This is a genomic window from Thiothrix nivea DSM 5205, assembly GCF_000260135.1.
GTDB lineage: Bacteria > Pseudomonadota > Gammaproteobacteria > Thiotrichales > Thiotrichaceae > Thiothrix > Thiothrix nivea.
Map to the genome: position 1 here is coordinate 3976097 of NZ_JH651384.1, position 226924 is coordinate 4203020.

Genomic DNA, 226924 nt, shown 5'->3' on the forward strand with positions numbered 1-226924 from the left:
GCGCTGGATGCAGCGGTGGACGGGCAGGGTGTACTGCTGAGCCTGAAGCCACTGGCGCAGTCAGAAATTGACGCAGGCAGGCTGTGTGTCCCTTTCGATTTGCTGATGCCGCTGGAACATGCTTACTATATTGTCCGCCCGCAAAAAGCCGGGGAGGGCGGCAACCAGCAAGCGTGTGACGCATTTGTGGAATGGCTGCGGGAAGAAGCGCAACTGCAAATCAAGGCATCGGGTAAGGAAAGCTAACCATCAGGTTGAAAAATTGTAGCTTGTCCGCAATGTGTTTCGTTTTTAACATGCACTCATTGCAAAAATAACAGTGGCCTTAATACTCCTCTCTCTCCTCCTCCTAGCGGTAAGGTCACATGCAATGCCCACGGAATATGAACATGGGGAATATCTCCTCCTCCTCTTAAAACCTCATGTTCTTGCCGTGGGCTTTTCTTTTTTTTCCCTTTATTGCAAACATGCCAGTAATGACAGCGTAATCCGCGCCGTCGCTCCCCACAGCACTTCATGATCATATTCCTGAAAATACACCACCGGCACAGGTTCGGTTAAATCCGCCAGTTGTCGGTAACGGATTTCGTGGTGTTGTGGTTGCGCCAGCCAATTCAGCGGGATGGTGAAAATCCGCGCTACTTCCTGAGGGCTGGGAATCAGGTTGTAAGGCCAGGGTACAGCCCCGACGACCGGCGCGATGCGGAAACGGCTGACGCTGTGGTGCGGGGTCAGTTGCCCCAGCACCCGTACATCCTGCGGCTGGATGCCCACTTCCTCGTGCGCCTCGCGCAGGGCGGTGGCGATCAGGTCAATGTCTTCCGGGTCACGCTTGCCGCCAGCAAACGCGACCTGACCGCCATGCCGGTCGGTTGCCGAAGCAGGGCGGCGGATAAACAGCAAGTGCCAACTGTTACCCATCCGCACGAATGGCACTAGTACCCCAGCTTCCCGACAGACGTGACCACCAGCAATCTGCGGCACGTCATGGGTGGGCAGGCTCTGTCGGCGCAGGCGCTGGGCGATGTCGGTTTCGGTCAGTTGATCCAGCTGGTTCACGTCAACCTCCCGTCAGGCGGCGACTGAGTATCCACGCAGCCGGTGGGCAAACTGTTCCAGTGCGGCAACGCCGGTTTTTTCGGCGGCATTGATCCACTCCTGCACGGCTTCCAGCCGCGCTTCCTGACTGGCGGTGGTGCGTTCCCACAGCTGGTGCAGACGCTGCTGGAACTGGTAAACGGTTTGCAGCGCCTGGCTTTCGGCAAGGATGGCCTGATGGCGTAATTCCGCCTTGGTAACGGGTTTGATCACTTGCTGGGCGAAATTGGAGAGCACCTGCAAGCGGTTGCCCAAGACAGCGGTTACGGTGTCGAAATCCACCGTCAGCTTGTTGGGGTTGACGCGCAGGCGTGGGGCAACCTTGCGCACTTTGGCCATGCCCAGCATTTCCAGCAGGCGGATGTAGAACCAGCCAATATCAAATTCATACCAGCGGCTGGAAAGGCGCGCGGAAGAGGCGAACGCATGGTGGTTGTTATGCAGCTCCTCGCCGCCGATCAGGATGCCGATGGGGGAAATGTTGGTGGAAGCGTCGGTGGTCGTCCAGTTGCGGTAGCCCCAGAAATGGCCGATGCCATTGATCACGCCTGCCGCCCAGAACGGAATCCACGCCATTTGCGTCAGCCATACCAGTATGCCAGAAGCTTCAAACAGCACGATGTCGATGATGAACATGCTGGTGACGCCAAGCCAAGGGAAACGCGAGTAAATGTGCTGTTCCAGCCAGTCATCGGGCGTACCCTTGCCGTATTTTTCCAGCGTTTCCTGATTGTGGGATTCCTGCCGGTATAGCCATGCGCCCAGCCACAGCACAGTGTTGAGGCCACGGGTTTGCGGGCTGTGCGGGTCTTCGGTGGTTTCGCATTTGGCGTGGTGTTTGCGGTGGATGGCGACCCATTCGCGCGTGACCATGCCGGTAGTCAGCCATAGCCAGAAACGGAAAAAATGTGATGGCACTGCCCCCAAATCCAGCGCCCGGTGCGCCTGCGCGCGGTGCAGGAAAATGGTGACGGCGGCGATGGTGATGTGGGTAAGCCCCAAGGTAACGAGCAAAATTTCCCACCACTGCCAGTGCGACAATAAACCCATGAATAGACCCTCCTCCTCGGTTGCGACCCTGACACTTTACTACATCCGTCAAGGGTAACGAAAAAAATTTGCATCCGTTGAATCCGCTTTGTTGGCAGCCTGCGTATTAACTGGTGATAGTCCACAAACATCATTTACGCCAGGGGCTGATGGAAACCTTTCCTGTGCGGAAGGTTTCCTCTTTAACAGTTTTCCAGCATGGTTGGTGGTGTAGATCGTGGGTGAAATAACCCTGTGCTAGACTCGTGATAAGGTTACAGTGGAGAAACATAAATGGCGCAGGATCAGGGTGAACTTTATGTCCTGCTGGAAAAAATCCAGCGGGGTGATCAGGCAGCGCTGGGCATATTTTACGACGCGACAGTCAGGCGGGTGTATGCTGTCGCCATCAAGGTAACAGCCAGCCCGGAGCTGGCTGAAGAAATCGTCAGCGATGTGTTCATGCAGGTGTGGCATAACGCATCCAGTTACAGCGCGGAGCGTTCCACGCCTTTGGGTTGGCTGTTGATGATGGCGCATAGCCGTTCGATTGACAGCCTGCGGCGGGAAGGCAGTGCCACCCGTAACCAGATGCCGTTGGAGGAAGCTTACGATGCCCCGGATGAGACGACGCCAGGCCCGCTGGCGGCTACGCTGGGGGTGGAGCAACACCATGAACTGGCTAGCGCCTTGAAGCTACTGGATGGACAACAGCGACAGATGATTACATTAGCTTTCTATCGTGGCCTGAGCCACCAGGAAATTGCCAACTACACCGGTGAGCCGTTGGGGACGGTGAAAACCACCCTGCGGCGCGCGCAAAGCATCCTGCGTGGCGCGCTGACCGCAACCGGGTTTGTGCAAGGGGGTGATTATGCCAAAGCGTGACGACATCAATGCAGCTGCTCCGGTTCTGGACGAAGACATCCTGCAACTGCTGGCAGAGGCACAGGAAGAAGTTGAGCTGCCTGCCGAGCTGGAGGCGCGTATGCGCAACAACCTCCTGACCAAAGTGGCGCAGGAAGAAGCCGGTATGTTGCCGGGTTTCAAGACCATCCGTGCGGCTGAAGGTGAGTGGATTGAAGCTTTACCGGGCGCACGCATCAAAATCCTGCACCAAGAAGGCAATTCTGGTTTGCTCACCTACCTGGCGCGGCTCGACCCCGGTTTTGAAATGCCCGGCCATCCGCACCCGTTCGACGAGGAATGCATCATGCTGGAAGGCGAGTTGTGGTTTGGCGACCTGCATTTGAAAGCGGGCGATTACCACTTTGCCGCCAAAGGTGTTTACCACGGCAAGTTACGCACCGAAACCGGCGCGTTGGCCTTCCTGAAAGGCGCATTGCCAGCGTAGGGAGGACAGCATGAAAACCGCGCTGGTGATTGGCTTGATTTCCATACTGTTGGTCGCAGTCGGGGTAGGGTGCACTAACCTCAAGGCCACCGATGTGCTGAATTTTGTGTTGCCAACTGGCCAGTATGTTTTGAAACATGCCACATACGGCAGTCAGGAATGGCAGGCCATGGATATTTACCTGCCCAAAACCACGACGGATAAACCACCCATCGTCTTTGTCTACGGCGGTGCGTGGAAGGAAGGGGACAAGGCGGATTTCGCCTTTGTTGCCCATGCCCTGACCGGGTTGGGGTATCCGGTGATCATTCCCGATTACCGCCGCTATCCGCAGGTGCGTTTCCCCGCTTTCGTTGACGATGTGGCGGATGCTATCCGCTATGCCGGGCAACATGTCGAGGAATTATTGGGCAAGCCTTTGCAGGGATACATCCTGATGGGGCATTCTGCCGGGGCGCATACCGCTGCGTTGTTGGCTACCGATAGGCATTATCTGCAAGCGCGTGGCGTTACGGCGCGGCTGGTGGCGCTGGTTGCCTTGGCTGGCCCTTATGATTTGACGCTGGATGACCCGGAAGTGATGCCGATTTTCCCCAATGCTGATCCGCAGGCGGCCAAGCCAGTGCGAAATGTTTACCCTGGAATGCCGCCCGTGTTGCTGCTGCATGGTGCTGACGACGAACGGGTGTCACCGAAGCATACCCAGCGGTTTGCGGAAGCCTTAAAACAAGCGGGCGTGCCGGTAGAGGTGCGGCTTTATCCGGGCGTAGATCATGTAGACGTTATTGGCAGTCTGGCTGCTCCCTTGCGGATGCTGGCTCCCAGTTTTGAGGATATTAAAGCGTTTCTGGATAAAAATACAGGCTGAGGATTTTTAAAGAATCCCCGTCAACAGACAGGGATAGAGAGTAGTGAGTATATTGAGTTGAGAAGTTGTTTTTATTAATTGAATGCTGTGTTCGATAAAGAAGTACGTGGCTTGAACATATGGGAAATCTGGTAAGCAGGCGTACTTTTAATGCTCTCGAAATAGGATGGTGGTGAAATAGAATCTTCGATAAAATCACTCAAGTGAATATCTTGCAGGAAATCATGAAGTTTGGAACTGAGTTGTCTCCACATCAGTTCAGCTGGGGTGTTTTTGGCTGATTTTTCAGAATATGCCGGTTCAGCCTCTTCAGGGTCAACAGCGTCAATAATGTCTGTCACGCTAATCAAGTTGGCTGGGCGTGCCAGACAATAACCACCCCCCGGCCCTCGAATGCCCCTGACCAAATCGGACTGTCTTAATTTAGAAAAAATTTGCTCAATGTAGGAGAGTGAAATGTTTTGGTTCAGGGCTATATCCTGTAATGTAAGAGGGTGGGCATTATCATGCTGTGCAATATCCAGCATTGCTGTAACAGCATATCGGCTTTTGGTTGACAGTTTCATGTTCTATTCCCTCTCCTTGTACAAAACATTGTAAAAATGCATCTCGTATAAGTAACTAACCTGAGTTTTGCATAAACCTTATGCCGTGAGCATGACTTCTTCCATTGCCCATTTCAAGGACGGCTTTTTGGGTTGCCACGTATAGGCAATCAGGCCACAAATCAGATTGACCATGAAGTTGGCGATGCTGCGATGCCGGGTATGCTCAATCTGTGAGATATTTTTCAGTTGGTCGTTGACTGTCTCAATCAGCGCCCGCTTACGCAATAGCAGCTTGTCTTCCAGGGGCAGCAGTTGGTTCTTCATGTTTTTGCGTACCCGTGTGATCAGTTGCAAACCTTGTTCCATCAGGGTTTCAAACAACTTTTTGGAAATGTAGCCCTTGTCACCGAACAGTTTGCCCACCAGTCCGCGCGCCAGTTTGGGGACGGGCGCGCGGTCATCGGTATTGGCGGGTGTTATCTGGAAAGCCAACAACTCCCCCCGGTCGTTGATGACCAGATGCAGTTTGAAACCGTAAAACCAGCCCGTTGAGGTTTTGCCGCGTTTCGCCACCTTTTTGAACACTTTGTGGCTGTGGATACGGCGGTTGTGGCATACCGCAATGGAAGTGGCGTCCACAAAACTGATCCCGGTTTGCTCGCCACGCCGCCCCATCAGGTAAACACACAACGGGATCAAGGCGGTCGGTGTCAGGTAAACAAACCGGGAGTAGCTGACCAGTTCCGGGAAGGCCGAATGCAGCTTGTCCCGCTGGTACAGGTAGTAATGCTTGAAACAGCGGTAGCTGGAGCGGTGGAAATACACCAGGATCGTCATGATTTCACTTAGCGCCAGCTGCTGTGTACGCTGGCGCTGGCGTTCACCGCTGGCCAGTTGGCGGCGGTTCCACTCCGGCACGAACTGCTGGCAAAAATCGTCTATGTCGCAGAATAATTCCAGTAAGCTGTCTTCCATGGCTTCCGTTCCTTTGGCTGTTTGGTGGTGTGGTTATCTCAAACATACCATGGGGACGGAAGCCTGCCCCGCTTAAGCAAAACTCAGGTTAACTATAGTCTATGCGCCCATGTTGTACAACTATTTTATAGTTTGTATGTAATAATGCTAACTATTTACTTTTGTTTATGTCTGTTTTGTTAATTGTTAACGGATGCGATGGTGTTTTTATAAAAACCCAGAGGGCTGAACACCCTCTGAGGAAACCTCAAGCCCTTGGTGCGTAATCCATAATTTTTATGATTAATAGAATAACCGGTTTCTGGCATTAAGTAGAAGCGGGCAGATAGGGTGATGCACATATACCGGTTTGTTGCCCCCGCTCGTTATAAAGGTACAAAAGCTGGCCTTTCTGCACATGTACAGCTTCAGGCGTAAAACCTTTCAGGCCATCTTCCTGATAACGCCCAGGGGCTGAGATTGAAGTAATCTGATGGCCGCTCTGATCATAAACGTAGATTAAAGTCCCTTTTTGCAGGGCATGTCCGATTGCCATGGGTAAACCTCCAACAGGCTTGCATACGCATTCAATAATTTTTACTTTACATGTACTTAAGTTTTACAGAGGTTATATGCTCACACCACAAGATGCAAAAGACCTTTGTATCCCTGCTGATAGCTTGTTAACGTTCTTTAAAGAGTTAATGTTTCTTATTTAGGGCAAATTTTTATTATAAAATATTCTTTCCGCTCTTTTTGTCCATTTGCTGTTCAAGCAATTGTTTTTTGCAAGCCAATAACTCGGTTTTCAGTACGACCAGCTCCGTTATGTCTTTCTGGATGCCGATATAATAAGTGACACCCTCCGTTTCATCAAAATAGGGTGTAACCATCAGTTCATTCCAGAACATGGAACCATCTTTGCGGTAATTGCGTAAAACAACCTGAATGGGTTCAGTGTTGAGAATGGCATTGTGGATTTTACTGCGTTCTGGCTGGTCGCGATCATCACCTTGCAGGAAGCGGCAATCTTTGAACAGGCATTCTTCTGCTGAATAACCAGTCATTTTTTCAAAAGCTTCATTAACGTATAACAGGATGGTGTCATCACCTTCCCGTTCAGCAATGCTGATGCCGTGATCGGCGTGGTCAATCAGGGTCTGCAATAAGTCCGGCCTGATTAATGAAGACGGTAACTTCCCATTCATTTCTATTCCCTCTAACGCACTCGCGTAAGCATTATAGGAATAATAGCTAGAATAGTTCAAGAAATATGGATTGTTTTTGTAAAAATGGTCTGTTTTTTTAAAGTATTTTAAGAAAAGCAGTTATTCAAGCGGGTAAAATAACCCGTAGGCCGTCTTTTGCATAACGGTAGCGTAAAGGCGATTGCATCAAGGTTAATTCCCCATCGACCGCAACATGGATATGGCGTTTTTTCCGCCTGTAATACAGTTCCACCGTATCCGTCGTGTAATGTTCAACTTGCCCCTCGCGGCTAAGTGGGTCAATGCCGCGCAGCATGGCGTTGAATGCCAGTTTCAGCGTTTCCCACGGGTTATGGCTGCGGATGGCGATTAGGTGCAGGGCATTCTCGCCATCCGGGCGGTTTTTCCCAAGGGATGGGAAGCCGAGTTCCCGTTCCCCCACGCCAATGAACACCAGTGGTGTGCGTATCAGTTGGTCATCCAGCTGGATGCGGGCGCTGCTCAGGCGCAACAGGCGACGGATGCCCGCCAGCAGGCTGGCCAGGTGATAATTCATGCGTTGTTCCAGATGTTTGCGGGTACGTACAAACTGTACGTATGCACCGACCGAACTGGTATTGATGAACAATCTGTCGTTTACGTAGGCGACATTCACTGCTTGCGGTGCACCGCTTAGGGCCAGTTCAACCGCCTCCTTCGGGTCAACAGGAATGCCCATGCGACCGGCAAAGTGGTTCAGCGTTCCGCCTGGGATAACGCCCAGCGCGGTTGCCGTTCCGGCCAGTACGCCGCCCGCCAGCGCCAGCGTGCCGTCGCCGCCGGAAACCAGGATTCGTTCCTCGCCAGCTTCGACAAACTTGCGGATTTCATCAGCCATTTGCAGCGCGGATGTTGCGTGTATTTCCAGCCGGTCGTCCTGCTTTAGCAGGTTCATGATGTTATCTGCGCTACCGGATTCCGGGTTGATGAAAACCGGTGTTTTTTTACAGTCAGAAATCGACATGGGGTTGCCAGCCTCCCTCGGTGCGCTGGAAAAACTGTTTGGTAATCGGTTCAAAACCTTCGCCGCGCCATTCCATCTGTTCCAGCTCCAGCACTTTGCGGTCGCCGCGGATCACGTTGAAACTGTTCGGCTGCCCCGGAATCAGCCGGTTGGAAATGGTGGTGCCCGCGTGGGATACCAGCATTCCTTCCAGCGGCTGCACGTAGGCAAGATGCACATGCCCGCCCAGAATCAGATCCACACCCGCTGCGCGGAAGCCTTGGAGAGCCTCTTCCCGCCTGCCGATCAGGTGGCGGCTCAGGCTGGAATCCGGCAGCCAGAAAGGGTGGTGCGCCACCGCCAGCCGCAGGCAGTCTTCCGGGGCTTGCTGCAACATGTTCTGCACGTACTGGATTTGCCTGCGGTTGATGCGCCCGCGCGACCAGTCCAGATACCAGCCCATGCGGCGCGCCGTATTGACGCCGACGGCAATGAAGGCATCGGTCTGCATCATTGGCTCCAGATCAGCGGCAACATACTGTTTCCACTTGCGCCAGGGGTAGGCGAAGCGTTCCAGCACGTTCCAGGCAGCAAGATCATGATTACCGGGGATGATAAAGCGAGGCTGCTGCAAGCGCCGCAGGAAATCCTGCCCGGCTTCATACTCGACGGTTTTGGCGCGCTGGGTCAGATCGCCGCTGATGATAATCAGCTCGGGCTGGATGGCGTCAAGGCTGGCAAGCAGCCCCTCGGTGACAGGTTGCAAATCCCGCCCGAAATGCAGATCGGAAATATGGGCTATCGTGGTCATGGTTCCCGCCTTATCAAGCTTCAGGCATGAAGCCTGACATTCAACTCATCAATGACTTCCGCCCAGTTGGAGTCATACATCAAACCCTCACGCAGAAAATTGGCCTGGGCTGGCGTCCAGAATTCCGCCTCGGCCAGCAACACATCCTTGTCCAGTGGATGCTGTTCAATGAAAGCATCAATGGCGTCATCCTCGCCGGACATGCCCAGTTGTTCAAACAGGGTCGACAAGTTGTAAATCTGTTCAGTCATCATGTTGTAATCCTCATGGAAGTGGTTGATGGTTTGTCAGGGTCATGATCACGTCGGAATACCACGCGGTGAACAGGTTCAGGCGCTCGTCTTCCCCTTCTTCCTGATTGACGGAATCCAGCCGCGAGGAATGGATGCCCAGCAACATCCACGGAAAATGGTCGCGCCCCGACACGCGCCGGTTGACCCGCAACACCACTGGCGACCCACTGCTGCCCCGATGTAACAGGGAATCGGTGAGGAAGTACCCATACCCCTGAAAGCGCAGGCTGAATGCCGAGGCAATGATCGCGTGGCGCATGACCGGCAGGTTGTGCAGGCTATCCTGGAAATTGAGCGGAAAACCCACAACCCGGATGGATTCGCCGACCTCAATATTTTCCAGATCGCCCGGCAGGTCAGTCGGCTTGAAAGCGGCAAACATGGCGTCGGCAGGAAACGCACGGCTGTCGATGGGAATTGCCACCACATCAACGGTTCCCGCATTATCCTTGGCCTCACGCCACAGCATCTGCCCCGCGTTGTCATACAGGGGAATGGAATAGGCGCTGGTTTCCGCCACATTGTCGGGATTGGTATGCAGGGTAATTTCCAGCCGGTCCGGCTCATGGCCGCTATCCTCGTCCCGCACCACATGCCGGTTGGTGATCAGGAACAGGTTCTGGTTACGCTGGAAATAAAAGCCTGATGCGCACGTCAACGCTTTGTCCTGCTGCCAGGTGCAAATGTTTGCGACGGTCAAAAGAATCGATTCAACGCTCATAAGGCACCTTTTACTATTAACGGGATAGAATGAGTAACGCATAGGCTGGCAGGTTCACGCTGGCCATGGCGGGCAGGCCATCCATGCCTTGCTCTTCCGCCATCACCTGCGCGATTCCCAGATCGTCGAAATCACCGTCATACAGCTGGCTGTTGCTGTTGAAACGAGTTGTCCATTCCCCGACGACAGGGAAGCCAACGGCATAGCCTTCCAGATTCCGGCTGCCGAAGTTGGCGATCACGACCACGCTGCTGTCGGCCTGACCTTCCTGCCAACGCTGGAAAGCCAGCACCTTGTTTTCATGGTCGACATGGAACACCTGCACATCCTGCCCGCACAGTCCGGCGCTATTGCCGTCGCGGTTCAGGCGCAGCCGGATCAGATCACGGTAAGCCTGCAACACACCGCCGTTGCGCACTTCCTTGTCACGATCCAGTTCGCGCGTGTCTTCGAACCAGCGGTCTTCCAGAAATTCCTGCCCCTGAAAAATCATCGGTATGCCGGGTGAGGTGAAAATGATGCCCGCGCCCAGCAGCGACTTGCGCTTGGCGACCCACGAATCCGCCGCGCCGGGGGAAGCGTCTTCCGGTACCCTCGCCTGCCCGTTGGCGACTTCATCGTGCGACTCGGTGTATAGAACCCGCTGGAAAGCGTCGGTGTTGAAACGCCTGCCGATGGCTTCCGCCAGCCTGCCCATGTCGCGCGCCATGTCATCCGGCTGCAACAGGGCGTCGCGCAGGGTGTGGACGAAAAAGGCGTCCCATTGCGCGTTATAGCCACCGCCGTTGTCGTGGACGGATTTGGTCAGCCACTCGCTGTCCTGCATGTCTTCGGCAATGGTGATGAAACGCGGGTTGAATTCGTGCACGGCGCTGTTGACCGCCTGCATCAGGCTCCAGCCATCGGACAGTTCGTTGCCGGGGTCGCCATCCACGCCGTTGACGGTGCGGATGAACACCGACATGTCAAATCGCAGCCCGTCGACGCGGAAATCGCGCGCCCACATCAGTGCATTGTCGATGATGAACTGGCGCACTTCCGGGCGGCCATAATCCGGTCGGGTATCGCCCCACGGCGTGGTGGAACGCCAGTCGTTGTAGAAATAAATGCCACCCTTGCCGTTTTCCTGCCAGCCGTCGAACTGCCACAGGTCAAGGTCGCTAGGGCCGAAATGGTTGTATACCACGTCGAGGATTACGGCGATGCCACGTTCATGGGCGGCTTCAACGAAATCGTAGAAATCCTGCGCAGTGCCGTAATCGCTTTCCACCGCGAACAGGCAGGCCGGGTTGTAACCCCAGGAAACGCCGCCGGGGAATTCGTGAATAGGCATAACCTCAATCGCATTGATGCCCAGTTCCTTCAGCTCATCCAGATACGGCAAGGTGCTTTTGAAGGTGGCGGGGCCATCACCTTCGGCATGACCACTGCCGAAGGTGCCGATGTGCAGTTCGTAAATCACCAGTTCATTGAGGTTGGGAGCCTGAAACTCACAGTTGCCACCTTCCGGCGCTTGTGGCGGGCGCTCAATGACCGCATTGCCGGAAGAGTGCAGCACTTTGCGGGCGTAAGGGTCTTGCCGTCGCAAATCCTGCCCCTGGTTGAGGATACGGTACTGGTATTCATCGCCCTCCTTGGCCTCAGGAATAACCACTGACCAGCTACCGGCATTATTGCGTTCCAACGGGTGGCTTTCCTCATTCCAGTCGTTGAAATCACCCAGCAAATAAACGGCCTTAGCATTGGGAGCCCACACCGAAAACCGGTAGCCCCCTTCATGATCCAGATCGACACCAAATGCGGTTTGCATGACACATTACTCCTTGTGAGTGCTGGCATTGTGTGGATGCCGTGGGTTAAACAGATTCTTCCATTCCTCTTCATCCAGATTGGATAGTGACCGTTCCGTCAGCAGTTGGGCGGAGCGGCTTAGCAAATTGATGCTTTGCAACAGGTTATAAGCGATTGCACCAAATAGCTTTTGCGTACCGGAATGGTCAATCTGCGCGGCAAAATTGATGGCGGCATCATTGCCAACAACCTGTATACAAGCCATAGCGGCAGACTCCGGTTCTGGCTTTTTGTCCTGTTGCAGTTTTTGTATGCCCTGACAGATGTGTATCAGGCTTAAAGCCAAGATTCTTAGCTGGCCACTGATGACAACAGCTTTATCCTGTAGCGGTATTCCCGCTTGCGGGTGGCTTTGGATGCAGAATTTAAGACTGGTCTGGTTATTGATATAGGCAGGTAGATGCTGTGCAAACTCAGGGTCAGCTTGCGCATAATCTCCCATGGGCAGTTCTGTCAGTGCCTGTGAGACCAAGTGAATTTGTTCGGTAGCCAGCCGTATTTGCGTTGCCCAGTGACTAAATGGGTAGACAGTTGGCATCGAAGTATCTGGTAGCGTGGCAAGGTGGGAAGCATGTTCAGCCAGTATCCCGATGGCTTCCGCCAATGCTTGCAGGGCTGGCAGCAATTGTTCGTGAATATCCAGTAACAAAGCCATTTGCAGGCTGGCAGGGATTAAATTGCCAATATGTTGCCCATGGCTGACATGGAGGTGGGCGTTCACCGGCAGATTGCAATCGGCTTGCGCGTGCTGGGTAATGACATCGCTGACCTTGTTGCCGATAGTTGCCTCGTCCCCCACCTGAAAAATATCCAGCCCGAATTCAGCGTCATGTATTCCCCGCGCTACTTCCAATGCCGCCCGCTGGATAGCTTGGGTACGTTCAGCATCCAGCCTGGCCAAGTTATGGTTGGCTGCGGCGCAGGCGAAGTTCAGCAACCCCAATGCGCGCAGAAAACTGCGAGGTATCTCCAGACCACTCAGCAGGGATGGGTTGGTTGGCATGGCGTAAGCAGCTGCGCCAAACGGATTGGCTTCTGCGGGTGTGCTGCCTTCAAGGTGGGCTGACTTGCTCATTGCTGGTGATTTTCTGTATCAGAGCGGTGAATGGTTGTAATCCCACATGACGGATTCATTGTTCGCAGCGGCGCTTTCGAGCAGCTGGATCAATGGATAGGCGCGGGTAGGCAAGTCCACTGCATCATCCTCTTCACCATTGGAACCGTCCTCGGTAACCGCCGCGCTTTCTGTACCCAGGTGGCTTTGCAGGCTGGTGAGAGCAGAGCCGATGTCTTCTCCGCGAATCGCGCTGGGAATGACACCGCTTTGATCCATCATGCGCAGCATCGCTTCGGCATCCTTTTCAAACATCGTGACAGTGGAGCCTGTCTTGCTTTCAAACCGGATCATCATGATTTTCTCCTTGTCTTTCCGTTAAGTGCTTACCCCTGATCACGGTAGGCACAGCTTCCTTTCAGCCCTTCGGGCACATTGTCAGGGCAACTTCCGCATTGCTCGTTGCCCGGCACGGCAAAATCAATCTTGCGTGGGTAGGGCAGGTCGAGGTTTTCCATGATCGTGACGAATTCCTCCTTGCTTTTGCCGCCGCCCAGACGGGGGTTGCGGGCTTTTTCCTGGGCAACAGTGGTGACAAAACGGGATTCGTAATCGTGTGCCGGGTAAATCAGGGTTTCATCCGGCAGGGAAAAGATTTTGTTGTGGATGCTGTTGTATAGCGTGGCGGCATCACCTGATTGGAAGTCGGTACGCCCGCAGGCTTCGATCAACAAAGCGTCACCGGTAAAAATCATTTTCTGCACCGGCGTGTCGATCAGATAAGAATGGTGATGGTCGGTATGGCCGGGCGTGAACAGCGGATGCAGCTCAATACTGCCGACGCGGAAGGGTTCACCCTCCCTGATGCCAATATCAATGCAGGATGCCTGCACCATGGCGGGGTAGGCAATCTTGCATTGTGTGCGGTTTTGCAATCTGCGCGCGCCAGTCAGGTGGTCGGCATGGACATGCGTTTCCAGGGTGGCGGTCAGGGTCAGCCCCATGTCCCTGAGCACCTGCAAATCGCGCTCCACGGTTTCCATGACCGGATCAAGCAGGATGGCTTCGCCAGTGTTTGGGTCGGCAATCAGGTAGGTGTAGGTAGAGGAATCTGCCTCGAACAATTGCCTGAAAATCATTGACATGGTTTTTCTCCTTTTGCTTCAGCCTGTGCACTGGGCTGCTGATAGGCTTTAAATGACCGTGCCGAAACCGTCGTCCACGTTGTGGGTCAATTCCGGCAAACCGGCCAGTTCATGGATGCGGGTGATTACACCGACTTCGCTGCCGCCCACGCCGACGCTGCTGCCCTGGTCAAACAGTTTGTACAGGTATTTGCTACCGCCCTGTTCTTCGTAGGTTTTGTTCAGGAAGCGCATGTGCGGGGCGGCAGCATGGCAGTCCTTCTGCTGACAGGTTTCCTTGTAATGTTTAACCAAAGTCAGGATCACATCCATGTGTTCAGGCGTAATGTTAAAGCCGGTTTTTTCATAGGGCAATCGCATTAAAAACATCTTGTTTTACAATGGTCTAAATTTTAATCTTGGTAGCCCCCAGTCTGCCGGTGACAATTTTTAGCAGATAATCTTCATCCCACCCGGCATTGAGGCGTTTGTTTTTCACACCGACCTTGATGGTTTTGTCAGTTTTAACCAGATTGAGGGCAATGTGGCGGACGACAGCCATGTTGGCGTCGCTGTTGCCGGAACGCATCCGCTGGTCATCTTCGCGGAAAGCGTAATCCAGCACCCAGTGCAGGTTGTTTTCAATGCCCCAGTGTGCCCGCACGACCTGTCCCAGCCGCTCCGGGTTGGAGGCATCCATGCTGCTGATGAAGTAACGGGTTTCTTCAGTGGTCTTATCCTTGCATTCACGGATGGCAGTGACAGCGATAATGCTGGTCAGTTTTGTCCAATGGGGATGGTCTTTCTTCAACCAGCCAATGTTGGAGGTAGCCCGCACGATGCGGGTTTCAATCCGTCCATGCCCGCCGTCATAACGGGTATGGCCAATGGGTGGGCAGGTGTTGGCCGATTCAAAAAATAGCTTCACGTCCTGATGGAGCGTGCCCTGGTTGCCTTTCAGGCTGAGCAGGTAATCGGCTTGCTGGTCGATGATCTGCCTGGCAATGGCCGTTTGGCAACCCATCGCATCCAACGTCACTACCGCTCCTGTCATGTTCAGTTGCATCAATAGTTTAGGGATGGCAGTGATTTCGTTGGATTTATCATCCACCCGCTGTTGTCCCAGCACCAATTGATTCCGGGTCGCCCAGGCACTGACCATGTAGATGGCCGCTTTGTCCGAAGCACTGTCCAGGCTGCGGCGCAGGCATTTGCCATCAATCGCGATGATTTCGCCATCACTGAGGTCGGACAGGTCAGCCACCCAGCGGCTGAAACATTCACTGAACTGCTGTGTGTCGATCAGGCCAAAAACCCGGCCAAAGGTATCGTGTGACGGGATGCCGTGTTGCAACCCCAACACCTCCGTGAACCATTTTCGTTTGGATTTGCCGAACAGCTCAATGGAAGCCCAGTCATCCGCCCCGCAAATCACTGCGCACAGGGTAATGAAGAAGATGTCACTGAGTTTGTGCCGCTTACGGCGGTTCAGACGTGGGTCAGGGATGGAGGCAAAATGGTCAACAATAGCGGCGGTTGGGTGGAGTTTCATGGGCTACCAAAATACCCGCAGCTAACCCTCGGCACAGCAGTTTGTCAATAGCGTTTTAATGCGATTACCCTGGGTTTTTTCAGCTGTTGCCTTGACGCGGCTTTCAATATCGCTCGGGAGTAAGTCTTTGACGGCATCATAAATTTGTACTTCACCGTCCAGTTCCATGTTGTCCATTTGTCACCTCATTGTGTCTGCGGGTTGAAAATTGGGTTTACCAGTCCTTGTCACGCTGTTCGGTCATGACATCCTCGTAGGCATCCGCCAGCGAGTTTTTTTGGTCATCCGTCAGCACTTTGCCTGCCATCTGGAAGACTTCATGTTCTTCTTCTTTCAGGTGGTGATAGACGCGGTGGTGCAGGTTTTTGGCTTCGGCCAGCCAGCCGGGGGAGCTATATTCAGTGCCTTCCAGCTTTTCGAGCATTTCGTCGATTTCATGATGTTCGGCCACGCTGTGGCGGGATTTTTCCTGCGTAAGATCATCTTTCATCAATGGAATGTAGAAACAGCGCTCTTCCGCTACGGCGTGAGCCTTCAGTTCGGTTTTGAGCATGGCGAATAAACGGTCACGCTCATCAGACTCACCATGGGTTTCAATCAAGGCATCGGCCAATTCGCGTTGAGTGTCGTGGTCTGCGCGTAATGCTTCGAATATGTTCATGTTTAAACTCCTTGTTAATGGCTGATAGCGGCCAACAACGCTGACAGCAGGGCAATAACTGCCCAGACGATAAGCACCAGGGCAGCGATGACCAGGGCAACGACGGCAATCACCGTCACGGCGCTACGCCTTTTGATGGTTTGCGGGTTGTCGAGATAGTTGTGCATCAACTGCACGTTGCGCTGGTTGGCTTTGAAGATGAAATCGAACAGGTCGCCAATGACGGGAATGACGCCCAGCACGCTTTCCAACGCGATATTCAGCACCATGCGGGCAATCACCAGTGGCGGCACACCCATGCGTACCGCCTGTAGCAGGATGTAGCTGGAAAGCGCTCCGGCGGTCAGGTCGCCAATACCCGGAATCAGGCCGATCAGGCCATCCAGACCAATACGCCAGTTGGTTCCGGGTACACAGATGGAGCTGTCCAGCAACCAGGCAAGGTGATCGAGTTTTTTCATGTTGGGCTGTTGCATGTCTTATTCCTTTGGAGCCTGTGGCGTCAGCAGGTTGGTGGAGTCACTTTGGGATTGCTCCTGGCGCACTTTGTCTTCAATGGTATGGTCGGCACTGACATCCTGTACTTCACGGCGATCTTCCGCGGAAGCCACCTGCGGCGTTTCGGTCGGAGCAGTTTCCGTCTGCTGGTTGATGCGCAGGTTGTAAATGGGTTCGGGCATGACGATGCCAGCCCGATCGAACGCCTGCTTGACGCCACGGATGGCTTCGCTACGCACTTTGCCAAAATTGTGCTGGCGCTGGTCAACCCAGCCGAAAATGCGCAGTTGTACGTTGGAATCACCCAATGCCTCAATCAGCACCAGCGGTTTGGGTTCTTCCAGTACGCCGGGCATGGATTGCAGGGTTTCCATCGCCAGTGTTTGCGCCGCCAGCAGGTTTTGCCCGGTATCCACGCCGACATCGAACTGGAAACGCCGCTCCGGGTTGCGGGTGAAATTGGTGATGATGGCCTTGAAAACCGTGGCGTTAGGGATGCGGATATGGTTGCCGTCTGGCGAAATCAGGATGGTGGCGCGTGAATTGAGGCTGGCCACATTACCCTCGAAACTATCAATTTTGACCAGATCGTTGACTTCAAACGGATTGCGTACACTCAGCAAAATGCTGGCAATGTAATTTTCCACCGTATCCCGCACCGCAAAACCGACTGCCAGACCAACAATCCCGGCAGCACCCAGAATCGTGCCCAGCAAAGCAGTGGCGTCCAACAGGTTCAGCGCCAGCACCAAACCCAGCATGATGAACAGCAGATGCGTGATTTGCCCCAGCAGGTTAGCGATGAAATAGTTGGGGCTGATGCGGCGGAACAGGCTTTGCCGACGGGAAATCCAGCCGCCCAGCAGCCAGAACAGCAGGAATACCAGCAACGCCAGTAGCAACAACGGTAGGGCAGCGATCGTCTGTTGCCCCATCACCAGCAGCTTGTTCCCGGTATTTTGCAGGCGTTTGCCAAGGCTGCGGTTGATGCTCAGGTTGTTTTCGACTTCCACCACGCCTTCCACTTGGCGGGCAAACTGCAAGGCTTTGCTTTCGGTCGCGCTGGAATCCACTTCGCCATCCAAAGTGACGACGCCATTATTGACGCTAATGCTGACGGTTTTGAGGGCGTCCAGCTCGCTGAAAATGCTTTGCAGGCGCTGGCGGATTTTCTTGTCACTTTGCGTCGAAGCGCCGGTTGAGATTACTTTGTCAGTGCTGGCGGCGGTGTCTGCCGTCTTGCCTGTCAACAGATTGGTCAATTCATCCGCATGTGCGCTGGTATTCAATACAGGCAGGCACAGTAGGCAGGTGATCAGTAACAAGCGTATGTGTTTCATGCTGCCCCCATACTTTGATCCCACACGATCTTGCCGATCATCAGCAAGGGAACCGCCATGAACACGCCCGCCATGCCCCACAACCAGCCCCAGATCAGCACTGACAGGAATATCAGTATCGGGTTGATGGTAAACATCTTGCCCACGAACAGTGGCTGCACGAACTGGCCTTCGAGCATATTGACACCCATCAGTGCCAGTGGGGGCAGGAAAATCCGCGCGGGTGTATCGAATGTCAGCAATGCCACCAATGCCACAATGCCGAGATTAATGGCGGGGCCAAGGTAGGGAATGAAATTGAGGATCATGGCGGATGCGCCCCAAACCAAGGGATTAGGCATATCTACTGCCCACATGACCAATGCGGTCAAAATACCCAGGCTGAGATTAATGGCGGTCAGTAATAACAGGTAACTGCTGATTTGGGCACGGGCATCACGGGCGATGCCAATGACGGCTGCCCGGTCGCTGCGTTTGTTCCACAGGCTGCTGATGCCGTGCGCCAGCGAGTCACCAAACGCCAGCAGGAAAAACAGCAGTACCGCGAATGACAACACCCCCAGCAAGAACGACTGGGTGCTATCCAGCAGTGAATAGAGCATGTTCGGGCCTTTGATGACCACTTGCGGGGGTTGTTTGTCTGGCGCGGTGATGGCGGCGATTTCTTCAAATTTCTGGGTGGTTTCCTGCACGTTTTCGATCGAATCCTTGAAGAGGGAAACCTTTTTCTCAATCTGGCGGATTTCGGTTGGCAGCCGGTCAAGCCACATACTGGCCGGTTCCGCCAACAAGTTGAAAGCAATGATGATGACAAGGGAAAAGATGCCCAGGATCAGGGCGCTGCCCAAGGTACGCGGAATATGCAATTTTTGCAGCAGGCGCACGGCAGGGGTCAGGATAAAAGACGCCAATACCGCCAGAAACACAGGGACAAAAATGGCTTTGGCGAAATACAGTACCGCCAGCAGACTGATGATGAACAGTCCCCACAAGGGTATGGACAGGTTTTTCAGGCTGCTGGTTTGCATAAAAGTCCTTGTTTAGAGCCTTTTCAAAAGATGTACCGCTAGCGTCAGTAAGCCAGGCGGCAGATGGTTTTCTCCCAGCCGTTTCCACAACAATCCGGCCAGGAATGCCGCGCCCGCAGCCTCCAGCGGATGCCGTTTGACGGGGGCGAGGTAATCAATACGCCCGGAAGCTGCCCGCAGGCGTTGTTTGGCTTCCGCTACGGTTGGCGGCGTGTGTAGAGGGCGATCCATAAAGCAGCTCCTGCCAGTAGCAGGCACGCCACCCCGAGGGCAAACAGGGTTTGGGGCGGCGTCCAGTAAATGATGAGAAACTGGTAAAGCGCCAGCATGAATAGCGCGCTGGCCAGCATCATCAGCCCCGCCGCCATCAGCATCAGCAGGACAACCCCGAAGGTTTGCACCAGCTTTTGCTGTAACAGCCTGCCTTCGGCTTCCGCCAGGTCACACAGGCTAATGACGGTATCGGTCAGCGCTTTCATGGGCTGAGCCTACTTGTCAGCAGGGCCTAGCAACCGGGACAGCAGGTAACCTGCGCCAAACGCCACCAGCAGGCTGGCGACCGGATTGCGGCGGATTTGGTCACCCACTTCGTTCAACCCGGCGTTGCCTACGTCCAGGGCATCCTGAAGTTTTGCGCTGGCCTGTTCCTGGTAGTGGCTGGCTTCGGCTTCCAGTTTGTCGGCCAGCCGTGCGGACGTTGCCTTGCCTTTGCTTTGCAATTCGCCCAGCACTTCACTGACCTGTTTGCGTAGCGCGTCGAATTCGGCGCGCAGATCCAGTTCGGATTCGGTAGTTTTTGCAGTTGCCATAACGGTTCTCCTGTTTATCCGCGTTTCGGCCCCATCAGGAACCAGAGCAGCAGACCCAGTATTGGCAAGACCAGAATCAGCACCACCCACAGGACTTTCGCCCCGGTGCCAGCGCCGCTCTGAATGACTTTGATGATCGCCCACACATCAATGATCAGGACGATAAGGCCAAGCAGGCCACCAACTTCGATACCCATAAGGCTTCCTTTCGGTTATGACCGGTGTATGTAGTTTTCGGTACGTTCTTTCTGATCGCGCTTGATACGTTCAGCCTCATCGGCACTGACTTCGGCGCTTACTTCACCCTCAGCAGTGGCAATGTCATATTGACCCGCATCGGAAAGCGTGGATTTACCGCCATCAACGTTATTGCCAGCATCGGTATTTTCAGCGGCGAACTCGTGCTGCGCGTCCTGGAAACGGCGGGAGGCTTCGTAGTTGCCTTCGCCCTGAAGAGCGGTTTCCAGCTCCATGCCGTCAGCATCCAGATGCAGGCCGGTGACCATTTGTTCAGCTTCTTCCGTGCTGATGTCGTAACGTTCCTGTAACTTGCCGACCAGGGTTTCGATCCTGCCAGCGACTTCCAGCATGTCGTCGTCGGTTAGTTTGCCGAATTTTTCACGTACCTTGCCTTTAACCTGATGCCAGTTGGCTTCGATGTAATTACTCATGTCCATGATGTTTCTCCTTTCTTTTCAGATTACAAATTCATGTCGTCAGCCATTTTTTGGGCTTCTTCGCGGGTGATGCCGTAGCGTTCCTGCAACTTGCCGACCAATACCTCGGCTTTGCCTTCGATTTCGGTCATGTCGTCGTCGGTCAGCTTGCCGAACTGCTCCTTGATCTTGCCTTTGAGCTGAGTCCAGTTACCTGCGATTTGATCCATGTTCATGGTGATACTCCTTGTCTTGCGGTTGGTTGAGGATCGACTGCCCCGAACCCTGCGTAGGCGATGCCAGTCAGCAATGCCATGTCGCGGTTCCAGGTGGTCAAATCCCGTTTGGAAAAATCCTGTAATTGTGTGTGCCCGCAGGCACGCGCCATCACCTGCATCAGGTGGGTGCTGGTGCGGAAAAAGTTGTTCAGTTTCGCGGCACTCTTTTCTACCAGCAGGCGGCGGCGGAAATGGATGTCCTGGGTGGCGATGCCGACCGGGCACTTGTTGGTGTGGCAGGCACGCATCCCTAGGCAACCGATTGCTTGTAAAGCGGCATTACCCAGCGCGATGGCGTCAGCGCCTAGTGCCAGTGCCTTGAGGAAATCGGGCGGCGTGCGCAAACCGCCGGTTACAACCAGGCTGACGGGGCGGTTGGCGTATTCGTCCAGATAACGCCGGGCGCGTGCCAGTGCCGGAATGGTCGGCACGGAAATGTGGTCGCGGAACAGCAGGGCGGATGCACCTGTGCCGCCGCCGCGCCCATCCAGAATGATGTAATCGACGCCGATTTTCAGGGCAGCTTCGATGTCTTCCTCGATATGCTGGGCAGATATTTTGACGCCGATGGGGATGCCGCTGGTGGCTTCACGCACTTCCTCGGCAAAGCGGCGGTAGTCATCCAGCGTTTCCAGATAGGGGATGCGCGCGGGTGAATACACGGCTTCGCCTTCTGCAATGCCACGGATTTCCGCGATCCGTGCAGTGACCTTTGCGCCGGGCAGCAAGCCACCCGTACCGGTTTTGGTTGCCTGCCCCAGCTTGAAATGGAATGCCTGACAGCGTTTCAACTTGTCCATGTTGAAACCGAAGCGGCCAGAAGCGTATTCGTAGAAATAGCGCGAATTGGCTTGCTGCTCTTCCGGCAACATGCCGCCTTCGCCGGAGCAGATACCGGTTCCGGCCATTTCCGCGCCTATCGCCAGCGCCAGTTTGGCTTCCTGGGAAAGCGCGCCGAAACTCATGTCGGTAACAAATAGGGGAATGTCCAGTGCCAACGGTTGTTGCGCCTGCTGGCCGATAACGGTTTGCGTACCAACTTCCGCATCGTCTTCCAGTGGGAACCGGTGCAGTTGGGCAGTCAGGAACTGGATGTCATCCCAGTGTGGCAATTTTTGTACAGGAACGCCCATCGAGGCGACTTCACCGTGATCATGTTTGTCGGGCTTATTCGTTTGTGCAAGCTGCTGAATGGCTTGTACGTGTGTTTCTTCTTCACCACCGTGAAAGTCTTGATATAAACCTTGATAATCGTCTCGCTTATAAGGTTGCGGATTTTGTTTTTCCCATTTGGTAATTTCCCTTTCATCCACCCAAACCTTATTATCTTCAATCCATGACCTAAATTTATGTAAAGACTCTTTGTTATTATATTCGCTGACGCCGCCTTTATAACGATAGTCCCAGCCATGTAAACTGCAAATTAGGTTGTCGCCATCAATATAACCGTCGGCCAATAATGCGCCACGGTGTTGGCAACGGCCATATAAGACAGAAGCTTTTTGTTCATCCGGCCAGCGAATAACCACCAGATCGACATTACCGACCAAAGCATAGGCGGGTTTTCCTGGTTCCAATGTATTCCAGTTGGCGATAGCAATTTCAGACATGGCTGATACCTGTAATAAAAAAGGAGGGTCGCCCGATCTTGATAGCGAGTGTGTCATGGGGCTGGGCGACCCTCAGTAGCTCTAACAGGACTTACTTGTTAAACATTCAGTAGATGTTGGGGAGTCATGGGGTTAGAGAAGAAATCATTGTTTCAATTCCTGCTTGGCTTCCTGCTGCTCCTCACGTGCCTTACCGGCGACGCTTTCTGCTGTGTCGGCGACGGCATCAGCAGTAGCGGCTTTGGCCTTGCTGGCGGAATCAGCCACGGCATCAGCGGCTTGGCCGACTGCCTCCTTGGTTTCCTGGGCGGCGTCCTGTGCCATGGCTTTGGCATCCTGCGCGGCGTCTTTCACATCTTCCTTGATGTTAGCCAGGCCAGCGGCAGCGGAATTGGCAGCGGCTGAAGCAGCATTACCGGCAGCGGCAGCCGTTGAGGAAATGGCTTCGCCTGCTGAATCTACAGCATTACCCGCAGCATCTTTGGCTTGTTCCATTTGTTGGGAAGCTTGGTTGCTTTGTATTTCAGCCGCTCTATCAGCCGAAATTTCAGCTTGCTGGGCGGCGCGATCCGCCTCATTGGTGCTGGCAGAAGGTTTTGGTTCCTGTTTATCACCGCTACAGGCGACTAAAGCTGCGGATGTCAGAAAAACCAGAGTTGCGCTCTTGATATTCATAATCATAATCCTTTTAATTACTATTTTTAATTAAGGTGTCGCTCTTTAAATCAAGGGACGCGGCGTCCGGTAATAAAAAAGATGATGGATAATACCAATCCAACAACAAACAGAATCCAGGCTATATTAACAGCAGTTCCAGCAATGCCGGAAAAACCCAATACCGCAGCAATCAGTGCGATAATTAAAAATGTGACAGACCAGTTAATCATGATATTTTCTCCTTGCAATCAGTTGTTGAATGACACTCTAATCCAACGGATGCATAGAAATCAAATACAGTACAATATATGTATATATATATTTAAAATACTTTAAAAATTCATGTGAAAAGTTGTACATATGGTTACAAATGTATCGTAAGTGCCACACTTCCCGTGAAAATGTGGCAAATTGCGGCAATATTTTGTACTAATTTTTTGGCTATTGGGGGAACCAGGAGGTGTCAATCTCAAAATAACGGTCGCGGAAGCCGATCATTTCCTTGAGCTTGTCAATTTCGTGCAGGATGACTTCCCTATGTTGGCAGGTGCAATAGCCTTCAAACGCCAGTTGGGTCATGGCGTTGCTGACCGAGACATTGGTCAGGCCGATGGCATCGCCAATCACGTCCTGGGTGAGCGGCATTTCAAACCTCCCCAGCACGCCGTCGGGGGAGTGGATACGCAGGCGGGCGTGCATTTCCAGCAGAAAATGGGCGACCTTGTGCGGCGCGGACGACCTGCCCATGATCTTGATGCGGTCATGTAACACCACTTGCTTAAGGACGCCGAGGCTGAACAACAGCGCGGTCAATCGGGGGGAGTTGATGAAAATGTCATCTAGTTTACTTTTGGGGAAAGGGCATAAGACCGTTTTGGTGACGGTCATCATTTCACCATCGGCAGCCTTCATCGCCACATCCGTCAGGCCCACGATGTCGCCTGGGTAATGGATGCGTATAACCCGGCGGCGTTTTTCCTCCAGCTCCTCGAAGCGGTATACCCAGCCGGATTTTACCACAAACAGGTGGGTGGGGTCGTCGCTGAAGCGCAGTCGGGTGCGGGGGCGGTAGGTGACTTCATCCGTTTCCAGTTCGCGCAGCAACTGCTCGTCCTGGGAGGTGAGGGGGATGTAGTGGCGCATCCGCTCGATCAGGCAACTGGTGGGTTGTCTTTCCTGTTGGCTCATACACACTCCTGAAGGTCATTGTTTTGCGGTTATATATAGCGAAATATTTACAGTGATGCCAAAGATTTAAAATTTTTTAAAAACAAGCCACTTAAGGGTAAATTTTGTCCGGGTTATTTGGGGCTATGCGGTATCCAGCCTACACTTGAAAACCAACCCCACAAGCTTGGAGATTTCATTGAAAACCCGCATTTTGCACCTGCTTGAGCTGCTGACTGTCAATTTCTGGATGATTCCGCTGCTGTTTCTGCTGATGGCGGCAGTGCTGGCGTTTGCGAACATCTATCTCGACCGCGCCTTGTTTTCCGGTTGGGGCGCAGCGTTGCCATTCCCGTTCTATTTCAAGGATGCGGATAACTTCCGGTCGCTGCTCAGCCTGACCGCAAGCTCGATGCTGAGCGTGACCGGGGTGGCGTTTTCCATCACCATTGCTTCCCTGACGCTGGCCTCGCAGCAGTTCGGCCCGCGCCTGCTGCGCAATTTCATGAAAACCCAGTTCAACCAGGTGGTGATGGGCTTTTTCATCGGCACTTTCCTGTATTGCGTGTTGCTGCTGCAATTCAGCAGCAGGCTGGAGGAAACCGACCTGACGCCGGTGATTTCGCTGGCCACGCTGTTGGTGCTGATCATTACCGACCTGTTGCTGCTGGTGTTTTTCTTTCATCACACCGCCATGTCGATCCAGGCCAACACCATCATCAGCGAAGTGCACAAAGAGCTGTCGGAACGGCTGGAAACCCTATTTCCGCAACTGGCCGATAACAGCGAAACAATCCCCGCCGCTGCGTTGCAGGCAGAGGATCAGGAACGTTTTGAACGGGAAGGCCATGCCGTGCAGGCGCAGCATTCCGGCTATTTGCAGGCAATTGATGTGACCGGGCTGCAACATTACATCACGGAACATGATATGGCGTTGAAACTGGTGTTTCGTCCCGGTGATTTTCTGATGCAGGGCAGTTGCCTTGGCTGGTGTCTGGGGCAGGGCGCTGAGGATGAAGACGCCCGCTCAACCATCAACCGCTACCTGATTGTCGGCGACACCCGTACCGCCGAGCAGGATGCCGAATTTGCCGTGCGCCAACTGGTGGAAATCGCGGTGCGGGCAATGTCGCCGGGCATCAATGACCCGTTTACCGCCATCACCTGTATCGACCGGTTGGGCAACGCGCTGGCTTTCCTGCTGAACCGGCAGTTTCCGGCAGAACAACATTTCGATGAAAACGCCCGTTTACGCCTGCAACTCAAGCCTTTCACGTTTGCAGGCATTCTGGGGGCGGCCTTCAACCAGATTCGCCAGAACACCGCTTTCCACGTCGCCGTCATCATCAGCCTGCTGGAAACCCTGCAAGGGCTGGCGGCGCAGGCGCGGACGCCGGAGCAGCGGCAAGCCATCCGGGAGCAAGCCGATGCCATCCATGTCGCCTGTCAGGATGAGGTCAAGGCGCACGCGGATCTGGAAGACATCAAGCTGCGTTACCAGGCGGTTTTGCATGTTCTGGAGTAGTTGTCGGGGTTACACCGTAAAAAAGCAGGACTGGCTCCGATTATGGAAACCAGCCCTGCCCCATGCATTTAGGGGTGGATGATGCTTAGTCAGCCGTGCGGCTACGCAGGTATTCGGTTAATGCTTCACGTCCAAGGCTGCCATCACCACCACCGAGGTATGGCCCCAGTTGTGGTTCAGCCATTGCGCTCAGCCCAGGGAAATAGAAGGGGTGTGGGGCGTCAGCGCCACGTGCCGGGTCAAGCAGTTTACCCAGACCTTCCGCTGCATCCTTGCCTGCCACGGAACCGTCGTGCAGGAATTCATCCTTGGCATCCAGCCCCAGTAGCAGGGGTTTTGCATAGCCCGGTTTGTTTCCCGGTGCATCCTTGGGTTCGCCACGGATACTGGCGTCCAGCACCACCACTGACAAATCGTAATCCGTAGCCGGGCCAGCCAGGGTCTTCTGGATGTTGGTGATGCCTTTGTCAGAACGGTCTAGCAGCGTCAACAGGTTGTTGCTGTAGGGCCGGTACAGTTGCTCCATGGGGCGGACGAAGTTTTCCACCGGTTTATCAGGAGCGGTATGGCAAGCGATACAGTTTGCGCCACCGGCAGTACGCGGCAGCATAAAGATTTGTTCGCCCAATGCCACTTTTTCCGGATTAAGGCCGTCAGGCGCAGCCGGTGACTTCAATTGGTCGGTGTAAGCGTGCAATGCCTGCAATTTTGTGTCATCGACGCGCCGACCTACCGGGCCGGTGGGTGAACCGACAGCAATACCGGTCGTGCTGGCCTGCACAAAGGGCGTGATGTTGTCGGAGCTGATGGCATCCGGAATGACATTGGTCGCCCGCAAGACGCTTTCATAACGGTTGGCGATTTCATCCCCCACCGGCCCGGCCAGGAAGTTCAGGAAACCCCGGCCTTCCGTGGTCAGCAGGCTGGTCGGGTCAAGCGCCACGGTATAGACCAGGTTATTGAAATCATCCAGCTTTTCAAACGCGCCGCTGCCGCCCCATGGCGCTGACAGATCGGTGCGGAAGAAGGGTGGGATGTAAGTGGCGTTGCCTATGCCATCCGGGGTGGCGTCAAATGAAGTGACGGGGTAATGGCGCAAGCCGTGCGTATTCGTCCCCGTCAAATAGCGGCGGGCGGCGGCAGTTTGGTCGGCAATGGAATCGGTGCTTTTGATGCCTTCAGTACTATCGTTGCGGCCCAGGGTGGCGTTGCCCAGGGCATCATAAGACAGTTGCAGGAATGGCAGGTAGGCCAGCGGATTGTCAGCAGCGGCGAAGATTGAGCCAATATCAAGGTTCTCGGCGATGACGCCATCCTTTTGTTTACCAACTGAACCCGGCCCGGCAAACCCGGCAGGCACGATGGAATTGTCGGTCGCCGCATGGCACAGGGAACAGGAAACGCCCATGCGGTCGCCCACCAGCGGGTTGAATACGCTATCGGATTTGAAACTGGCGTCACTGCCTAAAGGTTTGCGATTGCCTTCAGCATCAAACGGCACAACCCCGATGACAGCGCCCTCATTGATCAGGGCAAGGGTAACGGCTGGGTTGCCCAATACGGTGTCCTTGGGTGGAGTACCTGCCTTGACCTGCTCAAGGGCGTCCAGTAAAGCCTTGGCGGTTCCGGGTGATAAGGCTTCGACATTGACATTCAGCCCCAGTGACAAGGCATCCAGAGGCGTCACCTGCGCTTGCGCTAACCCCTGGGGTAGACGCATGGCGTCTGTCCAGAAACGTTCGTTGCCAAATGTTTCAAAGCTGAATACGGATTTCCCCAGTTTCAGCGTGTCTTCTGTCGTGGCGGTTGGCGTCGATGTGTCTGTACTGGACGTGGCAGGGCCATCGTTGTCATTGCAACCTGCCAGCGCGGCAGCCAGCAGGATACTGACGCTGCCGATACGGGGGTAACGGGTTTGGGTTGGGCTATTCATGTTTGGCTCTCCAGTTTGTCTTGGCGCATATTGGAGGTAACTGCCTTTTCGTTGCGCAGCACCTTCCCTTTACATACGGGTCGTTACCGATAACTGGATTGCCATCCGCTCAATTTTTTTCAGATTTCACAAGGTTGAGTAACTTACACCCAATGAATAGAGGTCAGTATCTGTCTCATAGGCAGAATCAGAGCCGATATTGAACATGTGTTCCCATTCGCCACGCAGGAACAGGTTACTGTTCAACTGGTATTGCGCCCCACCGCCTAGCAGGGTGCTGGTGCCGCTTTCGGCGGACTGGGTACTGCTGGCTCCAGAAGTCTTGTTGTTTTTCTGATCCCAGGCAATTACGCCAGCCTTGCCGAATGCTTCGATCTGAGAGGTTAGCGGCACATAGCCGACCCCGGCGATGGCGGTGCCGGTGGCGCTGCTGTCCAGTTTGGCGGGGATGCCGCCAGCCGTGCCGTCCATGTTGACGCTGCCCAAGTCGTAATAGCCGAGTTCCGCGCCCAGCATGGGGTTGAAACGGATGCCACCAAACGCTTTCCAGGCCAAATCGCCTTCATCACAACTGCCCTCGAAAAACGGGTCATTGCAACTGTCGGACTGCTGGGAGCCGCCAATACTGGAACCGACATACATTTTGGGGCCGGTGCTGAAGTCGCTGCCCAGCATCATGGATTCCCCCGCCTGCGCCATGCTGGTTAGCCCCAGCAGCAGGCACAGCGCCAGTCTGTTATTCATGCCTGTATCCTGCCCTTAAAATGTGGAGAAAACCGCACCAATACTGTACATGCCTGCATCTGATTCGTAGGATGTGTCTGAAGCCGTACCAAAGACATGCTCGTATTCCCCCCGTACAGAGAGGTTGTCGCTGACTTTGTACTGCGCGCCGCCGCCTAGCAGCAAGCCCACGCCACTATTGGATGTTTCTATATTCAGGTCGGTGTCTTGTAGCACTTCACGTTTGCCGTTCTGTTTCCAGAAAGCCGCACCTGCCTTGCCCAGCAGTTCGGTGCGTGGTGCGACCGGTACGTAACCCACCCCGGCCAGGTAACTGGCGGACAGGTCACTGCTGAAATTGGCGTCAAAAATGTCGGCGCGCCCGGCTTTGCCATCGGCGGTGCTTGCGCCAAAATCAAGGTAACCAGCTTCCACGCCCAATGTAGGCAGGGAGGAAGATGGCATCACTCCGGTAGGTGTGGCCACAAGACCGTTGCCTTGGGGCGTAACCCGCGAACCGACAAATACCTTGTAGCCACCGGCTGAGTCGTCGCAGTTGCTGGAAGCATTGGCGGCGGAACATGCCCCTTCCTGGTTGGCCATGCCAGCACTTGCGCCACCGTAGAGTGAAACGTTGGAAGGAACGCCATAGCCTTCCATCCCGCCTGCATTGGCGACGTTCGCCAATAGCGCCAATCCTGCCAGTGAGCAGGAAATCATGGTTTTCATACAAGCCCCTTTTTGTATGACGCCCCGTCATGCGGAGCGCTGGTTATTTATAATGATGAAAAAGTGAAACCCAGGCTCAGCAGGTCAATGTCGCCCGCCTTGCCGTCTTTGTTGCCCACATCCTTGAAACGCTCCCATTCCGCGCGGATGCCCATGTTGTCGCCCAGATTGTAATTGCCGCCAACCCCGACCAGCACATCGGAGCCGGTTGTTTCAGTTTGGTTGGTGTTGATGGTTTGTTCGACGCTCCAACGCGCCATTCCCGCCTTGCCAAACAGCTCGATCTGCTCACTCAAGGGGATGCCTGCAACACCGGCGACCGTGAAAGCGGTTACCTGCTGGGAGATTTCCCCGCTGGTATCAAGGCCGGTTTGCTTGCCAAAATCAACGTAACCGCTTTCCAGTACAATGTTTTCATTCATGCGCACACCTGCGAAGGCTTTCCAGCTTTTGCCATCATTGCCGCAGTCGGCCAGACCGTCGCAGAATTCATCGGTTGTGGCAGAGCCTAGGCTTGCGCCCAGATAGTTGCGGGGAGGTTCATTTTTGGATGCGCCAATCGGCGACATGGGTCTGAGTTTACTGAAAACGGAGTCAGCGACGGCGGAGCCTGTCAGTATCAGCAACAGGCATCCTCCCAGACAAGCTGTTTTGGATACGGTCATGTTAGCAGCCCCTTTTATTATTCTAATGTTGGCTTGTATGGCCACTGTAAAGGAGGGGAGGGCGTTCTGCCAGTATTAGCCGATAATCGGGATATTGATACCGAAACAGCCCTTCCACCGCATCAGGAAGAAGGGCTGGCTGGATTAGCGCAAGGATGCTTTCAGGGCAGCGGCGCGTTGCGGGAAATTCATTTCCAGCACCCGCAGGTTATCGGCGGCCAGATCGGGCTTGCCAAGGTTGTGGGCTGCCTTGACCTTGATTTCCAGCGCGTCAATGATGGCGGGGGAGCCTTCATAATGTTTGATGGCGTATTCCGCGCGGTTGAAGGCGGCCAGCCACGCCCCGCGCACCATGTAATATTTCGCCACGTTCACTTCCGACTCGGCCAGACTGTTACGCAGGTGCTGGATGCGTTCTCGGGAATCCGCTGCGTATTTGCTGTTGGGGTAACGGGTGATGACGTGGGAGAAATCCTGGAAAGATTCCTTTTTCTTCACGGTATCCAGATCGGCAATGCTGCGTGGGAACAGTTTGTCGACAATGCTGTGGCCACGGTTGAAGTTGACCAAGCCGCGCAGGTAGTACGCATAATCAGCATCTTCGCTGGTTGGGTTCATGCGCAGGAAACGGTCGATAGCGTCCAGCGCGGAATCCGGCTCATCATACTTGTAGTAAGCGTAAGCGGTTTCCAGCTGCGCCTGTTGGGCAAAACGGCCAAGCGGGTAGCGGGCTTCGAGGGATTCGTACAAGCCAATGGCGCGTTCGTAATCACCGGCGCCCATTGCCTCCCGTGCCGTGGTGTAAATCTTGTTGGCTGACCAGCCCTCGGTCATGTCCTTTTCAGTCTGGGAGAAAATGGAACAACCGCTGAAACTGGCGGAAACCGCGATTACACCTGCCAGATACAGGCTGGCGCGGAGTCTTTTTGTATTTATCGGCATTTGCTTAACAACACATGATGATAGAATGAGGTGCAAGTATAGCGTATTCAACCGGATTAAGAATGCCCCCGAACCAACAGATCCTCCACACCGTACCTTTCGACATGGAAGGGCAGCGCCTCGATCAGATTGTCGCCAGTTTGTGCCCCGAGTATTCCCGCAGCCAGATCCAGAAATGGATCAAGGCGGGCAATGTCCGTGTCGATGATAAAATCCTCAAACCCAAGGAGCGCTTAACCGGCGGTGAGCAAATCACGCTGAATGCCGAGCTGGAAGTGCAAACCGAATTCGAGCCGGAAGACATCCCGCTCGGTATTGTGTACGAAGACGACGCCATCATGATCATCAACAAGCCGGTTGGTTTGGTGGTGCATCCGGCAGCAGGCAATTGGTCGGGAACCTTGGTCAACGCTCTGTTGCATCACAGCCCTTCATTGGCAATGTTGCCACGCGCCGGGATAGTGCATCGTCTCGACAAGGACACGTCCGGCCTGATGGTGGTCGCCAAAACCTTGGAAGCCCACACCAAGCTGGTGGAATTGTTACAGGAACGCGATGTCAGCCGCGAATACCTCGCGCTGGTTTTCGGGCAGGTGGTGGCCGGTTCCACTATTGAAGCCAACATTGGTCGCCACCATATCGACCGCAAAAAGCAGGCGGTCACCGACGGTGGCAAGGAAGCGATTACCCATTACCGGGTGGAAGAACGTTTCCCCCATCACACCCTGTTGCGCGTATCGCTGGAAACCGGGCGTACCCACCAGATCCGTGTCCACCTGAGCTGGAAGCATATGCCGATTGTGGGTGACCAGACCTATGGGGGGCGTCCGCGTGTGCCTGCCGGGATCAGCGAGGCATTGCGCACAGCCTTGCAGTCGTTCCCGCGTCAGGCATTGCACGCCACCAAATTGGGTTTGGTGCACCCAGAAACCAGCGAATATAGGGAGTGGGAGACGCCCATTCCGGAGGATATGGCTGGGTTGCTGGCATTATTGCGCGAGGAAATGTAGCTTGGGTTTTCTACTAAGGGTAATGAAATCTCCAAAGTGGTGTGATATAAATCCTCGTCTAGTTTTTCGGTAAAAAGCATTTAAATATTCATCTGTGGTAAAGCCAAAATCGAGTTTTTCACAGTTCCTTAAAAAATATATTTGTTGATGCCTTGCCGCTCTGTACACGACAAAAAATTTTGAACGAACGCAAGTTATTGATTTTTTGTTGGTCACAATTGGTTCTGGAACTACGAATCAATCACTTACAAGGTTCTGAGAAAAATTGTCGTGTACAGAGGCATTGCCGTATGTTTCTTTGGGATGCCCATGTGGCGGGCTACTGTACGGCGCTCACGTCTGAATTAGCAAGCTCACAGGTAGGGGTATTTGTCAATTATCTATATAAGATTTTTTGGTTTTTAGCTAGGCGCTTATTTAGCTTAATTGATTCAGGTATAAATGTTAAAATTTACTTTCTAGCTTTTTGCATTTATAAGTGGATTTTTTTCCATTTTCCTCCTTCAATGTAGCAATGCCTGTTAAACGATTGGCTTCAAAATTCCATTGTTCAGTGTAACCATCACCTGCCCAATTGAATCCACCAGAAAAACCAATCGTATCACCCCTAATATAGTGAAGAGTTACTCCTCCCGAATGATTAGCATAGTCCTGCCAGCGTGGAACAATCTGGATAATTGGAACAGTGCCTGTTGGAGCTGATAATGCATACTCTCCTTTCGGGGCACAAGGAGTTAAGTCCATAATAAAATCGCCACCTGATAAACAATTTAAAATTTTCCCAAATGACTTTCCAGGAGACTCTGTGATTGTAACATCTTCACGCCCTGAATCTGAAATGCATAGTATACTGAATCTTGCTTCATTGATATTATTCTCAAGTTGTTCCTTATCGTATTCGCTAGATTGAAACCCTATATCGCCATCTCTAAATGAATTTATAGATGCATTATTATCAGACGCGCCATTTGTTTTATTATTGTTATTATGACCTAGACTGAAAAATGCGAAAAAAATTAACAAAGTACCTAAAAAGATTTTAGGATTTTCTTTTAAAAAATAGATTAATTCTCTTTTTAGATAAAGTTTTTTGCTATTTTTGGTAGGGTTTGGTGCGACAAGCTTCAAGCTGTCTTTTATAAAGGTTTGATAAGGATGATGTATTCTATTTGCGATTCTCCTGATTTCATTGGTTATATCTTGATACGCCTCTCTTCTGTTTTTATATTTTTTTATTGGCTTTCCGTCGTTTGGTAGGGATTTTAGTTTTTTGAGGTTTGTATGTTTCCAATCACATACGTCAACAATGATTGGAACAACCCTTGCTTCCCTAGCTCTATGTTTTTCTAGGGCGCGCTTCATTTCCACATCTTGACAATAGCTGGAATCAAGAAAATCTGAGCTAACTAAAAGAAGTATTATATCTGAATTTTCAAGCTTCGCCTTTATTTCTAGATCGAATTCATTACCTGCTTCGATCTCTCTGTCATACCAAGTTTGAATTAGTCCACTTCTCTTCATGACGGAAAAATGTCTATCAATCTCATCGCGTATATCTATATCTTTATGTGAATATGAAAAAAATACCTTAGCCATAATAATTCAGTTATAAAGAAATGAAACAATTAAAACTAAACGACCACCCACTAAAGTAGGTGGGTTTGGCGCGGGTCGCAGAGGACTGAAAGTCCACCCGTTTCGCTCCCCGCGCTTAAGAACCGCTTCGACAAAGATTGTGCAAACTTGCAACAGCCTTAAAAAGCGACCTGAACTAAAGCTGACCGGCTAAAGCCGGTGGTTTTAACCTTGTGATGGAAAAATAAAGATCATATCAACAACGTGGTTACTTGTGCATTTAGCTTGGCAACTCTCTAAAATTATACATATGCTTACTTTTTGTGTATAGTATTTCACTACATCATCTGCGCAGTAGTTAAAGTACCACAAACAAATATTTCTGAATTTTATGAGTCTGCCTAAAAGCATCTGGTATTTTTTAGAATGCCGCGAGCTACCCTCCCTTCAACGCTTGCACCAGCACCTCGCGGATATGCGCCTGCTGAGTTTCATCCGTAATCATGCTGCCATCGCGTGCGGTGACGTAAAAAATATCCTGTGCCTGTTCCCCCAGTGTATTGATGCGGGCATTGTGTACGCGGATGCCAAGGCCATCCATCGCTTCCCCCAGCCGTGACAGCAAACCGGGCATGTCACCGGTGTTGATCTCGATCAGGGTCAGGTTTTTGTCCGGCTGCTGGTTAAAGGAAACGCGCGTCGGCACGTCAAAATTGCGCAAGATGCGCGGTTTGCGTAGGGCAGCCTGACGCGATATGTCCCGCTCCAGGTTTGCCTCCAGCGTGTCGATAATGTACTGCCGGTCAGCATCACTGATGATGAGTTGGTTATCCGGCCCCAGGATGTGCAGGGTATACAGGTCGAAACCGTCAGTGGTGGAAACGATGCGTGCCTGTACGACATTGAGGTTGAGCTGTTCCAGCGTGGAAACTACCCGCGAAAACAGGTCGTCCTGATCTTTGCTGTAGACGAACAACACATTGCTGCTGCCCGAAACGGTGCGGCGCAGGTGGATCAGGGTCGGCTTGCGTGGCGTTTCGGCGAGGATATGACGGGTATGCCATTGCACGCTTTCCACCGAATGCTGGAGGTGGTAATCGGTACCAAACTGCTTCCATAGTGTGCGGCATTCCGCTTCGCTGAAACCTTCCTGGGTGAGGTGTTCCAGCGCGGCGCGGCGTTTTTCCTCAATCAGCAGGGATGTTTCCCGCGATTGCAAGGTGCGGTTCTGTAACAGTTTGCGGGTGGAATGGTAAAGCTCGTGCAGCAGCGCCTGTTTCCAGCCATTCCACAATTTTGGGTTGGTGCCACGGATGTCGGCCACAGTCAGCAGGAACAGGCAGTCGAGGCGGCTTTGTGACGCCACATGCCCGGCGAACTCGAACACGACTTCCGGATCGCTGATGTCCTTGCGTTGTGCGGTCATGCTCATCAGTAGGTGATTGCGCACCAGCCAGCTGACCAGCGAAGCGTCATGCAGGTTGAGGCTGTGTTCGCGGCAGAAATGGTAGGCGTCGACTGCACCCAGTTCAGAGTGGTCGCCATTGCGCCCCTTGGCGATGTCGTGGAACAGCCCTGTCAGATACAGCAGTTCCGGGTTGCGCAGGGTCTTGAACACTTCCGCGCACAACGGTAGCTCCTGTACGCCGATGCTGGTGCCGTAACGGCGCAGGTTGCGCACCACGAACAGGGTGTGTTCGTCCACCGTATACATGTGGAACAGGTCATACTGCATTCGCCCGACGATATTGGCGAAAGCGGGGATGTACGACGCCAGAATGCCGTAACGGTTCATCAGCCGCATGACGAAGGTGATGCCCTTGGGCTGACGCAGGATCTGCATGAACAGCTGCCGATGGCGCGCCTGCTGGCGGAAACCAGCGTCGATGCGGTGCAGGTTGTGGCGGATCATGCGGGTAGTCGCGGGCGTCAGGCCGTTAACGCCGGGCGTCATTTGCAATAGCAGGAAAATTTCCAGCAGTGCGGTCGGGTAGAGTACGAACACATCCGGTGAATTCACCGAAATCAGGTTGCCGCGTTTCTGATACCACTCGCCGAGCATTTCCGGCGGTGGCGGGTGCAGGGTGAGGATGCGTTCGCGGAAAATCCCCATCAGCATGTCAGTGAGACGCTCCAGTTCGGTGATGGTGCGGTAGTAGCGCTGCATGAAAGCCTCCACCGCCGCATTGTTGGCATCATTGGTGTAGCCAAAGCTGTGCGCCAGACTGCGCTGGTAGTCGAATAGCAGGCGGTCTTCCTTGCGCCCGGCCAGTTCGTGCAGGGCGAAACGGATGCGCCACAGGAACAAACGGCCTTCACGCAGGGTTTCGTATTCATCGTGTTCCAGCAGTCGGTTTTCATACAGTTCCTGCAAGGAAAAGGTGCCGTACTCACGTTGTGTGACCCAACTGATGGTCTGGATGTCGCGCAAGCCGCCGCGCCCGTCTTTCAGGTTGGGTTCGACCCGGTGCGAGGTGTCGCCGAATTTCTGGTGGCGTTTGTGCACTTCTTCCAGTTTGGCCTGGAAGAAATCGCGGCTGTTCCACATTTTTTCCGGGCTGGTGGCAGCGCGCAGGGCGAAGAACAGACTTTCGCTGCCGCTGAGGAAACGGGCTTCGATCAGGTTGGTGATGATGCTCAGGTCGCTGCGGGCCATTTCCACGCATTCATTCAGGGTGCGGACGCTGTGGCCAACATCCAGCCCGATGTCCCACAGCAGGGTAACGAAGGCGGATAGGCGTTCGCGGCATTCTTCGCCGGGTGGTTCGGTCAGCAGAACCATCAGATCTATGTCGGAAGAAGGGTGAAGTTCCTCCCTGCCATAGCCGCCAACCGCAATCAGGGCAGCCCGCTGTTGCTGTTGGGGAATGCTGTTGCGGTTCCATAAGTGACGCAACAATGCATCAATGAAGTGGGTATGGTGTCGCAGTAAGGTGCGGATATCCTGCCCGGCGTGAAATTCCGCGCCCAGGCGTTTGCGGGCTTCGCGGATGGCTTGTACGTAATCAGCGGTTTGTGGGCTGCCAAGTTCCAGCAGGCTGCTGTAAACATCCAGCAGGGGATTGTTCGGGATCATACGGTGGCGCGCCAGTCTGCTTCTTCTTCACGCAGGGTAAGGATTTCAAAGCCGTCTTCAGTGACCAGGATGGTATGTTCCCACTGGGCAGAGAGCTTGTGATCCTTGGTGACGGCAGTCCACTGGTCGGGGAGGATTTTCAGGTGGCGCTTGCCCTGGTTGATCATGGGTTCGATGGTGAAAATCATGCCCGGCTGGATGATGATCTTGTCGCTGTCCTTGCTGTAGTAGTGCAGGATTTGCGGGGATTCATGGAACTGGTTGCCGATGCCATGCCCGCAAAATTCTTCCACCACGCTGTAGCGGTTGGCGTGGGCGTGTTTCTGGATGGCCTTGCCGATATTGCCGAGCGGCGCGCCGGGGTGGACTTCGAGGATGCCGCGATACAGGCATTGCTGGGTAATCTGGCTGAGACGCTTGCCTGCGATGGAAGGCTCGCCGACGAAGAACATTTTACTGGTGTCGCCGTGGTAGCCGTCCTTAATGACGGTGATGTCGATGTTAAGGGCGTCGCCTTCCTTGAGCTTCTTGTCGCCAGGAATGCCGTGGCAGATGACGTGGTTGACGGAGGTGCAGATGGAGCGGGGGAACGGTGGTTCACCATAGTTTAGCGGGGCAGGGATGGCTTGCTGCACGTTAACAATGTAATTGTGGCAAATCTGATCCAGTTCTCCGGTCGTGACGCCGGGTTTTACATAAGGGCCAATCATCTCCAGCACTTCTGCCGCCAGCTTGCCCGCAACCCGCATTTTGGCGATTTCTTCTGCTGTTTTGATCTTGATAGTCTGGTCTTTTTGTGTCTTCGCCATTATTAGTTCTTCCCGGTAGCACTCAAAAGCGTTTCATGGTATAAAGCGCCCGCGTTTTCCGCAAATAGTTTTACATTTTTTAAATCCACACATACATCGACACGCCGCGCAGGGTGCCTGAACCAAAAAAATCGGGTTGCGCAGGTGGGATGTATGGAGGCATAACCCACACAGGAGCTTATCATGCCTAAAGTTACCATGCGCCAAATGCTTGAAGCTGGCGTTCATTTCGGTCACCAAACCCGTTACTGGAACCCTAAAATGGGTCAGTTCATCTTTGGTGAGCGCAACAAGATTCATATCATTAACCTTGAGCAAACCCTGCCAATGTTCAATGATGCGACCAACTTCATCGGCAAGCTGGCCGCCAAGGGTGGCAAAATCCTGTTCGTCGGTACCAAGCGTTCCGCGCGTGAAGCCGTTCAGGAAGCTGCCATTGCCTGCAAAATGCCTTACGTCAACCACCGTTGGCTGGGCGGGATGCTGACCAATTTCAAGACCGTCAAGCAATCCATCCGCCGCCTGAAAGATCTGGAAAAAATGGCCGAAGACGGTTCTTTCCAGAAACTGGGCAAGAAAGAAGTGCTGATGCTGACCCGCGAATCTGAAAAGCTGGAGCGCAGCCTGGGCGGTATCAAGGATATGCGTGGCCTGCCAGACGCGATTTTCATCATTGACGTAGGTTACGAAAAAATTGCCGTACAGGAAGCCAACAAACTGGGCATTCCGGTTATCGGCGTGGTGGATACCAACAACTCCCTGGCAGGTATTGATTATGTGATTCCTGGCAATGATGACGCGATCCGCGCTATCCAGCTGTACGTTTCAGCCGCTTCTGACGCGGTTAACGAAGGCCATGTAGCGGCTGCGGTTGCGCCTGAAGCTGAAGTTGCGGCAGCCGATGCAGCAGCTGCTGATGAAGCGGAACCAACCACTGATGCGGCGGCAGCTGAATAAGCTGAATAAGTCGCCCAAGTAAAAAGATTCAAGGAGTTATTCTGATGGCAATTACTGCTGGAATGGTAAAAGAGCTGCGCGAGCGTACTGGCGCAGGCATGATGGAATGTAAGAAAGCCCTGACCGACACCAACGGCGACATGGAAGCTGCAATCGACCTGATGCGCAAATCCGGCGCTGCCAAGGCTGACAAGAAAGCTGGCCGCGTGGCTGCTGAAGGCCGCATGGTGATTACGATTGCCGCTGATGGCAAACAAGCTGCCATGGTTGAAGTCAACAGTGAAACCGACTTTGTTGCCAACGACGCCAACTTTGTTGAGTTTGCGGAAGCGGTTGGTGCTGCGGCACTGGCAAACAAGCCTGCTGACGTTGCAGCCCTATCAGCCACTACGCTGGCCAGCGGCCAAACTGTTGAAGAAGCCCGTACCGCGCTGATCGCCAAGATTGGTGAAAACATCCAGGTGCGCCGTCTGCAACTGGTTGATGCTGGCGCAGGCGAGATTGCTTCCTATCAGCATGGTTCCAAGATCGGCGTCGTTGTTTGCCTGGCTGGCGGTGACGCTGAGCTGGGCAAACACGTTGCCATGCACATCGCCGCGACCAGCCCGGTTTGCGTGGATGAAACCGGCGTGCCTGCGGAAGTCGTTGAGCGTGAACGTGAAATCCAGATCGACATCGCCATGCAAAGCGGCAAGCCGCGCGACATCGCGGAAAAGATGGTTGCGGGCCGTATGAAAAAATTTCTCGGTGAAATCACCCTGGTAGGCCAGCCGTTCGTCATGAACCCGGATCAAACGGTCGGCGACCTGCTGCAAGGCAAGGGTGCGGCGGTTTCCCAGTTCGTGCGTTTGGCGGTAGGCGAAGGCATCGAAAAGAAACAGGAAAACTTTGCTGACGAAGTGGCTGCGCAGGCAGCGGCGGCAGGCAAGTAACAAGGTCTTCGGGCTTTGCATGAAAAGAGGGGCACAGGTTGCCCCTTTTTTCTGTCCCCTGTATAAATACACCCATTTTATTCACTGGCAGGCGCACGTATGACATCCACAAGCAATCCCGCAACCCGTTTCCGCCGTATCCTCCTCAAACTCAGTGGCGAAGCGCTGTTGGGCAATCAGGATTCCGGCATCGACCCCGAAATTCTTTACCGTGTCGCGGGTGAAGCGCTGGAAGTGCAGCGTTCCGGCGTGCAGGTTGCTATCGTGATTGGCGGTGGCAATTTGTTCCGTGGCGCAGGTCTGGCGGAAAAGGGCATGGATCGGGTGCGTGGCGACCAGATGGGCATGTTGGCGACCGTGATGAATTCACTGGCGATGCAGGATGCGGTTGAAAAGCTCGGTGGTTCCTGCCGGGTGCTCACTTCCTTGGGGATCGATCAGGTCGGGGAGCGCTATTCCGCCCATCAGGCACGCCGTTACCTGGAAGCGGGCGACATTGTTATTTGCGCGGCAGGCACGGGCAACCCGTTTTTTACTACCGATACTGCCGCCAGTTTGCGCGCGGTGGAATTGCAATGTGATTTATTGCTGAAAGCCACCAAAGTGGACGGTATTTATGATGCTGACCCGAAAAAAAATCCTGCGGCGAAGCGCTTCGATCGGTTATCCTTCGGGACAGCGATCCAGAGCCAGTTGGGTGTGATGGATCTGACGGCCATGGTCATGTGCCGTGATAACAAACTTCCTCTCGGCGTGTTTGACATGTTTGCGCCGGGGGCGCTCGCTGCGATTGTCGCAGGTGAGCCTGTTGGAACTCTGGTTGAGGTTTAGTCAATGATTGAAGACATCAAACAAGATGCAGAACAGCGGATGCAAAAGAGCATCGAAGCCCTGAAACACGATCTGGCAAAAATCCGTACTGGGCGCGCGCACCCCAGCTTGCTGGATCAGGTAACGGTTGATTATTACGGCTCCGAGGTTCCCCTCAGCCAGGTTGCCAATATCGGTACTGAAGATGCCCGTACCCTGAAGGTGACGCCATGGGAAAAACCGATGGCCAGCAAGATCGAAAAGGCTATCCTGACCTCAAATCTTGGCCTGAATCCGGCCAATGACGGCAACGTAATCCGGGTGCCATTGCCTGCACTGACCGAAGAGCGCCGCCGCGATCTGGTCAAGGTAGTCAAATCTGAAGCCGAAGGCGCACGGGTCGCCATCCGTAATATCCGCCGCGACGCCAATTCCGATTTCAAATCGCTGCTGAAGGAAAAGGAAATTTCCGAAGACGAAGAGCGCCGCGCCGCAGACGACATCCAGAAGCTGACTGACCGTTACATCAAGGAAGTGGAAGTGGTGCTGGAAAAGAAAGAAAAGGAACTGATGGAAGTATGATGGCACAGCCGCTGCTGTAGGCGTGACTGTCGTAATAATGGGGCTGGAATGACAAATAAAAAAACAGAAGACGCAGTGCCCCGGCATGTCGCCATCGTCATGGACGGGAACGGACGCTGGGCAAAAGCCCGCTTCCTGCCCCGCCTGATGGGGCATCACCGGGGCGTGGAGTCTGCCCGCAAAGTTATCCGGGCGTGCAGCAACGTCGGGGTGGAGTGCCTGACCCTGTTCGCATTCAGCAGCGAAAACTGGAAGCGTCCGGAGGAAGAGGTCAGCGGCCTGATGTCATTGTTCATGACGGCACTGGAACGCGAGTCCACTGCGCTGTTCCGCCACAATGTCAGGATGCGGTTTATCGGCCATACCAGCGGTTTTTCCGCCAGTTTACAGGAAAAAATCCAGCAGGTGGAAGCGTTGACCGCCAGCTGCACCGGCATGACCCTGCTGATTGCCGCCAATTATGGTGGTCGTTGGGATATTTTGCAGGCAGTCAGCACGGTGGCGCAAAAAATTGCCGATGGTGAGCTGGTTGCTGATAGTTTGGATGAAACGGCTTTCGGGCAATTGTTGGCAACCGCAGGCTTGCCAGACCCTGACCTGTTTATCCGCACGGGGGGGGAAAAGCGCATCAGCAATTTCCTGCTATGGCAGCTGGCGTATGCGGAACTGTATTTCACGGATGTATTATGGCCGGAGTTTGACGAAGACTGCCTGCAAAAGGCATTCAGGGATTTTGCCAACAGACAGCGGCGTTTCGGTATGACCGGTGAGCAAGTATCAGGAGGAAAACATGCTTAAACAACGGATTATTACAGGGCTGGTCTTGATCGTGCTGGTGTTTGCCGGTATCCGTTTCTTGCCGAGCGAGTTGTTTGGGCTGTTTTCACTGGTGTTCGTCGTGGGTCTGGGTGCATGGGAATGGGCTGGGCTGACCGGTTGCTACCTGCCGGAAAAACGCATGATGGGAACCATGATGATCCTGTTAGCTTCGATTCCACTGGTGTTTATCAAGCCGGAGCCGGTGTGGGTGCTGGCTGTCAGTATCCCGGTATGGTTGGCGGCGCTGGTGGCATTGCTGATTTACCCGCATAACGCCGGTTTTTACCGGAAACATGCCTTGGCGATGCGCTTGTCAGGCATCCTGGTGTTGTTGCCAGCCTGGTACGCACTGATGCAATTGCACATGATGCATTATTCCTATGTCATTTATCTGATTACCCTGATTGCCTTGGCGGATACGGCGGCTTATTTCACCGGGCGCAGCTTTGGCAAGCACAAGCTGGCTCCGGATTTGAGTCCTGGCAAGACCCGCGAGGGTTTGTCGGGTGCTGTTGTCGTCACTGCCGTGTGGGCTTCGCTCGGTTCCTTCTGGCTGGATGTGCCAGTCGGCCAGGGTGCCATTTTCATGGTGCTGTCGATGTTCGTGGTGCTGATGTCGGTGGCTGGTGACCTGTTTGAGAGCCTGTTAAAGCGCGAAGCGGGCGTGAAGGATAGCGGGCAGATCCTTCCCGGTCACGGTGGTATCCTCGACCGTATTGACAGTATGCTGGCTGCAGCACCCCTGTTTACGCTCGGGTTGTTGTGGTTATTGAAGGGGCAGGCGGGATGAGTTCCAAAGGTGTTGCCATCCTCGGGTCTAGCGGCAGTATCGGCGTCAGCACCCTGGATGTGCTTGCCCGCCACCCAGAACGTTTTCACGTGACCGCACTAACGGCCAATCATAATGTCGAACGTTTGTATGAGCAGTGTATGCGCTTCCAGCCACGCCAGGCGGTCATGGTGGACGAGGCGGCAGCGGCGTTGCTGGAGCAGCGTTTGCGGGCGGCAGGCAGCGGGGTCAAGGTGCTGGCCGGGGCGGAATCGCTGGAAACGGTTGCCAGCAGCCCGGAAACCGATTACGTGATGGCGGCGATTGTTGGCGCGGCAGGTTTGTTGCCAACATTGGCGGCGGCGCGGGCAGGCAAGCGTGTGATGCTGGCCAACAAGGAAGCCTTGGTCATGTCGGGGCAGCTGTTTATTGATGCTGTTTGCGAGCATGGCGCTGAATTGTTGCCGATTGACAGTGAGCATAATGCTGTTTTCCAGTGCTTGCCTGCTGATGGCCGGGATGGCGTGGAAAAGGTTTTGCTGACGGCCTCGGGTGGGCCTTTCCGTACCTGGCCTGCCAGCGATTTGGCGACAGTGACGCCGGAACAGGCGGTGGCGCACCCGAACTGGTCGATGGGGCAAAAGATTTCGGTCGATTCCGCCACCCTGATGAACAAGGGGCTGGAGGTGATCGAAGCCTGCTGGCTGTTTGGTCTGTCGGCGGAGCGGGTGGAAGTGGTAGTGCACCCGCAAAGCACCATCCATTCGATGGTGTCCTATAATGATGGTTCGGTATTGGCCCAGTTGGGTAACCCGGACATGCGCACCCCGATTGCTTATGCGTTGGGATGGCCCGAACGGCTGGTTTCCGGGGTAGCGCCGCTGGATATGTTTACGACCGCGCGTCTGGATTTTGAACGCCCGGATATGGAACGTTTCCCTTGCCTGCAACTGGCTTATGAGGCGCATGGATGCGGCGGTTACGCCACGATTGCTTTGAATGCAGCCAATGAAGAGGCGGTAAAAGCCTTTTTGGGGCGGGAAATCGGTTTTACCGACATTCCGCTACTGGTCGCTGAGGTGATGCGGCAGGCAGCCACGGGAACGCCGATGAACCTGGAAGACATACTTGTTCAGGATGAGGAAAGCCGTGCGCGTTCACTATCCTGGATAAAAAACAAGAAGATGCACTAAGTCATGAACTTGCTGATAATTATCCCCGCATTTCTGGTGACCATCGGGGTACTGGTGACGGTACACGAATTTGGCCATTTCTGGGTTGCCCGCAAGCTGGGTGTGAAGGTACTGCGTTTTTCCATCGGTTTTGGCAAACCCTTGTGGCAGCGTGTTTCCAATGACGCCGACCGGGTAGAGTATGCCATTGCCGCCTTGCCTTTTGGCGGTTACGTCAAGATGCTGGATGAGCGCGAGTGTGAGGAAGGTTGTGAAATTCCTGCCGAAGACCTCCCGCGTGCTTTCAACCGGCAACCCTTGTGGAAACGTGCTGCTATTGTAGTGGCTGGCCCTGTTGCCAATTTCCTGCTGGCGATTGTCGTTTACATGTTGGTGTTCATGATAGGGCAGGACGCCATGCGGCCTTATGTTGATGTGGCCAGTGAATCCCCTGCCGCGCAAGCCGGTTTTCAGCCCGGCGACAGGGTAATGGCCATCAATGGCGTTGAAACGGCGTCTTGGGACGATATGCGCATGTTGCTGGTGGAAGAATACCTGAAGTCGCCCCAACTGTTGTTCAGCGTCAGCACGCAGGATGGCGCACAAGTGCAGCGCAGCCTGGATTTGCAGGGCGTCCCCATGTTCAAGGACGAAGCGGGTACGTTAGACAAGGTAGGTATTCGCCCTTGGTTGCCTGAATATGATGTGGTTGTACATGACATCATGCAGGACTCGCCCGCCGCACAGGCAGGATTGCAAGCCAAAGACAAAATTCTGGGCATGGATGGGGTAAAGCCCGCAGGTGGGCACGCCTTTATCGAATATATCCGTGCTCATGCTGATCAGCCGATTGCCATGCAAGTGGAGCGGGCTGGTAACCAGCTGGTTCTGAACGTAACACCACGCATTGACCCGAAGACGGGGGCTGGACAGGCCACTATCGGTGCAAAACTGGAAGCCCCACCCCGTTCGGTGTTGGAGACGGCGTATTTTACCGAGTCATTCGGGCCGCTGGAATCCCTGTGGCGGGGCATGGCCAAAACCTGGCAAATGTCGGTGGTGACTTTAAAACTGATGGGGCGTATGCTCACCGGCGAAGTTGACCTGAAAAACATCAGTGGCCCGGTGACGATTGCCCAGTTTGCGGGTTTGTCGGCTTCCATTGGCTTGACCTATTACCTTGGTTTCCTAGCGATTGTGAGTGTTAGCCTTGGGGTGTTGAATTTGCTGCCCATCCCCATGCTGGATGGCGGGCACTTGCTGTATTACCTGATTGAATTGGTGAAAGGCAGCCCGGTTTCGGCAGAAACGGAAGCTGTCGGTTTCCGGGTAGGGATGGCGATCATCGGTGGATTGATGGTGCTTGCCTTGTATAACGATTTCGCACGGTTGTTAAATTAATCATGAAAAAACAAATACTTGAAATTTCTGCTTTGGGCTGCCTGCTGGCTTCCCACGCCGTTTTGGCGGCTGCTTTCGTGGTGCGTGATATTGAAGTCAATGGTCTGGAGCGCGTTGCTGCTGGTACAGTGCTGAACTACCTGCCTGCCCGTGTGGGTGAGCAGTTTGATGACCGCCAGTCGGCTGATGCTATCCGCTCCCTGTTCCAGACTGGCCTGTTTGAAGACGTGCAGCTTGGCCGCCGGGGCGATGTGCTGGTGGTGACGGTGGTGGAACGGCCAGCCATTGGTGAAATCAACGTCAAGGGTAACCACAAGATTCCGACCGACAAGCTGCTGGAAGCCTTGAAACTGCGCAATATCAGCAAGGGCAACACCCTTGACAAGGCAGCTTTGGTCACCATTCAGAAAGAACTGGCGGAACAGTACCAGGCCATGGGTTATTACGCGGCTAACATCAAGACAACCGTCGAAGCGCTGCCACGTAACCGGGTAGCGGTCAACATCAATATCAGCGAAGGCAACGTCGCCCGCATCCAGAAAGTCAAGATTGTCGGCAACAAGGCATTCCCCGAATCCGTCTTGTTGAAGCAACTGGAATCCGGCCCGAGTGGCGCACTCTCGATCCCATTCTTCAGCAGTAGTGACAAGTATTCGCGTGAAAAGCTGATGGGTGACCTTGACTCACTGGCTTCTTTCTACCGCGACCGTGGCTATATCAACTTTGATATTACTTCGGCGGATGTTTCCATGACGCCGGACAAGAAAGACATTTACCTGACCGTCGGCATCCACGAAGGTGAGCAATACCGCTTTGGCGATGTCAACTTTGCGGGCAACCCAGGCTTGTCCCAGCAGCAACTGGCGCAGGCGGTTAAAATCCGCAAGGGCGAGGTATTTTCCCAGAAAGCACTGGAGGAAACCCGCAAGAACCTGGCCAGCAAGCTTGCTTCCCAGGGTTATGCCTTCACCAAGGTCGGGGTTGACCCGGCGGTTGATGAGGCCAGCAAGCGGGTCGGCGTCACCCTGTCGGTTGACCAGGGCAAGCGCACCTATGTACGCCGCATCGACATCCGTGGCAATAACCGCACCAAGGATGAAGTCTACCGGCGCGAGCTGCGCCAGATGGAAAGCTCCTGGTTCTCCAAGGAGCAGGTGGAGCGTTCCAAAACCCGTTTGGAGCGCTTGCCATACGTTGAGGAAGCTACTATCGAAGCCGAACCGGTGGCAGGTACTGCTGACCAGATCGACCTGATCGTCACGGTAAAGGAACGCTCTTCCAACCAGTTCCGGGTTGGCGCGGGTTATTCCCAGTCCCAAGGTGTGCTGTTCAACGTCAACCTGAACCAGGACAACTTCATGGGCACGGGCAAACAGCTTGATGTCAATGTGGACAACAGCAAGGTCAACAAGAACTACAGCATCAGCTACACCAACCCGTATTACACGCCGGATGGCATCAGTCGTGGTTTCAGCACTTACTACAAGAAATACGACGCAACCAAGGAAGACATCGCCAACTACGCCTCCAACCGTTACGGCGGCAGCGTCAACTATACCGTGCCGCTGAGTGAACACGACTCCGTTTACGCCAATGTAGGTGCGGAAAAGCGCGAAGTGGTACTGGGTTCCGACCCTGCACAGCGCATCAAGGATTTCGTGGCGACCAATGGCGACCAGTATACCCAGGTTCCAGTGACGGTCAGTTATGTGCATGACACCCGCAACCGCACCATTTTCCCCACCGAAGGCCAGCGCCACCGTGTTTCCCTGCAAGCCAATGCGCCTGGCAGTGACCTGCAATACCAGAAACTCAGCTATGACGGCGCGGTTTACAAGCCGGTGACGGATAACGTGACCTTCGCGCTTAAAGGCAGGGTAGGGGCTGGTGGCGCTTCCGGTGACCTGGATGAAGTACCTTTCTTTGATAAATACTACGCAGGCGGCATCAATAGCGTGCGTGGTTTTGAACAAAACAGCCTGGGGACGCGCGACGAAAAGGATGACCCGACCGGTGGTGATTTCAGTGTGACGGGTACGGCGGAAGTCCAGTTCCCGGCTCCGTTGATGGAAGACAGTAAAAACCTCAAGATGAGTGCCTTTGTCGATGGTGGCAATGTATTCAAGGATAGCGGCGATTTCAAGTCCGATGAAATTCGCTACTCTGCCGGGGTGGGCGCGGTCTGGCTGTCACCGATCGGGCCGTTTGAAGTCAGCTACGCCAAGCCCCTGAATGCCAAGGATGGGGACAAGGAGCAAAAGGTACAGTTCAGCATTGGCGCATCCTTCTAGGTTTCGCCATGGACAAGCTCGTCAGCATGGCCAGCCGCTTCATTCGATGCTACTCAGCAGGGTTGCTGTTGATGGCCTTGTCGGGGCAGGCCATGGCGGAGGATAGTGGTGTCATTGAGCGGCCTGTACGCATTGCAATCGTCAATGTTGCCACCTTGCTGGCAGAGTCACCCCAGTCCAAGGCGGCCAATGCCAAGCTGAAGGCGGATTATCTGCCACGCGAAGAAAAGCTCGGCATCGAGCAAAAAGCCATCGCGCAGCTGGAGGAAGAGCTGGCAACGCAAATAGAGGTTTTGCCCGAGGAAGAGCGGGTACAGCGTGAGCGCGAACTGCGTGAACACCAACGTAATTATTCACGCGCCATGGAAGATTTCAGGGAAGAGGTGCGCGTTGCCCGTGACCAAGCGATCGACAGCTTGCAAACCGAAATCATCCAGGCGATTGGCGAAGTACGTGAGCGTGATCAGATAGACATCGTACTGCGGGAAAGCAATTACATCGTTGCCAGTGACAGGATCGACATAACCGCCAAGGTGATGCGTTATCTGGAAGCAAAATTCCAGCAAAAGGCTCCAGCTACCACCCGTGTTCCTATGCCAGCCCCGGACGCCGGGAAACAGGAATAATGCATGGATGAAGGTTACACTCTCCAGGAGCTGGCTGAGCATACCGGTTCCAGCCTGCAAGGCAACCCACAACTGCGGTTGCGTGCCGTTGCCCCGGTTGAGCAGGCGCAGGCTGGCGAAATCAGCTATATCCGCAACGCCAAATACAGCCGTTACCTTGAATCCTCTCAGGCCAGTGCCCTGATCCTGCCTCTTGATTTGGCGGAAAATTACCAGGGCAACTGCCTGGTCAGCCAAAACCCTTATCTTGCCTACGCAAAAGCCGTCACCTTGCTGCACGCATCTTCGCTTGCGCCTGCCGGTATCCACCCAACAGCGGTTATCGCTAGTGATGCAGTGGTGGCGGAAACATGCAGCATCGGTTCCCATGCCGTTATCGAAGCAGGCAGCAGCATTGCCAATGGCGTCACCATCGAAGCCGGTTGCGTCATTGGCCACAATTGCCACATCGGGGAAGGCAGTCATCTGTACGCCAATGTCACCTTGTACGAGGGGACGGTCATCGGTAAACGCTGCATTATCCATTCTGGTGCGGTGCTAGGGGCTGATGGTTTCGGCTTCGCCCCGGACGGCAAAACCTGGTTCAAGATTCCCCAGGTTGGGCATGTCGTGTTGGGTGATGATGTAGAAATCGGTGCCAACACTTGCGTTGACCGTGCCGCCATGGGGGTAACCCGCATTGGTGATGGTGTCAAGCTGGATAACCTGATCCAGATTGGCCATAACGTACAGATTGGCGAACACACCGCGATGGCAGCCTGCACTGCGGTAGCGGGCAGTGTACAGATTGGCCGTTACTGCCAGATTGCAGGCATGTCCGCGATTGCCGGGCATTTGAGTATTGCCGATAATGTTGTGGTAACCGGCACCAGCCTGGTTTCGCATTCCATTACCAAACCGGGGGTATATTCTTCCGGCACAACAATAGTGGAAAATACTGTCTGGCGTAAGAACGCCGTGCGTTTTAACCAGTTAGACAAATTAGCGCGCCGCTTGCAGGAATTGGAAAAACAGCTGGCGGCTTTACAAGATAAAGGGAGCAATTGAGCTGCTATGGGTACAATGAACGTTGAACAAATCAGAAATTACCTGCCACACCGTTACCCGTTTCTGTTGGTGGATCGCGTCGTGGAATACGAAGTAGGCAAGTCACTGACCGCCATCAAGAATGTTACGGTCAATGAGCCGTGGGTCAATGGGCACTTCCCGCATCAACCTATCATGCCGGGCGTCCTGATTATCGAAGCATTGGCGCAGGCAACGGGTTTGCTGGGTTTCCGTACCATGGGTGAAGAGCCGCAGACCGATACACTTTACCTGCTGGTGGCGGTTGATAAAGCCCGTTTCAAACAAGCCGTTGTACCCGGTGACCAGTTGGTGATGACAGTGGAACTGGTCAAACGTAAAGGCATCATGTGGGTGTTTTCTGCCGAAGCGCGCGTGGACGGTAAGCTGGCCGTGTCGGCTGAACTCATGTGCGCGGCGAAAAAAGAGGAGGCTGCTTGAGTAACCTGGTTCACCCGACAGCGGTTATCCATCCCTCGGCGCAACTGGCCGGGGATGTCGAGATCGGCGCGTATTCCATCATTGGTGGGGATGTGGTCATCGGCAGGGGTTGCCGCATTGGCCCGCACGTGGTGGTGGATGGCCCGATGCGGATGGGTGAATACAACCAGATTTATCAGTTTGCCTCTGTCGGCGCGGCTCCGCAGGACAAGAAATTCCAGGGTGAGCCGACTGAACTCATCATCGGTGACCGCAATGTGATCCGCGAATGCTGTACCCTCAACCGAGGCACGGCGCAGGACAAGGGCAAAACCGTGATTGGCGATGACAACTGGATCATGGCCTATGTGCATATTGCCCATGACTGTACCGTCGGCAACAACACCATCTTCGCCAACAGCGCCACCCTGGCAGGGCATGTGGAAATCCGCGACTGGGTGATCCTTGGCGGTTTCACCTTGGTGCACCAGTTCTGCGTGATTGGCGAACACGCTTTCACCGGCATGGGTTCCGCCATCGGTAAGGATGTGCCGCCGTATGCGATGGTGACCGGCGCGCCCGCCGAACCACGCAGCATCAACCTGGAAGGGCTGAAACGGCGTGGTTACAACACTGAAGCCATCCACCGCATCAAGGAAGCCCACCGTATCCTCTACCGCCAGGGTTTGTCCACCCAGGAAGCGTTAGCCAAAATTGACAGCGACTACGGCGAACACGCTGATATTCGCCTGTTGCTCGACTTCTGCCACAACAGCCAGCGGGGGTTGATCCGTTAACGCATGAAGCGGATTGCCATCATCGCCGGGGAAGCCTCGGGGGATTTGCTGGCGGCGCGCCTGATCCTGGCATTGCGCGCGCAAGCGCCACATCTCCAGTTTGAAGGTATTGCCGGGCCGGAAATGTTGGCTGCCGGGTGCATTGGCCTGTTTCCACTGGAGAAATTTTCGGTAATGGGGCTGGTGGAAGTCTTGCCCCGCCTGCCGGAGTTGCTTTCCATCCGTAAACGTCTGCTGCAACGTTGGTTGGCTGACCCCCCCGACCTGTTTATCGGCGTGGATGCGCCTGACCTTAACTTGCCGATAGAAAAAAAGTTGCACGCCGCAGGTGTTCCAACCGTTCATTATGTCAGCCCTTCCGTTTGGGCATGGCGGGCGAAGCGTGTGCGCAAGATGCGGGGCAATCTCGACCTGATGTTGGCCTTGTTCCCGTTTGAGGTTGATTTCTATCGGCAACATGGTATCCCCGCCGAATTCGTCGGGCATCCGCTGGCAGACGAGGTGGAATTCGATGCCTGCCGTTCCAGCGCCCGTGAACAGCTTGGTTTGCCACAGGACAGGCGTATCCTCGCCATCCTGCCCGGTAGCCGCCGGGGGGAAGTGCGCCGGATGGCTTTCGATTTCCTGCAAGCCGCTGAACAATTGCGGCAACGGCATCCTGACCTGCTGTTTGCTACGCCCGCCATTAACCGTCCCCTGCGTGATGAACTCGAAACCATCCGCCAGCAGGCCGCGCCGGGCTTGCCGCTTACCGTGCTGGATGGGCAATCACGCACCCTGATGCAGGTGGCAGACTACATCTTGATGGCCTCCGGCACGGCAGTGCTGGAAGGGATGCTGGCCGGAAGGCTGATGGTGGCGGCCTACCGGGTTGCGCCGCTGACGGCCTGGATCATCCGCACCTTCAAGTTGTTGAAAGTCCGTTTCGTCACCTTGCCAAACAATCTGGCGAATGAGGCACTTGTTCCCGAATTCTTACAGGAAGCGATCACGCCAGACAATCTGGCACAGGCATTGGAACAGTTGTTTGCCCTGCCCGATGAACGCCGCGCTTACATCTTGCAACGCTTCCACGAACTGCACGGGCAATTGCGCAAGGATGCGAGTCACTGCGCGGCCAGTGTTATCCTTAGGCATTTCCAGCACAATACACAGGAATAAAAGTATCATGGCCTACCTTACCAAATTCAAGCACACGGGTTCCGTGATCAGCTCCAGCAATCAGTTTGGGGCGAAAATGTTTGCCGTGGCAGCTGGGTTTTTCCAGCAATACGTGCGCGGTGTCTTTGTCGGCACGGGCAGCGGCGTGGTAGCGCAGTATTTCATCCAGGCTAACATCCCGTTTGTGTATGTGGAAAAGCATCCGGCCTTTGTGCGCCAGTTCCATGAGCGTTTTGGGGCGCATACCCCTTTGCTGGCCAAAGACTTTTTCACCCTGCCACTGGATGACAGTAGCGGCGGTCTGGCAAATTGCCTGATTGTGTCCTGTATGCCGGTGACCGGGCCATTTTATTCCGAACGGCTGGTCGAGCAATTCCGCGATGCCCTCAACAGCGGCTCCACCATCGTGCAGATGAGTTATACGCCGTTCGTGCGTCAGGTGCGTTTGTTTGAACGCTTGCAGAAAGAAGGCTTCCTGATTGAGCGGAAGGGTTCCGTATTGATGAATATTCCGCCTGCGTCCGTCTTTGTGTTGAGAAAATCCTGATGTTGGTTGCTGGAGTCGATGAGGTTGGGCGCGGCCCGCTGGCTGGCGCAGTCGTCGCTGCTGCCGTGATCCTTGACCCGCAGCAACCCATCGCTGGCCTCAATGATTCCAAGAAACTCAGCCCCAAACGCCGCGAACAATTGGCAGCAGAGATCCGTACCAAAGCACTGGCCTGGAGCCTGGGGCGGGCGGAGGTGGAAGAAATCGACCGCATCAACATTCTGCAAGCTACTTTCCTCGCCATGCAGCGGGCGCTGGAAGCTTTGGCCATGCAGCCCGATCTGGTAAAAATTGACGGCAACCGCTGCCCGAAACTGCCTTACCGCATGGAAGCCATTATCGGCGGGGACGCAACGGTGGCAGAAATCAGCGCCGCTTCCATCCTGGCGAAAGTGGCGCGCGACGCAGAACTGGTGGCGCTGGATGCGCAATACCCACAATACGGATTTGCCAAACACAAGGGTTACGGCACGGCAGCACATCTGGCGGCGCTGCGTGAACATGGCGCAACCCCCATCCATCGGTGCAGTTTCGCACCCGTCAGGGCAGTTCTGGCACAAAAAGCATAAAACATTCTGCTGAGTTGTAGGATCACAGTTGGGAAAATTATTGACCAAAGATGCATTCACCTTCAACTCTCCGTTGAGAGTAAGGTTGTTACCTGCGTGCTAAGCTTCCTGCATCCAGAACAACAGGAACGAACACATGACTTCATTATTTGACCCCGCCCAGATGGGCGATCTCCAGCTACGTAACCGTATCATCATGGCTCCCCTGACACGTTGCCGCGCCAGTGCCGGGCGTGTGCCGAATGCATTGATGGCCGAGTACTACCGGCAGCGTGCTGGCGCAGGTCTGATCCTGACCGAAGCCACTTCCGTCACACCGATGGGCGTAGGCTACCCCGACACCCCCGGTATCTGGTCAGATGAGCAGGTGGAAGGCTGGAATCTGGTCACGGATGCGGTACATCAAGCGGGCGGGCTGATTTTCCTGCAACTCTGGCATGTGGGGCGTATTTCGGATTCCAGCTATCTGGATGGTGCATTGCCGGTTGCGCCGAGTGCGATTGCTGCCGAAGGGCATGTCAGTCTGGTACGCCCGGAAAAACCTTACGAAGTACCGCGTGCGCTGGCAACGGATGAACTGCCCGGCATCGTCGATGCGTACCGCAAGGGCGCGGAAAATGCCAAACGCGCCGGTTTCGATGGGGTGGAAATCCACGGTGCAAACGGTTATTTGCTCGACCAGTTCCTGCAAGACAGCACCAACCAGCGTACTGATGCTTACGGTGGTTCCATCGAAAACCGTGCTCGCCTGATGCTGGAAGTAACCGATGCTGTCATCGGCGTATGGGGCGCAGGTCGGGTCGGTATGCATCTGGCTCCGCGCGGTGATGCGCATACCATGGGGGATTCTGACCCATTGGCGACTTTCAGCTATGTAGCAAGCGAACTGGGTAAGCGCAAGATTGCCTTCATCTTTGCCCGTGAATCTTTGGGTGAAAACCGGATTGGCCCGCAACTGAAAGCAGCGTTCGGCGGTTTCTACATCGCCAACGAAGGTTTCGATGGCAGCAGCGCTCAGCAGATATTGGATGCAGGCGAAGCAGACGCTGTGTCGTTCGGTAAGCTGATCATTGCCAACCCGGATTTACCACGCCGCTTGCAGGAAAACCTGCCGATGAACCCGCCTGATTTCAATACGTTCTACGGCGTGGGTTTGGCTGATCCGGCGGTAGGGTATACAGATTACCCCTGCGCCGATTGAGAACACTAAGTGTCGCGTTGAAATATCCACGCCAGTGAAGGCGTGGATCAGGTTGGTTTTATCAGGCCAGCGGAGCCACTTCCCGTGAAGTCAGGGTGTAGCTGAAGGTATCCGGCTTGAGGCCATTAAGACGTTCACCATTGGCAGTTTCTGCCTGCGGGTACATCAGGAACGGAACACGTTTGCCGGTGCTGCCGGGTAACGCCAGATCGTGGGCGACATTATAGGCCAGCCAGTTGGTTTCCCAGCCGCCAAACAGGGTCTTGCGTGCTGCCACGACTTTAGGGTCATCCAGACCCAGTTGGTCGGGTTTGTTTTCTTCCAGCATGACTTTGCGCACATCCGCCGGGTCGACTGCTGTCCAGCCAAAGCCACTGAGGAATACTTCTGCCCGGCAATGCTGCCCTTTGCTGACATCGCCACTCTTGCCCAGGCTGTGATAGCCAAAGCGGGAATCGGCTACCCGTAAGCCGTAGACATCGCGGGCAGGCAGGCCAGCAGCACGCGCCAGACCGACATACAGGGCATTAAGGTCGGCACATTTGCCTTTGAGGTTGCCGGTTTCGAGCATCCAGCGAATATCGCCGATACCACAGCCTTCTACCTTGGGGTCGCGCACGGTGTTTTCCACAATCCAGTCGTAAATGGCGCGCGCCCGGTCGAGGTCGTTATCCTTGCCGGTGACAATCTTTTCAGCCGTTTCGCGCACGATGCCATCGGTGGGTAACAGTTCGGTCGGCTCGGTATAAAGGGCGCGTTCTGCTGCACTGAGTTCAGGCACAGTTCCCGGTTTGTCGAAATCCACGGCACGATCACGGGTGGCAAAGCGGCTGGTGACTTCCAGCATGGGGGCTTCAGTCTGTTTCTCATCCCATACCGCGTGCAACATTTGGGTCTGGTATTTGGTATCGGTGTAAACCTGCATCTGGCTGGCGTTGCCCTGCCACAGATTCCCCATCGGGCGCATCCAGTCGTCAGCGTAAACGGATGGCAGTGGTACCCATGCTTGTTTCACGCCTTCAGCGGTGGGCAGGTTTAGCCGGGAAACCAGCTCGAAAACCCGCCATCCGCTGTCCGGTGTCGGGGCAAAAGCTGTTGCAGCAGCGGCTTGAGGGCTGGATTCGGCTGCCCAGATGCGGTTCATTGGCAGGCTTAACGCGAGCAGCGAGGCGGATTTCAGAAAAGTACGACGTTCCAATTGTCATTCTCCTTGGGTCAATAGTTGGCTTTGGCGCCTGATGACAACAGAAATCGGTGCTCAAGCCCGTAAAGAATGCGAGGGTATCGGGATCGTTATACAGTGGCAATACCATAATGCCTTATCTGTAAAGGGTCAGCCATGTCATACCTTTGTCTCGCTTTACTTACTTTGCTGACCATGATCGCCTTTGCGGGTAATTCGGTGCTGTGCCGTATTGCCTTGAAGGAAACGCCGATTGATCCGGCTACGTTCACCAGCATCCGGCTGATTTCCGGTGCTATGGCTTGTGGCAGGGGGAGCGCCAGAACAAACAGCAAACCTTCGGGCTGATACTGGCACTGGCGGGGCTGATCGGGTTGTTGTTGCCGGGGCTGTCTGCGCCGCCATTGACTGGTTCCGTATTAATGATTATTGCTGGGGTAGCGTGGGTGTGTATTCCTTGCGTGGTAAAGGTATTTCGGGTGATCCGACACGGGTGACAACCGGAAATTTCCTGCGGGGGATGGTGTTTGCGGTATTACTGAGTGTGTTGTTCATCAACTCGGCAAATCTGGATGCGGTCGGGGTGGGGTATGCGATTGTCTCCGGTGCAGTGGCTTCCGGTATGGGCTATGCGTTGTGGTATTCGGTGCTGCCAGTTTTGAAGGGAACCACGGCAGCAACCGTACAGCTTAGTGTGCCGGTGATTGCGGCGCTGGGAGGGATTTTGTTTTTGGGTGAAGCACTTACACTACGATTTGTGCTGGCTTCAATGGCGATTCTGGGGGGTATTGCCTTGGTGATCCTGAAGAAAACCTGATATTTATCTTTTTTAGAGATATTTTTATCTAAATATATCGTTTTTTTCGCTTTGAGTTGTCGTTGATACTGCTGTCATTCAATTTCAGGGAGCCGTGCCATGTTATTAAGTCCACAACAATTCCAGCAGGTCAGCGGAGCCGTGCATGGCCTGACACCTGCGCAACTGGCTTGGGTGAGTGGCTATATCTCTGGCCTGAGCTATCAGTATGATGAAACCAGACTGGCTCAAAGCACGTCTGCGGCGTTTCCGGCAGCAGTCAGTCAGGGTATCAAAACCACCATTCTTTACGGTAGTCAGACCGGTAATAGTAAAAAGGTAGCGGAACAGTTGCTGGCTCGCCTGCAAGCTCAAGGTTCCACTGCGGTACTGGTCAACATGAAGGATTACCGTTCGCAGCAGCTGAAAAAGGAACAGCGTATTGTTGCTGTCATCAGCACCCACGGTAATGGTGAACCACCGGATGATGCCCGCGCATTTTTCACTTTCCTGCAAAGCGAACGTGCCCCGCGTCTGGAATCGCTGGAATATGCCGTGTTAGCGCTGGGTGATTCCAGCTATGAAGAATTCTGCCAGACCGGGCAGGTGTTGGATCAGCGTCTGGCCGAACTGGGCGCGAAACGCCTGCTGGAGCGGGTGGATTGCGACGTTGATTTCACCGCTACCGCCCATGACTGGCAGCAGCAGGTTGTCGGGAAAACCCCGTCAGTGCAGGCCGATAACAACATCCATTTCAACCTGAACCCACTGGCGGAACAGGTAACGAAGGTGCTGGAATACTCTGCCGACAATCCGTTTCTTGCTGAGTTGTTGACCAATGCCATTCTGACCGATGATGGCTCGGAAAAGGATGTACTGCATCTGGAGTTTTCACTGGAAGATTCCGGCATTGATTATCAGCCGGGCGATATTCTGGCTGTGGCTTTTGACAACGACCCGCAATTGGTGGATGAAGTTCTCAGTCTGGGCAGCTGGTCAGCAGATGAAAAAGTGCAGCTCAAAGGCGAGGCAATCAGTTTGCATGAGGCCCTGCTCCGCCAGCGTGAATTGCGTAGCGTCACCCGTCGCCAGCTGAAAGCCTACGCTGAAACCATCGGCCACCCGGAATTACAGGTAGCTGCCGAAGATAAAACGGCCTTGCAGGACTGGTTGTATGCCGCTGACTGGGTTGATGTATTGCGGGAATTTGCGGGAACACTTTCTGCCCAGCAACTGGTCGACATCCTGCGCCCCTTGCAGCCGCGTCAGTATTCGATTGCATCCAGCCCGACAGCACACCCCGATGAAGTTCACTTGCTGGTCAAGCGGGTGGAATATGCTTACCAGAAGCGTACTCATCTGGGTGCTGCTTCCAACTGGCTGGCACGTTTGCAGGCAGGGGAAACAGCGGCTGTTCATGTCAAAGCCAACCCCAATTTCAAGCTGCCTTCCGACCCGCAGGCAAAAATCATCATGATTGGTGCTGGCACAGGTGTGGCACCTTTCCGTAGTTTCCTGTTTGAGCGGGAAGCGCAGGATGTGCAGGGTAATAGCTGGCTGTTTTTCGGTGAACAGCACTTCCGCACCGATTTCCTCTATCAGGCCGAATGGCAGCAGCTATTGGCCAATGGGACGCTGGAACGCATGAGTGTGGCGTTTTCCCGCGATCAGGCTGACAAGATTTATGTGCAACACCGTCTGCTGGAAGCGGGGGCGGAAATCTGGCGGTGGCTGGAGCAGGGGGCGTATGTCTACGTGTGTGGCGACATGAACCGCATGGCCAAAGACGTACATCAGGCATTGCAGGCTATTGTGGCGACTCACGGAGGTAAAGACCCGGAAGAAGCCTCAGCATGGTTAGCCAGCCTCATGAGTGAGCGTCGTTACCAGCGCGATATTTACTGATTGTTCCGTGTTTAAAAAGGCAATCCCCCAGTCCGGCATGGAGCAGGGGGATGCTTTTCAGGAGAGTACGTGCACTCATCGTTGTTTAAACGGATTTTCCTGTATCAACCAGATCGCGGTAAGCGTGCCAGCTGGCATGTGCAATCAGTGGGAACAAGACGATCAAGCCCAGATAGAAAGTGGCGATACCAAGCATCATGGTTGCAGTAATGGTCAGCGCCCATGCCAGCATCGGCATCGGGTTTTTCATGACGGCACGCAGACTGGTCGCGCCTGCGGTCACGATGTCTACATCCTTGTGAATCAGTAACTGGGCAGTCACCACGCCAGTGACAAACGCAACTGCCGCAAATAACAAACCTGTCAGGGTAAAGCCCAGCACCATCCAGAAGCCGTTTTCCATTGCCATGATGCTGCCGACCATATCGGCAAAGCCAGCATTGGACACCGTGTCACTGTCGGCATGGAAGAATAGTGCTACAGCCAGTGCGGATGCACGCACCCAGGCAATCATCATGACCCCCAGCGCCATGGCATAAATGCCCAGACTGAACACATTGCGGTTTAATGCCAGCATGGAATGCCGGAGGGTGGGTGGTTCATTATCCTCAATCCGGCGACTCAGGTCATACAGCCCGACGGCCAGAAACGGCCCTACCAGCAGGAAACCGGTCGTACAGGCAGCAATGAACAGCGGGTTGGCATCTGCCACCAGATTCAACATTATGCCAATAATGGCAAATACGGCGCCGTAGGCAAGGCTAGCTGATGGATTGTGTTTGAGGTCATTCCAGCCCGCCATCATCCATTGCTGAATATGCTGGATACCTACTTTGCGCACGGGGTAACTTTGGAACAGTTTGCTTGTATCGGGCGGGGAGCTCAACGGCTCATCGTGTTTACTCACATAAGGTTGCATGGCAGCCTCCTTTGATTCATTCCGTTGTTAATGTCTGCTGAGCATGTCAGCCAGTGAATGAGACGCTGACATGAGAATCAGTATATCCGAGTGATTTACTCGGGCAATTAACCCCGTGGTTGGTGGTTTAAATAATAGTTAGCGATTAAGAAGATATTTATATCTAAATATATCGTTTTTTTCGATTTAATGATTCATGGATACTGCTTCGCATAATCTTTTTACGAGGTAACAAACCATGACTCTGAACACTGCACCGTTGCAAACCCTGAATGCCGAATTTGCTGACCTGATGCTGGATGAAGCCCTGATTGCCCTGCGCCAGCGCTTCGACGGGCGTATCGCCTTTTCCACCAGTCTGGGGCTGGAGGATCAGGTGATCACCGACGCCATCTTCCGCAACGATCTGGATATTGAAGTTTTTACTCTCGATACCGGGCGCAACTTCAGCGAAACCTACGACGTACTGGATGTGACCCGCAAGAAATACGGCCAGCCGATCAGGGCTTACTACCCGCAAACAGAGGCTATCGAGCATTACGTCACTCTCAAGGGCATCAATGCGATTTACGAATCCGTCGGGAACCGCAAGGAATGCTGCTACATCCGCAAGATTGAGCCGCTGAACCGCGCCTTGCAGGGTGTGCAGGTGTGGATTACCGGCTTGCGCGCAGCCCAGTCCGCTTACCGCGCCGACATGAACCTGTTTGAACGGGACGAACAGCGTGATTTGCTGAAATTCAATCCGTTGCTACACGCTGTTACCAACGAGCTGTGGGGCGATGTACGCAAACACGACATTCCTTACAACCAGCTGCATGACCAGTTTTACCCCAGCATCGGCTGCGCGCCCTGCACCCGCGCGGTGGCTGCGGGCGAAGACGAGCGTTCCGGGCGCTGGTGGTGGGAAGCCCACAATCAGGAATGCGGCCTGCACGATGGTACCCGTAAACCACAGGAGCAGGCAGCGGTATGACGGCACGAATTGACCCCAAGCCACTGAACGAGCTGGCGGCCAACGGTTCTGCGGTCGAACACATCAAGGATCGCAGCGACTACCTGCGCGGCAATCTGGCGGATGACTTCCGCAACCCGATTACCGCCGCCATCAGCGAAGACAACGTGCAACTGGTGAAATTCCACGGTTCCTACATGCAGGACGACCGCGATGTACGCCTGCACCGCCAGGAAAAGAAACTGGAACCGGCGTATTCCTTCATGATTCGCCTGCGTGTGCCCGGTGGTGATTTAAGTGCCGCGCAATGGATCAAGCTGGACGACATCAGCAACCAGTACGGCAACGGTACATCGCGGATTACCACCCGCCAGGCATTGCAGTTCCACGGCATCATCAAGTTTGACATGAAAAACACCATCAAGGCGATGGATGCTGCCCTGCTCGACAGCATTGCCGGGTGCGGTGATGTCAACCGCAACGTGATGTGTACGCCTGACCCGGCACTGTCGCGGGTTCATGCCGAGGTATTCCCATGGGCGCAGAAAATCAGTGACCACTTGCTGCCGCAATCGCGTGCCTACCACGAAATCTGGCTGGATGAGGAACAGGGCAAAACCCTGGTTGCCGGTGGCGAAGCCGCAGAAACCGAACCGCTGTACGGCAAGCACTACCTGCCGCGCAAGTTCAAGATTGCGATTGCGATTCCACCCTTCAACGATATGGACGTGTACGCCAATGACATCGGCCTGATTGCGGTGGCAGAAAACGGTCATCTGGCCGGTTTCAATGTCGCGGTTGGCGGCGGGCTGGGCATGACGTTCGGGCGGGATGACACCTACCCACGGTTGGCCTCAGTGATTGGTTTCTGCACGCCGGAACAGGTGCTGGAGGTGTGTTTCCACATCGTCGCCATCCAGCGCGATTACGGCAACCGGCAGGATCGCAAACTGTCGCGCTTCAAATACACCCTTGATCGTTTCGGGCTGGACTGGTTCCAGCAGGAACTGCATGAGCGGCTGGGTTTTGCCCTCAGCAAGGTGCGGGCGTTTGAATTTGCCACCACTGGCGACCGTTTCGGCTGGCGTTCCAGTACCGATGGCTTGTGGCATCTGGGGCTGCGGCTGGAATACGGGCGGGTGCTGGATAACGATACCCACCGTCTGAAATCTGCCTTGCGGGCAATCGCACAGCAAAACCTCAGCGGTTTCCGCATGACCGGCAACCAGAATCTGATCCTGACCGGGGTGCGCGAAGCCGACATTGAGGTGGTGGAAAACATTCTGCATGAGCATGGCTATGCACCGGATGCCAGCCACCTGTCCGGCTTGCGGCGTAATTCCATTGCCTGCGTGGCGCTCAATACCTGCCCACAGGCGATGGCGGAAGCCGAACGCTACCTGCCTGATCTGATCAGCAAGCTGGAAGTGTCGCTGGATAAATACGGCTTGCGCCATGACGACATCAAGATCCGCATGACCGGCTGCCCGAATGGTTGCGGGCGTTCCGTGCTGGGTGAAATCGGCCTGATCGGCAAGTCGCTAGGGCGTTACAACCTGTATCTGGGGGCTAGTTTCAACGGCGACCGCTTGAACCGGCTGTACCGGGAAAATCTGGATGAAGCCGCCATTCTCACCGTGCTGGATGAGCTGTTTACTGCTTATGCAACGCACCGGCGTGAAGCGGAAAGCTTCGGTGATTTCGTCATTCGTGCGGCTTATGTGAATCAGGAATAAAGGACTCAACATGTTTTTCAGTCAACAACAAACTGCCCGTAGCGGTCTTTCCCATCTCGACTGGCTGGAGGCCGAAGCCATCCACATCCTGCGCGAAGTGGCGGGGCAGTGCAGCAACCCGGCGCTGCTGTTTTCCGGTGGCAAGGATTCCATCTGCCTGCTGCGGCTGGCGGAAAAAGCGTTCCGCCCCGGACGTTTCCCGTTTCCGCTGCTGCACATCGACACCGGCCACAATTACCCGGAAGTCATTGCTTTCCGTAACCGCAAGGCCGAAGAACTGGGCGAGCGTCTGATCGTGCGTTCGGTGGAAGATTCCATGCAACGCGGCACGGTGGTACTCAAGCACGCGGATGAATCGCGCAACAAGCACCAGTCCGTCACCCTGCTGGAAGCGACCGAGGAACACGGTTTCGATGCCTGTATCGGTGGCGCGCGCCGCGACGAGGAAAAGGCGCGGGCGAAGGAGCGTATCATGAGTTTCCGCGATGAATTCGGCCAGTGGGATCCGAAAAACCAGCGTCCGGAACTGTGGAACCTGTACAACGCACGCAGCCACAAGGGGGAAAACATTCGTGCTTTCCCGATTTCCAACTGGACCGAACTGGACGTGTGGCAATACATCGAGCGCGAAGGGCTGGAACTGCCGAATATCTACTTTGCCCACCAGCGTCCGGTGGTCAAGCGTAACGGTGCAATTGTGCCCGTGACCGACCTGACCCCGGCCAAAGCGGATGAGGAAATCATCAATCTGCAAGTACGCTTCCGCACTGTTGGCGACATCACCTGTACGGCTCCTGTCGAGTCTGATGCGGATTCGATTGAAAAAATCATTGCCGAAACGGCGACCACCACCATTACCGAGCGCGGCGCAACCCGGCTGGATGACCAGGCCAGCGAAGCCGCCATGGAACAACGCAAGAAAGAGGGCTATTTCTGATGACACAGTTTGTTGAAGACCACGGCCTGTTGCGCCTGCTGACCTGTGGCAGCGTGGATGACGGTAAAAGTACCCTGATCGGGCGGCTGTTGTTCGATTCCAAGGTGATTCTGGCGGATACCTTGCACGCGATTGAAAAAACGTCGCAGAAACGCGGAATGCAGGAGGTTGACCTGTCACTGCTGACCGATGGCTTGCAGGCCGAGCGGGAGCAGGGGATTACCATCGACGTGGCCTACCGCTATTTTTCCACCGGCACGCGCAAGTTTATCATCGCGGATGCGCCGGGGCATGAGCAGTACACTCGCAACATGGTGACGGCGGCTTCCACTGCCAATCTGGCCATCATTCTGGTGGATGCGCGCAGGGGCGTGCTGACCCAGACCCGCCGCCATTCCTGTCTGGCGCATCTGGTCGGGATTCCGCACCTGCTGGTGGCGGTGAACAAGATGGATCTGGTCGATTACAGCGAGGAGCGTTTTGAGGAAATCAGACGCGATTATCTGGACTTCGCTGAGCAACTCGGTATCCATGATGTAGGTTTCCTGCCTTTATCCGCCTTGAAAGGCGACATGGTGGTCGAGCGCGGCGACAGGCTTGACTGGTATCAGGGGCCGACTCTGATGGATGTATTGGAAACCTCCCCCGGCGTGGAGGGCCGCCTGACCCAGCCATTCCGCTTCCCGGTGCAGTATGTATGCCGCCCGCAGGACTCGGCCAACCCGGAATTGCACGATTACCGGGGTTTCATGGGGCGGGTGGAATCCGGCCATATCAGGGTGGGCGATAGCGTTACCGTGCTGCCTTCCGGCCTGACCAGTATCATCAAGGCCATCGAGCTGGGTGGCGAAGGGCTGGGGGAAGCCATTACCGAACAGTCTGTAACCTTGCTGCTGGCGGATGAAATCGATATTTCGCGCGGCGACATGATCGTGAAAAGCGGTGAACTGCCAACCCAGAGCAAGCAACTGGAAGCCACCGTATGCTGGCTGGCGGAAACGCCGCTGGATCGGGCGCGTACTTACCTGATTCGCCATACCACCCGTGACAGCAAGGCGAAACTGGCTGGTATCGAATGGCGGGTGGATGTCAATACGCTGGATAAACAGCCAGTAGAACAACTGGCGATGAATGACATTGCCCGTGTCAGTTTCAAACTGGCGCAGCCTTTATCGGTGGATGCCTATGCTGACAATCGGGCGACCGGTGCTTTCATCGTGATTGATGAAAGCACCAACAATACGGTCGGGGCAGGCATGGTGCTTTAACTTCAGGAAGGTTGTTACAGGAGGGATTGCTGTATGGGTTGGGAAGGGATGCTGTCTACCCTGTTGGTGCTGGGCGTGCTGGGTTTTCTGGCATTTTCCCGTATTGCGCCTGATCTGATCCTGATGGCGGCACTGATCATTCTGCTGGTCAGTGGGGTTGTGCCGCCGGAGGAGGCTTTCGCCGGTTTTGCCAACACCGGCCTGATGACGATTGCCGCGTTATACATTGTCGCAGCGGGCTTGCGTGAAACTGGCGCAATCCAGTGCATTACCCGCCGTTTGCTGGGGCAACCGAAAACGGTGCGTGGTGCACAGTTCCGCATGTTGCTGCCGACTGCGGGATTGAGCGCCTTTCTCAATAATACCACCGTGGTGGCGATGCTGATTCCAGCTGTTCAGGAATGGAGCCAGCGCTTGAAACTGCCACCTTCCAAACTGTTGATGCCGCTGAGTTTTGCCGCCATTCTGGGGGGAACCTGTACGTTGATAGGCACCAGTACCAATCTGGTGGTGAATGGTTTGTTGCAGGAAAAAGGTTATCCAGGGCTTGGGGTATTCGACATTAGTGTCGTGGGGCTGATGTTGTTACTGGTTGCAGGCGCGTTTCTGCTGACCTTTGGCAACTCTATATTGCCCGACCGGGGTGGTGTCGATGAAGGTCTGGAAAGCCTGCGGGAGTACCAAATTGATATGCTGGTAAATGGTTCTACCTTGGTTGGTCAGAGCTTGTCAGAGGCAGGCTTGGTGAATCTGGGCTTCGGCCATCTGGTAGAGCTGACCCGGGGCACAGTCGTGATTCAGGGGCCGTCGCGTGACTTTATTTTGGAGGAAAATGACCGCCTGTCTTTCATCGGCGTACCACGTTGCGCACATGAGCTGCGCAGCATTCAGGGCTTGAAACCGGCAAATGAGGATATTCACCGGCTGGACATTGTGCATTTCCGCCGCCGTCTGGTGGAGGCCGTAATCGGCCCGGATTTTCCTTTTCTAGGCATGACCTTGCAGGAATGTGACTTTCTCGGTTCTTATCAGGCGGTGGTATTGTCGGTGTCACGGGGTAGTACGTCTGCCCTGCCGGATAATGGGCTGGGAGTACATCTGCGGGTTGGTGATACCTTGCTGCTGGAAGTCGGCAAGGAGTTTGCCAAACAGTACCGTTTCCGTAAGGATTTCCTGCTGGTTAGTGCCCTGGAAGACTCCAGCCCGCCCAATTTCCAGAAAGCACAACTGGCGCTGGCCATACTGGCTGTGATGGTGGCTTTAAGTGCATTCGAGATTGTACCGATATTGCAGGCAGCATGGCTGGCTGCCGGTGTCATGTTAATCACCGGTTGTATGAATGCGGGGCTGGCGCGGCGCTCCATCGATTTCTCGGTGCTGACGGTGATTGGTGCTTCGTTTGCCTTGGGGGAGGCAATGAGTTCTACGGGTGCGGCCAAATTTCTGGCGACACAGCTGATGCAAAGCCTGCCATTGACGCCGGTTATGGCGCTGGTGGTGGTTTACGCCATGACCGTCATGTTTACCGAATTCATTACCAACAATGCGGCAGCGGTGCTGATGTTCCCGATTGCAGAGGCGATAGCGGAACAACTGGGTGTCAATCTGACGCCATTTGCCATTGCCATCATGTTTGCCGCTTCCGCCAGTTTTATTACACCGATTGGCTATCAGACCAATTTGATGGTGTATGGGCCGGGTGGCTACCGGTTGACCGATTACATCCGGTTGGGGTTACCCTTAAGCATTTTGGCGGGGTGTGTCACTATCCCCACCATTTTATGGTGCTGGCCTTTGTAAGATGAAACTGTCAGATACGGGTGGGTGAAGATAAAAAAAGCCTGCGTTCATCGAATGATCACAAAATCTCATTGGCAGCCGCCGCCCGATTGATTATGATAAATGCTGCAATGCACAATACCGCAGGGAAGGTTTCACAACATGAATAAACATAACAATCAGTGTGCGTCATTCTGTAACAGGGGATAGACCGTGTTTCACAGTGTTTATATAGCCGGGGCGGAGCCCCGTAGCGGCAAGTCGATCATCGTGCTGGGCATGATGGAAATGCTGCGCGCCATGACGCCTAAAGTGGGTTTCTTCCGCCCGGTGATCCGTGAGAATAACGGGCATGACCCGCTCATCCACCTGATTTCCAAACGTTATGCGCTGGAAGTGGCCGGTAGCGAGCTGTACGGCTGCACCGAAGATGTGGCAAGGCGCATGGTGGCGGAAGGCCGTCATGACGAGTTGCTGAAACTGATCCTGGCCAAATACCGTGCCGTGCAGGAAAAGACTGACATCGTGGTCTGCGCAGGCACTGACTTCGCCGGAGCCAATACCGCGCTGGAGCTGGATTTCAACGCTACCTTGGCCAACCATTTCGGCTGTCTGTTCATGCCGGTGGTGAAAGGTTACGGGCGTACTGCCGGGGAAATCGCCGACGCGGTGCGGATACTGGAAGAACATCTGGCCGCCGGGCAGCATTGCGAGTTACTGGCCGCCTTCGCCAACCGCGTGCCGCCGGAGCAGGTCGACAGCCTCAATGAACTGTTGCAAGGTTCCCGCTTCCCGTTTTTCGTTTTGCCGGAACGTTATTCGCTGGAGCGCCCGACCGTGGGGGAAATCGCCCGCGAACTGCGGCTGGAGTGCCTGTACGGTACGCCGCAGTCGTTCAACCACGAAGTTTCCCGCTACAAGATTGCGGCCATGCAGGTGCAGGATTTCCTGCGCCATCTGGAAAATTGCAGCATGGTGATTACGCCGGGTGACCGTTCCGACATCATTCTGGGTACGCTGGCAGCGGATGTTTCCACCGCTTATCCGATGATTGCGGGCATGATCCTCACTGGCGGGCAACGGCCGCCGCCTGATGTCAGCGCCTTGCTGGAGGGGATGAACCCGTTACGCCTGCCGATCCTGCTATCACCGTGGGATACGTTTGAAACCGCGCTCAAGGTCAACGAAGTCGAGAGCATGATCCTGCCTTCCGACGAGCGCAAGATTGCGGTGGCGCTGGGTTTGGTGGAATCCTGCGTCGACATGCACCAGTTACGCGAGCTGATCATCCAGAATCCGGGCAAGCGTATGACGCCGCTGATGTTCGAGTATGAACTGATCCAGCGAGCCAAGTCACAGCGCAAGCACATCGTGTTGCCGGAAAGTAGTGATGAGCGCGTGTTGCGGGCGGCGGAAATCCTTTCCCTGCGTGATGTGGTGCAGGTCACGTTGCTGGGGGTTGAGGAGGAGGTAAAAGCCAAAGCGGCTCACCTTGGCCTGAAACTGCGTAATATCGCCATCATCAATCCGCGTACTTCGCCCTTGCGGCAGGAATTTGCCGATGCTTATTACGCATTGCGCAAGCACAAGTGTGCTACCCCCGCGCTGGCGTGGGATACGATGGTGGATGTCAGCTATTTCGGCACCATGATGGTTCACCTCGGCTATGCCGACGGGATGGTGTCGGGGGCAGTTAATACCACCCAGCATACCATCCGCCCGGCGTTTGAAGTGATCAAGACCAAACCGGGCTGCGACCTGGTTTCCAGCGTGTTTTTCATGTGTCTGGAAGACCGGGTACTGGTATACGGTGACTGTGCCGTCAATCCGAACCCGGATGCAGCGCAACTGGCCGACATCGCGGTCACGTCTTCCGACACCGCGCGCATGTTCGGTATTGAGCCGCGCACTGCGATGCTGTCGTATTCCACCGGCGAATCCGGCAAGGGGGCGGATGTGGAACGGGTACGTGCTGCCGTGCAGCTTGCCCATGTCCGCAGGCCGGATCTGAAGCTGGATGGTCCCATCCAGTACGACGCGGCAGTCGACGCCAGCGTAGCCAGTTCCAAGATGCCCAACAGCGAAGTGGCAGGCAAAGCGACGGTATTCATCTTCCCCGACCTGAATACCGGCAACAACACCTATAAGGCGGTGCAGCGTTCCGCTAACGCGGTGGCCATCGGCCCGGTGCTGCAAGGCTTGAACAAGCCGGTCAATGACCTTAGCCGTGGCTGTACCGTGACCGACATCGTGAATACCGTGGTGATCACCGCAATACAGGCGCAGCAGGAGGCGGCAGCATGAAAGTTCTGGTGCTGAATGCGGGCAGCTCTTCCATCAAGTACCAGGTGTTCGCGATGGCGGATCAGCAGGTGTTGGTGAAAGGGCTGATCGACCGTATCGGTGAAGCGGGCAGTGAAATCGCTTCGCATCATCAATCGCTGGAGCGGATCATCCAGCATTTGCAGGCGAGTGGCGTCACGGTCGACGCCATCGGCCACCGGGTGGTGCACGGTGGTGAACGCTTCCACCAACCGGCGCAGATCGACGCGGATGTCATTGCCGCCATCCGCGCCATGATTTCGCTGGCTCCGCTGCACAACCCGGCCAATCTGGAAGGTATCGAGGTAGCGCAACGCCTGTTCCCCGACGTGCCGCAGGTGGCGGTGTTCGATACCGCTTTCCACCAGACCATGCCGCCGGTCGCATTCCGTTATGCGCTGCCGGAAAGCCTGTATCGCGAGCACAAGGTGCGCCGCTACGGTTTCCACGGCACTTCACACCGCTATGTGGCACAACAGGCGGCGCTTTATTTACAAACTGGCTTGGCTGACCTCAACCTGATTACCCTGCATCTGGGCAACGGGTGCAGCGCCACCGCGATTGCCGGGGGCAAAAGCGTTGATACCTCGATGGGCATGACCCCGCTGGAAGGGTTGGTGATGGGAACCCGTTGCGGTGATATTGACCCGGCGCTGCATTTCTACCTGCAACGTGAAACTGGCCTCGATAGCGCGGCGCTGGAATCCTTGCTCAACAAGCACAGCGGCCTGAAAGGCGTCTGCGGCGTCAGTGATATGCGCGAAATCCAGCAGCGGGCCGAGAAAGGTGACGAAGCCGCGCAACTGGCCGAGGCCATGTTTGCCTACCGGGTGAAGAAATACATCGGCGCATACTTGGCGGTGCTGGGCAAGGTGGATGCCATCGTGTTTACCGGCGGAATCGGTGAACATTCGGCGCGCATCCGCGAACTGGTGTGCCGTAATCTGGAAGGCTTGGGCGTGGAGCCGGATTGGGTACGCAACTGGCTGCCGACTGACGGGGTTCTGGAATTCCAGCAGCCGGATGCACCGCTCAGGCTGCTGGTGGTTCCAACCAATGAGGAGCTGGAAATTGCACGCAGTACGGCTACTTTAGTACTTGCCCCATCCGCTCCCACTTCACCTCATTCCCCTTGACCGACAGCCACACCTGACGCGCCTTGCCGATGACATCCTGCAAGTGCACCGTGCCGAAAAAGCGGGAGTCGTTGCTGGCGGCGCGGTTGTCACCCAGCACGAAAACTTCCCCAGGCGGAATGATCATCTCCGTCTGCGGCAGCTTCGGGTTGGTGTTTGCCCAATAGACCTGCCATTGTTTTTCACCATCCGTTTCGGTCACGAACAATGCGCCGTTTTTATCGGTTTCTTCGGCAATCGCCGGAACAACCAGAAACGCAAAGCCAAGAAACAGCCAGTTACAGGATTTTTGGTGTTTTGGTCTAACAGGCATGTAGCCGGGGGTTTTCTCCACCCCGGACAATGAAAGATGATAGGGGTAGGAGCCACGGTATGAGGGCGGAAGTTCTACTGGCAAGTCGAGTTTCCGTATCTGTCTAGACCCATGTGATTATAAGCTCTATAAATTTGGTAAACTGCACCGCGCCCGTCAGGTACTGAACAGCCTACAATCAGGAAAAGAGTTGACGCATGAACATCCATAGCCAAGCCCGCACGACCCCAAAGATACGCGAAGAGATTCGGGACAGCAAAGGCAAGATGACGCTCGAAGCAGCCGCCAAGCACTTCAATGTGAGTCGTTCGACCATCCTTAAATGGCGTGGTCGGGAGAGCATGAACGACCGTTCGCATCGTCCCCATCAAGTCCATACGGCTCTGACCCCCATTCAGGAGGAGATTGTCGTCGAATTGCGCCGTACCTTGCTGTTGACCGTGGATGACCTGCTGGTCGTGACCCGTGAATTCATCAAGCAGGACATGGTGCGTTCCCCGCTGATCCGCCTGTTAAAACGGCATCAGGCCAACCGCCTGCAAGACTTATATGCGGCGCAGTCAGGCGAGTCGGAAACCGACAAACCCAAGACCTTCAAGAACTACGGGCCGGGCTATATTCATGTAGATGTCTAGACCCATGTGATTATGATTGGGTACAGTTTACCACCTATTGCAACACTTTCCCCATCCGTTCCCAATGCACGCTGTTGCCGCTGGCAGAGAACCATATCTGACGCGCCTTGCCAACCACATCCTGTAACGGCACTACGCCGAAAAAGCGGGAGTCATTGCTGCCGGTGCGGTTGTCACCCATCACGAAGACATGCCCAGGCGGAACCATCAGTTCGGTTTGTGGCAGTTGCAGTTTGTTTTCGCCCCAGAACACCTGCCAGCTTTTACCCTCGCTGCTTTCTGTCACCAGCAGCCCATTATCCGTATCGCTGACCTCGGTGCGCAACGGTTTGCCGTTGATGAGCACGTCGGCTCCCTTGACCTGGATCTTTTCCCCCGGCAAACCGATGATACGCTTGATGTAATAGGTGGTGCGGTTGTTGGGGTAAACAAAAATGGCAATGTCGCCACGTTGCACCGCCTGTTTGTAACCGGGGCGGTTGTAACGCTTGTCGGCAAACAGGATGTCGCCCTTGAGCACGGTCGGCTGCATACTTTCCGAAGGTACGCGGAACGATTCCACCAGATTCTGCCGCAGGTAATCGGTCAGGAGCGGCAGCGCCAGCACGCTGCAAAGCAGCAGCACCAGTACATAGGTGCCGCTTTTCTGCCAGCCTTGCAGCACATGATCTTGTTTGCGGCGAGCACTGCGGAAGGCATCCACCATTCCGTATAGCCACACCCCCAGCCACGCCAGCACGCTGGCCAGCAGGGCGGGCAACGTCCAGCTGGCGGGCAGGTACAGCGCAATCAGCACGACCGCCGGTACAGCCAGCAACGTAAAGCTGAGAAACAGCCAGATCGCCTTGTTTATTTCGCCATTATAAAGCTGCCCGAAACCGGGCAGGATGAGGGACATCAGCAGTGCAAACAATGGTTTGCGGCGTTTGATGCGGGGTGGGGAATCGGTTTGCATGTTGGTTTGGTTCCTTGTCTTTGTACTTGCCTTGTTATACAGGCGGGTGGGGGAAAGGTTACCGGTTGGGGCCGGTTTGGCAAGATTTTCCGGATAAGGTTTTGGGCGGCTTCCCCGCGCTTTTCTGTGCGAATAAAAAATAAGGATGCTTGAACTTGAACCCACTTTGTTGTAGCGTTCACACCATGAACACCTACCGCAACACATTGCTCCTATCCTTCCTGCGACTGCCCGGCTGGGCGGTATAAATTCTTACGCCCGGCGGGGCTATACGCGCTATCATTACCCCCACTTTCAGATTGATACACGAGTTGCCAAACCTGACAGCGTGCAGCCGTGTTTTGGAGCAAAACCATGTCAAAAGAGCGTTTGATTATTTTTGATACCACCTTGCGCGATGGCGAACAAAGCCCCGGCGCCTCCATGACGCAGGAAGAGAAAATCCGCATTGCGTTGATGCTGGAAAAAATGCGGGTGGACGTCATCGAAGGCGGTTTCCCGATTGCCAGCCCCGGCGATTTCGAGTCTGTGAAAGCCATCGCCAGCATCGTCAAGGACAGCACCATCTGTGGCCTCGCCCGTGCGCTGGAAAAAGACATCGACCGTGCGGCTGAGGCTATCAAACCGGCCAATTCCGGGCGTATCCACACCTTTATTGCCACCTCCCCAATCCACATGCAAAACAAGTTGCGCATGACGCCGGATCAAGTAGTGGAACAGGCCGTATTTGCAGTGAAACGGGCGCGTAACTACACCGACGATGTTGAGTTTTCCTGTGAAGACGCGGGTCGCTCCGAATTCGATTTCCTCTGCCGGGTAATCGAAGCGGCGATTGACGCAGGCGCACGTACCATCAATATCCCGGATACGGTCGGCTATCAGATCCCATCCGTATTTGGCGAAATCGTCGGTCGCTTGATCCAGACCATCCCGAATGCTGACAAGGCCATTTTCTCGGTGCATTGCCATAACGACCTCGGCTTGGCGGTCGGCAATTCCCTGTCTGCCGTCATGAATGGTGCACGCCAGGTCGAATGCACCATCAACGGCTTGGGTGAACGTGCCGGTAACGCTTCCCTGGAAGAAATCGTCATGGCGGTATGCACCCGCGCGGATGTGTTCCCGGTCGAAACCCGCATCGACACCACCCATATCGTGCCGACTTCCCGCCTGGTTTCCAGCGTCACCGGCTTCCCGGTACAGCCCAACAAGGCCATCGTTGGCGCGAACGCCTTTGCCCACGAATCCGGCATCCATCAGGATGGCGTGCTCAAACACCGCGAAACCTACGAAATCATGCGCGCGCAGGACGTGGGCTGGAGCGACAACAAGATCGTGTTGGGCAAACATTCTGGTCGCAACGCCTTCAAAACCCGCTTACAAGAGTTGAACATTGAGCTGAAGTCCGAAGAAGAGCTGAATGCCGCCTTCTCCCGCTTCAAGGATTTGGCAGACCGCAAGCATGACATCTTCGACGAAGACCTGATGGTGTTGATGATGGATGCGCGTGCCGCTGAAGAAAGCGCTGTGTATGAGCTGGTTGCATCCCACGTCTGTTCCGAAACCGGCGAATCGCCTAACGCCCGCGTCACCCTGAAGGTGGAAGGTGTGGAGCACACCGCGACCGCTATGGGTGGTGGCCCGGTAGATGCTGTGTTCAAGGCAATCGAAGCCATTGTCGGCGAAAGCGCGACCCTGGCACTGTATTCCGTCAACAACATCACCAGCGGCACGGATGCGCAGGGCGAAGTGACGGTACGTCTGGAAAAGAGTGGGCGTATCATCCACGGCCACGGTGCTGACACCGACATCGTAATCGCCTCCGCCAAGTCTTACGTGGACGCCTGGAACAAATTGGCCAGCCAGTCACTGCGCGAACACCCGCAGCACCATCAGGGGGTGTAAGCGCCTGTGGATGCGCAACTGCGGAGCCGCTACATGCAGGCAATGGGAATTCCGGTGTGGAGGTTGAAGGATACACCTCCGCCGGTGGTTGTTTCCTCTGTGCCTGCTTCCCTTGAAAGAAACCCCTCCCCAATCCCCCCCTTATCAGGGGAGGGAGGCAGGGATGTAGTGGTTTCTTCCTCCTCCCCTGATAAGGGGAGGGCGGGAAGGGTTTCTTATTCCCACATGGACTGGCAAGAACTCCGTGCCACCGTTCTCGCCTGCACCCGTTGCGACATCAGCAAAACCCGCGCCAATGCCGTTTTCGGTATCGGCAACCAGCAAGCTGACTGGATGGTGATCGGCGAAGCCCCCGGCGCGGAAGAAGACAAGCAGGGCGAGCCATTTGTCGGCAAGGCCGGGCAGTTGCTCAACAACATGCTGCTGGCAATCGGGATGCCGCGCGCAACCGTCTACATCGCCAATATCCTCAAATGCCGCCCGCCCAACAACCGTGACCCAAAACCGGATGAAGCCACCAACTGCCGGGGCTATCTGGAGCGTCAGATCGAGCTGGTCAACCCCGCCCTGATCCTGGTGGTTGGCCGCATTGCCGCCCAGAACCTGCTGCAAACCGATGCGCCACTGGCACGCCTGCGTGGCCGTGAACACCGCGCCCCGCTGACCGGAACACCGGTGATTGTTACCTATCACCCCGCCTACCTGCTGCGCCAACCTGCCGACAAGCGTAAAGCCTGGCAGGATTTGTTGCTTGCCCGTGAAATATCTGCCCGTAGTGCCTGACTATATGCCTAGTATTGAAAACGATTTCCTGCCCCTGCGCCCGATGGTGCCACAGGATGTGGATGCCGTGATGGCAGTGGAGACGTGCGCGTTTCCATATCCGTGGACAGCGGGTATTTTTCACGACTGCCTTAAGCATGGCTATTCCTGCTGGATTTACGAGCAAGAGGAGGAGGTTGCTGGTTACGCGGTAGTGATGTTTGCTGTGGATGAAATGCACCTGCTCAATATCTGCATCCGCCCGCAAGACCACGGCAAGGGTTTGGGCAGCCGCCTGCTGAAAACGCTGGAACGGATTGCGCGTGGCATCAAGGCTGAAACCTGTTTTTTGGAAGTGCGCCAGTCCAATTTTTCTGCCATCCGCCTATACCTGAATGCCGGGTTCAATGAGGTAGGGCTGCGCAAAGCTTACTACCCAGCAGCAATTGGGCGTGAAGATGCCATCGTTATGGCAAAAACTTTGCTCAATGTGTTGTAAAAAAGTTGCAAATAGGGTAGGTATTGGCGTTTTGTAGTAGTATTATTACCACTTTTACTGTGTGAGTTTTGGCCATATTGTGTGTAAAACGGAATTTGCAGATCCAACAAGGTTGATGATTACAGGCGAGGCTGCACATGTGCCTTCCGCCGTGCATCACATTCCTGCCGATAAAGTCTGTGGCCGTGCCAAGGATGTCGTGCGTCGTCTGCAAAAAGCAGGTTACGAAGCCTATCTGGTGGGTGGTTGCGTGCGTGACCTGCTACTGGGGCGTACACCCAAGGATTTCGATATTGCCACCAGCGCACGCCCGGAAGAAATTCGCAAGCTGTTCAATTCCTGTCGCCTGATTGGCCGCCGTTTCCGCCTTGCCCACATTTATTATGGGCGTGACTATCTGGAAGTGGCGACTTTCCGGGCCCCGCATGATGAAGGGGATGATGGCGGCAAAGTAAACGATGAAGGCCGCATCATCCATGATAACGTCTACGGCACGCTGGAAGAGGATGTGTGGCGGCGTGATTTCACCATCAACGCCCTGTTTTACAACCCCAGTAATGGCGAGTTGCTGGATTTTGTTGGCGGGCTGGATGATTTGCACCATCGTAAAATCCGCCTGATTGGCGACCCGGAAAAACGTTTCCGTGAAGACCCGGTGCGTTTGTTGCGCGCTATCCGTTTCGCCGCCAAGCTCGGGTTTGACATCGAAGAGCGCACCCGCACGCCCATTGCTTCCCTGGCCATTTTGCTGGAAGCTGTGTCCTCCGCACGCCTGTTCGACGAAATCATCAAACTGCTGCACAGCGGCGATGGCTTGCCGACTTACCGTCTGTTGCGCGAATACGGGGTGTTGCAACACCTGTTGCCGCTGACGACAGAAAGTATTGAAGAGGACAGCACCGGCAATTTTGCCCGTATGGTGGAGCTGTCACTGGGCAACACCGACCAGCGGATTGCGGAAGGCAAATCGGTGATGCCTGCGTTCCTGTATGCGGTGCTGCTGTGGCACAAGGTGCATCTGGCTGCAGTGTCGCTGCAACTGAAAGGGATGCCGGAAATGCAGGCGCTGCATGTGGCGGCAACGGATGCCTTGCGTGATCAGGTTGATTTCACTGCCGTGCCGCGCCGTTTCAGTAACATCACCCGTGAAATCTGGGCGCTACAATCGCGTTTCCGCCACCGTGACTTGCGTCGCGCTAATCTGTTGTTGGGGAATGCGCGTTTCCGTGCTGCCTATGATTTCCTGTGCTTGCGAGCCGAAGCCGGTGAGCAGGTGAAGGACGACGCTGAATGGTGGACTGCCTTCCAGCACGCAACGCCAGAGGAGCGCCAGGAACTTTCCAATGGCGCACAAGGCAAAAAGGCGGGTCTGCGTCGCCGTAAGAAGCGCAAGAAAAGCAGCAACGCCAAAGCTGCCACGTCTCCACCCGCCAGCGAATGAACCCCGTTACCTGTTACATCGGTTTAGGCAGTAACCTTGGTGACCCGGCTGCCAACCTGCATTCCGCGATTGACCAGATTGCCGCCACTGCGGGAGTTGAGCTGCGCGGCGTTTCCCGTTTCTACGCCAGCAAGCCAATGGGGCCGCAGGATCAGCCGGATTACGTGAATGCAGTGGCTTGCGTAAAAACCATGCTCGGTGCACATGACCTGTTGCAAGCCCTGTTTGTGGTGGAAAGGGCGCATGGCCGGGTGCGGGATGCAGCCTTGCGCTGGGGGCCACGCACCCTGGATCTGGACTTGTTGTTGTACGGGGCCGAAATTGTCGAAACAGCAGACTTGCGCGTGCCGCATCCGGGCATTTGTGAACGTTCGTTTGTGGCGTTGCCGCTGCATGACCTTGCGCCCAGGCTGGTTTTTCCGGATGGACGCCGTTTGCAGGATTGCCTGCAAGCCTTGACGTGCGATGACCTCTATCCGCTGACCTGAAGCGGGTTTTGTGTAAAGGCTTCCCGGCCTTTCGTCAGTTTGAACCATACCGTATACACTGCTGGCAAAAACAGTAGCGTCAGCAGCGTTGCCACCAGTAACCCACCCATGATCGCAATCGCCATCGGCCCGAAGAACACACTTTTCGATAACGGAATCATCGCCAGTATCGCCGCCAGCGCCGTTAGCATGATCGGGCGGAAACGCCGCACCGCAGCTTCAATCACCGCCTCGCGCGGAACCTCGCCAGCGGCAATATTGCGCTCGATCTGATCCACCAGAATCACCGAGTTGCGCATGATCATGCCGGAAAGCGCAATTGTCCCCAGCATCGCCACGAACCCGAACGGCTTGTCGAACAGCAGCAGGAATACAGCCACCCCGATCATGCCGAACGGCGCGGTCAGCACTACCATGATCACCCGTTGGAAACTCTGCAACTGGATCATCAGCAAGGTCAGTACCACCACGATGAACAGCGGGAAACCCGCACCGATGGATTCATTGCCCTTGGCGCTTTCCTCTACTGCGCCACCGGTTTCCAGCCGATACCCAAGCGGCAGATTGGCTTTGATCTCGCCTAATTGGGCTTCCACCTGCGCGGTCACGGTTGGAGCCTGAATCTTGGTATAAATGTCGCCGCGCACGGTGATGGTCGGCGTGCGATTGCGATGCCAGATAATGCCTTCTTCCTGCACGTATTCGATTTTCGCCAGTTGCGATAGCGGCACGGTTGCGCCAGTGGTGGTCGGCACGTTCAGCCCGGCAAGGCGGGAAATCCTGTCGCGCTCATTTTCGCTGCCCCGCAGCAGGATGGGGATGGTTTGATCCTGTTCACGGAATTCACCGATCGTGGTTCCGTTGAGGGAGCTTTGCAGCAGTTGCGACAGCGCGGATTGGGTAACGCCCAGGCTGATGGCTTTGGCTGTATCCAGTTTGAGGCGGATAGCCTTGCTGCGTTCGTTCCAGTCCAGATGCACGTTGACCAGATTAGGGTTGGCACGCATGACGGTCGCCACTTGTTCGGCCAGTTCGCGTAGTTTCCAGAAATCATCGCCGGAAACCCGGAATTGCACCGGGTAGCCCACCGGTGGCCCGTTTTCCAGCCGGATCACGCGCCCGCGCACCAAGCTGAAATCCGGGTTGTTGTCGAGCAGTTCAATCAGTTTGCCGCGCAAGGCTTCCCGGTCGGGAATGCTGTTGGTGGTAATCACGAACTGTGCAAAGCTGGCGGCAGGCAGTTGTTGGTCAAGCGGTAAGTAGAAACGCGGCGAGCCATTGCCGGTATAGGCCACGAAATTGTCGACGTGTTCCTGCTGGGTGTTGAGAAAATTTTCCAGCCGTTGGGTCTCACGTTGGGTCGCTTGCAGGGAAGAGCCTTCCGGCAGTTTCAGGTCGACGATCAGCTCCAGCCGGGTGGCGTCGGGGAAGAACTGTTGCTGCACGAACTGGAACAGGAACAGTGACCCGGCGAAGGTGGCGATAGTCAGTAGGATCACCGTAAGCGGGTATTGGACGCAGGCTTTGATCAGGTGGCGGAACCAGCGGTAGAAGCCCTCGGCGAGATGATGACGGAGTGAAGAAACCCCTCCTAACCTCCCCTTGTCAGGGGAGGAACTGGGCGGTGCTTCGTCTTTGGCTCCCTCCCCTGACAAGGGGAGGGTTGGGGAGGGGTTTCTTTTATACTCCGGCAACAACTTATACCCCAGATACGGAATCACAATCACTGCCGCAAACCACGAAATCACCAGCGCAATCGTCACTACTTCGAAAATCGAGCGCGTATATTCCCCCACCGAAGACTGCGCCGTGGCAATCGGCAGGAACCCGGCAGCCGTCACCAACGTACCTGTCAGCATCGGAAATGCCGTCGTGGTATAGGCGAAACTGGCGGCTTTCACCCGTTCCCAGCCTTCCTCCATTTTCACCACCATCATTTCGATGGCGATGATGGCGTCGTCCACCAACAGCCCCAACGCCAGCACCAGCGACCCCAGCGAAATCTTGTGCAGGCCGATGCCGAACAGGTGCATGGTGAAAAAGGTTGCTGCCAGCACCAGCGGGATCGACAGCGCCACCACCGTTCCGGCGCGTACTCCAAGGCTGAAAAAACTGACCGCCAGTACAATCACCACCGCCTCAAACACCACTTGCAGGAATTCGCCCACTGAGCGTTTGACGGCGGCAGGTTGGTCATTAACGCGGTGCAGTTCCATGCCGACCGGAAGCTGGTTGCCGATCCTCACCAGCGCTGCATCCAGCGCCTTGCCCAGCGCGATGATGTCGCCACCTTTGCGCATGGAAACGCCAATCCCCAGTGCATCCTGTCCCATGTAGCGGAAAGTGGATTGCGCCGGGTCAACGAAGCCACGTTTTACCTCCGCCACTTCGCGCAGGCGGATGGTGCGGTTGCCGATCTTGACCGGCAAGTTGCGGATATCTTCCAGGTTGCTGAAAGTGCCTTCCGGGCGCACGTAAATACGGTCATCCTGCGTATTGTACGCGCCCACGGCGGTGATGGCGTTTTGCGCCTGCAACACATCCACCAGTTGCTGCACGCTGAAGCCGAGATTAGCCAGCTTGCTGTTGGAAAGCTCGATGTAGACACGTTCGTCCTGCTCGCCGATCGGCAGGATTTTCGCCACGTCAGGCACACGCAGCAGTTCCTTGCGGATGTGATCTGCCGCATCCCGCAATTGGGCATAGCTGAAACCGTCGCCAGTAAGAGCGAAGATATTGCCGTAGGTTTCGCCGAATTCATCGTTGTAGAAAGGCCCCACCACGCCTTGAGGCAGGTTACGCTCCATATTCTCGGTACGTTTGCGGATGTCGTAAAACATGTCATCCATGGCGTTGGAGGGGGCGTTGTCCTTGGCTATGACGAAAATATTTGCTTCACCCGGACGGGAGAAACTACGCACAATGTCGACGTAATCGGTTTCGAGCAGGGTTTTCTCGATACGGTCAGTCACCTGTGACTCTATTTCCTGCGCGGTCGCGCCCGGCCAGTAAGCTTGCACCAGCATGACCTTGAAGGTGAATGGCGGGTCTTCCGATTGCCCCAGCTTGTTGTAGCCGAACACCCCCATCGCCAGCGTCAGGATCATCAAGTAGAGGACGAAATTACGGTGCCGCAGCGCCCATTCTGACAGGTTGAAGCTGTTCATGAGCCAGCCTTGCCGTCATATGGAACGGGGTTGATGGTTTGCCCGCTGCTTAGTTTATGGACGCCAGCAGCGATAATCTGCGTACCCACAGGCAAGCTGCTGATGGTGACGCCATCGTCGTGGAAAGCAAGGATACTGACAGGCTGGATACTGACCTGATGATTTTGCCCCAACACCCAGACTGCCGTCTGCTGGCTTTGCTGGAACAGGGCGGAAGCCGGTATCCAGCTTGAATCCTGCACACCCGTGCCGGGCAGGCTGACATCGGCAGTTACCCCTAGCCGCAGGTCGCCCGGGGGATTCAGCAGGCTGATCTTGACCAGGAAGCTGCGGGTGGCGTCAGTGGCAGGGGAAACTTCCCGTACCTTACCCTGAAATTCGCTCTCCGCCTGTGACCATAACCGAATATTGACCACTGTACCGGCGGCAAGCGTGCGGGCGGTATTTTCACCGACGCGGATTTGCACTTCGCGCTCGCTAGCGTAGGCAATGTGTACGACAGGCGTTCCGGCAGCGACGACTTGCCCGGCTTCAGCGTAGACGGCGGTGATGACGCCCGTTTGGTCAGCTTTAAGCTCGGTGTAGGCTGCCTGGTTGCCGCTCAATTTGAGTTGGGCTTTGGCGGACGTGACTCTGGCCTGTGCCGCATCATGCGCGGCCTGCGCTGCATCCAGTGACGCTTGCCCAATGAACTGTTTGCGGCGTAATTCGCTGACCCGCGCCAGTTCGGCTTTGGCATTGACGTAATCGGCTTCAGCGGCGGCCAGTGCGGCCTTGGTGCTGGCAAGATTGAGGTTGAGGTCAGCAGTATCCAGTTCAGCCAGCACCTGGCCCGCTTTGACGGTGTCGCCTGTGTCAACCTGCCGGGTTGTTACTTTGCCACCCACGCGGAATGACAGGTCGGCTTCGTAACGCGCCTTGATTTCGCCGGAGTAGGTTGTTCCATTACCAGACTGGTAGCTGTTGATTGTCCAAACCTGGGCAGGGCGGATGACTTCGGTAGCGGTTTCCGGTTCTTTGCAGCCAGCCAGTGCCAGCAGCAGGGCGAAGGGCAGAAAAGCAATCGGTTTCATGGTGTCTCCGTCGTCATCAATGCGCCGCTCCACAGGGCTTTCAGCGCTGATTCCAGCATCAGCAGGTAATCATCGGTACAGGCGCAGACCAACGAACGTTCTTTCATCAATTCCTTGAGCGGGGAAGGGCGCATCAATTGCCACAGGCCGAGGAACAGGGCGTAGCTTTGCAGCATCAACGCCTGGGTAGATTGCGGGAAATGATGGCGCAGTGCCTGTACCAGTTCCTCCAGTTGCGCGTAGGTGTGTTCCTCGAAGACAAACGCGCTCTCCAGCGGGATTTGCCGTTCCAACAGGCCATGGCACAAGGTCGCCAGTGGCAGGAAGGCGGGGAAATCGAGCAGGAACTGGCGGTTGACGGTAAACAGGTCATCCAGTGTCATCGGCAGCCCAGTCTGGTTGGCACGAGCCTTCATGCGGCTGAAAAAAGTGTTGACGTGGCGCTCGTGGATGGCCAAGAACAGCTCTTCCTTACTGCGGAAGTACAGGTAAACCGTGCCTTTGGCCAGCCCGGCAGCGCTGGCGATTTCAGCAACGTTGGACATGCGGTCGGGTTGCGCGAGCCAGAGTTGCTCGGCGGCGTCAAGGATAGCTTCGCGGCGGAGTTCCTTGTCTTCGGGATTGGTGGCTCTTATTTGCATATAAATGACCACAGGTCAGTTGTTTGGAACGATTCTAAATGACCAGTAGTCAGTTGTCGAGTCGATTTGCGGAAGCCAATGCTGCTAAACTGGCGTTAATGGCAGGGTGCGCCAGCGGGATTGCTTGTTTCAATTTGCAAGCAATGGCCACCAAACACAGGAGTGCGTGATGAAACCCCCGATTGTTTTGTTGTTAAGTTGCTTGCCGTATTTGTCAGCTTGTGGGGAAAACACTGTCCCAGCTCTGCAAGGCTATGTCGAGGGCGAATATGTCCGCCTCGCTGCCCCGTTTGCCGGAACCTTGCAAAACCTCGTTGTGCAACGCGGCGCGCAAGTCAGGCAGGGCGACCCCGTTTTTACCCTCGAACAGCAGAACGAAGCCGCCGCCCGGCAAGGGGCGGAAGACCGCCTGCACGCCTCCGAAGCACAACTGGCCGACCTGAAAACCGGCAAACGCCCGCAGGAACTGCAAGTCATCCGCGCCCAGCTGGCGCAGGCCAAAGCCGCTGCCCAACTCTCCACCACCGAATTGCAGCGCGCCGAAAGGCTGGTCAAAGGCAAGTTTGTTGCCAGCGACCAGCTCGACGCAGCCCGCGCCAATGACAAGCTCAATCAGGCCAAAGTCACCGAGTTGCAGGCGCAATTGCAGGTGGCTGAACTCGCCGCCCGCCCGGATGCGCTGAAAGTGGCCGAGGCCAACGTCGCTGCCGCCCACGCTGCGCTCGATCAGGCCGACTGGCAGCTTTCCCAGAAAAGCGTTGCCGCGACCCGCAACGGGCTGATTAACGATACCTACTATCAGCCGGGCGAATGGATTCCTGCTGGCAGCCCCGTCATCAGTATCCTGCCACCTGAAAACCGCAAGGTGCGTTTTTTCGTCCCCGAACCACAACTCGGCAGCCTGCAAACTGGCCAGACCGTGCAGGTCAGTTGCGATGGCTGCGGCGACGCCATGCTGATGCACATCAGCTACATCTCCCCGCAAGCCGAATACACCCCGCCGGTCATCTACAGCAAGGATTCGCGCGCAAAACTGGTGGTAATGGTGGAGGCGATACCGGGGGTGGCAGATGCGGCGAAGCTGAAGGTGGGGCAACCGGTGGATGTGAAGCTATGACTCTCGCCATCGACGTGCGTGGCCTCAACAAACACTTCGGCGACAAACACGTCGTACAGGATTTGTCGCTGCAAGTCCGCAAAGGCGAAATCTTCGGCTTCCTCGGCCCTAATGGCAGCGGCAAAACCACCTCCATCCGTATGCTCTGCGGCCTGCTCACCCCCGATAGCGGTGCTGGCCAGTGCCTCGGCTACGACGTGATCCGCGAAACCGCTGCCATCAAGCGCCATGTCGGCTACATGACCCAGCGCTTCTCGCTGTGGGAAGACCTCACCATCCGCGAAAACCTCGATTTCATCGCCCGCATGTACGGCATGAAACGCCGCCCGCAAGCCGTCAATGCCGTGCTCGCCAAACTCGGGTTGGAAGAACGCCGCAACCAGCTGGCAGGTGCACTGTCTGGCGGCTGGAAACAACGCCTTGCCCTCGCCGCCTGCATGATGCACGAGCCGCAACTGCTGCTGCTTGACGAACCCACCGCTGGTGTCGACCCACGTGCCCGCCGCGAATTCTGGGATGAAATCCACAAGCTGGCGGCGGAAGGCATCTCGGTGCTGGTTTCCACCCACTACATGGACGAAGCCGAACGTTGCCACAAACTCGCCTACATCGCGCGCGGCAAGCTGCTGGTGACTGGCACAATCAAACAGGTTATCGCTAGCCAGCAACTGGTGGCCTGGGAAGTCAGTGGCGATGGCGGCCTGCCAGCCCTGGCCGAACAGTTACGAAAACTGCCAGCAGTGGAACAGGTTACCGCCTTCGGTAGCCGCCTGCACGTCATCGGTGCGCATGAGGCGGAACTCGACGCCGCTTTGCAGCCTTTCCAGCAACAGAATGGTTTTCAGTGGGAAAAAATTGACGCCGGGCTGGAAGACGTGTTCATCAGTCTGATGGAGCGGCACATCCGCCAGCAGGAGGCCGCATGACGCCGGGAGCCGCTTTCGCCCGCCTGTGGGGTATCGCCCTCAAGGAATTCATCCAGTTGAGCCGCGACCGGCTGACTTTCGGCATGATCGTCGGCATTCCGATCATGCAGTTGCTGCTGTTCGGCTTCGCCATCAACGCCGACCCCAAGCATTTGCCGACTGCCTTGCTGGTGCAGGATCAGAGTGTGTTTAGCCGCACCTTCATCCGCAGTCTGAAGAACACCGACTATTTCCAGTTCGTGCAACAAGTGAACAGTGAAGTGGAAGCTGACCGGCTGCTGGCAGAAGGGGAAGTGCAATTCGTGGTCAACATCCCGCCCGGTTTCTCGCGCCAACTGGTGCGAGGGGAGCGACCGGCGATTCTGCTGGAAGCGGATGCAACCGACCCGGCAGCCACCAGCAACGCGCTGGCGTCCCTGTTGACCGTGGGGCAGTCGGTGCTGAACCGCGACTTGACCGGCCCGTTGGCGAAACTGCGCCCGACCGATGCGCCGTTCGAAGTGCGCATCCATCGCCGTTACAACGCTGAGGGTATTACCCAGTACAACATCGTGCCGGGCTTGATGGGGGTAATCCTGACCATGACCATGGTGCTGATGACCGGGCTTGCCATGACCCGTGAGCGCGAGCGTGGCACTTTCGAGAACCTGCTGGCGACGCCGGCCAGGCCGTTGGAAGTGATGGTAGGCAAGATCGTGCCCTACATCCTGATCGGGCTGATCCAGATGACGTTGATCTTGCTGGCGGCCAAGTTCATTTTCGGCGTGCCGTTCCAGGGTAGTCTGGCGTTGTTGTACGCGGTGTCGCTGCTGTTCATTGCCGCCAACCTGACACTGGGCATGACCTTTTCCACCATTGCCCGCAACCAGTTGCAGGCGATGCAGATGACGTTCTTTTTCTTCCTGCCGTCGATCCTGCTGTCCGGCTTCATGTTCCCATTCCGGGGAATGCCGGAATGGGCGCAAGTGATTGGCAATGCCTTGCCGCTGACGCATTTCCTGCGGCTGGTGCGCGGCATCCTGCTCAAGGGCAACAACTTGCAGGAAATGTGGCCGCATATGTGGCCGATTATGCTGTTCATGCTGGTTATCGTTGTGCTGGGGGCAAAGTTTTACAGGCGGACACTGGATTGATTCTTAAGTCATTGAGAAGCTTAAGATGAAATATCCACCTCATACACCCCACCAATGACCAGAAACTCACCTTCACCCCGCAACAGCTTCGGCAGTAAATCATAATACGCCAGCACCTTCACCACCGGCACCCGCGCCTCGATAATATAATCCCCGAACTCATCCGCCCGCTCGCGGTTGTGGGTGAAGGAACTGACATTGTTCAGCAACACCACCGCCTTTCTCCCCTCGCGCTTGAGAATCCGGTACTCATCCAGTGCATTCACCCCCCGGTACAGGGTCAGATGGCGTTGTAGCGAATGCGACAAACCCAGTTCGTACTGACAATAGGTATAAACAAGGTCGAGCTGGCTTTCCAGCGCATTCGTCCCGTACAAGCCCTTGCAGCGGTCAAACGGGTAGTACCCTTGATGGTATTGCACCGTCAGGCCAAAACGCGATTCCACCCAGCCCTTCAGCACCGCGCCCTCACGCCCGTTGGAATCAAACGCCCAGCCACGCAGCACCCGCAAGTAATTGGCATTGGCGCGTTTATTTCTGCTATCCGGCATCAAACCGGCTTCTTCCAGCGTTTCCAGACAGAAATGCACGCTCATGTAATCCATGAAACGTTGTGCCCGCGCGGTGTGATCCGGCTGGCTTTGTAAATGTTTGAACAGGGAGCGGTGCAGGACTTCCACACCGTCCAGCGCCAAGGCTGCGGGATGAAACTGGAACGGTAGGCTGCCAAGCAGGCTAGCGGGCAAGTTACAACGGTTGAACGGCAGGAATGCACTGTCCCTTTCCAAATTCACTGATCCTGTAATTCCATTTCCATAAGGAAACGGTAATTGAACGTACCCAGCAACTCGCGCTGCTTGTCCATGGATAAACAGGTAAATTTGTTTAGTTCACTTAGCCGTGCCCATGGACGTTCATGCTCATTCAGGCCAAGTAAGCGGATAGTTTCGATGGCTTGTTGTTGCTTTTCCTCATCAGCCAGTGGGTTTGGCTCCAAGTGGCCATTCCGGTAGTTGAACTGAAAATAACTGGAAAAATCAAAATCCAGTAAGTCAGGACGCAATAGATTGTCGGAGTAGCGGTTACTTTTGACTTGCTGGCAACAGTCACAAGCCAGATACAAGTTTTCCCACGTGAAAGCTTCCGTACAATAGGCTTCTTTGGGTTTGAAATGGTCAATCGTATCGCGGCTGGCGCTGCCCAAAGGAAAACCGCCGTCACAATAAGAACAATGGCCGTCGGTCGATTCACCCAGAAGCTGCTGCAAGTTATGGTTGATCTTTCTGCCTTCATGTTGCGGCCAGGCAAAATTCGCAGAAGGGTTTTGTTCACGACGCTGGCAATAGGTTTGCGTCCAGCGTGACTGGTTTTCTGCCAACCAATCAGGACACTCGGGACGTAGCATTTTTCTCATGCAGCAGGTATCCCTTGCTGTTTGCGCAACCGCTCTGCCTGCCGAATTTCACGGCTCACAATATTGCTCACTTCCACACTGCCCTGAGCGATGCTTGCAGCAAATGCCTGTAACGCATCCAGACTCAACTGGCCTTGCAGATAAGCTTTTTTCTTTTCCTCAAATACATCCAACTGGCTCTCGGTGACGTCATCAAATTCCTCATCAATCCCAAATACCTCTTCCACAATAGCAGGATAACTCACTCCTGCCTTGGATTTGATGGGCGTATCCAATACCGCATTGCCCGCATTATCCAGACGCAGAGGGTAAACCCAGGCATCAGATACCGAACCAACTACAAAGGGTGAGTGTGTAGATAAAATGATTTGGGCGTGAGGGAATAGATTTTGCAATACAGGTAGTATCTTGCGTTGCCAAGCAGGATGCAGATGCACTTCGATTTCGTCCAACAACAACAAAAACTGACGCTCAAAAATCGGAAGCTGATTTTCCCATGGAATCAGTTCCATGCGCATCATCAAGTCCGTAATCCAGCCGAGGATTGATTTCAGACCATCAGGTAGTACGTCAAAATCACTTACACGCCCGTCAATACGTAGGTTTACCGCCAATGGTTCATCGGTAATCTCAAATGCTATTGGTTTGTCAATTATTTGTTTAATAAGGTTCTCAATGCGAGTAATGGAACCTTCACGTCTTTTTGCTGCTTCCTGATCATTACGATAAGCGGCAAGTGCCGCTTTTGATTTAGTCAGAGCCAACCATTTAATTAATTTTTCATAATGAGCTTGAGTATTTTTATGGAAACTCAAAGCGTCTTCTAGAGTTTTACCTTGAACCTCCTCAATAGCCTTGAGTTTTGTATAAGCGATGCTTCGATAGCCAGAGTAAGCAAATGCAGCAAAAGTAAAATCTTCGATATTAAGATTATTACTCGCACCTGTTTGCAAATGCTGAACCGCATTCTGATAAGTTTGAAGTGGTGTTTTATAATAAGCAGGGTTGACCCAGGCTGTGGGAGCATTTGAATGTACTGAACCTACATGTTTCAACTTGATTTCAGGGGTAACTCTACTCTGCTCAATATCCTGTCTCTTAGCTTTCCAACCCAATCCAATCTGAACGCCAGAAATTTTACCTTCAACCCAGCTATTAGTCGTTAACAAACGCTTTCCCAAATCCATTTGAGCCTGCCAAGGCTGGAATAAAGCAGCAATAGCAGTAAGGATAGTACTTTTCCCTGTTCCATTTTGCCCGACCAGAATATGCACGTCGGCCTTGTTTTTTGCCAGTTTTGGCTGGAAATCCAGCCGCAACTCGGCAAAAGGGCCTGTTTCCTTCAGATAGATCGTTTCAACGCGCATACAAACTCCATCGGTTGCTCGTATCAGTACAATACTGCCAAGGATAGCGCATCTGCTACAGACCATGCAGCCGTAGGATGCAAGCAACCACCCCCACCTACCAACAAAGTGTCCTTACCCATACAAATTGTATCGGCATTGTCGGGAACACGACCTGTACCAACACTTGCATCTTTCATGGAAGGAAATGTTTTTTGCTTTATAAATAATGGCTTAAAAATAAAATGCCGCCTTGGCACGCAGCTTGCAGAGAAGTCCTCGTCATAAACATTCTGTCCATCAACACTAAGGAGACCAAGATATGGCACTGCGTCAATGTGCAATCTACGGTAAAGGCGGCATCGGCAAGTCTACCACAACCCAGAACCTGGTTGCAGGTCTGGCAGAACTGGGTAAGAAAGTCATGATCGTGGGCTGTGACCCAAAAGCTGACTCCACTCGCCTGATCCTCCACTCCAAGGCACAAAACACCATCATGCACCTGGCTGCTGAAGCCGGTTCTGTTGAAGACCTCGAACTCGAAGACGTACTCAAAGTCGGCTACGGCGACATCAAATGTGTTGAATCCGGTGGTCCAGAACCAGGCGTTGGCTGTGCAGGCCGCGGCGTTATCACCGCCATCAACTTCCTGGAAGAAGAGGGCGCGTATGACGACGAACTCGACTTCGTATTCTACGACGTACTCGGCGACGTGGTATGCGGCGGCTTCGCCATGCCTATCCGCGAAAACAAGGCTCAGGAAATCTACATCGTCTGCTCCGGCGAAATGATGGCCATGTACGCGGCCAACAACATTGCCAAAGGTATCGTGAAATACGCCAACTCCGGTGGCGTGCGTCTGGCTGGCCTGATCTGCAACTCACGTAACACTGACCGTGAAGACGAGCTGATCATGGCGCTGGCTGAAAAAATGGGCACCTTCATGATCCACTTCGTACCGCGTGACAACGTTGTGCAACGCGCGGAAATCCGTCGCATGACGGTTATCGAATACGATCCATCTGCTGGCCAGGCCGACGAATACCGTCAACTGGCGCAGAAGATCATCGACAACAAGCGTCTGGTCATCCCAACCCCCATCACCATGGATGAACTGGAAGACCTGCTGATGGAATTCGGTGTCATGGAAGCCGAAGACGAAACCATCGTCGGCAAAAAAGCCGTTGAAGAAGCCTGATCCAGACCGGGTATGTAGGGTGGGTGGAGCACAAGCGATACCCACCATCTTCCTCCCCCCATTCCGCTCTCACCCGTCCACGGATTAGTGGCGGTGAAACAGGAGACAAGACATGAGCAACCTGACACGCGAAGAAACCGACGCCCTCATTGCCGAGGTGCTGGAAGTTTATCCTGACAAGGCCAAGAAAGACCGCAAGAAGCACTTGGCGACCAACGATCAGAGCATCGAACAGTCCAAGAAGTGCATCACCTCCAACCGCAAGTCCCTGCCCGGCGTCATGACCATCCGTGGTTGTGCGTATGCTGGTTCCAAAGGCGTAGTTTGGGGGCCGATTAAGGACATGATCCACATTTCCCACGGCCCGGTTGGTTGCGGCCAATACTCCCGTGCCGGTCGTCGTAACTACTACGTCGGCACTACCGGCATCAACACCTTCGGTACAATGAACTTCACGTCCGACTTCCAGGAAAAAGACATCGTATTCGGCGGCGACAAGAAGCTGGCCAAGCTGATCAACGAAATCGAAGGTCTGTTCCCGCTGGCCAAAGGCATTTCCGTTCAGTCTGAATGCCCAATCGGTCTGATCGGTGACGACATCGAAGCGGTTTCCAAAAAAGCCTCCAAGGAACTGAACAAGCCAGTCGTACCGGTACGCTGCGAAGGTTTCCGTGGCGTTTCCCAGTCCCTCGGCCACCACATCGCCAACGACGCGATCCGTGACTGGGTGCTGGACAAGCGCGACAACGATCATAGCTTTGAATCCACCCCTTACGACGTTTCCATCATCGGCGACTACAACATCGGCGGTGATGCCTGGTCTTCCCGTACCTTGCTGGAAGAAATGGGTCTGCGCGTCGTTTCCCAATGGTCTGGTGACGGCACCCTGTCTGAAATGGAACTGACCCCGAAAGTGAAGCTGAACCTGCTGCACTGCTACCGCTCCATGAACTACATCTCCCGTCACATGGAAGAGAAGTACGGTATTCCGTGGGTTGAGTACAACTTCTTTGGCCCGACCAAGATCGCCGAATCCCTGCGCAAAATCGCCAGCTACTTCGATGACACCATCAAGGCAGGTGCTGAGCGTGTGATCGAACGTTACCGTGCTGAATACGAAGCGGTTATCGCCAAGTACCGCCCGCGTCTGGAAGGCAAGCGCGTCATGCTGTACGTCGGCGGCCTGCGACCACGTCACGTCATCGGCGCTTACGAAGATCTGGGTATGGAAGTCGTCGGCACCGGTTACGAGTTCGCTCACAACGATGACTACGATCGCACCATCAAGGAAATGGGCAATGCCACCCTGATCTACGACGACGTGACCGGCTACGAATTCGAGGAATTCGTCAAGAAGGTCAAGCCTGACCTGATCGGTTCCGGCATCAAGGAAAAGTACATCTTCCAGAAGATGGGTATTCCTTTCCGCCAGATGCACAGCTGGGACTACTCCGGCCCATACCACGGTTATGACGGCTTCGCCATCTTCGCCCGTGACATGGACATGACGCTGAACAACCCTTGCTGGGGCAAGCTGAAAGCGCCATGGATCAAGGACGAAGCCAGCGACGTGCAAGCGGCTGCCGCGTAAAACCGGGAGAGGGCGTATGCAATACGCCCCTACGGAGAACGCGTCCCATGTAGGGGCGTATTGCATACGCCCATTTGCATACGCCCCGAATCCAGATTTAAACCTGCTACCCGTTGTTCGCAGATTAGCGGCGCGGGAGGAGATACGAAAATGAGCCAAGCTGTTGAAAACATCAAGCCAAGCTACCCTTTGTTCCGTGACGATGACTACAAGGCATCCCTGAAAAACAAACAGGATAACTTTGAAGAGCGTCACTCCCCGGAAAAAATCCAGGAAATCTTCAACTGGACAACCACCGAGGAATACAAGGAACTCAACTTTGCGCGTGAAGCCCTGACCGTCAACCCGGCCAAAGCCTGCCAACCTCTGGGTGCAGTGCTGTGTGCGCTGGGCTTTGAAAAGACCCTGCCTTATGTGCACGGTTCACAAGGTTGCGTGGCGTACTTCCGTACCTATTTCAACCGTCATTTCAAGGAGCCGATTGCCTGCGTATCCGATTCCATGACTGAAGATGCGGCAGTATTCGGTGGCCAGAAGAACATGTTCGATGGCCTGGAAAACGCCAAGGCGATTTACAAGCCGGAAATGATCGCGGTTTCCACTACCTGTATGGCGGAAGTTATCGGTGACGACCTGAACGCCTTCATCGGCAACGCCAAGAAGGAAGGCCACATCGAGCAGGAATTCCCGACCCCGTTCGCGCATACCCCGAGCTTCGTTGGTTCCCACACCACCGGTTGGGACAACATGTTTGAAGGCATCCTGCGTTACTTCACCCTCAACCACATGGAAGGTAAGGAAGTCGGCAGCAACGGCAAGATCAACATCGTGCCAGGCTTTGAAACCTATCTGGGTAACTTCCGCGTCATCAAGCGCATGATGAAGGAAATGGGCGTCGACGCCACCCTGATGTCCGACCCGACTGAAGTGCTGGATACGCCTGCCGACGGCAAATTCCGCATGTACTCCGGCGGCACCAGCCTGGCGGAAGTGAAGGATGCGCCTAACGCTTACGACACGCTGTTCCTGCAAAACTGGCAGTCTGCCAAGAGCGAAAAGTTCGTCAAGAACACCTGGAACCATGCTGCGCCCAAGATCAACATCCCGATGGGGCTGGACTGGACTGACGAGTTCCTGATGAAAGTCTCCGAAATCACTGGTCAGCCGATTCCTGAATCCCTGCTGCTGGAACGTGGCCGTCTGGTCGACATGCTGACCGACTCCCACGCATGGCTGCACGGCAAGAAATTCGGCCTGTACGGCGACGCCGACTTTGTGCTGGGCATGACCAAGTTCCTGCTGGAGGTGGGTGCCGAGCCAACCCATATCCTCTGCAACCACGCCAACAAGCGCTGGAAGAAGGAAGTGGAAAAACTGCTGTCCGAATCCCCTTACGGCCAGAACAGCGAAGTCCATATCGGCAAGGACTTGTGGCACTTCCGCTCACTGATGTTCACCAACAAACCGGACTTCATGATCGGCAACAGCTACGGTAAGTTCATCCAGCGCGACACGCTGCACAAGGGCAAGGAACACGAAGTTCCGCTGATCCGCATCGGCTTCCCGATCTTCGACCGTCATCACATGCACCGTGATACTACCCTGGGTTACGAAGGTGCGATGACCATGTTGCGTACCCTGACCAATGCGGTGCTGGAGCGTCTGGACGAGGAAACTCGCGGCATGGGTACTACCGACTATAACTACGACCTGGTTCGTTAATAGCCTGTCGAAGAAACCCACCCCAAACCCCTCCCTTATCAAGGAGGGGCTTTGAGGAATAGGAGAACCCTTATGCCTAGCGTGATGATCCGCCGCAACGACAGTGGCAGCCTGCTCTTCTACGTTGCCAAGAAAGACATGGAAGAAACCATCGCCGCTGTCGAGAAAGACACTGCCGAAGAATGGGGTGGTGAAGTTGAGTTGACCGACGGTTCACGTTGGTATATCGACCCGATCAGCCCTCCACCTGCATTTCCGACTACCTTGCGCTTCAAGCGCGCTGACTGATTCTGACCTAGCAACATCCTTACAAGGAGATTCGTCATGGCATTGAAAATCAACCGCGACATCTGCACATCCTGTGGTGATTGCGAACCTGTTTGCCCAACCAAATCCATCAAGCCTTTCAAAGGCACGTACAAAATCGAAGCTGACACCTGCACCGAATGCGAAGGCGAGTTCGATGAACCGCAATGCCTGAAAGTGTGCATGGAAGACGATTGCATCGAATACGTTTGATCCTGTAGGGGGCGTGATGCGTCACGCCCATCTCACCTCTACCCAAGGAGCCGATCATGAGCGACATCCCGACTCCCCAAGCCTATACCGACGGCGACATGCCTGATTCCATCCGCGTAGCCTGTGCTTCCAATAACGGCGAATTACTGGATGGTCACTTTGGTTCCTGCGAACGTTTTCTGGTCTATCAGGTGTCGCAAGCCGAATATCGCCTGATTGACGTGCGTGACGTGGGTGACGATGAAGCCGAAGAAGATAAGAATGCCTACCGCGCCAGCCTGATTCTTGACTGTCAGGTGCTGTTCATTGCTTCTGTGGGTGGCCCGGCGGCAGCCAAAATCGTCAAGAAAGGCATCCACCCGATCAAGCAACCGACGGTTGTTCCCACTAGCGAATTGCTGGCAAAACTGCAACCAGCACTGGCCAACCCGCCACCGTGGCTCGGCAAAGTGATGGGCAAGGATGCGGAAGCCCGCACCCGTTTCAGCAGCGGCGATGACGACGACGAGCTTCTGGAGGCGGAAGGATGATGACGCCGGAACAACTCGGCGGCATCGTCGCCTGCGTGGAAAGCAATGGTTTGGCCGACACGCAACTGCCTTACCTGCGCGGTGGTTTCCCCGACCTGCATTTTACCTGGTGTATGGATGATGACGTATGCGGCCCGCAACCCGCTGCGCAAGGCAAAGGTTTCAACGTGTACCTGGTCGACAGCAGCAGCCATTGCTTATGTTTTACCCCCAGTCTGGAAGCCGCCAGTGGCGTGGTTATTGCTGAACTGGGGGAGGACGATGCCTGACATCCTGCCTATGGAACTGAGCACACCGATCGCCGATTGCAGCCACTGCCCACACCGCCTTGACCGGTTGGCGCAGGATCGCTGCCAACCCGGCGACCGTTGCGTGAAAGCCATGAGCGGGCGGCAAATCGACCGATTTTTCCGCGAAAATCCCGACCTTGCAGCGGACTACACCGGCGATGATTTCTGGGAGCGGCGTGCGATTGCGGCGCGCTACGTTTCACAGGAACGCCTGCTGGCTATGGTCGGCGACCCCGATGAGGTAGTACGCAGGGTGCTGGCCTACCGGTTGCCGGTCACAGAACTACACCGCCTGATTGACGACAGCGACCGCGAAGTGCGCATTACCGTTGCTGACCGCTTGTCGCCGGAGCAACTGGAACGGCTGGCCAACGACGGTGACTATCTGGTGCGCAAATACGTGGCGCGGCGGATGCCTGCTGGCCGTCTGTTCCGCATGATCTGCGACGACGACCGCGAGGTGCGCATGACCGTGGCACGGCGTTTGCCCATAGAAAGCCTCGGTTTATTGCTGAACGATCAGGAACCGGAAATCCGTCGCATTGTCGCCGAACGTATCCAGCCGGAGGCTCTCAGTGGTCTGCTCAATGACCCCGATTGGAGTGTGCGTGTCAAGGTCGCCGAACGCGCCACCCAAGGAATGCTGGAAGTACTGGTTTTCGATACTGACCCCGACGTGAAGGAAGTCGCCCGCCAGCGGCTTCGGGAGATGCAAACCCATGAATGACTTTGACTGGCAAGCCAAAAAACTGATGACGCAATGCCCCGAATTGCCGGTCAGCACGGGGCATGACGATTTGCTGAAGACCATCAACGCCCTGTTTGCGCCGCTCAACCTGGAGTTCTCGCTGGTGCTGGAGCGTAGTGGCTGGCATCGCCTTGGCGGCGTGGTCGACATCGACATGCAACCTGTGGCCAGCAACCTTCGCGTTTGGGCAGAGGAGGAATCCGACGGTGACGTGGACACCCTGCTCGACAAATACGCCGGGCAGCCGATGTTCGCCACCCGGCTGGAAGGCCGCACCCTGTATTTCACTGCCCCGACCGGCGACAGGCCGGAGCATTTCCTCCAGCTTGAAATCGAAATCAGTCAGGAAGTGCTTGACCGGCCGTTGTTCGACCCTGAATTCATGCCGGACAATATCGAGGAATTCCTCGACCCAATCGACTTCCCGCGCCTGGAACCGGAAGTCATCGGTCAGCCACGCTACGCGTTCCGTCGCCTGCACAAGATGCTGGATATTTTCCTCGAACAGAACCCACACAGCCGCCATGTACAAAACCTCAACCGCTTCATGCAGGACTGGCATGACAGCAGTGCAGGGCAGAACGAGGATGTGCCCTTTTGTTCCCGCTGGGTAATGGTGTTGCAGGAATACCAGGGCAGTGACAAGGAAAGCCATTTCAACATCAAGCCGGTGCCTACCTTCACCCAGCCGCTGAAAGATTTTGAACCGGAGTTGCATGGCTCCAGGCTGGCGCAAACCATTCACGCCTTTGACCGCTGGGTAGGCTATCCGTTTGCCTGGTTTTTCCTGATGATCAACCGCAAAGGTGTACCGGTCGAGGTGGCCGACGCTGTGTTGCGTGACCAGATGGAAGCCTACGATTACCTGCCCGCGCGTGACCTCAAAATCCTGCGCGAGTGGGAAAAACGGCCTTACAGCGTTTAAATAAGGGGGAACTGACGATGCAGGAACTGGATTTTCACGAAGTTGCCGACGAATTCGTCAATCTGGCGAATGATCTGAGCGACGAATGGGCACCGAATTTTCTCAGCGCGGCAATCCTGTACGCGGCGGCACGCTATAACGCTTTCCATTTCATGGAAACCAATGGTGACCCGGACAAAGAGGTGGCAGCGGTCGAGTATTACACCGAGCAATACCGGCGCATGTTGAAAGAAAACCTGCATGAGCTGAAACACGGTATCGCGCATGAATAAGATCGGCATCTTTTTCGGCACGGATTCGGGCACGACGCGGTTGATGGCGAAGAAAATGGCCAAGCTGCTGGGCGATGCCGCCGCCAAGCCGGTCAACGTCAACCGCAGCACGGCGGAGGATCTGCTGCAATACGACGCGCTGATCCTGGGCACGCCGAGTTACGGCGTCAACCAGTTACCGGGCAAGAGTACCAAGGTTGAAGACGGCTGCTGGGAAGAATTCATGCCACAATTGCAAGGCGCAGATCTTTCCGGCAAGACCATTGCGCTGTATGGCACGGGCGATCAGGAAAAATACCCTGACCGCTTTGCGCATTCGCTGATCCATCTATACGACTGGTGCATGGCAGGCGGTGCGGAAGTAGTCGGGCAGTGGGCTACCGACGGCTACGAATTCGAGCATTCGCCCTCGGTGGTGGACGGAAAATTCGTGGGTCTGGTTCTGGATGAGCGTTCACAAAGCGGCCTAACCGGTGAACGCCTGGCTGCCTGGATCGCCCTTGTAAAACCCGCCCTACAGGCCAAACTGACGGGCTGAGCATGGCTGACATTTACCACGGAGGGCGGCCAACGGTCGCCCTTTTGCATGTTTGTCATTGTAATCTGTCGGTGTCACACATCCCTCATTGTTGTATTCACTACAAAGCAAATAACAGAATAAATTAATATATAACAATGTGTTAAGTAATGGCATACGCTTTGCATTACTCTTCTGAACCGGCGGACTACGCCCACGATGAAGCAAACGACGAGGTAGGCGGCTATGGCCCTGACAAGGCGGCTCATGGTGCTCGGACAAACGACTGAGGATACATTCATGGATACAGCCATCAAGGTGGCCTTCGCATCCACCGACATGAAGCACATCGACCAGCATTTTGGCGCGGCGGAATCATTCGCGATTTATGCCATCAACCCCGACGAAGCGCAACTGGCGGAAGCTACCCAGTTCGGCAAGCTGGCAATGGATGGCAACGAAGACAAGCTCGACGCCAAGATCAAGGCTCTGGATGGCTGCGTGGCGGTGTATTCGCAAGCGGTTGGCGCATCCGCCGTTGCCAAGCTGAAGGCTGCCAACATCCAGCCCATCAAGGTCAGCAATGGCGCGGTCATAGCCGACCTGATTGAAGCCTTGCAGGACGAACTGCGCCAAGGCCCGACCGCGTGGCTGGCGCAAGCCATCAAGCGGATGCAAGGGCCGAATGCCGCCCGCTTCGACGCCATGGAAGCCGATGGGTGGGACGAATGATCGAGGAAACCGCCACCGTGGTTGACGCCACCGACGATTATATCTGGGTGGAAGCCAAAGCCCGCAGCGCTTGTTCCACCTGCGGCTCGCAAAGCGGTTGCAGCACATCCAGCTTGTCGAAACTGTTCGGTGTCCGCCAGCAGCATATCCGTCTGCCCAATACCCTAGGCTCCCATGCTGGCGAACAGGTCGTCATTGGCGTGGAGGATCAGGTGATGGTCACGGCCTCGCTGGCCGCCTACATCCTGCCGGTGGTGTTGATGATAGCCAGCGCCATCGCTGCTGACAGTGCCGGGTTAAGCGACCAGCAGTCTGCCGCTAGCGCACTGGCTGGCCTATTGGCAGGGTTGCTGGGCGCAGGTTTCCTGACCGCCAGCTACCGTATGAAGCGCTACTTCCAGCCGCAACTATTACGCAAGGCGGATGCATTCAGCCTCCGCCCGATCGAATTCCAACCTTTCCAAGGAGACCAACCATGAGCGAAACCAGCACCCTGATTGCTGCTGACGACCCCGTGCTCGGCACCGATTTCGCCACCGAAATGCTGCGCCAGATGCGCGCCATGGACAGCTACGGCACTTACGACACCTACACCCCGGCCAAAATCTTGGAGCCGTTCATCCTGACCAAGGCGATGAAACGCGAAATCCCCATCATCGGTGACCCGGACGAAATCACCATCGCCCGTGTGAAAGCGTTCTACAACGCCATCGCCGCCCTGATCGAAAAGGAATGCAAGCTGATGGCCGTGCCAATGCTCAACCTGACCCACGAAGGCTTTGGCCGCGCCATCATTACTGTCGGTAAGCTGGTAGTGGCTGACCGTACCCTGCGCGACGTACACCGCTTCGGTTTTGAATCCCTCTCCAAAATGAAGGACGAAGCTGACAAGCTGCTGTCCGTTGCCCTCACCCTGATCGGCGAACACGCCGCCGTTGCCGGATTGTAAGGAGGCCGCCATGACCCCGGAAGAACTCAAAGCCCTGCAAAAAGCCGTCAACAAGGCCAAGCGTATTGCCACCGAGCACGCCAGCGAACTGCACGATCTGGTGGAAGACAAGCTGCCCGCCGGTTACGAGGAACTGCCCGCTGTTGCGCAAGCCACCTACGAAGCCTGCGTCGCCTGGGCGGAGGCCACCGCCAAACTGCAAGCCGCCGAAGCGGCAGCCAACTGAGGAGATGCACATGGAACCGATTACTGGCATTACCCGCGGCGGCGTTGCCTGGACACCCGCCTTCATCACCGCCATCAATCAGATCAAATGCATCGGCTGCGGACGCTGCTACAAGGTCTGTCCGCGCGACGTATTTGAACTGGTGGAACGCGACGAACTGGAACTGGAAGACGACGGCGAAGAGCTGGACGACGATTTCGACGATGATGACAACACCATGGTCATGAACCTGAAAGACGCGCTGGACTGCATCGGCTGTCAGGCGTGCGCCAAGGTATGCCCAAAGAAATGCATGAGCCACGCGCCGCAAACACTGGCGGCCTGAGGGAATCCACAAGCATGAGGTAGCGGTATGGAAAACACCTTCATCACCATCAACGACACCACCCTGCGTGATGGCGAACAGTCTGCCGGGGTCGCTTTCTCGCTCAATGAGAAGCTGGCGATTGCCCGTGGGCTGGATGCGCTGGGCGTCCCCGAACTGGAAGTTGGCATCCCCGCGATGGGTGAGGAGGAACGTGAATCCATCCGCGCTGTTGCCAGCCTCGGCCTCAACAGTCGCCTGATGGTGTGGAGCCGGATGCGCCGCGACGACATCCTGCTGTCCCGCGATCTGGGGGTGGACATGATCGACATTTCCATCTCGGTTTCCGACCAGCAGATCACCCACAAGCTCAAGCGTGATCGCGAATGGGTATTACGGCAAATCCGCGAGCATGTACAGATTGCACTTGATCTTGGTCTGGGTGTAGGCGTGGGGGGCGAGGATTCCTCCCGCGCCGACCACGACTTTCTGCTGCAAGTGCTGGAAACTGCTGAAGCCGCTGGCGCACAACGCTTCCGCTTCGCTGACACGGTGGGGATCATGGAGCCGTTTTCCACCCACGAATGGATTTCATCGTTACGCGCTCACACCGGCCTCGAAATCGAAATGCACGCGCATGACGACCTCGGCCTCGCCACCGCCAACACGCTGGCGGCAGCGCGGGCAGGCGCGACCCACGTCAACACCACCGTCCACGGCCTTGGCGAACGCGCTGGCAACGCACCGTTGGAAGAAGTTGCGCTCGGCCTCAACCGCCTCTACAACCTGCATTGCGGCATCAACCTGAAACGCTTCCGCAAGCTTTCCTTGCTGGTGGAAAAGGCATCCGGTCGCCCGGTCGGCTGGCAGAAAAGTTTGGTCGGGGAGGGCGTATTCACCCATGAATCCGGTATCCATGTCGATGGCCTGCTGAAAGATTCGCACAATTACCAGGGTTTCGACCCGGCGGAAGTTGGCCGCTTTCACCAACTGGTGCTGGGCAAGCATTCGGGTACGCACGGCGTGTTGCGGGCTTATGCGGCACTGGGAATGCAGTTGGAGCAGGCACAGGCGGAAGCGATCCTGGCACTGGTACGGCGCTATTCCACCAGCCACAAGCAACCGCCAGGGGTGGATGAGTTGTACGGGTTCCTGCAACAGACGGGGATACAGGGGGCAGACACATGTCACTAGAAATCGCCGCAAGCACCACAGAAACAACAGAATATTTTAAGAATCCATCTTTTTGGCGACTGATCAGCGAAGATATCACCTGCGTCTTCCAGCGCGACCCTGCCGCCCGTTCCCGCTGGGAAGTCGCCACCCTCTACCCCGGCATCCACGCCGTCGCGCTGCAACGCATTGCCCACAGCTTGTGGAAACGCAACTGGCGTTACTTCCCGCGCTTCATTTCCTATACCGCACGCTGGTGGACAAATATCGACATCCATCCGGGGGCGAAAATCGGGCGACGTTTTTTCATCGACCACGGGGCTTGCGTGGTGATAGGCGAAACCGCCGAGATTGGTGACGACGTAACGCTCTACCACGGCGTCACGCTCGGCGGCGTATCCTGGAACAAGGGCAAGCGCCACCCCACCTTGGGCGATCGGGTAGTAGTCGGCGCAGGTGCGAAAATCCTCGGCCCGATCGAGCTGGGCAATGATGTGCGGGTGGGAGCTAACTCCGTCGTAGTACGCAATGTCGCCTCCAGCAAAACCGTGGTCGGCATTCCCGCCAAGGTTGTGCAGCGCAACACCGCCCGCAACGACAACCCGGAAGGCATCGACCTCAACCACCACCTGATTCCAGACCCGGTAGCGGGCGCAATCCAGTGCCTGCTCGACCGCATCCGTCTGCTGGAAGAAAACGCCGGCAAACGTGGCTGCCTGCATGTCGCCGAGGATGATGACGGCGAAGAATGCCACCACTGCGATGCCCGCGACCTGTGCGACGACGATTTGACCTCCCCGACTGAAACCACCATCCACTTCAAGAACAGGAAACAATAACAATGGATTTACAGGATTTTGAGGCCGAAGACCTCTACTTCAACGCCGAAATTAACCCCGAGGTAGCGGAGTTGCTGGATGAAGCCGCCAACCTCTACCCGGAACCCGAGGCCGAAACCCTGTTGTTACGCGCCTATTTCCTTGCCCCCGAAGACCTGAACGTGCTGGTCGCGCTCTACCGCTATTTTTATTACCAGCACCGCCTGTCCGACGCACTGATTGTGGCGCATAAAGCCATCACCGTCAGCGGCAGGCGTCTGAGCCTGCCGGAAGACTGGCGGAGTCTGACCCAGTTGCATCTGGGGCAGGGCGTACTGGTGTCGATGACCCTGACCCGTTTCTACCTGATGGCGCACAAGGGCGCGGGCTACCTGGAAATGCGCCTGGGCGAGCTGGCAGATGCAGTAGGCCGCTTACAGACGCTGGTCGACATCGACAGCAATGACCGGCTGGGCGTGAAAGCCCTGCTGGATCTGGCGCAGGAACGTTTGCAGGAACAGCGCTATGCCGAAATGGGAAATGTGATTTCCATGCGGTCTGTTCGCGCCTGATGCTTAAACCCAGTGCATGTCCCAACGGATTTATGCCAAATCATGAGGAATTACCATGTCGGATATGACACTCAAATCCCTGCTTGTCGGCGTCGAAAGCGGCAAGATCGTCCCTTACCTTGGCGCAGGCGCGTTGCAGGGTTCCGTCGACAAGGCGAACGGGCAAGCCATCCCCGCTGACAGCGATAGCCTGATTCTGGCCATGAATGGCGGCAAGCCAATGTCGCAACGCCTGATGTGGGAATTCGCCCGCGCCGCGATGGATGTGGAGCTAAAAAAGGGTCGCAAAGCTGTGCACCGCTTTCTGGAAGAAACCTACGGCCAACGTGCATGGACTCGTGCCCCCATCCACGATTGGTTGGCCAGCATCGAGCCACAGTATGTCATCGACATCAACCGCGATACCCAGTTGCAGGATACCTACGCCGACCAGCCGCATACACTGGTGCGCGGCACGGCACGGATTGCCGGAACCAACTACCGTTTCACCCTGAACGAATACATGGGCAGTGGCGGTTATAAGGAAGTGACCCAGGAAGAGGTCAATCCTGATCTCCCGATCCTGTTCAAACCGATGGGTAGCCCGCGTCCGGATTCGGTTTACATTGCCTCCGACGCGGATTATGTCGATTACATCACCGAGTTGATGGGCGGGTTTGCGATTCCGTCCTTCCTCAAGGAATACCGCAAGGGTAAGCAGTATCTGTTCATCGGGATGCGTTTCCAGCGTGACACCGAGCGCATGGTGATGTCCGACATTACCTACGCCGCCGCCGAACCGAAAGGTTGGGCACTGATTCCGCAACCGACCGACAAGGAAAAGCGTTACTGCGCACGGCAGGGCATCGAAATTATCGAAGCCGATGTCAGTGACCTGTTGGCGGCGGCTGGTTTTGCGCCTGCCGAGGCGGCCTGATCATGCGTGAATTTGTTCCCTGCAAGGGCAAGGATGCTTGTCGGGAGGACGGTGAGACTTGCCTGACCTGTGGGCGCAAGCTTACCGAAGTGGCGCGGGCGGTGTTCCTGATGAACGAACTCAGTGATTTCGTGATCGAGCAGGAGTATGCAAATGTGGACGAGTTTGCAAGCTACATCGCCCGTAAACTGGTGAAGAAGGTTAAACACCGCCGTGAAACTGCGGACAAACTGATCTGATATTCTTTGCCCGGTTACTCATTGCTGGGTTCCAGTGTCAGGCTGTGCTGGATATTCAGTGCTTTGCTGAAAGCCGCATCGTGTGACACTACCAGTAGCGTGCCAGGGTAAGTGGCCAGTGTTTGTTCCAGCAATAAGCGTGAATCCAGATCCAGGTGGTTGTCAGGCTCATCCAGCAGTAACAAATCCGGGGCTTTTTCACCGATCATGACAGCCAGCAGCGCCACTTTCAGGCGTTCGCCACCGCTGAGTTCCCTGACTGGCTGCAAGGCTTTGTTGCCACGCAGACGGACTCCGGCCAGTTCGGTGCGTAGCAGGGTTTCAGGGGAAACAGGGTGCAGGCGTTGCAGGTTGGCAAGGGCGGAGGTGTTTGCATCCAGCAGGCTGAAATGCTGATCCAGATAAAGGCAATTCCCATGGTGCTTACAGACACCCGCAACAGCCTGTTCCAGCCCGGCAATCACGCGCAGCAGGGTGGATTTGCCACTGCCGTTTTTACCCCGGATATGCCAACGTTCCCCCTGATGCAGGGTGAAAGACAAGGGTTTATGCCTGACGTAGGGTAAAACCAGCCCGGCCACATGCAGGCACAGCTTGTTGAAGTTCGTTGCGGGGGCAAAGCGCAGGGTCTGCGGTTTGATGGTGTCCATTTGTACTTGGGTGGCATTCAGTTCGGCCAGCAGTTGTGCGTTGCGTTGCTGGTGTTGTTGCCTGAGGGTGGCAAGATTGTTTTCGGCACGTTCCTGTTGGGCGTCCAATAGCAGTTTGCTTTGTGAGCGGGCATAACGTTGCCGTTCACCCTGTTTACGGCGTTGGGCGGCTTTTTCCAGCGTAGTCTGTTGGGCCAGTTTTTGTTGTTGGTGGGTTTTCCTGAGTGAGGTTAGCCGTTGTTCCGTGGCGGCAATTCTGGCCGTGCTGATGTTCTGGTAGAGCGTGTAGTTGCCACCGTATTCATGCAGACCCTGCTGATCCAGCTCCAGAATTCGGTCGACCTGTTGCAGTAATTCGCGGTCATGGGAGGCAATCAGTGCACCTGCCGGGTGGTGGACGAGTTTTTGCCGTAGCCAGTCATGCCCTTCCGCATCCAGATGATTACCGGGTTCGTCCAGTAACAGATAGTGGTTGGGCAGCAGGAATGCCCGGCACAGTGCCAGCCGGGTTTGTTCGCCACCGCTGAGACAATCTGCCGGTGCTGACAGGGGCCGGTGCAGCCCCGCGTCGTGCAATGCCTGATCCCATTGGGCAGGCAGATGCCAGCGATTTTCCACCCGTACAAAATCCTGCTCGCGGCTTTCACCCCGCTGGATGCGCTGGAAACAGTCATGTAAATCACCGACACCCAGGGCATCCGCCAGTCGCAAACCTTGCGGTCGCTCCAGTTGCTGCACCCAATGAAAAGGTACAAACCAGCGGATGCTGCCGTTGTTGGGTGGAAGAGCCTGTGCCAGCAATGCCAGCAACACAGACTTGCCTTGCCCGTTACGTCCGGTCAGCCCGGTCAGGCTAGCGGTTAGCGTGGTGGAAAGCCCGGAAAATACCGGTCTGGCATCAAACTGCCGGGTCAATTGGGAAAACTGGCAAACAACGCGCGTCATAGGGAACTCCTGACATATGCGACAGGCTACGACTGCGGGTAAGAAAAGTGTGGATGCAACGCTTGCCTGTACGACCAAACCGCCAGCATGGAAGCTGGATGAACGTGGTGATGACAGGACTTAGTTCATGGCGTCGAAAACTCCGGAGTGTGGGATTGCTATACTGGGGAAAAGCCTACAACAAGTAGGCCGGTATGGCAATTTATTACGCTTCATACCCCAATACTGGAGCCAGCCACCGTTCCATCTCCTCTATGCTCATCCCCTTACGCTTGGCGTAATCCTCCACCTGATCGCGCGCAATCCGCCCGATGCCGAAGTAGCGCGAATCCGGGTGGCTAAAATACCAGCCGGAGACAGACGAAGCCGGGTACATCGCAAACGAGCTGGTCAGTTCCATACCGGTATTTGCCTGCACATCCAGCAGTTCCCACAACGTGGCTTTTTCGGTGTGATCCGGGCAGGCCGGGTAGCCGGGGGCAGGGCGGATACCCTGGTATTTCTCGGCAATCAGCGCGTCGTTATCCAGCGTTTCGTTGGTGGCATACGCCCAGAATTCCTTGCGCACACGCTCGTGAATATGTTCCGCCAGCGCTTCGGCCAGCCGGTCGCACAAGGCTTCCAGCATGATGGCGCTGAAATCGTCGTGCTTGGCGCGGAAAGCTTCCAGATGTGGCTCAATGCCAAACCCGGCGCTGACCGCAAACACGCCCATCCAGTCTGCCTTGCCGGAATCCTTCGGTGCTACGAAATCGCCCAGCGAGTAATTCGGCTGCTGCCCGTTCCGATCCATCTGCATCCGCAGGTTGTGCAGGGTGGCGCGCGGCTGGGTACGGGCTTCGTCGGCATACACCACGATGTCGTCACCTTTGGCATTGGCCGGGAAGAAACCGACCAGCGCTTTCGCCTGTACCCACTTTTCCGCCACCAGTTTTTCCAGCATGGCTTTGGCGTCGGTCAACAGCTTGCTGGCTTCTTCGCCGACTACTTCGTCGGTCAGAATCGCCGGGAACTTGCCCGCCAGTTCCCAGCTACGGAAGAATGGCGTCCAGTCGATACGTTCCACCAGTTCCGCCAGCGGATAATCATCGAATTTGAGGATGCAGCCATCACCGGAATGCAGCAGTTCTGCATTGGCAGGAATAGCACTTTGCGCAATCTGCTGTTGTTTCGCTGCTTTTTGTTCGGCAATCTTCGCTTGCAACTCATGCGCAATACAGCAGTAAGTCTTCTTGTTCCCCTCCCCCCCTGCGGGGGAGGGGCTAGGGGTGGGGGGGAATGTGGCGGAGCACGCCATCTCCAAAATCTTCGGCTTAACCGGCGAATACTCACTCCAATCCGCCTTAAACCCATTAGCCCGTGCATCCGCCAGACTCACCAGCTTTCTTTCCGTCTGATTGGCCGCACGCTTCACCCGCACCTGCTCATATTCCGCCCGAATGCTGGCGACATACCCTGCCTTCTGTTCCTTCGACAGCAGTGCACTTGCCACGCCCACGGCGCGGGACGCATCCTGCACATACACCACGATGTCATTCTTGTACTGCGGCTCAATCTTGACTGCCGTATGAATCTTGGAAGTGGTCGCGCCACCAATCAGCAACGGAACGTGGAAATCCTGCCGTTGCATTTCCTTCGCTACATGCACCATTTCATCCAGCGACGGCGTGATCAGGCCGGAAAGGCCGATAATGTCCACTTTCTCATCACGCGCCACCTGCAAAATCTTTTCCGCCGAAACCATCACGCCGAGGTCGATGACTTCGTAGCTGTTACATTGCAGCACCACGCCAACAATGTTCTTGCCGATGTCATGCACGTCGCCCTTGACCGTCGCCATCAGGATTTTGCCGTTGGCCTGTACGTCGCAGCCTTCCTTCTCGGCGGCCATGAACGGGTCGAGATAAGCCACCGCCTTCTTCATCACCCGTGCGGATTTGACCACCTGTGGCAGGAACATCTTGCCTGCGCCGAACAGGTCGCCGACCACGTTCATGCCATCCATCAGCGGGCCTTCGATGACCAGCAGCGGGCGCCCCAGTTTCACGCGGGCTTCTTCGGTGTCTTCGTCAACGTAGGCGTCGATACCCTTGACCAGCGCATGTTCGAGGCGCTTTTCGACCGGCCAGCTACGCCATTCCAGATCTTCCTTCTTGGTTTCAACATTGCCGTCGCCCTTGTAGTTGGGGGCAATGTCGAGCAGGCGTTCGGTCGCGCCCGCATCCTTGTTCTGGATCACATCTTCAACCGCATCGCGCAACTCGGCTGGAATATCGTCGTAGACCGCCATTTGCGCAGCATTGACGATACCCATGTTCATCCCGGCCTTGATGGCGTGGTAGAGGAACACGCTGTGGATGGCTTCGCGCACCGGGTTGTTGCCCCGGAACGAGAACGACACGTTGGAAACGCCGCCGGAAATGCTCGTGTATGGCAGGTTCTGCTTGATCCAGCGGGTGGCCTCGATGAAATCGACCGCGTAGTTGTTGTGTTCGTCGATGCCGGTGGCGACCGCGAAAATGTTGGGGTCGAAAATGATGTCTTCCGGCGGGAAGCCAACCTGTTCGGTCAGAATCTTGTAAGCACGGGCGCAAATCTCGATCTTGCGCGCTTCCGTATCTGCCTGACCTTTTTCGTCAAAGGCCATCACGATCACCGCAGCACCGTAACGGCGCACCAGCCGGGCTTGCTGGATAAATTTTTCCTCGCCTTCCTTCATCGAAATCGAATTGACGATGCCCTTGCCCTGGATGCATTTCAGGCCAGCCTCGATGACTTCCCACTTGGAGGAGTCGACCATCACCGGCACCCGCGCGATGTCGGGTTCGGAGGCAACCAGATTGAGGAAGCGGTGCATTTCCTTTTCCGCATCCAACAAGCCTTCGTCCATGTTCACGTCGATGACCTGTGCGCCGTTTTCGACCTGATCCAGCGCGACTTGCAGGGCTTCGGTGTACTGGCCATCCTTGATCAGGCGTTTGAATTTGGCGGAACCGGTGACATTGGTGCGTTCGCCGACGTTGACGAACAGGCTATCCTTGCCGATGTTGAACGGCTCCAACCCTGACAGGCGCATTTCGCGCGGCAGGTCGGGAATCTGGCGCGGGGCAATGCCATCGACCGCTTTGGCAATGGCTGCGATATGTGGCGGGGTAGTGCCACAGCAGCCGCCAACGATATTCAGGAAACCGCTTTGCGCCCATTCCTTGATGTGCCCGGCCACTTCGTCCGGCCCCATGTCATATTCGCCCATTTCGTTCGGCAAACCGGCGTTGGGGTGCGCGGAGACGAAAGTGGCGCTGACGCGCGACATTTCTTCGACATACTGGCGCAGCAGGTCAGGCCCGAGCGCACAGTTAAGGCCGAAGGACAGCGCATCGGCGTGTGACAGCGAGTTGTAGAATGCTTCGGTGGTCTGGCCGGACAGGGTACGCCCGGACTGGTCGGTAATGGTGCCGGAAATCATGATCGGCAGCTCCACCCCGTCTTCGTCGAACACCTGCTTGACCGCAAACACGGCGGCCTTGGCATTGAGCGTGTCGAAAATGGTTTCGATCAGGATGATGTCCGCGCCGCCTTCGATCAGGCCACGGGTGGATTCCATGTAATTCATCACCAGTTCGTCGAAGGTGACGTTGCGGAAACCGGGGTCGTTCACATCCGGGGAAATGGAACAGGTGCGGCTGGTGGGGCCGAGTACGCCTGCGACGAAGCGCGGTTTGTCCGGCGTGCTGTATTCGTCGGCCACGGAACGCGCCAGTTTTGCTGCCGCTACGTTGATTTCATACGCCAGCTCTTCCATGTCGTAGTCGTGCATGGAAATGCGCGTGGCATTGAAGGTATTGGTTTCGAGAATGTCCGCACCCGCTGCCAGATACTGGCCGTGGATTTCGCGGATGATTTGCGGTTGGGTCAGCACCAGCAGGTCGTTGTTGCCCTTCACATCCGAATGCCAGTCGTGGAAGCGTTCGCCACGATAGTCGGCTTCCTGCAATTTGTAGCGCTGGATCATGGTGCCCATTGCGCCGTCGAGGATCAGGATGCGTTGGGAAATGGCCTGTTGGAGTTGTGCTGTGCGGGTCATGGTCGAAACCGGGTCTTATCAAAAAAGGGGTCATCGTAACATATAAGAAAAGTTTGCCTAACTGCTATCGTTTTCCAGTTTTGGAAATTTTGGGCTAAGATTTGGTCTGTTTTAATCATTAAGCGGATTATGCCGTGATTTATCGAAAGGAAATTGACGGGTTGCGTGCCGTCGCCGTTCTTCCTGTCATCTTCTACCATGCCGGTTTTGCTTGGTTTCCCGGTGGCTATGTGGGTGTGGATGTGTTTTTCGTCATCAGCGGTTACCTGATCACCTCCATTATTCTGGGTGAGCTGGAAGCAGGACGTTTTACCCTGGCCGGATTCTACGAACGTCGCGCCCGCCGCATCCTGCCCGCGCTGTTTTTTGTGTTGCTGGCCTGCCTGCCATTTGCCTGGTTGTGGTTACTGCCGGACGAGCTGACAGCTTTTGGTCAAAGTGTTATGGCGGTGGTGGGGTTTGTCTCCAACATCCTGTTCTGGTTGCAAACCGACTATTTTGGCCCGACGGCGGAGCAGATTCCACTGCTGCATACCTGGAGCCTGGCGGTGGAGGAGCAGTATTACTTGTTGTTCCCGCTATTCATGTTGCTGGCATGGAAACTGGGCAAGCGCTGGTTGGTGGGCGTGATTGCAGCTGTTGCGCTACTCAGCCTGGGTTGGTCGGAATGGTTGTGGCGGCAGTCGGTGGAAGCCAATTTCTACCTGATTCCCAGCCGTGCGTGGGAATTGATGGTGGGGGCACTGACGGCGTTTTACCTTCATAAAAATACGGCTGCGCAGGGAAGGGCGGCACAGTTCGCCAGCCTGTTGGGGTTGGGGTTGCTGGCTTGCGCTGTGCTGCTGTTTGATAACGGTATCCCGTTCCCCAGCCTGTATGCGCTCGTCCCGGTGGTGGGGGCTGCGTTGCTGATCCTGTTTGCCCGTCCAGCAACCTGGGTTGGGCGCTTGCTGGCTTGCCGGGTGTTGGTGGGTATCGGGTTGGTTTCCTACAGCGCCTATCTATGGCATCAGCCAGTGTTTGTGTTCGCGCGGATGCAAAGTATGGAAGAGCCAGGTATGGAACTAATGGCGGCCTTGAGCTTGCTGTCGTTGCTATTGGCGTGGTTTAGCTGGCGCTGGGTAGAAAAACCGTTCCGCGACCGCCGCCATTTTACCCGCAAGCAAATCTTTACCAGCGCAGCCATCGGCAGTTTGATATTGCTGGCGATTGGCGGCTGGTTGGTGTGGGCGCAAGGCGTCCCCAGCCGCTTTACAGGACTTTGATCGCATAAGGACTAACGGATGCAGACTGGCGAAAAACTACTTTTGAGCATCATCGAGCTGGGTGGCTACCCGGATTTTACCCCTTTGTACCAGCGGCTGGGTTACACCGTTGAGCGCCAGACCAGTATGCGCAAGGTGCTACAATTCCTGAAGAAAAACACCCCGGCGGTGATCGTGGCGGAATTCAATTATCAGTCGGATTTCCGTGACCGCACCAGCAGCCTGGAATCCATGATGGCGGTGGTGCAGCGCTTGCCAGATGTGCGTGTGATCGTGTTTTACGATAAAGAACAGGCGCATCAGTTGGCGCGGCTGGAGGCACGTTTTCTGTTGGCGGCCAAGTTGGCGTTTCCGGTGACGGAGGCGATGGTGGAAGAGACGCTGGTGAAACTTCGTTGATCAAAAAATCCGCAAAACAAAAAGCCACCCATCAAAGGCGGCTTTTTGCTGCGTTTGTCAGTCAGGCTGATTAACGGCCAAACAGCTTGCTTGCCAGACCTATTGCGCCTTGTACGCCGCCAACGGCGTCCAGCAGGCTGCCCATATCCAGTGAGCCATTGGGTGACGCTTTGTCGACCACTTCCGGTACGGAGGCTTGCAGGCCACTGACGGCCTGATCGCGGCTGATACCCAGTTGTTGGGCGAACGCGGCGATTTTGTCCTGCCCGAACATCTGGTTTAACTGGCTGCCACTGGGTTGCTGGTTGGCTCCATTGCCAAGCCATGAGGACGCCAGTGACGCAAGGCCGGAGTCGCCACCACCCTGCATACCGGAGATCATGGAAGCCAAACCGGCCAAACCACCGGCCTGTGCCTGGTTTTGGCCGCCACCCATCAGACCCATCATGGCTGAGGCGATTTCGGTCATTTCCAGCTGGCCATCATGGTCTTTATCCAGCTGGTTTTTGAAAAGCTGTACAGCAAGTTGCATCATATCCATGTGTGCTGATATCTCCGGTTAGATGTTTTTAGGAATGCGGATTTTTTGACCAGGAAAGATCTTGTTGGCATCCTTGATGACTTCACGGTTGACTTCCACGATTTTGGCGTATTTTGCACCGTTACCGTAAGCATGTTCCGCGATTCCCCACAGGGTGTCGCCTTTCTTGATGGTATAGAATTCATCGTCACCACCAACTTGGGAACCATCGGAAACTGATATGCCGTCGGCCTTGACTTCCTGGATACCCAGTGCGTTGCCTGCCATCAGGACAGCTTTTTCCAAAGCTTCGGCGGATTTTGCTTCCCCACTCAATGTGGCGACGCCATCCTTGACCTCGACTTTCAGGCCACTGACGCCGGGGTTATCTTCTTCGATGTGCTGCTGGAGTGCTGCGGGTGCTTCTTCCTCCTTGCCGAAAATTTTCTTGCCGATGTCGCGGGCAAAATCAAACAGTCCCATCTTATTTTCTCCTATGAATTACGAGTGGATTGATCTCCACGCATAGTATAGACGGTTTATGCGAAATAACCATTTGAACCGACTATCAGTCGGCCTGATTGGCCAGAAGGTTCAATAGGGCTGCCTATATTTTTTAGGCAAGGAATGTGCCGAATTTGACCAAACGCTGTTGCCAATAGGTCTTGCTGAGGTTATCCACGGAAACTTTACCCCCACCTGAAGCGGCGTGAATAAATTCCCCCCGCCCGATATAAATGCCGACATGGTTGACTGCGCTGCCACTGGTGCGGAAGAAAATCAGGTCGCCGGGGCGCATTTGTTCAAAGCTGATGGTACGGCTGGCGCTGCTTTGCTGCGCGGCAGTACGGGGCAGGGTGATACCGTGTGCATTTTTGTAGACGTATTGGGTCAGGCCACTGCAATCAAAGCCTTCACGTGGGGTTTCACCGCCAAACTTGTAGGGGATGCCAAGTGCCTGATGAGCCTGCGCTAATAGTGCCCGCCGCGCTGGGGCATCAGCAGGCTCATATTGTTGCGAGAACGGCTGATACTGCTGGGAAAAAACCGGTTGGGATGCATAAGGCTGGTTATAACTGGTGAAATAGGGTTTCGCCCCGCCCTGATAAACACCTGGAACAGTGTGGTTCCAGTAAGGATATTGCGCACTTTGTGAGTATGACCCCATTGGCGCACAGCCCCCAAAAAGTACTGCTGTAGCCCCCAGCAGCAGGGCTAGTGTAATTTTGCCCATAATATTCTTGTACCCTGTTTTTTGTTATGCATTTAGAACCAGGGTTGATTCTATAAGTTCAAAACTGAACACAAACAAAAAAACCCGGCTCAACAATGACAGTTGGTCGGGTTTTGCGGGGAAATTAAGGGGTATTACCAGTTGGTGCCGAAACTTCTGTCGCTTTCATTGCTCAGTTTGGGAAGGTCGGCCAAATCGTGAATGGTGCTTAGCGGGCCGTCCGGGAACAGTTGGTAGAGGTATTTGCGCCCACCTTGGGGAGTGAATTCTTCCTGCAACATGTCGGCAAGTTGCCGGGCGTTCTGGCAGTCATCGCAGTGCTCGTAAAAATCTAGCACGAAATCAATGGCAGCCATGTGTTCGGCAGTCAGTTGCATACCCCGCTCCCTGGCGTGCCGCTCGATCAGGCTGTAGACGCTTTCCGTTTTAAGGGTGGGTAGTGGCGCGCGCATGACAGGCTCTGCGCGTGGGAACATTTCATCCAGAGAAACATCGCTAAACATCATGATTATAACCCTCCTGATTGTGTCTTTTGTGGCGATTTAGGACTCTTGCTATCTCTAGTGGTATAGGATTCTTTAGCTGTATATTACCAAAGTAGTATTCTTGAGTGTATAAGTCAAGTAATGGGGCGTTTTTCATTTGGCGTCAGCGGAAATCGAAAGGGTGATGCGTTATGCTTTTCCCGCAAAGCAATACGGAGCAAGCATACCGATGGACAATACCCCGCCACGTTTCCGCAGTCTGAGCCTGGCAGGCTATGGGTGGATGCCTGCCGACTGGCCGATGGTGTTTTATCCCGACGATTTGCCGGAAAGTTGGTGTGTTTCGTATTACGCCAACGAATTCAATAGCATCTTGCTGCCAGCCGAAGGTTGGCGGAAGCCATTGTTGGAGGCTGCATTCTGGCAGTCGGAAGTGACGCCCGATTTTAGGTTCTATCTGGAGATTACCCAGCAGCTGCTGCAAGGTGATGGTTGGGTCGAGGTGCAGGCAGCGGTTGAACGCTATCTGGCCGGGCAGGTAACGGGTTTGCTGGTTGAGGCTGACGTGGCTGATATGCTGCCCGCAGACTGGCAGAAACAGTTCCCCATCCATCTGTTGAAACCCGCCACCGTATTGGCAGAAATGCCTGTGGGTGCGGATGCTCAAACCGGCGTGCTGCGAACCCCTCAGGCGCTCACACCATTGGCGCTACGTGGTGTGTTTGAGGAGCTGCAACAGTCCGCTGTTCACCGTGACATTGTGCTGTTTCTGGATGTCTCCTGGAATACGCTGGAGCAAATCCGTTTGATGCAGCAGATTTACGGCATTTGGGCGAGCGCCTAACGGTAGAAATAGCCGCCAGGATTATAGCGGTAAGGGTCATGCTGGTAGGGTGAGGGGAATTGCTGGCGCGGCTGGTATTGGTAATACTCCACGCCCTGTTCTATCATTTGCTCAAACACCCCGGCCTTTTCCATATAGTAAACCAGTCCGCCTGCCAGGATCAGGCCAAGCAAGACAGCAAAGACGATCTTGATGACGCTGTAAGGGCGTTCACCCTGGGTTTTGCCGTTGCGCCCATTGATGACAAAGCGGTAGGTTTTGCTGTTGTAGCGGAAAGCGGCAGACCATACCGGCAGCAGCAGGTGCTTGAAGGTGCGGGCAGAATGCTGGGTTTGCAAGCTGTTGACCCGTTGCTGGTCACCGCCGATATCACTGATGACGGCATTGTAGATGCGGTTATCCATGATGCTGCGTGCCTGCTCAAAACCTTCATCCAGGTCGATTTGGTAGATTTCGCTCTGAAAGCCGCTCAGATAGCTTTCGTTATAGGGTACCAGGTTGGGCAAATCCCACGGCTCCAGACGGTCAAGGATGGTACGGGGCAGGGTGCGGGTTGCACCCACCAACACGTCATCGAAAAACAGCCGTACCCGCCCGCTGACCGGCGTCCAGCGGATGCGTGGCACGCTTTGCACCTGCTGCTGCGGCCTGCCGTTGACCATCACGGTGACCAGTTGGCGCTCGTAGTAAATGATGCCGCGTTCACCCCGATAATAGGTGTCGGTATGGCTGTCATAAGTCCAGTAGGGGACGTAGATGCCCAGCAGTTTTTCATCCCGCTTGGCCTTGTTTTTCAGGGCGGAAGGCGCGAACCAGAGGTTCCCGATCCAGCGGTCGAACGCGGCGCGTGCATCCTTTTCGGTGACCAGGAACGGCAACAGGGATTTGGGCTGGAATAGGCGTGCCTGCTCTGTGCCGGTGACGACTGGTGTGCCGCAGAAGGGGCAATCACCCGCATGGCGGTTTTGCTTCAGTTCAAACGTGGCGGCGCAATTCGGGCATTTGATGACTTGGGTATTGTCCAGCGGGCGTATTTTGGCCTGCTGGATAGCGCGCAACGCCTGCTCGAAATTGTATTCGCGGATTTGCTCCTGACTGGGGCGAATGAAATTCTGGTGGCCACAATAGCTGCAAACCAACGAGTCGCTGCCCGGTTGGTAAAGCAGGTCAGCGCCACACTCTTCGCAGGGAAAGTGTTGCTGTCGGATATTGTTGTCGTTGTCGTCTGCCATACGTCTGGGTATGCCCTTTGAGGTGCTTGCTGTAGAAAATCAAGTTGTTCCGCCGAACAGACAAAAACGGCTTACCTGTAGCAAGCCGGATTCTGGAGCGGCAGCCGTATTTATTCGGTGCTTTGTGGCGGTGCTGATGGCGGTATGGGGGGAGGCGTCTGTGCTGTAAACAGGTTAATGAGCGGGGTGGTTTCCCCGGCAGCCTGCCAGTTTGCCATGCCTGCCTGCCAGACCAGGGTGGTGGCGTTGATTTGCCCGGCTTGCGCCATCTGCTGCAACTGTTGCAGTGTATAAGGGCCTTTGGCGTCTTGCCCGACCGCGACATGCCAGTTGGTATCAGGAATGGGGGGAGGCGTTGCGGTTGACGGTTTGTTGAGCACTTCCGCCATTTTGTTGGCAACCGCAAAGCCCATGCCCATATCCAGCGCGCTGTTGGAGTTGCCGCTGCCAACGCCTTGCGCAGTCTGATATTGCAGGTATTTGTCGAGGTTGCCAATCATGCCCATGCTGGTACGCTTGTCGAGGGCGTCTTCCACTTCGGTGGGCAGGGAAATGTTTTCCACCAGAATCGAAGTCAGCTTGAGGCCATAGGCAGCATATTCAGGCGAAATTTTCTGGGTAACGAACTGGCCAAGCTGGTCGTAGTTGGCGGCCATGTCCAGTACAGGGATGCCTGCGCTGGCGATCACGCTGCTGAAGCGGGTGACAATCAGGTTGCGCAACTGGTCGCTGATTTCATCCACAGTGAAATGGCCGTCAGTACCCATGATTTCCTGCATGAACTTGCGGGCATCCTCAATGCGGATGGCGTAAGTGCCGAAAGCACGCAAACGTACCCCGCCAAACTCGCTGTCGCGGATCATCACCGGATTGCGGGTTCCCCATTTCAGGTTAGTGAACTGTTTGGTGTTGAAGAAGTAAACTTCTGCCTTGAACGGGCTTTGGAAGCCGTGATCCCAGTTTTGCAGGGTGGAAAGCACCGGCAGGTTTTTGGTTTCCAGCACGTACAAGCCAGGGCCAAGCACGTCGGCGACTTCGCCTTCGTTGATGAAAATCGCTACCTGGGTTTCACGCACGGTGAGTTTTGCGCCGTACTTGATTTCGTTGCCGTGCCGCTCGAAGCGGTAGACCATGGTGTCGTTGCTGTCGTCTGTCCATTCGATGACATCGACGAATTCACCCATCAGTTTGTCCCATAATCCCATGGCTTACGCTCCTTGACGTGGGCTGCCAGCTTTGGCTTTGGCGGCAACCAGTGCCTGGCGCAGTTCACCTTCCATCACCTTGAGTTCTTCTTCGGCCTTGGCGCGCATGGCTTTGCCTTCGTCGGCAATACGCAGCGAGTCGTTGATGGTGGCAATCAGGGTCTGGTTGGCTTTCTTGACGGATTCGATGTCGAATACGCCGCGTTCCATCTGCTTGCGGGTTTCTTCGTTGCCCATGCGTAGGGTTTCGGCATTCTTTTCCAACAGGTCATTGGTCAGGTCGTTGGCTTCCTTGACCACCTTGGCGGCGTCGCTCATGCGGAAAATGGTGACGGCCTGCGCCAACTGGTTTTTCCACAACGGGACGGTGTTGATCAGGGTGGAATTGATCTTGTTGATCAGGGTCTTGTCGTTTTCCTGCACCAGCCGGATGCTGGGGAGGCTTTGCATCGCTACCTGGCGGGTCAGGCGCAGGTCGTGCACGCGGCGTTCCAGATCGTCACGGGCGCTGCGCAGGTCACGCAGGCTTTGTGCTTTCACCATATCTTCGGCATTGGCCTCGGCTTCCGCAATCAGGGCGGGGATGTCATTGTTGTCCAGACGGTGCAGCTTTTCCTCACCTGCCGCGATGTAGGCTTCCAGCTTGTGGAAGAAATCGAGGTTGGCTTCATACAGTTTGTCGAGGGTTACCACGTCGGTCAGCAACTGGGTTTTGTGGCCTTCCATCTCGTCGGTGATCTTGTCGATCTGTTTGCGCACATCTTCGTATTTGCTAAGGAATTCCACCACGGGCTTGGCTTTGCCAATCAATTTTTCCCACCAGCTTTGCTCGTCATTCGGGTTAAGTTCGTCAATGTCGAAACCCTTGATGGCGGTGATCATATTGGTCAGGGAGGAACCAGCCGCGCCGATGTCCTTGTTTTTGACGCCAGTGAGCATTTTTTCGGAGATAGTGGTCATCTGCTCCTGGGTTTTGGTGCCGAAGAACATGATGCTGCTGCGGTCAGCCATGTCGATTTCAGCGATAATGTTTTCCATTTCCTGCTGGAACGGCTTCTCAGCCTGTTCGTAAGTGACCAGTTCGGTGGTCACTTCCGGCAGGGGAGCCAGTTCGGTTCCCGGTACAACTGCGGGGACAGTCTGGGTCACTGTGACCGTTTGGGTTTCATTCATGGTGGTATTCTCCTTGGGGTATTGGTTGGTCAGAGGACGCCTTCGCGTTTAAGCTGGGTTTCCAGCACTTCTATTTGTACGTCCAGATCGAAATGGTTGTCTTCCAGCAGTTTGGCCTGTTGCTCGGTAAAGGTTTGTTCTAGCGAATCCAGCACGCGGCTGAAATTGGTTTCCAGAGCAACTGGCGTTTCCCCCTGATGAGTGCGGGCGTAGCCTTCGGTCACGCGCTGGGTACCATCCAGATAAACTTTGAGGAACTTGCGGGCGCGTGACAGCCGGGCGGGGTCGTCTTCAATGCTGTCGAGGACTTCGCGAGCCTTGTTGGTGATGCGTTGCAAACGGGCGTTGAATTCGGGGTTGCCGATTTTGCGGCGAGCCTGATCGATGGCGTCAATCTTGATGTTGGCAGTGTCGAGTGCCTCCAGCACTTCATCAAGGGTGACACCGATAGAAAGCCCGGTGGCTTTGTCCTTGCGCGGGTCAAGACCGTAATACAGGGCGAAGCCAAGGAAAGCGACAGCCCCCACCAGCAGGGAGGATAACAGGGCGCTAATGGCGAAACTGGATGTCCACCAGTCAAGCGCGGCAGTAGCTAGGCTGATAATGATGGCGGCCACGGTCTTGAAGGGGGTGGATGGCGCACGCGCGATCTTACGTCGCTCGTATTCCCCTTGCAGACGGAAACCGTGCCGGGCGATGGTCGCGCCCAACATGTAGGCAGCAAATATGCCGCCTGTTATCAGGGTATCCATGACCGCGCCACGCATCAGTGACCCAATGGCGGTAATCAACGCAGGCAATGGCAGCAAGTAAAGCAGGATGCCTTTCAAACCATAGCGGACGCTATGCAAGGCGGGTTCATAACGTTTGGCGGCAGTCATTACGCCTCCCTTAGCCGAACAGGGGTGGGAACAAATGGAAAATGGACACGGTACTGACACCGCCGATGGTGACCAGCAAAAGGATGAAGCCAACTGTTTTTCTTAATGCATAGGCCATGTGCTTGTCCTCTTTTTTATAACCCGTTGTTAGTGTAGCCTGTATATGAGGTGATGGCCTATTCTATTCAAGCATTTGGCTTAGAAAAAGATTTTATTTATGAACGGAGGCTGTATATAATGGGCGGTAAGCGAAAAAAAGCGGGCCATGAGAGACCCGCGTTTTGTGAAGGTGATTCAAGAACGCCGAAGTTATGAACTTCGGTAGGGATGAAGAAGGCAAACCCCCTGTTTGCAGCCTTCAGTCCGGTTCCCAATCCTCACCTCCCAACCAGCTCCCCAATGAATGGCCGGTTGGCGGGGTAGTTTTGAGAAATCACTTCAGCGTGCCGTCATTCCGAATCTCTTATGCCATTGAGTGTCAGAACGGCGGAACAGCTTATTTTTGTATTTCAGATACTTCTGACGACGGAATCGTTACCACAAACCCCAAGTTCGCGATTCCTTGCTGAAGTTGTGACTATGGTAAGCCAGCATCACTGAATCAAACCTTAACTCACGGCTTATTTTTTGTTCGGCAAAAACAGGGCAGGGTCGACTGCCTCACCGTTCAGATAAACAGACCAGTGTAGGTGGGGGCCGGTAGCCCTGCCTGTGCTGCCTACTTTGCCGATAACTTCCCCTTGTTGCACGGCATCACCTACCGCTACGTCGATGGCGCTTAAGTGTGCATACATGCTGATGACGCCTGCACCGTGGTCAACGTATACCGCATTGCCACTGAAGAAAAAGTCACCCGTGTACAATACACGCCCGGCAGCGGCCACCTTGACCGGTGTGCCTTTGGCAGCGGCGATGTCCATGCCGCTATGTGGGTTGCGTGGTTGGTCATTGATGACACGGCGTAGGCCAAAACGCCCGGTGTCGCGCCCGGGTGCTGGTTTGATGAAATCCAGCGTGGCTGCCCCTTCCGTGAAGTGGGCTTTGATCTGCTTCTGGATCGCCAGTTCGCGCACAATCCGTTGGGAAGATTCATCGTCCGGGTTTACCTTGTTCTTGTCCTTGATGTTGATGCGCTGGGTTTTGTATTGCTTGGCCTTGACCTGAAAGTTGACGGTTGCGCCGTTTTGCAGCCGCAGGCTCTGGGTTCCGGCTTCCGCATCCAGGGGGATGCCTACCAAAGCCATCCATTGGTTATCAATAGGCATAACCGTTACCCGTGAGCCTGCGTACTGTACAATGGGCGGCTGGCCTGAAGCGGGAGCCAGTGGAACCAGGGCAATACCACCCGGAACCGGGTTGGCGCGTGGAAAAGCCGCCAGATTGGCAGAGTACAATGCGATGCCGAGCAGTAGCCATTTTTTCATTTTTATTGACCTTGACAAGTTGTTATCAGAATAAAGCATGAAGCATAACATAGCTGCCGAACGGATGCGGGACATACAGCCCTTCCATGTCATGGCGCTGCTGGCGGAAGCGCGCCAACGGGAAGCGGCAGGACAGGATATTATCCATCTGGAAGTGGGTGAGCCGGATTTCCCGACGCCCTCGCCCATCGTGGAGGCTGGCATCCGCGCCTTGCAGGCAGGGCAGACCAAATACACCGCTGCACGTGGTTTGCCGCAGTTGCGTGAGGCGATTGCGGGTTATTACGCTAGCCGCTTTGGGGTAAAGGTTTCAGCGGAACGGATTTTGGTTACGCCGGGGGCGTCGGGGGCTTTGCAATTGGTATTGGGAAGCCTGCTTAACCCGGGGGATGAAGTGCTGATGACCGACCCTGGATACCCTTGCAACCGCCATTTTGTACGTATGTTTGAAGGCAAGGCTGTCACCATCCCGGTTGGCGCTGATACCAACTACCAACTGACGCCGGAACATGTCAGGCAGTACTGGAATGACGCGACCAAGGCCGTGCTATTGGCTAGCCCCGCCAACCCAACCGGAACATTGCTGAGTGTGGATGCGTTGAAAGCTATCCACGCAACGGTAAAGCAGTTAGGCGGTATCTTGCTGGTTGATGAAATCTATCAGGGGCTTGTCTATGGGCAGGCTAGCGAAACCGCCTTATCGGTAGGCTCGGAAGACATTTGGGTAATCAACAGCTTTTCCAAATATTTTGGCATGACTGGCTGGCGTCTGGGCTGGGTAGTTGTGCCTGAGCAGATGGTGGGTACGCTCGACCGTCTGGCGCAAAACATCTTCCTGGCAGCCCCCACGCCAGCGCAGTACGCAGCGCTGGCTGCGTTCACCCCAGAGGCACTGGACATCATGGAAAGGCAGCGGCAGGAATTGCAATGCCGCCGTGATTTCCTGCTGCCAGCCTTAAGCGGGTTGGGTTTCACTGTTCGCACCCAGCCGCGAGGGGCGTTTTACATCTATGCTGGGTCAGGACGGTTTGGAAATGATGCCCAACGTTTGTGCCAGGATATGCTGGATAAAACCGGCGTGGTATTTACGCCAGGGCTGGATTTCGGCAGCCATCGGGCGGAAACACATGTGCGTTTCGCCTACACTACCAACGTTGGTAGGCTGGAGCAGGCTGTGGAACGGCTTGCCCGCAACCTGCTGCACTAATTAGCCACTAAAGGTATCGCAATCCCTCAGGTTGCCTGATTGTAGGCCGCGATTGAACCATTCTGCCCGTTGTTTTGAGGAACCGTGGGTGAATGAGTCCGGATTGATGCGTCGCCCTGACATACGTTGCAGGCGGTCGTCGCCAATGGATGCCGCTGCGGTGATCGCTTCTTCAATGTCGCCACTTTCCAGCATGTTCAATTGCGTTTGCGCATGGTTTGCCCATACACCGGCATAGCAGTCTGCTTGCAACTCAAGCGCAACCGAAAGCGCATTGCTGTCGCGCTCGCTTGAGCGCGCCTGCAAACGGCTAACCTGATCAGTAATGCCTAGCAGATTTTGTACATGATGGCCGACTTCATGCCCCAGTACATAAGCCTGGGCGAAATCCCCGTTTGCACCCAGGCCGCTCAGTTCACGGAAAAAACCGGTGTCAAGATAAACCTTCTGGTCGCCAGGGCAGTAGAAGGGGCCGGTGGCCGCACTGGAGTAGCCGCAAGCCGATTCGGTGCTATCCCTGAACAGTACTAATTTGGGTTCCGTGTAGCGTTTGCCCATTTGCTGGAATGTCGGGTTCCATACATCTTCTGTGGTTCCCAGAACCACAGATACAAACTTCCCGGCATCGTCATTGGGTGTGCTGGATACCGTCGTTGGCTGGCTGGAGCCACCCAGGCTGCCGAGGATAGTGTTTGCACCGCCAACCATGCCCAGCAGTTGCAGCGGGTTCGCGCCCATGTACCAGCCAATCAGCACAATGGCGGCAGTGCCGAGCAAGCCAATGCGGAACCCGCCCCGGCGACCCCCGCCACTACCCCGCCGGTCTTCCACATTGCTGCTCTGCCTTCCTGTTCTCCAGCGCATAATTTTTCTCCAATAAAAACTTTCAGGGCAATATTTTCACGTTTTCCGTGAACTAAAGCCAAATACACGGTCTCTGTCAACTTATAAATGGCTATAACGTTAAGGGAACAGAGTCCCCGGTATTATGCGGGGGAAAGGGGCACTCAAAGGAACATGATGATAACTGCGGCGCTGATAACTGGCCATGAAAACCGGTTGGAAAGGGATTCGCACAAGGAAAATGGTTCGGATACAACCGCGCGGTTAAGCAACTTCCTCCGGGAGGTTGAGCGGCGGGCGTTCGTGACCGCGCGTCTGGCGACTCACGATGAAGATGAGGCAATGGATATTGTGCAGGATGCGATGCTTAAATTGGTGCAAAAATACTCAGGCCACCCCAGCGGCGAATGGGGGGCCCTGTTTCACACCATTTTGCATAGCCGCATCAATGACTGGCATCGCCGCCAGAAAGTGCGTAACCGCTGGCGGGTGTTTTTCTTTGCCGATGACAATGATGATGAGTTCCAGCCTGAAGAACAGGTTGCCCAAACCCAGTTTCTGGAGCCGGAGCCTCAATTGATGCAGGAAGAAATGAGCACGATCATACAAGTAGCGATAGGGCAGTTACCGTTGCGCCAGCAGCAGGCGCTATTGCTGCGTGCGTGGGAAGGTTATGACATCGCAGAAACTGCCGCGATCATGAAGTGCTCAGAAGGCAGTGTGAAAACACATTATTCAAGGGCTATCCACAGTTTGCGGGAAAAACTGGGAGATCAAAAATGACAGGTATGAATAAAGAATTTACGGAGCGTTTACTGGCTGAATCCGTCAGGCAGGGAATGGATCAGTCAGTCAGGGGGTTAGACTGGCAGACACAGGCAAAACTGACCTATCTGCGTTTACAGGCACTGGAACAGTCTGGTCGGTCATCAGGTAGCTTTGGCTTTTCGTCGTTTTCACGGGGCTTTGCAGTGGCATCAGCTGTCACATTGGCAGTCGCACTTTGGGTGCTTCCCAATGTCAGGAATACATTGCCGGGTTCCATGCTAACAGCGGGTGAAGACGCGACAGAAACGGTTGATGCAGAGCTGGATATTAGTACCATGGAGGTACTGATGTCCGGTGAAGATATGGATTTTCTGGAAAATCTGGAAATGTACGAATGGCTGGAGGCTGAATACGGCTAGCCAAATGATTCAAGGAGATGGTCATGAAGAGGAATGGAATCCTGGCAGGTTATTGTGCACTGTTGCTTGCATGGATCTGGATAATGCCGGTAGCGGCTGCTGAAGACTCAGACGATATTACGGCGATGCTCACATGGTGGGATGAATTCGGCAGCGACTGGGAAGATGCCAAAGAATTGATCGAATTTGCCGCAATGGATATGCCGTTGCATGTGCTGGCAGAAAACACTATGGAGATGCAGCATGGAACGCAACAGCAATAATGTCCGGTCTGGATTGAAAGCAGCCCTGTTCATGATGGCGATGCTGTTTACAGGTGGGAGTGCAATGGCAGGCTCAGTCAAGTGGGAAGACCTCAACGGTAACGAGCGATCGGTATTGAAAGCGTTCCAGAAGGAGTGGGAATCTTTCCCGGATAAAAAGCAGAAGGCATTGCGCCGTTGGGCAAGCATACCCGCAACGGAAAGGGCACGGATCAGGGAGCGGTTTGGCGAGTGGAAACAGCTTTCCCCGCCGCAGCAGAAAAAAGTGGCCCGTCAGTTGGCACGTTTCAAGGCAATGCCTCCCGCACAAAAGGCACGCATCAAATCCTGGCATGAATGGGTGAAAAAGTTGCCTGAAGACGAACGCAAAAAGCTCAAGCAGAAATGGCCGGGCATGACAGAAGCAGAGCGCAAAGCCTACATGCGGGATTTACAGAAGAAATACGGACGGAGTTAATGTTCTGTTTGGTGGTTTGAAATTTCTTTTTTGATCTAAATTAACGTTAATTTGTTCAGGTTGGATTCAGATTAAGTTTTAATCACTATATTTTATTTATATATAAGTAACTTAAAAAACAATAACTTAAGTATTCCGTTAAGTTTGCGTTAAGGTCTTCTCGTTGTTGTAGATTTATGCTAATGTGTCCCCAGAAACATTTCTTAGAGTGTCAACATAGATTGGGGTGAGAAGAAATTATCCTGACCATGGTGAAGGTGGTGTGTGGGTAGGTTTTCTTGCTCGTTGCTGAAAAACAGTCAAAGGCTTGCACCTTTGTAAAAAAGGAGTTCCAGGAATGCATAAACCACAACCCTGCGCAGATGAAAAAAAGGGTGTCGCTTTTATTCCCCCGGATGCAGATGGATTGGAAGACGAACTTGAAGACATGGATGAAAACGATGATCCAGAGACTGAAACGTTAAGTTTTTCAGAAATCGCCCCGTCATTGTCGGCAGGTGAGGTCGATGCAACGCAAATGTACCTGCGGGAAATTGAGTTTTCCCCTTTGCTGACTCCTGAAGAAGAAATCCGTTATGGCCGTCTTGCCCGTCAGGGCGATGAGTTTGGCCGCAAGAAAATGATTACCTGCAATTTGCGTCTGGTCGTAAAAATTGCCCGCCGTTATATGGGGCGTGGCTTGCCGCTGCCAGATCTGATTGAGGAGGGCAATCTCGGCTTGATCCACGCGGTTGAAAAATTTGACCCGGAACGCGGTTTCCGTTTCTCCACCTATGCCACTTGGTGGATTCGCCAGAATATCGAACGGGCGCTGATGAACCAGACCCGTACTATCCGCCTACCCATCCATGTCAATAAGGAATTGAACGCCTACATGCGCAAGGTGCGTGAAATGACCCAAAAGCTGGGTTATGAGCCATCCCTGCCGGAAGTGGCGGAGGCCATGGATAAACCCATTGAAGTGTTGCGCAAGCTGTTGGACTTCAACGAGCGTATTACCTCTCTAGATGTGACTGTGGGCAAGGATGGTGACAGCCCGCTGGTAGATTTTGTCAGCACGGAAACCAGCGACGAGCCTGACAGCAAGCTGGAAGATGAAGATATTACCCAGTCCGTCGATAACTGGCTGGGGCAGCTTGAGTTCAAACAGCGCGAGGTCATCATGCGCCGCTTCGGCCTGCATGGCCATGAGCGTGCCACTTTGGAACAGGTCGGTGAAGCCTTGGGGTTGACCCGTGAGCGGGTACGTCAAATCCAGATGGATGCTCTCAAACGCCTGCGCCGTATCCTGGAGAACAAGGGTTTGTCAGGTGAAAGCCTGCTGGGTATTTCCTGAATACATTGATTTCCGGTTTGCCATGTTCAACGAAGCAGAAACGCCGCGGCAACGCGGCGTGCTTCACCGAGCAATACATTGTAGGTACGGCAAGCGGCGTCGTTACCCATAACCTCAAAGCCAACGCTGTTCTGCACTAAAGCCTTCCAGGTACTGGCCTGTGGTAAGTCCTGTTGGATGCCAGTGCCAATAATGATAACTTCTGCACCAATATCAAATAGAGGCTCCAGATGGTGGGCCTCCAGTTCCTGCATGTGGCGTGGCTGCCAGTTCCTGATCAAGGTTTGCGGGCCAAGCAGAAAGCTGTGTTGCAGCGTTTCCTGATTGACTGCAATCCATCCATCCCCATAACCGGTAATACGGTAACGGGCGTCGCCCATGTCTTCACTGAATTTCATTTCCTTTTCCTTGCCGTTTCTGCAATTGACAGCCTGCATGGTGAATTGTAATGTGGCTGGCTTACAAATGGCCCCAGTCAATGGGTAGTATTCTTCGATGGATGCAGAATAGTGCAGGACAATTTTCAACGGATAAACCGGCTCCCGACCTATGTTTTCAAAATCACTGACGCGCTCAAGAAAGAGGCGCGTGCCAAGGGCGAAGACATCATTGACTTCGGGATGGGCAACCCCGACCAGCCTACGCCGAAGCATATCGTAGACAAGTTGGTGGAAACTGCCCAGCGCAACGATACCCATCGCTATTCCATGTCGCGCGGTATCCCCCGTTTGCGCAAGGCAATCAGCAACTGGTACAAGCGCAAGTTCGACGTGGATATTGACCCGGAAACCGAAGCCATCGCCACCATCGGCTCCAAAGAAGGTCTGGCGCATCTGGCACTGGCGACCATGAGCCGGGGTGATACCGTGCTGGTTCCCAATCCTGCTTACCCAATCCACCCGTATGGCAGCATTATTGCCGATGCGGATATCCGTCATGTACCCATGGTGCCCGGCAAGGACTTCTTTGTGGAGCTGGAAGCGGCTATCAAGAATTCCTGGCCAGTGCCGAAGATGCTGATCCTCAACTTCCCCGGCAACCCGACGGGTCAGGTGGTGGATCTGGAATTCTTCGAACGCGTCATCCAGATTGCCAAGGAGCATCAAATCTGGGTGATCCACGACATTGCCTACGGTGAAATCTGCTTTGATGGTTATAAAGCGCCGTCCATCCTGCAAGTGCCGGGGGCAAAAGATATTGCCGTGGAATTCTATTCCCTGTCCAAAACCTACAACATGCCGGGTTGGCGGGTAGGCTTCATGTGCGGCAACACCACACTGGTCAAGGCGCTGGAGCGGATCAAGTCTTATTTGGATTATGGCACGTTCACCCCCATCCAGGTGGCTGCAATCCAGGCGCTGGATGGCCCGCAGGACTGTGTAGAAGAAATCCGTTGCATGTATGAAAGCCGCCGTAACGTCCTGTGTGATGGCCTCAATGCCGCTGGTTGGGTGGTGGAACGCCCGAAAGCCAGTATGTTCGTGTGGGCAAAAATTCCTGCACAATACGCTGCGCTGGGGTCGCTGGAGTTTGCCAAAAAGCTGCTGAAAGATGCGCAGGTTGCCGTATCACCGGGGATCGGTTTCGGCGAATACGGCGATGACCATGTGCGTTTCAGCCTGATTGAGAATGAACATCGCACCCGTCAGGCAATCCGCAATATCAAACAAATGTTCCGTAAAGATCAAGGCGCTGCGTAAGCGTCTTGCCAATTCAATTGAAGGAGTAAGCATGGAACCTGTCAAGGTTGGCCTGCTGGGGCTGGGAACCGTCGGTGGCGGTACTGCAACTGTTTTGAAACGCAATGCGGAAGAGATCGCCCGCCGCGCTGGCCGTGGCATCGTGATCGATTACGCCGCTAATCTGGATCTTAGCCGCGCCGAAGAACTGGGGTTAGGTCATGCACGTCTGACAGAGGATGCCTTCGATGTCGTCAACGACCCCTCCATCCAGATAGTGGTTGAACTGATCGGTGGGTATACCGTTGCGCGCGATCTGGTGTTACAGGCTATCCGTAATGGCAAGCATGTCGTCACGGCCAACAAGGCGCTGATTGCCCTGCATGGCAATGAGATTTTTGCCGCAGCCCATGAGCAGGGTGTGATGGTGGCATTTGAAGCGGCTGTTGCTGGCGGTATTCCGGTTATTAAGGCAGTGCGCGAAGGTCTGGCAGCCAACCGCATCGAATGGCTGGCGGGCATCATCAACGGCACTGGCAATTTCATCCTCACCGAAATGCGTGACAAGGGTCGTGCCTTCAGCGACGTGCTGGCCGAAGCGCAACAACTGGGCTATGCCGAAGCTGACCCGACTTTTGACGTGGAAGGGATTGACGCGGCCCACAAGCTGACCATCCTGTCGTCGATCGCGTTTGGCATCCCGCTGCAATTCAAGCAGACTTACACCGAAGGCATTACCAAAATCACTGCCGAAGATGTCACCTACGCCACCGAGCTTGGTTATCGCATCAAACATTTGGGGGTTGCCTGTCGCACAGAAAAGGGTATTGAGCAGCGTGTGCACCCGACCCTGATACCCGAACGTCGCCTGATTGCAAATGTGGATGGCGTTATGAATGCGGTACTGGTAAAAGGCGATGCGGTTGGCCCGACGCTTTACTACGGCGCAGGCGCGGGCGCAGAACCTACTGCCTCTGCGGTGGTGGCGGATCTGGTGGACATTACCCGTGCACTGACTTCCGACCCAGAAAACCGCGTTCCGCATCTGGCCTTTCAGCCTTCGCAACTTGCGGACACCGCTATCCTACCGATTGGGGAAGTGGAAACCGCATTCTACCTGCGCATGTGTGCGCTCGACCGCCCCGGCGTGCTGGCGGATGTGACCCGTATCCTCGGCGACCGCCAAATCAGCATCGAAGCCTTCATCCAGAAAGAGCCACAGGGTGGTGAAAACAAGGTGGACATCATCATGCTGACCCAGCGGGTGCGCGAAGGCAACATGAACGAAGCGATTGCCGCCATCGAAGCACTGGATAGCATTTGCAGCAGCGTTACCCGCATCCGTGTAGAAAGTTTGGGCTAAAATAATGAAATATATTTCGACCCGTGGGCAATCGCCCGCGCAATCCTTCACTGAAATCCTGCTGGGTGGCCTTGCGCCGGATGGTGGTTTGTACCTGCCGGAAACTTACCCGCATTTCAGTGCTGATGACCTAGGCCAGATGCGCGGCATGAATTACCGCGAACTGGCATTTGCGGTGCTGTCGCGTTTCATTACTGATATTCCGGCGAATGATCTGGAAACCATCATCAACAAGACCTACACGGCGGAAGTCTACTGCAACGTGCGCCCCGGTGAGGATGCCGAAGACATTACCCCGCTGCATACGCTGGAGCCGGGTTTTCACCTGCTGTGCCTGTCCAATGGCCCGACCATTGCTTTCAAGGACATGGCGATGCAACTGCTGGGCAACCTGTTTGAATATGTGCTGGCCAAAGCGGGGCAGGGTATCAATATTCTCGGCGCAACCTCCGGTGATACCGGCTCTTCCGCCGAATACGCCATGCGAGGTAAGCAGGGGGTGAATGTGTTCATGCTGTCGCCCTATGGCAAGATGAGCCGTTTCCAGACTGCGCAGATGTTCAGCCTGCAAGACTCGAACATTTTCAATATTGCGGTCAATGGCGTGTTTGATGACTGTCAGGATATTGTGAAAGCAGTTTCCAACGACCATGCTTATAAAAAGGCCAATCACATCGGTGCGGTCAACTCGATCAACTGGGCGCGGGTGGCGGCACAGATTGTCTATTACTTCAAAGGCTATTTTGCGGCGACTAGCGATAACAGCCAGCAGGTCAGTTTCTCGGTGCCTTCCGGCAATTTCGGCAATGTTTGCGCCGGGCATATTGCACGCATGATGGGTTTGCCGATCAAACATCTGGTGGTGGCGACCAACGAAAACGATGTGCTGGATGAGTTTTTCCGTACTGGGGTTTACCGTCCACGTGGTTCGGCCAATACTTACCACACCAGCAGCCCGTCGATGGATATTTCCAAAGCGTCCAACTTCGAGCGTTTTGTGTTCGATCTGGTGGGGCGTGATGGCGGTAAGGTACGTGAATTGTGGGGCGAGGTGGACAAGGGCGGCGCGTTCGATTTGAATGACGGTGGCCTATTTGCCAAAGTACCGGAATTTGGTTTCCAGTCGGGCGCAAGCTCGCACGCCAATCGGATGCAGGCCATCCGCAGTACTTGGGAAACCTATGGCGTGATGATTGATACCCATACTGCCGATGGGCTGAAGGTGGCGTTGGAACACCGTGAAGCCGATGTGCCAATGCTGGTACTGGAAACCGCTTTGCCTGCCAAGTTCGAGGATTCCATCCGCGAAGCACTGGGGCGTGACCCGGTAAGGCCTGAGGGCATGGAGGATATGGAGAGCCTGCCGCAGCGCTTCCAGGTGATGGAGGCCGACGCCGAAGCGGTCAAACAGTTCATCGTGGACAAGACCGCCTAACCCGACGTAGGGGTGTATTGCATACGCCCTGATGGTGATAACAACAATGGCTAATTTCAGTACCCATATTACCGTGGCAGCGGCAGGGGCGGGTTTGCTTTCCGTCCTCTGCCTGCAAGTCGGGCTGGCCGGGTCTCGTGAGGCGCTATTGCTGGCGTTGTTGGGCACGATTGGCGGCATTCTGCCGGATATTGATCTGCAACACGCTTACCCCAGCCGCATCATGTTTTCCCTGTTCGGGATATTGGCGGCCTTTCTGCTTGTGTTCGCCAAAAAAAGCGAATTGTCGATCGTTGAATTGTGGGGTATTGGCTTGACGGTGTTTGCGGTTATCCGCTTTCCAGTGTGGATGGTGTTTCACCAATACACGACCCATCGTGGCTCCATCCATTCGCTGGTGGCGGCTCTGCTGTTTATGTTCTTGACCACCGCGTTTGCCTACCATGTGATGGGGGAACACCCGTTCATGTCCTGGTTGTTTGGGCTATTTGTGTTTCTGGGGTTTGTGCTGCATCTGCTGTTGGATGAGCTTTACAGCGTGGATTTCATGAATACCCGGATCAAGAAGTCATTCGGCACGGCTCTGAAAATTCTGGACTGGAAAAATCGTGGGAAGTCTACTGTGCTAGTGGTGGCAACCATTCTTGCCTGGGCGGTCGTGCCGGATTCACGCTCGTTCTGGGATACGCTGTTGAGTGCGGAAACTTACCACATTATTGGGTCGCGGTTTTTGCCTTGAGTGCGAAGTTCTCCACCTCTTCATATTTTGGATAAGATGTTCTGGAGTGAAATAAAGAAGAGAATCACAACATCCGCCGGAGAAACTCCCCGGTAAACGACCCTTCCGCTTGCGCCACCACTTCCGGCGTCCCCACCGCAATAATATTCCCCCCGCGACTACCTCCCTCCGGCCCCAAATCCACCACCCAGTCCGCCGTCTTGATCACGTCGAGGTTGTGCTCGATCACCACCACAGTATTGCCACCATCCCGCAGTCGGTGCAGCACTTGCAGCAACTGGTCAACGTCGTGGAAATGCAGCCCGGTGGTCGGCTCGTCGAGGATGTAGAGGGTCTTATCAGGGTTTGCAGCTTGTGGTGGATGGCGGGCACGGCGGCGAAGAACTCGGTGGCGTCTTCCACCGTCATGTCCAGCACTTCGCTGATGTTTTTGCCCTTGTAGCGGATGTCGAGGGTTTCGCGGTTGTAGCGCTTGCCTTCGCACACTTCGCAGGTGACGTACACGTCGGGCAGGAAGTGCATCTCGACCTTGATCACGCCGTCGCCGGAACAGGCTTCGCAGCGCCCGCCCTTGACGTTGAAGGAGAATCTTCCGGGCAGGTAGCCGCGTGAACGTGCTTCCTGCGTGGCGGCGAACATATCGCGGATCGGGGTGAACACGCCGGTGTAGGTGGCGGGGTTGGAACGCGGGGTACGCCCGATCGGGCTTTGGTCGATGTCGATGATCTTGTCGATCTGTTCCAGCCCTTCGATGCCGCGCACCGGGGCGGCTTCCACGTTGCTGTCGTGCAGGTGGCGGGCGAGGTAGGGGTACAGGGTGCGGTTGATCAGGGTGGATTTGCCGGAGCCCGATAAACCCGTGATCACGATCAGCTTGTCGCGCGGCAGGTCAACGCAATGCGCTGATTTCTGCGACTGTCAATCCAGTTTTCTGGGCGATGGTTGCATCATCCAGAACATCCAGCAAGCTGCGGGCAAAATCTGTTTTGCTTTCTAGCAAGGCTTTTTCAGCCTTGGCGGCACGTTTTTCTGCTTCCCGTTGTTTTTCCTGCATTTGTCGGTATTCCAGTTCCTTTTCGAGCAACTTTTCTTCCGTAAGCTGGCGCTGCTCCACTGCGTCTTTCAACTGGTCATGAAATGCCCGTTGCACCCGCAGGAAGTCAAAACGTCGCTCCTGCGCTTCCAGTTCTTCTTCGGTCAGTCCTGCTTGGTTGGCAATGTCAAAAGCATCGACAATACAAGGGTCGGCCTGAAGCGTCTCCGGTACATAATCCAGGCTACCTGCGTTTTTGACGAAATACACCCACTTGTCGCTGATGTTGGAAAGCTCCGGCAGCTCTTTGGTGAACTTGGGCAGTTCGATGAATACCAGTTCCAGATCGCCGCTGTATTGCGCCAGCGTCTGCTTTTCCAGCAGGCGGTAATGGCTGAACACCTCCGGCTGGTCGGGGAACATCACGAAGTCGGTCAGGGTCATGGCGATGACCGGGTTGAGCAGGTGGTACTTTTCACCCTTGCCGAGTTGGGCGGAATAGGCTTTGGCGGCGTTGTAGAGGATACGTTTTTCAAAGCCTTCCACGTTCAGCACCTGCATCTCGATGATGACCGTGCTGCTGTTGGCGCACACTGCTTTGACATCCACGTAAGTGTCTTTCATGCCGAGGATTTTCGGTGCCTGATACGGGTCGATAATGGTCAGGTCGGTGATCGTGTCGCCGCCCTGGTAGTCCAGCAAGGCGTTGAGGAAGCTGATCAGGATGTGCTTGCTCTGTTCGCTGCCGAACACTTTTTTGAAGGCGAAATCGGTTTTTACATCGAGGAAGCGCATGGTTGCCATTGTCCGTTTGGAAGATGGCCTGATTATAGCAGGACGGAACAACCTGAAATATTCTGCGTGGAATCAGAAACTAAATTTCACATCCACCGAATACATACCCCAAATCAATCCCCTGTTCCTGAAACGGGGGAATGAATACGCGCTGGCAACCTTCGCCCTCCGCACATTCCCTGGAGAAAGCGACGCGGTAATGCTCACCCACCAGTTCGTAGGCAATCAGGGTCTTGTTTTCGGGTGAAATGATCCAGTAATAAGGCACTTGATAGGTTTGCAAGCGCATCAAATGTATGACCAAATCCTTGCTTTCATGCCCCGGAGAAGTAATTTCACATACCCAGTCCGGCAAAACATCCACCACACCTTCCGGCGGATTCGGGACACGCTCTTTACGCCAGCCCGCCAAATCATGTGTAGGGCAATGATGCTGATTATAACGCACGCTAATTTCCGTCACGATCCACCAACCGCCACTGCCCTTGCGCCGCTTGAAAGGGGCAATTTCATCCGACAATCCTGATTGGGCTAACGCATGGTTAAACCGCGCCATCGGGCGCTTGACGATTTCCCCGTTGATTAACTCAATACGTTCATCCGCCGACGCAGCCAGCAGGAAATCATCCACGGTTGCCAGTTTGCGTGCTTCCATATTGCCACCCCGTGCAGCCAGTTGAATCACAATAGTTTCCGCTACTCTATCATAACATCCGCCGGAGAAACTCCCCGGTAAACGACCCTTCCGCCCCTGCCACCTCTTCCGGCGTCCCCACCGCAATAATATTCCCCCCACGGCTTCCCCCCTCCGGCCCCAGATCTACCACCCAGTCCGCGGTCTTGATCACATCGAGGTTGTGCTCAATCACCACCACGGTGTTGCCGTCGTCGCGCAGGCGGTGCAGTACTTGCAGCAACTGGTCAACGTCGTGGAAATGCAGCCCGGTAGTCGGTTCGTCGAGGATGTAGAGGGTCTTGCCGGTGCCGCGCTTGGAGAGTTCCTTCGCCAGCTTGACGCGCTGCGCTTCGCCGCCGGACAGGGTGGTGGCGTTCTGCCCCAGGGTGATGTACGACAGCCCCACGTCCATCAGGGTTTGCAGCTTGTGGTGGATGGCGGGCACGGCGGCGAAGAACCCGGTGGCGTCTTCCACCGTCATGTCCAGCACTTCGCTGATGTTTTTGCCCTTGTAGCGGATGTCGAGGGTTTCGCGGTTGTAGCGCTTGCCTTCGCACACTTCGCAGGTGACGTACACGTCGGGCAGGAAGTGCATCTCGACCTTGATCACGCCGTCGCCGGAGCAGGCTTCGCAGCGCCCGCCCTTGACGTTGAAGGAGAACCGCCCCGGCAGGTAGCCGCGTGAACGTGCCTCTTGCGTGGCGGCGAACATGTCGCCTTGCCGGAGTCCGATAAACCCGCGATCACGATCAGTTGGTCGCGCGGCAGGTCAACGCAACGCGCTGACTTCCTCGACTGTCAATCCGGTTTTCTGGGCAATCGTTGCATCATCCAGAATGTCCAACAGGTTACGGGCAATGTTTACGGCTTTAATATGTTCAGCTTCGGCGGCACGCGCTTCTGCTGCTTCCTGCTTTTTTTCCGCTTCCCGTTGTTTTTCCAGTATTTGTCGGTATTCCAATTCCTTTTTCAGCAACTTTTCTTCCGTAAGCAGACGTTGTTCCACTGCGTCTTTCAACTGATCCTGAAATGCCCGTTGCACCCGCAGGAAATCGAAACGCCGTTCCTGTGCTTCCAGTTCTTCCTCAGTCAGTCCCGCCTGGTTGGCGATACCGAAGGCGTCGACAATACAAGGGTCGGCTTGAAGTGTGTCCGGCACATAATCCAGGCTGCCCGCGTTCTTGACGAAATACACCCACTTGTCACTAATCGTGGCAAGCTCCGGCAGTTCCTTGGTGAACTTGGGCAGTTCGATAAACACCAGTTCCAGATCACCACTGTATTGCGCCAGCGTCTGCTTTTCCAATAAACGGTAGTGGCTGAACACCTCCGGCTGGTCGGGGAACATCACGAAGTCGGTCAGGGTCAGGGCGATGACCGGGTTGAGCAGGTGGTACTTTTCACCCTTGCCGAGTTGGGCGGAATAGGCTTTGGCGGCGTTGTAGAGGACTCGCTTTTCAAAACCTTCCACGTTCAGCACCTGCATCTCGATAATGACGGTGTTACCGTTGGCACACACTGCCTTGACATCCACATAAGTGTCTTTCATACCAAGGATTTTAGGCGCTTGGTACGGATCAATGATAGTCAGGTCAGTGATGGTGTCCCCGCCCTGATAATCCAGCAAAGCGTTGAGGAAGCTGATCAGGATATGCTTGCTCTGCTCACTGCCGAATACTTTTTTGAAGGCGAAATCGGTTTTTACGTCGAGAAAGCGCATGGCGTCTTGTCCGTTACCAAAAGAATGGAAACATTATAGCAGTCCGCGTGGCGGACAATGTACGGGAACAAAGCGCGGTTGCTTAGCGGCCTGTTGCTTGATCAGGCCGCGTGGTAGCTTGCTTCTATTTTGGTAACGTCCCGTGCAGAATAAAGTTAGCGGCGAAGCTGGTATTAGCTGGATGGAGCAGCACATTGCCCAGCAGCAGATTGACATCGTTGCCCGGCCCGGCATACAGGGTAATGCCATCCATGTTGATGTCGGTGGCCTCATAGCCTCTCAGGCGGTAGTTGGAGCTGGCATCAAGGTTCTTGCCATCCTTGATCAACACATTGCCGAGGATCAGGCTAATGTCGTTAAACTGGCCTTGGGCAATGATCTGCTGAGTCTGGTTTGCATCACCAGCCCACAGCAAGGCTGTGCCGCCCGCCTCGAAGCGTGCATGACTACCGTAAGTCGGGGTAGCCGTTTGGGTAAAATCCACCATGGAAGCTAGGCCACCCAGCGGTAGTGCCGTCGCGGTCATTACGCCCAAATGGTTGCGATGACGTACACTAACGTAGTAATTGCCCGCCACGGTGTCGGCAAATGTCAGGTCAGTGCTGCCGGTCTGGGCATCCACCAAATCACCGTCACGCTGCACCATGACCGCCTTTGTCTTAAGGGTGGTTTTTGGGTTAGTCGCATCGCGCAAATCCACCAGCATCCAGTCGACGATGGCATTGTCACCTTCCACCAGCGCCAGATCCAGGTTGAGGGTTTCCGTACCCGCGTAACTGGTCGGCACCGGCGCATACGGTTGGTTAACCGGCAGGATGCCCAGACTGCGCAGTTTATCCGCCATCAGGCCAGTACCGCTGTTGTAAGCCCCTTGCAGGAAAGCGCGTACATTCAGCACTACTTTGTGTCCACCGGTAATGGTAATGCTCAGCGTCTGGGTATCCTGCTGGCCGCTGCCATCAGTGACTGCGACTTCCACTTCATAAACGTTATCCTTGTTGCTGTCGGTCGGCTTCCCGAAGTCCGGCGCGGTGGTAAAGCTCAGTACACCGGTAGCCGGGCCGATGCTGAACAGGCCGCTGTCAGCACCGCCGCTGATGCTATAAGTCAGGGTATCGTTATCCGGGTCAGTGCCAGTTACTGTGGTGACTGGCAGGATGCCCTCCTCCATGCTCAGTTCGGCAGTTGCATCCGCACCGTTGGAGGTAATCTCCGGTGCTTCATTGGCATTACTGACCTCGATCTCCAGCATCTGGGTATCGCTGCCGCCGTTACCATCTTTCACCATCACGGTGAGCAGATAGGTGTTGTCGCCATTGGCGTCGGTCGGGTTCTCCCTATCCGGTGCGGTAATGAAACTCAAATCACCGGAGACCGGGTCGATGGTGAACCGGTGGGCATCTTCCCCACCCGCAATACTGAATGTCAGGGCATCCGCATCCTCATCGGCTGCTGCTACTGTGGTTACCGCCGTGCGGTTCTCGGGAAGGCTCAGGTGCACGCTATTGCCGCCGCCATTGGAGGTGATCACCGGTGCGTCGTTGGTGTTATCCACGATCACCGTCAGGGTCTGCACGTCGTAACCACCTTTGCCATCATCTACTGTCACTTCCACAACATACTGGTTGTTGTGATCGGTATCCGCCGGGTTCTCGTAATCCGGCACGGCGATGAAACCCAGTACGCCGGTAAGCTGATCGATTTTGAACAACTGGCCATCCGTACCGCCGGTAATGGTGTAGTGCTGGGTATCGGCACTATCCTCATCGGTTGCTGTTACCGTAGCCACCGCAGTCTGTTCCTCAGCCACATGTACGGTCGTGGTTGTACCGCCGCCATTGGAGGTGATCACCGGCGCATCGTTGCTATTGGCTACCGTGATGGCCAGCATCTGGGTGTCCACGCCCCCCTTGCCGTCAGCCACCGTGACATCCACCTCATAGATGTTGTCGCCGTCAGCAGATGTACCGCCTGCGGCATCCAGCGGATGCTCGAAGTTCGGTTTATCGACGAACACCAGTTCGCCGGTCTCGTTGTTGATGGTAAACAGGGCAGCATCCACCCCGCCACTGATGGAATAGCTCAGCATGTCGCCATCAGCATCGCTGGCGATCACGGTAGTAGTCACCACCTGGTTCTCGTTAGCCGTCAGAGCCGCAGTATCACCACCACCATTGGATGTAATAACAGGCACACCATTATCAACGATATAGGTCACTGCTTTTTGGATTCGATTGCCAGATGCATCGTAGGCATATTCAATGGTTGCATAACCTTCATAAATTATCTTACTCAAACGCTCAAGGCTATCATATTGATAATTAATGCTTTGAGAAAATACAGATGATGACAAGAAAATATAAATACAAATAATTTTAAATATAAAATTACTTTGCAAGAAGTATTCGTATAAATATTTCACAACCAAAGGCAGTCTATTCATTTGTATTCTTTTTTATAACCTAAGTTACTCACTGGTTGAGTAACCTCTTCTATTTCTAGAATTGAAGGATGATTGGCATTATTATTAGGCGAGAATTCAATTTGTTCGGAAAAGTGTTTGTACTCATCAGCTAATGGGCAGTCTTTATAGTAAACACACTCTGAAATATCCAGGCCTTTTTCGATAACATTCATGCGCGACATCATGAATTCAAATTTTTGCCATTCCGGGAGGAATTTGTAAGCCCCCAAATTAACATTCACAAAAGCATTTGATGCAATATCTTTCACATCCATGACATAATTAACAGCTACAGCAGTCTTAATTATGTTTTCTGTAACTGGATATTTCTTATACATTGGATCAATTATCCCTTTCCCTTCAAAGTCATCAGCAAAACTCACATCTGAAGCATAGGAAGCATTATTGCCAAACATAGCTGTTCCTAAATTACTAAGAGATGCCAAGGTTTGTTTTGATGCACTATTAACCCCTTCATAACCTGCCATAAATGCAACAGAAGCTCCTGCTAGATTAGTAGGTGTGGGCGTTCTCAGTGCAGCAACGCCCGAAGCGCCTACAGATAAGAGAGTTCCGACAATCTCACCAACAGAAGCTGTCATTTGTAAAGTACTTACACCTATTAATTTTGATCTTTCTATTAATGATTCTCCAAATACATTCCACGCAAAATGACCGGTTGGATCAATATAAATAACAGAATTATTCAAAGCATAAACATAACGATTCAAAGTCTGGGTATTACCATCCTCACCAAGATATGTATCCTTGCTGATGAATCTCTGCAATCCACTATCATAGTAACGAGCTCGAATGTAGTTCAGGCCATCGCCTTCATACTGCACGCCATATTTACCAAGATAGCGGAATCCGTTAGCTGCATCGCCTGATGAATTGACAACAAGGCCAAATGGATCGTAGGCATAGCTACTGGTGACAGACTCAGTGGAATTGGTCATGGCAATGGTGCTGCCGCGCGAATCATAGTGGAAGGTGGACATGGAATTATCTGGCTTGATCTGGCCAATCAATCCGTGCCCGTAGATGTTGTAAACGAGTACATCACCTGCCTGATTCATCTCAGCCAGGACATTGGTCAATTGTGTATTGGTATCAAGCAAATATCTTGTTGTGGAACCTTGCGTCCGGCTATACCTGTTACCAAACCCATCATATTGATAAGCAGTCACGACGCCATCAATATTGCTTTGAACCAGCCTGTTTTCCACATCATAGCGGTAGGTGTCATTCCCTTTGCCTGTCATGTTGCCATTGGCGTCAAAGCTGTTAGCAACCGCGTTACTCTTGGTCAGGCGGTTTTCTTCATCAACAGTGTCTTTAACGGTTTCGGGTGTAAATTCAGGCGGCAGCGGTTCATTCCTGTCTTCTTGGGTGTGATTCCCCACTTCATCCAATGTGTAGGAATAACCATTGATAACAGTTCCATCCGCTTTCTTGTTGGCAAGCCCAGTCAAGCGGTTAGCATTATCGTAGTTGTAAGAAGTTGTCGTACCGTTAGCGTTATTTATACCCGTTAACCTTCCTGTAACATCGTAGGAATATTGCGTTTTATGGTTTAACCAGTCCGTAACTGCGGCTAACTGATTCAGCTTGTCATACCCGTAGCTAACAACTTTGCCCCCCGGATAGCCCAAAGTAATGCGGTTACCGTTGCCATCATAGCCATAGCTGACCTCGTTTCCGAATGGGTCATGGGTTGAAGTCCGGCGGTTATTCGCATCGTAGGCATGGGTCGTTGTACCCAGGCTATCAACCATCTGGGTCAGGTTGCCCACATCATCATAGCCAAAGCTTACCGTCTTGGAACCTGGATAGGTTTTTGTAATGAGCCGATCGGTATCATCGTAACCGTACTGGATCACCTGACCTTTGGCGTCGGTTTTCTGCGTGATATTACCCACGGCATCATAGGCCAGCGAAGTTACATGCCCCAGATGTTCGGTAGTTTTGGTTTTTCGGTTCAGTGCGTCATATTCATAGTTGGTTGTATGGCTATTGGGGTCAACCATCGCGGTACGATTACCGTTCGCATCATAGCTATAAGTGACAATACCGCCAGCAGCATCAGTGACTTTGAGCAAACGATTTAAGGCATCGTATTCAAAACTGGTTACCCGCCCCTTGGCATCCGTGGTCGAGTTGACCCTACCCACTGCATCGTAGCTTGTCGTTGAAGTATTTCCCAATGGGTCGGTCGTGCTGATTTTTTGGTTATTGGCGTCGTAGCTTGCCGTAGCGGTTAAATTGAGCGGATCAGTTACGGAGATCTGGTTGCCATTCTCATCATAGGCATAGCGAACCATTCCCCCTGCTGCATCAGTGGTCTGGATCAGCCGATTGTTCGCGTCATAAACAAAAGCAGTCGTATGGTTGTTTCTGTCAGTCTGACTGACTTTATTACCGACAGCATCGTACTCCGTCGAGGTTGTATAACCTAGCGCATCAGTCGTGCCTACGACACGGTTCAAGGCATCGTAGCGGATTTGTTGCTGATGGCCGTTGGCATCGGTGCTGGTCAGGCGGTTACCATTCAGGTCGTAGGTATAGGCTGTTTTGTGCCCCAGTGCATCGCTTGTCTCAAGCAGGTTGCCTGCGCCGTCATAAGCGAATTGCGTCACATGCCCTTTAGCGTCCGTAACCGAGACACGTCGCCCCAAAGCGTCATAGGTGTAGCTGGTAATCTGCCCCAGTGCATTGGCTGTACTGGTTTTCAGGTCTTTTTCATCATAGGCAAACAGGGTTAAATGACCCGAGGGGTCTTCCGTACTGATGCGGTTGTTGTTCCCGTCATAGGCATGTCTGGTGATGCCCTCCAGGGCATTGGTGCTTTTTACCAGATTGTTATTGGCGTCGTATTCATACGCCGTGATGTGATCCAGTGCATCTTGCTGGGTCAACCTGCGACCCACGCCATCGTAGGTGTAGGTGGTTTTATTGTTGAGGGCATCCGTAACCTGTTGAAGATTGCCTTCAGGATCATAGATATTGGTTGTGGTATTGCCTCGCGGATCTGTGGTAGTGAGAGGCAGGCCGCTGGCGGTATAGGTAATGCTTGTCTCATTTCCGAGTGGGTCAATCTGCCGCAACAGGTTTCCCTTTTCATCATCAATACCTTCGCCACTAAGCCGCCATTTTACGTTCATGAACCCGCCCCAGGATGGGAACCTTCCTGATCCAGTCCTCAAAATTAATCACTTTGGCGGTTTCAGGAAGTATTTTAAATGCCTCGCGGGCGTAGCAGATGCCGTGGTAGCGTGCCTTCAGGTCAAGGATGCCCGCCTCATCCGAGACTGCCAATAATGTCTGGGAGACATTGACCATGAACAGGGACAAATTGGCGGAATTGAAGACCGCCTGTTGGCGTGTCACCATGAAATCTTCCAGCCCCCAGTGTTGTTTGGCGTCGCGGAAGTTGAACTCGATCTGGAATCTCAGGCGGTAGTAATCCACCAGGTCATCTGCTTCCAGTTCCAGATCAGTGCTGAACAAGATGACCTTGGCCGTTTTGCCGGTTTTGAGGTTTTCCTTGTGGATGATGGCCACATTCAAAGGGTCGGCAAATTTCTTGTGGATGGCCTTGAACGGGTAGGTACGGGTGCGGATGTCGTGATGGGTTTGTTCAGACTTCAGGTGGGAGGGGGGCAGGTTGTCATAATCCACCCGCTCCCCATAGGTGCGCCGCCGCCCCTTGCCGGAATAAGCGCCTTCCCATTGGAAGTGCAGCGCAGCGTTGCTGCGCAGCTTGGAAATAAGGTGCAAGCCGGTTTGCCTCGTCATCTGTACGGCGGCATGGTTGCCAAACGCGCCATCGTAGACGAAGTAAGCCGGTTGCACGGTATCCCCGACCAGCCCAAGCAGTGTTTTCAGCATCGTCTGCACCTGGAGCATTTCTGCATTGGGCTGGACATCACGGCTGTTACGGTTTTTCGAGCCTTTGGGCCGTCCCCTGCGCCGGTGGGTTTTGGCTGCCTTGGGTTGGGCTGGTGTTTCCGGTTTGGGAGGGGGCTGGATTTGCTCCATCAGGATGGGCCAGGACTTCCGCGTTGCGGTATCCACCAACGATAGTGTCTGGAACGCAATGCCGGGAACCGCGCGGGAGTAAATGGAAGAGAAAAAGCGCCCCAGGCCAAAGGTCTCCTTCCCGGATTTGGTGACGGTGGTAGCATCACCTGCTATCAGGATGGCTCCGGTTGATGCTTTCACCGATGTCTTGGCCAACGTCCAGTTCAGCTTGCCCCACGGCAGGGGCTTCACGAAAAAGCGCTGGATAGTCCGGTAGCTGCCACCTTTGCCTGTCCAGCGGCTGATCCCCAACAAGGTGACACGCCCTGTCATCGTGAGCAATGCCTCACTGATGGCAGTCAGTTGGCGCAGGGTGCTGCTATCCAGTAGGCAAGACAGGCAGCCAAGAAGCATGGTAAGTTCGTTCATGAGCAGTTGTTGTTATTCTTTGGACTTTGTTGTGATTGCCCATGGTAACAATGACTGCTCTCTTTTTAACCTATGAACTTACCACCGGTTTGGCGAAGGTATTGATCATAGGAAAACGTTGTCGTATTTTCCAAGGCATCGGTTCTCGATAATGGATTGTCCTGACCGTCATAGGTAATGATCGTCACATTCCCCAATGCATCAATCTTTTTGGTGACATTACCCCGAATATCGTAATCGTATTGTGTGACATTGCCGTTTTTATCGGTCACCCTGATGCGATTTCCGAGGGCGTCATATTCATACAATGAAACTCCCCCATTAGGATCAACCTCTTTGATTAACCGCAGCAAGTCATCATGCTGGTGTAGGGTGATATTTCCCAAGGCATCGGTTATCGTGGTGATCCTATCAAGCTCCTGATAATCATAGGTGGTAGCGCCGCCTTTGGCGTCGGTCTGGTAAGTGACGACACGTTTGTCGGCGTCATAGGTATTGTTAACAACAGTATTTCCCCTGGGGCCAACAATCGTCAGCATTTGATGGTTGGCATCGTAGGTATAGTGCGTCTGGTTTTTGTTCGGATCAGTAACGGTCACCAAATCGCCATTGGCATCGTAGGTATAGCCCACTGTTCGGTCAATAGGATCAGTAATTTGTACGAGTCGGTTTGACAGGTCGTAAGCCAGGGTAAAGCTACGTCCGGCTGTATCAGTAATTTGCGTCAGCTTGCCGCTGGTATAGGTCAGCGTTTGTGAATTGCCGTTTTTATCGGTAATTGAAACCAGGTTGCCCGTTACGTCAAACTGGTAGGCCATGCGGTTTTTCTTGCGCAGGGTATAGACGCCGCCATCCCCAATCAATGTATCAAATACGCCATACTGGTTACTAAACCCACCCTGCCCATCACTGACCCAGGTTTCGGTATGGCCATCTCCCCAGGTGATGGTCACATTGCCATTCTCAGCTCTCAAGTGGGTATTGAAATTATGTGACCAGCCATATCCCAGCGGCCCGTTACCAGCATCCCGCGAATTGTAGGTGCGGTCAAACTGAAAAGATAAACCAATACCGGGTATATCCAGATCCCTATGCTGGTAAACATAGTTACCGGTTGCCGTGTTGACCGGATCACCGTATATGGCTGATTCTGAAACAAGGCCGTTGGTTGTTTTTTCATTCGTCAGGCGAATGTCCAACCAGCCGCCGGAGCTAATGTCTACACTGCGTTTGTAAGTATCAAAACCATTGACGCTGACATAAACTTCATGCACTCCACAGGCGAGATCGCCAAGCACATAGCGCCCTTGCGCATCAGTTTGCACTGACTTTCCATCAATCTGGATAGTGACCCCGGACAAGACGGTTCCTGTGACCATATCAATAAGACGCCCCGACAGCATATTGCCATGGGCACAGGCTGATGGATTATAGTCTTTTCATTTTAGTCGGCTACACTTTGTCTGTTGAATGCGTAATCAATCGCGTCGTCCAGGGTGCTACCTTTTCCCATGGCCAGACGCGCATAATGTTTCAAGGTTGCCCAGCATTGCTCGATGGGGTTGAGATCAGGCGAATAAGCGGGTAACTGAATGATACGAATCTGGTATTTCATGGCAATCGCCTCCAGGTCACCGCCTAAATGGAAGCTCGCATTGTCCCAGACAAGCACATAAGGTTTGGGCTTTTCCTGACCTTGCTGCAACGATTTTCCCAAGGCTTCCAACCATTGTTCAACAATCATCCGGTTAATGTTGCCGGTCACTACCCACGGCATTTGCCAGCTTTGATCAGAGGCGCGGATAGCGCTGATCCAGTTGCGTTTATGTCCCCGGCCTCCAGGGCGGGGGATGTCACAAGGCTCCCCTTTTTTTGCCCAGCCCCACTCATAGCGTTCGGTGCTGTAGAATCCTGCCTCGTCCGCAAACAGGATATGATCCTGACCGTATTTTTTCTCCAGATGCCCAAGTAGCCACAGGAAAACCCAGCGGTCTAGCGGTTTGGCTTGCTGGTAGAAAGAACGTTTTTTTTATGGCTCCAACCGATCCGTTGCAGCCATTTATGCAGGCCACGATAAGAAATGGCCTTGCCATAATGCGCTTCAAAGCGTGGCAGCAAATCCTCGATGCGTTCAAACGGGGTTTCGCTCTCCACCCATTGCCGAAAAGCTTCAACGTCTTTCACCTTATGGCTGTGCCCAGGGCGGGGATGTGTCCGGGGTTGGAGGCTGCCGGTTTCTTCCCTCAGGGCCAACCATTTGTCCAGGGTGCTGCGGGCTATGGAAAACGTCCCACAAACGTGGGATTTATGTTTGCTCTTGTCATAGGCAGCAACAACACGTTCACGGAGATCCTTAGAGTAGTAAGTCGGCATGATGAAGGATGGGGAAGTTGATCATCCGTCCTATTGTAGCTGACTAAAATGAAAAGACTATATCCCCACTCCCACTCCAAAGGCCGTACTGATCCTTGAATCGTATGGTAGCCGAGTGGTAACCATTGGTTACGGATGCTATCCATGATGTAGTTTCAACCCCATTATCAAATGCGCCATCAGTAGCAGAAAGATAGACGGTAGTGCTTGAATCCAGGATACCTTCAGCAGCAGCCAGCGTAACCGGATTACCCGAGCCGCCATTCTGCAAAACAGGGACAAAAAAGGGTTGTCTGAACGTTTGCGACCAGACCCCGGTGGCATCCAGTGTCCTCGTATGCAGTACATGCACCCCAACATCAAGACCCGTCAGTGGTATGGCTCCACCCAAAATCTCGGATGAACCATCAATGGTTCCGTCTTTAGCGGTTGCAACCGGTGTTGCCTTACCTTTTCCAGGATCGGTATCAATAAAAGCTTCCGCCGAGACAATCCTGTTGTTGCCGCTGGGCAGGGTTCCACCGACAGAACCTTCCGCAATGAAAAAACCCACTGCTAATGGCGTTGACCAGTCATTTTTATCATCCTTGAACCGGACATACAAAGTGTGGGGGCCTTCCGCCAATGCTGAGATGTCAACAACGCCTTTGGCTGTGCGCAGCGGATCGGACAGCGCTTCATCTAGGGGAAGGGAGGTTCCCGTACCGGCGGTTTTTGAGGGATTGTCAATGAATGCTTCAGCTGCGACCAATGTTGCCGCCAATGCAGAAGATTGCCATACGCCGGTAAGGCACGACAGGATCACAAAGAGAATATTGAGTAATAACCGCATGTGCTGACGCTTCTTTTTGTTATTATGCAGTTAGCGTAGTTTGGCCACGCCTATCGCTTGAACCTCCAAATCCCCATCACTGTATGCCGAACCTCCCTTGAATAATGGATAGACGTAAGGTTTCAAATTATTAGGATCTCGTTGAATATCATACTGCTCAATACTCCATGGGCCGCCATAAGCGCCAATATCATTACGGGACCGGTCAAGATCAGCATATTGGTAATCTGATGGCCCAGCGTTGATAGCCGGAGAATTAGCAGCCAATTTAAAATCTATTGTATCCACATATTTTGGATCTGCATTAAGGTTTCCATCGCCTGATGGACATGGATCCGTTATTTCAAAACAAATATTATTGGCTATTTTTATTGAAGAGGAAATTGCAATTGGTCGATTTATGCCGCGAATAATATTTCCAGATATATTACCCCTGATAGTATTACTATAGCTACCTATAAAACCATACCAATCACTAGTCGTACTTGAATCTGCATGAATAATATTATTGGTAAAATTGAAGCTAATTACATCCGTAATGTTAGTATTTATATAAATCACTGCATCATGTTCACGTGGTGCAGACATTTTATCTAGTATAATATTATTACTAATCAAATTATCCAGCGAGCTTATAAATAAACAATATTTTGAATCAATAATTTTGCAGTCTATTCTATTTCCTAAAATACGCACTATAGAATTCCCTGAGCCACTTATTCCTCCATCAATATTATTACCAATTACCCATATAGAATTGAATGAAAAAATCCCACCTTTTAAAAAGGTATTTCCTGCTATATAAGCATTATCAATGTAGCTTGTGATATTGCCATTATTAAGTGTATTGCCAATGATTATAAGGCTGCCATCACCTTCACTTGTCTTGTAGTTACTACCATCAGGAATCCCGCTTAACCAATGATTCTGTAATAAACGTATATCAGCAGCCTGAACAAGATTCAGTGATTGGGAAAACTTGATGCCTTGTATAGTGACTTTTATTCCTTCCCCTTGGATTGCGCCAATTCCAGCAATGAGTGCATCGGTAGAACGGTTACTGGCTCTTAGGGTTAATGACTTGTCAATCGTGAAATCACCATAGTAACTACCCCCTTGCAAAACCAGGGTATCACCGTTGGAAGCATTGGCAATGGCGGCAGACAGCGTGCCAGTGCCGGGAGCAACAACTTTCTCGGTAGCCCATGCCACAGAAAAATACCCAGAAAGAAGAAATAGCAGAACTCCCATTATTGTTTTCATGTTGCCTACCAGATACAAATATTCTTATGGGAATAGTAAAATATATTTTATGAACGAGAGCTTTACACTGGGCAGGGTGCTGCCCCTATTTCTTTCAGGCACATCACAACATCCGCCGGAGAAACTCCCCGGTAAACGACCCCTCCGCTTCCGCCACCTCTTCCGGCGTCCCCACCGCAATAATCCGCCCACCCCGGCTGCCCCCCTCCGGCCCCAGATCCACCACCCAGTCCGCCGTTTTGATCACGTCGAGGTTATGCTCGATCACCACCACGGTGTTGCCGCCGTCGCGCAGGCGGTGCAGCACTTGCAGCAACTCGTCGACATCGTGGAAATGCAGCCCGGTGGTCGGCTCGTCGAGGATGTAGAGGGTCTTGCCGGTGCCGCGTTTGGACAGTTCCTTGGCCAGCTTGACGCGCTGCGCTTCGCCGCCGGACAGGGTGGTGGCGTTCTGCCCCAGGGTGATGTACGACAGCCCCACGTCCATCAGGGTTTGCAGCTTGTGGTGGATGGCGGGCACAGCGGCGAAGAACCCGGTGGCGTCTTCCACCGTCATGTCCAGCACTTCGCTGATGTTCCTGCCCTTGTAGCGGATGTCAAGGGTTTCGCGGTTGTAACGTTTGCCTTCACACACTTCGCAGGTGACGTACACGTCGGGCAGGAAGTGCATTTCGACCTTGATCACGCCGTCGCCGGAACAGGCTTCGCAGCGCCCGCCTTATGGTGGATAAGGCAACAACTGTAACTCTTGGATAAACCGATAATCTTTCTGATTCTTGCTGATCAATGGAATACCTGCCTCTATCGCAGTAGCTGCTATCAGTCCATCAGGAATCAACAATCCGTGGCTCAATCGGTATTGCTGTAGCAGTTCCACCCCTCGCTGTGAAATATTTTTTGAGGCTCAATATGCGTTTCAGGGTCTTGTTTTCCCCGGCATTGCAAACGTGATGGATAGCGGTAAAGTTAGTCATTTCCGATAGCCAAGGAGAGGCTTTATGACCTCGCTCATCAGTATTTCCAGCCTGACCAGTGATGCCGCCTGTTTCGAGCAAGTCCGTTCCGTGCGTTGGCCTAATGGGGTGATTTGTCCGCACTGCGGTTCACAGGACACTATCCGTCGAGGCAAGGATGACACCCAGCAGGAACGCCAGCGTTACCAGTGTAAGGATTGCCAAAAGCGTTTTGATGACCTGACGGGAACGGTGTTTGAAGGCCACCACCAGCCGCTGAAGGTGTGGGTGTTGTGCCTGTACCTGATGTCGTTGAACCTGTCCAACCAACAAATCGCCCGCGAATTGGGGTTGAACAAGGATGATGTTCAGGCGATGACGGAACAGTTACGGCGTGGTGTCGAGAAAAAAAACGCCAGTAAACCTGTTTGGGAATGTTGAATTTGATGAGGTTTATGTCAAGGCTGGACACAAGGGAAACCCCGAAGCCGTCGCGGATGCTGGGCGTGAAGGTCGCCGCCGCGCCCTGAAAGGTGCGCCGGGGCGTGGGACACTGGAAAAGGACAAACCACCCATTTTCGGCATGATCCAGCGTTCCGGGGAGGTCGTGATCCGTATGCTGGCGAATGTGAAACAGACGACGATCAAGCCGTTGATTGTGGAAACGGTGGCAGCAGGCACGCTGGTCTACACCGATGAGTACAACATTTACAGCCGATTGGAAGAATGGGGCTATGCCCACAAAACCGTCAACCATGGCGCAGGCGAATATGCCCGTGACGAAGATGGTGACGGTTTCCATGAAGTCCACGTCAATACGATGGAAGGTTTTTGGTCACTGTTACGCTCATGGTTACGACCTCATCGGGGGATCTCACAAGAAAAGCTACCGTGTTACCTTGCATTCTTCGAGTCTCTTCACAACATCAGGAAACGGGGGCAAGCTGCCTTACAGTCCTTGCTTTCGCTGCTGTTGGGATAAGACCCTGAAACGCATATTGAGCCTTTTTTGATAAATGAATGACCTGAAATCGCCGTAGAAATTTGGCAAGTTCACGCAGTTCAGTCTTGTTCCGGCAACCAACCACTAATTCCATCTGGGTCACACTGCTGATAGCTAAGCCCGAAGTTGCTTCGATATTTTGCAGCACCTCAACGGCCAACTCGTCCTGATGACCAGCATCAATCAGGATGTCAGTGTCAACCAGCGTAAAGTCTGACATCCTCAGCCCCATTCCTTGCGACGCAATTCCCTCACCCACTGGCTGCTATCCTGCATATCCTGACGTTCACGCCACATACCAATGAATGCCTCTTGCGACAAAGGGGTACGCGCTACTTTCTTCTTTTCAGGTTTGTTTTTTTGGTAACGGGTTTTCAGAAACTCAATAAAATCGGCAACTTGCTGTTGCGCATCAGGAGGAAGGGATGAAAGCCCTTCCATCATCGCCTGGGTATTCATAATCCACCTCATTCCGGCAGTAATTTTTTACATGATTGCTACTCTATCACAACATCCGCCTGAGGAACTTCCCGGTAAACGACCCTTCCATTTTGGCGACATCTTCCGGCGTCCCCACCGCAATAATCTGCCCACCCCGGCTGCCCCCCTCCGGCCCCAGATCCACCACCCAGTCCGCCGTCTTGATCACGTCGAGGTTGTGCTCGATCACCACCACGGTGTTGCCGCCGTCGCGCAGGCGGTGCAGCACTTGCAGCAACTGGTCTACGTCGTGGAAATGCAGCCCGGTAGTCGGCTCGTCGAGGATGTAGAGGGTCTTGCCGGTGCCGCGCTTGGAGAGTTCCTTGGCCAGCTTGACGCGCTGCGCTTCGCCGCCGGACAACGTGGTGGCATTCTGCCCCAGGGTGATGTACGACAGCCCCACGTCCATCAGGGTTTGCAGCTTGTGGTGGATGGCGGGCACGGCGGCGAAGAACTCGGTGGCGTCTTCCACCGTCATGTCCAGCACTTCGCTGATGTTTTTGCCCTTGTAGCGGATGTCGAGGGTTTCGCGGTTGTAACGCTTGCCTTCGCACACTTCGCAGGTGACGTACACGTCGGGCAGGAAGTGCATCTCGACCTTGATCACGCCGTCGCCGGAACAGGCTTCGCAGCGCCCGCCCTTGACGTTGAAGGAGAATCTTCCGGGCAGGTAGCCGCGTGAACGTGCTTCCTGCGTGGCGGCGAACATATCGCGGATCGGGGTGAACACGCCGGTGTAGGTGGCGGGGTTGGAACGCGGGGTACGCCCGATCGGGCTTTGGTCGATGTCGATGATCTTGTCGATCTGTTCCAGCCCTTCGATGCCGCGCACCGGGGCGGCTTTCACGTTGCTGTCGTGCAGGTGGCGGGCGAGGTAGGGGTACAGGGTGCGGTTGATCAGGGTGGATTTGCCGGAGCCGGAGACGCCGGTGACGCAGGTGAGCAGGCCGAGCGGGATTTCCAGCGTCACATCGTTGAGGTTGTTGCCGGTTGCGCCGATCAGTTTGAGGGTGCGTTGCGGGTTGAACGGGGTGCGCTCGGCGGGGATGTCGATCTTGCGCCGCCCGGAAAGGAATTCGCCGGTGGTGGAGCCTGCTGCCGAGGCGACCTGTTCCGGTGTGCCTTGCGCGACGATCTGGCCGCCGTGCACGCCCGCGCCGGGGCCGATGTCGAGCACGTAGTCGGCGAAACGGATCGCGTCTTCATCGTGTTCCACCACGATCACGGTGTTGCCGAGGTCGCGCAGGCGGAACAGGGTTTTCAGCAGGCGCTCGTTGTCGCGCTGGTGCAGGCCGATGGAGGGTTCGTCGAGCACGTACATGACCCCGACCAGCCCCGCGCCGATCTGCGAGGCGAGGCGGATGCGCTGCGCTTCGCCGCCGGACAGGGTTTCGGCGCTGCGGCTGAGGGTCAGGTAGTCCAGCCCGACGTTGACCAGGAATTCGAGACGCAGGGTGATTTCGCGCACGATCTTTTCCGCGATCTTGCCCTGCGTGCCGGGCAGTTGCAGGGCGTGGAAAAAGGCGTGGCTGTCACCGATGGCGATGCCGGTGAGGGACGGCAGATTGCGCCCGGCGATGAACACATTGCGCGCCTGTTCGTTGAGGCGGGTGCCGCCGCAGTCCGGGCACGGGCGGGTGGCGAGGTATTTGCTCAGTTCGTCGCGCACCGCGCCGGAATCGGTTTCGCGGTAACGGCGCTTGAGGTTGTTGAGCACGCCTTCGAACGGGTGCTTGCGCTGGTAGACCTGCCCTTTCTGGCCGTGGTAGGTGAATTCGATTTCCTTCAGGCCGCTGCCGTGGAGGATCAGCTTTTGCACCGCGTCGGGCAGCTCTTCCCACGGTTGTTCCACGTCGAAACCGTAATAGTCGGACAGCGAGGTCATCATCTGGAAGTAGTAAGCGTTACGCCGGTCCCAGCCGCGCACCGCGCCGCCCGCGAGGCTCAGTTCCGGGTTGGAAATGATCCGCTGCGGGTCGAAAAACTGCTCCACGCCCAGCCCGTCGCAGGTCTGGCAGGCCCCGGCGGGCGCGTTGAAGGAGAACAGGCGCGGCTCCAGTTCCGGCAGCGACCAGCCGCAGTGCGGGCAGGCGTAGTTGGCGGAAAACATCGTGTCTTCGCCGTCGCCGTCCATCCACGCTATCGTGGCGAGGCCGCTGGCGAGTTTGAGCGCGGTTTCAAACGATTCCGCGAGGCGCAACTGCATGTCGTCGCGCACCTTGAAACGGTCGATGACGACTTCGATGGTGTGTTTCTTGCGCAATTCCAGCGTGGGCGGCACGTCAAGGTCGTAGACCACGCCATTCACCCGCGCCCGCAGGTAGCCTTGCGCCTTGAGCGAGTCGAACAGTTGCACATGTTCGCCCTTGCGTTCGCGCACTACCGGGGCAAGCAGCATCAGCTTGCTGCCTTCCGGCAGGGCCAGCACCTGGTCGACCATCTGGCTGACGGTCTGCACCTGCAAGTCGACGTGGTGGGTCGGGCAGCGCGGCACACCGGCGCGGGCGAACAGCAGTCGCAGGTAATCGTAAATCTCGGTGATGGTGCCGACGGTGGAGCGCGGGTTGTGCGAGGTGGTTTTCTGCTCGATGGAAATCGCCGGGGACAGCCCCTCGATGTGGTCGATGTCCGGCTTGTCCATCATCGACAGGAACTGGCGGGCGTAGGCGGAAAGCGACTCCACGTAGCGCCGCTGCCCTTCCGCGAAGATTGTGTCGAACGCCAGCGAGGACTTGCCTGAACCCGATAAGCCCGTGATCACGATCAGTTTGTCGCGCGGCAGGTCGACGTCGATGTTTTTCAGGTTGTGGGTGCGTGCGCCGCGAACGCGGATGAATTTGTCCATGGGGGTAGTCGGGCTTGTGTTGGCAAAGTGCGGATTCTAGCAGGTTTTATCCTTCCCTGATGCAGGTCTGGCTTTTGGTTTTTAATGCACTGCAAAACCGGTATGGGAGCGCACGGATTCCGGCAAGAATCCCAACACAATACGCTCACGGGGAATACCACGTTCCACCAGTTCATCGGCGATGCCTGCATCGGTGCTGTCATGCTGCAACCAGACTTTATCGCCTTTCACATCAATATGAACCAGACAGCCATGAGTGCGTCTTTTATCTTGCCAACCCTGGGCGATCACCTGATAACGCGCCTGAGGGTCGTCAAAAATGGTTTCCAGTTCCACCTCTCCGGTTGCCGATGGAATGCTGGCAAAATGCTCCAACAGGTGTTTGATAATGGTTTTATCATCGTTTAGTTCAGCCGTTGGGTAACTACCTCGCGGGCTTGTGTTGGCAAAGTGCGGATTCTAGCAGGTTTACCCCGGACATGAGCCATTCCCCCCAGCGGCAAAATAGTTGTGCTTGCTTACCATGACCAGTCAAGTGACCATTAAAATTATCAAATACACCCAACAGAAAAATAAATATTAAATTCAGTAAAAATTATAAAAAAACTAAACAAATTTACTTACAATCATGTGAGTTATGTGTCCCCGACCATTAGGCCAACTTATAGGAAGGATGTGCTGGAATGGAAATGCTGGAAAGAGTGTTAATCAAATTTCTTGAATCAGTTAAGGAGTACTCTTTTCCTGTTCTAATGGCAGTAATTTTCCTGTTAATAATAATTATTGTTGGAAATAATAAGTCAAATTTATTAATAACGTTAGTAGGCATTGCGTTCCTTGCTTCTGGCCTGTTCGCACCTATGATTAGTGAAAAAATTGATAATATTGGTCGTTTTTTCGCTATATTTGTCGGATGTGTATTGATTGGCATTGCATTGTTTGGAAGTCGTATTCCATCACAACCCCCTAACACTCCATCACAACCCCCTAACACTCCATCACAACCCCCTAACACTCCATCACAACCCCCTAACACTCCATCACAACCCCCTAACACTCCATCACAACCCCCTAACACTCCATCACAACCCCCTAACACTCCATCACAACCCCCTAACACTCCATCACAACCCCCTAACACTCCATCACAACCCCCTAACACTCCATCACAACCCCCTAACACTCCATCACAACCATTTTCAGGGCAAAGCATTCCTAGCTTAGCTGAATGCGTAGATATCATTAATAGAGGGATGAATGAACCCTCAAAACCTTTCGGCCCTTTAGAGCATGACAACTGCTCAGATAGATCACCCTCATCAGTATTTTCTGGTTGGGAAGATAATATAGGTCTTGCAGCAGCTTACCAAGGCACTACATATTATGATATTGGATGTGACATTAAAAAAATAATGAGACCATATGGAATCAACATTATAGTTCAAGAAACTGAAGGTTCTGAAGACAATATTCGGAAGGTAAGAAGTCCAGATAAAGCATATTCATTTGGTCTAATTCAAGGTGATTTTATTCAATGGGCAAGAGTCAATCCCGAATTTAAAAATATTGTCGATAAGATAAAGCCACTTGCATCACTTTACGATCAAGAAATACACTTGTTCGCAAAAAAATCTATAAACAATATAGATGAACTTAAGGATAAGAGGATATCTTATGGAAAAATGAAATTTGGCGGACATTACTCCGCCGTCAATATACTAAATAATATTACTGGAATCGTAAAAAATTATCCGAACAACAATTTAATTTCCGAAAATGAGACACCAGCCGAAGGCATTTGTAAAGTATTATTAGATGAAGTTGATGCCATGTTTTATACAGGAGGTGCTCCTGTGCTATCTTTCAAAAAATTAGAGGATCTTTTTGGAAAATATCCATCTCTCAAGGATAAGGCACACTTAGTTAGCTTAACGCCTAATGATGTTTCAAACTCACCAGAATATAGTCCAGCAAAAATATCGAAGTCTCAATACTCTTGGCTTGATAAGGAGCAAATTAGTACTTTATCTACCAAAGCTATTTTATTTACTTACGATTTCAGATCTGAAGGAGATCAATACCACAAATATCGTTGCGACCAACTGAATGACATTACAAATGGCATACAAAATTGGTTGAATAATAACAATTACCTCGGCGAAGGATTTCACAGTAAGTGGTCAGAAGTAAAGGATGGGGGGTTGTGGAAGAAGCCATGTCGCTGAACTAAGTACTTAGGCATAAGTTTCCCGGAACTTTTAAATCATAACTAATTGATTTTATAGAAACCATTCTTCCGAAAAACTTTTGCCGGAGTACTTATAGTTAACGCGCCGCCGAGCGTGCTTGTTCGCTGCCGTTCACCCACGAACCGCCGCGCAACCCCTGTACCGCCAAACGCAAACGCTGTCGTCGTCCCCGCCCGGCAGGCGTATTCCCACTCCGCCTCCGTCGGCAGCCGCGCATTCAAACCGGTAACCATCCCGCTCAGCTTGTGCAAAAACTTCTGCGCCTTGTACCAGTCCACCGACTCGACCGGATGCTCCGCCCCTTTGAAGTGGGACGGATTGCCGCCCATCACCGCCTGCCACAACGCCTGCGTGCAGGCCGTATAGTCTTTTCATTTTAGTCGGCTACACTTTGTCTGTTGAATGCGTAATCAATCGCGTCGTCCAGGGTGCTACCTTTTCCCATGGCCAGACGCGCATAATGTTTCAAGGTTGCCCAGCATTGCCCGATGGGGTTGAGATCAGGCGAATAAGCGGGTAACTGAATGATACGAATCTGGTATTTCATGGCAATCGCCTCCAGGTCACCGCCTAAATGGAAGCTCGCGTTGTCCCAGACAAGCACATAAGGTTTGGGCTTTTCCTGACCTTGCTGCAACGATTTTCCCAAGGCTTCCAACCATTGTTCAACAATCATCCGGTTAATGTTGCCGGTCACTACCCACGGCATTTGCCAGCTTTGATCAGAGGCGCGGATAGCGCTGATCCAGTTGCGTTTATGTCCCCGGCCTCCAGGGCGGGGGATGTCACAAGGCTCCCCTTTTTTTGCCCAGCCCCACTCATAGCGTTCGGTACTGTAGAATCCTGCCTCGTCCGCAAACAGGATATGATCCTGACCGTATTTTTTCTCCAGATGCCCAAGTAGCCACAGGAAAACCCAGCGGTCTAGCGGTTTGGCTTGCTGGTAGAAAGAACGTTTTTTTTATGGCTCCAACCGATCCGTTGCAGCCATTTATGCAGGCCACGATAAGAAATGGCCTTGCCATAATGCGCTTCAAAGCGTGGCAGCAAATCCTCGATGCGTTCAAACGGGGTTTCGCTCTCCACCCATTGGCGAAAAGCTTCAACGTCTTTCACCTTATGGCTGTGCCCAGGGCGGGGATGCGTCCGGGGTTGGAGGCTGCCGGTTTCCTCCCTCAGGGCCAACCATTTGTCCAGGGTGCTGCGGGCTATGGAAAACGTCCCACAAACGTGGGATTTATGTTTGCTCTTGTCATAGGCAGCAACAACACGTTCACGGAGATCCTTAGAGTAGTAAGTCGGCATGATGAAGGATGGGGAAGTTGATCATCCGTCCTATTGTAGCTGACTAAAATGAAAAGACTATATCCGCCAGCCAGAACCCGCGTGTCAGCGTCACTTCATGCTGAAGCTCGTTCGCGCCGCGCCCCGCCTCATCCGGCGGCGAACCCATCAGGAAGGTTCCCGGTTCGATCCAGCGCATCCGCTGGGTAACGCCAGCCACCGCCAAATCCACATAGCGCCCAAACGCATCCGTCCCCTCGCTGGACGCCCAGACAGGTTTGGTTTCTCCTTTTGTCAAAGGGGCGACAGGGGGGATTTTCTTCCGCACCGCCGCCAGCAACACCGCCCAATCCACCCGCGTGCTGAAATCCAGCGCCTGCCAATGCCGCATCCACAAGGGCAATGAGATTGGCTCCGCCAGCACCGGAATGACCGGGATGTTCTTTTCCTCCGCCAGACTGATTTCGTTGTGCACCCAGCGGGAAGTCCACACCTTGGCGGACGCCACCAGCACCACCATCCGGCTGCTTACCAATGCCTCTTCCAGCGCCACTACCCACGGGTCGCCAGCCTCAATGCCATGCACATCGCGAAATACCGTGAATCCGGCATCGCGCAGTTGTCCGTGGAGGCGTTCGGCCAAGTGCTGGCCGTGGCTGTGGTCGCGGGCGTAGCTGATGAAGATGTCGGGCATTCACTCAAACCAGTTTTCAATCTGCAAACCGGAGAAACCCGTAAAATCATCGACATTCCGGGTGACTAAAACCAACTCATGCTGAAAGGCAGTCGCTGCAATCATGCCATCCGCAAAAGCAGGCGTTTGCCCCATGGCTGTCAAGCGAACCCGTTCCGTAGCGTGCCATTCTGCTGCTGGCTGCGTGTAGGGAAGCACCAACAAACCTGACTGCAACAAATTCTGAAAATAGGCTTCAATCTGGCTGCGTCTGCGGGACAGGGGCAAGCGTTGGCAACCAAACAACAACTCATGCCAGACAACACTGGCTGTGGCAATTTGGTGACGTTCATGCTTCAAGCGCTGCATCACCTTTGGGTCAGGCTCTGGCCTTGTCGGTTCAGACAAAATATTCGTATCAACCAAATAGCGGATGCTCACAGCACCACCTCGCGCCCTGCCGAACGATCGCGGACATCGGCGAAAATATCCTCATTATCCGGGTAGTCGGCGGGATTCATCTGCTGGCGGAAGCGTTCGATAGCCTGCCATATATCGTGGGTTTCATTGGCTGCTTCCACTTCACGCACGGCAATTTCAATGGTCTTGCCGCTGAACAACAATTTCAGGGCTTGCAGGAAATTTTCGTTCAAGTCAGCCGGGTCGAGTTTGTATACAGTGTACATGGTTATTGCTCCTGTGACGTGATGCCATGGTGAATAGTATGTCACCCGCGCTTTTTCTCAGCGGTGATCATTTCCTCATACAACCTGACAATTTCAAACTGCATACTGGGAATATAACATTGCTAAAACGGTCATGTGCATGGCTTTTGCATTAGTGCTGGCCATGGCTGTTGTCGCGGGCGTAGCTGATGAAGATGTCGGGCATGGTTGTACCGGTTTTATCCTGTATTTGTTACCATCGCCGTGATAGTTCAGCAATACCTAAAATACACATGAAAGCCGTTGTTTACATTGCATCAGAGGTTAAGCCATGATGGACGATCCAATCGTTGAAGAAGTACGCAAGCATCGGCAAGCTCATGCGGCCAAGTACAACAATGACCTGAAAGCCATTTGTGAAGCGTTGAAAATGCGTGAGCAGCAATCCAGCCGCAAGGTTGTTAACCGTGCTCCCCGCCTGCTACTGAAAAAAGCCAGCTAAGGAACATGCACGAAATATCTTCCGTAGGGGAAGGCCTTCGTGATTGGGAGGTTGTGTCGTGTATGTTCCTAAGGCCACTACGATCTGGATGGGTGTTCCACTTGTACGAGTGACTCCATGTAGCCCGCTTCCCTTCCGCTTCTCAAGGGAGTTGTGATTATAGCTTGGTGAAATTGGGTGCTTTAGCAGCTTTTTTGCCAAAGGTCAGCGTAGTGTCACAACCTTTACCTCTAGCAACCTGAGAAATCAACAGGTCTGCCAGATCATAAGTATTGTTTTGGGCGATGCTGACAAAATCACGGATACTCAGGGAATCCTGAAACTCCAGCGCGACCATGGAAAGTAATTCGCTCAGGGAATCCAGTATGGCATCACGGGGCACTTCATAAACACTTCGCAACACCCACATCAACTCCAGCACGACCACATTACTGACAAATAATGGTTGTTTCCGAGCTTCTGCGTCGATCAGCAACTGGGTAGATATGTGTGCCTGCTTTTCATCATCCTGCACTAGAAAACGCACCAACACATTGTCAGAGGTAAGGTGTGTGTAAGCCATGAAGTTCTCCCGTCAGTGGTTTTTCGGGATGCTTTTTACCACATCTTGCTTCTGTCCTATGGAGAAAAGCCGCATCCCGCCTTGCTTAACGGGTTATGCACTTATGATACGAATCCACCATACTTTTTGTAAAGCCTGATCCCCCCAAGGGTAAATTTCGCAGCTGTTGCAAAACTGATTAATGGTAAACTCCTGCTTTTGCCCGACCTCCGACTACCATGCCATCAGACACTGCCCAACCACTGCAATGGTTTTTCGCCTGCCCCCAATTCATTGAGCCACTGCTGGCGGATGAGCTAACCGCCCTCGGCGCTGAACAGGTCAAAATTGGCCACGCCGGTGTGCAGGCAAGCGGCGATTTGCGTTTCGGTTACACCACCATGCTGTGGAGCCGCCTCGCCTCGCGCGCCACCCTGCAACTGGCGCAAGGCTACGGCAAGGATCAGGCCGAGCTGCAAACCCTGATCCATTCCATCCCCTGGGATCAGCATGTGCACCCGGATGGAACCCTGAAAGTGCGCTTTTTCGGGCGTAATGACGATATCCGCAACACCCAGTTCGGCGCGCAATGGGTGAAAGACCAGATTGGCGACCAGTTCCGGAGCAGCCACGGCGAACGCCCCAGCGTCAGCGATAACCCCGATATCGTGGTCGCGGTCAACTTGCACAAGGGCAACGCCAGCATTGGTATCGAACTCAACCAGCAAAGCCTGCACCAGCGCGGCTACCATGATCCGGATGCGCATTACCCCCTGCGCGAAAACCTTGCCACCGCTGCCTTGATCCGCGCCGGGTGGCCTGTGCTGCTTGCCAGCGATGCCGCTCACCTCACCCTGTTTGACCCGCTGGGTGCACCCAGCACTTTCCTGATCGAAGGCGCGCTCATGGCGCTCGACATTGCCCCCGGCCTGTTACGCGGCAGAACCGTCACCAGCCGCTGGCTCGGCCACGATGCAACCCTGTGGGAAACCCTGCGCGATGCCGCCCGCCAACGTCAAGCAGCAGGTCTGGAACGTGCCAGCCGCTACACTTTCAGCGCCGCTGGCAACCCCGCAGCCCTCCTCAACCTCCGCACCGACTGGCAAGCTGCCGGGTTGCTTCCATCCCTCTTGCTCCCTGCCCCCCTTGGGAGGGAAGGGTTGGGGAAGGAGGAGGAGAACGGAGCCACCGGCCTGGCCATCACCCACCTTCCCTACGACGAAACCACCACCAACGTCGCCCTGCAACCCATCTACACCGCGTTAGGTGAACAACTTGCCAGCCTCCCGCCAGGCTTCCACGCAGCCATCTTCACCGATGCCAAAGCCCCCATTGCCCTCACTAACCTGTTTTACAGCAAGGAATACCGCCTGCTCAACGGCGAAACCGAATGCAAGCTCTACACTTTCGATAAGCTGGAGCAGAAAGAACGTGCGGCCAACCTGTTTGCCGAAGACCTCGCCAACCGCATCAAGAAAAACCTGCGCAAGCTGAAACCTTTCATCAAGCGCGGTGACAGCAATGCCTACCGAGTCTACGACGCCGATATCCCCGAATACGCTATCGCCGTCGACCGTTACGCTGACTGGCTGCACGTACAGGAATATGCCCCACCCAAAACCATCGACGAAAAAGTGGCGCAGCAACGGCTGGAACAGGCGCTGATGACCTTGCCCGAAGTGCTGGAAGTACGCCCCGACCACATCGTCCTCAAACAGCGCAAGCAACAAAAAGGCCGCAACCAGTATGAAAAGCAGGGCAGGGCGGAACAATCCCTGACCGTTACCGAACATGGCGTTAAGCTCAAGGTCAACCTGATTGATTACCTGGATACCGGGCTGTTTCTCGACCACCGCCCGATGCGCCGCTGGATGCAGCAACATGCCGCCGGTAAAAGCGTGTTGAACTTATTCTGTTATACCGGCGCGGTTAGCATCCATGCTGCGGTAGGCGGGGCAAAACGGGTGGATAGCGTGGACATGTCAGCCACCTACCTGGATTGGGCGGAAGACAATTTCCACCTGAATGGTTTGGCGCTGGAGCCTTACAAATACCGTTTCATCCAGGCCAATGCGGTGGAATGGTTGGAACGCTGCCGGAGCCGTTATGACCTGATTTTTCTCGACCCGCCGACTTTCAGCAATTCCAAGCGGATGGAGGATGTGTTTGACGTGCAGCGTGACCATGTGGAATTGATCCGCAACTGTATGCGCATACTGGAACAGGATGGGGTGCTGGTGTTTTCCAATAACTTCCGCAGGTTCAAACTCGACCTGATGATTGAAGCGGATTACCAGGTGCAGGACTACCGGATACAGTCACTGCCGGAGGATTTTCAGCGTGACCCGAAAATCCACGGCTGTTGGCTGATCAGGCACAGATAAGGCGGAAAAGGGCGTATGCAATACGCCCCGACAGATGTTCCGGGGAAAATGCTGTCCTACGCTTGACGGTGATATTGCCGCCCTAGCTCATGCACTGCGTCTACCAGCACGCCCACGTTTTCCGGGTCAATATGCTGATGGATGCCATGCCCCAGATTGAAGACATGCCCGGAACCTTGCCCGAAGCTAGCCAAAATGTCGGCCACCTGCTGGCGGATCACTTCAGGTGATGCATACAGCACGCACGGATCCATATTGCCTTGCAGGGCTACTTTGTCGCCTACGCGGCTGCGGGCTTCGCCGATGTCGATAGTCCAGTCCAGCCCCAGCGCGTCGCAGCCGGTGTCCGCCATCGGCTCCAGCCATTGCGCACCACCCTTGGTGAACAGGATGACCGGCACGCGGCGGCCTTCACGTTCACGTTGCACGCCGTCGACGATTTTCTGCATGTAACGCAGGGAAAACTCGCGGTAAGTGGAAGGGGTCAGTGTGCCGCCCCAGGTGTCGAAGATCATGGCCGCTTGCGCGCCTGCTGCGATTTGCGCATTCAGGTACAGGATGATGCTGTCGGCCAGTTTGTCCAGCAACAGGTGCAGGGCGGCAGGGTTGCCGTAGAGCATTCCTTTGACCTTGGCGAATTCCTTGCTGGAGCTGCCTTCCACCATGTAAGTGGCCAGTGTCCAGGGGCTGCCGGTGAAGCCGATCAGGGGAACGCGCCCGTCCAGTTCACGGCGAATGGTGCGCACTGCATCCATCACGTAACGCAACTCGCCTTCCGGGTCGGGGATGCCGATCTTTTCAATATCTGCCAGTGTGCGCACCGGTTGGGTGAAGCGTGGGCCTTCGCCTTCTGCAAAATACAGCCCCAGCCCCATCGCATCGGGAACAGTGAGGATGTCGGAAAACAGGATGGCGGCATCCAGCGCGTAACGTTCCAGCGGTTGCAGGGTGACTTCGCAGGCGAGTTCCGGATTTTTGCACAAGTCCATGAAGCTGCCCGCTTGCTGGCGGGTGGCGCGGTACTCGGGCAGGTAACGGCCTGCCTGACGCATGATCCAGATAGGGGTGGTGTCTACCGGTTGTTTCAGGAGGGCGCGTAGAAAACGGTCGTTTTTGAGTTTGGTCATGTCGACGCCCTTGAAAGCGTGTGATTGGTTGGCTGCTTAGCCGTTGAGGCGGTTTTTGATTTGCCCGCTCAGTTGGCCCATGTCGGTGCGGCCCTGTACTTTGGGTTTGAGCCAGTTCATGACTTTGCCCATGTCGCGCATGGAGGACGCGCCGGTTTCAGCGATAGCCTGCCCGATCAGGTCGGCAAGCTCGTTGTCGCTTAGCGGCTGGGGCAGGTAAGTCTGGATAATGCCCAGTTCAAATTCTTCCTGCCCGGCAAGGTCGTCACGGCCTGCATCGGTATACTGGCGGATGGATTCGCGGCGCTGCTTGGTCATTTTGTCCAGCACCACCAGAATGGCGCTGTCATCCAGCTCGACGCGCGTGTCCACTTCCTGTTGCTTGACCGCCGCCAGGATCAGACGGATAACCCCCAACCGCGCCTTGTCCTGTGCGCGCATGGCGGCTTTCATGTCTTCGGTGATTTGCGCCTTGAGGCTCATGGCTAACCCAGGGTGTTTGCCAAGCAATCAGTACAGACGGACGCGGCGGTTCAGGTCGCGGGAGATGCGCTTGAGGTTGCGCTTGACGGCAGCAGCACGCATACGCTTGCGCACGGAAGTGGGCTTTTCGTAAAACTCACGGCCACGGACTTCGGCAACTACGCCTGCTTTTTCACAGGTGCGCTTGAATCGGCGCAGGGCAACTTCAAAAGGCTCGGTATCACGTACTTTTACACTTGGCATAAAAATCCTGTCTCAAATCCACTGTGAGTAAAACGCGGGATTATACCTGCCTGTCAGCCAAATGCAAAAAAATTCACGCGATTTCGTCATTTTCCCCGATGAATTCCCCATACAGGATCAGGGAATGGTCTTTGATGCGGAAATTATGCTTGCGGGCAAGTTCGCGCTGGCGTTGTTCGATGACTTCATCGTAGAACTCGACGACTTTGCCGGTTTTCATGCACACCATGTGGTCGTGGTGTTCGTCGGTGGCGAGTTCAAATACAGCTTGCCCGCCCTCGAAATGGTGGCGGTTGACTAGCCCGGCGGCTTCAAACTGGGTTAAGACGCGGTAAACAGTGGCAAGGCCGATTTCTTCCCCGTTGGCCAACAGTGACTTGTAGATGTCTTCCGCGCTCAGGTGATGTTCGGGGGAATTGCCCAGCAGGTCGAGGATCTTGACCCGTGGTTGTGTAATCTTTAATCCGGCACGTTTAATATCCTGCTCTTCCACCCTGCACTCTCCATCCTGAATAGTCTATTATGTCGCCCATGTTTACTTTGGACGAATCAAGATTAACATGATAAAGCCTATCATTTCACTTTCCCTCAGCGCCATCCTGCTGGCAGGTTGCAATACCTATAAAATGGAAATCCAGCAGGGCAATTACATCAGCCGTGAAGCGTTGGCCACGGTGCGGCCAGGCATGAGTGAGGCGCAGGTGAGGGAAGTGCTCGGTACGCCTTTGTTGGTGGATGATTTCCATAAAAGCCGTTGGGATTATGTGTTTTACCTGCATTCGCCGGGTCAGCCGCCGCAACGCAGCAGCGCGACCGTGTTTTTCCAGAACGGCGTAGTGCGTGACATCCGCGTGGATGCTGCACCCGCCGCCAAGGGTTAATGGCTCACAGCCATTTCAGCAGATAAAAGATGTATTGCCCTTCCGACGATTTGGAGGGGCCATGCACAAGGGCGGGGAAACGCTTGTCGTCAGCCTGGGCGGCGTCGGCAGCTTCCGTTTCCGTGGAGTAGGGCGTGACGCAACTGGCGGGAAAGCGGTTGCGGCTGGCCTTGAACTTGGGCATGTAAACGGTGGCGTAAACCGGCTGGGAAACGCCTTCACCGGAAGGGTCGGGGGGAACCATGCCGTGCATCAGGCAGCCTCGCCGTTGTCTGTATCCCCGCCACCTTTTTTCATGACCTTGCCTTCAGCAGCGCGTTGTTTGCGCACGGCTTTGGGGTCGGCAATCAGCGGGCGGTAAATTTCAATGCGGTCACGTTCACGCAACGGGACGTCGAGCTTGGCCATCTTGCCAAAAATACCGGCTTCCAGCGTGCCAATGTCCAGTTCCGGGTAACGTTCCAGAATACCGGAGGCGAGGATACCGTCGCGGATATTACTCCCCGCCGGAACCTGGGTTTCCAGCAGCAACTGTTCGTGCGGTAAGGGGTAAATGACTTCGATGCGGATGGTTTCAGGGTTTGCCATAGACTTTTCTCGCCCTTTCAACAAAAGAATCCACCAGCGTGTTGGCGACCTGGTTGAAAACCGGCCCGACCACCATGCTGAGCAGCTTGTTGGAAAACTCGAAGTTGAGATCCAGCGATACCTTACAGGCATCCGCCTTCAATTCATCAAAACGCCAGAAGCCATGTAAGTGTTTAAATGGCCCGTCAACCAGGCGCATTTCAATGGTTTTGTTCTTTTGCAGGCGGTTGAGGGTGGTGAATTGCTTGTTCACCGCCCCCTTGGCGATTTCAATGCTGGCTTTGACCTGATCGGCGTCGCGTTCGTGCTCTGCCGCATTCCTGCACCAAGGCAGAAATTGCGGGTAGAGCTTGATGTCGTCGACCAGTCGGTACATCTGTTCCGAACTGTAGGGAACCAGTGCGCTGCGGCTGATATGCGCCATGGGTCTTCAGTTCGCGGGAGCCGCCGGGGTTGCTGGCACAGCAGGAGCCGCTGGTACGCTGCTGGCAGGAGCTGGGGCTGGCGGGGTGGTGCTCCCAGTGGCTGGCGGTTCAGATTGGCCTGCCGGGGCAGGCGGGGCTGCTGGCGGCGCATCGGCAGCGGGTTCAAAGATGGTGAAACCTTCCGGTACCATGAAATCAGCATCATTCAGGGCATCTTTCGACAAGCTGCTCAGTTCGCTGCGCGGGCCTTCCGGCAGTGCCTGGATACGCAGGGCGAGGCCATCCTTGTGCAGGCTGGCGGAACCTTCCGCTGGCGGGGTTACGCCTTGTGCCTTGGCGGATTCGGCGGCGACGCCATCCATAAATTCAAACATACTGACCAGCATGGCGTGGTCGGCGGCGTCCATGGAATCGCTGCCGGAAATACAGACATCACGTACTGGTTGGTCATTGGCCTTGATGGTGGACAGGGTGCATTCCATGCCCTGGATGGTTTCCTTGCGGTCGGTTTTGTCCATCTTGATGGCAGGTGGCGGGGCTTTCATCATTTCTTCCGTCTGCTTCATGCGTTCCTCGACCATCTTGCGCTGGTCTTCCGGCATGGCAGCCATCTGCTTTTTCATGTCTTCCTTGAACTGGTTTTGCATTTCCACCACCTTGGCCATGCGCTCACGCACCTTGTCAGGGGTGGTTTCAATGTACTGCTTGGTCTTGGTGTTGATGGTGTAGAGGGTTTTGCTGGTGTTATCGTACAGGGAGTAAATGTCGCTGCCAACTTCACCCATGCGCACTTTGTCGCCATGAATCTGGATGACAGTCTGGCGATCCTGCGGGGCGAATCCGGTATCGGTGTAGGTTAGCTTGGTATCGGCATGGCTGCTGGCCGCAAGAGTCATGGCCAAAGCTGTCATCAGGCTACTGGAAAGGTGCTTCATGTTCATTGTTGGACTCCATTGTGTCTCTAGGTGCGACCAAGCAGGGCTTGTATCCTCGCTAACGGTAAACTTTCGTTGCTGTGAACTGTTACACAAGGTTCGTCTGCCTGCAATGGTTTGTAATGGCTTAATTGTTTGTGCAACACAGCAATATCGGCATCTGAGGCATCGTTGCCCTGTTGCTGACGTTGCTTGATGTTGGCTTCCAGTTGCGCGGGTGTGGCCTCGAAATGCAAGGTCAGGAATGTAGCCTGCTGTTCCTGCGCCAGCTGCCGGAAACGCTGGCGTTGCTCCATTCGCAGGAAGGTTGCGTCTACCACCACGTTGTATCCGCTTTGTAGCGCCAACACGGCCAGGGTGGCCAGCCGATCATGGGTTAGCCTGTTCATGTCCGGGCTGTAGATGCCTTGATCCAGTGCCTCTTGCTGCCGTTCGGTGGGCTGTATTCCCGCCAGCCGTTTGCGTTCCACATCCGAACGTAACTGGATGAAGCCCAGTTCCTCAACCAGTGCATGGCAACCCCAGGATTTGCCGGAACCGCTCAACCCATGCGTAATCAGCAGGGCAGGGCGGGCGGGCTGGGTGTAGGTTTCCGCCAGTTGCAAGTAGTTGATGCAGTGTGACTGGATGTCGGCACGTTCATCCGTATCCTGAAGCTGGCTGAGCCTTAATGCCTGCACCTTGGCGCGTACCAGTGCCCGGTAAACCTTGTACAGATTGAGGATGGGCAGCGCTTCGTAGTCGCCTGTTGCCGCCAGCCACTGGTTCAGTAGCCGGTGTGCCCAGGCAGGTTTCCCCTGGTCTTCCAGATCCATCAGCAGGAAAGCGCAGTCGCTGGCGGTATCAATCCAGCGTAGTTCAGCGTTGAACTCGATGCCGTCGAACAGGGTGATTTTACCGTCAATCAGGGCCATGTTCCCCAGATGCATGTCGCCGTGGCAGGCGCGGATATGACCCCGCTGTTTGCGTTGCAGGAGGTTTGTACGCAGTCTGGCATATTCCTGCTGCGTCCAGTGTTCCAGTGCATTCAGGTGTTTCTGCAAGGCCGGGTCAGGCAGGTTTTGCCGCAGGAGGACAAAATTTTGCAGCATGGGTGCAAGCACGCTGTCTGGCTTGCCGTAAGGGCTGTCAGCGGGAGCCTGTTCGGCCTGCCGGTGAAAGCGGGCGAGAATGTCTGCCAGGGTATCCATTGCCTCCAGCGGTAGCCGGTTTGCCGCCAGCAGCCTATCCAGTTGCTGCGCAGGGTCAAACTGACGCATTTTGACGGCGTATTCGACCACAGTGGCGGAATCCATGTCTGCCGTGGAGCCAAGGCGGTAATTGCCCTCTACAAGCAGTACCGGCACGACGCCAAGATAGAGCCTGGGGGCAAGGCGGCTGTTGAGGCGCACTTCTTCCGCGCAGAAATAATACCGCTTACTCAACTGGGTAAAATCCAGAAAACCGAAATTAACTGGCTTTTTTATCTTGTAAGCGAACTCGCCAGTCAGGAAAATGGTCGATATATGCGTGTGAATTACTTGTATATTGTGTGTCGTATGTGGGTAGAATGCAGGTTTTTGCATTGCCTCCCACAGGGTGTCAGGTGTATGTAAGGACATGCCAGTTGCTAGAATATGACCCGAAAATATAAGCATAGCAGGAAAATATCTTGAATCAGGAAGTAAAACAGGAATCGTCTGTGCGGCGTTTCTTCAAGGGGTTATGGTTTACGCTCGCGCTGTTTGGGCGGGTGTTCCGTATCCTGCTGCTGGTGGTGCTGGTGCTGGGTTTGCTGGCGGGTATCGCCTACACCATGCAACTGGACGAAAAAGTGCGTGAGCAGTTTGAAGGCCGCCGCTGGGAATTGCCGGCGCGTGTGTTTGCCCGCCCGCTGGACATGTACGAAGGCCAGCAACTGTTTGCTGACCATTTGGAGCAGGAACTGAAACTGCTAAGCTACCGCCAGGTGGATGAGCCGGTTGAAACCGGGCAGTATTTCCGCAAAGGCGACAAGTTCGTCATCAATACGCGCGGCTTCCAGTTTGCGGACGACAAGGAACCGGCACGCAGCATCAAGGTATCCGTTGCCAATGGTAAAATTGCCTCGCTGGCCTATGCCGATGGTAAAAACCCACTCGACCTGATGCGGTTGGAACCGGTGCTCATCGGCAATTTCTACCCGCGCCACAATGAAGACCGTGTGCTGATAAGGCAAAAAGATGTGCCTGAAATTCTGCTCAAAGGCTTGATTGCCGTTGAGGATAAAAAGTTTTACGAACACCAGGGGGTCAACCCGATGGCGATTGGCCGTGCGATGGTGGCTAACCTGAAAGCAGGCCACACCGTGCAGGGCGGCAGTACCTTGACCCAGCAGCTGGTGAAAAACTTTTACCTGACCAATGAACGTAGTTGGCACCGCAAGATCAAGGAGGCCATCATGGCTTTCCTGCTGGAAATGCGCTACGAGAAGAAGGACATCCTGGAAGCCTACCTAAACGAAATCCACCTTGGGCAGGATGGTGACCGTGCCATTCATGGCTTTGGGCTGGCCGCCCAGTTTTATTTCAACCGCCCGATATGGGAATTGAAGGCTGACCAGGTTGCCTTGCTGATCGGTTTGGCGAAAGGTGCGGGTTATTATGACCCGCGTTTGCACCCTGACAGGGCGCTGGAACGGCGTAACTTGGTGCTACAGGTCATGCGGACGAGTGGTGTCCTCACCGAAGGGCCTTATCAGGAAGCCCTGGCTCAGCCGCTAGGCGTGGTTGAGAAAAAACCTTCCGGCAACAGCCCGTTTCCCGCTTATCTGGATCTGGTGCGCCAGCAGTTGCAGCGTGATTACAAAGAAGACGACCTGCGCACCCAGGGTTTGATGATCTTCACTGCCATGGATCCGATTGTCCAGTTGACGGCGGAAACTATCCTGCAAAATCGGGTTGCCCGCCTCGAAAAAGCCAACCGTATCAGCAAGGGCAAACTCAACGGCGCGATGATCATCAGCAGTGTGCAAGGGGGGGAAGTGATGGCGCTGGTCGGCAGCCGGGATGTCCGCTATGCGGGTTACAACCGGGCGCTGACATCGTTGCGGCAAATTGGCTCGCTGGTCAAACCGGCCATCTATCTGCGGGCGCTGGAAAACTCCCGCAAATATACTCTGGCGACCCGCATCAATGATGGCCCGGTCACGGTGAAACTGGCTTCCCGCAAATACTGGCAGCCACGCAATTATGATCACCGCAGTATGGGTGCTGTTACGGTGCTGAAAGCTCTGACCTTATCACGCAATACCCCAGCGGTACGGATTGGGGTTGATCTGGGTGTCGACAAGGTTGTGCAGACTCTGCACGAATTGGGCATAAATTCGGCAATCCCCGCATACCCTTCCATCTTGCTGGGGGCGCTGGAATTGCCGCTGATTGACGTGCAACAGATGTACCAGACACTGGCGGCTGGTGGCTCTTATTCCCCACTGAAAGCAATCCGTAGCGTCATGAACCTGCATGGCCAGTTGCTGACCCGTTACCCGTTGACGGTCAAGCAAGTGGCAAGCCCGGAAGCTGCCGACCTGCTGGCATATGCCTTGCACCGTAATACCATCGAAGGCACTGCCAAGGAACTCGCTTCAACCTTGCCGGGCTGGAAAAAGGTGGCGGGCAAGACGGGTACCACCAATGACAAGAAAGATAGCTGGTTCGCCGGTTTTTCCGGTCAGCATGTGGTGACCGTGTGGGTAGGCCGTGACGACAACAAACCGACCAACCTGACAGGTGGTACCGGCGCATTGAAAGTTTGGTCAGACCTGTTCCGGGTATTGCCAACCAAGCCGCTCCAGACGGCCAATTCTTCGCGTTTGGTATGGGTTGATGTTGATCAGTCTTCGGGCTTGCGGTTTAATCCTGACTGCGGCAAAGCGGTGCGGACACCTTTCATCAAGGGTAGCCAGCCACAGAAAACCAGTTATTGCGCGCCACTGGAACCGGTCGCGCCAAAACCAGAGCCAGTTGCAGCCCCGGCAACGACAGCCCCCGCTCCAGCGCCTGCGGCAAAGAAACAAGACCCGTCCAACTGGATTGATAATCTGATGCAATGAGATCAATAATGACGCCAATATTTTGCAGAAACCTTGCAGTCGGTTTGTTGATGGCGGGTGTTTTATCCGCCTGCTCACCCAGCCCGTATGTGTTGCAGGATCGGGTATACGGCAACGGCAGGCCACCTGTCGTCGCCACGCCACCGCCACCTGCCCGTCCTCCGGCCAAGCCTACGCGGGAAACGCCACCTGCCACGGCAAGCACCAAAGTTGTAACCCAGGACAAACGGCCAACGGTTACGACTCCGCCGCCCACACGGGAAACGCCAGACATCATCGACGCGCCTGGCGTGGAAACAGAAGCGCTGGATGTTTCCCCCACCAAAACCTACAAATCTTCCCCGGCGGTGCAGGCACTGGTCAGGCAGGCTGATGCGGCGATGGCAAAAAACGATTTTGACATGGCCGCATCGACCATTGAACGCGCCCTGCGGATTGAATCCGATAACCCGGAGTTGTGGCTGAAACTCGGTACCATCAATGCACGTCAGGGCAAGCACGAGCAGGCAGCCAGCATGGCCAGCAAGGCAAAGTTCTACCAGGAGCAGCTCAATTAGCCGATCCAGCGACATTGAGCTTGAACTCGAGATGCTTGACCTACTGGGTGAGGCAGGCCCGTTTGCCCAACTGATTGAAGGTTTTCAGGCGCGCCCCCAGCAACAAGCCATGCTGAAAGCCGTGCAGGCCACCATGCAAGGGCAGGGCGCTGCGGTCATCGAGGCTGGCACGGGTGTTGGCAAGACATTCGCCTACCTCGCGCCCGCCTTGCTGTGCGATGAGCGTGTGATCATTTCCACCGGCAGCAAAACCTTGCAAGACCAGCTTTACCACAAGGATTTGCCACTGGTGCGCAAGGCGTTGAAAAGCGCGGTCAAAACGGCCTTGCTGAAAGGCCGCGCCAATTACCTGTGCATCCACCGTCTCAATACGACGCTGGCGGAAGGCCGCCTGCCTGACCGCAAAAGTGTCACCTGGCTGCGCCGCATCCGCGACTGGTCGGAATTGACTAGCAAGGGTGACATTGCCGAGCTGTCTGCCGTACCCCACGATGCTGACATCTGGGCGCGGGTGACTTCCACCACCGAAAACTGTCTGGGCGCGGAGTGTGGGGATTATCAGGATTGCCATGTCGTCAAGGCGCGGCGTGCAGCGCAGGAGGCTGATTTGGTGGTGGTCAACCACCACCTGTTTTTCGCCGACATGGCGCTCAAGGAAGAAGGCTTTGGCGAATTGCTGCCGCTGGCGAATGTGGTGGTGCTGGACGAAGCCCATCAGTTGCCGGAAATCGCCTCCACCTTTTTCAGCGACACCCTCAGTAGCCGTCAGCTGCTCGACTGGAAACGCGACACCCTGATGGAAACGCTGGAAAGCGCTTCCGACATGCCTCAGATCCGTGAGTTGCTGGATCGTCTGGAAAAAGCGGTGCTGGATCTGCGCCTGGCGATGGATACGCCGGGGCAGCGCGCGCCGTGGACACGTATCCGCAACAAACCTGCCATCATCAACCATTTGCAGGAACTTCAGGAGAGTATGAGCCAGTTGGCTGCCTTGCTGGAAAATGCCGCCGAACGCAGCAAGGGGCTGGAATCCTGCTACGCCCGTCTGTTGGAGCAACGCGCCCGGCTGGAGCGCCTGCACAACCCCGCGCCGGATAGCGTGCAATGGTTTGAAACCTTCACCCGTGGTTTCGCCATCACTACCACGCCGCTGGATGTGGCCGTGCCATTCAAGAAGTGCATGGAGGAATTGCCCTGTAGCTGGGTGATGACTTCCGCCACGCTGGCCGTTGGGCAGTCGTTTGAGCATTTCAACCAGCGCATGGGGCTGACGGAGGCGGCGACCTTGCAACTCGACAGCCCGTTCGATTACTGGCATAACTCGTTGCTGTATCTGCCCGCCAACCTGCCGGAGCCGCAGGATCGGGATTTTGTTTCAGCGTTGGTGGAGGCGGCCATTCCGGTGATCAAAGCCTGTGGCGGGCGTACCTTCATGCTGTTCACCAGTTACCGCGCCCTGAATGAGGCGGCGGAGCTGCTGCGCGACCAGATTGAATTTCCGTTGCTGATCCAGGGCGAATCGCCACAGCGCGACATGATCGACAAGTTTCGCGAACTGGGCAATGCAGTGCTGTTGGGGACTTCCAGTTTCTGGGAAGGGGTGGACGTGCGCGGCGAAGCCCTGAGCTGTGTTATCATCGACAAGCTACCGTTCGCCGCACCCAACGACCCGGTGCTGGAGGCGCGGCTGGAAAGTATCCGCCAACGGGGCGGCAACCCGTTCGGCGAATACCAGATTCCACAGGCGGTGATTGCGTTGAAGCAGGGCGTGGGGCGTTTGATCCGTGACCAGCATGATCGGGGAGTGCTGATGATTTGCGATATTCGCTTGCGCACCCGCAGTTATGGCAAGATTTTCCTCGATAGCCTGCCGCGTATGCCCCGCACCCAGAAGCTGGAAATTGTGGAGCGGTTTTTTGCCAATAGTATACCTCCCATTCCCAGCCCCAGAGATACGGATGAAACTGTTAGCCCTTGATACCTCAACCGAAGCCTGTTCCGCCGCCGTCTATGCCGATGGTGCGGTATTCAGCGAATTTGCGCTGACGCCTCGGGCGCATACCCAGTTGATCCTGCCGATGGTGGATAAGGTGTTGTCTGCGGCTGACTTACGTTTGCAGGCTGTGGATGCCCTTGTGGTTGGGCGGGGGCCGGGCGCATTTACTGGCATCCGCATCGGCGTAGGTGTGGCGCAAGGGCTGGCGATGGCTGTTGGCAAGCCGGTGATACCTGTTTCCACGCTGGCGGCACTGGCGCAGCAAGCATACGCGCAACAGGGGGCGGCTCAGGTGCTGGCGGCGCTGGATGCACGCATGACCGAAGTTTACTGGGGGCAATATGCCTTGCAGGATGGCCTGATGCAGCTGCAAGGGGAGGAGCTTGTGTGTGCGGCGGCGGATACGCCTGTACCCGAAACTGAAGGCTGGTTTGCCGTCGGACATGGCTGGTCAGCCTATGTCGAAGTTTTGCAGGCACGTTTTGCAGGCAAACTCAGTAGTACGGATACGGAATCATTACCTGCCGCCGAATTCATGCTGCCACTGGCGGTTGCCGAATGGCAAGCGGGTAGGGCAGTAGCGCCCGAAGATGCCCAGCCGATCTACCTGCGCAACAAGATTGCCCTGACTACCGCAGAGCGCATGGCCACGAAAACTTAAGCATTTTTTGAGAGCTTGTTTACCCACAAGGCCGTACCGCCCGCTACCCCCACCGGCATGGCCAGGAAATTCAGTATCGGTACGACGGTCAGCAATGACAGCAACCAGCCAAATCCCAAAGCTTCCGGACGGTTCTTTTTCAACGCCGCGAGTTCCTCCTTGAAAAACAGTTCATGGTTGCCCATTGGGTAATCGGCGTATTCAATCGCCAGCATCCATGCGCCGAACAGCGTCCAGGCCACGGGTGAAATGACGTTCACGCCCGGAATCACGGTCAGGATCAGCAGCAGGATGAACCACTTGCCCATGTACCACAACTTGCTGGCTTCGCTCTTGAAGGTGCGGGCAATCAGGCCGGACAGGCTCTTGTAACCGGCGAATTCCGGCACCGGCAGGCCGTTGAGGCGCGCTTCCACCCGTTCCGCCAGCACCGAGTTGAACGGCGCGGCAATCAGGTTGGCCACGATCGAAAATACGTAGAAGATGACGAAGAAAATCAGCACGGCGAAGACCGGCCACAGCAACCATTCCAGCCAGCTCAGCCAACTGGGCAGCAAACGGTTCATCCAGTATTCGAGCTGTGAAGACGCCAGCCAGATGCCGCCGGAAAACAGCACGATGTTGATCAGCAGCGGAACCAGCACAAACGGGCGGATGCCTTTCTGGGTGATGAGCGACAGGCCGGTAAACACGTAGCCGAAACCTTTGAACAGTCCTGTTATCATGATTTCCTGTGTCCTTGTATAACGGTGTGGCTATACTGTAACGCATTTACCAAGCGGTTTTAAGTTAAGGAGTTTTCACCATGCAGCCATTCATGCAAGCGATGAATTTCCGCCATGCCTGCAAGAAGTTTGACCCCGAGCGCAAGATTCCCGACGCGGATTTCCAGCAAATCCTGGAATTTGGGCGTTTGTCGCCGTCTTCTTTCGGCATGGAGCACTGGCGTTTCGTGGTGGTGCAAACCCCTGGGTTGCGCGCAAGGCTGCGTGAAGTTTGCTGGAATCAGCCGCAGATCACTGATAGCAGCCATGTGGTGGTGATCCTGGCAAAACATGCTGCGGTGGAACCCGGCAGCAACTATGTGAAAACACTGTTTGCCCGCCGCAACCTGCCACAGGATGCGATGGATGCTTATCTCGACCGTTACGCTGCCCACAACGAAACCGAAATTGCGCCGTACATGAACACGTTTGCTTGGGCTTCCAAGCAGTGTTATCTCGCGCTTGCCAACATGATGACGGGGGCGGCCAGCATGGGGATTGACTCCTGCCCGATCGAAGGTTTTTCCAAGCCGGGCGTTGAAGACGTGCTAGGTGTCGATGCCTCCCAATACGGCGTGGCGGTGGTTGTGGCATTTGGCTACCGTGCTGGTGAGCAAACCCCGCGCCTGCGCCAGCCACTGGAAGATTTGGTGGAATACCGATGAGAAACTTGCTTTTCCAGCAGACCAGCCCCGCCCACGTCAGGGTCAGCTACCAGATTCAGGCTGATCCGCAGACGCCGTTCAATGGCCCCAGCAATGACCATCTGGCCGAATCGGTTTTCAATACGCTGAAAAACCTGCGCGGGTTGGTGAAGGAACCCAAATACCGCGACGCCAGGTTCAGCGAGGCGGAAATCCGGCAGATTGAGGTGAAATAGGTTTGGGACAGGCCCTGTAGCCGTGGCTCATGCCTGTTCCACATCAAACCCGACGATATTGCGTGACGTCTTGCTGAATTCCACGCCGAGCAAATGGATCGGTTGCCGTAAGCCACGGTATTTGTCCGCGTAAGCCTTGTCCCTAATCTGTTGCAGCGCCTTGCCTTCCGGCGCCATTTCCACCACTTTGAATTCAAAGATGTAGATTTGCGCGTTGAACTTCAGGGTCATGTCGATCCGCCCCAGGTTGGTGATGTCTTCCAGCGTCACCTTCAGGCCCAGTGAGGCGAAGTAGGAATAAAACACCGAGGCGTAATAGCCTTCGTAACTCTGGATGTCGTTATTGGTATACCAGTGATGGGGAATGCTGGCGAAAAAGGCATGGAAAAGCTGTTTCAGCCCGGCAAAATCATTGTTTTCCAGCAGGCGGTATAATTGCAGGCTTTGCACGGCTTGCTTGGATTTGTCTTTCACCAGCACCGACAGCAGCGATTCGTTCAGGCTTTGGTAGACCTCGCGGTTGGGGTAGCCCAGCGTGTAAAAATACTGCCCGCCGAGGTTTTCCTCCTTGAGGATGGTCAGGTAGCCGGTCTGGAACAGCAGCGCCTCGGTGGTGATGTCGTCCACGTCAAAACTCGATAACATGCTGCTACTGCTGATCATTTCCCCCAGTTGCAGGCTGGGAACCTGCCGCTGGAACAGCAAGTCCAGCAAAAAGGTGGGCGTGCCGGTTTCAAACCAGTAGCTTTTGAAGGTGCGGTTTTTAAACAGGTGCAGAATATCAAACGGGTTGTAGACGCCTTCGCCCTGCCAGTGATAGCCGTTATACCATTCGCGGATGACGTCGCGCTCCAGCCCCGGCAATTCGGGGGCAAACACGCTGTCAATATCATGGTCGGTATAACCGCAAATGGTGGCGTAATCCGGGGTCAGGGTCAGGTCATACAGATTGTTGAGGCCGGAAAACAGGCTGACCTTGGAAAACTTGCTGACCCCTGTCAGGAAGCTGAACTTGATGTGCGCGTCGTAATCCTTGATGTTGCCGTAAAACCCACGCAGGAAGTCACGGTTGGCGCGGGCAACCTCCGGGTAGAGCAGGGCGTCCAGGATCGGCTTGTCGTATTCGTCGATCAGGATTACCACAGGTTGCCCCGCCTGCTGGTGCAGCTTCACGATCAGGTGGGCGAAACGTCCGCTGATGCTGTCCACTTGCGGGGGCAGTTGGTATTGCCCTTCAAGCAGTTTCAGTTGTGCATCCAGCGTGTTGGCGAGATTTTGGGTTTCCCTGTAGTTTTCGCCGCCGAAACTGAAACGCAAGACCGGGTATTTCACTGACCAGTCCCATTGCTGGTGAGCGGACAGCCCCACAAACAGCGGTTCATTGCCTTCAAACAGCTCTTTCAGGGTGTCGAGGAACAGGCTTTTGCCGAAGCGGCGCGGGCGGGAGAGAAAGTAATGCTTGCCTTCTTTCGCCAGCTTCACCGCCAGATAGGTTTTGTCCACGTAATAGTGGTTATTGCGGCGGATTTCGCCGAAGGTCTGGATGCCGATGGGTAAGAGTTTACGCTGCATCATGCTGGCCTGTTTGCTGGTCATGCCGTGAGTTTAGCATGGTTGGCTGCCCTGTAACGCGCTGCCGAAATACTGAAATGTGCATCCCGGCGAGAGCTGTGGGTATGACGCTTTCTTTCCCGACAAACGGTATTTATGTCTATAATGCAGGCATCTTGTTAAAGATAAGTGTCGCTTGCAGGGGACTCCGTTTTGTCTGATATTTTTGTAAGTTATGCGCGCATCAACGATCAGCCGTTCAGTGGGCAGAAACAGGGCTGGGTATCGCATTTCATCAATAATCTGCGTAATGAAACCAGTCAGCGGATTGGCCGCGCCGAAAACTATTCGCTGTGGATGGATTTTAAACTCAGCGCCAATGATGCAGTGACGCCGGAAATCGAAAAGCAGTTACGCGACGCCCATATCCTGATCGTGATGATGTCCAGAGGCTGGCTGGAATCAGAATGGTGCGTCAGGGAGCTGGAATATTTCTGCGCAACACATGACGACCTCGCAGGGCGCATTTTTATTATCAATCAGGATGGTTTGCCGCGTGAAGAACAGCCGGAAATCCTGCATGATTTGGTGAGTTGCCCGCTCTACGAAAAAACACCGCATGATCAAATCCAGCGATTGGGGTATCCGGTGCCGGATGTTGCTGACAGGGAATATTTTGGCCGTATCGTTGAGCTGTCTTTTCAACTGGAAAAATCCTTGCGCCGTTTTGCTCAAGCACTGGTTCTCAAGTCTGCCGAACCGCGTTCTGTTGAGACAAAAGCTACTGCCTATGTTGCGCCGGTGCACGATTCCCTGTTTGACCAACGCAGCCAACTGGTCAGTGAACTGGCGCAATTCGGTATTCAGGCGTTACCGGCGGCCAACCGTTTTGACCGGGAGTTCGAAAGCAACCTGCAACGCTGTTCGCACTTTGTGCAGTTGCTGGACACTGACTTCGTGCAAGGTTTGTCATGTGACCAGTACCTGATTGCCCAGACAATGGAAAAGCCTGTGTTGCAATGGCGTGATCCTATGCTGGATTGCAGCAAGGCTAATCATGAACAAAAGGCTCTGCTGGAAGGGAAAACCGTTATCGCCTGCGAGTTGCCGGATTTTATTCGTCAGGTGCGGGAAGAGGTGTTGCCAAAACCGCCTCCACCACCTCCCCCCGTAAATGGCAACAAAATGGTGTTCGTTCACGCCAGCCCAGAGGACTTTCCCAAAGCCGAACAGGTTGCCGCTACCCTGCAAGAGCGTGGATTTGGTATTGTCCTGCCGCGCTATGAGGGCGATGCGCAGCGGATACGAAAAAGCATTGAACGTGGCTACCAGTACTGTGACGTTCTGCTGATGCTGCAACAGCGTGCTTCCGCTGATCTGGTGGAAGACTATCTGGCAGAGTTGGAGGTGTATGCAAAAAAATCTCCGACAGTCTTGCTGTGCCAGTGTCAGAGAGCGGAAAAACTGCATTTTATTCCTCCCCTGATGAAAATCCTGCACTGCAATGACCGCTTTGAAGCAGATTGTCTGGAACAGTTTCTGGCGACGGAGGTCAGCGCATGAACCGCCGCCAACTCCAGCCATACCCCGGCCTGCGCCCCTTCGAGCGGCGCGAATCCCGCATTTTCTTCGGTCGCCAGACGCAGGTTGACGAGCTGCTGCAACGCCTGAAAGACCGGCATTTCCTCGCCGTGCTGGGCGCATCCGGCTCCGGCAAGTCTTCGCTGGTCAAGGCCGGGCTACTGGCGGGGCTGGAAAAAGGCTACATGGGCGAAGTCGGCGCAAGCTGGCGAATTGCCGAATTGAGGCCGGGGGATCAGCCGTTCGAGCGGCTGGCGGAGGGGTTGGTGGGGAAAATCCCCCTCAATCCCCCTTTTGCAAAGGGGGAAGCTGGATCGAACTCCGCACAATCAGGCGAGGATGGAATCTTGCTCCCCTCCTTTGCAAAAGGAGGGGCTGGGGGAGGATTTTCTTCCGGGTTCCTAGCCGCCCAACTCCGCCGTGGCTCCCGCAGCCTGCACGACTACCTGAGCCAATCCCCGCTGGAAGATGGCCAGAAACTGCTGATCCTGGCTGACCAGTTCGAGGAGATTTTCCGCTACCGCCAGCAGAGCGGCAATCAGGCGGCGGCCTTCGTCGCGCTGTTGCTGGAAGCCTGCCGCCACCCCGACATCTACGTGGTGATCACCATGCGCTCGGATTTTCTGGGCGAGGCGGCGGCGTTTCATGGCCTGCCGGAGGCGATCAACGACGGGCTGTACCTCACCCCGCGTCTGACCCGCGAGCAGTTGCGCGAGGCGATTGCGCTGCCTGCCAAACTGTTTGGCGGCGCGGTGGATGAGGCGCTGATCAACCAGTTGCTCAACGAGGCGGGCAACAACCCGGATCAGTTGCCGCTGTTGCAGCACGCGCTGCTGCGCCTGTGGGTGAATGACGCCGACAAGCGCCTGACCCTGGCGGAATACCAGCAACTGGATGGCCTGCGCGGGGCGCTGGATGGGCATCTGGAGCAGGTGTACGGCGACCTCGACCCGCGCCAGCAGGCGATGGCCGAAACCCTGTTCCGCGCCCTGACCCAGCGCGAAGCCGACGGGCAGGATGTGCGCCGCCCGGTGCGCGTGGCCGATGTGCTGGCGCTGGCGGGCTGCTCGCTGGCCGAACTGGCGGCAGTGGTCGATGCCTTCCGGGGCGAAGGGCGGCATTTCCTGGTCGCGTCCACGCCGCAACTGGCAGTCGACAGCGTGCTGGACATCAGCCACGAAAGCCTGATCCGCCAGTGGCGGCGGCTGCAAGGCTGGCTGGCGGAGGAAGTCGCCAAAGTCGAGATGTACCAGCGCCTGCGCGATGCGGCACAGCGCCGCGCCAGTGACGCGGGCGGCGAGTTGTGGCGCGGCACCGATCTGGCGCTGGCGCGGGACTGGAAGCAAAAACACCAGCCGGATGCGGTCTGGGCGCTGCGCTACGACGCCAGCGACGCGGCGTTTGCGCAGGCGATGGCCTTCCTGGAAGAGAGCGCGGCGGCTGAAGAGGCGCAGTTGCAGGCGGAAAAACACCGGCAACAGGCTGAAATTCGTCGTTCGCGGCGTCTGTTGGTGTATGCACTGATCGGGTTGGTGATTGCGGTGGGGCTGGCGTTGTGGGCAATGGGGGAACGTGAACAACGTACTGTACAACTATTTGATTCTGATACGACTCATGCTGCGTTGATGGCAAAAATGGAGGATTACGCTGCCGCCCGCGAAAAATTAAAGCATACGCAAGACCTGAATGGGGAAGTTGAGCCGGAACGCACCCATGCCCGCGACCTGCTGGCGGGCTATGTGGACATCATGGGCGGCAGCGCCGAACGCACATTCACCGATGCCGATGACAAGCCCTTGCCGCAATTAACCGGCAATGTCGCCATCAGCCCGGACGGGAAGTGGCTCGCCGCCAGCGGGGAGCGTGGCACGATTGCGCTGTTTGAGCGGGCGAGCGGGAAGCTGGTGCAGAAGCTGGAGGGGCATGATCCGAAGGCAGGCAGCAATAGACAAGGAACTGTCTGGGATATTGTCTTTCACCCCAAGCAACCCTGGCTGTTTTCGGCGGGGGATGACGGGCAGATCATCCAGTGGCAGTTGCCGCAGGCGGGTGCGGAGGCTCGGGTGCTGGATCAGTGGAAGGTGGATGCGGGTGCACCAGTATGGGCGCTGGCTTTATCACCAGATGGTCGGGTGCTAGCTAGCGGGTACACAGATGGCAAAATTCGGCTTTGGGACGTTAAAGAAACCCCTCCCAACCTCCCCTTGTCAGGGGAGGAGAAAGAGCGGAAGCCTTTGCGTATGTTGGAAGGACATGAGGGGCCGATTCCACAAATAGGGCTGACTTTTGATCCGCAGGGGCGCTGGCTGGCGAGTGCGTCTTATGACAATACTGCCCGAATCTGGGATTGGAAAACTGGCAAAGAAATTCACCGTTTACAAGGGCGTAGGGGTGTTGCTTTCAACAGTGATGGAAGTTTGTTGGCTGCTTCAAATTACGATAACAGCATCTTGTTGTGGAATAGTGAAACAGGTGAACAAATTGGCAAACCGCTCAAAGGCCACCAGAACATGGTCTTCGGCCTGCAATTCATCAACGACCAGCGACTCACCTCCGCCAGCAGCGACAACACCGTGCGGCTGTGGGATGTGGCGACGGGGGTGACACGGCGGGTATTGCAGGGGCATACGGCTGCGGTGGCTGGTCTGGCGCTTTATGCGGACAAGGGGCAGCGCTGGCTGTATAGCAACAGCAATGACGGCACGGTGAAGCAGTGGGAGGCGGATTTGCCGGGGCAGTGGCTGGTGGATTTGCCGGGTGCTGCGACCGCTTCGGCTATATCTCCCGATGGAAAGCATCTTGTTGTTGGATTACAAGATGGTGGTATGCAAGTTTATGCATTGCCTGATGTCGGGCTGAAGCCCGACCTACAGCAAGAAATTAAAGACGCACATGGCACTTTTGTGTTGCGGTTTGCATTCAATAAGGATGGTTCATTATTGGCATCCAGTAGCCATGATGAAACAGCCAAAATATGGAAGGTTGGTGCTGATGGCAAACTGGTGCTGGAACACACGATCGAAGACCACACGAATTCTGTCTATGCGGTTGCCTTCTCTCTCGACAATACCCGCCTCGCCACCGCCAGCTATGACGGGCGGATTGGGCTGTTTGATCTGGAAAGTGGCAAGGGAAAGTTGTTTGAGGCGCATGACGGCAACGTTGCTTCTGTAAATTTCGACCAATCAGGGAAATATTTGGCAAGTGCAGGCATACAGGATTTTACACTCAAACTCTGGGATATAAGTGGCGACAAACCCCAACTGCTTAAAAGTGAGGTTGCAAACGATAAGTTGCTCTGGGCAAGCCTCAGCCCGGATGGCAAACAACTCGCCAGCGTCGGACGCGAAGCAACCGTCACCGTCTACCCCACCCACGGCGGGCAGGAACCCCTGCGCCTGAACGGGCATGAACAAGCCGTCTACAAAGCCATTTTCAGCCCGGACAGTCGGCAGTTGGCAACCGTGAGCTGGGATATGACTGTGCGGCTCTGGGATCTGGATACCCGAAGCGAATTGTTCAGTCTGCGCTTGCCAACAACTTTTGACCCAAATCATGGCCCACTTTGGGACTTCGACTTCCGCTGCACGCCCACCGGCTGCTGGATCGCCGTGCCGCTGACCTCCGGCAAGCTGGCCTTGTATAAGCTGGGGGAGGTGGATTATGGGGAGTAAGATTACCCCCCATCCCCGACCCTTCCCCCGCAAGGGGGGCAGGGAGTAAGAAGGTCGTACCTCTTGTCCCCTCCACCCCTTGCGGGGGGAGGGTTAGGGAGGGGGGAATCACCGGGCTATCAACCCCCGCGTCATATGCAACCGTACCCCCGCATCCTCCGTCAGCATATGAAACAAATGATGCGGCCCGGTCGCCTTGTCGATCAGCGCCTGCAAATCCGGTTTCACCTCCGCGTAAAGCGTCAGCAGCCGCCGGTCAAACCGGTGCAGCGCATGGGTCAGCGGGTCTTTGCGCTGGCGGGCGCGGATCACCCCGATGCCATCCTGATACACATCGCCGAGGCACATATGCACCGCATTGAACAGCGTCGCCCAGCCGTTGAACCACAACATCAGGTCAATATCAAAGCGTTCGCCGGGCGGCGGCCCCTGGGTCAGCACCTGTTACAGCAGCTCACGTTCCTTGACGGTTTCGCCTGCCTCCATCAGCTCGGCGCGGCCATAACCGTCGATGGTGGAGCTGGTCAGCAAAATCGGCGTCTTCGGGTAACGGGTGAGGACGAAACTGGCGTCATTGGCAATCTTGGAGACCGGGATGCGTTCTTGCGCTCGAACAGGTGGAGGGATTGCCATACGCCGCTGAGCTGCACCACCAGCGCCTCTGCATCGCCGCCTTGTTGTTCCAGCAGACGTTGCAACTGTTCGCGTTGCTCAGCCCGATGGGGTTGGCAAGCATGGGCAAATACTGGGTGCGAAAAGGGGCAGTATAACGTAGTGGGGTGGTGCCCGCGTATCACCACAGGCGCGATATGGAGGCAAGTGGGCACTACTGGCAACTACGCTGCAATGAACCTACAATCAACCCATGAACCAAACCGGGAGGGCTGACAGATGGGAGCCGCAACCAAATACGACACGGATTTTTATGGCTGGACTCAAGAGCAGGCCGAATTATTGCGGGCGCGGCGTCTGGATGAAATCGACTTGGAACACTTGATAGAGGAAGTGGAAAGCATGGGCAAGAGTGAAGAAAGCGACCTTGAAAGCCGTCTGGAAATCTTGTTTATGCACCTGCTGAAATGGGTATATGAACCAGAATTACGCGGTAAAAGCTGGGTAAACACCATCAAGGAACAACGGCGCAAGATACCGCGCCGCTTGAAGAAAAACCCCGGCCTGAAAAGCAAGCTGGAAGAAATCCTTCAGGAAGCTTATCAGGATGCCAGGGAATCGGCAGCAGATGAAACAGGGTTGCCTGCACAGACCTTTCCGAAGGAATGCCCATGGGCGCTGGAAGCAGCGCTAAACCCCGAATTCTGGCCTGAATAGCCAAGGTGATGGGAAGAGGGCGGGCAATAAAAAAGGCTTAACTCACTAAGAATTAAGCCTTTTCAGGTCAATCCAGACTAGGCTGGATTTATTGTCTGGTGCCTAGAGAGAGACTCGAACTCTCACGGTGTCACCACCGGCGGATTTTGAATCCGCTGCGTCTACCAATTCCGCCATCCAGGCAGGATGTGAAGGGATGAGATTCTACCTGATTTTTTGCATTTGTCGAAAGAAATTTTACAAGCTGATATTATCCGCGCCCATGATGCAACTGAGTGACTTCCATTACGAGCTTCCCCCCGAACTGATTGCTTCCGAACCCCTGGCGGAGCGGACAGCCAGCCGCTTGCTGGTGCTCGACCGGGCAAGCGGCGAATGCCACGACGGCCAGTTTGCCGATATATTAGCCCTGCTGGAACCCGGCGACCTGTTGGTGTTCAATGATACCCGCGTGATTCCGGCGCGTTTGCTTGGGCAAAAGGCCAGCGGCGGCAAGGTGGAAGTGCTGGTGGAACGCATTACCGGTGAGCATTCGGTGCTTGCCCATATCCGTGCCAGCAAGGCTCCCAAAGCCGGTACGCGCCTGCGGCTGGAAAATGCGCTGGAGGCGGAAGTCAGCGGGCGGCAGGGCGACCTGTTCGAGGTGCGTTTCCTCTCGCCCGATCCTGTGCTGGCCTTGCTGGAACGTTATGGGCATATCCCGCTGCCGCCCTATATCGAGCGTGCGGATACCCCGGCAGACCGTGAGCGCTACCAGACGGTGTATGCACAAAAGCCAGGCGCAGTGGCTGCGCCAACTGCCGGTTTGCATTTTGACAGTGCCCTGCTGGCCGCACTGGAGGCGAAGGGGGTGCAGACTGCTGCCGTTACTTTGCATGTCGGCGCGGGCACTTTTCAGCCTGTGCGGGTGCAAGATTTGTCGCAACATGTGATGCACGCCGAATATGTGGAAGTTTCCCCGCAGGTCTGCGCTGCGGTGGCGGCCTGCAAGGCGCGTGGCGGCAGGGTGGTGGCAGTGGGCACAACTTCCGTGCGCAGCCTCGAAAGCGCGGCGCAAACAGGCGTCTTGCAACCCTTTCAGGGTGATACCCGCTTGTTCATTACACCCGGTTATACCTTCAAGGTCGTGGACGCCATGATCACCAATTTCCACCTGCCTGAGTCCACCCTGTTGATGCTGGTGTCGGCCTTCGCTGGCTATAAAAATATCATGGAAGCTTATCAACATGCCGTTCGTCGGAAATATCGCTTCTTTAGTTACGGCGATGCCATGTTCATGGCCTATAAGCAGAATAAATCGTGATTTCGTCCGTCAAGGTTGTGACTTTTTTGTATCTGTAAGATCATAATCACGTAACGTAAATGTTTGCTTATTGCTTGATTAATCAAGATTATTTTTGGTTGATAATGCGTCAGACAGGTGGGAACCCCCCATTTTCCGCCTGCTTGTTAACTTGTGTGAAGGGTGCTCCCGCGTTTTGGCGGGAATGCGCCGGAGGTCGATCATGAAGAAGGGTGTCCTAAATAAAACTGCTTTACCGTTGCTGACTGGATTCATGCTGCTGCTTGTACCTTTGCTGGGCATGACAGCTTTGTCCATGCCGGCTGATACTTCGCTGGTTTACCGCGTTAAAGGGATGGATGCAGGTAATGTCTTGAAAATGTACAAGGAACCGGGCAGGGATGTGGTTGTGAACATTCCGCACAATGCCACCTGGATTTCCCGCCGCAATGCACAGATGAAAATGGGTGACAAGGTATGGGAAAAAGTCAGTTGGGATGACCAGACCGGTTGGGTTCTGTCAGACTCCCTGGAGGAAGACAAGGATGCCACCGAAGTGGCCAATGCCCGCCGCCAGTGTCTGGCTGACCCGGCAGTAACGGAAAAAGAGTGCTGTGGATACCCTGAAGCTGCCAAGGGCGGGGTATTCAAGTCCATCCCGGTGTATGCCGTGAAAGGCTTCTCGGCGGGTGAAAGCCTGATGATGTATGTGGATCATGGTGATGACGCCATTGCAGTCGAAATTCCACACAATGGCACCAATATCGTCAAATTGGGGCAACGTGCTGAAGCAGGCAAGTTCGCCATGGAACGGGTGCGCTGGGCAGGCCAGAACGGCTGGCTGGATGACAGCAAACTGGTCTATGACGAAGAAAAAACCAAGTACGGCGATGCCAAGCGCCAGAAATGCGGCGGCGTATCGGGTGGGGTTGATTTCCGCGCGTCAGAGGTGGTTTGTTTGCCTGCGCCGGTGATCCGCCGTTTGCAGGAATCCGGCGCGCTGGACGCCGAGACCGTCAAACAGTTGCAAGGGCAGCAAAAGGATAAATAAAAACCGTAGGGGCAGGCTCCCGTGCCTGCCCTAGCCCATAAGACTGGGCAGGCACGGGGTCTGCCCCTACGTCAGAATGAATGTTTCTCGCACGCTTCCAGCGTATTTTTCATCAGCATCGCTACTGTCATCGGGCCAACACCTCCTGGAACCGGCGTGATCCACGCTGCTTTTTCTACAGCCGCCGCAAATTCCACATCGCCAGTCAGTTTGCCGCTTTCCAGGCGGTTGATGCCTACGTCGATGACCGTTGCTCCCGGTTTGATCCAGTCTCCCTTGACCAACCCCGGTTTGCCCGCAGCAGCCACCACGATGTCAGCTTGCCGTACCAGGTCAGGGGTAGCGTTGCCGCTGAAACGGTGGGTGACGCTAACGGTTGCACCTGCCAGCAACAATTCCAGCGCCATCGGGCGACCGACGATATTGGATGCGCCCACAATCATGGCATGACGGCCTTTGAAAACTTCACCCGTACTTTCCAGCAAACGCATCACGCCATACGGTGTACAGGGACGCAGGCCGGGAATACGTAATGCCAGTTTGCCGATGTTGGTGGGGTGAAATCCATCCACGTCCTTGCGTGGGTCGATATGTTCGATGATCAGGGAGGCTTCAATGTGGTCGGGCAAGGGCAATTGTACCAAGATGCCGTCAATCTGTGGGTCACGGTTGAGTTCGTCGATCAACTGCACCAGTTCATGCTGGGTGGTTTCCGCAGGCAGGTCGTAAGAGCGTGACATGATGCCTACTTCGTCGCAGGCTTTGCGCTTGTGGCTGACATACACCTGTGATGCTGGGTCGGAACCGATCAGGATAACGGCGAGGCCGGGGCAACGTTTGCCTTGTGCCAAACGTTCGTCAATACGCTGTTTGACCTCAGTGCGGACTTCGGCGGAGACTTTCTTTCCATCAATGATCTGGGCTGTCATGGCATTTCCTGAGGGGGCAAGGAAAAGCGCGTATTGTCGCACTTCCCTGTACCGGTGTCAGCCTCACTCGCCGTACAACTGCCGTTTCAGACCGCTGCGGTTGAGGATGGTGGTGGCGATTTCCTCGATAGAAATGGCGGTGGTGTTGATGTAGGGGATGTTTTCGCGCCGATACAGGTTTTGTTGCCATTCCAGCTCCTGTTCGCACTGGCTGAGCGAGGCATAGCGGCTGTTGGGCTTGCGCTCCTGACGGATGCGCTGCAATTGTTCGGCGGTGATGGTGAGGCCGAACAGTTTACTGCGGAAGGGGTGCAGGATGCGCGGCAAACCGTTGCTGCCCATATCCTCTTCGGTCAGCGGATAGTTGGCGGCGTAGATGCCATATTGCATGGCCAGATACAGGCAGGTTGGCGTCTTGCCGGAGCGTGATACGCCAATCAGGATGATATTGGCTTCGGCGAAGTTCTTGGCGCTGATGCCATCATCATTAGCCTGGGCGAAATTGATGGCGGAAATGCGCTTGGAATAGGAGGCGTCGTTGTGCAACCCGTGCGAACGCCCGATAGCGTGGGAGGAGGGTTGCCCCAGCTCCTTTTCCATTGAGTCGATGAAACTGTCGAAAAAGTCGTAAATGGCGCAATCGGCGCGTTCGATATGCTGGCGCACTTCCGGGTTGATGAGGGTGCTGAACACCAGCGGGCGGCAGCCGTCCAGTTGCGCCATCAGGTTGATCTGTTCGGCGGTTTCCTTGGCCTTGTCCTCGGAGTCCAGGAAGGGGATGCTGACCTTGCGCCACTGGATGCCATCAAACTGGGTCAGCAAGCTGTGACCCAGTGTTTCGACGGTGATGCCGGTACGGTCGGACAGGTAAAACACCGTCCGCCGTTTGTTGCAGTTTTTGTTCATGCTTTGGATGCGTCGAGACTGGCCAGATGCAGCCAGGTATCCACGACAGTATCCGGGTTCAGCGAGATGCTGCTGATGCCCTGTTCATGCAGCCAGACGGCGAAGTCAGGGTAGTCGGATGGGCCTTGCCCGCAGATGCCGACGTATTTGCCTTGTTTCTTGCACGCTTCGATCGCCATTTTCAGCAGCTTTTTCACTGCCGGGTTACGTTCGTCGAACAGGTGGGCAATCAGGCCGGAGTCACGGTCGAGGCCGAGCGACAACTGCGTCATGTCGTTGGAGCCGATGGAGAAGCCGTCAAAGTATTCGAGGAATTCTTCCGCCAGTACTGCGTTGGACGGGATTTCGCACATCATGATCAGACGCAGGCCGTTTTCACCACGTTTCAAGCCTTGGGTCGCCAGCAGTTCGGTTACTTGTTGGGCTTCTTCCAGCGTGCGGCAGAACGGGATCATGACTTCGACGTTGGTCAGGCCCATTTCGTTACGGACTTTTTTCAGGGCGCGGCATTCCAGCTCGAAACATTCGCGGAACGATTCGGACAGGTAGCGGGAAACGCCCCGGTAGCCGATCATCGGGTTTTCTTCGTGCGGTTCGTAACGGTCGCCTGCGGTCAGGTTGGCGTATTCGTTCGACTTGAAGTCGGACATGCGCACGATGACCTTGTGCGGGTGGTAAGCAGCGGCCAGCGTGGCGATGCCTTCCACCAGTTTTTCCACGTAGAAATCGACCGGGCTGGTGTAACCGGCAATCTTTTTGCCGATTTTGGTCATCAGTTCAACCGGGAGGTTATCGTATTCCAGCAGGGCTTTGGGGTGGATGCCGATGGTGTTATTGATGATAAATTCCAGACGCGCGAGGCCAATGCCTGCATTCGGCAGGCGCGAGAAGGCGAAGGCGCGGGAAGGGTTGCCTACGTTCATCATGATCTTGACGGAAAGGTCAGGTAGGTTGCCGGTGTCGGCAGTGCGCACTTCAAACGGGACCAGGCCGTTGTAGATGAAGCCGGTGTCGCCTTCCGCGCAGGATACGGTGACTTCCGCGCCATTTTCGATGCGGTCGGTGGCGTCGCCGCAGCCAACCACTGCCGGGATGCCCATTTCACGCGCGATGATGGCGGCGTGGCAAGTGCGCCCGCCCCGGTTGGTGACGATGGCGGAGGCGCGTTTCATGATCGGCTCCCAATCAGGGTCGGTCATGTCGGTGACGAGTACGTCGCCTTCCTTGACTTCGTGCATCTGCGCGATGCTGCTGATGATGCGGGCAGGGCCTTGGCCGATTTTCTGGCCGATAGCGCGGCCTTCGGCGATCATGCTGCCTTTTTCCTTGAGCTGGTAACGCTCAATGATGGTGGCGGAGGCGCGGCTTTCGACGGTTTCAGGGCGTGCCTGCACGATGTAGAGCTTGCCGTCGCCGCCATCTTGCGCCCATTCGATGTCCATCGGGCGCTGGTAGTGCTTTTCGATGATCAGGGCTTGGCGGGCGAGGGATTCGACCTGTTCGTCAGTGAGGCAGAAACGCATACTGCGGGCTGGCTCGACATCGCGGATTAGGGTGGCCTTGTTGTGCGCTTCGCCAGCGGTTTCGGCGTAAACCATTTCGATGGCTTTTGCGCCCAGGCGGCGGGAGAGGATGGCAGGGCGGCCAGCTTCGATATTCGGCTTGTAGACGTAGAATTCGTCCGGGTTGACCGCGCCTTGCACCACGGTTTCACCCAGGCCGTATGCGCCAGTAATGAATACCGCGTCGCGGAAGCCGGATTCGGTATCGAGGGTGAACATGACACCACTGGCACCGATGTCGCTACGTACCATTTTCTGGATGCCGGCGGACAGGAATACCTTGTCGTGCTCGAAGTTTTGGTGGACACGGTAGGCAATGGCGCGGTCGTTATACAGGGATGCAAATACTTCCTTGATGGCATCAATGACATTATCGAGGCCGCGTACATTCAGGAAGGTTTCCTGCTGGCCAGCAAAGGATGCATCCGGTAGGTCTTCCGCAGTTGCCGAAGAACGCACGGCAAAGGAAGCTGTTTCGCCGGAGTCACCCACCAGTTGCTGGTAGGCGCTGGTAACATCTTCCAGCAAGCGTGGTGGCAACGGTGTATCCATAACCCAGCTGCGGATGGTTTTGCCCGCATTGGTTAATGCGTGGATATCGTCAATATCCAGTGAATCCAGTAGCGCGTTGATGCGGTCAGCCAGGCCGTCAGCGCGGATAAAATCCTGGTAAGCGTGCGTGGTGGTGGCAAACCCATTCGGGACGGTAACGCCAACATTGGCGAGGTTGCTGATCATTTCCCCTAGGGAGGCGTTTTTACCGCCGACGATACCAACATCGTGCATTCCCAATTGATCAAACCAAAGAATGTAATCTGCCATCGTGAACTACTCCTGAGTCGAGATTTGGAAGTTATTCGATCTTTATACCCTTGGGCTTATATATGATTGTTTCACAGGGGGAGGGAGGAAAAAAGAGCGGCGTCCATAGGCGACGCCGCAAGCACCACAGTTAGCATGAGATAAACATTCGGTGTGAATGTTTAACTGGCGCACACGATACCGAAAATCCGGATCAGTAAAAAATCAATTGTTTCAATTATTACTATTGTATTGCACAATAATGAAATAATCAGGAGGATAAACCCACAGTGGCAATGCATTACTACAAGCAGACACGTTACAAGCTGTTGCGGACTTTTTGCGTGGTGGCGCAAAAGGAAAACATTACCCATGCGGCGGAACAGCTGCATATTAGCCAGCCTACTGTTTCCTTACAGATTCAGGCGCTTGAGCGCGAAATGGGGGAAAAGCTGCTGGAGCGGCGCGGGCCTAGCGTGCGCCTGACGCCCGAAGGGAAAGTCCTGTATCAGCTGGTACAACCGATTACAGCGGGGATCGACTCACTAAAAGACACGTTCGCAGCGAGCCTGGGCAAGATGGAAAAGGGGGAGCTGAATATCGCGGCAGGGCAATCGACTGCCTTGTATGTGCTGCCTGACTATCTCAGGCGTTTTAATGAAGCTTATCCCGGTATCCGTATCAACCTGCATAATGTGGCCGGGCAGAGCGGGATGAAAATGTTGCTGGATGATCAGGTGGATCTGGCTGTAGGCCCGCTGTTACAGATTCCCGACAGCATCATTTACAAACCGTTTGTCTCGTTTGGGTCGATCCTGATCACAGCGGAAAACCATCCATTGGCCAACCTGAAGCAGAAAGTAACGTTGGAAGACATTAGCCCCTATGGCCTCATCCTGCCGCCGCGCAACATGAGTACCTGGCGGATGGTGGATACGGTGTTCCGCCAGCACGAATTGCAATACTCAGTAGCGATGGAAGCCGGGGGCTGGGAAATCGTGAAGCGTTATGTGGAACAGGGGTTGGGCGTATCCATTGTTACCGAGGTGTGCCTGACCGGGCATGAGAGAATTAGTGCCATTCCCCTCAATGACTATTTTCCATCACGTAGTTACGGGTTGATTGTGCGGCGGGGCAAATTCTTCACCCCGCAAGCCAAACGTTTCATCGAAATGTTTGACGAACACTTTTTTGCTGAAGATGCCTGATCAGGCCTCGCTGGCAATTGGCACTAACTGGTGGGAGCGTTGCTGGTAGTAACGGTCATAATAGTGCTGGCCAACTGTATGGCTGCGCTTCACCTTCATGCGCAGGAAGCCTGTCAGGTTACCGCCTGCGCGTTTCAGCTGCTTGATGGCGGCGTTGATCATCCGCTGGTTACTGTTGTTTGGGCCTACCAATAGCACGGTGGCGGAACTCATGGCGGACAAGACCAGTGGGTCGGCAAACCCTTTCAGTGGTGGTGCGTCGATGATGATGTAGTTGTAACGGCGGGCAGCAATACCCATCAATGCCAGCATGTGGTTGGAGGATAGCAGCCCCACCGGATCGTAGGTTTCGGAACCGGCGGTCAGGATATGCAGGTTGGCATCCGCGTCGATGGAGTGGATATTGGGCAGGTCAATGGAATTGTCCAGGTAATCGCCTAACCCGACATTGTTGTCGATACCCAGTTTGTGGTGCAGGGTTGGGCAGCGCATGTCGGCATCGACCAACAGTACTTTATAGCGCATCCGTGCATAAGCGTAGGCAACGTTGATGGCTGTGGTGCTCTTGCCTTCACCGGGTTCGATGCTGGTGAACAGGATGGAGTTGCCTTTTTCCTTCTTCAACGCGGTTCCCAGGTTAGCGACCAGGATACGGTAGGCTTCCGCCAGTTCCGAACGTGGTTCCTTCAGGGTTTTGAGGGCGAGGGTGGTTTCCGGTAGCTTGGAGAGTTCGGGAATACTGCCTAGGACAGGTAGCCCGGTGAATTTTTCCATGTCTTCATCCGTATGCACGCTATCGTCCATGCCCTCGCGCAGGAATGCCAAGGCGATACCGCCCAGCAGGCCACCGAGCAAACCGATCAGCAGGTTGAGTGGCATATTAGGCCGGTAGCGTTGCAGCGGCGTCTGGGCTTCGTCAATGATCCGGACAATACTGGGGTTCACGCCTGAGGCGACATTGACTTCGCGCATCCGCTGCAACAGTTCATCGTAAAGCTGGCGGTTGGTTTCGACTTCGCGCTTGAGGGCGTTGTATTCGATACTCTTGTCCTGAATCTGCATCAGCTCATTATTCAATTTGCTGAGCCGGTCGTGCAGTTTGTTTTCTTCTTCTTTTGCGGCCAGGTATTCAGCTTTGATCGCATTGGTGACGCTGGCGGTTTCCTTGCCGATGGTGCGGCGCATATCAGCAATCTGGCTGCTGAGGCGCTGCATGTCGGGGTAGCCGGGTTTGAACAGGCGGGATTTTTCCTGATATTCGGCTTCCAGAGTGGCCAGGGTGTTTTTCATGTTCTGGATCGCCAGATTATCCAGCGCGTCACGGTTGCCCCCGGTTGCCTGCAACTGCTTGTATTTGCTTTCTGTCTGGATGCGCCGCCGTTCCGCATCGGCTAGTGCTTGGTTCATGTCCGTGAGTTTCTGGACGTTGACCGTTTGACTGTCATCAATATTGAGGATGTTTTTCTTTTTGGCGTAATCAATCAGGCGTTGTTCGGACTGGGTAAGGTCGCGGCGGGCAGTGTCGATCTGTTGCTCCAGATAGCCCTTGGCGTAGTCGCCGGTTTCAGTATGGGCTTCATTGCGCATTTTGATGTAAGTACTGATCAGGGTGTTGGTGATGTCAGCAGCCTGGGTTGCTTGCGGTGCTTCAAAATAAATCTTGACCAGACGGGATTGTTCGAGTGGCTGGATAAACAGTTTTTTGGAAAATGTTTCGGCGGCTTTATGTAGCTTGCTGCTTGTATCCACAACAGGGGCATCCCCATTGCCAAACAGCTTTGAGAACCAGGGCTGGTTGGCGTTCAGCAGTGTTTCTGTCAGCCCCATTTCCTTGACCACCCGCTCAGCGAGTGCACGACTTTTAAGCAGTTCATACTCAGTTTGCAGCACATCAACGCTGTCTTTTTGCTCTGTATCGAAAATTTGCCCAAATTCGACAATACGGGTTGGCTCCTTTTCAATCCGGATGGTGGCATTAGCCTGATAGCTGGGGGGCGTCAGTTTGGTGAGCAGGAAGGTGGCCAGCAAGCCGCAGCATAATGTGCTAAGGATAAGCCACTTGCGCTTTTTTATGATTTCCCATATGTGGGACAGGGTCAGGTCACGCTCGCTGGCTCTGGAAGTGATTGATTCCGCGTTCAGGATGATCGGAACCTCGTTTCCCTGCCTGAATGGGTAAGGGGATTCCGTGACAGGAATCAGGATTTCACCACCTTGTTTCATATGCTGCTGATCCATTCAGTCTTGCAAACGTGCTGGTTATTTTGCTTTGATAGGGCAACCCCATGACCCTCTTCTCCTGTACCCACCGCTAATGGGTAGGCGGTGGCAGCTTCCTGTATGTTCATGCTTTGCATCCCGTAGCGTGCTTGCAGGTTGTGGTAGTGCTCAATGACCTGTTGCAGACGTTGCATGTTTTCAGGAATATGCGCGCCAAAGTTGTGGGGATGCCACCACAGGTGGAAAATCTCATTCCTTTGTGCCGCATAAGTCATACCCTGCATGATACGTTCGAGGCGTAGACGGTTGATGGTGGGGTTAGGACAGTATGGATAGAAAAACCGACTGGCGGGAACATTAACGAGGGTGTGCTGGGGGGGCGTCGGGTATGTCTGTGGTAGGGTTGTTTGTTGTCCGCTAAGGTTGAATAGTGAGTCCAGCCCGCGCAACCCACGTTTGGCGGCATAAAAAATGTCATGCTTTTCGGGGCAATGGTAAATGCCGGAACGTGCATCGCCCCGGAAGTACCGTATGCCTTGCATGGCCAGTTCGGCAGCATAACAAGGCGAGTATTGCTGGCGGGGGAAAATATAAGTTGTCAAATCAATGCCAAAATGTTTGGCGGTTTGCCGGGCGGCAGCCAGATCAGCGCGGAAGCTGTCTGGGCAGGTGCCGGCTTCAGCGGAGTAATAGTGAGAAAATGAGTGCGAGGCAATTTCCTGGCCTCTATAGCTTTTTATCAATCTGACCAGTTCAGGTGCGTAATAGTAAGGTTTCAGCTCAGGATGCCGGTCTGTGTCCGGTAGGTGCAGATAGGGGTTCATCTGTGGGTTCAAGTAGGCTGGCTTGATTTCAGGGGCATATTGCAACAATTCGGCACTGTCCTGAAAAAAGATAAACCCCACGATGGCCCAGGTAGCACGGATGCCATGCTGGTTGAACGTTTCCAGCATCAAGGGGATAGCCTGGTGCACGCCTGCGAGATTGGCTTTGTAGGCATCCAGCCGGGTTTCATCACGCATCCCCCAGTAAAGCTCAAAATCGAGCGAAATGACAAAAGTTCCGTGGTCTGATGGCATGGCTGGCTATCTCTGAAAGCGGTGTATCAATGTCTGTTTTATCCAGGCTACTGTTTTATCGCATTGTGATGATGGTGAAAGGGGGTTACGGCTTTAGCTGCTGTGATCTCTGGATGAATGGAAAATACCGTTGCAGATGCGCACGTATGCTACCGGTATCCAGCATAAGCAGTAGGGCAGCGTAAGCGAGGCAACCCGTCGACAATTGCAGCACCAGCCAGCCCAGGCCGGTTTTACCGTGGAGCGGATACAAGGCCAGCGACATACCGAGGGTAGCCAGAACAATGCCAGCAAGTGCTTTGCCGGGTAACGGTAAGGGAAACCAGTGCCTTCCCTGCCAAGCACTCAGCAACAGGCCAGCTGCATAAGCCGCAAAGGTGGCCCAGGCCGCGCCAAACATGCCATGGTGCGGGATCAGCAACAGGTTCAGAAGCAGGTTAGACCCTGCTGCGACCAGCAATATCCATACCTGGCTCTGGGTGTGTTTTCCCAGTTGGAATGCCAGGTCAAAGAAATAGGATTTGAAACCGGCTAACAGGATGGCTGCGGCAATCAGCGGTGTCAGTGCCAGCACGGTTGCCCGGAATTCTGCCCCTATCAGCAGCGCGGCAAGGTTGGGGGTAATCATCACCAGCCCGGCGGCTGCTGGCAGCGCAATGCCCGACAGGAGCAGGGCATGTTGGCGGCTGTGCTCGCGGGCGGCGGCCATGCCATGTTTTTCCAGCGCATTGACCAACATGGGGTAAATGGCGAGGTTGATGCTCATCATCAGCATGACCAGGGTAAAGCGCGGCAGGTCATAGGCAACCGCGTATTGCCCTGCGCTGTCCACGCCATCCAGCCATGCCAGCAACAGGCGGTCGGAACTGTTGATGACTTCGTTCAGCAGGGCGGAAGCTGTCAGCGGCCGCCCATAGGCCAGCATTTGCCGCAGGATACTTTTGTCCACCCAGCGCCAGTGGAAGTGCTGCCATTCCCGGCGGCACAAGACCAACAAGGGCAGCAGGTTGCCGAGGAACAGCCCCCACAAAATGCCTGCGGCACTGTGGGTTGCCCATGCCAGCGAGCCGCCAATACCCAGTGCTAGCAGGGTTTTACCGAGCATCATGCCGCCGTAGCGGTAAGGGTTCAGTTGCGAGTTTTGCAGTTGCAGGTTTAGCTCAAAAAATGCCCATGCTGCCAATAGCAATCCGCTGGCCAACACCAGTTGTGCCACCACCGGACTGGGGATGAACAGCCAGCCTAGCAGACAGGCTCCAAGCCCAAACAGGGCAATAATGCCGTATGCAGCCAGGATGGTGGAGAAAAACACAGCCTGCCGGTTGGCGAAGCGTGGCAGAAAGCGCAGTACCCCAAGATTTAGCCAGCCAAACAACAGCATTTGCAGGAAGCTGACCAAGGCCAGCACCAAAGAGTACTGGCCATATTCCTGGGGACTTAGCAGGCGGGTATAAAGCGCCAGGGCAACAAAATTGATCAGCCCGGGCAGGCCGCGTGCCAACAGGTACAGAAGGCTGTGACGGATGATCATGTGAACAGCTTCTGGTAAACCTGCAAGGTCTGGTGGACAACTCGCTCAACGCTGAACTCCTGTTCCACCAGTTGGCGTCCAGCGTGCCCCAGTCGTCTGCGTTTATGCGGGTTGCGCAACAGGATTTCAATGCCTGCTGCCAGCGCATCGCTGCTGCGGGGTTCCACCAGCAGGCCGTTTTGCTGGTGCAGGGTGATTTCACGGCAACCCGGTACGTCGCTGGCAACAATAGCACGCCCGCAAGCAGCGGCTTCCAACAGGACTTTCGGCACGCCTTCGCGGTAGGAGGGCAGGCAGATGATGTGTGCCTGGGGCAGGATGTCAGCCATGTCGCTACGGTATCCCCACCATTCGAGGAAGCCTTCCTGTTGCCACTGTTGCAGCACTCCCACGGGAACGGCGTCACGGTTGTAGGGAGCTTCGCCCACTAGCACAAAGCGTGCCTCCAGACCTTTGGCGTGGATTTTGCGGGCAGCAGCAGCGAATTCATGCACCCCTTTGCTTTTGAGCATACGTGCGGCGAGGATGATGACTGGCGTCCCCTCGGGTTCGGGGCGGTAGCTGAATTCACGCAGGTTGACGCCGGAACTGCGGATCAATACCGAGCGTTGTTCGCGGGTGATGCCTGCCTCGGTGAACAGGCCAAGGTCATCCGGATTCTGGAAAATGGCCCAGGCGCGTGACGGGAGAAAGATGATTTTGTAAACCGGCGTGATGGCCGTCCTCAATACCCGGGTGGCGATATCCTGATGGGTAAACAGGGTACCAATGCCGGTAAAAGCGTAGATGGAACGGGTATGCCCCGAGAGTAGCGCGGCGATACCACCATAAAGGATGGCCTTGACCGCAATATGGTGGATCAGGTCGGGTTGTACCCACTGATACAGACGGAACAGGCTCCAGACAGTGTTGAGTTCGCGCAAGGGGTTACGGCTCATCCGATCCATCGAAAACTGGTGGTAGTTCATGCCATGGCTCTGGATACTCATGGCCGAAGGGTTGCTTTCCGGCTCCGGCATGGCAACATGCACATCGTACCCCTGGTTACCGAGCTGTCTTGCCAAGGGCAGGCGATGCGACAGAAAAAAAGCGGCGTCATTGCCGACGAACAGGATTTTTTTCATTGGCTCCCCCTTTACGCCGCCATTGCCCGGATGACTGGGCTTTGCTGTTCATGCCATGCCTGGAACATCAATACGTCCCACAGGAGGTACTGCCAGTTATGGGTTCCGGCTAGGTGTTGACGCCATTTTTCTTCGATGGGGGCAGGGTCGAAAAAGCCTTCCTGTCGTAACCGCGCAGGTGCCAGCAGGCTTTCTGCCCAGTCACGCAGGCTGGTGCGCAGCCAGTTGTCAAGCGGGACGCCGAAGCCCTTTTTCGGGCGTTCAATCAGGTTGCGTGGAACGTAGTGGTCCAGAATCTGGCGCAGGATCCATTTGCCCTGGCCATTGTGGATTTTCAGCGGCAAGGGCAATTGCCAGGCAAACTCCACCACCCGGTGATCCAGGAACGGCGCGCGGGTTTCCAGGCTGACCCCCATGGCAGTGCGGTCAACCTTGACCAGGATGTCGCCGGGCAGGTAGCCGGTTGCATCCATGTACATCATCCGTTCCGGAAATGTCAGCCCTGCCGGGATGTTGGTAGGGATCGGGTCGGGGCTGTGCTGGAGGCCAAGCACGACTTCTTCCGGCTGCTTCCAGTGGGAAATGAGGCGGCGGTAAATGTCTTCGGGTGAACGGGCATTTAATGTTTCACTTGCTTTGCGTAGCTTTTCGCCTGGTTCGTTAAAACGTAGCTGCTCCGGCAAGGCGGAAGATAGTGGATTGAGCAGCCTGTCCCACTGGCGTGCGTCCAGTCTCCCCAGGGTTCCGGCAAGCCCGCTGCGCAGAAAGCCGGGCAGGTGTTGTAAACGCCGCCAGATTTGCTGGGCGTAGAAATAGCGGTTGTAGCCGCCGAACAATTCATCCGCCCCGTCACCGGACAGGCTGACCGTTACCCGGGTTTTGGCCAATTGCGCTACCAGTAGGGTGGGGATCTGCGACATGTCTGAAAATGGCTCGTCAAACAGGGTTGGCAGGCGGGGAATGATATCCATCGCATCCACGGGGCTGGCGATGAATTCGGTATGCTCCGTGCCCAGGTGGCGGGCGACTTCGCGGGCGTAGCCAGCTTCATTGAAGCTTTCTTCCTCATAGCCGATGGTGAAGGTTTTGACGGGGCGGTTTGATTGTTCCTGCATCAGGGCGACCACCAGCGAGGAGTCGATACCTCCAGACAAGAATGCCCCTAGTGGCACGTCGGATAGCATCTGTTGACGTACTGCGCGGCTTAGCAGTGTTTCCAGGGCTGCCGTTTGTTCGGGCAGGTTTTTGAAGGTGATACTGTCGTGGGTGTTGCCGATATACGCCGGTAATGACCAATAGCTTTCCGTTTGAAAGGTGCAGCCCGGCGTTGCCTGGGGGGTGACATGCAGCAGATGCCCAGGTTCCAGCTTGAAAATACCCTGGTAAATGGTATGCGGCGCGGGTATGTAGCTCAGGCGTAACTGGCTGGCGATGGCGTCGCGGTTGATACCGGCATTCCATTCGTGATGGGCGCGCAGGGCTTTTAGTTCGGAACCGAACAGGAAATGCCGCCCGACCCAGCCGTAATAGAGTGGCTTTTCCCCCATACGGTCGCGGGCTAGCGTCAGGCGGCGGGTGTGCCCATCCCATACAGCCATGGCGAACATGCCAATACAGGCTTGTAGGGTGCGGCGGATTCCCCAGCAGGAAAAAGCTGCCAGCAAGGTTTCAGTATCCGATGTGCCGCGCCAGTGGGTGTAGCCCTCCCTGGCGAGACGCTTGCGCAATTCCTGATGATTGTATATCTCGCCATTGAAAATCAGGGTATAACGGCCAGAAGCCGAGGCCATGGGTTGATGGCCTTCGGGAGACAGGTCGAGGATGGCAAGCCGCCGATGCCCCAACGCGATACCAGCTTCCCGGTCTATCCACAAGCCACTATCATCAGGCCCCCTGTGCGCGAGGGTGGATGTCATCCGGTGCAGATTGCTGTGCATGTCTGCTGAATTCCGTTTGTTCGAGAGGGAGTAGAAGCCCGTCAGTCCGCACATGATTTACTAACTCCTTGTATATGTTCTGGTATTGGGTGGTGATGGCGTGGATGTTGTAATGCTTGCGGATGCGTTGCATGGCGCGTAACCCCAATTCCTTGCGCCATACCTCGCCAGCATTGATCCACTCCAACCAGGCGAATGCCAAGGCGGAAGGTGTGGCCTCCGGCACTTGCAGCACCCGACCGGTTTTGCCAATGATAAGGGGGACATCGCCCACATCCGTGGCGATGCAGGGGATACCGCAAGCCATGGCCTCACCAATGGCGTTGGGGAAGCCCTCGCCACGGGATGAGGTCAGCGAGAAAATATCCATGGCGTTCAGCAGGCAGTAGATGTCCTTGCGTTCGCCCAGCAAGTGCAGTTGGTTTTTGCCAGGGAAGCGTTGCAGCAAGGGGTGCAGGGCAGGGTTGTCTGCGGTGACATCACGCCCCGTGAGAATGAAATGGACATTTTTCTGGTGCTGCATCAACAGGCTGGCAGCTTCCAGAAACAGCGCGTGATTTTTCATTGGGTGGTAGCGCGCGGTCATACCAATCACCAGTGCATCAGACGGGATGCCGAGGCTTTCCCGGATGCTTTCCCGGTAGTAGCTGTTGGGCGCGAACCGCTGGATGTCAAAACCGTTTGGCACGACCCGGGTTTTCAAGGGGGAATAGCCAAAGGCGGCATGCTGGTCTGCACTGAGGTATGAGTTGTACAGGATGTGTTCCGGGCGATGGCTGAGTTTCGCTGCTGCCTGGATAACCCAGCGGGTGGTCATGGGTTCATGGCGGATGTCATACAGGGTCTGGCGGATATTCCACAGTAACGGGAAGCGGCCACCCAGCGCCATGTTGGCCAAGGAGGCAGCCAGATTGCCGTGATACATCCAGCCTTGCACGATATCGGGTTGTAATTTGCGCAATAACCGCGCCAGTCTGAGGATGTGCCAGCCAGAGCTGAAATCACGGCGCATGTTGAGCGAATGGACATTAATGCCATGCGCCCGGATGCGTTTGCCCAGGTCGGCTTCGTCATCCAGCGAGATGACAATCGGGTCAAACTGGGTGAGGTCGGTATGCGCCAACAGTTTGTACAGCATCATTTCCGCCCCCCCCGTTGACAGGCAGGTAATGACGTGTACCACCCGGATTTTGTTGATTTCGTTATCCATCAGAAAGACCCCATGCGATTTAAAGTTCAAGCCAGCGCTGAGCAATGACACCTAATTCAAGATGCGTGACCGCATTGACTCCCTGTTGGCGAAATGCTGCGCAAAGTTCTGGATTTTCCATTAAGTAATCAATGGATTTTGTGAGTTCATCAGTATTTTCATTATTTATGAGGATACCATTCACGCCGTGTGTGAGAATTTCGTTTGGGCCAGTCGGGCAGTTTGTGGCGATAACCGGGCAGCGGCAGGCCAGCGCTTCTAACAGGACATTGGGGTAACCTTCATAACGGCTTGAAAGAATGAATATTTGTGCATTCGCCAAGTAACGGTAAGGGTTGTTGGCCATACCGGGCAGATGGATTTTTCCAGTTAGCCCGAGGTGCCTAATCTGCTGTTGCAGGTTGGCCCGTTGCCCGCCTTCACCCAGGATCAGCAGGTCGGTTGTCTGCGATGCCTTACTGTTGGCGAAAGCATTTATCAGCAAATCAAAACCTTTCTGTGGATGCAGGCGGCCAATTGCCAGCAAATAGGGGCGGGGGTGTTCAATGGGTTGTTTCTTTAATAGGTCAATGGTGTGGAAATCCAGTGGGTTGGGGATACTGGTGACGTTTTTTAAACCCAGATTTTGCTCAAGCATGTCCGCAATGGCGGTAGAAACGGCGATAACCTTGTGTGCCCGTGGGTAGAGCAAGCGCATCATCCAGCGGGTAACGGGGGAAAATTTACGTGGGTTGTTACGCACGGATACAACCGCCCGCCTGCTGGCAAGCAGGGTTGGGAAATTGGCGCTTTCCATGAAGGAAAAAATGTGGGTGTAGTGGTGTTGCTGAAACCGGCAGCGTAATTTATAAAAGCGGCGGAACAGGTTCAGGGTTTTCTTCCAGGGATTGCTGCTGGCGGGGCAGTCCAGGTCAACCAGGGTTCCACCATGAGGGTAGGCTGTCAGCCTGCCGTCGAATACGATCAGGTCAACAGCATGTGTGTGTGCGAACTGTTCGGACAACAAGGATGCCACCCGTTCCGCCCCCCCTTTGGTAAGGCTGTAGATGACAACGGCAATACGCTCTGGCTTGGTCAGGTATGCTTCAGACATGGGCAGTTTTGGGAATGACCGATAATGGCGAGGGCGTCAGCCGCCAGCGGAGGATGATTTGTTGATTGTCTAACCATGCATGACTGATCAGCAGGCTATACAGTACCCAGGCAATTTTTTCCATGCTCCATTCGGTCGACATTTGGGTGAGCAACAGACAGCCCATCAGGATGATCTGGAATCGCCTGTCCTGGTGGGGAACTTGCGGCAACAGCCGCAGCAGCGCCAGCAAAAAAGCGGAAAAAATCAGTATTCCAATCAGGCCGGTTTCCACCAGCAGGGAAATAAATGTGTTGTGCGCGCTTTCCGAAATGGAAAAGGGGTTGACGGCTTTGCGGAACGCACCTAGCCCGTGACCAACAATGGGGTGCTCCTGCCAAGCCAGCAGGCCATACTTCCAGATGGTCGTGCGCCCTGTCAGGGTGCCTGAGGAGGCTTCGTGGCCGATGGTAGCCAGGCGGTCGAGCGAGGTCTGGGGGATCATTGGCAGCAAGGCGACGATCAGGCCGATCACACTGACAGCGGTAATGACGCGCCATGCCAGTCTACTGCGCTGGAATATGACCAGGGCGTAAAGTGAGCCAACTGAGGCAATGACAAAGCCAGTGCGCGACGCACTGAGAACGATGGCTGACAGTGCAGCCGGAATATAAAGGAGGTTGATTAGCTTCCAGCCAATATTGCGGTCTTCCATCAACAGGTGCAGCGCGACCGGAATACCTAAAGCCAGCATGGCGGCCAGCTCGTTTTCATTGACCCCTTCTGCTGCGTAACGGTTGAAACTGGCCTGATGGCCGGAAAACCATGACTGCAAGGTAAAGAAAATCAGCACATAACCGCCCAGTACCAAGGCTTGCCAGGCTTCCCGCAAATCTTCGCGGGTGCGGATGAATTGCCACATGAGTATGCTGAACAGGAACAGCTGCACCATGCTGAAGGCGTATTCCTGGGTTTTTTCTGGCCAGACAGACCAGAACAGGGTTAGCCAGACCCACAGGGTAAACAGCCCGATCCACAAGTGTACGCCTTGCAAAGGGCGGATGCGGTTGTTCATCAGGATGGTACCCATCCCCACCACGAAGGCGGCGGCACCCAACATGCGCGCCAGAGTGCCAACCCCTGGAAATTCCACCATGTCGTGCCAGGGTACGGAAAAGATGAAAACCACGATCAGGACGTTGACCACGCGGCACATGCAAGCCATTCCTCCAGTTGATTGTTAACCATCCTCTTACAACGAAAGGGGGTGATAAAGGCGAGGCAGGACGGGGGCGGCTATTTACCGGATGAATGCAGGTGGGGCACGTTAATCGGTTGCTTGTGCCCGCCTGCGCAGGTTGTGGGGGCGTCTGCTGCTGACTGGGGTTAAGTTGCTGGAAACCTGAATTTTCATGCTAAGGATAGGCAATGAAACTATACAAGCTGGAAGCAGTCCGTGGCGCTGCCGCTTTTTATCTGGTGTTGCACCATACCTTGCCGCATGAAATCTGGCTGTGGGGTGTCAATGTCGGGAATTTGCTGCGCTTTGGGCAGGAATCGGTGATTACTTTTTTTTTGCTGTCCGGTTTTGTCATCCATTATTCATGGAGCCTGTCCAGTGACCGGCGTTTCCGTGCTTATTTCCTCAAGCGGTTTACCCGCCTGTATGTGCCTTTGCTGGTGGTTTTGCCGCTCACTTGGCTAATTAGTTCGTGGTTGCAGGGTAAATGGCTTTTGCCGGATTTCCCCAACTTGGCGGGCAACTTGCTGATGTTGCAGGACCTGAAGGATGAAACCCGGCCTGGCGCGTTGGTCGGGCCGTATATGGGCAATTCGCCGTTGTGGTCATTGTCATATGAGTGGTGGTTTTACATGCTGTATTTCCCGTTGATGACCTGGGTTAAAGATGCCAGCTGGCGGACGATGCTGGTTTTTGGCATCTCTATTGCCGCTGCCATCGCCTATACGCTGGAACCCCTTTATGTATTGCGGGTGCTGATGTATTTTTCTATCTGGTGGGCCGGCGTCTGGTTGGCTGAAATTTGGCTGGGGAAACAGCGGGTCGGCTTCAGGGATGCGCTGCCTGCCATTATCGGTTTGGGCGGGGTGTCCCTGATCCTGCTGATTAACCTGTTCAACTGGATGCAGCAGGGGAATAATCCGGCAATTGGCTTCCACCCATTTCTGGAACTGCGCCACGAGGGGTTTGCGCTGGCGCTGATCTTGGCGGCAATTGCCTGGAGCAAGTTTTACTGGATTGGGTTTGATTGGCTGGTATGGCCATTCATGATTTTCGCGCCCATTTCCTATGCCCTGTATATCAGTCATGTGCATTTGATGCAGAAAGCGACCTGGTTTTCTTTTCTGGGTAACTCTTATATGGAGTGGTTCGCGTATCTGGCTGTTTTGCTGGCATTCAGTTGGTGGTTGGAGCGCAAGTTTTACCCAGCGGTACGCCGGAAAATCCTGCGTTGGGGCTTGCCGCCACGCGCCGCGCAGGTGTTTGCCGCAGGGGGGCGGACATGACTGCACTTTATGCCTACATCCAGTCGGACTTCAATTCGCCCGAGCAGATTGTGCTGCCGGGGCAACCACATCCGCCCGGGTTATTGTGTACGGACATTCCTTTCATGCCCGCACCATATCTGGATTTACCAAGTGGCGTGACGGAATTCGAGGCTATGTTTTCCAGCCGTTTCTGGAAGGAAATCCGCCGCCGTTACCGGATGTTGGAGCGGCATGAATGCAGGCTGGAGTTTATGGTTGTCAGTGATGCAGCGGGGATGCAGGTCTGGTTGCCACGGGTACGGCAAGTGTTCCTGAAACGTTGGGAAAAACACTATACCTCGTGCCTGTGGACGGATGATGATGGGTTTGCGCTGCATTTGCGTAGCGCTGCCAGGTTGGCGGATAGTGGGCAGGCGCAATTGGTGTTGCTGCTGATGGATGGGGTGGTGGTTACGTATGCGCTGACATTATTGGATGATAGCTGTTGTTACATTTTTCATCATTCAGCTTTGATGGATGAGAAATACAAACCCTATGCGCCAGGCCGTTTACTGTTTGATTTCATTATCCGCCAGGCCATTAACCAGCGGTTGCGGCGGGTTGATTTCATGCAGGGGGAGGGGGCGCATAAAGCCCTATGGACTTCCAGCCAGCGTATGGTGCGCTGGCGTGTTACGTCGCCGCAAACGATACTGGGGTATTTGTTGCACGGGCCACGAGTGGCTTATTACTGGTTGCGGGTACGTCTGCAAAACCAACTGGAACTGAAGTTGAAAGTCCAGTACTCCATCGTCTGGCTGCGGGATTTCATGGCTCAGCCGAGGGCGTCAGGCTGAAGACCCATTCCTCGATATTGCTGTAGCCGTTGACATTCCTGTCATCGGTGGCATCCGCTTGTTCGGGGTTTAGATTGTTTGCGGTTTCCCATGCGTCAGGAATGCCGTCACCGTCTTGATCAGGGTAGGGTTTACCTTCGGTGTATGGTGGCCACCCACCGGCATTGCGTTTGCAGCCGTGTGTCCAGCCTTGATCGGTTGAGCTAACGCATTGGGGGATTTCGCCTTGGCTTGTTTTGGTGTCATGAATGGCTTGGGTGTCGACTGGATCCCGTTTGGGCAGGGTAGCACCCACTATGGGCAACAGCTTTTCCAGCAATGTTTGTGCCTTGAATGTGGTGATGGGCGGGGCGGGAAAGCGGATGCTGGATTCCCAGTCCGTAGTTGGCCAGCCCTTGAGGCCAAAATCGACGGGCAATGGTTCGGGCTGGTCGTGTTCGCGGATGCTGAGATTTTCTTCCAGAAACAGTTGGTAGCCTTCACCTGAGTTGCGGGCGACGATTTCCGGCATTTCACGGTTGGAGTCCGGCCCCATGACATACAGGTTGTGGACGAGGTTGGCCTGGATATTGCCCAGTTCCCCCATGATTTCAGCGCCGTTGTGCCCCCAGTTGTACACGAGGTTGTTGACAACATCCACCACACCCGTGCCGGTCTTGATGCCGGGGTTACGTTCCTGGCTGTGTACGATCAGGTTGTGGTGCAGGCTGATGGAATGCGAACCTTCCGACCCCAGCAATACACCCCGGCTGCCCGGGCCTTCGTCATTGGAGCCGTTGTACAGGCTCGGGCCGATGATGCTGTTGCTGATGGTGAGATCGTGTGCGTCGTACCAAGTGGAAATGATTTCGTCAGTTCCCCAAGAAAATGAACAATGATCCAGCACGACATTATAGGTCTGCCTGCCATCGGTTTTGCCTTCCGCGCCCAGAATCGACAGGGCATCACGGCAACAGTTGGCTTCATCCGCTGCACCGGCACGGAAGCGCACATGCTGGATCAGGACATCGTGGGTGGCAATGGTGAAGGGTTCCCGCCTGATGGTAGGTGCGCCGGTAATCATGATGCCGTCACCGGGTGCAGTCTGGCCGAAAATGGAGATATAGGGGTTACTGATGGTGAGGTTGCTTTCCAGGTGGATGGTGCCGCCAGTGGTGAACACGACAATCCGGGGTTGTGTTTTTTCGACGCAATCGCGCAAACTGCCTGACCCGTCATCATCCAGATTGGTTACCTTGCAAACGATGCCACCACGGCCACCCGATGTGCGGGTTCCGAAGCCTTCCGCGCCAGGAAACACCGGTAATGCCTGGGCGCAGGAGGTGCAAACGAAATACAGCAACAAGATGCGGAGCATTGCTTTGCCTAATGAATGGGTGTGGGTCAAGACTAGTGAAAAAATTGCCTTATGTCCATCCGGATTGTTGTTTATTTGCTACGCGCAACCCAACCTCGGACTTTTATGCTCTCCGCTGAGGTGAAATTTTTGCGCTTGGTTCCGTTAACTTACTTGATATAAATCAATAAATTTAGAGTTCTTTGATTTGTCTCCAATCCGCCACAGTTGATGTTGATTTTAGTCAAGCATTGGCTGCCCTCCCTGATAGATGCTCTAGAAGCCGGATTATCTGTTTCCACGACGGATAGTTTCGCGCCTTCCCATGCGGAATGTTCCAGAGTGGTGATGTTTAACTTAATGTTCGGAGGGACTTATGCAAAACCAGCAGACCTACAATTACAAGGTCGTGCGGCAGTTTGCCATTATGACGGTGGTCTGGGGGATCGTCGGCATGTTGGTAGGCGTGATCATTGCCGCGCAGTTACGTTGGCCGGAGTTGAATTTTGATACGCCGTGGTTGACGTTTAGCCGTTTACGCCCGCTGCATACCAATGCGGTTATCTTTGCCTTCGGGGGTTCCGCCCTGTTTGCGACTTCGCTGTATGTAGTACAGCGTACCTGCCATGTGCGACTGATTTCTGACAAGCTGGCTGCCTTCGTGTTCTGGGGCTGGCAATTCATCATTGTGCTGGCGGCGATTACGTTCCCGTTGGGGATTACATCCTCCAGGGAATATGCAGAACTGGAATGGCCGATTGACCTGCTGGTGACCGTGGTGTGGGTGGCTTACGCGATCCTGTTCTTCGGCACTATCATGAAGCGCAAGACTTCGCATATCTATGTGGCGTTGTGGTTCTTTGGTGCGTATATCCTGACCATTGCCTTGCTGCATCTGGTGAATAATGCCGAGTTGCCGATTGTTCTGTTTGGTGGCAGTGACTGGTTCAAGTCCTACTCTGTTTACCCTGGCGCGATTGATGCGATGGTACAATGGTGGTACGGGCATAATGCAGTAGGTTTCTTCCTGACTGCGGCATTCCTGGGGATGATGTATTACTTCGTGCCCATGCAGGCTGGCCGTCCTATTTATTCCTATCGCTTGTCTGTTGTGCATTTCTGGGCGCTGATCTCCACTTATATGTGGGCCGGCCCTCACCATCTGCACTACACTGCGCTGCCTGACTGGACCCAATCCTTGGGTATGATCTTCTCCCTGATCCTGCTGGCTCCTTCTTGGGGCGGTATGATCAACGGCATCATGACGCTTTCCGGCGCATGGCACAAATTGCGTACTGACCCTATCCTGCGCTTCCTGATTGTTTCCTTGTCCTTCTATGGCATGTCCACGTTTGAAGGCCCAATGATGGCGATCAAAACCGTGAACGAGCTTTCCCACTACACTGACTGGACGGTTGGTCACGTTCACTCCGGTGCATTGGGCTGGGTGGCAATGGTGTCCATCGGTTCCCTGTATGCGCTGATTCCGAAGCTGTTCGGCCGTGATGGCATGTACAGTTCCAAGCTGATTGAAGTGCATTTCTGGGTTATGACCGTGGGCGTGGTGCTTTACATCGCTGCCATGTGGATTTCCGGTGTGCTGCAAGGCTTGATGTGGCGTGCAGTCAATGCGGACGGTACGCTGACTTACAGCTTCATCGAATCCGTTGAAGCCATGTATCCGTTCTACTTCGTGCGTTTCCTCGGTGGTGTCCTGGTGCTTGCTGGCATGTTTATCATGGCCTACAACGTCTGGAAAACCGTCGCTGATGCGAAGCCTGCCAATGATGCCATTCCGGCAGTCGCCCACTAAGGAGGATGAATCATGAGTAGCGGACATGACATTGTTGAAAAAAATACGGGCTTGATGGCTCTGTTGATTGTACTCGTGGTGAGTATGGGGGGCTTGGCTGAGATTGTGCCATTGTTCTTCATGAAAGATACCACCGAGCCTGTCGACGGCTTGAAGCCTTATACCGCCCTGCAACTGGAAGGGCGTGATGTTTACATCAAGAACGGTTGTTACCTGTGCCATTCGCAAATGATCCGCCCGTTCCGTGCGGAAACCGAGCGTTATGGGCACTATTCCGTTGCCGGGGAGTTTGTCTACGACCATCCGTTCCAATGGGGTTCCAAGCGTACTGGGCCTGATCTGGCGCGGGTTGGCGGGCGTTACAGTGATGACTGGCATCGTGTCCACCTGAACAACCCGCGTGACGTGGTGCCTGAGTCCAACATGCCGGGGTTCCCTTGGTTGTCCACCACCGTGCTGGATGGCGCGGATACGGCGGCCAAGATGAAAACCATGCAGGCGCTGGGCGTTCCTTACACAGATGAAGAAATCGCCAAAGGTCCAGATGAGGTGAAAGGCAAAACTGAACAGGATGCCTTGATTGCTTATCTGCAAAACCTGGGGACGGTCGTCAAGACCAAAAGGTGATCATGATGGATTACAACGATTTCCGTGGCATAACGACGCTGATGGTGATGATCGCCTTTCTGGGGGTCGTATGGTGGGCTTACAGCAGCAGACGCAAACAGCGCTTTGATAATGCTGCCAATTCCATCTTCGAGGACGAGGAAAAGCAGTTGCACGATGCGTCAGTTAAGGAGGTAGACAAATGAGTAGTTTTTGGAGTGGTTGGATTATCCTGATCACACTGGGCAATATTTTTGCCTGTTACTGGCTGGTTCGCTGGACAACCAAAAAGCGTTCAGGTGAAGCAGCAATGGGTGAGGTTACAGGGCATCAATGGGATGGCCTGCAAGAGTATAACAATCCGCTGCCGCGCTGGTGGTTGTGGTTGTTCTACGGCACCCTGGTCTTCTCACTGGGTTATCTGGTGCTGTTCCCCGGTTTGGGTACTTTCAAAGGTGTGTTGAACTGGAGTTCCCAGGGAAGCCAGTACGGCGATGAGATGGAACAGGCCGCCCAAACCTATGATCCGGTTTTCAAAAAGTATGCCGCCATGCCGATTGCCCAGGTAGCTGCGGATGAGGAAGCCAAAGGCATGGGTCGTCGTATGTTCCTGAGCTACTGCTCACAGTGCCATGGCTCTGACGCTGGCGGTGCGAAAGGTTTCCCCAACTTGGCCGACAATGACTGGTTGTATGGTGGCGCGCCTGAGCAGATCGAACAGACCATCCTGAATGGCCGTCAAGGCGTGATGCCTCCACACAAGGATCGCGTGGATGAAGCTGGCATTGATGCGCTGGCGAATTACGTCATGAGCCTGAGTGGTCGCGAAGCCGATGCAGCCAAGGTGGCGCAAGGCCAGCAACTGTTCACAGCAAATGGTTGTATTGCTTGCCATGGCGTGGACGGTAAAGGTAATCAGGCGCTGGGCGCTCCTAATCTGACGGACAATACCTGGTTGTATGGTTCTTCCGCAGAAACCATCAAGGAAACCATTGCCAATGGCCGTAACGGCCAGATGCCTGCCCATGCCGACTTCCTCGGTACGGACAAGGTGCATTTGTTGGCAGCTTATGTCTACGGGTTATCCAATCCAGCGGGTAAGTAAAACCCACAATAACGGGCCGTCGCAAGACGGCCTGTTTCTTGATAAAAGTCGTAAAAGTGTTTTGTAAAGCAACAAACTGTTTTTCAAACCGCTTTTTATCAAAGGAATCCGAAGTATAGCGTGTTAGCTTACGAGCCTTGATTAGCCAGGCTGAAGGGTATTGAAATGTCTGAAAATCCTGCCAAAACTGATGCCGGAAGCGGCAATGACTCTGGTTTCTACCAGAAGCACAAGAAGATCTATCCACGCAAAACCAAAGGTTTGTTTACCAACCTGCGCAAGTTCTCCGTATGGGGTTTGTTGGGGCTTTACTATATTCTGCCGTGGCTCAAGTGGAACGACCAGCAATTGGTATTGTTTGACCTGCCAGCGCGTAAGTTTTACATATTCGGTATGGTTTTCTGGCCACAGGACGTTTTTTACCTAGCGGTATTGTTGATCCTCGCAGCTTTGCTGCTGTTTTTCGTGACGGCGCTGGCAGGGCGCGTATGGTGTGGCTACGCCTGCCCGCAAACGGTCTGGAGTGAGGTTTATATCTGGATCGAGCAGTGGGTGGAAGGCGACCGCCCGCAACAAATCAAGCTGGACAATGCACCGTGGGATCGGGTCAAGATCGGCAAGAAAGTGCTCAAGCAAGTGCTATGGATTTTCTTCTCGTTGTGGACGGGCTTTACTTTTGTGGGTTTCTTCGTGCCGGTGGAAGATTTGTGGTTTGAGCTTGCCAGCGGGACTATCGCGGGCTGGTCGCTGTTCTGGATCCTGTTCTACGCCTTCGCCACTTATGGCAACGCCGGTTTCCTGCGTGAACAGGTCTGTCTCTACATGTGCCCCTATGCACGTTTCCAGAGCGCCATGTTCGACAAGGACACCATGATCATTTCCTATGACGAGGCGCGTGGCGAACCACGTGGCGCACGCAAGCGCGGGGCGGACAAGCCTGCCGACAAGGGTGATTGCGTCGACTGTACTCTGTGCGTACAGGTATGCCCGACCGGTATCGACATCCGGGATGGCCTGCAATACCAGTGCATCAGTTGCGCCGCCTGCATCGACGCTTGCGATAGCATTATGGATAAAATGGGTTACCCGCGTGGTCTGGTGCGTTACACGACCGAACATGCCCTGAAGGGTGGGACGACACACGTCTTCCGCGTCCGCACCTTCATTTATGCCGGTTTGCTGTCGTTGATCGCGTTAGCGCTGATGTATTCCATCTTCAACCGGATACCGCTGGAGATGGATATTATCCGCGACCGCAATTCCCTGTACCGCGATACCGGTGATGGTAACATTGAAAATGTTTACACCCTGAAAGTCATCAATATGGATGAAAAGGAACACAGCTATACAATCAGTGTTTCCGGTATTGATGGCATGAAGCTGGTAGGTGCGGAAAATGTGCACGTACCATCCGGTAAGGTAACGGAAGTGCCGGTTAAAGTGGTTGCCAACCCTGACAAAATGGAATCCCGTAGTCAGGAAGTCATGTTCCATATTGAAGCTACCGATACCCCGGCGCTGGCGCAAACCCAGAAGGCTCGGTTCCTCGGCCCTAATTAATCAAGGAGCAGTTACAGAATGCACGTTCAAGTTGAAGATACCAGCCCTTGGTATAAACAGTTCTGGCCCTGGGCGTTAATGGTGATGCCCGCAACGGCGGTGGTGGCTGGCCTCTACACCTATTCGCTGGCCGCATCCGGTTCCAGTGGCTTAGTGGTGGATGACTATTACAATGCAGGCAAAGCCATCAACCGTTCATTGGCGAAAGGCCAAAAAGCAGCGGCCATGGGCTTGCAGGGAAAACTGACGCTGGATGGGCAATCGGTACAACTGGCGCTGGATAATGCTGACATCCAAGCTCAGCAGCAACTGGTGCTGAAACTGTACCATGCCACTTTCCCAGGCCGTGACCAGTCGGTGCTATTGAGCAAAGCCGGTTCCGGCCAGTGGAGCGGGCGTATCCATGACTTGTCAGCAGGCAAATGGTATATCCATCTGATGCCGATGGATGAAAGCTGGCGTTTGCAAGGTACTTTGCCTAAGGTAGAAAGTGCCACTCTGGATTTGCAACCGGATTTGTAAACCCCCAGCCGGTTGATGGATATAAAAAAGAAGGCCCTCGAAAGGAGGGCCTAAGTGCTTTAGGGTATGTAGAGCGTTGTGAAGACTGCCGATTCAGAGGAGGTAACGAACATCGACACCAGCAATCTCCACGACTCATTAAACCCATTTTGTGTGTGGTTTACAATCTGCCGGATTCCAGTTTCTTGATACATATCAACTATGTTTGAGGTTTTGATTTGGGATCTTGCAATTGTTGTGTGGATGCAGCATTTATATAGGCTGCCAGGGTTATGGCATTAAATGAGGTTATTATGAACATAGTCCAATTCGATGCAAATTTGATACGCCGGTATGACACGGCGGGGCCGCGTTATACATCTTATCCGACGGCGGTTGCATTTGGACCTTTTACCGAAGATGAATACAAGGCGCACGCCTACATGAGCAATGAGGATCCTATTCCTCTGCCGTTGTCGCTGTATTTTCATATCCCGTTTTGCGACACGGTTTGCTTTTACTGTGGTTGTAACAAGATTGTCACCAAGGATCATTCCAAAGCGACTACTTACCTGGAATACCTGTTCCGTGAAATTGAAATGCAGGCCAAGCTGTATGACCGCGACCGCACGGTGGAGCAATTGCATTGGGGTGGTGGTACGCCCACTTTCCTGAATCACGATGAAATGCGCGCGCTGATGGAAAAAACCCGTCAGCATTTCAGCCTGCATATTACGGATGAAGGCGATTATTCCATCGAGATTGACCCGCGCTCCGTGACGGCAGAAACGATTGGCGTTTTGCGTGAAATCGGCTTTAACCGTTTCAGCCTAGGTGTACAGGATGTGGATGCCAAGGTGCAAGCCGCCGTTAACCGCATCCAGCCGATTGAACAGACCACTGCCATTATTGATGCCTGCCGTGCACAAGGCGCTAAGTCGATCAGCGTGGATCTGATTTACGGGTTGCCGTTCCAGACGGTTGATAGCTTCCGCCAGACGCTGAATACTATCATTGACATGTCACCTGACCGCCTTTCTGTATTCAATTATGCGCACATGCCCAACCTGTTCAAGCCGCAGCGCCGCATCAACGAAGAAGACTTGCCAACGCCGGAAACCAAGCTGCAAATCATGCAGTTGGCGGTTGAACACCTGACTGCTGCGGGCTACGAATACATCGGCATGGATCATTTCGCCAAGCCGGATGATGAGTTGGCGCTCGCCCAGCGGCAGGGAACTTTGCACCGCAATTTCCAAGGCTATACCACCCATGCGGATTGTGACCTGATTGGCATGGGCGTCAGTTCCATCAGTAGCGTGGCAGAGTGCTATAGCCAGAATGCCAAGAGCATGGAAGAGTACTGCGCGGCCATAGATGCAGGGTATCTGCCAGTTATCAAGGGGCTGACCCTGGATGAAGATGATGTGTTGCGCCGTTACATCATCCAGCAATTGGCTTGTCAGTTTGCGCTGGATTTTTCCCAGGTTGGGCGTCTGTTTAGTCTGGAGTTCGCTGATTATTTTCAGCGCGAACTGGAAATGCTCCAGCCCATGGCTGCGGATGAATTGCTGCGTTTCACCAACAAGGGTGTAGAAGTCACGCCACGTGGGCGTTTCCTGATCCGTAACATTTGCATGGTGTTTGATGTCAGCCTGCGCAAGCAGAGTGTCCAGCAGCGTTTTTCGCGGGTTATCTGAAATTAAAGTACATCACTGGCAGGGCGGCAGGTGTGATGCGCCAGCTGCTTGAGGCGGCTCATATCATCAATTTTTACCAGCCGATGCTGGACGGAAATGATGCTTTCCTCCTGTAGGCGTGAAAACATGCGGCTGAGCGTTTCGACTGCCATACCTAAGTAGTTGGCTAGGTCGTGGCGTGCCATTGGCAGGTTGAATTCATTGGCGGAAAACCCGCGCTCCCGGTTGCGCTCTGACAGGCTGGACAGGAATGTGGCGAGGCGTTCTTCGGTGCGCATTTGCCCAAGGGTCAGAAGCAGCATCTGTTCACGTTCCAGCTCAGTGCCGATCTGGCGCATCATTTGCCCGCGCATGACCGGAAGCTTGCCGCACAAGTCCTGGAAATTATCCATGCTTAGTTCACATACCAAGGTATCGTCAAGCGCCTGTGCGTCACAGGTATGGCGGTCACGGGCGAAGGCATCAAAGCCCAGCAGGTCGCCAGGAAGGTAAAAACCGAGTATTTGTTCTTCGCCATCCGGGGTTGAGAGTGAGGTCTTTACCGCGCCTGCCTTGACTGCGTAAATGGCATGTTGGCTGTCGTCACGGTGGAACAGGTAGTCTTTCTTTTTGATTTTAACCGTTTTGTTGATGGAATTTTCCAACAGATCCAGTTCTTCCCGCGTCAGGCCGCGTGGCAGGCACAGCTCGCTCAGGCTGCAATTGTGGCAGGCGACGGCGGCTTTCTTGGCGCTGTGTAAAGGGACTGTTTTCATGCCTTATTCCAAACTGTGTGGATTATCAATCGGTTCCGACCCAACTACTTCAGGGTTTGCACAAATCCCTGGTAGTCATCGTTTTTCTTGATGTGAATCAAAGCACTGTGCGTGACTTCACTTACACTTTGATTGTACACATTTATTGTCATTAGTATAAGGAGCATAGGCTATCATGGCGGAACTACTCTTTGGAAGCTGGATGGGCATATTAACCATCATCGTCATTCTATTTATGTTGGTAATGATGGCTTATCTGGGTTGGGTATTTGTAAAAAAATCAGGCGAATAGTCTGGGGCGGCAGAAATACATTCCACTTTGTCACGAGGGTGGCTAATATGCAGTTACTTGCGTAGACAGGAAAGAGCAGAAAGTGGAAGACCAACAATCAGAAAACCAGGCCCTTGCACGTAAGGGTATTTATCTGTTGCCCAATTTATTGACCACTGGAGCCATGTTTGGCGGTTTCTATGCCGTGGTGGCAGCCATGCAGGGCAAGTTTGAAGCTGCTGCAATTGCAGTGTTTGTCGCCATGATTCTGGATGGGCTGGACGGGCGGGTTGCGCGCATGACCAATACGCAGTCTGAGTTTGGCGCGCAATACGACAGCATGGCTGACCTGATTTCGTTTGGTGTGGCTCCGGGTTTGGTGATGTACCAATGGGCATTGGTGCATTTGCAGTCTTTCGGGGCGTCGTGGGGTAAGGCAGGCTGGCTGGCTGCATTTGTTTATGTGGCATGTGCTGCGTTGCGGCTGGCGCGTTTCAACACCCAGATCGGCAAAGTGGACAAACGCTTTTTTGTCGGCCTGCCCAGCCCTGCGGCTGCGGCTGTCATGGTGGGGATGGTGTGGGTGTTCCACGACCTGGAAATCACCGGGCGGAATGTGCAACTGCCTGCCTTACTCCTGACCCTTTCCGTTGGGTTGTTGATGGTCAGCAATATCAGTTTCTACAGTTTCAAGGACTTTGACCTGCGCAACCGGGTACCGTTTGTTGCGGTGTTGATTGTGCTGCTGGTGTTTGCGTTGACCACGATTGACCCACCTAAGGTACTGTTTGGGGTTTTCCTGGTGTATGCGCTGTCGGGGCCAGTCATGTGGGCGTGGCGGCGTTACCGGCGTTATCAGCGCCGCAGGAAGGGGGCTGATGACTGAAACGCGCTTAACGGGTCAGCCCGCCCGCGCCGAAGCGTTCAATATCCGGATTCTCCCGGAAGAAATCGACTTTCAGCCCATCCGCGCGCAAGGCTCGGGCGGGCAGAACGTCAACAAGGTGTCGACCGCTATCCACCTGCGTTTCGACATCCGCGCTTCCTCGTTGCCGGAGATCTGGAAGGAAAAACTGCTGGCTTACCCCGACCAACGCATTTCCAGCGATGGTGTAATCATCATCAAGGCGCAAACCCACAATAGCCAGGAAAAAAACCGTGCGGATGCGCTGGAGCGTCTGCGCCAGCTTATCGTCGATGCCACCAAAGTGCAGAAAAAACGCAAAGCCACCCGTCCGACCCGCAGTTCCCAGATCAAGCGGGTGGATAGCAAGAAAAAGCGCGGCACGGTCAAGGCAGGGCGCGGCAAGGTGGATTATTGATTTACCGCCCGTTCCCCGGTTTGCAACCGCCACAAGGCCGCATAAATCCCGTTATCCCGCACCAGTTCCTCATGCGTACCCGATTCCACAATTCGCCCATGATCCAGTACATGGATGCAATGCGCATGACGCACGGTCGATAGCCGGTGGGCAATGATCAGGCTGGTGCGCCCGACTACCAAGCGGTCGAGGGAGCGCTGGATGGCCGCTTCGGTTTCGTTGTCCACCGCTGAGGTGGCTTCATCCAGAATCAGGATTGGTGGATTTTTCAGGATTGCTCGCGCCAAAGCCAGCCGCTGACGTTGCCCGCCGGACAGCTTCATGCCACGTTCGCCCACCTGTGTGTCGTAACCCTGCGGCAACTGGCTGATGAACTCGTGCGCTTCCGCTGCTTTGGCTGCGGCAATCACAGCATCACGCGGGGTATTGTGGCTGCCGTAGGCAATGTTTTCCGCCACACTCGCGTCGGCCAAGAACGTATCCTGAGCGACATAACCGATAGTGCGACGTAAATCCTGCAACTGCAAACCGGTAATGGCTTGCCCGTCCAGCCGGATGCTGCCTTGTTGCGGATCGTGAAAGCGTAACAATAGCTTGATCAGGGTACTCTTGCCGCCACCGGTGCTGCCGACAAAGGCCACGGTTTCGCCAGCGGCGACTGTCAGATTCAGAGCCTCAATAGCAGGCTGGCTCTGGCCGGGATAGGTGAAATTGACGCCAGCAAAGGTCAGCTCACCTTTGACAGTGGAAGCATCCAGCGCCTGCCCGTCGTAGCTGATTTCCACTGGCGTATGCAGCAGATCCAGCACCCGGTCGATGGAAGCCATCGAACGCTGGTACAGATCGGTCATGTCGGCCAGCCGTGTCATCGGCCACAGCAGACGCTGGGTCAGGTAAACCAGCACCGAATAACTGCCCACGCCGATTTCACCATTCAAGGCCATGAAACCGCCGTACAACAGGGTGACGGTGAATCCGGCCAGAATCGCCATGCGGATAACGGGCGTAATCGCCGCCGACCAGCGGATTGCTTCCGCATTGCGGGCGCGGTACAGGTCGGAACCCTGACGGATGTGTTCGGCCTCGAAATCCTCCGCCGTATACGCCTTGACGGTGGCAATGCCGCTCAGGTTATTGTTGAGCCGTGCCGCCAGCGCTCCGGCGGCTTCGCGCATCGCCGCATAACGCGGTGCTAGCCGGTTCTGGAACCAGAACGCCCCAAACAGGATGAACGGAATCGGCAGCAGGGCGAGGAAGGCGAGGCTGCTGGTGAGGGCAAAGAATACCCCACTGACCATCAGCGTGCCCACGAACACCTGGATCAGGTCATTCGCACCGCCGTTGAGGAAGCGTTCCATCTGGTTGATGTCTTCGTTCAGCACCGACAGCAGGTTGCCGCTGCGGTTGCGCTCAAACCACGCCATGTCCAGTTGCTGCACATGGCGGTAGGCATCCATGCGCAAATCGTGTTGCAGGTTCTGCGCCAGATTGCGCCACTTGAGGTTGTACAGATACTCGAACAATGACTCGGCTGCCCAGATAATGGCGGTGAGGATTGCCAGCGCCACGATCTGGTCTTTCGGATCGGCAATGCCGACCTTGGCCAGAAACGAATCCTGTTTGTTGACCACCACATCGACCGCTACCCCGATTAACACCTCCGGCAGAATGTCGAAAAATTTGTTGAGCACGGAATAAACCGTTGCCTTGACCACATCAGGCCGGTACTGGCGGGCGTAGTTGAACAGGCGCTGTAAAGGGTGCCGTGTATGTGTTTCCATGCGGGTTTTATTCTCCATAGCCGCCACCTCCCGGTGTTGCAATTGTCAGTATATCGCCGGTTGCCACTTCTACCTGTGCGATGCCTTCCAGCGTTTCCAGATAGCCATCCTTGTGCAACACGCGATTGACGCCGCATTGCCCATTCCTGCCGCCCGCCATGCCATACGGTGCGACTTTGCGATGCCCTGAGACGATACTGACGGTCATGGGTTCGAGGAAGCGGGTTTTGCGCACCACGCCATCGCCGCCGCGTTGCTTACCTCTGCCGCCGGAGTGGGGGCGGATGTGGAAGGCTTCCAGCCGTACCGGAAAGCGCGTTTCCAGAATTTCCGGGTCGGTCAGGCGTGAGTTGGTCATGTGGGTATGCACCGCGCTGGCTCCGTCGGCATTGGCAGTTGCGCCTGCGCCGCCGCACAGGGTTTCGTAATATTGATGATGCTCGTTGCCCCAGGTGAGGTTGTTCATGGTGCCTTGCGCCGCGCCCATGATGCCGAGTGCGCCGAACAGCGCATCCACCACGTATTGCGAAGTTTCCACATTGCCTGCCACCACTGCCGCCGGGTATTGCGGGTTGAGCATCGAGCCTTCAGGAATGATGATGTTGAGCGGCTTGAGGCAACCTTCGTTGAGCGGGATGTTGTCGGCTACCAAGCAGCGGAACACGTACAGCACGGCGGCGCGGGTAATTGCGGTTGGCGCGTTCAGGTTGCCGGGGTGCTGCGGGCTAGTGCCGGTGAAATCGAGCGTAGCGGAACGGTTTTCCGCATTCACCGTGATCTGCACGCACACAAGGCTGCCGTCGTCCATCTCGTACTGGAAACTGCCGTCGTGCAGTTTGCTGATCACGCGCCGCACCGATTCTTCCGCATTGTCTTGCACATGGCGCATGTACGCCCGCACCGTCACCAGCCCCATCTGCCCGATCATGCGTTTGAGTTCGGCTTCGCCGCGCGCGCAGGCCGCCAGTTGCGCCTTCAGGTCGGCGATGTTGTAGTCGATATTACGGGCGGGGAAGGTGCCGGAAGCGAGCAGGGCGCGGATTTCTGCCTCGCGGAAACGCCCGCCCTCCACCAGTTTGACGTTGGTCAGCAGGATACCTTCTTCATCAATCGTGCGGCTTTGCGGCGGAATCGAACCGGGGGTGATACCGCCTACGTCCGCATGATGCCCACGGGTGGCGACGTAGAAAATGATTTCGCGCCTGTTTTCCGCAAACACCGGTTTGACTACTGTAATGTCGGGCAAATGTGTGCCGCCGTGGTAGGGGTCGTTGAGCATATAGACATCGCCCGGTTGCATGTTTTCTGCATTCGAGCTGATCACCGCCTTGATGCTCTCGCTCATGCTGCCCAAATGCACCGGCATGTGCGGTGCGTTCGCCACCAAATTACCGTCGGGGTCGAAGATGGCGCAGGAAAAGTCCAGCCGTTCCTTGATGTTGACCGATACGGCGGTCTGTTCCAGCACGAAGCCCATCTGTTCGGCGATGGACATGAACAGGTTGTTGAAGATTTCGAGGCGGATGGGGTCGGGGGCAGTGGTTTCCCCCGCAAGGGGGGCCGGGAGCGAAGAGGAAGAGGGGAATTGTTCCATTACCAGATTGCCCTGATCGGTCAATTGGACTTGCCAATTCGGTTCAATGATCACCGTTCCGGTACTTTCCAAAATGACGGCGGGGCCGGTAATGCTTTGTCCAATTTGCAACGCATCCCGCTGGTAAAACGGGGTCTCCCGCCATTCCCCCCGCATAAACACCAAATGCGAAGCGACGCACTCTTCGCTCCCTGCCCCCCTTGCGGGGGAAGGGTTGGGGATGGGGGGGAGTCGGGCTTCAGCCCGACCTACGGCGCTATCCGCATTCCCCGCAATCCCTTCAACCTCAATACTGGCAATCACCACTGCCTTCTCAGGCGTAACAAACCCAAACCGCTGCCGATGCGCCTCCTCAAACGCCGCCCGTATCGCGCCTGCATCGTCACCCTCCCAGCCAATCAGCAAACTCGAATCCGACCCCGCATACCGGCAATACAAGCGCGTTTCATGCCTCAAATGTCCGGTGTCCACGCCTTGCGCGCGGATATGCGCCATCGTTTCAGCTGCCAGTTCTTCCTGCAAGGTTTTCAGCCCAGCCAGTAAGCCGCTTGCCAGCTCCGCCTCCACGCTAAGGGTGAGGATATGCCGCACATCCGCCAGCCCCATCCCATACGCTGACAACACGCCCGCGAATGGGTGCAGGAAAATCTTGCGCATTCCCAATGCTTCCGCCACCAGACAGGCGTGTTGCCCACTCGCGCCGCCGAAGCAGCACAGGGCGTATTCACTCACGTCATAACCGCGCTGGACAGAGATTTTCTTGATGGCGTTCGCCATGTTTTCGACAGCGATGGCAAGAAAGCCTTCAGCCACTTTCTCCGGCGACCACTCTCCTGCTTCCCCCTTTGCAAAAGGGGGATTGAGGGGGATTTTCTTCGCCAATTTCGCAAAGTTCTCCTTCACTACTTCCACGTCCAGCGGCTCGTCGCCCTCCGTCCCGAAAATCTGCGGGAAATAGTCCGCTTGCAACTTGCCCAGCATCACATTGCAATCGGTAATGGTCAGTGGCCCGCCGCGCCGGTAGGCAGCAGGCCCCGGATTCGCCCCCGCAGAGTCCGGCCCCACCCGAAAGCGTTGCCCGTCGAAATGCAGGATCGAACCGCCACCCGCCGCCACGGTATGGATCTGCATCATCGGCGCACGGATACGTGCCCCGGCAATATGGCTTTCCAGCGTGCGTTCGTATTCGCCAGCGAAGTGGCACACGTCGGTGGAAGTACCGCCCATGTCAAACCCGATCAGCTTGTCGAAACCAGCAGCCTGTGCGGTTTGCGCCATCCCCACCACGCCACCGGCAGGGCCGGAGAGGATCGCATCCTTGCCCTGGAAATGATCCGCGTGCGTCAGCCCGCCGTTGGATTGCATGAAAAACAGTTTGGTGTCTGGCAGTTCCCGTGCCACCTGTTCCACATAGCGGCGCAGTACGGGGGACAGGTAGGCGTCCACCACCGTCGTATCACCACGCCCGACAAACTTGATCAACGGGCTGACCGCATGGCTGACGGAAATCTGGGTGAAACCGATCGCGCGGGCAATCTCCGCCACCAGCGTTTCATGCTGTGGGTAGCGCCAGGCGTGCATGAACAGGATGGCGACCGAACGCAAACCCTTGTCGTAAGCGGCTTGCAGGTCGGCGCGGATTTGCACGGCATCCGGTACTTGCAGGGTTTCCCCATCGGCGGCAATGCGTTCCTCCACCTCCAGCACCTCGGTGTAGAGCATCTGCGGCAGTTCAATGTCGAGCGCGAACAGGTTAGGGCGTTGCTGGTAGCCGATACGCAAGGCGTCGCCGAAACCGCGCGTTGTGACCAGCAGCACGGCTTCGCCCTTGTGCTCCAGCAAGGCGTTGGTAGCAACGGTCGTGCCCATGCGCACGGTATCAATCCGTTCTACCGGAATGGCTTGCCCGCTTGCTACCCCCAGTAACTCGCGGATGCCCTGAATCGCGGCGTCGGCATAGCGTTCCGGATTTTCCGATAGCAACTTGTGGGTGCGCAAGCCGCCATCCGGCGTCTTCGCCACGATGTCGGTGAAGGTGCCGCCACGGTCGACCCAGAATTGCCAATGTCCGTTACTCATACTGTCTGCTGCTCCAATGCGATAAACTACCCATCTTTGCATAGCACAAAACAAGGACGCAAACATGCCCGGACTGCCCACCCTTGCACCCTTCAGCATCGCCCGCCTGCCGCGTATCGAGTTTGGTGCAGGCTCCATCCGCAAGCTGCCCGCCATCGCCGCCCAGTACGGCAAACGCCTGCTGATCGTTACCGGGGCAGGCTCCTTCACGAATTCCACAGCGGGGGAAACCCTGTTCCGGGAACTGCAAGCCGCCGGTTTCAGTTGGGAAATCCGCCGCGTGAGCGAAGAGCCGTCCCCGCAATGGGTGGATGCCACCGTGGCGGAACGGCAAGGCGACAGCTTCGACGCCGTGGTCGGCATCGGCGGCGGCAGCCCGCTGGACGCGGCCAAGGCGGTGGCGGGGCTGCTCAAACCCGGCAATTCGGTGATGGATCATCTGGAAGGCGTCGGCCCCGAATTGCCGTACCGGGGGCCATCCACCCCCTTCATCGCCGTGCCGACCACCGCCGGAACCGGCTCCGAAGCCACCAAGAACGCGGTGCTGTCGGTCAGCGGGCAGTTCAAGAAATCCTTCCGCGACGACCAGCTGGTGGCCGAATACGCCATTGTTGATCCGGACTTGCTGGCCACTTGCCCGCCCGCGCAAATCGCCGCCAACGGCATGGACGCTTTCACCCAGTTGATGGAATCGTATGTCTCCACCCGCGCCAACCCGCTCACCGATGCGCTAGCACTGTCAGGGATGGAGGCCGCGCGCGACAGCTTGCTGGCTTTCCACGCCGACCCAACCGATAGCGATGCCCGTAGTAAGATGGCCTACGCCTCGCTGCTGTCCGGCATTTGTCTGGCGCAAACCGGCCTCGGCTCGGTGCACGGCATCGTCGCCCCGCTGGGCGCGTTCCACCCCATAGGCCACGGCGTCGGCTGCGGGATGCTGGTGACGGAAGCTACCCGCTTGAACATTGACCTGATGGAGGCGCGCGCACCGGACAACCCGGCATTGGAAAAATACGCCCGCATCGGCAAGCTATTCCGTGGCCGCAGCCATGTCGACGCCGTGGGTGCGCGGGTATTTGTCGTGCATACCCTGGAAAGCTGGAGCCGCAAACTGAACCTGCCGCGCCTGCTGGATTTTGGCGTGGCCGAAGCCGATATTCCCCAACTGGTCGCCAACTCGCGCGGCTCCAGCATGAAGACCAACCCGATCGTGCTGACGGATGAAGAAATCGCCCAAGTGATCAGGGCTTGCCTGTGAAGCGGGACAGTTCCGCCAGAATTGCATGGGATGTGGCAACATTCCTAAAAATCGCTACTATAGGCGGCTTCTCCGTTTGTAGAGCTTTAACGATATTATGAATAGCCTGGAATGGCGCGTTACCGCCTCACTTGCTGCCATTTACGCCGTGCGGATGCTTGGCCTGTTCATGATCCTGCCTGTTTTCGCCTTGTATGCGGAAACCTTGCCGGATTCCACCCCTTTCCTCGCCGGGTTGGCTATTGGCATTTACGGCCTGTCGCAGGCTATTTTCCAGATTCCACTGGGCATTTTTTCCGACAGGGTAGGGCGCAAGCCGGTAATCATCGGTGGGTTGCTGGTGTTCGCGGCGGGTAGCGTGATTGCGGCGCTGGCGCATTCCATGTGGTTGATCATTATCGGGCGTGCTATCCAGGGCATGGGTGCGGTTGCGGGGCCAACCATGGCGCTGGCGGCGGATTTGACCCGCGAGGAAAACCGTACCCGCATCATGGCCGTGATCGGCATGGTCATTGGCCTGTCGTTCATGGGCGGGATGATCCTGGGGCCAATTATCAGTCAGTTTGCTGGCGTGGCGGGTATTTTCTGGCTGACCATGCTGCTGGCGCTGGCAGGCATCGCGCTGGTAGTCTTGGCTGTGCCTACGCCCGTCCATAGTACCCAGCACCGTGATGCCGGGATTATCAGGGGCTATCTGGGAAAAGCGTTGGGAAATGCCTCGTTGTTGCGCATGAATGCGGGTGTATTCATCATTCATTTGGTGATGACAGCCAACTTCCTGGTGTTGCCCGGTATCTTTGAACATGGCCTCAGCCTGCCGCGCGCTGAGCACTGGAAGGTCTATTTGCCGGTGTTTGCCGGTTCCTTCCTGCTGGCTATTCCACTGATCATCATTGCCGAAAAGAAGCACAAAATCCGCATCCTGCTGCTGGGCAGCACCGTCGTGTTGCTGTTGGCGGAAGCTGGCATGGCCTTGGGTCATACCCAAATTGCCTGGCTGCTGGCGGCGTTTTTCCTGTTCTTTGTTGGCTTTAACTTTCTGGAAGCCGTGCAGCCGTCGCTGGTTGCCAAATACTCCGATGTGAACACCAAGGGCACGGCGATGGGCATTTTCAGCAGCTCGCAATTCCTGGGTATTTTTGCTGGTGGCTCTTTGGGTGGCATGGTCAACAATGCCTGGGGGGCAACCGGGGTGTTTGTGTTCAGCGCCCTGGTGGTGGGGGTGTGGTGGCTGCTGGCGCTGCAACTGCCGCAACCCAAATTCTACGCCAGTCAGGTGCTGAAACTTGACCCGCTGTTGTTTGCCGACAAGGCGCGTCTGCATCAGGATTTATTGGCCATACCGGGCGTCAAGGAGGTCGCGGTCGTTGCCGAGGAGTGTGTCGCTTATCTGAAAGTTGACAAGGAAAATCTGGATCAGGAAGCGCTCCGTGCATTTTCGGGCGTCGCAGCGTAAAATCGTCGGGAAATAGGAAAAGGAAGGATAGAACATGGCACGAGGTATCAACAAAGTCATTCTGGTCGGCACATTGGGCAAAGACCCGGAAGTGAAATACATGCCCAGTGGTGGTGCAATCACCAATGTGACCGTTGCCACCAACGACTCATATAAAGATAAAAATACCGGTGAGAAGAAAGAAACCACCGAATGGCATCGGATTGTATTTTTCAACCGTTTGGCAGAAATCGCTGGGGAGTACCTGCGTAAGGGTCAACAGGTTTACATAGAAGGGCGGTTGCAAACCCGCAAATGGCAAGGGCAGGACGGTCAGGATCGTTATACAACCGAAATCGTCGCCAGTGACATGCAGATGCTGGGTGGCCGCCCCGGCGGTGGCATGGGCGCAGGCAGCTATGAAGACAACGCCCCGGCGTCACGTGGCAGCAGTTCAGGCAGTAAGAACGCTGGTGGTGGCTCAGATCGGGGCTTTGAGGATTTCGACGACGACATCCCGTTCTGATAGTGAAAAAGTGGCTCAATATGCGTTTCAGGGTCTTGTTTTCCCCGGCATTGCAAACGTGATGGATAGCGGTAAAGTTAGTCATTTCCGATAGCCAAGGAGAGGCTTTATGACCTCGCTCATCAGTATTTCCAGCCTGACCAGTGATGCCGCCTGTTTCGAGCAAGTCCGTTCCGTGCGTTGGCCTAATGGGGTGATTTGTCCGCACTGCGGTTCACAGGACACTATCCGTCGAGGCAAGGATGACACCCAGCAGGAACGCCAGCGTTACCAGTGTAAGGATTGCCAAAAGCGTTTTGATGACCTGACGGGAACGGTGTTTGAAGGCCACCACCAGCCGCTGAAGGTGTGGGTGTTGTGCCTGTACCTGATGTCGTTGAACCTGTCCAACCAACAAATCGCCCGCGAATTGGGGTTGAACAAGGATGATGTTCAGGCGATGACGGAACAGTTACGGCGTGGTGTCGAGAAAAAAACGCCAGTAAACCTGTTTGGGAATGTTGAATTTGATGAGGTTTATGTCAAGGCTGGACACAAGGGAAACCCCGAAGCCGTCGCGGATGCTGGGCGTGAAGGTCGCCGCCGCGCCCTGAAAGGTGCGCCGGGGCGTGGGACACTGGAAAAGGACAAACCACCCATTTTCGGCATGATCCAGCGTTCCGGGGAGGTCGTGATCCGTATGCTGGCGAATGTGAAACAGACGACGATCAAGCCGTTGATTGTGGAAACGGTGGCAGCAGGCACGCTGGTCTACACCGATGAGTACAACATTTACAGCCGATTGGAAGAATGGGGCTATGCCCACAAAACCGTCAACCATGGCGCAGGCGAATATGCCCGTGACGAAGATGGTGACGGTTTCCATGAAGTCCACGTCAATACGATGGAAGGTTTTTGGTCACTGTTACGCTCATGGTTACGACCTCATCGGGGGATCTCACAAGAAAAGCTACCGTGTTACCTTGCATTCTTCGAGTCTCTTCACAACATCAGGAAACGGGGGCAAGCTGCCTTACAGTCCTTGCTTTCGCTGCTGTTGGGATAAGACCCTGAAACGCATATTGAGCCGAAAAAGTTTACTGCCTGTGTTCCTTGAAGCGGAACACAGGCAGATTAATATCAAAGCGAAGGGCGAGTAGCCGTGCCACGAAAATGGCTAGCCCTGCAATGGTTGCGGCCAAGGTAACATCCAATTGCAGGTAGAGCATCCCGATAAACAGCAGGGAACCTGCCCACGACACGGTTGCATACAACGGGCTTTGGAACACGACAGGCGGAGTGTTACACAATACGTCGCGGAAAATGCCACCCATAGTGCCGGTCATGACCCCCATGAAACTGGCGATGAGCCACGGCGCGTCAAACATCAGTGAGACCAGTGTGCCGGCCACGCCAAAAGTAGCCAGCCCCGCCGCATCCGGAATCAGGAAGAATTTCGGTGGAATAACCACCAAGCGTGCCAACAGAAAGATGGCGACGGCGCTGCCCAGCGAAGCAATGAAAAACATCTGGTCACGAATCCAGAACACTTCCCGATCCAGCAGCATGTCGCGCAGTGAGCCGCCGCCCAGCCCGGTGGCAATGGCGATGATGATTACGCCAAACAGGTCAAACTGCTTGAAACCGGCTTTCAGCACGGCGGAGGCGGAGGAGACGATCACGGCGACCAGCGTGATCCAGTAAAGGCTGTCCAGCAGGGCAGGGGTCGGGTGCAGTGTCATGGTCTAGTGCAGTATTGGTTATTCGGGGCACAACAATAAGGTTTGGTCGCCACCAGCGCAAGCGGATGTCAGCAAGGTGTGAATCCGAACTGGATTCTGCCCTTGATTTCACATACGATTGTGCGCCACAACAATAACATACTCCGCACGCAGTCCATTACCACCAAGGGAGTAGATCCATGACCGTCATCAAGCAGGAAGACCTGATCACCAGCGTGGCCGACGCGCTGCAATTCATTTCCTATTACCATCCGGTTGACTTCATCGAAGCCATGCACAAGGCATGGCAGCGTGAAGAATCCCCGGCAGCAAAAGATTCCATCGCGCAGATTCTGGTGAACTCGCGCATGTGCGCCGAAGGCCACCGCCCGATCTGTCAGGATACCGGCATCGTCACCGTGTTCGTCAAGGTCGGCATGAATGTGCAGTGGGAAGGCGACATGAGCCTTTCCGACATGATCAACGAAGGCGTGCGCCGTGCCTACCTGCAACCGGATAACGTGTTGCGTGCTTCCATCCTCGCCGACCCGGCGGGCAAGCGTACCAATACCCGTGATAACACCCCGGCGGTGATCCATTACGAAATCGTCCCCGGCGACAAAGTGTCGTTCGACGTGGCGGCCAAGGGTGGCGGTTCCGAAAACAAGTCCAAGATGGTCATGCTCAACCCTTCCGACAGCATTGTCGACTGGGTGCTGAAGACTGTGCCAACTATGGGCGCTGGTTGGTGTCCGCCGGGGATGCTCGGCATTGGTATCGGTGGCACGGCGGAAAAAGCTGCTGTGTTGGCCAAGGAAGTGTTGATGGAGCCAATCGACATCCAGGAACTGATAGCCCGTGGCCCGCAAAACCGCGTCGAAGAATTGCGTATCGAGCTGTACGAAAAGGTCAACCAACTCGGTATCGGTGCGCAAGGTCTGGGCGGTCTCACCACCGTGCTGGATGTGAAAATCAAGGATTACCCTACCCACGCTGCTTCGCTGCCGGTGTGCATGATCCCCAACTGCGCTGCGACCCGCCACACCCATTTCGTGCTGGATGGTTCCGGCCCTGCGCTGCAAACCCAACCAGACCTTGCTAACTGGCCGGAAATATCGCTGGCGGGTGGTGCGCAAGCCACCCGTCTCAACCTCGATACCATTACACCAGAACAGCTACGCAACCTGAAGCCGGGTGAAACCGTGCTGCTTTCCGGCAAAATGCTGACCGGGCGCGACGCAGCCCACAAGCGCATGATCGACATGCTCAACAAGGGCGAAAAGCTGCCGGTCGACCTCAAAGGCCGTTTCATCTACTACGTCGGCCCGGTTGACCCGGTGCGCGATGAAGTCGTTGGCCCGGCTGGCCCGACCACTTCCACCCGTATGGACAAATTCACCCGTCAGATTCTGGCCGAAACCGGCTTGCTGGGCATGATCGGCAAATCCGAGCGTGGCCCGGTGGCGATTGACGCGATCAAGGAATTTGGCGCGGTTTACCTGATGGCGGTCGGCGGCGCGGCCTATCTGGTTTCCAAAGCGATTACCGGCGCAAAAGTGCTGGCTTTCCCGGAACTGGGCATGGAGGCGATTTACGAATTTGAGGTCAAGGACATGCCGGTAACAGTTGCAGTCGACAGCAACGGCGAATCGGTGCATACCACCGGCCCGGCGCAGTGGAAAACGGTCATCGATGCGCGAATTGTGGCAGGGAAGTGACTTCACCAGCGTTTTCTGCTACAACTAGCCAATTTTTCTGAGGCCAGAACCTTTGAGCAGTGAGCGCATTTACCGCATTTCCTTCATTAATCAGGATAAGATCTACGAAATCTTTGCCAAACAGGTCTATGAGTCAGACCTGTATGGCTTCGTGGTGGTGGAGGAATTGGTTTTCGGTACCCAGAGCGAACTGGTGATTGACCCTGGTGAAGAGCGCCTTAAGAACGAGTTTGATGCGGTCAAACGCAGCTTCATCCCTATTCATGCCGTGATCCGCATTGACGAAGTGGAACGCCCCGGTATCAGCAAAATCCATTCCCTGGAAACCGGTGGCACGCCCGGCAATGTCAGCCCATTTGCGCGCCCCGCCAAGAAAAAAGACTAAACCACCCGGTTCATTAATCCCCCTTGTTGCCAACTGATGATTATATCGGCCAGCTGGTCAATCAGCGTTTGCCGTGCTTTGCGGCTGGCCCAGGCGACATGCGGGGTTACGATCAGGTTGGGCAGGGAAATCCGCAGCAACGGCGAGTCCGCGCCCGGTGGTTCTTCCGCCAGCACGTCGATGCCAGCTCCCCCCAGCCTGCCTGTTTGTAGGGCTTGTAGTAGGGCTTTTTCATCCACAATGCCGCCGCGCGCAGTATTGATCAGAATACAATCCGGTTTCAGCAGTTGCAGACGTTCGGTATTGATCAGGCTGCGGGTTTCCGGTGTCAGCGGGCAGTGCAGGCTGAGGATGTCGGCTTGTGCCAATGCCTCCTCGAATGGAAGGCGGCCTTCCCGAGCTGGTTGGTTGGGATGTTCGGCCACGATGACGTTCATGCCAACCGCTTGTGCGAGTTGCGCGACGGCTTTGCCTAACACTCCGTAGCCAAAGATGGCCAGGGTGCTACCGGCGATTTCTCCCATCGGATAATCCAGTAGGCAGAAATGCTGGCTGCGTTGCCAGTCACCACGTTGCAAGGCAGATTGCCAGGCAGGCAATTGTCGGCGTAGGGCAAATATCAGCGCCATGACGTGTTCCGCTACCGAACGGGTGGCGTAGTCACGGATATTAGTGACGGGAATGCCGAGTTCTTGTGCGGTTTTCAGATCGACGTTGTTGGTTCCGGTCGCGGCTACGCACACCAGTTTGGCTTGCCCAGCGAGGGCGCGCAGCAGGGGCGCATCCAATACTACCTTGTTGCTGATCACGATGTCGGCGTCACCGATATTGTGCAGGCGTTCACCAGGGTGGGTCTGGGGGCAAGTACGCAATGCCCCGCAGGCGGTTTGCAGGCGGCGGAGGTCGAGGTCATCCCGGCTGGTGCTGCCGATGTCGAGGAATACAGCTTTGTGCATGATTATCCCTTTGAATAATGGCTGCCAAGAGGCTTGTAATGAGGTGCTTTTTGATAACTCTGCTATTATACCCCGATGAATTGTAGTGTGTGGAACGGCGAATGAACCGCAACTGGTTGCATTGGCTTCTGATCATCTTCCTGATGGCAGTGGCGCTGTTTGGTTTTTATGCGCTAAAGCCTGACCGTGAGTTTGAAGCGTGGAAGTCACGCTTCAGCCAGCTGGCGGCAACACAGGGCATCAGCGCGGAAACTGCCGCGAGGGCTTTGGGCGGCCTGGCGCCGGACAAAAAAGTGCTGCGTCTGGAAGCCCATCAACCCGAATTCACCAAGCCGGTGTGGGAGTACCTGGAATCAGCCGTGTCGGATGAGCGCATTGCTGCTGGGCAAAAGTTGCTGCGCGAACAGGCTCCCTTGCTGCAACGCATTTACCAGCAATTTGGCGTGCAACCCGAATACGTGCTGGCGGTTTGGGGTGTGGAAAGCAATTACGGTAGAAATACTGGCGGTTACAATATTTTTCGCTCACTGGCTACCCTGGCGTATGCGGGTATCGAAGACCGACGCAGTTTCTGGCAGGCGCAATTGTTGGCGGCGCTGCGGATTCTGGACGAGGGTGATATGCCGCTGGCGTCGATGCAGGGTTCATGGGCGGGTGCTATCGGCCATACCCAGTTTATTCCCACTACGTTTGAGGAATATGCAGTCGATTTTGATGGTGACGGTAAGCGCGACCTGTTGGGCAGCATTCCTGATGCGCTGGCTTCTACTGCCAATTACCTGGCGCAATCCGGCTGGGAACGTGGCAGACCTTGGGGGCAGGAAGTGCGTTTGCCTGCGGAGTTCGACTGGTCGCGTGCTGACCCTGAGTTCTGGTTGCCTGCCAACGTATGGTCACTGGATGGTGGTCTGGTAGCGGCGGCGGATGGTGCGCACCTGATGGATTCTGACCCGGCGTTTGTGTTTCTGCCTGCTGGGTATCGTGGGCCCGCGTTTTTGGCGTACCCTAATTTCAGCGTGATCTTGAAATACAACAACGCTAACAATTATGCGCTGGCGGTGGGCTATCTGGGTGACCGCATCCGGGGCGCGGGGCCATTGGTGGCGGCCTGGCCTGAAGATGAGGAGCCTTTGAGCCTTGCGCAGAAATCGGAGCTGCAGGAGTTGCTGACGGTCGAGGGTTACAGTACCGACGGCGTGGATGGCAAGATTGGCCCCAATACACGCTCAGCCTTGCGCCGCTGGCAGGTGGACGCGGGTTTTCCGGCGGATGGTTACGCCACTTTGGAGCATCTGCAATATTTACAGCAGCGGGTGAAAAAACCTGAAGTAAAGTAAAGGCGCGTATTGATAGGCGGCTTTCAATTGCGCATTTTGAAAATAATTTCATCACAGTTGGTCAGCAAGCCATGCCGGGTCAGCCATGCCCGCGCGTCTTCCGCGTCTTCTGCAAACCAGCGCTTGGCGGAGCCAAGCCGAAAGGTGTAGCCCCAGGCATCCATGTCTTCCCAGATGCGTTCGCGCCCGAAACCGGGTATCCAGTTGGCGAGCAGGATTTGCAGGTAACAGACGGCATCTTCCTCGGCGTACTCACCGCCCGCATCGGTGTGCAGGACGGCGCGGCGCTCTTGATCCATGCAAATGACATGGCAGCTTTCGTGCAGGATGGAATGCAGCGGGGTATCCTGCCGTGCGAAGACCTCCAGGCCGATGATGCCGGCTTCGTCTTCATGCCAGTAGCTGCCGGGAATGGGCGTGCCGTCGGGCACTGTTTGCAGGCGCAGGCCATAACGCGACAACAGCTCAGCCACGCTTTCGCCTGCAACATCCCGCAAGCGCAGTACCTCGGCTATCACAGGAAATATTTGCCGCCAGCCGCAATCACAATGGTTAGTGCGCCAATGCTCATGTTGATGCCAACCAACTGGCGGATTTGTGCCAGCGCTTGCGCGCCATCCGGCCAGCGTTGCTCTGCTACTGCCTTGCGCAGCCGTTGGTAAGGCGCGAAATAAACGTGTATGAAGATCAGTATCATGATGATACCGAGGCCGTTCATGATGTGGATGAATACCGGTGCATTACCAAAACCGCCAAACGGCCCCAGCAACATCCAGTAGCCAGAGGCCAGGATAGCAAGGATGGAACCCCAAACCATGGGGAAAAAACGCCCGAAGACACCGGCCCACAGGGTCAGGCGTTGGGGTGGCTCCAGTACAGAAGCCGCGACGGGGCGCAGTGACATGTGGGCAAAGAACATACCGCCGACCCAGATGACAACGGCAAGGACGTGCAAGGCAAGTGCAACTGACAAGGTGTTTCTCCTGGAAGTTTCAGACCGCGCCATTTTACCTGCGGCGACGCTGAATTACAGTTTTTTCAGGGTAGCCATCCACTTGTCAATTAGCCCACCTTTACCGGTTTCGGCTTCGGCCTGATAGACATAACTGCCATAACCATGCCCGTAGCCGCTGTTGAAATCAACCCGGTTCAACAGCACGCCAGCCAAGGGAGCCTGGGCGCGGCGCAAGCGGGTAATGGCATTTTCCACCATGCCCAGACGGGTATGTTCCGCGCGCACGGTCAGCAGGGTGAGGCTGGAAAGGGAGGCCAGCACCAGGGTGTCAGCCAACCCCAGGACGGGCGGGCCATCGAGGATAATCTGGTCGAATTCCTTGCGGGCTGAAGCCAGCAGGGTTTGCATGTGCGGTGAGGCCAGCAGTTCGGCAGGGTCGTCCGGCGGGTTGCCGGCAGGGATCAGGTACAGGTTGCTGATGTCGGTTTCCCGAACCAGTGCACGGTTGTCAGTAACACCGGAGAGGTAATTGGCCAGCCCCATGTTGGCGTTGACGCCCAGTGCTTTGTGCAGGGAGGGATTGCGCAGATCCGCGTCAATCAGCAGCACCTTGTTGCCTGCGCTGGCATAGGAGCCAGCGAGGTTGGCGGCTGTGGTGCTTTTGCCTTCGCCCGCGCTGGCGCTGGTGATGAAAATGACCGGGCGCTCTTCCGGGTGCTGGAAGCGCAGCGATGTGCGCAGGGAACGGAAGGCTTCTGCGGTGGCCGAACGGGGCTTGCTGACGCTCATGCGCGCCATTTGCCCGCTGCTGGCATCCGGCAGATCGGCCATGATGCCCAAGACCGGTAACTGGGTAGTGCGTTCCAGCTCATTGACATCCTTGACGGTATCGTCGAGGAACTCACGCATGAATGCTGCCGCCATGCCTAGGAAGATACCCAA

Annotated in this window: 229 protein-coding genes, 1 tRNA gene and 5 pseudogenes (2 of these 235 cut by a window edge); 113 read left to right on the forward strand and 122 right to left on the reverse strand. The window is 54.9% G+C overall.

The genetic code is table 11. The annotated features are described in order from the left end of the window. A protein-coding gene (gene gcvA, locus THINI_RS19770) for a transcriptional regulator GcvA (RefSeq protein WP_002710292.1) crosses the window boundary here: on the forward strand, positions 1-246 show its 3' portion. It extends 732 nt beyond the left edge of the window; only the last 246 of its 978 coding nucleotides appear in the window; the start codon falls outside the window, past its left edge; its stop codon occupies positions 244-246. Positions 247-456: 210 nt separating this feature from the next. On the opposite strand, the gene THINI_RS19775 is transcribed toward gcvA, so the two are convergent. Then, on the reverse strand, positions 457-1059 hold the full coding sequence (locus THINI_RS19775; protein WP_002710293.1) for an NUDIX hydrolase: 603 nt from the start codon (positions 1057-1059) through the stop codon (positions 457-459). Between the two features lie 12 nt (positions 1060-1071). Next, on the reverse strand, positions 1072-2148 hold the full coding sequence (locus THINI_RS19780) for a DesA family fatty acid desaturase (RefSeq protein WP_002710294.1): 1077 nt from the start codon (positions 2146-2148) through the stop codon (positions 1072-1074). 273 nt (positions 2149-2421) lie between these two features. Here THINI_RS19780 and THINI_RS19785 point away from each other — a divergent pair, with 273 nt between their 5' ends. Genes THINI_RS19785 through THINI_RS19795 form a run of 3 tightly spaced genes read left to right on the forward strand, consistent with a single transcriptional unit; the run spans position 2422 to position 4349 of the window. Then, positions 2422-3015 carry an RNA polymerase sigma factor gene (locus tag THINI_RS19785; protein WP_002710295.1) on the forward strand — a complete coding sequence of 198 codons (594 nt, stop codon included), beginning with the start codon at positions 2422-2424 and terminating at the stop codon, positions 3013-3015. Continuing rightward, entirely contained in the window at positions 3002-3481 is a 480-nt protein-coding gene (locus THINI_RS23810) for a cupin domain-containing protein (RefSeq protein WP_002710296.1), read from the forward strand. The genes THINI_RS19785 and THINI_RS23810 overlap by 14 nt, the downstream gene beginning before the upstream one ends. A gap of 10 nt (positions 3482-3491) precedes the next feature. Next, entirely contained in the window at positions 3492-4349 is an 858-nt protein-coding gene (locus tag THINI_RS19795; RefSeq protein ID WP_002710297.1) for an alpha/beta hydrolase, read from the forward strand. A gap of 74 nt (positions 4350-4423) precedes the next feature. Here the strand turns inward: THINI_RS19795 and THINI_RS19800 are convergent, their stop codons facing one another. From THINI_RS19800 to THINI_RS19940, 29 genes are all read right to left on the reverse strand, one after another. Beyond that, on the reverse strand, positions 4424-4915 hold the full coding sequence (locus tag THINI_RS19800) for an Rrf2 family transcriptional regulator (protein WP_002710298.1): 492 nt from the start codon (positions 4913-4915) through the stop codon (positions 4424-4426). Positions 4916-4993: 78 nt separating this feature from the next. Then, entirely contained in the window at positions 4994-5872 is an 879-nt protein-coding gene (locus THINI_RS19805; RefSeq protein ID WP_002708892.1) for an IS982 family transposase, read from the reverse strand. 307 nt (positions 5873-6179) lie between these two features. Then, positions 6180-6407, reverse strand: coding sequence for a hypothetical protein (locus THINI_RS19810; protein WP_002710299.1), 228 nt, complete (start codon positions 6405-6407; stop codon positions 6180-6182). 175 nt (positions 6408-6582) lie between these two features. Next, positions 6583-7119 (reverse strand): PAS domain-containing protein, encoded by a 537-nt coding sequence (locus THINI_RS19815; RefSeq protein WP_245536654.1) that lies wholly within the window; start codon positions 7117-7119, stop codon positions 6583-6585. A gap of 64 nt (positions 7120-7183) precedes the next feature. Continuing rightward, on the reverse strand, positions 7184-8062 hold the full coding sequence (locus THINI_RS19820) for a diacylglycerol/lipid kinase family protein (protein WP_002710301.1): 879 nt from the start codon (positions 8060-8062) through the stop codon (positions 7184-7186). Further along, positions 8049-8852: a metallophosphoesterase family protein gene (locus THINI_RS19825; protein ID WP_002710302.1), complete on the reverse strand. Its 804-nt coding sequence runs from the start codon at positions 8850-8852 to the stop codon at positions 8049-8051. The genes THINI_RS19820 and THINI_RS19825 overlap by 14 nt, the downstream gene beginning before the upstream one ends. Positions 8853-8872: 20 nt before the next feature. Beyond that, entirely contained in the window at positions 8873-9106 is a 234-nt protein-coding gene (locus THINI_RS19830) for a DUF2789 domain-containing protein (RefSeq protein WP_002710303.1), read from the reverse strand. A gap of 10 nt (positions 9107-9116) precedes the next feature. Then, complete coding sequence (locus THINI_RS19835) at positions 9117-9803, reverse strand: S1 family peptidase (RefSeq protein ID WP_211206999.1); 687 nt, start codon at positions 9801-9803, stop codon at positions 9117-9119. Positions 9804-9882: 79 nt separating this feature from the next. After that, positions 9883-11676, reverse strand: a complete 1794-nt coding sequence (locus tag THINI_RS19840) for an alpha-amylase family glycosyl hydrolase (RefSeq protein WP_002710305.1) — start codon at positions 11674-11676, stop codon at positions 9883-9885. A 6-nt stretch (positions 11677-11682) separates the two neighbouring features. Beyond that, positions 11683-12792: a lyase family protein gene (locus THINI_RS19845; protein WP_002710306.1), complete on the reverse strand. Its 1110-nt coding sequence runs from the start codon at positions 12790-12792 to the stop codon at positions 11683-11685. Positions 12793-12810: 18 nt separating this feature from the next. Then, positions 12811-13128: a DUF1840 domain-containing protein gene (locus THINI_RS19850; protein ID WP_002710307.1), complete on the reverse strand. Its 318-nt coding sequence runs from the start codon at positions 13126-13128 to the stop codon at positions 12811-12813. 29 nt (positions 13129-13157) lie between these two features. Next, positions 13158-13916 (reverse strand): MBL fold metallo-hydrolase, encoded by a 759-nt coding sequence (locus THINI_RS19855; RefSeq protein WP_002710308.1) that lies wholly within the window; start codon positions 13914-13916, stop codon positions 13158-13160. Positions 13917-13964: 48 nt separating this feature from the next. Next, on the reverse strand, positions 13965-14276 hold the full coding sequence (locus tag THINI_RS19860; RefSeq protein WP_002710309.1) for a hypothetical protein: 312 nt from the start codon (positions 14274-14276) through the stop codon (positions 13965-13967). 25 nt (positions 14277-14301) lie between these two features. Further along, positions 14302-15447, reverse strand: coding sequence for an ISAs1 family transposase (locus THINI_RS19865; protein ID WP_002708100.1), 1146 nt, complete (start codon positions 15445-15447; stop codon positions 14302-14304). Between the two features lie 21 nt (positions 15448-15468). After that, positions 15469-15624: a hypothetical protein gene (locus THINI_RS25400; RefSeq protein ID WP_002710310.1), complete on the reverse strand. Its 156-nt coding sequence runs from the start codon at positions 15622-15624 to the stop codon at positions 15469-15471. Positions 15625-15661: 37 nt separating this feature from the next. After that, on the reverse strand, positions 15662-16108 hold the full coding sequence (locus THINI_RS19870) for a hemerythrin domain-containing protein (RefSeq protein ID WP_002710311.1): 447 nt from the start codon (positions 16106-16108) through the stop codon (positions 15662-15664). A gap of 14 nt (positions 16109-16122) precedes the next feature. Next, positions 16123-16584 (reverse strand): DUF4112 domain-containing protein, encoded by a 462-nt coding sequence (locus THINI_RS19875; protein ID WP_002710312.1) that lies wholly within the window; start codon positions 16582-16584, stop codon positions 16123-16125. A gap of 3 nt (positions 16585-16587) precedes the next feature. After that, entirely contained in the window at positions 16588-17946 is a 1359-nt protein-coding gene (locus THINI_RS19880; RefSeq protein WP_002710313.1) for a mechanosensitive ion channel family protein, read from the reverse strand. Next, positions 17943-18974, reverse strand: a complete 1032-nt coding sequence (locus THINI_RS19885) for an AI-2E family transporter (RefSeq protein WP_002710314.1) — start codon at positions 18972-18974, stop codon at positions 17943-17945. The genes THINI_RS19880 and THINI_RS19885 overlap by 4 nt, the downstream gene beginning before the upstream one ends. A gap of 12 nt (positions 18975-18986) precedes the next feature. After that, positions 18987-19205 (reverse strand): hypothetical protein, encoded by a 219-nt coding sequence (locus THINI_RS19890; RefSeq protein ID WP_002710315.1) that lies wholly within the window; start codon positions 19203-19205, stop codon positions 18987-18989. After that, complete coding sequence (locus THINI_RS19895; protein ID WP_002710316.1) at positions 19172-19453, reverse strand: hypothetical protein; 282 nt, start codon at positions 19451-19453, stop codon at positions 19172-19174. The genes THINI_RS19890 and THINI_RS19895 overlap by 34 nt, the downstream gene beginning before the upstream one ends. A 9-nt stretch (positions 19454-19462) precedes the next feature. Beyond that, entirely contained in the window at positions 19463-19783 is a 321-nt protein-coding gene (locus tag THINI_RS19900; RefSeq protein ID WP_002710317.1) for an ElaB/YgaM/YqjD family protein, read from the reverse strand. Positions 19784-19797: 14 nt separating this feature from the next. Further along, entirely contained in the window at positions 19798-19980 is a 183-nt protein-coding gene (locus tag THINI_RS19905; RefSeq protein ID WP_002710318.1) for a PLDc N-terminal domain-containing protein, read from the reverse strand. Positions 19981-19995: 15 nt separating this feature from the next. Continuing rightward, positions 19996-20460 (reverse strand): CsbD family protein, encoded by a 465-nt coding sequence (locus THINI_RS27405; protein ID WP_002710319.1) that lies wholly within the window; start codon positions 20458-20460, stop codon positions 19996-19998. 23 nt (positions 20461-20483) lie between these two features. Then, entirely contained in the window at positions 20484-20675 is a 192-nt protein-coding gene (locus THINI_RS19915) for a CsbD family protein (RefSeq protein ID WP_002710320.1), read from the reverse strand. Then, the gene (locus THINI_RS19920) at positions 20672-22327 is read right to left on the reverse strand and encodes a glutamate synthase-related protein (RefSeq protein ID WP_002710321.1); all 1656 of its coding nucleotides are present in this window, start codon (positions 22325-22327) and stop codon (positions 20672-20674) included. The genes THINI_RS19915 and THINI_RS19920 overlap by 4 nt, the downstream gene beginning before the upstream one ends. Before the next feature lie 144 nt (positions 22328-22471). Further along, positions 22472-23002, reverse strand: a complete 531-nt coding sequence (locus THINI_RS23815; RefSeq protein WP_002710322.1) for a hypothetical protein — start codon at positions 23000-23002, stop codon at positions 22472-22474. Between the two features lie 50 nt (positions 23003-23052). Then, positions 23053-23214 carry a DUF1328 domain-containing protein gene (locus THINI_RS24570; RefSeq protein WP_002710323.1) on the reverse strand — a complete coding sequence of 54 codons (162 nt, stop codon included), beginning with the start codon at positions 23212-23214 and terminating at the stop codon, positions 23053-23055. 211 nt (positions 23215-23425) lie between these two features. Next, the gene (locus tag THINI_RS19940) at positions 23426-24172 is read right to left on the reverse strand and encodes a Crp/Fnr family transcriptional regulator (RefSeq protein ID WP_002710324.1); all 747 of its coding nucleotides are present in this window, start codon (positions 24170-24172) and stop codon (positions 23426-23428) included. A gap of 178 nt (positions 24173-24350) precedes the next feature. Between THINI_RS19940 and THINI_RS19945 the strand changes: the two genes are divergently transcribed. After that, positions 24351-25676 (forward strand): DUF2254 domain-containing protein, encoded by a 1326-nt coding sequence (locus THINI_RS19945; protein ID WP_002710325.1) that lies wholly within the window; start codon positions 24351-24353, stop codon positions 25674-25676. Between the two features lie 85 nt (positions 25677-25761). Here the strand turns inward: THINI_RS19945 and THINI_RS19950 are convergent, their stop codons facing one another. The 5 genes from THINI_RS19950 to THINI_RS19970 form a co-directional block, all read right to left on the reverse strand. Beyond that, on the reverse strand, positions 25762-27609 hold the full coding sequence (locus THINI_RS19950) for a hypothetical protein (RefSeq protein WP_002710326.1): 1848 nt from the start codon (positions 27607-27609) through the stop codon (positions 25762-25764). A gap of 126 nt (positions 27610-27735) precedes the next feature. Then, complete coding sequence (locus THINI_RS19955) at positions 27736-28353, reverse strand: outer membrane beta-barrel protein (protein ID WP_002710327.1); 618 nt, start codon at positions 28351-28353, stop codon at positions 27736-27738. Positions 28354-28368: 15 nt separating this feature from the next. Then, a complete protein-coding gene (locus THINI_RS23820) occupies positions 28369-29061 on the reverse strand; it encodes an outer membrane beta-barrel protein (protein WP_002710328.1) in 693 nt (230 codons plus the stop codon). Between the two features lie 47 nt (positions 29062-29108). Beyond that, the gene (locus THINI_RS19965; RefSeq protein ID WP_002710329.1) at positions 29109-29726 is read right to left on the reverse strand and encodes an outer membrane beta-barrel protein; all 618 of its coding nucleotides are present in this window, start codon (positions 29724-29726) and stop codon (positions 29109-29111) included. Between the two features lie 144 nt (positions 29727-29870). After that, a complete protein-coding gene (locus tag THINI_RS19970; protein WP_002710330.1) occupies positions 29871-30668 on the reverse strand; it encodes an outer membrane protein assembly factor BamD in 798 nt (265 codons plus the stop codon). A 62-nt stretch (positions 30669-30730) separates the two neighbouring features. Between THINI_RS19970 and rluD the strand changes: the two genes are divergently transcribed. Then, entirely contained in the window at positions 30731-31678 is a 948-nt protein-coding gene (rluD, locus tag THINI_RS19975) for a 23S rRNA pseudouridine(1911/1915/1917) synthase RluD (RefSeq protein WP_002710331.1), read from the forward strand. A 444-nt stretch (positions 31679-32122) separates the two neighbouring features. Here the strand turns inward: rluD and THINI_RS23825 are convergent, their stop codons facing one another. From THINI_RS23825 to map, 3 genes are all read right to left on the reverse strand, one after another. Next, positions 32123-33274 carry a toll/interleukin-1 receptor domain-containing protein gene (locus THINI_RS23825; RefSeq protein WP_002710332.1) on the reverse strand — a complete coding sequence of 384 codons (1152 nt, stop codon included), beginning with the start codon at positions 33272-33274 and terminating at the stop codon, positions 32123-32125. A gap of 415 nt (positions 33275-33689) precedes the next feature. After that, entirely contained in the window at positions 33690-36329 is a 2640-nt protein-coding gene (gene glnD, locus THINI_RS19985) for a [protein-PII] uridylyltransferase (RefSeq protein ID WP_002710333.1), read from the reverse strand. Continuing rightward, positions 36326-37138, reverse strand: a complete 813-nt coding sequence (gene map / locus THINI_RS19990; RefSeq protein ID WP_002710334.1) for a type I methionyl aminopeptidase — start codon at positions 37136-37138, stop codon at positions 36326-36328. The genes glnD and map overlap by 4 nt, the downstream gene beginning before the upstream one ends. A gap of 183 nt (positions 37139-37321) precedes the next feature. Here map and rpsB point away from each other — a divergent pair, with 183 nt between their 5' ends. The 17 genes from rpsB (at position 37322) to THINI_RS20075 (ending at position 53257) form a co-directional block, all read left to right on the forward strand. Next, entirely contained in the window at positions 37322-38095 is a 774-nt protein-coding gene (rpsB, locus tag THINI_RS19995) for a 30S ribosomal protein S2 (RefSeq protein ID WP_002710335.1), read from the forward strand. A 44-nt stretch (positions 38096-38139) separates the two neighbouring features. Further along, positions 38140-39027: a translation elongation factor Ts gene (gene tsf, locus THINI_RS20000; RefSeq protein WP_002710336.1), complete on the forward strand. Its 888-nt coding sequence runs from the start codon at positions 38140-38142 to the stop codon at positions 39025-39027. A 99-nt stretch (positions 39028-39126) separates the two neighbouring features. Beyond that, positions 39127-39858 (forward strand): UMP kinase, encoded by a 732-nt coding sequence (gene pyrH / locus THINI_RS20005; RefSeq protein WP_002710337.1) that lies wholly within the window; start codon positions 39127-39129, stop codon positions 39856-39858. A gap of 3 nt (positions 39859-39861) precedes the next feature. Beyond that, complete coding sequence (gene frr / locus THINI_RS20010; protein ID WP_002710338.1) at positions 39862-40419, forward strand: ribosome recycling factor; 558 nt, start codon at positions 39862-39864, stop codon at positions 40417-40419. A 48-nt stretch (positions 40420-40467) separates the two neighbouring features. Then, complete coding sequence (locus THINI_RS20015; RefSeq protein WP_002710339.1) at positions 40468-41217, forward strand: undecaprenyl pyrophosphate synthase; 750 nt, start codon at positions 40468-40470, stop codon at positions 41215-41217. Next, positions 41210-42028, forward strand: coding sequence for a phosphatidate cytidylyltransferase (locus tag THINI_RS20020; RefSeq protein ID WP_002710340.1), 819 nt, complete (start codon positions 41210-41212; stop codon positions 42026-42028). Before THINI_RS20015 ends, THINI_RS20020 begins: the two co-directional genes overlap by 8 nt. Then, positions 42025-43200, forward strand: a complete 1176-nt coding sequence (gene ispC, locus THINI_RS20025; protein ID WP_002710341.1) for a 1-deoxy-D-xylulose-5-phosphate reductoisomerase — start codon at positions 42025-42027, stop codon at positions 43198-43200. The genes THINI_RS20020 and ispC overlap by 4 nt, the downstream gene beginning before the upstream one ends. 3 nt (positions 43201-43203) lie before the next feature. Continuing rightward, positions 43204-44580, forward strand: a complete 1377-nt coding sequence (rseP, locus tag THINI_RS20030) for an RIP metalloprotease RseP (RefSeq protein WP_002710342.1) — start codon at positions 43204-43206, stop codon at positions 44578-44580. A 2-nt stretch (positions 44581-44582) separates the two neighbouring features. Next, positions 44583-46871 (forward strand): outer membrane protein assembly factor BamA, encoded by a 2289-nt coding sequence (bamA, locus tag THINI_RS20035; protein WP_002710343.1) that lies wholly within the window; start codon positions 44583-44585, stop codon positions 46869-46871. Positions 46872-46879: 8 nt separating this feature from the next. After that, entirely contained in the window at positions 46880-47497 is a 618-nt protein-coding gene (locus THINI_RS20040; protein ID WP_002710344.1) for an OmpH/Skp family outer membrane protein, read from the forward strand. 3 nt (positions 47498-47500) lie between these two features. Next, positions 47501-48544 carry a UDP-3-O-(3-hydroxymyristoyl)glucosamine N-acyltransferase gene (lpxD, locus tag THINI_RS20045; RefSeq protein WP_002710345.1) on the forward strand — a complete coding sequence of 348 codons (1044 nt, stop codon included), beginning with the start codon at positions 47501-47503 and terminating at the stop codon, positions 48542-48544. A 6-nt stretch (positions 48545-48550) separates the two neighbouring features. Further along, complete coding sequence (gene fabZ / locus THINI_RS20050) at positions 48551-49003, forward strand: 3-hydroxyacyl-ACP dehydratase FabZ (RefSeq protein WP_002710346.1); 453 nt, start codon at positions 48551-48553, stop codon at positions 49001-49003. Next, the gene (gene lpxA / locus THINI_RS20055) at positions 49000-49779 is read left to right on the forward strand and encodes an acyl-ACP--UDP-N-acetylglucosamine O-acyltransferase (RefSeq protein ID WP_002710347.1); all 780 of its coding nucleotides are present in this window, start codon (positions 49000-49002) and stop codon (positions 49777-49779) included. The genes fabZ and lpxA overlap by 4 nt, the downstream gene beginning before the upstream one ends. Positions 49780-49782: 3 nt before the next feature. Further along, positions 49783-50940, forward strand: coding sequence for a lipid-A-disaccharide synthase (lpxB, locus tag THINI_RS20060; protein ID WP_002710348.1), 1158 nt, complete (start codon positions 49783-49785; stop codon positions 50938-50940). A 7-nt stretch (positions 50941-50947) separates the two neighbouring features. Continuing rightward, positions 50948-51487: a hypothetical protein gene (locus THINI_RS20065; protein WP_050988096.1), complete on the forward strand. Its 540-nt coding sequence runs from the start codon at positions 50948-50950 to the stop codon at positions 51485-51487. Further along, entirely contained in the window at positions 51487-52056 is a 570-nt protein-coding gene (gene rnhB / locus THINI_RS20070; protein ID WP_002710350.1) for a ribonuclease HII, read from the forward strand. The genes THINI_RS20065 and rnhB overlap by 1 nt, the downstream gene beginning before the upstream one ends. 136 nt (positions 52057-52192) lie before the next feature. After that, positions 52193-53257 carry an alkene reductase gene (locus THINI_RS20075; RefSeq protein WP_002710351.1) on the forward strand — a complete coding sequence of 355 codons (1065 nt, stop codon included), beginning with the start codon at positions 52193-52195 and terminating at the stop codon, positions 53255-53257. A 61-nt stretch (positions 53258-53318) separates the two neighbouring features. Here THINI_RS20075 and THINI_RS20080 read toward each other — a convergent pair whose 3' ends face one another. Then, the gene (locus tag THINI_RS20080; protein ID WP_002710352.1) at positions 53319-54455 is read right to left on the reverse strand and encodes a transglutaminase-like domain-containing protein; all 1137 of its coding nucleotides are present in this window, start codon (positions 54453-54455) and stop codon (positions 53319-53321) included. A gap of 141 nt (positions 54456-54596) precedes the next feature. Between THINI_RS20080 and THINI_RS26775 the strand changes: the two genes are divergently transcribed. From THINI_RS26775 to THINI_RS20090, 3 genes are all read left to right on the forward strand, one after another. Further along, a complete protein-coding gene (locus THINI_RS26775; protein WP_245536655.1) occupies positions 54597-54788 on the forward strand; it encodes a hypothetical protein in 192 nt (63 codons plus the stop codon). Next, positions 54745-55257, forward strand: a complete 513-nt coding sequence (locus tag THINI_RS20085; protein ID WP_245536656.1) for a DMT family transporter — start codon at positions 54745-54747, stop codon at positions 55255-55257. The genes THINI_RS26775 and THINI_RS20085 overlap by 44 nt, the downstream gene beginning before the upstream one ends. A gap of 99 nt (positions 55258-55356) precedes the next feature. After that, positions 55357-57141, forward strand: coding sequence for an assimilatory sulfite reductase (NADPH) flavoprotein subunit (locus tag THINI_RS20090; protein WP_002710353.1), 1785 nt, complete (start codon positions 55357-55359; stop codon positions 57139-57141). An 85-nt stretch (positions 57142-57226) separates the two neighbouring features. Here THINI_RS20090 and THINI_RS20095 read toward each other — a convergent pair whose 3' ends face one another. Then, positions 57227-58060, reverse strand: a complete 834-nt coding sequence (locus THINI_RS20095) for a DUF2189 domain-containing protein (protein ID WP_002710354.1) — start codon at positions 58058-58060, stop codon at positions 57227-57229. Positions 58061-58298: 238 nt separating this feature from the next. On the opposite strand from THINI_RS20095, the gene THINI_RS20100 reads away from it, so the two are divergent. The 7 genes from THINI_RS20100 to THINI_RS20130 all read left to right on the forward strand — a co-directional run bounded on the left by THINI_RS20100 (position 58299) and on the right by THINI_RS20130 (position 68193). Further along, the gene (locus THINI_RS20100; RefSeq protein WP_002710355.1) at positions 58299-59036 is read left to right on the forward strand and encodes a phosphoadenylyl-sulfate reductase; all 738 of its coding nucleotides are present in this window, start codon (positions 58299-58301) and stop codon (positions 59034-59036) included. Then, positions 59033-60751, forward strand: a complete 1719-nt coding sequence (locus tag THINI_RS20105) for an NADPH-dependent assimilatory sulfite reductase hemoprotein subunit (protein WP_002710356.1) — start codon at positions 59033-59035, stop codon at positions 60749-60751. The genes THINI_RS20100 and THINI_RS20105 overlap by 4 nt, the downstream gene beginning before the upstream one ends. Before the next feature lie 10 nt (positions 60752-60761). Then, positions 60762-61688, forward strand: coding sequence for a sulfate adenylyltransferase subunit CysD (cysD, locus tag THINI_RS20110; protein ID WP_002710357.1), 927 nt, complete (start codon positions 60762-60764; stop codon positions 61686-61688). After that, positions 61688-62956: a sulfate adenylyltransferase subunit 1 gene (locus THINI_RS20115; protein WP_002710358.1), complete on the forward strand. Its 1269-nt coding sequence runs from the start codon at positions 61688-61690 to the stop codon at positions 62954-62956. The genes cysD and THINI_RS20115 overlap by 1 nt, the downstream gene beginning before the upstream one ends. Positions 62957-62989: 33 nt before the next feature. After that, positions 62990-64756, forward strand: coding sequence for an SLC13 family permease (locus THINI_RS20120; protein ID WP_002710359.1), 1767 nt, complete (start codon positions 62990-62992; stop codon positions 64754-64756). Positions 64757-64948: 192 nt separating this feature from the next. After that, a complete protein-coding gene (pta, locus tag THINI_RS20125; protein WP_002710360.1) occupies positions 64949-67039 on the forward strand; it encodes a phosphate acetyltransferase in 2091 nt (696 codons plus the stop codon). Continuing rightward, on the forward strand, positions 67036-68193 hold the full coding sequence (locus THINI_RS20130; RefSeq protein ID WP_002710361.1) for an acetate/propionate family kinase: 1158 nt from the start codon (positions 67036-67038) through the stop codon (positions 68191-68193). The genes pta and THINI_RS20130 overlap by 4 nt, the downstream gene beginning before the upstream one ends. On the opposite strand, the gene lepB (THINI_RS20135) is transcribed toward THINI_RS20130, so the two are convergent. Further along, positions 68144-68506 carry a signal peptidase I gene (gene lepB / locus THINI_RS20135; protein WP_040839631.1) on the reverse strand — a complete coding sequence of 121 codons (363 nt, stop codon included), beginning with the start codon at positions 68504-68506 and terminating at the stop codon, positions 68144-68146. The two genes, THINI_RS20130 and lepB (THINI_RS20135), sit on opposite strands and share 50 nt — an antisense overlap. A 197-nt stretch (positions 68507-68703) precedes the next feature. Between lepB (THINI_RS20135) and THINI_RS20140 the strand changes: the two genes are divergently transcribed. Continuing rightward, positions 68704-69141, forward strand: coding sequence for an IS481 family transposase (locus THINI_RS20140; protein WP_002710363.1), 438 nt, complete (start codon positions 68704-68706; stop codon positions 69139-69141). 34 nt (positions 69142-69175) lie between these two features. Here the strand turns inward: THINI_RS20140 and lepB (THINI_RS20145) are convergent, their stop codons facing one another. Then, positions 69176-70096 (reverse strand): signal peptidase I, encoded by a 921-nt coding sequence (gene lepB, locus THINI_RS20145; protein ID WP_002710364.1) that lies wholly within the window; start codon positions 70094-70096, stop codon positions 69176-69178. Positions 70097-70450: 354 nt separating this feature from the next. Between lepB (THINI_RS20145) and THINI_RS20150 the strand changes: the two genes are divergently transcribed. The 5 genes from THINI_RS20150 (at position 70451) to folK (ending at position 75191) form a co-directional block, all read left to right on the forward strand. Then, positions 70451-72001: a 2-isopropylmalate synthase gene (locus THINI_RS20150; RefSeq protein ID WP_002710365.1), complete on the forward strand. Its 1551-nt coding sequence runs from the start codon at positions 70451-70453 to the stop codon at positions 71999-72001. A 225-nt stretch (positions 72002-72226) separates the two neighbouring features. Beyond that, positions 72227-72784: a uracil-DNA glycosylase gene (locus THINI_RS20155; RefSeq protein ID WP_245536657.1), complete on the forward strand. Its 558-nt coding sequence runs from the start codon at positions 72227-72229 to the stop codon at positions 72782-72784. Positions 72785-72788: 4 nt separating this feature from the next. Next, positions 72789-73262, forward strand: a complete 474-nt coding sequence (gene rimI, locus THINI_RS20160) for a ribosomal protein S18-alanine N-acetyltransferase (RefSeq protein WP_040841191.1) — start codon at positions 72789-72791, stop codon at positions 73260-73262. Positions 73263-73377: 115 nt separating this feature from the next. After that, positions 73378-74703: a polynucleotide adenylyltransferase PcnB gene (gene pcnB / locus THINI_RS20165; RefSeq protein WP_154724465.1), complete on the forward strand. Its 1326-nt coding sequence runs from the start codon at positions 73378-73380 to the stop codon at positions 74701-74703. Next, positions 74700-75191, forward strand: a complete 492-nt coding sequence (gene folK, locus THINI_RS20170; protein ID WP_002710369.1) for a 2-amino-4-hydroxy-6-hydroxymethyldihydropteridine diphosphokinase — start codon at positions 74700-74702, stop codon at positions 75189-75191. Before pcnB ends, folK begins: the two co-directional genes overlap by 4 nt. Here folK and THINI_RS20175 read toward each other — a convergent pair. From THINI_RS20175 to THINI_RS23830, 3 genes are read right to left on the reverse strand one after another with little or no spacing between them, the layout of a single operon-like run. Beyond that, the gene (locus THINI_RS20175) at positions 75176-78358 is read right to left on the reverse strand and encodes an efflux RND transporter permease subunit (protein WP_002710370.1); all 3183 of its coding nucleotides are present in this window, start codon (positions 78356-78358) and stop codon (positions 75176-75178) included. The genes folK and THINI_RS20175 overlap by 16 nt on opposite strands. After that, positions 78355-79431: an efflux RND transporter periplasmic adaptor subunit gene (locus tag THINI_RS20180; protein WP_002710371.1), complete on the reverse strand. Its 1077-nt coding sequence runs from the start codon at positions 79429-79431 to the stop codon at positions 78355-78357. Before THINI_RS20180 ends, THINI_RS20175 begins: the two co-directional genes overlap by 4 nt. Next, positions 79428-80072, reverse strand: coding sequence for a TetR/AcrR family transcriptional regulator (locus tag THINI_RS23830; protein ID WP_002710372.1), 645 nt, complete (start codon positions 80070-80072; stop codon positions 79428-79430). Before THINI_RS23830 ends, THINI_RS20180 begins: the two co-directional genes overlap by 4 nt. Before the next feature lie 169 nt (positions 80073-80241). Here THINI_RS23830 and THINI_RS20190 point away from each other — a divergent pair, with 169 nt between their 5' ends. Genes THINI_RS20190 through THINI_RS20200 form a run of 3 tightly spaced genes read left to right on the forward strand, consistent with a single transcriptional unit; the run spans position 80242 to position 83248 of the window. Next, a complete protein-coding gene (locus tag THINI_RS20190; RefSeq protein ID WP_002710373.1) occupies positions 80242-81189 on the forward strand; it encodes an HlyD family secretion protein in 948 nt (315 codons plus the stop codon). Then, entirely contained in the window at positions 81186-82115 is a 930-nt protein-coding gene (locus tag THINI_RS20195; protein WP_002710374.1) for an ABC transporter ATP-binding protein, read from the forward strand. The genes THINI_RS20190 and THINI_RS20195 overlap by 4 nt, the downstream gene beginning before the upstream one ends. After that, positions 82112-83248: an ABC transporter permease gene (locus tag THINI_RS20200; RefSeq protein ID WP_002710375.1), complete on the forward strand. Its 1137-nt coding sequence runs from the start codon at positions 82112-82114 to the stop codon at positions 83246-83248. The genes THINI_RS20195 and THINI_RS20200 overlap by 4 nt, the downstream gene beginning before the upstream one ends. A gap of 20 nt (positions 83249-83268) precedes the next feature. Here the strand turns inward: THINI_RS20200 and THINI_RS20205 are convergent, their stop codons facing one another. The 3 genes from THINI_RS20205 to THINI_RS20215 are packed head-to-tail and all read right to left on the reverse strand — an operon-like array spanning position 83269 to position 86029. Next, complete coding sequence (locus THINI_RS20205) at positions 83269-84042, reverse strand: NAD(+)--dinitrogen-reductase ADP-D-ribosyltransferase (RefSeq protein WP_211207000.1); 774 nt, start codon at positions 84040-84042, stop codon at positions 83269-83271. Next, positions 84039-84662 carry a retron system putative HNH endonuclease gene (locus THINI_RS20210; RefSeq protein WP_002710377.1) on the reverse strand — a complete coding sequence of 208 codons (624 nt, stop codon included), beginning with the start codon at positions 84660-84662 and terminating at the stop codon, positions 84039-84041. The genes THINI_RS20205 and THINI_RS20210 overlap by 4 nt, the downstream gene beginning before the upstream one ends. Further along, complete coding sequence (locus THINI_RS20215) at positions 84659-86029, reverse strand: AAA family ATPase (protein ID WP_002710378.1); 1371 nt, start codon at positions 86027-86029, stop codon at positions 84659-84661. The genes THINI_RS20210 and THINI_RS20215 overlap by 4 nt, the downstream gene beginning before the upstream one ends. 301 nt (positions 86030-86330) lie before the next feature. Here THINI_RS20215 and nifH point away from each other — a divergent pair, with 301 nt between their 5' ends. The 21 genes from nifH (at position 86331) to THINI_RS20320 (ending at position 100249) form a co-directional block, all read left to right on the forward strand. Further along, positions 86331-87206, forward strand: coding sequence for a nitrogenase iron protein (gene nifH, locus THINI_RS20220; protein WP_002710379.1), 876 nt, complete (start codon positions 86331-86333; stop codon positions 87204-87206). Positions 87207-87318: 112 nt separating this feature from the next. Then, positions 87319-88797, forward strand: coding sequence for a nitrogenase molybdenum-iron protein alpha chain (gene nifD, locus THINI_RS20225; RefSeq protein ID WP_002710380.1), 1479 nt, complete (start codon positions 87319-87321; stop codon positions 88795-88797). 150 nt (positions 88798-88947) lie between these two features. After that, entirely contained in the window at positions 88948-90519 is a 1572-nt protein-coding gene (gene nifK / locus THINI_RS20230) for a nitrogenase molybdenum-iron protein subunit beta (protein ID WP_002710381.1), read from the forward strand. A 72-nt stretch (positions 90520-90591) separates the two neighbouring features. Continuing rightward, positions 90592-90807 carry a putative nitrogen fixation protein NifT gene (nifT, locus tag THINI_RS20235; protein WP_002710382.1) on the forward strand — a complete coding sequence of 72 codons (216 nt, stop codon included), beginning with the start codon at positions 90592-90594 and terminating at the stop codon, positions 90805-90807. A 36-nt stretch (positions 90808-90843) separates the two neighbouring features. After that, entirely contained in the window at positions 90844-91038 is a 195-nt protein-coding gene (locus THINI_RS20240; RefSeq protein WP_002710383.1) for a 4Fe-4S binding protein, read from the forward strand. Positions 91039-91094: 56 nt separating this feature from the next. Further along, positions 91095-91568: a NifB/NifX family molybdenum-iron cluster-binding protein gene (locus THINI_RS20245; protein WP_002710384.1), complete on the forward strand. Its 474-nt coding sequence runs from the start codon at positions 91095-91097 to the stop codon at positions 91566-91568. Next, positions 91565-91837, forward strand: a complete 273-nt coding sequence (locus THINI_RS20250; protein ID WP_002710385.1) for a DUF6129 family protein — start codon at positions 91565-91567, stop codon at positions 91835-91837. Before THINI_RS20245 ends, THINI_RS20250 begins: the two co-directional genes overlap by 4 nt. Beyond that, complete coding sequence (locus THINI_RS20255) at positions 91830-92585, forward strand: 4Fe4S-binding leucine-rich repeat protein (RefSeq protein ID WP_002710386.1); 756 nt, start codon at positions 91830-91832, stop codon at positions 92583-92585. Before THINI_RS20250 ends, THINI_RS20255 begins: the two co-directional genes overlap by 8 nt. Continuing rightward, complete coding sequence (locus THINI_RS20260; protein WP_002710387.1) at positions 92578-93531, forward strand: hypothetical protein; 954 nt, start codon at positions 92578-92580, stop codon at positions 93529-93531. Before THINI_RS20255 ends, THINI_RS20260 begins: the two co-directional genes overlap by 8 nt. 17 nt (positions 93532-93548) lie before the next feature. Beyond that, positions 93549-93803: a DUF3144 domain-containing protein gene (locus THINI_RS20265; protein WP_002710388.1), complete on the forward strand. Its 255-nt coding sequence runs from the start codon at positions 93549-93551 to the stop codon at positions 93801-93803. Next, on the forward strand, positions 93796-94341 hold the full coding sequence (locus THINI_RS20270) for a flavodoxin (protein ID WP_002710389.1): 546 nt from the start codon (positions 93796-93798) through the stop codon (positions 94339-94341). The genes THINI_RS20265 and THINI_RS20270 overlap by 8 nt, the downstream gene beginning before the upstream one ends. A 279-nt stretch (positions 94342-94620) precedes the next feature. Further along, a complete protein-coding gene (gene nifX, locus THINI_RS20275) occupies positions 94621-95052 on the forward strand; it encodes a nitrogen fixation protein NifX (RefSeq protein WP_245536658.1) in 432 nt (143 codons plus the stop codon). Then, entirely contained in the window at positions 95049-95531 is a 483-nt protein-coding gene (locus THINI_RS20280; protein ID WP_002710391.1) for a SoxR reducing system RseC family protein, read from the forward strand. The genes nifX and THINI_RS20280 overlap by 4 nt, the downstream gene beginning before the upstream one ends. Next, complete coding sequence (locus THINI_RS20285) at positions 95528-96001, forward strand: NifX-associated nitrogen fixation protein (RefSeq protein ID WP_002710392.1); 474 nt, start codon at positions 95528-95530, stop codon at positions 95999-96001. The genes THINI_RS20280 and THINI_RS20285 overlap by 4 nt, the downstream gene beginning before the upstream one ends. 10 nt (positions 96002-96011) lie before the next feature. After that, entirely contained in the window at positions 96012-96227 is a 216-nt protein-coding gene (locus THINI_RS20290) for a CCE_0567 family metalloprotein (protein WP_002710393.1), read from the forward strand. 10 nt (positions 96228-96237) lie between these two features. Then, the gene (gene fdxB, locus THINI_RS20295) at positions 96238-96552 is read left to right on the forward strand and encodes a ferredoxin III, nif-specific (RefSeq protein WP_002710394.1); all 315 of its coding nucleotides are present in this window, start codon (positions 96238-96240) and stop codon (positions 96550-96552) included. A 27-nt stretch (positions 96553-96579) separates the two neighbouring features. Continuing rightward, the gene (gene nifV, locus THINI_RS20300; RefSeq protein ID WP_002710395.1) at positions 96580-97725 is read left to right on the forward strand and encodes a homocitrate synthase; all 1146 of its coding nucleotides are present in this window, start codon (positions 96580-96582) and stop codon (positions 97723-97725) included. Then, a complete protein-coding gene (gene cysE, locus THINI_RS20305; protein ID WP_002710396.1) occupies positions 97716-98543 on the forward strand; it encodes a serine O-acetyltransferase in 828 nt (275 codons plus the stop codon). Before nifV ends, cysE begins: the two co-directional genes overlap by 10 nt. A gap of 2 nt (positions 98544-98545) precedes the next feature. Continuing rightward, the gene (locus tag THINI_RS20310; RefSeq protein ID WP_002710397.1) at positions 98546-99094 is read left to right on the forward strand and encodes a hypothetical protein; all 549 of its coding nucleotides are present in this window, start codon (positions 98546-98548) and stop codon (positions 99092-99094) included. Positions 99095-99149: 55 nt separating this feature from the next. Then, entirely contained in the window at positions 99150-100010 is an 861-nt protein-coding gene (locus THINI_RS20315; RefSeq protein WP_002710398.1) for an SIR2 family protein, read from the forward strand. 2 nt (positions 100011-100012) lie between these two features. Further along, on the forward strand, positions 100013-100249 hold the full coding sequence (locus tag THINI_RS20320; protein WP_002710399.1) for a hypothetical protein: 237 nt from the start codon (positions 100013-100015) through the stop codon (positions 100247-100249). 14 nt (positions 100250-100263) lie between these two features. Here THINI_RS20320 and THINI_RS20325 read toward each other — a convergent pair whose 3' ends face one another. Continuing rightward, positions 100264-101844 carry an ATP-binding cassette domain-containing protein gene (locus THINI_RS20325; RefSeq protein WP_002710400.1) on the reverse strand — a complete coding sequence of 527 codons (1581 nt, stop codon included), beginning with the start codon at positions 101842-101844 and terminating at the stop codon, positions 100264-100266. 205 nt (positions 101845-102049) lie between these two features. Continuing rightward, the gene (metH, locus tag THINI_RS20330; RefSeq protein ID WP_002710401.1) at positions 102050-105928 is read right to left on the reverse strand and encodes a methionine synthase; all 3879 of its coding nucleotides are present in this window, start codon (positions 105926-105928) and stop codon (positions 102050-102052) included. A gap of 134 nt (positions 105929-106062) precedes the next feature. Between metH and THINI_RS20335 the strand changes: the two genes are divergently transcribed. Further along, positions 106063-107193 (forward strand): acyltransferase family protein, encoded by a 1131-nt coding sequence (locus THINI_RS20335; protein WP_002710402.1) that lies wholly within the window; start codon positions 106063-106065, stop codon positions 107191-107193. A gap of 18 nt (positions 107194-107211) precedes the next feature. Next, positions 107212-107592 (forward strand): hypothetical protein, encoded by a 381-nt coding sequence (locus tag THINI_RS20340; protein ID WP_002710403.1) that lies wholly within the window; start codon positions 107212-107214, stop codon positions 107590-107592. Positions 107593-107662: 70 nt separating this feature from the next. Here the strand turns inward: THINI_RS20340 and THINI_RS20345 are convergent, their stop codons facing one another. From THINI_RS20345 to THINI_RS20360, 4 genes are all read right to left on the reverse strand, one after another. After that, positions 107663-108133 carry a YidB family protein gene (locus tag THINI_RS20345; RefSeq protein ID WP_002710404.1) on the reverse strand — a complete coding sequence of 157 codons (471 nt, stop codon included), beginning with the start codon at positions 108131-108133 and terminating at the stop codon, positions 107663-107665. Between the two features lie 18 nt (positions 108134-108151). Then, the gene (gene lysM / locus THINI_RS20350) at positions 108152-108595 is read right to left on the reverse strand and encodes a peptidoglycan-binding protein LysM (RefSeq protein WP_002710405.1); all 444 of its coding nucleotides are present in this window, start codon (positions 108593-108595) and stop codon (positions 108152-108154) included. Positions 108596-108728: 133 nt separating this feature from the next. After that, positions 108729-109346, reverse strand: a complete 618-nt coding sequence (locus THINI_RS20355) for a C40 family peptidase (protein ID WP_002710406.1) — start codon at positions 109344-109346, stop codon at positions 108729-108731. Positions 109347-109480: 134 nt separating this feature from the next. Continuing rightward, entirely contained in the window at positions 109481-109852 is a 372-nt protein-coding gene (locus THINI_RS20360) for a TusE/DsrC/DsvC family sulfur relay protein (RefSeq protein WP_002710407.1), read from the reverse strand. 208 nt (positions 109853-110060) lie between these two features. On the opposite strand from THINI_RS20360, the gene THINI_RS20365 reads away from it, so the two are divergent. Then, positions 110061-110675 (forward strand): DUF72 domain-containing protein, encoded by a 615-nt coding sequence (locus tag THINI_RS20365; protein WP_002710408.1) that lies wholly within the window; start codon positions 110061-110063, stop codon positions 110673-110675. Here THINI_RS20365 and THINI_RS20370 read toward each other — a convergent pair. From THINI_RS20370 to THINI_RS20390, 5 genes are all read right to left on the reverse strand, one after another. Next, entirely contained in the window at positions 110672-111907 is a 1236-nt protein-coding gene (locus THINI_RS20370; protein WP_002710409.1) for a TFIIB-type zinc ribbon-containing protein, read from the reverse strand. The two genes, THINI_RS20365 and THINI_RS20370, sit on opposite strands and share 4 nt — an antisense overlap. Positions 111908-112017: 110 nt before the next feature. Next, a complete protein-coding gene (locus THINI_RS20375) occupies positions 112018-113112 on the reverse strand; it encodes an SPFH domain-containing protein (RefSeq protein ID WP_002710410.1) in 1095 nt (364 codons plus the stop codon). Positions 113113-113115: 3 nt separating this feature from the next. Continuing rightward, complete coding sequence (locus tag THINI_RS20380) at positions 113116-114285, reverse strand: toxic anion resistance protein (protein WP_002710411.1); 1170 nt, start codon at positions 114283-114285, stop codon at positions 113116-113118. 29 nt (positions 114286-114314) lie between these two features. Beyond that, on the reverse strand, positions 114315-115166 hold the full coding sequence (locus THINI_RS20385; protein WP_002710412.1) for a 5-bromo-4-chloroindolyl phosphate hydrolysis family protein: 852 nt from the start codon (positions 115164-115166) through the stop codon (positions 114315-114317). Positions 115167-115786: 620 nt separating this feature from the next. Next, the gene (locus THINI_RS20390; protein WP_002710414.1) at positions 115787-116590 is read right to left on the reverse strand and encodes a peptidoglycan DD-metalloendopeptidase family protein; all 804 of its coding nucleotides are present in this window, start codon (positions 116588-116590) and stop codon (positions 115787-115789) included. Positions 116591-116627: 37 nt separating this feature from the next. Here THINI_RS20390 and THINI_RS20395 point away from each other — a divergent pair, with 37 nt between their 5' ends. Continuing rightward, positions 116628-117797 carry a pyridoxal phosphate-dependent aminotransferase gene (locus tag THINI_RS20395; protein WP_002710415.1) on the forward strand — a complete coding sequence of 390 codons (1170 nt, stop codon included), beginning with the start codon at positions 116628-116630 and terminating at the stop codon, positions 117795-117797. On the opposite strand, the gene ypfJ is transcribed toward THINI_RS20395, so the two are convergent. Next, on the reverse strand, positions 117798-118661 hold the full coding sequence (gene ypfJ / locus THINI_RS20400; protein ID WP_002710416.1) for a KPN_02809 family neutral zinc metallopeptidase: 864 nt from the start codon (positions 118659-118661) through the stop codon (positions 117798-117800). Between the two features lie 153 nt (positions 118662-118814). Here ypfJ and THINI_RS20405 point away from each other — a divergent pair, with 153 nt between their 5' ends. The 5 genes from THINI_RS20405 (at position 118815) to rpoS (ending at position 121883) form a co-directional block, all read left to right on the forward strand. Then, a complete protein-coding gene (locus tag THINI_RS20405) occupies positions 118815-119423 on the forward strand; it encodes an RNA polymerase sigma factor (protein WP_245536659.1) in 609 nt (202 codons plus the stop codon). After that, positions 119420-119827, forward strand: coding sequence for a hypothetical protein (locus THINI_RS20410; RefSeq protein ID WP_002710418.1), 408 nt, complete (start codon positions 119420-119422; stop codon positions 119825-119827). The genes THINI_RS20405 and THINI_RS20410 overlap by 4 nt, the downstream gene beginning before the upstream one ends. Positions 119828-119850: 23 nt before the next feature. After that, positions 119851-120090: a hypothetical protein gene (locus THINI_RS20415; protein ID WP_002710419.1), complete on the forward strand. Its 240-nt coding sequence runs from the start codon at positions 119851-119853 to the stop codon at positions 120088-120090. Then, on the forward strand, positions 120071-120547 hold the full coding sequence (locus THINI_RS20420) for a DUF3106 domain-containing protein (protein WP_002710420.1): 477 nt from the start codon (positions 120071-120073) through the stop codon (positions 120545-120547). Before THINI_RS20415 ends, THINI_RS20420 begins: the two co-directional genes overlap by 20 nt. Positions 120548-120884: 337 nt before the next feature. Further along, positions 120885-121883 (forward strand): RNA polymerase sigma factor RpoS, encoded by a 999-nt coding sequence (gene rpoS / locus THINI_RS20425; protein WP_002710421.1) that lies wholly within the window; start codon positions 120885-120887, stop codon positions 121881-121883. Positions 121884-121909: 26 nt separating this feature from the next. On the opposite strand, the gene THINI_RS20430 is transcribed toward rpoS, so the two are convergent. Beyond that, positions 121910-122281, reverse strand: coding sequence for an Mth938-like domain-containing protein (locus THINI_RS20430; protein ID WP_040839640.1), 372 nt, complete (start codon positions 122279-122281; stop codon positions 121910-121912). Positions 122282-122392: 111 nt separating this feature from the next. On the opposite strand from THINI_RS20430, the gene alaC reads away from it, so the two are divergent. From alaC to THINI_RS20450, 4 genes are read left to right on the forward strand one after another with little or no spacing between them, the layout of a single operon-like run. After that, a complete protein-coding gene (alaC, locus tag THINI_RS20435) occupies positions 122393-123583 on the forward strand; it encodes an alanine transaminase (RefSeq protein ID WP_002710422.1) in 1191 nt (396 codons plus the stop codon). Between the two features lie 31 nt (positions 123584-123614). Beyond that, positions 123615-124925: a homoserine dehydrogenase gene (locus tag THINI_RS20440; protein WP_002710423.1), complete on the forward strand. Its 1311-nt coding sequence runs from the start codon at positions 123615-123617 to the stop codon at positions 124923-124925. 4 nt (positions 124926-124929) lie between these two features. Further along, the gene (gene thrC, locus THINI_RS20445) at positions 124930-126360 is read left to right on the forward strand and encodes a threonine synthase (RefSeq protein WP_002710424.1); all 1431 of its coding nucleotides are present in this window, start codon (positions 124930-124932) and stop codon (positions 126358-126360) included. A 46-nt stretch (positions 126361-126406) separates the two neighbouring features. Next, positions 126407-127099, forward strand: coding sequence for a metal-dependent hydrolase (locus tag THINI_RS20450; RefSeq protein WP_002710425.1), 693 nt, complete (start codon positions 126407-126409; stop codon positions 127097-127099). Between the two features lie 64 nt (positions 127100-127163). On the opposite strand, the pseudogene THINI_RS26100 reads toward THINI_RS20450, so the two are convergent. The 15 genes and pseudogenes from THINI_RS26100 to THINI_RS24585 form a co-directional block, all read right to left on the reverse strand. Further along, a pseudogene (locus tag THINI_RS26100) lies at positions 127164-127993 on the reverse strand (excinuclease ABC subunit UvrA); the annotation flags it as partial. Next, positions 127989-128936, reverse strand: a complete 948-nt coding sequence (locus THINI_RS24775) for an Rpn family recombination-promoting nuclease/putative transposase (protein WP_245536660.1) — start codon at positions 128934-128936, stop codon at positions 127989-127991. The pseudogene THINI_RS26100 and the gene THINI_RS24775, both read right to left, overlap by 5 nt. 70 nt (positions 128937-129006) lie before the next feature. After that, positions 129007-129612, reverse strand: coding sequence for a Uma2 family endonuclease (locus tag THINI_RS20465; RefSeq protein WP_245536661.1), 606 nt, complete (start codon positions 129610-129612; stop codon positions 129007-129009). A 19-nt stretch (positions 129613-129631) separates the two neighbouring features. Continuing rightward, positions 129632-130312 (reverse strand): annotated as a pseudogene (locus THINI_RS20470) (ATP-binding cassette domain-containing protein); the annotation flags it as partial. Between the two features lie 60 nt (positions 130313-130372). After that, a complete protein-coding gene (locus tag THINI_RS20475) occupies positions 130373-131323 on the reverse strand; it encodes an Rpn family recombination-promoting nuclease/putative transposase (RefSeq protein ID WP_002710428.1) in 951 nt (316 codons plus the stop codon). A gap of 124 nt (positions 131324-131447) precedes the next feature. Further along, entirely contained in the window at positions 131448-133517 is a 2070-nt protein-coding gene (locus THINI_RS23835) for a cadherin domain-containing protein (RefSeq protein WP_169314649.1), read from the reverse strand. A 245-nt stretch (positions 133518-133762) separates the two neighbouring features. After that, a complete protein-coding gene (locus THINI_RS20485) occupies positions 133763-136951 on the reverse strand; it encodes an RHS repeat-associated core domain-containing protein (RefSeq protein ID WP_002710430.1) in 3189 nt (1062 codons plus the stop codon). After that, a complete protein-coding gene (locus tag THINI_RS20490; RefSeq protein ID WP_002710431.1) occupies positions 136929-138239 on the reverse strand; it encodes a transposase in 1311 nt (436 codons plus the stop codon). The genes THINI_RS20485 and THINI_RS20490 overlap by 23 nt, the downstream gene beginning before the upstream one ends. Before the next feature lie 65 nt (positions 138240-138304). Then, complete coding sequence (locus THINI_RS20495; protein ID WP_002710432.1) at positions 138305-139642, reverse strand: DUF6531 domain-containing protein; 1338 nt, start codon at positions 139640-139642, stop codon at positions 138305-138307. Positions 139643-139683: 41 nt separating this feature from the next. Then, a complete protein-coding gene (locus THINI_RS26780; protein WP_081485729.1) occupies positions 139684-140217 on the reverse strand; it encodes an IS630 family transposase in 534 nt (177 codons plus the stop codon). Positions 140218-140231: 14 nt separating this feature from the next. Then, complete coding sequence (locus THINI_RS26785; protein ID WP_040838909.1) at positions 140232-140612, reverse strand: helix-turn-helix domain-containing protein; 381 nt, start codon at positions 140610-140612, stop codon at positions 140232-140234. Between the two features lie 43 nt (positions 140613-140655). Next, positions 140656-141444, reverse strand: a complete 789-nt coding sequence (locus tag THINI_RS20510; RefSeq protein WP_040839647.1) for a hypothetical protein — start codon at positions 141442-141444, stop codon at positions 140656-140658. Positions 141445-141474: 30 nt separating this feature from the next. After that, the gene (locus tag THINI_RS20515; protein WP_002710433.1) at positions 141475-142707 is read right to left on the reverse strand and encodes a right-handed parallel beta-helix repeat-containing protein; all 1233 of its coding nucleotides are present in this window, start codon (positions 142705-142707) and stop codon (positions 141475-141477) included. A gap of 103 nt (positions 142708-142810) precedes the next feature. After that, positions 142811-143425 (reverse strand): annotated as a pseudogene (locus THINI_RS20520) (ATP-binding cassette domain-containing protein); the annotation flags it as partial. Next, the gene (locus THINI_RS24585) at positions 143426-143584 is read right to left on the reverse strand and encodes a PIN domain-containing protein (RefSeq protein WP_245536663.1); all 159 of its coding nucleotides are present in this window, start codon (positions 143582-143584) and stop codon (positions 143426-143428) included. A gap of 121 nt (positions 143585-143705) precedes the next feature. Here THINI_RS24585 and THINI_RS27410 point away from each other — a divergent pair. Then, positions 143706-144642, forward strand: a pseudogene (locus THINI_RS27410) (IS1595 family transposase). On the opposite strand, the gene THINI_RS25405 reads toward THINI_RS27410, so the two are convergent. From THINI_RS25405 to THINI_RS20545, 4 genes and pseudogenes are all read right to left on the reverse strand, one after another. Then, positions 144587-144883, reverse strand: coding sequence for a PIN domain-containing protein (locus THINI_RS25405; protein WP_154724468.1), 297 nt, complete (start codon positions 144881-144883; stop codon positions 144587-144589). The pseudogene THINI_RS27410 and the gene THINI_RS25405 overlap by 56 nt on opposite strands. A gap of 2 nt (positions 144884-144885) precedes the next feature. Next, positions 144886-145122 (reverse strand): DUF2281 domain-containing protein, encoded by a 237-nt coding sequence (locus THINI_RS20535; RefSeq protein WP_002710434.1) that lies wholly within the window; start codon positions 145120-145122, stop codon positions 144886-144888. 46 nt (positions 145123-145168) lie between these two features. After that, positions 145169-147988, reverse strand: coding sequence for an excinuclease ABC subunit UvrA (gene uvrA, locus THINI_RS20540; protein WP_002710435.1), 2820 nt, complete (start codon positions 147986-147988; stop codon positions 145169-145171). Between the two features lie 81 nt (positions 147989-148069). Continuing rightward, a pseudogene (locus tag THINI_RS20545) lies at positions 148070-148384 on the reverse strand (element excision factor XisI family protein); the annotation flags it as partial. Positions 148385-148671: 287 nt separating this feature from the next. Here THINI_RS20545 and THINI_RS25410 point away from each other — a divergent pair. Then, positions 148672-150213, forward strand: coding sequence for a TAXI family TRAP transporter solute-binding subunit (locus tag THINI_RS25410; RefSeq protein WP_002710437.1), 1542 nt, complete (start codon positions 148672-148674; stop codon positions 150211-150213). A gap of 44 nt (positions 150214-150257) precedes the next feature. On the opposite strand, the gene THINI_RS20555 is transcribed toward THINI_RS25410, so the two are convergent. Genes THINI_RS20555 through THINI_RS20580 form a run of 6 tightly spaced genes read right to left on the reverse strand, consistent with a single transcriptional unit; the run spans position 150258 to position 152880 of the window. After that, complete coding sequence (locus THINI_RS20555) at positions 150258-150581, reverse strand: formylglycine-generating enzyme family protein (RefSeq protein ID WP_281054682.1); 324 nt, start codon at positions 150579-150581, stop codon at positions 150258-150260. A gap of 32 nt (positions 150582-150613) precedes the next feature. Next, positions 150614-151147 (reverse strand): transposase, encoded by a 534-nt coding sequence (locus THINI_RS26800; RefSeq protein ID WP_081485833.1) that lies wholly within the window; start codon positions 151145-151147, stop codon positions 150614-150616. A 14-nt stretch (positions 151148-151161) separates the two neighbouring features. After that, on the reverse strand, positions 151162-151542 hold the full coding sequence (locus tag THINI_RS26805; protein ID WP_040838909.1) for a helix-turn-helix domain-containing protein: 381 nt from the start codon (positions 151540-151542) through the stop codon (positions 151162-151164). A gap of 43 nt (positions 151543-151585) precedes the next feature. Further along, positions 151586-152215, reverse strand: coding sequence for a toll/interleukin-1 receptor domain-containing protein (locus THINI_RS20570; protein ID WP_040839657.1), 630 nt, complete (start codon positions 152213-152215; stop codon positions 151586-151588). Continuing rightward, a complete protein-coding gene (locus THINI_RS20575; protein WP_002710438.1) occupies positions 152216-152635 on the reverse strand; it encodes a type II toxin-antitoxin system VapC family toxin in 420 nt (139 codons plus the stop codon). Then, complete coding sequence (locus THINI_RS20580) at positions 152632-152880, reverse strand: hypothetical protein (protein WP_002710439.1); 249 nt, start codon at positions 152878-152880, stop codon at positions 152632-152634. Before THINI_RS20580 ends, THINI_RS20575 begins: the two co-directional genes overlap by 4 nt. Positions 152881-153190: 310 nt before the next feature. On the opposite strand from THINI_RS20580, the gene THINI_RS25835 reads away from it, so the two are divergent. Then, entirely contained in the window at positions 153191-153361 is a 171-nt protein-coding gene (locus THINI_RS25835; RefSeq protein ID WP_002710440.1) for a hypothetical protein, read from the forward strand. 157 nt (positions 153362-153518) lie between these two features. On the opposite strand, the gene THINI_RS20585 is transcribed toward THINI_RS25835, so the two are convergent. Beyond that, complete coding sequence (locus THINI_RS20585; protein WP_002710441.1) at positions 153519-153923, reverse strand: type II toxin-antitoxin system VapC family toxin; 405 nt, start codon at positions 153921-153923, stop codon at positions 153519-153521. 218 nt (positions 153924-154141) lie between these two features. Between THINI_RS20585 and rlmKL the strand changes: the two genes are divergently transcribed. Continuing rightward, positions 154142-156286, forward strand: a complete 2145-nt coding sequence (gene rlmKL / locus THINI_RS20590) for a bifunctional 23S rRNA (guanine(2069)-N(7))-methyltransferase RlmK/23S rRNA (guanine(2445)-N(2))-methyltransferase RlmL (protein ID WP_002710442.1) — start codon at positions 154142-154144, stop codon at positions 156284-156286. Positions 156287-156342: 56 nt separating this feature from the next. Here the strand turns inward: rlmKL and hemE are convergent, their stop codons facing one another. The 4 genes from hemE to fur all read right to left on the reverse strand — a co-directional run bounded on the left by hemE (position 156343) and on the right by fur (position 158632). Further along, positions 156343-157413: a uroporphyrinogen decarboxylase gene (gene hemE, locus THINI_RS20595; protein ID WP_002710443.1), complete on the reverse strand. Its 1071-nt coding sequence runs from the start codon at positions 157411-157413 to the stop codon at positions 156343-156345. A 36-nt stretch (positions 157414-157449) separates the two neighbouring features. Further along, positions 157450-157896, reverse strand: a complete 447-nt coding sequence (locus tag THINI_RS20600; protein ID WP_002710444.1) for a GatB/YqeY domain-containing protein — start codon at positions 157894-157896, stop codon at positions 157450-157452. 27 nt (positions 157897-157923) lie between these two features. Then, the gene (gene rpsU / locus THINI_RS20605) at positions 157924-158139 is read right to left on the reverse strand and encodes a 30S ribosomal protein S21 (protein WP_002710445.1); all 216 of its coding nucleotides are present in this window, start codon (positions 158137-158139) and stop codon (positions 157924-157926) included. Between the two features lie 73 nt (positions 158140-158212). After that, positions 158213-158632, reverse strand: coding sequence for a ferric iron uptake transcriptional regulator (gene fur / locus THINI_RS20610; RefSeq protein ID WP_002710446.1), 420 nt, complete (start codon positions 158630-158632; stop codon positions 158213-158215). A gap of 67 nt (positions 158633-158699) precedes the next feature. On the opposite strand from fur, the gene THINI_RS20615 reads away from it, so the two are divergent. Beyond that, entirely contained in the window at positions 158700-159020 is a 321-nt protein-coding gene (locus tag THINI_RS20615) for an outer membrane protein assembly factor BamE (protein ID WP_002710447.1), read from the forward strand. Between the two features lie 4 nt (positions 159021-159024). On the opposite strand, the gene THINI_RS20620 is transcribed toward THINI_RS20615, so the two are convergent. From THINI_RS20620 to THINI_RS20640, 5 genes are read right to left on the reverse strand one after another with little or no spacing between them, the layout of a single operon-like run. After that, the gene (locus THINI_RS20620; RefSeq protein WP_002710448.1) at positions 159025-159273 is read right to left on the reverse strand and encodes a hypothetical protein; all 249 of its coding nucleotides are present in this window, start codon (positions 159271-159273) and stop codon (positions 159025-159027) included. Continuing rightward, positions 159273-159608, reverse strand: a complete 336-nt coding sequence (locus tag THINI_RS20625; RefSeq protein WP_002710449.1) for an RnfH family protein — start codon at positions 159606-159608, stop codon at positions 159273-159275. Before THINI_RS20625 ends, THINI_RS20620 begins: the two co-directional genes overlap by 1 nt. Further along, positions 159595-160032: a type II toxin-antitoxin system RatA family toxin gene (locus THINI_RS20630; protein WP_002710450.1), complete on the reverse strand. Its 438-nt coding sequence runs from the start codon at positions 160030-160032 to the stop codon at positions 159595-159597. The genes THINI_RS20625 and THINI_RS20630 overlap by 14 nt, the downstream gene beginning before the upstream one ends. 6 nt (positions 160033-160038) lie before the next feature. Continuing rightward, complete coding sequence (locus tag THINI_RS25415) at positions 160039-160974, reverse strand: hypothetical protein (RefSeq protein ID WP_002710451.1); 936 nt, start codon at positions 160972-160974, stop codon at positions 160039-160041. Between the two features lie 20 nt (positions 160975-160994). Continuing rightward, complete coding sequence (locus tag THINI_RS20640; RefSeq protein ID WP_211207002.1) at positions 160995-162392, reverse strand: bifunctional aminoglycoside phosphotransferase/ATP-binding protein; 1398 nt, start codon at positions 162390-162392, stop codon at positions 160995-160997. Positions 162393-162619: 227 nt separating this feature from the next. Between THINI_RS20640 and mrcB the strand changes: the two genes are divergently transcribed. The 4 genes from mrcB to tsaB are packed head-to-tail and all read left to right on the forward strand — an operon-like array spanning position 162620 to position 168254. Then, the gene (mrcB, locus tag THINI_RS20645; RefSeq protein WP_002710453.1) at positions 162620-165040 is read left to right on the forward strand and encodes a penicillin-binding protein 1B; all 2421 of its coding nucleotides are present in this window, start codon (positions 162620-162622) and stop codon (positions 165038-165040) included. Positions 165041-165048: 8 nt separating this feature from the next. Further along, positions 165049-165597 (forward strand): tetratricopeptide repeat protein, encoded by a 549-nt coding sequence (locus THINI_RS23845; RefSeq protein ID WP_002710454.1) that lies wholly within the window; start codon positions 165049-165051, stop codon positions 165595-165597. A gap of 31 nt (positions 165598-165628) precedes the next feature. After that, positions 165629-167575, forward strand: a complete 1947-nt coding sequence (gene yoaA / locus THINI_RS20655) for a DNA repair helicase YoaA (RefSeq protein WP_002710455.1) — start codon at positions 165629-165631, stop codon at positions 167573-167575. Next, positions 167556-168254, forward strand: coding sequence for a tRNA (adenosine(37)-N6)-threonylcarbamoyltransferase complex dimerization subunit type 1 TsaB (gene tsaB / locus THINI_RS20660; RefSeq protein ID WP_002710456.1), 699 nt, complete (start codon positions 167556-167558; stop codon positions 168252-168254). Before yoaA ends, tsaB begins: the two co-directional genes overlap by 20 nt. Here tsaB and cysZ read toward each other — a convergent pair. Further along, positions 168251-168979: a sulfate transporter CysZ gene (gene cysZ / locus THINI_RS20665; protein ID WP_002710457.1), complete on the reverse strand. Its 729-nt coding sequence runs from the start codon at positions 168977-168979 to the stop codon at positions 168251-168253. The genes tsaB and cysZ overlap by 4 nt on opposite strands. 80 nt (positions 168980-169059) lie before the next feature. Between cysZ and THINI_RS20670 the strand changes: the two genes are divergently transcribed. Both THINI_RS20670 and THINI_RS20675 read left to right on the forward strand, forming a co-directional pair. Beyond that, positions 169060-169683, forward strand: a complete 624-nt coding sequence (locus THINI_RS20670) for an NAD(P)H-dependent oxidoreductase (RefSeq protein ID WP_002710458.1) — start codon at positions 169060-169062, stop codon at positions 169681-169683. After that, the gene (locus THINI_RS20675; RefSeq protein ID WP_002710459.1) at positions 169680-169898 is read left to right on the forward strand and encodes a hypothetical protein; all 219 of its coding nucleotides are present in this window, start codon (positions 169680-169682) and stop codon (positions 169896-169898) included. The genes THINI_RS20670 and THINI_RS20675 overlap by 4 nt, the downstream gene beginning before the upstream one ends. A 27-nt stretch (positions 169899-169925) precedes the next feature. Here THINI_RS20675 and THINI_RS20680 read toward each other — a convergent pair whose 3' ends face one another. Then, a complete protein-coding gene (locus tag THINI_RS20680; protein ID WP_154724469.1) occupies positions 169926-171494 on the reverse strand; it encodes an ATP-binding protein in 1569 nt (522 codons plus the stop codon). Positions 171495-171662: 168 nt separating this feature from the next. Here THINI_RS20680 and THINI_RS20685 point away from each other — a divergent pair, with 168 nt between their 5' ends. Together THINI_RS20685 and THINI_RS20690 are read left to right on the forward strand one after the other, a co-directional pair. Then, entirely contained in the window at positions 171663-173012 is a 1350-nt protein-coding gene (locus THINI_RS20685) for a toll/interleukin-1 receptor domain-containing protein (protein ID WP_002710461.1), read from the forward strand. Continuing rightward, positions 173009-176704, forward strand: a complete 3696-nt coding sequence (locus tag THINI_RS20690; RefSeq protein ID WP_002710462.1) for an nSTAND1 domain-containing NTPase — start codon at positions 173009-173011, stop codon at positions 176702-176704. Before THINI_RS20685 ends, THINI_RS20690 begins: the two co-directional genes overlap by 4 nt. Positions 176705-176812: 108 nt before the next feature. Here the strand turns inward: THINI_RS20690 and THINI_RS20695 are convergent, their stop codons facing one another. Continuing rightward, the gene (locus THINI_RS20695) at positions 176813-177145 is read right to left on the reverse strand and encodes a hypothetical protein (protein ID WP_002710463.1); all 333 of its coding nucleotides are present in this window, start codon (positions 177143-177145) and stop codon (positions 176813-176815) included. Between the two features lie 3 nt (positions 177146-177148). Further along, complete coding sequence (locus THINI_RS26105) at positions 177149-177337, reverse strand: hypothetical protein (protein WP_002710464.1); 189 nt, start codon at positions 177335-177337, stop codon at positions 177149-177151. Between THINI_RS26105 and THINI_RS25420 the strand changes: the two genes are divergently transcribed. Together THINI_RS25420 and THINI_RS20705 are read left to right on the forward strand one after the other, a co-directional pair. Continuing rightward, complete coding sequence (locus THINI_RS25420; RefSeq protein WP_154724471.1) at positions 177331-177474, forward strand: hypothetical protein; 144 nt, start codon at positions 177331-177333, stop codon at positions 177472-177474. The two genes, THINI_RS26105 and THINI_RS25420, sit on opposite strands and share 7 nt — an antisense overlap. Positions 177475-177595: 121 nt before the next feature. Continuing rightward, entirely contained in the window at positions 177596-178033 is a 438-nt protein-coding gene (locus tag THINI_RS20705) for a DUF29 domain-containing protein (RefSeq protein WP_002710465.1), read from the forward strand. A gap of 96 nt (positions 178034-178129) precedes the next feature. On the opposite strand, the gene THINI_RS20710 is transcribed toward THINI_RS20705, so the two are convergent. Then, positions 178130-178216, reverse strand: a tRNA-Leu gene (locus tag THINI_RS20710). Positions 178217-178298: 82 nt separating this feature from the next. On the opposite strand from THINI_RS20710, the gene queA reads away from it, so the two are divergent. Together queA and THINI_RS20720 are read left to right on the forward strand one after the other, a co-directional pair. Beyond that, a complete protein-coding gene (gene queA / locus THINI_RS20715; RefSeq protein ID WP_040841212.1) occupies positions 178299-179336 on the forward strand; it encodes a tRNA preQ1(34) S-adenosylmethionine ribosyltransferase-isomerase QueA in 1038 nt (345 codons plus the stop codon). Positions 179337-179538: 202 nt separating this feature from the next. Continuing rightward, complete coding sequence (locus THINI_RS20720) at positions 179539-180366, forward strand: SH3 domain-containing protein (RefSeq protein WP_002710467.1); 828 nt, start codon at positions 179539-179541, stop codon at positions 180364-180366. Positions 180367-180437: 71 nt separating this feature from the next. Here the strand turns inward: THINI_RS20720 and folD are convergent, their stop codons facing one another. The 3 genes from folD to ppsA all read right to left on the reverse strand — a co-directional run bounded on the left by folD (position 180438) and on the right by ppsA (position 184585). Further along, a complete protein-coding gene (gene folD / locus THINI_RS20725; RefSeq protein ID WP_002710468.1) occupies positions 180438-181295 on the reverse strand; it encodes a bifunctional methylenetetrahydrofolate dehydrogenase/methenyltetrahydrofolate cyclohydrolase FolD in 858 nt (285 codons plus the stop codon). 63 nt (positions 181296-181358) lie between these two features. After that, entirely contained in the window at positions 181359-182201 is an 843-nt protein-coding gene (gene ppsR, locus THINI_RS20730) for a posphoenolpyruvate synthetase regulatory kinase/phosphorylase PpsR (protein ID WP_002710469.1), read from the reverse strand. Then, entirely contained in the window at positions 182198-184585 is a 2388-nt protein-coding gene (gene ppsA, locus THINI_RS20735; RefSeq protein WP_002710470.1) for a phosphoenolpyruvate synthase, read from the reverse strand. Before ppsA ends, ppsR begins: the two co-directional genes overlap by 4 nt. Before the next feature lie 275 nt (positions 184586-184860). Between ppsA and THINI_RS20740 the strand changes: the two genes are divergently transcribed. Continuing rightward, entirely contained in the window at positions 184861-185772 is a 912-nt protein-coding gene (locus THINI_RS20740) for a LysR family transcriptional regulator (RefSeq protein ID WP_040839659.1), read from the forward strand. On the opposite strand, the gene THINI_RS20745 is transcribed toward THINI_RS20740, so the two are convergent. From THINI_RS20745 to THINI_RS20780, 8 genes are all read right to left on the reverse strand, one after another. Further along, complete coding sequence (locus THINI_RS20745) at positions 185773-188010, reverse strand: GumC family protein (protein ID WP_040839662.1); 2238 nt, start codon at positions 188008-188010, stop codon at positions 185773-185775. Next, entirely contained in the window at positions 187992-189071 is a 1080-nt protein-coding gene (locus tag THINI_RS20750) for a polysaccharide deacetylase family protein (protein ID WP_002710473.1), read from the reverse strand. The genes THINI_RS20745 and THINI_RS20750 overlap by 19 nt, the downstream gene beginning before the upstream one ends. Positions 189072-189156: 85 nt before the next feature. Then, entirely contained in the window at positions 189157-190602 is a 1446-nt protein-coding gene (locus tag THINI_RS20755) for a lipopolysaccharide biosynthesis protein (protein WP_002710474.1), read from the reverse strand. Next, a complete protein-coding gene (locus THINI_RS20760; protein ID WP_002710475.1) occupies positions 190599-191726 on the reverse strand; it encodes a glycosyltransferase family 4 protein in 1128 nt (375 codons plus the stop codon). The genes THINI_RS20755 and THINI_RS20760 overlap by 4 nt, the downstream gene beginning before the upstream one ends. 11 nt (positions 191727-191737) lie before the next feature. Continuing rightward, positions 191738-193663, reverse strand: coding sequence for an asparagine synthase (glutamine-hydrolyzing) (gene asnB / locus THINI_RS20765; protein ID WP_002710476.1), 1926 nt, complete (start codon positions 193661-193663; stop codon positions 191738-191740). Next, on the reverse strand, positions 193611-194873 hold the full coding sequence (locus THINI_RS20770) for a glycosyltransferase (RefSeq protein ID WP_002710477.1): 1263 nt from the start codon (positions 194871-194873) through the stop codon (positions 193611-193613). Before THINI_RS20770 ends, asnB begins: the two co-directional genes overlap by 53 nt. 19 nt (positions 194874-194892) lie before the next feature. After that, positions 194893-195966 (reverse strand): glycosyltransferase, encoded by a 1074-nt coding sequence (locus tag THINI_RS20775; protein WP_002710478.1) that lies wholly within the window; start codon positions 195964-195966, stop codon positions 194893-194895. Beyond that, positions 195959-197161 (reverse strand): O-antigen ligase family protein, encoded by a 1203-nt coding sequence (locus THINI_RS20780; RefSeq protein ID WP_002710479.1) that lies wholly within the window; start codon positions 197159-197161, stop codon positions 195959-195961. Before THINI_RS20780 ends, THINI_RS20775 begins: the two co-directional genes overlap by 8 nt. Before the next feature lie 212 nt (positions 197162-197373). Here THINI_RS20780 and THINI_RS20785 point away from each other — a divergent pair, with 212 nt between their 5' ends. Both THINI_RS20785 and THINI_RS20790 read left to right on the forward strand, forming a co-directional pair. Further along, on the forward strand, positions 197374-198471 hold the full coding sequence (locus THINI_RS20785; RefSeq protein WP_002710480.1) for an acyltransferase family protein: 1098 nt from the start codon (positions 197374-197376) through the stop codon (positions 198469-198471). After that, positions 198468-199289, forward strand: a complete 822-nt coding sequence (locus THINI_RS20790) for a GNAT family N-acetyltransferase (RefSeq protein WP_002710481.1) — start codon at positions 198468-198470, stop codon at positions 199287-199289. The genes THINI_RS20785 and THINI_RS20790 overlap by 4 nt, the downstream gene beginning before the upstream one ends. On the opposite strand, the gene THINI_RS20795 is transcribed toward THINI_RS20790, so the two are convergent. Then, a complete protein-coding gene (locus THINI_RS20795) occupies positions 199261-200646 on the reverse strand; it encodes a hypothetical protein (RefSeq protein ID WP_002710482.1) in 1386 nt (461 codons plus the stop codon). The genes THINI_RS20790 and THINI_RS20795 overlap by 29 nt on opposite strands. A 355-nt stretch (positions 200647-201001) precedes the next feature. On the opposite strand from THINI_RS20795, the gene ccoN reads away from it, so the two are divergent. From ccoN to hemN, 7 genes are all read left to right on the forward strand, one after another. Then, entirely contained in the window at positions 201002-202438 is a 1437-nt protein-coding gene (ccoN, locus tag THINI_RS20800) for a cytochrome-c oxidase, cbb3-type subunit I (protein WP_002710483.1), read from the forward strand. Between the two features lie 12 nt (positions 202439-202450). Next, on the forward strand, positions 202451-203065 hold the full coding sequence (ccoO, locus tag THINI_RS20805; protein ID WP_002710484.1) for a cytochrome-c oxidase, cbb3-type subunit II: 615 nt from the start codon (positions 202451-202453) through the stop codon (positions 203063-203065). Between the two features lie 2 nt (positions 203066-203067). Next, complete coding sequence (locus THINI_RS20810) at positions 203068-203250, forward strand: CcoQ/FixQ family Cbb3-type cytochrome c oxidase assembly chaperone (RefSeq protein ID WP_002710485.1); 183 nt, start codon at positions 203068-203070, stop codon at positions 203248-203250. After that, positions 203247-204149, forward strand: a complete 903-nt coding sequence (gene ccoP / locus THINI_RS20815; protein ID WP_002710486.1) for a cytochrome-c oxidase, cbb3-type subunit III — start codon at positions 203247-203249, stop codon at positions 204147-204149. The genes THINI_RS20810 and ccoP overlap by 4 nt, the downstream gene beginning before the upstream one ends. A 165-nt stretch (positions 204150-204314) precedes the next feature. After that, positions 204315-205709, forward strand: a complete 1395-nt coding sequence (gene ccoG, locus THINI_RS20820; RefSeq protein WP_002710487.1) for a cytochrome c oxidase accessory protein CcoG — start codon at positions 204315-204317, stop codon at positions 205707-205709. Between the two features lie 18 nt (positions 205710-205727). Next, the gene (locus THINI_RS20825; protein ID WP_002710488.1) at positions 205728-206231 is read left to right on the forward strand and encodes a FixH family protein; all 504 of its coding nucleotides are present in this window, start codon (positions 205728-205730) and stop codon (positions 206229-206231) included. Positions 206232-206524: 293 nt separating this feature from the next. Beyond that, positions 206525-207910: an oxygen-independent coproporphyrinogen III oxidase gene (hemN, locus tag THINI_RS20830; protein ID WP_002710489.1), complete on the forward strand. Its 1386-nt coding sequence runs from the start codon at positions 206525-206527 to the stop codon at positions 207908-207910. Between the two features lie 2 nt (positions 207911-207912). Here the strand turns inward: hemN and fnr are convergent, their stop codons facing one another. Next, the gene (fnr, locus tag THINI_RS20835; RefSeq protein WP_002710490.1) at positions 207913-208665 is read right to left on the reverse strand and encodes a fumarate/nitrate reduction transcriptional regulator Fnr; all 753 of its coding nucleotides are present in this window, start codon (positions 208663-208665) and stop codon (positions 207913-207915) included. Between the two features lie 175 nt (positions 208666-208840). On the opposite strand from fnr, the gene THINI_RS24605 reads away from it, so the two are divergent. The 3 genes from THINI_RS24605 to arfB all read left to right on the forward strand — a co-directional run bounded on the left by THINI_RS24605 (position 208841) and on the right by arfB (position 210258). After that, positions 208841-208957, forward strand: coding sequence for a DUF3149 domain-containing protein (locus THINI_RS24605; protein WP_002710491.1), 117 nt, complete (start codon positions 208841-208843; stop codon positions 208955-208957). A 136-nt stretch (positions 208958-209093) separates the two neighbouring features. After that, positions 209094-209822 (forward strand): CDP-diacylglycerol--serine O-phosphatidyltransferase, encoded by a 729-nt coding sequence (gene pssA, locus THINI_RS20840; RefSeq protein ID WP_245536664.1) that lies wholly within the window; start codon positions 209094-209096, stop codon positions 209820-209822. Further along, positions 209815-210258 carry an alternative ribosome rescue aminoacyl-tRNA hydrolase ArfB gene (gene arfB, locus THINI_RS20845; RefSeq protein ID WP_002710493.1) on the forward strand — a complete coding sequence of 148 codons (444 nt, stop codon included), beginning with the start codon at positions 209815-209817 and terminating at the stop codon, positions 210256-210258. Before pssA ends, arfB begins: the two co-directional genes overlap by 8 nt. Here arfB and THINI_RS20850 read toward each other — a convergent pair. Both THINI_RS20850 and THINI_RS20855 read right to left on the reverse strand, forming a co-directional pair. Continuing rightward, entirely contained in the window at positions 210252-212039 is a 1788-nt protein-coding gene (locus THINI_RS20850; protein WP_040841221.1) for an ABC transporter ATP-binding protein, read from the reverse strand. The two genes, arfB and THINI_RS20850, sit on opposite strands and share 7 nt — an antisense overlap. Before the next feature lie 7 nt (positions 212040-212046). Further along, positions 212047-215712: a hydantoinase B/oxoprolinase family protein gene (locus THINI_RS20855; protein WP_002710495.1), complete on the reverse strand. Its 3666-nt coding sequence runs from the start codon at positions 215710-215712 to the stop codon at positions 212047-212049. A 64-nt stretch (positions 215713-215776) separates the two neighbouring features. On the opposite strand from THINI_RS20855, the gene THINI_RS20860 reads away from it, so the two are divergent. From THINI_RS20860 to THINI_RS20875, 4 genes are all read left to right on the forward strand, one after another. After that, positions 215777-216970 (forward strand): iron-containing alcohol dehydrogenase, encoded by a 1194-nt coding sequence (locus THINI_RS20860; protein ID WP_002710496.1) that lies wholly within the window; start codon positions 215777-215779, stop codon positions 216968-216970. Between the two features lie 97 nt (positions 216971-217067). Continuing rightward, on the forward strand, positions 217068-218426 hold the full coding sequence (locus THINI_RS20865; RefSeq protein ID WP_002710497.1) for an MFS transporter: 1359 nt from the start codon (positions 217068-217070) through the stop codon (positions 218424-218426). Between the two features lie 34 nt (positions 218427-218460). Next, a complete protein-coding gene (gene ssb, locus THINI_RS20870; protein WP_002710498.1) occupies positions 218461-218931 on the forward strand; it encodes a single-stranded DNA-binding protein in 471 nt (156 codons plus the stop codon). Positions 218932-219040: 109 nt separating this feature from the next. Next, a complete protein-coding gene (locus tag THINI_RS20875; RefSeq protein WP_002707056.1) occupies positions 219041-219976 on the forward strand; it encodes an IS1595 family transposase in 936 nt (311 codons plus the stop codon). A 31-nt stretch (positions 219977-220007) separates the two neighbouring features. Here the strand turns inward: THINI_RS20875 and THINI_RS20880 are convergent, their stop codons facing one another. Further along, positions 220008-220652 (reverse strand): trimeric intracellular cation channel family protein, encoded by a 645-nt coding sequence (locus tag THINI_RS20880; RefSeq protein ID WP_002710499.1) that lies wholly within the window; start codon positions 220650-220652, stop codon positions 220008-220010. A 179-nt stretch (positions 220653-220831) separates the two neighbouring features. On the opposite strand from THINI_RS20880, the gene THINI_RS20885 reads away from it, so the two are divergent. Continuing rightward, a complete protein-coding gene (locus tag THINI_RS20885) occupies positions 220832-222349 on the forward strand; it encodes a fumarate hydratase (protein ID WP_002710500.1) in 1518 nt (505 codons plus the stop codon). Positions 222350-222401: 52 nt separating this feature from the next. After that, positions 222402-222734 (forward strand): DUF1820 family protein, encoded by a 333-nt coding sequence (locus THINI_RS20890; RefSeq protein WP_002710501.1) that lies wholly within the window; start codon positions 222402-222404, stop codon positions 222732-222734. Here THINI_RS20890 and THINI_RS20895 read toward each other — a convergent pair. Continuing rightward, positions 222731-223690 carry a D-2-hydroxyacid dehydrogenase gene (locus THINI_RS20895; protein ID WP_002710502.1) on the reverse strand — a complete coding sequence of 320 codons (960 nt, stop codon included), beginning with the start codon at positions 223688-223690 and terminating at the stop codon, positions 222731-222733. The genes THINI_RS20890 and THINI_RS20895 overlap by 4 nt on opposite strands. Before the next feature lie 101 nt (positions 223691-223791). Between THINI_RS20895 and THINI_RS20900 the strand changes: the two genes are divergently transcribed. Continuing rightward, positions 223792-225027 carry a lytic murein transglycosylase gene (locus THINI_RS20900; protein WP_002710503.1) on the forward strand — a complete coding sequence of 412 codons (1236 nt, stop codon included), beginning with the start codon at positions 223792-223794 and terminating at the stop codon, positions 225025-225027. Between the two features lie 23 nt (positions 225028-225050). Here THINI_RS20900 and THINI_RS20905 read toward each other — a convergent pair whose 3' ends face one another. The 3 genes in view from THINI_RS20905 to THINI_RS20915 are tightly spaced (at most 54 nt apart) and all read right to left on the reverse strand, a layout consistent with a single transcriptional unit that may run on beyond the window. Continuing rightward, on the reverse strand, positions 225051-225545 hold the full coding sequence (locus THINI_RS20905; protein ID WP_050988100.1) for a hypothetical protein: 495 nt from the start codon (positions 225543-225545) through the stop codon (positions 225051-225053). Beyond that, positions 225542-226000 (reverse strand): CopD family protein, encoded by a 459-nt coding sequence (locus THINI_RS20910; RefSeq protein WP_002710505.1) that lies wholly within the window; start codon positions 225998-226000, stop codon positions 225542-225544. Before THINI_RS20910 ends, THINI_RS20905 begins: the two co-directional genes overlap by 4 nt. A gap of 54 nt (positions 226001-226054) precedes the next feature. Next, positions 226055-226924, reverse strand: partial view of a GumC family protein gene (locus THINI_RS20915; protein WP_154724472.1) — the final stretch only. Its footprint extends 1317 nt past the window's final position; only the last 870 of its 2187 coding nucleotides appear in the window; its start codon lies beyond the right edge, outside the window; it ends in the stop codon at positions 226055-226057.

What these genes read in the sequence shown, in the direction of transcription:
- THINI_RS19780 (WP_002710294.1), bottom strand. Translation starts at nt 2,148, where the DNA reads ATGGGTTTATTGTCGCACTGGCAGTGGTGGGAAATTTTGCTCGTTACC.
- THINI_RS19785 (WP_002710295.1), top strand. Translation starts at nt 2,422, where the DNA reads ATGGCGCAGGATCAGGGTGAACTTTATGTCCTGCTGGAAAAAATCCAG.
- THINI_RS23810 (WP_002710296.1), top strand. Translation starts at nt 3,002, where the DNA reads ATGCCAAAGCGTGACGACATCAATGCAGCTGCTCCGGTTCTGGACGAA.
- THINI_RS19795 (WP_002710297.1), top strand. Translation starts at nt 3,492, where the DNA reads ATGAAAACCGCGCTGGTGATTGGCTTGATTTCCATACTGTTGGTCGCA.
- THINI_RS19800 (WP_002710298.1), bottom strand. Translation starts at nt 4,915, where the DNA reads ATGAAACTGTCAACCAAAAGCCGATATGCTGTTACAGCAATGCTGGAT.
- THINI_RS19805 (WP_002708892.1), bottom strand. Translation starts at nt 5,872, where the DNA reads ATGGAAGACAGCTTACTGGAATTATTCTGCGACATAGACGATTTTTGC.
- THINI_RS19810 (WP_002710299.1), bottom strand. Translation starts at nt 6,407, where the DNA reads ATGGCAATCGGACATGCCCTGCAAAAAGGGACTTTAATCTACGTTTAT.
- THINI_RS19820 (WP_002710301.1), bottom strand. Translation starts at nt 8,062, where the DNA reads ATGTCGATTTCTGACTGTAAAAAAACACCGGTTTTCATCAACCCGGAA.
- THINI_RS19825 (WP_002710302.1), bottom strand. Translation starts at nt 8,852, where the DNA reads ATGACCACGATAGCCCATATTTCCGATCTGCATTTCGGGCGGGATTTG.
- THINI_RS19830 (WP_002710303.1), bottom strand. Translation starts at nt 9,106, where the DNA reads ATGATGACTGAACAGATTTACAACTTGTCGACCCTGTTTGAACAACTG.
- THINI_RS19840 (WP_002710305.1), bottom strand. Translation starts at nt 11,676, where the DNA reads ATGCAAACCGCATTTGGTGTCGATCTGGATCATGAAGGGGGCTACCGG.
- THINI_RS19845 (WP_002710306.1), bottom strand. Translation starts at nt 12,792, where the DNA reads ATGAGCAAGTCAGCCCACCTTGAAGGCAGCACACCCGCAGAAGCCAAT.
- THINI_RS19850 (WP_002710307.1), bottom strand. Translation starts at nt 13,128, where the DNA reads ATGATGATCCGGTTTGAAAGCAAGACAGGCTCCACTGTCACGATGTTT.
- THINI_RS19855 (WP_002710308.1), bottom strand. Translation starts at nt 13,916, where the DNA reads ATGTCAATGATTTTCAGGCAATTGTTCGAGGCAGATTCCTCTACCTAC.
- THINI_RS19860 (WP_002710309.1), bottom strand. Translation starts at nt 14,276, where the DNA reads ATGCGATTGCCCTATGAAAAAACCGGCTTTAACATTACGCCTGAACAC.
- THINI_RS19865 (WP_002708100.1), bottom strand. Translation starts at nt 15,447, where the DNA reads ATGAAACTCCACCCAACCGCCGCTATTGTTGACCATTTTGCCTCCATC.
- THINI_RS25400 (WP_002710310.1), bottom strand. Translation starts at nt 15,624, where the DNA reads ATGGACAACATGGAACTGGACGGTGAAGTACAAATTTATGATGCCGTC.
- THINI_RS19870 (WP_002710311.1), bottom strand. Translation starts at nt 16,108, where the DNA reads ATGAACATATTCGAAGCATTACGCGCAGACCACGACACTCAACGCGAA.
- THINI_RS19875 (WP_002710312.1), bottom strand. Translation starts at nt 16,584, where the DNA reads ATGCAACAGCCCAACATGAAAAAACTCGATCACCTTGCCTGGTTGCTG.
- THINI_RS19880 (WP_002710313.1), bottom strand. Translation starts at nt 17,946, where the DNA reads ATGAAACACATACGCTTGTTACTGATCACCTGCCTACTGTGCCTGCCT.
- THINI_RS19885 (WP_002710314.1), bottom strand. Translation starts at nt 18,974, where the DNA reads ATGCAAACCAGCAGCCTGAAAAACCTGTCCATACCCTTGTGGGGACTG.
- THINI_RS19890 (WP_002710315.1), bottom strand. Translation starts at nt 19,205, where the DNA reads ATGGATCGCCCTCTACACACGCCGCCAACCGTAGCGGAAGCCAAACAA.
- THINI_RS19895 (WP_002710316.1), bottom strand. Translation starts at nt 19,453, where the DNA reads ATGAAAGCGCTGACCGATACCGTCATTAGCCTGTGTGACCTGGCGGAA.
- THINI_RS19900 (WP_002710317.1), bottom strand. Translation starts at nt 19,783, where the DNA reads ATGGCAACTGCAAAAACTACCGAATCCGAACTGGATCTGCGCGCCGAA.
- THINI_RS19905 (WP_002710318.1), bottom strand. Translation starts at nt 19,980, where the DNA reads ATGGGTATCGAAGTTGGTGGCCTGCTTGGCCTTATCGTCCTGATCATT.
- THINI_RS27405 (WP_002710319.1), bottom strand. Translation starts at nt 20,460, where the DNA reads ATGGACATGAGTAATTACATCGAAGCCAACTGGCATCAGGTTAAAGGC.
- THINI_RS19915 (WP_002710320.1), bottom strand. Translation starts at nt 20,675, where the DNA reads ATGAACATGGATCAAATCGCAGGTAACTGGACTCAGCTCAAAGGCAAG.
- THINI_RS19920 (WP_002710321.1), bottom strand. Translation starts at nt 22,327, where the DNA reads ATGTCTGAAATTGCTATCGCCAACTGGAATACATTGGAACCAGGAAAA.
- THINI_RS23815 (WP_002710322.1), bottom strand. Translation starts at nt 23,002, where the DNA reads ATGAATATCAAGAGCGCAACTCTGGTTTTTCTGACATCCGCAGCTTTA.
- THINI_RS24570 (WP_002710323.1), bottom strand. Translation starts at nt 23,214, where the DNA reads ATGATTAACTGGTCTGTCACATTTTTAATTATCGCACTGATTGCTGCG.
- THINI_RS19940 (WP_002710324.1), bottom strand. Translation starts at nt 24,172, where the DNA reads ATGAGCCAACAGGAAAGACAACCCACCAGTTGCCTGATCGAGCGGATG.
- THINI_RS19950 (WP_002710326.1), bottom strand. Translation starts at nt 27,609, where the DNA reads ATGAATAGCCCAACCCAAACCCGTTACCCCCGTATCGGCAGCGTCAGT.
- THINI_RS19955 (WP_002710327.1), bottom strand. Translation starts at nt 28,353, where the DNA reads ATGAATAACAGACTGGCGCTGTGCCTGCTGCTGGGGCTAACCAGCATG.
- THINI_RS23820 (WP_002710328.1), bottom strand. Translation starts at nt 29,061, where the DNA reads ATGAAAACCATGATTTCCTGCTCACTGGCAGGATTGGCGCTATTGGCG.
- THINI_RS19965 (WP_002710329.1), bottom strand. Translation starts at nt 29,726, where the DNA reads ATGACCGTATCCAAAACAGCTTGTCTGGGAGGATGCCTGTTGCTGATA.
- THINI_RS19970 (WP_002710330.1), bottom strand. Translation starts at nt 30,668, where the DNA reads ATGCCGATAAATACAAAAAGACTCCGCGCCAGCCTGTATCTGGCAGGT.
- rluD (WP_002710331.1), top strand. Translation starts at nt 30,731, where the DNA reads ATGCCCCCGAACCAACAGATCCTCCACACCGTACCTTTCGACATGGAA.
- THINI_RS23825 (WP_002710332.1), bottom strand. Translation starts at nt 33,274, where the DNA reads ATGGCTAAGGTATTTTTTTCATATTCACATAAAGATATAGATATACGC.
- glnD (WP_002710333.1), bottom strand. Translation starts at nt 36,329, where the DNA reads ATGATCCCGAACAATCCCCTGCTGGATGTTTACAGCAGCCTGCTGGAA.
- map (WP_002710334.1), bottom strand. Translation starts at nt 37,138, where the DNA reads ATGGCGAAGACACAAAAAGACCAGACTATCAAGATCAAAACAGCAGAA.
- rpsB (WP_002710335.1), top strand. Translation starts at nt 37,322, where the DNA reads ATGCCTAAAGTTACCATGCGCCAAATGCTTGAAGCTGGCGTTCATTTC.
- tsf (WP_002710336.1), top strand. Translation starts at nt 38,140, where the DNA reads ATGGCAATTACTGCTGGAATGGTAAAAGAGCTGCGCGAGCGTACTGGC.
- pyrH (WP_002710337.1), top strand. Translation starts at nt 39,127, where the DNA reads ATGACATCCACAAGCAATCCCGCAACCCGTTTCCGCCGTATCCTCCTC.
- frr (WP_002710338.1), top strand. Translation starts at nt 39,862, where the DNA reads ATGATTGAAGACATCAAACAAGATGCAGAACAGCGGATGCAAAAGAGC.
- THINI_RS20015 (WP_002710339.1), top strand. Translation starts at nt 40,468, where the DNA reads ATGACAAATAAAAAAACAGAAGACGCAGTGCCCCGGCATGTCGCCATC.
- THINI_RS20020 (WP_002710340.1), top strand. Translation starts at nt 41,210, where the DNA reads ATGCTTAAACAACGGATTATTACAGGGCTGGTCTTGATCGTGCTGGTG.
- ispC (WP_002710341.1), top strand. Translation starts at nt 42,025, where the DNA reads ATGAGTTCCAAAGGTGTTGCCATCCTCGGGTCTAGCGGCAGTATCGGC.
- rseP (WP_002710342.1), top strand. Translation starts at nt 43,204, where the DNA reads ATGAACTTGCTGATAATTATCCCCGCATTTCTGGTGACCATCGGGGTA.
- bamA (WP_002710343.1), top strand. Translation starts at nt 44,583, where the DNA reads ATGAAAAAACAAATACTTGAAATTTCTGCTTTGGGCTGCCTGCTGGCT.
- THINI_RS20040 (WP_002710344.1), top strand. Translation starts at nt 46,880, where the DNA reads ATGGACAAGCTCGTCAGCATGGCCAGCCGCTTCATTCGATGCTACTCA.
- lpxD (WP_002710345.1), top strand. Translation starts at nt 47,501, where the DNA reads ATGGATGAAGGTTACACTCTCCAGGAGCTGGCTGAGCATACCGGTTCC.
- fabZ (WP_002710346.1), top strand. Translation starts at nt 48,551, where the DNA reads ATGGGTACAATGAACGTTGAACAAATCAGAAATTACCTGCCACACCGT.
- lpxB (WP_002710348.1), top strand. Translation starts at nt 49,783, where the DNA reads ATGAAGCGGATTGCCATCATCGCCGGGGAAGCCTCGGGGGATTTGCTG.
- THINI_RS20065 (WP_050988096.1), top strand. Translation starts at nt 50,948, where the DNA reads ATGGCCTACCTTACCAAATTCAAGCACACGGGTTCCGTGATCAGCTCC.
- rnhB (WP_002710350.1), top strand. Translation starts at nt 51,487, where the DNA reads ATGTTGGTTGCTGGAGTCGATGAGGTTGGGCGCGGCCCGCTGGCTGGC.
- THINI_RS20075 (WP_002710351.1), top strand. Translation starts at nt 52,193, where the DNA reads ATGACTTCATTATTTGACCCCGCCCAGATGGGCGATCTCCAGCTACGT.
- THINI_RS26775 (WP_245536655.1), top strand. Translation starts at nt 54,597, where the DNA reads ATGTCATACCTTTGTCTCGCTTTACTTACTTTGCTGACCATGATCGCC.
- THINI_RS20090 (WP_002710353.1), top strand. Translation starts at nt 55,357, where the DNA reads ATGTTATTAAGTCCACAACAATTCCAGCAGGTCAGCGGAGCCGTGCAT.
- THINI_RS20095 (WP_002710354.1), bottom strand. Translation starts at nt 58,060, where the DNA reads ATGCAACCTTATGTGAGTAAACACGATGAGCCGTTGAGCTCCCCGCCC.
- THINI_RS20100 (WP_002710355.1), top strand. Translation starts at nt 58,299, where the DNA reads ATGACTCTGAACACTGCACCGTTGCAAACCCTGAATGCCGAATTTGCT.
- THINI_RS20105 (WP_002710356.1), top strand. Translation starts at nt 59,033, where the DNA reads ATGACGGCACGAATTGACCCCAAGCCACTGAACGAGCTGGCGGCCAAC.
- cysD (WP_002710357.1), top strand. Translation starts at nt 60,762, where the DNA reads ATGTTTTTCAGTCAACAACAAACTGCCCGTAGCGGTCTTTCCCATCTC.
- THINI_RS20115 (WP_002710358.1), top strand. Translation starts at nt 61,688, where the DNA reads ATGACACAGTTTGTTGAAGACCACGGCCTGTTGCGCCTGCTGACCTGT.
- THINI_RS20120 (WP_002710359.1), top strand. Translation starts at nt 62,990, where the DNA reads ATGGGTTGGGAAGGGATGCTGTCTACCCTGTTGGTGCTGGGCGTGCTG.
- THINI_RS20130 (WP_002710361.1), top strand. Translation starts at nt 67,036, where the DNA reads ATGAAAGTTCTGGTGCTGAATGCGGGCAGCTCTTCCATCAAGTACCAG.
- lepB (WP_040839631.1), bottom strand. Translation starts at nt 68,506, where the DNA reads ATGCCTGTTAGACCAAAACACCAAAAATCCTGTAACTGGCTGTTTCTT.
- THINI_RS20140 (WP_002710363.1), top strand. Translation starts at nt 68,704, where the DNA reads ATGAACATCCATAGCCAAGCCCGCACGACCCCAAAGATACGCGAAGAG.
- lepB (WP_002710364.1), bottom strand. Translation starts at nt 70,096, where the DNA reads ATGCAAACCGATTCCCCACCCCGCATCAAACGCCGCAAACCATTGTTT.
- THINI_RS20150 (WP_002710365.1), top strand. Translation starts at nt 70,451, where the DNA reads ATGTCAAAAGAGCGTTTGATTATTTTTGATACCACCTTGCGCGATGGC.
- THINI_RS20155 (WP_245536657.1), top strand. Translation starts at nt 72,227, where the DNA reads ATGGACTGGCAAGAACTCCGTGCCACCGTTCTCGCCTGCACCCGTTGC.
- rimI (WP_040841191.1), top strand. Translation starts at nt 72,789, where the DNA reads ATGCCTAGTATTGAAAACGATTTCCTGCCCCTGCGCCCGATGGTGCCA.
- pcnB (WP_154724465.1), top strand. Translation starts at nt 73,378, where the DNA reads ATGATTACAGGCGAGGCTGCACATGTGCCTTCCGCCGTGCATCACATT.
- folK (WP_002710369.1), top strand. Translation starts at nt 74,700, where the DNA reads ATGAACCCCGTTACCTGTTACATCGGTTTAGGCAGTAACCTTGGTGAC.
- THINI_RS20175 (WP_002710370.1), bottom strand. Translation starts at nt 78,358, where the DNA reads ATGAACAGCTTCAACCTGTCAGAATGGGCGCTGCGGCACCGTAATTTC.
- THINI_RS20180 (WP_002710371.1), bottom strand. Translation starts at nt 79,431, where the DNA reads ATGAAACCGATTGCTTTTCTGCCCTTCGCCCTGCTGCTGGCACTGGCT.
- THINI_RS23830 (WP_002710372.1), bottom strand. Translation starts at nt 80,072, where the DNA reads ATGCAAATAAGAGCCACCAATCCCGAAGACAAGGAACTCCGCCGCGAA.
- THINI_RS20190 (WP_002710373.1), top strand. Translation starts at nt 80,242, where the DNA reads ATGAAACCCCCGATTGTTTTGTTGTTAAGTTGCTTGCCGTATTTGTCA.
- THINI_RS20195 (WP_002710374.1), top strand. Translation starts at nt 81,186, where the DNA reads ATGACTCTCGCCATCGACGTGCGTGGCCTCAACAAACACTTCGGCGAC.
- THINI_RS20200 (WP_002710375.1), top strand. Translation starts at nt 82,112, where the DNA reads ATGACGCCGGGAGCCGCTTTCGCCCGCCTGTGGGGTATCGCCCTCAAG.
- THINI_RS20210 (WP_002710377.1), bottom strand. Translation starts at nt 84,662, where the DNA reads ATGAGAAAAATGCTACGTCCCGAGTGTCCTGATTGGTTGGCAGAAAAC.
- THINI_RS20215 (WP_002710378.1), bottom strand. Translation starts at nt 86,029, where the DNA reads ATGCGCGTTGAAACGATCTATCTGAAGGAAACAGGCCCTTTTGCCGAG.
- nifH (WP_002710379.1), top strand. Translation starts at nt 86,331, where the DNA reads ATGGCACTGCGTCAATGTGCAATCTACGGTAAAGGCGGCATCGGCAAG.
- nifD (WP_002710380.1), top strand. Translation starts at nt 87,319, where the DNA reads ATGAGCAACCTGACACGCGAAGAAACCGACGCCCTCATTGCCGAGGTG.
- nifK (WP_002710381.1), top strand. Translation starts at nt 88,948, where the DNA reads ATGAGCCAAGCTGTTGAAAACATCAAGCCAAGCTACCCTTTGTTCCGT.
- nifT (WP_002710382.1), top strand. Translation starts at nt 90,592, where the DNA reads ATGCCTAGCGTGATGATCCGCCGCAACGACAGTGGCAGCCTGCTCTTC.
- THINI_RS20240 (WP_002710383.1), top strand. Translation starts at nt 90,844, where the DNA reads ATGGCATTGAAAATCAACCGCGACATCTGCACATCCTGTGGTGATTGC.
- THINI_RS20245 (WP_002710384.1), top strand. Translation starts at nt 91,095, where the DNA reads ATGAGCGACATCCCGACTCCCCAAGCCTATACCGACGGCGACATGCCT.
- THINI_RS20250 (WP_002710385.1), top strand. Translation starts at nt 91,565, where the DNA reads ATGATGACGCCGGAACAACTCGGCGGCATCGTCGCCTGCGTGGAAAGC.
- THINI_RS20255 (WP_002710386.1), top strand. Translation starts at nt 91,830, where the DNA reads ATGCCTGACATCCTGCCTATGGAACTGAGCACACCGATCGCCGATTGC.
- THINI_RS20260 (WP_002710387.1), top strand. Translation starts at nt 92,578, where the DNA reads ATGAATGACTTTGACTGGCAAGCCAAAAAACTGATGACGCAATGCCCC.
- THINI_RS20265 (WP_002710388.1), top strand. Translation starts at nt 93,549, where the DNA reads ATGCAGGAACTGGATTTTCACGAAGTTGCCGACGAATTCGTCAATCTG.
- THINI_RS20270 (WP_002710389.1), top strand. Translation starts at nt 93,796, where the DNA reads ATGAATAAGATCGGCATCTTTTTCGGCACGGATTCGGGCACGACGCGG.
- nifX (WP_245536658.1), top strand. Translation starts at nt 94,621, where the DNA reads ATGGATACAGCCATCAAGGTGGCCTTCGCATCCACCGACATGAAGCAC.
- THINI_RS20280 (WP_002710391.1), top strand. Translation starts at nt 95,049, where the DNA reads ATGATCGAGGAAACCGCCACCGTGGTTGACGCCACCGACGATTATATC.
- THINI_RS20285 (WP_002710392.1), top strand. Translation starts at nt 95,528, where the DNA reads ATGAGCGAAACCAGCACCCTGATTGCTGCTGACGACCCCGTGCTCGGC.
- THINI_RS20290 (WP_002710393.1), top strand. Translation starts at nt 96,012, where the DNA reads ATGACCCCGGAAGAACTCAAAGCCCTGCAAAAAGCCGTCAACAAGGCC.
- fdxB (WP_002710394.1), top strand. Translation starts at nt 96,238, where the DNA reads ATGGAACCGATTACTGGCATTACCCGCGGCGGCGTTGCCTGGACACCC.
- nifV (WP_002710395.1), top strand. Translation starts at nt 96,580, where the DNA reads ATGGAAAACACCTTCATCACCATCAACGACACCACCCTGCGTGATGGC.
- cysE (WP_002710396.1), top strand. Translation starts at nt 97,716, where the DNA reads ATGTCACTAGAAATCGCCGCAAGCACCACAGAAACAACAGAATATTTT.
- THINI_RS20310 (WP_002710397.1), top strand. Translation starts at nt 98,546, where the DNA reads ATGGATTTACAGGATTTTGAGGCCGAAGACCTCTACTTCAACGCCGAA.
- THINI_RS20315 (WP_002710398.1), top strand. Translation starts at nt 99,150, where the DNA reads ATGTCGGATATGACACTCAAATCCCTGCTTGTCGGCGTCGAAAGCGGC.
- THINI_RS20320 (WP_002710399.1), top strand. Translation starts at nt 100,013, where the DNA reads ATGCGTGAATTTGTTCCCTGCAAGGGCAAGGATGCTTGTCGGGAGGAC.
- THINI_RS20325 (WP_002710400.1), bottom strand. Translation starts at nt 101,844, where the DNA reads ATGACGCGCGTTGTTTGCCAGTTTTCCCAATTGACCCGGCAGTTTGAT.
- metH (WP_002710401.1), bottom strand. Translation starts at nt 105,928, where the DNA reads ATGACCCGCACAGCACAACTCCAACAGGCCATTTCCCAACGCATCCTG.
- THINI_RS20340 (WP_002710403.1), top strand. Translation starts at nt 107,212, where the DNA reads ATGCAGACTGGCGAAAAACTACTTTTGAGCATCATCGAGCTGGGTGGC.
- THINI_RS20345 (WP_002710404.1), bottom strand. Translation starts at nt 108,133, where the DNA reads ATGGATATGATGCAACTTGCTGTACAGCTTTTCAAAAACCAGCTGGAT.
- lysM (WP_002710405.1), bottom strand. Translation starts at nt 108,595, where the DNA reads ATGGGACTGTTTGATTTTGCCCGCGACATCGGCAAGAAAATTTTCGGC.
- THINI_RS20355 (WP_002710406.1), bottom strand. Translation starts at nt 109,346, where the DNA reads ATGGGCAAAATTACACTAGCCCTGCTGCTGGGGGCTACAGCAGTACTT.
- THINI_RS20360 (WP_002710407.1), bottom strand. Translation starts at nt 109,852, where the DNA reads ATGATGTTTAGCGATGTTTCTCTGGATGAAATGTTCCCACGCGCAGAG.
- THINI_RS20365 (WP_002710408.1), top strand. Translation starts at nt 110,061, where the DNA reads ATGGACAATACCCCGCCACGTTTCCGCAGTCTGAGCCTGGCAGGCTAT.
- THINI_RS20370 (WP_002710409.1), bottom strand. Translation starts at nt 111,907, where the DNA reads ATGGCAGACGACAACGACAACAATATCCGACAGCAACACTTTCCCTGC.
- THINI_RS20375 (WP_002710410.1), bottom strand. Translation starts at nt 113,112, where the DNA reads ATGGGATTATGGGACAAACTGATGGGTGAATTCGTCGATGTCATCGAA.
- THINI_RS20380 (WP_002710411.1), bottom strand. Translation starts at nt 114,285, where the DNA reads ATGAATGAAACCCAAACGGTCACAGTGACCCAGACTGTCCCCGCAGTT.
- THINI_RS20385 (WP_002710412.1), bottom strand. Translation starts at nt 115,166, where the DNA reads ATGACTGCCGCCAAACGTTATGAACCCGCCTTGCATAGCGTCCGCTAT.
- THINI_RS20390 (WP_002710414.1), bottom strand. Translation starts at nt 116,590, where the DNA reads ATGAAAAAATGGCTACTGCTCGGCATCGCATTGTACTCTGCCAATCTG.
- THINI_RS20395 (WP_002710415.1), top strand. Translation starts at nt 116,628, where the DNA reads ATGAAGCATAACATAGCTGCCGAACGGATGCGGGACATACAGCCCTTC.
- ypfJ (WP_002710416.1), bottom strand. Translation starts at nt 118,661, where the DNA reads ATGCGCTGGAGAACAGGAAGGCAGAGCAGCAATGTGGAAGACCGGCGG.
- THINI_RS20405 (WP_245536659.1), top strand. Translation starts at nt 118,815, where the DNA reads ATGATGATAACTGCGGCGCTGATAACTGGCCATGAAAACCGGTTGGAA.
- THINI_RS20410 (WP_002710418.1), top strand. Translation starts at nt 119,420, where the DNA reads ATGACAGGTATGAATAAAGAATTTACGGAGCGTTTACTGGCTGAATCC.
- THINI_RS20415 (WP_002710419.1), top strand. Translation starts at nt 119,851, where the DNA reads ATGAAGAGGAATGGAATCCTGGCAGGTTATTGTGCACTGTTGCTTGCA.
- THINI_RS20420 (WP_002710420.1), top strand. Translation starts at nt 120,071, where the DNA reads ATGGAACGCAACAGCAATAATGTCCGGTCTGGATTGAAAGCAGCCCTG.
- rpoS (WP_002710421.1), top strand. Translation starts at nt 120,885, where the DNA reads ATGCATAAACCACAACCCTGCGCAGATGAAAAAAAGGGTGTCGCTTTT.
- THINI_RS20430 (WP_040839640.1), bottom strand. Translation starts at nt 122,281, where the DNA reads ATGAAATTCAGTGAAGACATGGGCGACGCCCGTTACCGTATTACCGGT.
- THINI_RS20440 (WP_002710423.1), top strand. Translation starts at nt 123,615, where the DNA reads ATGGAACCTGTCAAGGTTGGCCTGCTGGGGCTGGGAACCGTCGGTGGC.
- thrC (WP_002710424.1), top strand. Translation starts at nt 124,930, where the DNA reads ATGAAATATATTTCGACCCGTGGGCAATCGCCCGCGCAATCCTTCACT.
- THINI_RS20450 (WP_002710425.1), top strand. Translation starts at nt 126,407, where the DNA reads ATGGCTAATTTCAGTACCCATATTACCGTGGCAGCGGCAGGGGCGGGT.
- THINI_RS24775 (WP_245536660.1), bottom strand. Translation starts at nt 128,936, where the DNA reads ATGGCAACCATGCGCTTCCTCGATGTAAAAACCGATTTCGCCTTCAAA.
- THINI_RS20475 (WP_002710428.1), bottom strand. Translation starts at nt 131,323, where the DNA reads ATGCGCTTTCTCGACGTAAAAACCGATTTCGCCTTCAAAAAAGTATTC.
- THINI_RS20485 (WP_002710430.1), bottom strand. Translation starts at nt 136,951, where the DNA reads ATGAACGTAAAATGGCGGCTTAGTGGCGAAGGTATTGATGATGAAAAG.
- THINI_RS20490 (WP_002710431.1), bottom strand. Translation starts at nt 138,239, where the DNA reads ATGAACGAACTTACCATGCTTCTTGGCTGCCTGTCTTGCCTACTGGAT.
- THINI_RS20495 (WP_002710432.1), bottom strand. Translation starts at nt 139,642, where the DNA reads ATGCTGTCGGGGCGTCTTATTGATATGGTCACAGGAACCGTCTTGTCC.
- THINI_RS26785 (WP_040838909.1), bottom strand. Translation starts at nt 140,612, where the DNA reads ATGCCGACTTACTACTCTAAGGATCTCCGTGAACGTGTTGTTGCTGCC.
- THINI_RS20510 (WP_040839647.1), bottom strand. Translation starts at nt 141,444, where the DNA reads ATGCGGTTATTACTCAATATTCTCTTTGTGATCCTGTCGTGCCTTACC.
- THINI_RS20515 (WP_002710433.1), bottom strand. Translation starts at nt 142,707, where the DNA reads ATGAAAACAATAATGGGAGTTCTGCTATTTCTTCTTTCTGGGTATTTT.
- THINI_RS25405 (WP_154724468.1), bottom strand. Translation starts at nt 144,883, where the DNA reads ATGTCAGACTTTACGCTGGTTGACACTGACATCCTGATTGATGCTGGT.
- THINI_RS20535 (WP_002710434.1), bottom strand. Translation starts at nt 145,122, where the DNA reads ATGAATACCCAGGCGATGATGGAAGGGCTTTCATCCCTTCCTCCTGAT.
- uvrA (WP_002710435.1), bottom strand. Translation starts at nt 147,988, where the DNA reads ATGGACAAATTCATCCGCGTTCGCGGCGCACGCACCCACAACCTGAAA.
- THINI_RS25410 (WP_002710437.1), top strand. Translation starts at nt 148,672, where the DNA reads ATGGAAATGCTGGAAAGAGTGTTAATCAAATTTCTTGAATCAGTTAAG.
- THINI_RS26805 (WP_040838909.1), bottom strand. Translation starts at nt 151,542, where the DNA reads ATGCCGACTTACTACTCTAAGGATCTCCGTGAACGTGTTGTTGCTGCC.
- THINI_RS20570 (WP_040839657.1), bottom strand. Translation starts at nt 152,215, where the DNA reads ATGCCCGACATCTTCATCAGCTACGCCCGCGACCACAGCCACGGCCAG.
- THINI_RS20580 (WP_002710439.1), bottom strand. Translation starts at nt 152,880, where the DNA reads ATGTACACTGTATACAAACTCGACCCGGCTGACTTGAACGAAAATTTC.
- THINI_RS25835 (WP_002710440.1), top strand. Translation starts at nt 153,191, where the DNA reads ATGATGGACGATCCAATCGTTGAAGAAGTACGCAAGCATCGGCAAGCT.
- THINI_RS20585 (WP_002710441.1), bottom strand. Translation starts at nt 153,923, where the DNA reads ATGGCTTACACACACCTTACCTCTGACAATGTGTTGGTGCGTTTTCTA.
- rlmKL (WP_002710442.1), top strand. Translation starts at nt 154,142, where the DNA reads ATGCCATCAGACACTGCCCAACCACTGCAATGGTTTTTCGCCTGCCCC.
- hemE (WP_002710443.1), bottom strand. Translation starts at nt 157,413, where the DNA reads ATGACCAAACTCAAAAACGACCGTTTTCTACGCGCCCTCCTGAAACAA.
- THINI_RS20600 (WP_002710444.1), bottom strand. Translation starts at nt 157,896, where the DNA reads ATGAGCCTCAAGGCGCAAATCACCGAAGACATGAAAGCCGCCATGCGC.
- rpsU (WP_002710445.1), bottom strand. Translation starts at nt 158,139, where the DNA reads ATGCCAAGTGTAAAAGTACGTGATACCGAGCCTTTTGAAGTTGCCCTG.
- THINI_RS20615 (WP_002710447.1), top strand. Translation starts at nt 158,700, where the DNA reads ATGATAAAGCCTATCATTTCACTTTCCCTCAGCGCCATCCTGCTGGCA.
- THINI_RS20620 (WP_002710448.1), bottom strand. Translation starts at nt 159,273, where the DNA reads ATGCACGGCATGGTTCCCCCCGACCCTTCCGGTGAAGGCGTTTCCCAG.
- THINI_RS20625 (WP_002710449.1), bottom strand. Translation starts at nt 159,608, where the DNA reads ATGGCAAACCCTGAAACCATCCGCATCGAAGTCATTTACCCCTTACCG.
- THINI_RS20630 (WP_002710450.1), bottom strand. Translation starts at nt 160,032, where the DNA reads ATGGCGCATATCAGCCGCAGCGCACTGGTTCCCTACAGTTCGGAACAG.
- THINI_RS25415 (WP_002710451.1), bottom strand. Translation starts at nt 160,974, where the DNA reads ATGAACATGAAGCACCTTTCCAGTAGCCTGATGACAGCTTTGGCCATG.
- THINI_RS23845 (WP_002710454.1), top strand. Translation starts at nt 165,049, where the DNA reads ATGACGCCAATATTTTGCAGAAACCTTGCAGTCGGTTTGTTGATGGCG.
- yoaA (WP_002710455.1), top strand. Translation starts at nt 165,629, where the DNA reads ATGCTTGACCTACTGGGTGAGGCAGGCCCGTTTGCCCAACTGATTGAA.
- tsaB (WP_002710456.1), top strand. Translation starts at nt 167,556, where the DNA reads ATGAAACTGTTAGCCCTTGATACCTCAACCGAAGCCTGTTCCGCCGCC.
- cysZ (WP_002710457.1), bottom strand. Translation starts at nt 168,979, where the DNA reads ATGATAACAGGACTGTTCAAAGGTTTCGGCTACGTGTTTACCGGCCTG.
- THINI_RS20670 (WP_002710458.1), top strand. Translation starts at nt 169,060, where the DNA reads ATGCAGCCATTCATGCAAGCGATGAATTTCCGCCATGCCTGCAAGAAG.
- THINI_RS20675 (WP_002710459.1), top strand. Translation starts at nt 169,680, where the DNA reads ATGAGAAACTTGCTTTTCCAGCAGACCAGCCCCGCCCACGTCAGGGTC.
- THINI_RS20680 (WP_154724469.1), bottom strand. Translation starts at nt 171,494, where the DNA reads ATGACCAGCAAACAGGCCAGCATGATGCAGCGTAAACTCTTACCCATC.
- THINI_RS20690 (WP_002710462.1), top strand. Translation starts at nt 173,009, where the DNA reads ATGAACCGCCGCCAACTCCAGCCATACCCCGGCCTGCGCCCCTTCGAG.
- THINI_RS26105 (WP_002710464.1), bottom strand. Translation starts at nt 177,337, where the DNA reads ATGGCAATCCCTCCACCTGTTCGAGCGCAAGAACGCATCCCGGTCTCC.
- THINI_RS20705 (WP_002710465.1), top strand. Translation starts at nt 177,596, where the DNA reads ATGGGAGCCGCAACCAAATACGACACGGATTTTTATGGCTGGACTCAA.
- queA (WP_040841212.1), top strand. Translation starts at nt 178,299, where the DNA reads ATGCAACTGAGTGACTTCCATTACGAGCTTCCCCCCGAACTGATTGCT.
- THINI_RS20720 (WP_002710467.1), top strand. Translation starts at nt 179,539, where the DNA reads ATGAAGAAGGGTGTCCTAAATAAAACTGCTTTACCGTTGCTGACTGGA.
- folD (WP_002710468.1), bottom strand. Translation starts at nt 181,295, where the DNA reads ATGACAGCCCAGATCATTGATGGAAAGAAAGTCTCCGCCGAAGTCCGC.
- ppsR (WP_002710469.1), bottom strand. Translation starts at nt 182,201, where the DNA reads ATGAACAAAAACTGCAACAAACGGCGGACGGTGTTTTACCTGTCCGAC.
- ppsA (WP_002710470.1), bottom strand. Translation starts at nt 184,585, where the DNA reads ATGGCAGATTACATTCTTTGGTTTGATCAATTGGGAATGCACGATGTT.
- THINI_RS20740 (WP_040839659.1), top strand. Translation starts at nt 184,861, where the DNA reads ATGCATTACTACAAGCAGACACGTTACAAGCTGTTGCGGACTTTTTGC.
- THINI_RS20745 (WP_040839662.1), bottom strand. Translation starts at nt 188,010, where the DNA reads ATGGATCAGCAGCATATGAAACAAGGTGGTGAAATCCTGATTCCTGTC.
- THINI_RS20750 (WP_002710473.1), bottom strand. Translation starts at nt 189,071, where the DNA reads ATGCCATCAGACCACGGAACTTTTGTCATTTCGCTCGATTTTGAGCTT.
- THINI_RS20755 (WP_002710474.1), bottom strand. Translation starts at nt 190,602, where the DNA reads ATGATCATCCGTCACAGCCTTCTGTACCTGTTGGCACGCGGCCTGCCC.
- THINI_RS20760 (WP_002710475.1), bottom strand. Translation starts at nt 191,726, where the DNA reads ATGAAAAAAATCCTGTTCGTCGGCAATGACGCCGCTTTTTTTCTGTCG.
- asnB (WP_002710476.1), bottom strand. Translation starts at nt 193,663, where the DNA reads ATGCACAGCAATCTGCACCGGATGACATCCACCCTCGCGCACAGGGGG.
- THINI_RS20770 (WP_002710477.1), bottom strand. Translation starts at nt 194,873, where the DNA reads ATGGATAACGAAATCAACAAAATCCGGGTGGTACACGTCATTACCTGC.
- THINI_RS20775 (WP_002710478.1), bottom strand. Translation starts at nt 195,966, where the DNA reads ATGTCTGAAGCATACCTGACCAAGCCAGAGCGTATTGCCGTTGTCATC.
- THINI_RS20780 (WP_002710479.1), bottom strand. Translation starts at nt 197,161, where the DNA reads ATGTGCCGCGTGGTCAACGTCCTGATCGTGGTTTTCATCTTTTCCGTA.
- THINI_RS20785 (WP_002710480.1), top strand. Translation starts at nt 197,374, where the DNA reads ATGAAACTATACAAGCTGGAAGCAGTCCGTGGCGCTGCCGCTTTTTAT.
- THINI_RS20790 (WP_002710481.1), top strand. Translation starts at nt 198,468, where the DNA reads ATGACTGCACTTTATGCCTACATCCAGTCGGACTTCAATTCGCCCGAG.
- THINI_RS20795 (WP_002710482.1), bottom strand. Translation starts at nt 200,646, where the DNA reads ATGCTCCGCATCTTGTTGCTGTATTTCGTTTGCACCTCCTGCGCCCAG.
- ccoN (WP_002710483.1), top strand. Translation starts at nt 201,002, where the DNA reads ATGCAAAACCAGCAGACCTACAATTACAAGGTCGTGCGGCAGTTTGCC.
- ccoO (WP_002710484.1), top strand. Translation starts at nt 202,451, where the DNA reads ATGAGTAGCGGACATGACATTGTTGAAAAAAATACGGGCTTGATGGCT.
- THINI_RS20810 (WP_002710485.1), top strand. Translation starts at nt 203,068, where the DNA reads ATGATGGATTACAACGATTTCCGTGGCATAACGACGCTGATGGTGATG.
- ccoP (WP_002710486.1), top strand. Translation starts at nt 203,247, where the DNA reads ATGAGTAGTTTTTGGAGTGGTTGGATTATCCTGATCACACTGGGCAAT.
- ccoG (WP_002710487.1), top strand. Translation starts at nt 204,315, where the DNA reads ATGTCTGAAAATCCTGCCAAAACTGATGCCGGAAGCGGCAATGACTCT.
- THINI_RS20825 (WP_002710488.1), top strand. Translation starts at nt 205,728, where the DNA reads ATGCACGTTCAAGTTGAAGATACCAGCCCTTGGTATAAACAGTTCTGG.
- hemN (WP_002710489.1), top strand. Translation starts at nt 206,525, where the DNA reads ATGAACATAGTCCAATTCGATGCAAATTTGATACGCCGGTATGACACG.
- fnr (WP_002710490.1), bottom strand. Translation starts at nt 208,665, where the DNA reads ATGAAAACAGTCCCTTTACACAGCGCCAAGAAAGCCGCCGTCGCCTGC.
- THINI_RS24605 (WP_002710491.1), top strand. Translation starts at nt 208,841, where the DNA reads ATGGCGGAACTACTCTTTGGAAGCTGGATGGGCATATTAACCATCATC.
- arfB (WP_002710493.1), top strand. Translation starts at nt 209,815, where the DNA reads ATGACTGAAACGCGCTTAACGGGTCAGCCCGCCCGCGCCGAAGCGTTC.
- THINI_RS20850 (WP_040841221.1), bottom strand. Translation starts at nt 212,039, where the DNA reads ATGGAAACACATACACGGCACCCTTTACAGCGCCTGTTCAACTACGCC.
- THINI_RS20855 (WP_002710495.1), bottom strand. Translation starts at nt 215,712, where the DNA reads ATGAGTAACGGACATTGGCAATTCTGGGTCGACCGTGGCGGCACCTTC.
- THINI_RS20860 (WP_002710496.1), top strand. Translation starts at nt 215,777, where the DNA reads ATGCCCGGACTGCCCACCCTTGCACCCTTCAGCATCGCCCGCCTGCCG.
- THINI_RS20865 (WP_002710497.1), top strand. Translation starts at nt 217,068, where the DNA reads ATGAATAGCCTGGAATGGCGCGTTACCGCCTCACTTGCTGCCATTTAC.
- ssb (WP_002710498.1), top strand. Translation starts at nt 218,461, where the DNA reads ATGGCACGAGGTATCAACAAAGTCATTCTGGTCGGCACATTGGGCAAA.
- THINI_RS20875 (WP_002707056.1), top strand. Translation starts at nt 219,041, where the DNA reads ATGACCTCGCTCATCAGTATTTCCAGCCTGACCAGTGATGCCGCCTGT.
- THINI_RS20880 (WP_002710499.1), bottom strand. Translation starts at nt 220,652, where the DNA reads ATGACACTGCACCCGACCCCTGCCCTGCTGGACAGCCTTTACTGGATC.
- THINI_RS20885 (WP_002710500.1), top strand. Translation starts at nt 220,832, where the DNA reads ATGACCGTCATCAAGCAGGAAGACCTGATCACCAGCGTGGCCGACGCG.
- THINI_RS20895 (WP_002710502.1), bottom strand. Translation starts at nt 223,690, where the DNA reads ATGCACAAAGCTGTATTCCTCGACATCGGCAGCACCAGCCGGGATGAC.
- THINI_RS20900 (WP_002710503.1), top strand. Translation starts at nt 223,792, where the DNA reads ATGAACCGCAACTGGTTGCATTGGCTTCTGATCATCTTCCTGATGGCA.